The organism is Streptomyces sp. NPDC085932 (assembly GCF_044540525.1).
GTDB classification, from domain to species: Bacteria; Actinomycetota; Actinomycetes; order Streptomycetales; family Streptomycetaceae; genus Streptomyces; species Streptomyces levis.
In genome coordinates, this window is record NZ_JBITSJ010000001.1 from 514,340 (window position 1) to 745,025 (window position 230,686).

160 protein-coding genes and 1 pseudogene (2 of these 161 cut by a window edge) are annotated in these 230,686 nt (G+C 73.7%); 111 read left to right on the plus strand and 50 right to left on the minus strand.

What is annotated here, in order from left to right; all coding sequences use genetic code 11:
- On the plus strand, window positions 1-56 hold the 3' end of the coding sequence (locus ACIGAQ_RS02145; protein ID WP_394814223.1) for a DUF5955 family protein. It extends 238 nt beyond the left edge of the window; 56 of the gene's 294 nt are visible here — the last part of the coding sequence; the start codon falls outside the window, past its left edge; it ends in the stop codon at window positions 54-56.
- A 256-nt stretch (window positions 57-312) separates the two neighbouring features.
- On the opposite strand, the gene ACIGAQ_RS02150 is transcribed toward ACIGAQ_RS02145, so the two are convergent.
- On the minus strand, window positions 313-1,110 hold the full coding sequence (locus ACIGAQ_RS02150) for an IclR family transcriptional regulator (RefSeq protein ID WP_311680630.1): 798 nt from the start codon (window positions 1,108-1,110) through the stop codon (window positions 313-315).
- Between the two features lie 165 nt (window positions 1,111-1,275).
- On the opposite strand from ACIGAQ_RS02150, the gene allB reads away from it, so the two are divergent.
- Together allB and alc are read left to right on the plus strand one after the other, a co-directional pair.
- Window positions 1,276-2,616, plus strand: coding sequence for an allantoinase AllB (gene allB / locus ACIGAQ_RS02155; protein WP_399778511.1), 1,341 nt, complete (start codon window positions 1,276-1,278; stop codon window positions 2,614-2,616).
- A 38-nt stretch (window positions 2,617-2,654) separates the two neighbouring features.
- The gene (gene alc / locus ACIGAQ_RS02160) at window positions 2,655-3,770 is read left to right on the plus strand and encodes an allantoicase (protein WP_399778513.1); all 1,116 of its coding nucleotides are present in this window, start codon (window positions 2,655-2,657) and stop codon (window positions 3,768-3,770) included.
- A gap of 533 nt (window positions 3,771-4,303) precedes the next feature.
- Here the strand turns inward: alc and ACIGAQ_RS02165 are convergent.
- A complete protein-coding gene (locus tag ACIGAQ_RS02165) occupies window positions 4,304-5,047 on the minus strand; it encodes an SDR family oxidoreductase (protein ID WP_399778515.1) in 744 nt (247 codons plus the stop codon).
- A gap of 171 nt (window positions 5,048-5,218) precedes the next feature.
- On the opposite strand from ACIGAQ_RS02165, the gene ACIGAQ_RS02170 reads away from it, so the two are divergent.
- Window positions 5,219-5,845 carry a dihydrofolate reductase family protein gene (locus tag ACIGAQ_RS02170; RefSeq protein WP_399778516.1) on the plus strand — a complete coding sequence of 209 codons (627 nt, stop codon included), beginning with the start codon at window positions 5,219-5,221 and terminating at the stop codon, window positions 5,843-5,845.
- A 150-nt stretch (window positions 5,846-5,995) separates the two neighbouring features.
- Window positions 5,996-6,391 carry a ribonuclease gene (locus tag ACIGAQ_RS02175; protein WP_362277608.1) on the plus strand — a complete coding sequence of 132 codons (396 nt, stop codon included), beginning with the start codon at window positions 5,996-5,998 and terminating at the stop codon, window positions 6,389-6,391.
- A 67-nt stretch (window positions 6,392-6,458) separates the two neighbouring features.
- On the opposite strand, the gene ACIGAQ_RS02180 is transcribed toward ACIGAQ_RS02175, so the two are convergent.
- Window positions 6,459-6,659 (minus strand): hypothetical protein, encoded by a 201-nt coding sequence (locus ACIGAQ_RS02180; protein WP_094052946.1) that lies wholly within the window; start codon window positions 6,657-6,659, stop codon window positions 6,459-6,461.
- A 181-nt stretch (window positions 6,660-6,840) separates the two neighbouring features.
- Between ACIGAQ_RS02180 and ACIGAQ_RS02185 the strand changes: the two genes are divergently transcribed.
- Window positions 6,841-8,118, plus strand: a complete 1,278-nt coding sequence (locus ACIGAQ_RS02185) for a histidine kinase (RefSeq protein WP_311680641.1) — start codon at window positions 6,841-6,843, stop codon at window positions 8,116-8,118.
- 13 nt (window positions 8,119-8,131) lie between these two features.
- Window positions 8,132-8,809: a response regulator gene (locus tag ACIGAQ_RS02190; RefSeq protein ID WP_399778519.1), complete on the plus strand. Its 678-nt coding sequence runs from the start codon at window positions 8,132-8,134 to the stop codon at window positions 8,807-8,809.
- 12 nt (window positions 8,810-8,821) lie between these two features.
- Here the strand turns inward: ACIGAQ_RS02190 and ACIGAQ_RS02195 are convergent, their stop codons facing one another.
- Entirely contained in the window at window positions 8,822-9,841 is a 1,020-nt protein-coding gene (locus ACIGAQ_RS02195; protein ID WP_311680643.1) for a Gfo/Idh/MocA family oxidoreductase, read from the minus strand.
- Window positions 9,842-9,969: 128 nt separating this feature from the next.
- Here ACIGAQ_RS02195 and ACIGAQ_RS02200 point away from each other — a divergent pair, with 128 nt between their 5' ends.
- From ACIGAQ_RS02200 to ACIGAQ_RS02295, 20 genes are all read left to right on the plus strand, one after another.
- A complete protein-coding gene (locus ACIGAQ_RS02200) occupies window positions 9,970-10,707 on the plus strand; it encodes a GntR family transcriptional regulator (RefSeq protein WP_311681175.1) in 738 nt (245 codons plus the stop codon).
- Between the two features lie 123 nt (window positions 10,708-10,830).
- Window positions 10,831-11,979, plus strand: coding sequence for an ROK family glucokinase (locus ACIGAQ_RS02205; RefSeq protein WP_309094958.1), 1,149 nt, complete (start codon window positions 10,831-10,833; stop codon window positions 11,977-11,979).
- Window positions 11,976-12,557 (plus strand): sugar kinase, encoded by a 582-nt coding sequence (locus ACIGAQ_RS02210; RefSeq protein WP_399778522.1) that lies wholly within the window; start codon window positions 11,976-11,978, stop codon window positions 12,555-12,557. The genes ACIGAQ_RS02205 and ACIGAQ_RS02210 overlap by 4 nt, the downstream gene beginning before the upstream one ends.
- 85 nt (window positions 12,558-12,642) lie before the next feature.
- Entirely contained in the window at window positions 12,643-15,633 is a 2,991-nt protein-coding gene (locus tag ACIGAQ_RS02215) for a DEAD/DEAH box helicase (RefSeq protein ID WP_399778524.1), read from the plus strand.
- Window positions 15,634-15,970: 337 nt separating this feature from the next.
- Window positions 15,971-18,313, plus strand: coding sequence for an SWIM zinc finger family protein (locus tag ACIGAQ_RS02220; RefSeq protein WP_399780628.1), 2,343 nt, complete (start codon window positions 15,971-15,973; stop codon window positions 18,311-18,313).
- 207 nt (window positions 18,314-18,520) lie between these two features.
- The gene (locus tag ACIGAQ_RS02225; RefSeq protein ID WP_399778526.1) at window positions 18,521-26,782 is read left to right on the plus strand and encodes an amino acid adenylation domain-containing protein; all 8,262 of its coding nucleotides are present in this window, start codon (window positions 18,521-18,523) and stop codon (window positions 26,780-26,782) included.
- 32 nt (window positions 26,783-26,814) lie between these two features.
- Window positions 26,815-33,909, plus strand: a complete 7,095-nt coding sequence (locus tag ACIGAQ_RS02230) for an amino acid adenylation domain-containing protein (RefSeq protein WP_399778528.1) — start codon at window positions 26,815-26,817, stop codon at window positions 33,907-33,909.
- A gap of 1 nt (window position 33,910) precedes the next feature.
- Complete coding sequence (locus tag ACIGAQ_RS02235) at window positions 33,911-34,918, plus strand: 3-oxoacyl-ACP synthase (RefSeq protein ID WP_399778530.1); 1,008 nt, start codon at window positions 33,911-33,913, stop codon at window positions 34,916-34,918.
- A 14-nt stretch (window positions 34,919-34,932) separates the two neighbouring features.
- Entirely contained in the window at window positions 34,933-35,208 is a 276-nt protein-coding gene (locus ACIGAQ_RS02240) for an acyl carrier protein (RefSeq protein ID WP_362277589.1), read from the plus strand.
- Window positions 35,192-36,358 carry an acyl-CoA dehydrogenase family protein gene (locus tag ACIGAQ_RS02245; RefSeq protein ID WP_399778532.1) on the plus strand — a complete coding sequence of 389 codons (1,167 nt, stop codon included), beginning with the start codon at window positions 35,192-35,194 and terminating at the stop codon, window positions 36,356-36,358. The genes ACIGAQ_RS02240 and ACIGAQ_RS02245 overlap by 17 nt, the downstream gene beginning before the upstream one ends.
- Complete coding sequence (locus ACIGAQ_RS02250) at window positions 36,355-37,410, plus strand: HAD-IIIC family phosphatase (protein ID WP_399778534.1); 1,056 nt, start codon at window positions 36,355-36,357, stop codon at window positions 37,408-37,410. The genes ACIGAQ_RS02245 and ACIGAQ_RS02250 overlap by 4 nt, the downstream gene beginning before the upstream one ends.
- A gap of 18 nt (window positions 37,411-37,428) precedes the next feature.
- A complete protein-coding gene (locus tag ACIGAQ_RS02255; protein ID WP_399778536.1) occupies window positions 37,429-38,370 on the plus strand; it encodes a 3-hydroxyacyl-CoA dehydrogenase family protein in 942 nt (313 codons plus the stop codon).
- Between the two features lie 91 nt (window positions 38,371-38,461).
- A complete protein-coding gene (locus tag ACIGAQ_RS02260; protein WP_311680651.1) occupies window positions 38,462-38,707 on the plus strand; it encodes an acyl carrier protein in 246 nt (81 codons plus the stop codon).
- Window positions 38,704-39,921, plus strand: a complete 1,218-nt coding sequence (locus ACIGAQ_RS02265; protein ID WP_399778538.1) for a beta-ketoacyl-[acyl-carrier-protein] synthase family protein — start codon at window positions 38,704-38,706, stop codon at window positions 39,919-39,921. The genes ACIGAQ_RS02260 and ACIGAQ_RS02265 overlap by 4 nt, the downstream gene beginning before the upstream one ends.
- Before the next feature lie 45 nt (window positions 39,922-39,966).
- The gene (locus ACIGAQ_RS02270; RefSeq protein WP_311680653.1) at window positions 39,967-41,703 is read left to right on the plus strand and encodes an acyl-CoA dehydrogenase family protein; all 1,737 of its coding nucleotides are present in this window, start codon (window positions 39,967-39,969) and stop codon (window positions 41,701-41,703) included.
- Entirely contained in the window at window positions 41,700-42,686 is a 987-nt protein-coding gene (locus ACIGAQ_RS02275) for a beta-ketoacyl-ACP synthase III (protein WP_399778540.1), read from the plus strand. Before ACIGAQ_RS02270 ends, ACIGAQ_RS02275 begins: the two co-directional genes overlap by 4 nt.
- 88 nt (window positions 42,687-42,774) lie before the next feature.
- Window positions 42,775-43,998, plus strand: a complete 1,224-nt coding sequence (locus tag ACIGAQ_RS02280) for an FAD-dependent monooxygenase (RefSeq protein ID WP_399778542.1) — start codon at window positions 42,775-42,777, stop codon at window positions 43,996-43,998.
- 57 nt (window positions 43,999-44,055) lie between these two features.
- The gene (locus ACIGAQ_RS02285; protein WP_362277565.1) at window positions 44,056-44,841 is read left to right on the plus strand and encodes a hypothetical protein; all 786 of its coding nucleotides are present in this window, start codon (window positions 44,056-44,058) and stop codon (window positions 44,839-44,841) included.
- 194 nt (window positions 44,842-45,035) lie between these two features.
- Complete coding sequence (locus tag ACIGAQ_RS02290; protein WP_362277562.1) at window positions 45,036-46,028, plus strand: clavaminate synthase family protein; 993 nt, start codon at window positions 45,036-45,038, stop codon at window positions 46,026-46,028.
- 47 nt (window positions 46,029-46,075) lie between these two features.
- The gene (locus ACIGAQ_RS02295) at window positions 46,076-47,932 is read left to right on the plus strand and encodes an ABC transporter ATP-binding protein (protein WP_399778545.1); all 1,857 of its coding nucleotides are present in this window, start codon (window positions 46,076-46,078) and stop codon (window positions 47,930-47,932) included.
- A 124-nt stretch (window positions 47,933-48,056) separates the two neighbouring features.
- Here ACIGAQ_RS02295 and ACIGAQ_RS02300 read toward each other — a convergent pair whose 3' ends face one another.
- The 5 genes from ACIGAQ_RS02300 to ACIGAQ_RS02320 form a co-directional block, all read right to left on the minus strand.
- Window positions 48,057-48,941, minus strand: coding sequence for a phosphotransferase family protein (locus tag ACIGAQ_RS02300; RefSeq protein WP_399778547.1), 885 nt, complete (start codon window positions 48,939-48,941; stop codon window positions 48,057-48,059).
- A gap of 8 nt (window positions 48,942-48,949) precedes the next feature.
- Window positions 48,950-49,765, minus strand: coding sequence for an alpha/beta fold hydrolase (locus ACIGAQ_RS02305; RefSeq protein WP_362277553.1), 816 nt, complete (start codon window positions 49,763-49,765; stop codon window positions 48,950-48,952).
- A gap of 86 nt (window positions 49,766-49,851) precedes the next feature.
- Window positions 49,852-57,000 carry an amino acid adenylation domain-containing protein gene (locus tag ACIGAQ_RS02310; protein WP_399778549.1) on the minus strand — a complete coding sequence of 2,383 codons (7,149 nt, stop codon included), beginning with the start codon at window positions 56,998-57,000 and terminating at the stop codon, window positions 49,852-49,854.
- Complete coding sequence (locus tag ACIGAQ_RS02315; RefSeq protein ID WP_399778551.1) at window positions 57,000-67,916, minus strand: amino acid adenylation domain-containing protein; 10,917 nt, start codon at window positions 67,914-67,916, stop codon at window positions 57,000-57,002. Before ACIGAQ_RS02315 ends, ACIGAQ_RS02310 begins: the two co-directional genes overlap by 1 nt.
- Window positions 67,913-89,722 carry a non-ribosomal peptide synthase/polyketide synthase gene (locus ACIGAQ_RS02320; RefSeq protein WP_399778553.1) on the minus strand — a complete coding sequence of 7,270 codons (21,810 nt, stop codon included), beginning with the start codon at window positions 89,720-89,722 and terminating at the stop codon, window positions 67,913-67,915. Before ACIGAQ_RS02320 ends, ACIGAQ_RS02315 begins: the two co-directional genes overlap by 4 nt.
- 332 nt (window positions 89,723-90,054) lie before the next feature.
- On the opposite strand from ACIGAQ_RS02320, the gene hppD reads away from it, so the two are divergent.
- Genes hppD through ACIGAQ_RS02335 form a run of 3 tightly spaced genes read left to right on the plus strand, consistent with a single transcriptional unit; the run spans window position 90,055 to window position 93,577 of the window.
- Window positions 90,055-91,116, plus strand: a complete 1,062-nt coding sequence (hppD, locus tag ACIGAQ_RS02325) for a 4-hydroxyphenylpyruvate dioxygenase (RefSeq protein ID WP_399778555.1) — start codon at window positions 90,055-90,057, stop codon at window positions 91,114-91,116.
- Window positions 91,113-92,243: an alpha-hydroxy acid oxidase gene (locus ACIGAQ_RS02330; protein WP_399778557.1), complete on the plus strand. Its 1,131-nt coding sequence runs from the start codon at window positions 91,113-91,115 to the stop codon at window positions 92,241-92,243. The genes hppD and ACIGAQ_RS02330 overlap by 4 nt, the downstream gene beginning before the upstream one ends.
- The gene (locus tag ACIGAQ_RS02335; protein ID WP_399778559.1) at window positions 92,240-93,577 is read left to right on the plus strand and encodes a PLP-dependent aminotransferase family protein; all 1,338 of its coding nucleotides are present in this window, start codon (window positions 92,240-92,242) and stop codon (window positions 93,575-93,577) included. The genes ACIGAQ_RS02330 and ACIGAQ_RS02335 overlap by 4 nt, the downstream gene beginning before the upstream one ends.
- A gap of 56 nt (window positions 93,578-93,633) precedes the next feature.
- On the opposite strand, the gene ACIGAQ_RS02340 is transcribed toward ACIGAQ_RS02335, so the two are convergent.
- Complete coding sequence (locus tag ACIGAQ_RS02340) at window positions 93,634-94,299, minus strand: response regulator transcription factor (RefSeq protein WP_311680670.1); 666 nt, start codon at window positions 94,297-94,299, stop codon at window positions 93,634-93,636.
- Window positions 94,300-94,364: 65 nt separating this feature from the next.
- Complete coding sequence (locus ACIGAQ_RS02345; protein WP_399778561.1) at window positions 94,365-96,083, minus strand: sensor histidine kinase; 1,719 nt, start codon at window positions 96,081-96,083, stop codon at window positions 94,365-94,367.
- Window positions 96,084-96,218: 135 nt separating this feature from the next.
- On the opposite strand from ACIGAQ_RS02345, the gene ACIGAQ_RS02350 reads away from it, so the two are divergent.
- The 7 genes from ACIGAQ_RS02350 (at window position 96,219) to ACIGAQ_RS02380 (ending at window position 101,742) form a co-directional block, all read left to right on the plus strand.
- A complete protein-coding gene (locus ACIGAQ_RS02350; RefSeq protein ID WP_399778563.1) occupies window positions 96,219-97,181 on the plus strand; it encodes an ABC transporter ATP-binding protein in 963 nt (320 codons plus the stop codon).
- A 6-nt stretch (window positions 97,182-97,187) separates the two neighbouring features.
- The gene (locus tag ACIGAQ_RS02355) at window positions 97,188-97,982 is read left to right on the plus strand and encodes an ABC transporter (RefSeq protein ID WP_362282220.1); all 795 of its coding nucleotides are present in this window, start codon (window positions 97,188-97,190) and stop codon (window positions 97,980-97,982) included.
- A 197-nt stretch (window positions 97,983-98,179) separates the two neighbouring features.
- On the plus strand, window positions 98,180-98,629 hold the full coding sequence (locus ACIGAQ_RS02360) for a phospholipase (protein WP_311680675.1): 450 nt from the start codon (window positions 98,180-98,182) through the stop codon (window positions 98,627-98,629).
- A 55-nt stretch (window positions 98,630-98,684) separates the two neighbouring features.
- Window positions 98,685-99,548 carry a prephenate dehydrogenase gene (locus ACIGAQ_RS02365; RefSeq protein WP_311680677.1) on the plus strand — a complete coding sequence of 288 codons (864 nt, stop codon included), beginning with the start codon at window positions 98,685-98,687 and terminating at the stop codon, window positions 99,546-99,548.
- Window positions 99,549-99,573: 25 nt separating this feature from the next.
- Window positions 99,574-100,023 carry a hypothetical protein gene (locus tag ACIGAQ_RS02370; RefSeq protein ID WP_362282226.1) on the plus strand — a complete coding sequence of 150 codons (450 nt, stop codon included), beginning with the start codon at window positions 99,574-99,576 and terminating at the stop codon, window positions 100,021-100,023.
- Between the two features lie 195 nt (window positions 100,024-100,218).
- Window positions 100,219-101,400 carry an alpha/beta hydrolase family protein gene (locus tag ACIGAQ_RS02375; protein ID WP_399778566.1) on the plus strand — a complete coding sequence of 394 codons (1,182 nt, stop codon included), beginning with the start codon at window positions 100,219-100,221 and terminating at the stop codon, window positions 101,398-101,400.
- Window positions 101,401-101,526: 126 nt separating this feature from the next.
- Window positions 101,527-101,742: an MbtH family protein gene (locus ACIGAQ_RS02380; protein WP_311680681.1), complete on the plus strand. Its 216-nt coding sequence runs from the start codon at window positions 101,527-101,529 to the stop codon at window positions 101,740-101,742.
- Between the two features lie 123 nt (window positions 101,743-101,865).
- Here the strand turns inward: ACIGAQ_RS02380 and ACIGAQ_RS02385 are convergent, their stop codons facing one another.
- Together ACIGAQ_RS02385 and ACIGAQ_RS02390 are read right to left on the minus strand one after the other, a co-directional pair.
- Window positions 101,866-103,644: a BTAD domain-containing putative transcriptional regulator gene (locus ACIGAQ_RS02385; RefSeq protein ID WP_311680683.1), complete on the minus strand. Its 1,779-nt coding sequence runs from the start codon at window positions 103,642-103,644 to the stop codon at window positions 101,866-101,868.
- An 824-nt stretch (window positions 103,645-104,468) separates the two neighbouring features.
- Window positions 104,469-106,907, minus strand: a complete 2,439-nt coding sequence (locus ACIGAQ_RS02390) for an HAD-IC family P-type ATPase (RefSeq protein WP_362282232.1) — start codon at window positions 106,905-106,907, stop codon at window positions 104,469-104,471.
- A 377-nt stretch (window positions 106,908-107,284) separates the two neighbouring features.
- Between ACIGAQ_RS02390 and ACIGAQ_RS02395 the strand changes: the two genes are divergently transcribed.
- The 14 genes from ACIGAQ_RS02395 (at window position 107,285) to ACIGAQ_RS02460 (ending at window position 123,621) form a co-directional block, all read left to right on the plus strand.
- Window positions 107,285-108,319, plus strand: coding sequence for a class I SAM-dependent methyltransferase (locus ACIGAQ_RS02395; RefSeq protein ID WP_311680686.1), 1,035 nt, complete (start codon window positions 107,285-107,287; stop codon window positions 108,317-108,319).
- 202 nt (window positions 108,320-108,521) lie between these two features.
- Complete coding sequence (locus tag ACIGAQ_RS02400; RefSeq protein ID WP_399778569.1) at window positions 108,522-110,015, plus strand: anthranilate synthase component I family protein; 1,494 nt, start codon at window positions 108,522-108,524, stop codon at window positions 110,013-110,015.
- The gene (locus ACIGAQ_RS02405; RefSeq protein ID WP_399778571.1) at window positions 110,012-110,620 is read left to right on the plus strand and encodes an anthranilate synthase component II; all 609 of its coding nucleotides are present in this window, start codon (window positions 110,012-110,014) and stop codon (window positions 110,618-110,620) included. Before ACIGAQ_RS02400 ends, ACIGAQ_RS02405 begins: the two co-directional genes overlap by 4 nt.
- Complete coding sequence (gene trpD, locus ACIGAQ_RS02410) at window positions 110,613-111,641, plus strand: anthranilate phosphoribosyltransferase (protein ID WP_362282240.1); 1,029 nt, start codon at window positions 110,613-110,615, stop codon at window positions 111,639-111,641. The genes ACIGAQ_RS02405 and trpD overlap by 8 nt, the downstream gene beginning before the upstream one ends.
- Window positions 111,638-112,414, plus strand: coding sequence for an indole-3-glycerol phosphate synthase TrpC (trpC, locus tag ACIGAQ_RS02415; RefSeq protein ID WP_399778573.1), 777 nt, complete (start codon window positions 111,638-111,640; stop codon window positions 112,412-112,414). The genes trpD and trpC overlap by 4 nt, the downstream gene beginning before the upstream one ends.
- Window positions 112,411-113,823 carry a class II 3-deoxy-7-phosphoheptulonate synthase gene (locus ACIGAQ_RS02420; RefSeq protein ID WP_399778575.1) on the plus strand — a complete coding sequence of 471 codons (1,413 nt, stop codon included), beginning with the start codon at window positions 112,411-112,413 and terminating at the stop codon, window positions 113,821-113,823. Before trpC ends, ACIGAQ_RS02420 begins: the two co-directional genes overlap by 4 nt.
- A 27-nt stretch (window positions 113,824-113,850) precedes the next feature.
- Window positions 113,851-115,014 carry a hypothetical protein gene (locus ACIGAQ_RS02425; RefSeq protein WP_399778577.1) on the plus strand — a complete coding sequence of 388 codons (1,164 nt, stop codon included), beginning with the start codon at window positions 113,851-113,853 and terminating at the stop codon, window positions 115,012-115,014.
- Window positions 115,011-115,892 (plus strand): DUF6182 family protein, encoded by an 882-nt coding sequence (locus ACIGAQ_RS02430; protein ID WP_399778579.1) that lies wholly within the window; start codon window positions 115,011-115,013, stop codon window positions 115,890-115,892. The genes ACIGAQ_RS02425 and ACIGAQ_RS02430 overlap by 4 nt, the downstream gene beginning before the upstream one ends.
- A gap of 1 nt (window position 115,893) precedes the next feature.
- A complete protein-coding gene (locus ACIGAQ_RS02435) occupies window positions 115,894-117,519 on the plus strand; it encodes a GH3 auxin-responsive promoter family protein (protein WP_399778581.1) in 1,626 nt (541 codons plus the stop codon).
- Window positions 117,520-117,601: 82 nt separating this feature from the next.
- Complete coding sequence (locus ACIGAQ_RS02440) at window positions 117,602-119,947, plus strand: hypothetical protein (protein ID WP_399778582.1); 2,346 nt, start codon at window positions 117,602-117,604, stop codon at window positions 119,945-119,947.
- 1 nt (window position 119,948) lies between these two features.
- Window positions 119,949-120,818, plus strand: a complete 870-nt coding sequence (locus tag ACIGAQ_RS02445; RefSeq protein WP_399778584.1) for a hypothetical protein — start codon at window positions 119,949-119,951, stop codon at window positions 120,816-120,818.
- The gene (gene pcaC, locus ACIGAQ_RS02450) at window positions 120,815-122,119 is read left to right on the plus strand and encodes a 4-carboxymuconolactone decarboxylase (protein WP_399778586.1); all 1,305 of its coding nucleotides are present in this window, start codon (window positions 120,815-120,817) and stop codon (window positions 122,117-122,119) included. The genes ACIGAQ_RS02445 and pcaC overlap by 4 nt, the downstream gene beginning before the upstream one ends.
- Window positions 122,120-122,152: 33 nt before the next feature.
- Complete coding sequence (locus ACIGAQ_RS02455; protein ID WP_311680696.1) at window positions 122,153-122,788, plus strand: MBL fold metallo-hydrolase; 636 nt, start codon at window positions 122,153-122,155, stop codon at window positions 122,786-122,788.
- A 53-nt stretch (window positions 122,789-122,841) separates the two neighbouring features.
- Window positions 122,842-123,621, plus strand: a complete 780-nt coding sequence (locus ACIGAQ_RS02460; RefSeq protein WP_399778588.1) for an exodeoxyribonuclease III — start codon at window positions 122,842-122,844, stop codon at window positions 123,619-123,621.
- Here ACIGAQ_RS02460 and ACIGAQ_RS02465 read toward each other — a convergent pair.
- Window positions 123,618-125,384: an SGNH/GDSL hydrolase family protein gene (locus ACIGAQ_RS02465; RefSeq protein WP_399778590.1), complete on the minus strand. Its 1,767-nt coding sequence runs from the start codon at window positions 125,382-125,384 to the stop codon at window positions 123,618-123,620. The two genes, ACIGAQ_RS02460 and ACIGAQ_RS02465, sit on opposite strands and share 4 nt — an antisense overlap.
- Before the next feature lie 209 nt (window positions 125,385-125,593).
- Between ACIGAQ_RS02465 and ACIGAQ_RS02470 the strand changes: the two genes are divergently transcribed.
- Together ACIGAQ_RS02470 and ACIGAQ_RS02475 are read left to right on the plus strand one after the other, a co-directional pair.
- A complete protein-coding gene (locus ACIGAQ_RS02470; protein WP_311680699.1) occupies window positions 125,594-126,001 on the plus strand; it encodes a DUF6278 family protein in 408 nt (135 codons plus the stop codon).
- 140 nt (window positions 126,002-126,141) lie between these two features.
- Window positions 126,142-126,885 carry an amino acid ABC transporter ATP-binding protein gene (locus ACIGAQ_RS02475; protein ID WP_399778592.1) on the plus strand — a complete coding sequence of 248 codons (744 nt, stop codon included), beginning with the start codon at window positions 126,142-126,144 and terminating at the stop codon, window positions 126,883-126,885.
- Between the two features lie 220 nt (window positions 126,886-127,105).
- Here ACIGAQ_RS02475 and ACIGAQ_RS02480 read toward each other — a convergent pair whose 3' ends face one another.
- Together ACIGAQ_RS02480 and ACIGAQ_RS02485 are read right to left on the minus strand one after the other, a co-directional pair.
- A complete protein-coding gene (locus tag ACIGAQ_RS02480; protein WP_399778594.1) occupies window positions 127,106-128,674 on the minus strand; it encodes a CocE/NonD family hydrolase in 1,569 nt (522 codons plus the stop codon).
- Window positions 128,675-128,790: 116 nt separating this feature from the next.
- Window positions 128,791-129,552 carry a hypothetical protein gene (locus tag ACIGAQ_RS02485; protein WP_362282275.1) on the minus strand — a complete coding sequence of 254 codons (762 nt, stop codon included), beginning with the start codon at window positions 129,550-129,552 and terminating at the stop codon, window positions 128,791-128,793.
- Window positions 129,553-129,656: 104 nt separating this feature from the next.
- On the opposite strand from ACIGAQ_RS02485, the gene ggt reads away from it, so the two are divergent.
- On the plus strand, window positions 129,657-131,456 hold the full coding sequence (ggt, locus tag ACIGAQ_RS02490) for a gamma-glutamyltransferase (RefSeq protein ID WP_399778597.1): 1,800 nt from the start codon (window positions 129,657-129,659) through the stop codon (window positions 131,454-131,456).
- 48 nt (window positions 131,457-131,504) lie between these two features.
- On the opposite strand, the gene ACIGAQ_RS02495 is transcribed toward ggt, so the two are convergent.
- A complete protein-coding gene (locus ACIGAQ_RS02495; protein WP_311680705.1) occupies window positions 131,505-134,027 on the minus strand; it encodes an ATP-dependent Clp protease ATP-binding subunit in 2,523 nt (840 codons plus the stop codon).
- A 177-nt stretch (window positions 134,028-134,204) separates the two neighbouring features.
- The gene (gene map / locus ACIGAQ_RS02500; protein WP_311680707.1) at window positions 134,205-134,972 is read right to left on the minus strand and encodes a type I methionyl aminopeptidase; all 768 of its coding nucleotides are present in this window, start codon (window positions 134,970-134,972) and stop codon (window positions 134,205-134,207) included.
- Between the two features lie 32 nt (window positions 134,973-135,004).
- Between map and ACIGAQ_RS02505 the strand changes: the two genes are divergently transcribed.
- The 9 genes from ACIGAQ_RS02505 to ACIGAQ_RS02545 all read left to right on the plus strand — a co-directional run bounded on the left by ACIGAQ_RS02505 (window position 135,005) and on the right by ACIGAQ_RS02545 (window position 146,311).
- Complete coding sequence (locus tag ACIGAQ_RS02505; RefSeq protein WP_311680708.1) at window positions 135,005-135,256, plus strand: helix-turn-helix transcriptional regulator; 252 nt, start codon at window positions 135,005-135,007, stop codon at window positions 135,254-135,256.
- 110 nt (window positions 135,257-135,366) lie between these two features.
- Window positions 135,367-137,226 carry a hypothetical protein gene (locus ACIGAQ_RS02510; RefSeq protein WP_399778600.1) on the plus strand — a complete coding sequence of 620 codons (1,860 nt, stop codon included), beginning with the start codon at window positions 135,367-135,369 and terminating at the stop codon, window positions 137,224-137,226.
- 170 nt (window positions 137,227-137,396) lie between these two features.
- Complete coding sequence (locus ACIGAQ_RS02515) at window positions 137,397-138,239, plus strand: nitrilase-related carbon-nitrogen hydrolase (protein ID WP_311680711.1); 843 nt, start codon at window positions 137,397-137,399, stop codon at window positions 138,237-138,239.
- Complete coding sequence (locus ACIGAQ_RS02520; RefSeq protein ID WP_362282286.1) at window positions 138,236-139,522, plus strand: aspartate aminotransferase family protein; 1,287 nt, start codon at window positions 138,236-138,238, stop codon at window positions 139,520-139,522. Before ACIGAQ_RS02515 ends, ACIGAQ_RS02520 begins: the two co-directional genes overlap by 4 nt.
- 27 nt (window positions 139,523-139,549) lie before the next feature.
- A complete protein-coding gene (locus ACIGAQ_RS02525) occupies window positions 139,550-141,148 on the plus strand; it encodes a PucR family transcriptional regulator (RefSeq protein ID WP_399778602.1) in 1,599 nt (532 codons plus the stop codon).
- A gap of 155 nt (window positions 141,149-141,303) precedes the next feature.
- A complete protein-coding gene (locus tag ACIGAQ_RS02530; RefSeq protein ID WP_362282292.1) occupies window positions 141,304-142,146 on the plus strand; it encodes a nitrilase-related carbon-nitrogen hydrolase in 843 nt (280 codons plus the stop codon).
- Between the two features lie 91 nt (window positions 142,147-142,237).
- Window positions 142,238-143,623 carry a dihydropyrimidinase gene (gene hydA, locus ACIGAQ_RS02535; protein WP_399778604.1) on the plus strand — a complete coding sequence of 462 codons (1,386 nt, stop codon included), beginning with the start codon at window positions 142,238-142,240 and terminating at the stop codon, window positions 143,621-143,623.
- An 11-nt stretch (window positions 143,624-143,634) separates the two neighbouring features.
- Window positions 143,635-144,657: a TIGR03842 family LLM class F420-dependent oxidoreductase gene (locus ACIGAQ_RS02540; RefSeq protein ID WP_399778606.1), complete on the plus strand. Its 1,023-nt coding sequence runs from the start codon at window positions 143,635-143,637 to the stop codon at window positions 144,655-144,657.
- Window positions 144,658-144,790: 133 nt separating this feature from the next.
- Window positions 144,791-146,311: an NCS1 family nucleobase:cation symporter-1 gene (locus tag ACIGAQ_RS02545; RefSeq protein WP_399778608.1), complete on the plus strand. Its 1,521-nt coding sequence runs from the start codon at window positions 144,791-144,793 to the stop codon at window positions 146,309-146,311.
- A gap of 28 nt (window positions 146,312-146,339) precedes the next feature.
- Here ACIGAQ_RS02545 and ACIGAQ_RS02550 read toward each other — a convergent pair whose 3' ends face one another.
- Complete coding sequence (locus ACIGAQ_RS02550) at window positions 146,340-147,008, minus strand: hypothetical protein (protein ID WP_362282300.1); 669 nt, start codon at window positions 147,006-147,008, stop codon at window positions 146,340-146,342.
- 266 nt (window positions 147,009-147,274) lie between these two features.
- Between ACIGAQ_RS02550 and ACIGAQ_RS02555 the strand changes: the two genes are divergently transcribed.
- The 4 genes from ACIGAQ_RS02555 to ACIGAQ_RS02570 all read left to right on the plus strand — a co-directional run bounded on the left by ACIGAQ_RS02555 (window position 147,275) and on the right by ACIGAQ_RS02570 (window position 152,136).
- Window positions 147,275-149,101 carry a gamma-glutamyltransferase family protein gene (locus ACIGAQ_RS02555; RefSeq protein WP_399778611.1) on the plus strand — a complete coding sequence of 609 codons (1,827 nt, stop codon included), beginning with the start codon at window positions 147,275-147,277 and terminating at the stop codon, window positions 149,099-149,101.
- Window positions 149,102-149,194: 93 nt separating this feature from the next.
- A complete protein-coding gene (locus ACIGAQ_RS02560) occupies window positions 149,195-150,040 on the plus strand; it encodes an inositol monophosphatase family protein (RefSeq protein ID WP_399778613.1) in 846 nt (281 codons plus the stop codon).
- 180 nt (window positions 150,041-150,220) lie between these two features.
- Window positions 150,221-151,630 carry a phytoene desaturase family protein gene (locus ACIGAQ_RS02565; RefSeq protein WP_399778615.1) on the plus strand — a complete coding sequence of 470 codons (1,410 nt, stop codon included), beginning with the start codon at window positions 150,221-150,223 and terminating at the stop codon, window positions 151,628-151,630.
- Window positions 151,627-152,136, plus strand: a complete 510-nt coding sequence (locus ACIGAQ_RS02570; protein ID WP_399778617.1) for an O-acetyl-ADP-ribose deacetylase — start codon at window positions 151,627-151,629, stop codon at window positions 152,134-152,136. The genes ACIGAQ_RS02565 and ACIGAQ_RS02570 overlap by 4 nt, the downstream gene beginning before the upstream one ends.
- A gap of 16 nt (window positions 152,137-152,152) precedes the next feature.
- On the opposite strand, the gene ACIGAQ_RS02575 is transcribed toward ACIGAQ_RS02570, so the two are convergent.
- A complete protein-coding gene (locus ACIGAQ_RS02575) occupies window positions 152,153-152,986 on the minus strand; it encodes a class II glutamine amidotransferase (RefSeq protein WP_311680863.1) in 834 nt (277 codons plus the stop codon).
- A 518-nt stretch (window positions 152,987-153,504) separates the two neighbouring features.
- Here ACIGAQ_RS02575 and ACIGAQ_RS02580 point away from each other — a divergent pair.
- Both ACIGAQ_RS02580 and ACIGAQ_RS02585 read left to right on the plus strand, forming a co-directional pair.
- Window positions 153,505-156,177 (plus strand): LuxR C-terminal-related transcriptional regulator, encoded by a 2,673-nt coding sequence (locus ACIGAQ_RS02580; protein ID WP_399778619.1) that lies wholly within the window; start codon window positions 153,505-153,507, stop codon window positions 156,175-156,177.
- 235 nt (window positions 156,178-156,412) lie between these two features.
- Window positions 156,413-156,610 carry a hypothetical protein gene (locus ACIGAQ_RS02585; protein ID WP_311680867.1) on the plus strand — a complete coding sequence of 66 codons (198 nt, stop codon included), beginning with the start codon at window positions 156,413-156,415 and terminating at the stop codon, window positions 156,608-156,610.
- 22 nt (window positions 156,611-156,632) lie between these two features.
- Here ACIGAQ_RS02585 and ACIGAQ_RS02590 read toward each other — a convergent pair whose 3' ends face one another.
- Together ACIGAQ_RS02590 and ACIGAQ_RS02595 are read right to left on the minus strand one after the other, a co-directional pair.
- A complete protein-coding gene (locus ACIGAQ_RS02590; RefSeq protein ID WP_399778622.1) occupies window positions 156,633-158,042 on the minus strand; it encodes a DUF2252 domain-containing protein in 1,410 nt (469 codons plus the stop codon).
- Window positions 158,039-158,656, minus strand: a complete 618-nt coding sequence (locus ACIGAQ_RS02595) for a potassium channel family protein (protein WP_399778624.1) — start codon at window positions 158,654-158,656, stop codon at window positions 158,039-158,041. Before ACIGAQ_RS02595 ends, ACIGAQ_RS02590 begins: the two co-directional genes overlap by 4 nt.
- Window positions 158,657-158,998: 342 nt before the next feature.
- Between ACIGAQ_RS02595 and ACIGAQ_RS02600 the strand changes: the two genes are divergently transcribed.
- The 3 genes from ACIGAQ_RS02600 to ACIGAQ_RS02610 all read left to right on the plus strand — a co-directional run bounded on the left by ACIGAQ_RS02600 (window position 158,999) and on the right by ACIGAQ_RS02610 (window position 160,704).
- Window positions 158,999-159,673, plus strand: a complete 675-nt coding sequence (locus tag ACIGAQ_RS02600; protein WP_399778626.1) for an HdeD family acid-resistance protein — start codon at window positions 158,999-159,001, stop codon at window positions 159,671-159,673.
- A 113-nt stretch (window positions 159,674-159,786) separates the two neighbouring features.
- Window positions 159,787-160,251, plus strand: a complete 465-nt coding sequence (locus ACIGAQ_RS02605; RefSeq protein WP_399778628.1) for an SHOCT domain-containing protein — start codon at window positions 159,787-159,789, stop codon at window positions 160,249-160,251.
- A 33-nt stretch (window positions 160,252-160,284) separates the two neighbouring features.
- The gene (locus ACIGAQ_RS02610) at window positions 160,285-160,704 is read left to right on the plus strand and encodes a hypothetical protein (RefSeq protein ID WP_399778630.1); all 420 of its coding nucleotides are present in this window, start codon (window positions 160,285-160,287) and stop codon (window positions 160,702-160,704) included.
- Between the two features lie 39 nt (window positions 160,705-160,743).
- Here the strand turns inward: ACIGAQ_RS02610 and ACIGAQ_RS02615 are convergent, their stop codons facing one another.
- Window positions 160,744-162,789, minus strand: a complete 2,046-nt coding sequence (locus ACIGAQ_RS02615) for a SpoIIE family protein phosphatase (protein ID WP_399778632.1) — start codon at window positions 162,787-162,789, stop codon at window positions 160,744-160,746.
- Between the two features lie 101 nt (window positions 162,790-162,890).
- Between ACIGAQ_RS02615 and ACIGAQ_RS02620 the strand changes: the two genes are divergently transcribed.
- Window positions 162,891-163,139 (plus strand): hypothetical protein, encoded by a 249-nt coding sequence (locus tag ACIGAQ_RS02620; protein WP_399778634.1) that lies wholly within the window; start codon window positions 162,891-162,893, stop codon window positions 163,137-163,139.
- Between the two features lie 147 nt (window positions 163,140-163,286).
- A complete protein-coding gene (locus ACIGAQ_RS02625; protein ID WP_399778636.1) occupies window positions 163,287-167,213 on the plus strand; it encodes a glycoside hydrolase family 2 TIM barrel-domain containing protein in 3,927 nt (1,308 codons plus the stop codon).
- Window positions 167,214-167,240: 27 nt separating this feature from the next.
- Here the strand turns inward: ACIGAQ_RS02625 and ACIGAQ_RS02630 are convergent, their stop codons facing one another.
- Window positions 167,241-167,606: a metalloregulator ArsR/SmtB family transcription factor gene (locus ACIGAQ_RS02630; RefSeq protein WP_094056092.1), complete on the minus strand. Its 366-nt coding sequence runs from the start codon at window positions 167,604-167,606 to the stop codon at window positions 167,241-167,243.
- 130 nt (window positions 167,607-167,736) lie between these two features.
- On the opposite strand from ACIGAQ_RS02630, the gene ACIGAQ_RS02635 reads away from it, so the two are divergent.
- From ACIGAQ_RS02635 to ACIGAQ_RS02645, 3 genes and pseudogenes are all read left to right on the plus strand, one after another.
- Complete coding sequence (locus ACIGAQ_RS02635; RefSeq protein WP_399778638.1) at window positions 167,737-169,218, plus strand: AlkA N-terminal domain-containing protein; 1,482 nt, start codon at window positions 167,737-167,739, stop codon at window positions 169,216-169,218.
- 9 nt (window positions 169,219-169,227) lie between these two features.
- On the plus strand, window positions 169,228-169,710 hold the full coding sequence (locus ACIGAQ_RS02640; RefSeq protein WP_362282334.1) for a methylated-DNA--[protein]-cysteine S-methyltransferase: 483 nt from the start codon (window positions 169,228-169,230) through the stop codon (window positions 169,708-169,710).
- A gap of 51 nt (window positions 169,711-169,761) precedes the next feature.
- Window positions 169,762-170,404 (plus strand): annotated as a pseudogene (locus tag ACIGAQ_RS02645) (VOC family protein).
- On the opposite strand, the gene ACIGAQ_RS02650 reads toward ACIGAQ_RS02645, so the two are convergent.
- The 3 genes from ACIGAQ_RS02650 to ACIGAQ_RS02660 form a co-directional block, all read right to left on the minus strand.
- Window positions 170,355-171,119 carry an SIR2 family NAD-dependent protein deacylase gene (locus ACIGAQ_RS02650; RefSeq protein ID WP_399778640.1) on the minus strand — a complete coding sequence of 255 codons (765 nt, stop codon included), beginning with the start codon at window positions 171,117-171,119 and terminating at the stop codon, window positions 170,355-170,357. The pseudogene ACIGAQ_RS02645 and the gene ACIGAQ_RS02650 sit on opposite strands and share 50 nt — an antisense overlap.
- An 85-nt stretch (window positions 171,120-171,204) precedes the next feature.
- A complete protein-coding gene (locus ACIGAQ_RS02655; RefSeq protein WP_311680891.1) occupies window positions 171,205-171,696 on the minus strand; it encodes an NUDIX hydrolase in 492 nt (163 codons plus the stop codon).
- A 44-nt stretch (window positions 171,697-171,740) separates the two neighbouring features.
- The gene (locus tag ACIGAQ_RS02660) at window positions 171,741-172,814 is read right to left on the minus strand and encodes an ADP-ribosylglycohydrolase family protein (RefSeq protein ID WP_399778643.1); all 1,074 of its coding nucleotides are present in this window, start codon (window positions 172,812-172,814) and stop codon (window positions 171,741-171,743) included.
- A 178-nt stretch (window positions 172,815-172,992) separates the two neighbouring features.
- Between ACIGAQ_RS02660 and ACIGAQ_RS02665 the strand changes: the two genes are divergently transcribed.
- Window positions 172,993-174,111 carry a glycerate kinase gene (locus ACIGAQ_RS02665; RefSeq protein WP_399780631.1) on the plus strand — a complete coding sequence of 373 codons (1,119 nt, stop codon included), beginning with the start codon at window positions 172,993-172,995 and terminating at the stop codon, window positions 174,109-174,111.
- A 121-nt stretch (window positions 174,112-174,232) separates the two neighbouring features.
- Here the strand turns inward: ACIGAQ_RS02665 and pssA are convergent, their stop codons facing one another.
- The 9 genes from pssA to ACIGAQ_RS02710 form a co-directional block, all read right to left on the minus strand.
- Window positions 174,233-175,015, minus strand: a complete 783-nt coding sequence (gene pssA, locus ACIGAQ_RS02670; protein ID WP_050810223.1) for a CDP-diacylglycerol--serine O-phosphatidyltransferase — start codon at window positions 175,013-175,015, stop codon at window positions 174,233-174,235.
- A gap of 58 nt (window positions 175,016-175,073) precedes the next feature.
- Window positions 175,074-175,730: a phosphatidylserine decarboxylase gene (locus ACIGAQ_RS02675; RefSeq protein ID WP_053671161.1), complete on the minus strand. Its 657-nt coding sequence runs from the start codon at window positions 175,728-175,730 to the stop codon at window positions 175,074-175,076.
- A 170-nt stretch (window positions 175,731-175,900) separates the two neighbouring features.
- On the minus strand, window positions 175,901-177,106 hold the full coding sequence (locus ACIGAQ_RS02680; protein ID WP_094056016.1) for an acyl-CoA dehydrogenase family protein: 1,206 nt from the start codon (window positions 177,104-177,106) through the stop codon (window positions 175,901-175,903).
- A 2-nt stretch (window positions 177,107-177,108) separates the two neighbouring features.
- The gene (locus ACIGAQ_RS02685; RefSeq protein WP_311680907.1) at window positions 177,109-177,621 is read right to left on the minus strand and encodes a MaoC family dehydratase; all 513 of its coding nucleotides are present in this window, start codon (window positions 177,619-177,621) and stop codon (window positions 177,109-177,111) included.
- A 5-nt stretch (window positions 177,622-177,626) separates the two neighbouring features.
- Window positions 177,627-178,589 carry a CoA ester lyase gene (locus ACIGAQ_RS02690; protein ID WP_362282344.1) on the minus strand — a complete coding sequence of 321 codons (963 nt, stop codon included), beginning with the start codon at window positions 178,587-178,589 and terminating at the stop codon, window positions 177,627-177,629.
- On the minus strand, window positions 178,586-180,634 hold the full coding sequence (locus ACIGAQ_RS02695; protein ID WP_311680909.1) for a protein meaA: 2,049 nt from the start codon (window positions 180,632-180,634) through the stop codon (window positions 178,586-178,588). Before ACIGAQ_RS02695 ends, ACIGAQ_RS02690 begins: the two co-directional genes overlap by 4 nt.
- Before the next feature lie 10 nt (window positions 180,635-180,644).
- The gene (gene ccrA / locus ACIGAQ_RS02700) at window positions 180,645-181,988 is read right to left on the minus strand and encodes a crotonyl-CoA carboxylase/reductase (protein ID WP_311680910.1); all 1,344 of its coding nucleotides are present in this window, start codon (window positions 181,986-181,988) and stop codon (window positions 180,645-180,647) included.
- Window positions 181,989-182,368: 380 nt separating this feature from the next.
- Window positions 182,369-183,178: a TetR family transcriptional regulator gene (locus ACIGAQ_RS02705; RefSeq protein WP_399778647.1), complete on the minus strand. Its 810-nt coding sequence runs from the start codon at window positions 183,176-183,178 to the stop codon at window positions 182,369-182,371.
- 136 nt (window positions 183,179-183,314) lie between these two features.
- Complete coding sequence (locus tag ACIGAQ_RS02710) at window positions 183,315-185,120, minus strand: 3-hydroxybutyryl-CoA dehydrogenase (RefSeq protein ID WP_311680912.1); 1,806 nt, start codon at window positions 185,118-185,120, stop codon at window positions 183,315-183,317.
- A gap of 397 nt (window positions 185,121-185,517) precedes the next feature.
- Here ACIGAQ_RS02710 and ACIGAQ_RS02715 point away from each other — a divergent pair, with 397 nt between their 5' ends.
- Window positions 185,518-186,093 (plus strand): adenylosuccinate lyase, encoded by a 576-nt coding sequence (locus ACIGAQ_RS02715; RefSeq protein WP_399778649.1) that lies wholly within the window; start codon window positions 185,518-185,520, stop codon window positions 186,091-186,093.
- Window position 186,094: 1 nt separating this feature from the next.
- Here the strand turns inward: ACIGAQ_RS02715 and ACIGAQ_RS02720 are convergent, their stop codons facing one another.
- From ACIGAQ_RS02720 to ACIGAQ_RS02735, 4 genes are all read right to left on the minus strand, one after another.
- Entirely contained in the window at window positions 186,095-186,592 is a 498-nt protein-coding gene (locus ACIGAQ_RS02720; protein WP_311681179.1) for a GNAT family N-acetyltransferase, read from the minus strand.
- A gap of 20 nt (window positions 186,593-186,612) precedes the next feature.
- Complete coding sequence (locus tag ACIGAQ_RS02725; RefSeq protein WP_362282352.1) at window positions 186,613-187,011, minus strand: RidA family protein; 399 nt, start codon at window positions 187,009-187,011, stop codon at window positions 186,613-186,615.
- A gap of 61 nt (window positions 187,012-187,072) precedes the next feature.
- Complete coding sequence (locus ACIGAQ_RS02730; RefSeq protein ID WP_399778651.1) at window positions 187,073-188,668, minus strand: alpha/beta hydrolase; 1,596 nt, start codon at window positions 188,666-188,668, stop codon at window positions 187,073-187,075.
- Between the two features lie 137 nt (window positions 188,669-188,805).
- Window positions 188,806-189,846, minus strand: a complete 1,041-nt coding sequence (locus tag ACIGAQ_RS02735) for an Rv2578c family radical SAM protein (protein WP_399778653.1) — start codon at window positions 189,844-189,846, stop codon at window positions 188,806-188,808.
- A gap of 170 nt (window positions 189,847-190,016) precedes the next feature.
- Between ACIGAQ_RS02735 and ACIGAQ_RS02740 the strand changes: the two genes are divergently transcribed.
- The 10 genes from ACIGAQ_RS02740 (at window position 190,017) to ACIGAQ_RS02785 (ending at window position 204,136) form a co-directional block, all read left to right on the plus strand.
- Window positions 190,017-190,460: an SRPBCC family protein gene (locus ACIGAQ_RS02740; RefSeq protein ID WP_311680918.1), complete on the plus strand. Its 444-nt coding sequence runs from the start codon at window positions 190,017-190,019 to the stop codon at window positions 190,458-190,460.
- Window positions 190,461-190,621: 161 nt separating this feature from the next.
- Window positions 190,622-193,012 (plus strand): MFS transporter, encoded by a 2,391-nt coding sequence (locus tag ACIGAQ_RS02745; RefSeq protein ID WP_362282358.1) that lies wholly within the window; start codon window positions 190,622-190,624, stop codon window positions 193,010-193,012.
- Window positions 193,013-193,156: 144 nt separating this feature from the next.
- Window positions 193,157-195,589: a SpoIIE family protein phosphatase gene (locus ACIGAQ_RS02750; RefSeq protein WP_399778656.1), complete on the plus strand. Its 2,433-nt coding sequence runs from the start codon at window positions 193,157-193,159 to the stop codon at window positions 195,587-195,589.
- A gap of 124 nt (window positions 195,590-195,713) precedes the next feature.
- Window positions 195,714-196,439 (plus strand): methyltransferase domain-containing protein, encoded by a 726-nt coding sequence (locus tag ACIGAQ_RS02755; RefSeq protein ID WP_311680921.1) that lies wholly within the window; start codon window positions 195,714-195,716, stop codon window positions 196,437-196,439.
- A gap of 99 nt (window positions 196,440-196,538) precedes the next feature.
- The gene (locus ACIGAQ_RS02760) at window positions 196,539-197,372 is read left to right on the plus strand and encodes a M55 family metallopeptidase (RefSeq protein ID WP_399778658.1); all 834 of its coding nucleotides are present in this window, start codon (window positions 196,539-196,541) and stop codon (window positions 197,370-197,372) included.
- Entirely contained in the window at window positions 197,365-198,678 is a 1,314-nt protein-coding gene (locus tag ACIGAQ_RS02765) for a M20/M25/M40 family metallo-hydrolase (RefSeq protein ID WP_399778659.1), read from the plus strand. The genes ACIGAQ_RS02760 and ACIGAQ_RS02765 overlap by 8 nt, the downstream gene beginning before the upstream one ends.
- Window positions 198,679-198,694: 16 nt before the next feature.
- Complete coding sequence (locus tag ACIGAQ_RS02770) at window positions 198,695-200,647, plus strand: prolyl oligopeptidase family serine peptidase (protein WP_399778661.1); 1,953 nt, start codon at window positions 198,695-198,697, stop codon at window positions 200,645-200,647.
- The gene (locus tag ACIGAQ_RS02775) at window positions 200,644-201,576 is read left to right on the plus strand and encodes an LD-carboxypeptidase (protein ID WP_399778663.1); all 933 of its coding nucleotides are present in this window, start codon (window positions 200,644-200,646) and stop codon (window positions 201,574-201,576) included. Before ACIGAQ_RS02770 ends, ACIGAQ_RS02775 begins: the two co-directional genes overlap by 4 nt.
- 129 nt (window positions 201,577-201,705) lie before the next feature.
- Window positions 201,706-203,526 (plus strand): CocE/NonD family hydrolase, encoded by a 1,821-nt coding sequence (locus ACIGAQ_RS02780; protein WP_399778665.1) that lies wholly within the window; start codon window positions 201,706-201,708, stop codon window positions 203,524-203,526.
- A 49-nt stretch (window positions 203,527-203,575) separates the two neighbouring features.
- Window positions 203,576-204,136: a GNAT family protein gene (locus ACIGAQ_RS02785; RefSeq protein ID WP_311680929.1), complete on the plus strand. Its 561-nt coding sequence runs from the start codon at window positions 203,576-203,578 to the stop codon at window positions 204,134-204,136.
- Between the two features lie 18 nt (window positions 204,137-204,154).
- On the opposite strand, the gene ACIGAQ_RS02790 is transcribed toward ACIGAQ_RS02785, so the two are convergent.
- Window positions 204,155-204,502: a VOC family protein gene (locus ACIGAQ_RS02790; RefSeq protein WP_311680930.1), complete on the minus strand. Its 348-nt coding sequence runs from the start codon at window positions 204,500-204,502 to the stop codon at window positions 204,155-204,157.
- Between the two features lie 48 nt (window positions 204,503-204,550).
- Between ACIGAQ_RS02790 and ACIGAQ_RS02795 the strand changes: the two genes are divergently transcribed.
- Window positions 204,551-205,036 carry a phage holin family protein gene (locus ACIGAQ_RS02795; RefSeq protein ID WP_399778667.1) on the plus strand — a complete coding sequence of 162 codons (486 nt, stop codon included), beginning with the start codon at window positions 204,551-204,553 and terminating at the stop codon, window positions 205,034-205,036.
- Between the two features lie 90 nt (window positions 205,037-205,126).
- On the opposite strand, the gene ACIGAQ_RS02800 is transcribed toward ACIGAQ_RS02795, so the two are convergent.
- Together ACIGAQ_RS02800 and ACIGAQ_RS02805 are read right to left on the minus strand one after the other, a co-directional pair.
- Entirely contained in the window at window positions 205,127-205,471 is a 345-nt protein-coding gene (locus ACIGAQ_RS02800) for a hypothetical protein (RefSeq protein ID WP_399780636.1), read from the minus strand.
- A 117-nt stretch (window positions 205,472-205,588) separates the two neighbouring features.
- A complete protein-coding gene (locus tag ACIGAQ_RS02805; protein ID WP_311680933.1) occupies window positions 205,589-206,542 on the minus strand; it encodes an LLM class F420-dependent oxidoreductase in 954 nt (317 codons plus the stop codon).
- Window positions 206,543-206,704: 162 nt separating this feature from the next.
- Here ACIGAQ_RS02805 and ACIGAQ_RS02810 point away from each other — a divergent pair, with 162 nt between their 5' ends.
- From ACIGAQ_RS02810 to ACIGAQ_RS02870, 13 genes are all read left to right on the plus strand, one after another.
- On the plus strand, window positions 206,705-208,681 hold the full coding sequence (locus ACIGAQ_RS02810; RefSeq protein WP_399778670.1) for an FAD-dependent oxidoreductase: 1,977 nt from the start codon (window positions 206,705-206,707) through the stop codon (window positions 208,679-208,681).
- A complete protein-coding gene (locus ACIGAQ_RS02815; protein WP_399778672.1) occupies window positions 208,678-210,525 on the plus strand; it encodes a transketolase in 1,848 nt (615 codons plus the stop codon). Before ACIGAQ_RS02810 ends, ACIGAQ_RS02815 begins: the two co-directional genes overlap by 4 nt.
- Complete coding sequence (gene ligD, locus ACIGAQ_RS02820; protein ID WP_399778674.1) at window positions 210,522-211,451, plus strand: non-homologous end-joining DNA ligase; 930 nt, start codon at window positions 210,522-210,524, stop codon at window positions 211,449-211,451. The genes ACIGAQ_RS02815 and ligD overlap by 4 nt, the downstream gene beginning before the upstream one ends.
- A gap of 94 nt (window positions 211,452-211,545) precedes the next feature.
- Window positions 211,546-211,917 carry a gas vesicle protein gene (locus tag ACIGAQ_RS02825; protein WP_399778676.1) on the plus strand — a complete coding sequence of 124 codons (372 nt, stop codon included), beginning with the start codon at window positions 211,546-211,548 and terminating at the stop codon, window positions 211,915-211,917.
- 49 nt (window positions 211,918-211,966) lie between these two features.
- Entirely contained in the window at window positions 211,967-212,389 is a 423-nt protein-coding gene (locus tag ACIGAQ_RS02830) for a gas vesicle structural protein GvpA (protein WP_094055989.1), read from the plus strand.
- A complete protein-coding gene (locus ACIGAQ_RS02835) occupies window positions 212,386-213,159 on the plus strand; it encodes a GvpL/GvpF family gas vesicle protein (protein WP_311680939.1) in 774 nt (257 codons plus the stop codon). Before ACIGAQ_RS02830 ends, ACIGAQ_RS02835 begins: the two co-directional genes overlap by 4 nt.
- A gap of 4 nt (window positions 213,160-213,163) precedes the next feature.
- On the plus strand, window positions 213,164-213,427 hold the full coding sequence (locus ACIGAQ_RS02840) for a gas vesicle protein GvpG (protein ID WP_094055987.1): 264 nt from the start codon (window positions 213,164-213,166) through the stop codon (window positions 213,425-213,427).
- The gene (locus tag ACIGAQ_RS02845; protein ID WP_399778679.1) at window positions 213,424-214,050 is read left to right on the plus strand and encodes a DNA primase; all 627 of its coding nucleotides are present in this window, start codon (window positions 213,424-213,426) and stop codon (window positions 214,048-214,050) included. The genes ACIGAQ_RS02840 and ACIGAQ_RS02845 overlap by 4 nt, the downstream gene beginning before the upstream one ends.
- A complete protein-coding gene (locus ACIGAQ_RS02850) occupies window positions 214,047-215,267 on the plus strand; it encodes an SRPBCC family protein (RefSeq protein WP_399778681.1) in 1,221 nt (406 codons plus the stop codon). Before ACIGAQ_RS02845 ends, ACIGAQ_RS02850 begins: the two co-directional genes overlap by 4 nt.
- Window positions 215,264-215,602, plus strand: a complete 339-nt coding sequence (locus ACIGAQ_RS02855; RefSeq protein WP_311680943.1) for a gas vesicle protein — start codon at window positions 215,264-215,266, stop codon at window positions 215,600-215,602. The genes ACIGAQ_RS02850 and ACIGAQ_RS02855 overlap by 4 nt, the downstream gene beginning before the upstream one ends.
- Window positions 215,599-216,354: a GvpL/GvpF family gas vesicle protein gene (locus tag ACIGAQ_RS02860; protein ID WP_399778683.1), complete on the plus strand. Its 756-nt coding sequence runs from the start codon at window positions 215,599-215,601 to the stop codon at window positions 216,352-216,354. The genes ACIGAQ_RS02855 and ACIGAQ_RS02860 overlap by 4 nt, the downstream gene beginning before the upstream one ends.
- Window positions 216,355-216,370: 16 nt before the next feature.
- Entirely contained in the window at window positions 216,371-216,559 is a 189-nt protein-coding gene (locus ACIGAQ_RS02865) for a gas vesicle protein (protein WP_003994122.1), read from the plus strand.
- Window positions 216,556-216,876: a gas vesicle protein K gene (locus ACIGAQ_RS02870; protein ID WP_094055982.1), complete on the plus strand. Its 321-nt coding sequence runs from the start codon at window positions 216,556-216,558 to the stop codon at window positions 216,874-216,876. Before ACIGAQ_RS02865 ends, ACIGAQ_RS02870 begins: the two co-directional genes overlap by 4 nt.
- A gap of 88 nt (window positions 216,877-216,964) precedes the next feature.
- On the opposite strand, the gene ACIGAQ_RS02875 is transcribed toward ACIGAQ_RS02870, so the two are convergent.
- Together ACIGAQ_RS02875 and ACIGAQ_RS02880 are read right to left on the minus strand one after the other, a co-directional pair.
- Complete coding sequence (locus ACIGAQ_RS02875) at window positions 216,965-217,783, minus strand: class I SAM-dependent methyltransferase (RefSeq protein ID WP_311680948.1); 819 nt, start codon at window positions 217,781-217,783, stop codon at window positions 216,965-216,967.
- Between the two features lie 99 nt (window positions 217,784-217,882).
- Window positions 217,883-219,373 carry a diacylglycerol/lipid kinase family protein gene (locus ACIGAQ_RS02880; RefSeq protein ID WP_399778686.1) on the minus strand — a complete coding sequence of 497 codons (1,491 nt, stop codon included), beginning with the start codon at window positions 219,371-219,373 and terminating at the stop codon, window positions 217,883-217,885.
- A 90-nt stretch (window positions 219,374-219,463) separates the two neighbouring features.
- Here ACIGAQ_RS02880 and ACIGAQ_RS02885 point away from each other — a divergent pair, with 90 nt between their 5' ends.
- Window positions 219,464-220,006 carry an MOSC domain-containing protein gene (locus ACIGAQ_RS02885; protein ID WP_399778688.1) on the plus strand — a complete coding sequence of 181 codons (543 nt, stop codon included), beginning with the start codon at window positions 219,464-219,466 and terminating at the stop codon, window positions 220,004-220,006.
- Between the two features lie 91 nt (window positions 220,007-220,097).
- Entirely contained in the window at window positions 220,098-221,717 is a 1,620-nt protein-coding gene (locus ACIGAQ_RS02890) for an ABC-F family ATP-binding cassette domain-containing protein (RefSeq protein ID WP_399778690.1), read from the plus strand.
- A gap of 97 nt (window positions 221,718-221,814) precedes the next feature.
- Here the strand turns inward: ACIGAQ_RS02890 and ACIGAQ_RS02895 are convergent, their stop codons facing one another.
- Complete coding sequence (locus ACIGAQ_RS02895) at window positions 221,815-222,915, minus strand: Vms1/Ankzf1 family peptidyl-tRNA hydrolase (protein ID WP_362279467.1); 1,101 nt, start codon at window positions 222,913-222,915, stop codon at window positions 221,815-221,817.
- Window positions 222,916-222,980: 65 nt separating this feature from the next.
- Between ACIGAQ_RS02895 and ACIGAQ_RS02900 the strand changes: the two genes are divergently transcribed.
- Window positions 222,981-223,268: a DUF6158 family protein gene (locus tag ACIGAQ_RS02900; RefSeq protein ID WP_311680954.1), complete on the plus strand. Its 288-nt coding sequence runs from the start codon at window positions 222,981-222,983 to the stop codon at window positions 223,266-223,268.
- Window positions 223,269-223,510: 242 nt separating this feature from the next.
- On the opposite strand, the gene ACIGAQ_RS02905 is transcribed toward ACIGAQ_RS02900, so the two are convergent.
- The 3 genes from ACIGAQ_RS02905 to ACIGAQ_RS02915 all read right to left on the minus strand — a co-directional run bounded on the left by ACIGAQ_RS02905 (window position 223,511) and on the right by ACIGAQ_RS02915 (window position 225,051).
- Complete coding sequence (locus tag ACIGAQ_RS02905) at window positions 223,511-224,053, minus strand: type 1 glutamine amidotransferase domain-containing protein (protein WP_399778692.1); 543 nt, start codon at window positions 224,051-224,053, stop codon at window positions 223,511-223,513.
- An 82-nt stretch (window positions 224,054-224,135) separates the two neighbouring features.
- A complete protein-coding gene (locus ACIGAQ_RS02910; protein WP_311680957.1) occupies window positions 224,136-224,570 on the minus strand; it encodes a CBS domain-containing protein in 435 nt (144 codons plus the stop codon).
- A gap of 79 nt (window positions 224,571-224,649) precedes the next feature.
- On the minus strand, window positions 224,650-225,051 hold the full coding sequence (locus ACIGAQ_RS02915) for a DUF2795 domain-containing protein (protein WP_399778695.1): 402 nt from the start codon (window positions 225,049-225,051) through the stop codon (window positions 224,650-224,652).
- 157 nt (window positions 225,052-225,208) lie between these two features.
- Between ACIGAQ_RS02915 and ACIGAQ_RS02920 the strand changes: the two genes are divergently transcribed.
- Window positions 225,209-225,388, plus strand: coding sequence for a hypothetical protein (locus ACIGAQ_RS02920; protein WP_311680960.1), 180 nt, complete (start codon window positions 225,209-225,211; stop codon window positions 225,386-225,388).
- Here the strand turns inward: ACIGAQ_RS02920 and ACIGAQ_RS02925 are convergent.
- A complete protein-coding gene (locus tag ACIGAQ_RS02925) occupies window positions 225,342-227,135 on the minus strand; it encodes a thiamine pyrophosphate-requiring protein (protein WP_311680961.1) in 1,794 nt (597 codons plus the stop codon). The two genes, ACIGAQ_RS02920 and ACIGAQ_RS02925, sit on opposite strands and share 47 nt — an antisense overlap.
- A 250-nt stretch (window positions 227,136-227,385) precedes the next feature.
- On the opposite strand from ACIGAQ_RS02925, the gene ACIGAQ_RS02930 reads away from it, so the two are divergent.
- The 4 genes from ACIGAQ_RS02930 to ACIGAQ_RS02945 form a co-directional block, all read left to right on the plus strand.
- Window positions 227,386-228,180, plus strand: a complete 795-nt coding sequence (locus ACIGAQ_RS02930) for an RNA polymerase sigma factor SigF (protein WP_399778697.1) — start codon at window positions 227,386-227,388, stop codon at window positions 228,178-228,180.
- Window positions 228,181-228,305: 125 nt separating this feature from the next.
- Entirely contained in the window at window positions 228,306-228,977 is a 672-nt protein-coding gene (locus ACIGAQ_RS02935) for a hypothetical protein (protein WP_311680963.1), read from the plus strand.
- A gap of 336 nt (window positions 228,978-229,313) precedes the next feature.
- Window positions 229,314-230,561, plus strand: a complete 1,248-nt coding sequence (locus tag ACIGAQ_RS02940; protein ID WP_399778699.1) for an aminotransferase class I/II-fold pyridoxal phosphate-dependent enzyme — start codon at window positions 229,314-229,316, stop codon at window positions 230,559-230,561.
- Window positions 230,558-230,686, plus strand: the start of a protein-coding gene (locus ACIGAQ_RS02945) for an MBL fold metallo-hydrolase (protein ID WP_399778701.1). It continues 939 nt past the right edge of the window; the window shows 129 of its 1,068 coding nt (coding positions 1-129); it begins with the start codon at window positions 230,558-230,560; the stop codon falls past the right edge of the window. Before ACIGAQ_RS02940 ends, ACIGAQ_RS02945 begins: the two co-directional genes overlap by 4 nt.

The window sequence follows — 230,686 nt, forward strand, 5'->3', positions numbered from 1 at the left end:
CGGAGGTCCGCCGGGCGGTGGACCTCTTCGGCGGGCCGGTGCGCGGGCAGGGATAGCCCGGCCCGGGCGGCGCCGCGGGCGGGTCCCCGATGGCCGTCGCGGAGCTCGACCTCCGGGCACACGCGTCTCGCGAACGCCGTGAGCCGGATCCGGGCGCGCGGACGCCCCTGTGGGCCGTGCACGGCGTCGGATCCGGGCCGGCCGGTGGAGCGCGGTCCCGCGGGGCGGTGTGCGCCGCGTTGTGCGGGGTCCGGCCGGGGCGCGTTGTGCGGGGTCCGGCCGGAGCGCGTTTCGCGGGGGCCGACCGGCGCGTTACGCGGGGGTCTGGCTGGCGAGTGCCCGGGACAGGTCGTCGGCGACCTGCTGGAGCACCGGCACGATCTTCTCCGTCGCCGCCTCCGTGACCCGGCCCGCCGGGCCGGAGATGGAGATGGCGGCGGCGGTGGGGGAGTCGGGCACCGGCACCGCGAGGCAACGGACCCCGATCTCCTGCTCGTTGTCGTCGATGGCGTAGCCCTGGCGGCGGACGTCCTCCAGCGCCGCGAGGAACCCGTCGGCCGTCGTGATCGTCTTCTCCGTGGCGGCGGGCATGCCCGTACGGGCCAGCAGCGCGCGCACCTCCTCCGGCGGGAAGCCGGCCAGCAGGGCCTTGCCGACGCCGGTGGAATGCGGCAGCACGCGCCGGCCGACCTCCGTGAACATGCGCATCGAGTGCTTCGACGGCACCTGCGCCACGTAGACGATCTCGTCCCCGTCCAGCAGCGCCATGTTCGCCGTCTCGCCGGTCTCCTCCACCAGGCGCGCCAGGTACGGCCGCGCCCAGGTGCCCAGCAGGCGGGAGGCCGACTCGCCCAGGCGGATCAGGCGGGGGCCCAGCGCGTACCGCCGGTTGGGCTGCTGCCGAACGTATCCGCAGGCCACCAGCGTGCGCATCAGGCGGTGGATGGTCGGCAGGGGCAGTCCGCTGCTCGCGGACAGCTCGCTCAGGCCGACCTCGCCGCCCGCGTCCGCCATCCGTTCGAGCAGGTCGAAGGCGCGCTCCAGGGACTGGACCCCACCGTTGGACGAGGACCGGGCGGAGTCGGTGGTGCTGGCGCTGGACGTCGGCACGGGGCGTTCCTTTCGGGTAGCATTTCGCTTCCCGGTATGTTAATTCCGCTTCGTGGAAAAGTCCAGGGGGCGGCCGCCGGTGCCGTCCTGTAGCAGTGTGCCCTTGACGGAGCCGGAGCGGGAGTGAAGACTCTTTCAACAGATTGTTGAAGAAAGGGGTTCGCGGTGTCCGACGCCGAACTGGTGCTCCGCTCGACGCGTGTCATCACTCCCGAGGGGACCCGCGCCGCGTCGGTCGCGGTCTCCGACGGGACGATCACGGCCGTCCTCCCGTACGACGCCCCGGTGCCCGGCGGTGCCCGCCTGGAGGACCTGGGCGACCACGTCCTGCTGCCCGGGCTGGTCGACACCCACGTGCACGTCAACGACCCCGGCCGCACCGAGTGGGAGGGCTTCTGGACCGCCACCCGCGCCGCCGCGGCCGGTGGCATCACGACCCTCGTCGACATGCCCCTGAACTCCCTGCCGCCCACCACCACCGTCGCCCACCTGCGCACCAAGCAGCAGGTCGCCGCCGACAAGGCGCACATCGACGTCGGCTTCTGGGGTGGCGCCCTGCCCGACAACCTCAAGGACCTGCGCCCGCTGCACGAGGCCGGCGTGTTCGGCTTCAAGGCGTTCCTGTCGCCCTCCGGCGTGGACGAGTTCCCGCACCTGGAGCAGGACGCGCTCGCCCGCGCCATGGCCGAGATCGCAGCCTTCGGCGGTCTGCTCATCGTGCACGCCGAGGACCCCCACCTCCTCGCCTCCGCCCCGCAGCACCCCGGTCCCCGGTACGCCGACTTCCTCGCCTCCCGCCCCCGGGACGCCGAGGACACCGCCATCGCCCGGCTCATCCGCGAGGCCAAGGCCCTGGACGCGCGGGTGCACGTGCTGCACCTGTCCTCCAGCGACGCCCTGCCGATGATCGCCGAGGCGCGGGCCGAGGGCGTGCGCATCACCGTCGAGACCTGCCCCCACTACCTGACCCTCACCGCCGAGGAAGTCCCCGACGGCGCCAGCGAGTTCAAGTGCTGCCCGCCGATCCGCGAGGCCGCCAACCAGGACCTGCTCTGGCAGGCGCTGGCCGACGGCACCATCGACTGCGTCGTCACCGACCACTCCCCGTCCACCGCCGACCTCAAGACCGACGACTTCGCGACGGCCTGGGGCGGCATCTCCGGGCTCCAGCTGAGCCTCGCGGCGGTGTGGACCGAGGCGCGCGGGCGCGGGCACGGTCTGGAGGACGTGGTCCGCTGGATGTCGGCACGGACCGCCGCCCTGGTCGGGCTCGACGACCGCAAGGGCGCCATTGCCGCCGGACGCGACGCCGACTTCGCCGTCCTCGCCCCCGACGAGACCTTCACCGTCGACCCGGCCTCCCTGCAGCACCGCAACCGCGTCACGGCCTACGCCGGCAGGACCCTGTACGGCGTCGTGAAGTCCACCTGGCTGCGCGGGCAGCGCATCGTCGCGGACGGCGAGTTCACCGAACCGAAGGGGTGGCTCCTCACCCGGACCCACTGACTCCCCTCCCGGACACCCGAAAGGAAGACCTGATCATCGTGACGGCGATCCCCAGCTTCACCGGCGACGCGCACCCCTACGGAGGCGGCGACCCCTACGCGGACTACCGCACCGCCGACTTCCCCTTCACCCAGTACGCCGACCTGGCCGACCGGCGCCTCGGGGCCGGAGTCATCGCCGCCAACGACGAGTTCTTCGCCCAGCGCGAGAACCTGCTGGTGCCCGAGCGGGCCGAGTTCGACCCGGAGCACTTCGGGCACAAGGGCAAGATCATGGACGGCTGGGAGACGCGCCGCCGCCGGGGCGCCTCCGCCGAGCACCCGTGGCCGGCCGCCGAGGACCACGACTGGGCCCTGGTCCGCCTCGGCGCCCCGGGCGTCATCCGCGGGATCGTCGTCGACACCGCCCACTTCCGCGGCAACTACCCGCAGGCCGTGTCCGTCGAGGGCACCTGCGTCGAGGGCTCCCCGGCGCCGGAGGAACTCCTCGGCGACGACGTGAAGTGGACGACCCTCGTACCGCGCACGGCGGTCGGCGGCCACGCGGCGAACGGCTTCGCCGTCGCCGTCGAGCAGCGCTTCACGCACCTGCGGGTCAACCAGCACCCCGACGGCGGCATCGCCCGCCTGCGCGTGTACGGCGAGGTCGTCCCCGACCCCGCGTGGCTGACGGTCCTGGGCGCCTTCGACGTCGTCGCCCTGGAGAACGGCGGTCAGGTCGAGGACGCGTCCGACCGGTTCTACTCGCCCGCCACCCACACCATCCAGCCGGGCCGCTCCCGGAAGATGGACGACGGCTGGGAGACGCGCCGCCGCCGCGACCAGGGCAACGACTGGATCCGCTACCGCCTGGTCGCCCAGTCCCGGATCCGCGCGGTCGAGATCGACACGGCCTACCTGAAGGGCAACAGCGCCGGCTGGGCGTCCGTGTCCGTCAAGGACGGCGAGGACGGGGAGTGGCGGGAGATCCTGCCCCGCACCCGCCTCCAGCCCGACACGAACCACCGCTTCGTCCTGCCGGAGCCGGCCGTCGGCACGCACGCGCGTGTCGACATCTTCCCGGACGGCGGCATCTCCCGCCTGCGCCTGTTCGGCTCCCTCACCGACCAGGGCACGACCCGCCTGGCGGCCCGCCACCAGGAACTGGGCGGCTGAACCACCCGACGGACCCGCGGGCCGCCCGGGACGAACAGCCCCGGCGCGCCCCGCGATCCGGATGTGCCCGGGCCCCATCCGGCCTGTCACCGCCCGCCGCCGGCTGGCTGCTGGGCCGAGGCGCCGCACGCGCGGAACGATGCCGGTGCGCTTCGCGCGCTTCACCGGGGCCGGGCACCGTTCGCGGGACCGCGACGAGGGTGGGCCCCCGCGTGCCGCACCGGCCCGGTGTGCGTCGCGGGCTGCGCCGGCCCCGCGTTCCGCGCGCACGGGAGAGCAACGGTGTGTCCTGCGTGCCGCACCGGTCCGAGGTGCCGCACGCGCGGGACAGGTGCCGGTGTGCTTCGTGCGCTGCACCGGGTCTCAGGGTCGGCACGCGCGAAAGAGCACCGGCGGGTCCGGCGTGCCGCACCGGCCCGGTGCGCTTCGCACGTTGTACCGCGCCTGGGCACTGTTCGCGCGGCTGGCAAGGGTGGGTCCCCGCGTGCCGCGCCGGCCCGGGGCGCCGCGGGCGGCGAGCCGGTGGGTGGGGGTCATGCCGCGTGGCCGCCGTCCACGGCGAATTCCGCTCCTGTCACGAATGTCGCCCCGGCCAGGTACGCGACCGTCGACGCCACCTCCCCGGCCGTGCCGAAGCGGCCCAGGGCCGTCATCGCCGCCTGTCCGGCCGCGTACGGGCCGTCCGCCGGGTTCATGTCCGTGTCGATCGGGCCGGGATGGACGAGGTTCGCGGTGATGCCCCGCCCGCCCAGCTCCCTGGCCAGCGCCTTCGTCAGGCCGGTCAGCGCGGCCTTGCTCATCGCGTAGAGCGTGCCGCCCGGCCCCGGCACCCGCTGGGCGATGCAGCTGCCGATCGTGATGATCCGCCCGCCCTCGCCCATCAGCGCGGCGGCCGTCTGGGAGGCCAGGAAGACGGCGCGGACGTTCACCGCCAGGACCCGGTCCACCTCCCTGAGGGACAGCGTCTCCAGCGGCCCGAGCACCCCCACACCCGCGTTGTTCACCAGGACGTCGAGGCCGCCCAGCGCCTCGGCCGCCGCCTGCACCACGCCGGCGGCCTCGGCCGGATCCGCCGCGTCCGCGCGCACCGCCACCGCCCGGCGCCCCCGCGTCTCCACCGCCCGGACGACCTCCTCGGCCGCTTCCTTTCCGTGCGCGTACCCGACCGCCACGTCCGCGCCCTCCTGCGCCAGCCGCAGAGCCGTCGCCGCGCCGATCCCACGGCTCCCGCCGGTCACGAGAGCCACCTTGCCGTCCAGCATTTTTTGAGAAGTCATGTCTCCATCCCAGCGGCGGGGACGCGACCACGCTGGCGGCGAACGGACGTCGAACTCGCGGACCGCGAGGCTCCGGACGGCCCAGCGATGAGTTGCGCCGGCCGGCGGGGTCTGAACCGATGACACCAGGGCCGCAGAGCCCCCGCGCGACCCGGAAGGAAGGCACCCGCCATGGGCAAGCTCGTCTCCACCCTCTTCATCACCCTCGACGGCGTCTACCAGGCCCCCGGCGGCCCGCAGGAGGACACCCGCGGCGGCTTCACCCACGGCGGCTGGAGCTTCCCGTACGCCGACGAGGACTTCGGCCGGTTCATCAACGAGGTCTTCGCCCGCCCGGCCGCCTTCCTGCTGGGCCGCCGGACCTACGACATCTTCGCCACCTACTGGCCGAAGGTGACCGACCCCGCCGACCCGGTCGCCGCCAAGTTGAACTCCCTTCCGAAGTACGTCCCCTCCTCGACCCTGACCGACCCGGAGTGGGCGGGCACCACCGTGCTCTCCGGCGATCTCGCCGAGGAGGTCACCGCCCTGAAGGAGCGCACCGACGGCGAGGTCCAGGTGCACGGCAGCGGGGCGCTCGTCCGCCACCTGGTGGCGCTCGGCCTCGTCGACACCCTCCACCTGCTGACCTTCCCGGTCGTGCTCGGCTCGGGCTTCCGCCTGTTCCCGGAGGGCGCCGTACCGACCGCCTTCGAGCACGCCGGGGGCAGTGTCACCGGCGCGGGCGTCTCCGTGCAGACGTACGACGTGGCGGGCCGCCCGCAGTACGGCGAGTTCGGACTGCCGGAGGACGCCTAGGCGTGGGTGCGGGCCTGGGTGCGGGCTTGGCGCCGGGCGGCCGTCCACCTCCGCAGGTCGGTTAACTTCGCGCGAACTCATTGGACTTGACGGGAAAATCTCTCGTCTTGTCATTGACATGCCACTGTCTACGCGCGTCATCATGTGCGCATGAATTTCCCCCCACGCGCCTCGCGGCTCGGCGCAGCAGCCGCCCTCCTGTCCGCCCTCCTCGTCGGTGGCACCCTCACCGCCACGACCGCCGACGCGGCCCCCACCGCCGTCGGCGACATCTGCTACAGCGCCCTGCCCTCCCAGGCCCACGACACGCTCGACCTGATCGAGCAGGGCGGCCCCTACCCGTTCGACCAGGACGGCACCGTCTTCCAGAACCGGGAGGGCATCCTGCCCAGCCAGTCGTCCGGCTACTACCACGAGTACACGGTCATCACCCCGGGCTCCTCCACCCGCGGGGCCCGGCGCATCGTCACCGGTGAGCGCAGCCAGGAGGACTACTACACGGCCGACCACTACGCGTCGTTCGACCTGATCGACCACGGCTGCTGACCACGCCCGCTGACCGGGACCCCACCCCGGCACGCACCCGCCGGAAGTCCGTCGCGCTCCGACGGCGTCACACGGACTTCCGGCTCCCGGCCGCCGCGAACAGGGCGACGCCCAGCACCAGCAGGGCGACGCTCGCGTAGATCTCGTGACCGTCCAGGAACCCCAGGCGCTGCACCAGGCCCCAGTCCCAGTCGGTGAACTCGTGCACCAGGCCCGCCACGCCCTGCACCAGGGCGAGGAAGCCGAGAATCTCCAGTACCTGCTTCATGTCTGCCGACCCTCACCCCGCGGACCCCCGACGCGCATCGGCCGCGGGGCGAGCATCCCCGGACCGAAGTCCCCCATCCGGGCGGGCCGGCCGCGACGAAAGTCTGCGGCGGGACGACTTTGGTCGGCGATCCGGTCCGCGGAGCCGTGGAACGGACCCGGGCTGCGTAGATTTGTCGACCGTGAATGGTGAGAAGGCGGGGCGGACCTCCCCGGTGCCGGCCGAGGAGACACCGGCGTTGTTCACCGGACCCCGGTGGTTCATCCCCTCCGCCGTGCTCCACGAACTCGACCCCGGCGCCGCGGGGAACGGGCGGCGGCCCCGGCGCACCGCCCGCGACTGGATCGTGGACTTCTCCTGCTTCCTGTTCGCCGTGATCGTGGGCCTCACGGCACTCGACGCGCTCCGCCAGAACCCGAACGTCCCGCCAGGGCTGGCCGTCCTCGACCAGGTGGTGGGGGCGCTCGCCTGCGCGGCGGTCTGGCTGCGGCGCCGCTGGCCGCTCGGGCTGGCCGTGGCGATGGTCCCCGTCACCTTCGTCTCGGACACCGCGGGCGGCGCCGGCATCATCGCGCTGTTCACCCTGGCCGTGCACCGCCCGTTCCGGTACGCGGCCTGGGTCGGCGGCGTCAACACCGCGCTGGTCCCGCTCTACTACTGGCTGCGCCCCGACCTCGACATCCCCTACGTGGTGAGCGTGCCGTTCGCCATGCTGCTCACCGTGGCGATCATCGGCTGGGGCATGTTCGTGCGGGCGAAGCGGCAGCTCATGGTCAGCCTCAGGGACCGCGCCCGGCGGGCGGAGACGGAGGCGCGGCTGCGGGCCGAGCAGGCGCAGCGGCTCGCCCGCGAGGCCATCGCCCGCGAGATGCACGACGTGCTCGCGCACCGGCTGACGCTGCTCAGCGTGCACGCGGGCGCCCTGGAGTTCCGGCCGGACGCGCCCCCGGCGGAGACGGCACGCGCCGCGGGCGTGATCCGCGAGAGCGCCCACGAGGCGCTGCAGGACCTGCGGGAGATCATCGGCGTCCTGCGGGCGGCCGAGCCGGACGACACCGGCCGGCCCCAGCCCACGCTCGGGGCGCTGGACACGCTGGTCGCCGAGTCCCGGGAGGCGGGCATGAAGGTCTCCCTGGACCTGCGCGTGGCGGACCCGGCCGCCGTCCCGTCCTCCGTCGGCCGCACCGCCTACCGGATCGCCCAGGAGGGCCTGACCAACGCCCGCAAGCACGCCCCCGGCACGGAGGTCACGGTCTCGGTCGCCGGCGCGCCCGGCGACGGCATCACCGTCTGCGTGCGCAACCCGGCCCCGGAAGGGGAGGTGCCCCCCGTCCCCGGCTCCGGGCAGGGCCTGATCGGCCTGACGGAACGGGCGACCCTGGCGGGCGGCAGCCTGGAGCACGGCCCCACCCCGCAGGGCGGGTTCGCCGTACGGGCGTGGCTGCCGTGGGGGCCGTGATTACGTAAGGGCCATGACTGCGATCAGACTCCTCCTCGTCGACGACGATCCGCTGGTGCGGGCCGGGCTGTCCCTCATGCTGGGCGGGGCCGACGACATCGAGATCGTCGGCGAGGCCGCCGACGGCGACGAGGTGGAGTCCCTCGTCGACCGCACCCGCCCCGACGTCGTGCTCATGGACCTCCGGATGCCGACGGTGGACGGCCTCACCGCCACCGAGCGGCTGCGCGCCCGCCAGGAGGGCCCGCAGGTGGTCGTCCTCACCACCTTCCACGCCGACGAGCAGGTGCTGCGGGCCCTGCGCGCGGGTGCCGCCGGGTTCGTCCTGAAGGACACCCCGCCCGCCGAGATCCTCGCCGCGGTGCGCCGCGTCGCGGCCGGCGACCCGGTCCTGTCGCCCACCGTCACCCGCCAGCTGGTGCGGCACGCCGTCGGCACCGCCGCCGACACCCGCCGCACGCGCGCCCGCACGCGCATGGCCGCCCTCAACGACCGTGAGCGCGAGGTCGCCGTCGCGGTCGGCCGGGGCCTGTCCAACGCCGAGATCGCCACCGGCCTGTACATGAGCGTCGCCACCGTCAAGACGCACGTCTCCCGCGTCCTGGCCAAACTCGGCCTCAACAACCGCGTGCAGATCGCGCTGCTCGCCTACGACGCGGGACTCCTGGACGAGGAGCCGGACGAGAGCTGAGCCGGGGGGCCCTCAGGCGAACGCGGCGGCCCCGCCGGGGATCTCCGCGAGCCGCACCGGCCTGCGCTCCCGGCGCGAGACCTCGCACGCCTCGGCCACCCGCAGCGCCTGCAGGGCCTCCCGCCCGTCGCACGGGTTGGCCCGCTCGCCCCGGACGACCTCCACGAACGCGTTCAGCTCGGCCTCGTAGGCCGGGCCGAAGCGCTCCAGGAAGCCCGCCCAGGGCTTGTCCGCGGCCGGCGGCCCCGTCGGCTCGGTGGACGCGATCGGCGTGCGGTCGTCCAGACCCACCACGATCTGGTCGCGCTCCCCGGCCAGCTCCATGCGCACGTCGTAGCCCGCCCCGTTCAGCCGGGCACCGGTGACCGTGGCGAGCGTGCCGTCGTCGAGGGTGAGCAGCGCCGCGCCGGTGTCGACGTCCCCGGCCTCGCGGAACATCGCCGGCCCGGCGTCCGACCCGGTCGCGTACACGTCCGCCACCTCCCGGCCCGTCACCCAGCGCAGCACGTCGAAGTCGTGGATCAGCGTGTCCCGGTACAGCCCGCCGGACACCGGCAGCCACGCGGCCGGCGGCGGCGCCTGGTCGCTGGTCAGCGCCCGCACGGTGTGCAGCCGCCCCAGCCGGCCCGAGCGCACGGCCTCGCGCGCACCCGCGTAGCCCGTGTCGAAGCGGCGCTGGAAGCCCATCTGCAGGACCGTCCCGGCCGTCTCGACCTCGGCGATCGCGCTCAGCGTCCCCGGCAGGTCCAGCGCGATGGGTTTCTCGCAGAACACCGGCAGGCCCGAGCGTGCTGCCCGACCGATCAGTTCGGCGTGGGCCGACGTGGCCGTCGTGATCACCACGGCGTCGACTCCCCAGCGGAAGATCTCCTCCACGCCGGGCGCCGCCGTCTCGCCCAGGCGATGCGCCAGGTCCTGGGCCCGCGCGGGGTCCGCGTCCGTGAGGATCAAGGACCCCACGTCACGGTGCCTGCTGAGGGTGTTCGCGTGGATCGTGCCGATGCGGCCCGTCCCGATGACGCCGATGCGCATGGAAACAAAGTGCGGGCACGGGCCGCCGCTGTCAATCTGTATGTCCGGACAATCTGACTACACAACTTCCCGTCAACAACGCACGGAGCTACGCTCAGCGCGTGCCGAAACCAGAAGTGGACCCGACCGTGCAGCTAGAGCTCAGCGTGGACCGCAGTTCCCCCGTGCCGTTGTACTTCCAGCTGTCCCAGCAGCTGGAGGCCGCGATCGAGCACGGCACGCTGACGCCCGGCAGCCTGCTGGGCAACGAGATCGAGCTCGCCGCCCGGCTCGGGCTGTCCCGGCCGACCGTCCGCCAGGCCATCCAGTCGCTCGTCGACAAGGGCCTCCTCGTCCGCCGCCGCGGCGTCGGCACCCAGGTCGTGCACAGCCAGGTCAAGCGCCCGCTGGAGCTCAGCAGCCTCTACGACGACCTGGAGGCGGCGGGCCAGCGGCCCGCCACCCGGGTCCTCGTCAACACGGTCGTGCCCGCCTCCGCCGAGGTGGCCGCCGCCCTCGGTGTCGCCGAGGACAGCGACGTCCACCGCGTGGAACGGCTCCGCCTGGCCCACGGCGAGCCCATGGCCCACCTCTGCAACTTCCTGCCCCCCGGCCTGATCGACCTCGACACCGGCCAGTTGGAGACGACGGGCCTGTACCGCCTGATGCGCGCGGCCGGCATCACCCTCCACAGCGCCCGCCAGTCGATCGGCGCCCGGGCGGCCACGACGGAGGAGGCGGAGCGACTGGCGGAGGAGACGGGAGCCCCGCTGCTGACCATGCAGCGCGTGACGTTCGACGACACGGGCCGGGCAGTGGAATACGGCACACACACCTATCGCCCGACGCGCTATTCGTTCGAGTTCCAGTTGCTCGTCCGGACGTGATGGTCACGCTGTTGAGGGGCGCGGGGAACTGCACGACAAGCCCCCGACGGCCGGCACGTGGCGATGATCCGCACCACCCCTGTGCTCCGCACCGTTGCGTCCCGTGAGGCAGAATCGGGCCCGATGAGCACCTACCGCGACTTCACCGCCCCCATCGGCTCCCGCCGTGCCACCGTGCTCCGCACCGTCGGCACCCGGGAGCGCCGCTCGCACCTGACGGCACCCCGCGTGCCCACGGTCGGCATCGACATCGGCGGTACGAAGGTGATGGCGGGCGTCGTCGACGCCGACGGCAACATCCTGGAGAAGCTCCGCACGGAGACCCCGGACAAGTCCAAGAGCCCCAAGGTCGTCGAGGACACCATCGCCGAGCTGGTCCTGGACCTCTCCGACCGGCACGACGTGCACGCCGTCGGCATCGGCGCGGCCGGCTGGGTCGACGCCGACCGCAACCGCGTGCTCTTCGCCCCCCACCTGTCCTGGCGCAACGAACCCCTCAGGGACCGCCTCGCCAGCCGCCTGTCCGTCCCGGTGCTCGTCGACAACGACGCCAACACCGCCGCCTGGGCCGAGTGGCGCTTCGGCGCCGGCCGCGGCGAGGACCACCTGGTCATGATCACCCTCGGCACCGGCATCGGCGGCGCGATCCTGGAGGACGGCCAGGTCAAGCGCGGCAAGTACGGCGTCGCCGGCGAGTTCGGCCACATGCAGGTCGTGCCCGGCGGCCACCGCTGCCCCTGCGGCAACCGCGGCTGCTGGGAGCAGTACAGCTCCGGCAACGCCCTGGTCCGCGAGGCCCGTGAGCTGGCCGCCGCCGACTCCCCGGTCGCGTACGGGATCATCGAGCACGTCAAGGGCAGCATCGGCGACATCACCGGCCCGATGATCACCGAGCTGGCCCGCGACGGCGATGCCATGTGCATCGAGCTGCTCCAGGACATCGGCCAGTGGCTCGGCGTCGGCATCGCCAACCTCGCCGCCGCCCTCGACCCGTCCTGCTTCGTCATCGGCGGCGGCGTCTCGGCCGCCGACGACCTGCTGATCGGCCCGGCCCGGGACGCCTTCAAGCGGCACCTCACCGGCCGCGGCTACCGCCCCGAGGCCCGGATCGTGCGCGCCCAGCTCGGCCCCGAGGCCGGCATGGTCGGCGCCGCCGATCTGGCCCGGCTGGTCGCCCGTCGCTTCCGCCGCGCCAAGCGCCGCCGCGTGGAGCGCTTCGAGCGCTACGAGCGGTACACGCAGTCATTGCGCAGCAGCCAGGAGACCCTGTGACCGCCTCCCTGCCCCACCAGGGTCCCTGGCCCGGCGAGCCGGACCGCCCCGCCGAGGACCGCCGCCACATGATCCGCCGCAGGGCGCTCACCCTGCTGATCATCGTGCTGCTCATCGGCATCCCGGCCGGCTATCTGGTGATCTCCGCCAACCAGAGCCGGGACAGCGGCAAGGACAAGGAGGCCAAGTACTCGGCGACCGGCCTCACCGAGGGCTGGCCCTCCAAACTCCAGCGCCGCATCTATCAGGTGCCGATCCCGCACCCCGCCTGGCACGTGGCGTACTACGAGACCAACAACTGGAAGACCAGCCGCCTGTACGCCCAGTTCGAGACCAACACGGCCGGCCTGGACGCCTATCTGACCGGCCTGGGCATGACCCGCGCGGACCTGAAGCAGGGCGACGTCACCATCGGCGCCCGCGACCGCAAGGTCACCGGCTGGAAGTTCCCCGAGGGCGACGGCTGGTACGGCTTCGTCCACAAGCAGAAGAACCCGGCCCCGACGCACGACGTCGTCGTCGACCTGTCCAACCCGGCGTACCCGTGGGTGTACGTCGTGTCCCGGACGGTGCCCTGACCCCGCTGCCGGGGCCGATTGTCGGACCCCGCCCGTAGAGTCGGAGACGACTGGTCCGACAGGCGGGCGGGAGGTGGCAGGACGTATGGGCGACACGGCGACGGTGACCGGACGGGCGGGCGACACGGCGGTCCCGCTCCGGCTCGCGGCCGTCTTCCTGCCCGCGCCCCTCCCACGCGAGGGACGCATCGCCTTCTGGGACCCCGACGGCGGACCGCTGCCCGCCGGCGCGAGGGAAGCGACCGGCGACGCGGGACCGACCGGAGCCATGGAACCGGCCCGCGGCGGGGGACCGCTCCGGGGCAGGCTGCCGGCCGGTGGCTCGGAAGCGACCGGCGCCATGGAAACTACCGGCGCCATGGAGGCGACCGGCGGCGCCAAGCCGCTCGACGGCACGGAACTGACCGTCGTCCGCCGGCACGGGGTGGCCGTCCGCCGGCACACCACCCCGGCGCTGTCCCTCCCGCTGGAGACGGCCCTGCCCCTGCTGGTGCGCGCCCGGCACGACCCGGCGGCCCACCCCGCCACGGCCTGCTGGGGCGCGGCCGCCCTGCACGCCCTGCGGCTGACCGCGCGCGGCCGGCTGCTGCCCGGCCTCACCGCCACGGGACACGACGCCTGGCGCGCGGGCCCCCTCGACCCGGACGACATCGCGCACCTGCGCGCGGTGGCCGCCGCCCTGCCGTACGAGGGCCACGCCGTCCCGCTGCCCGGCCCGGGCCCGATCTGCCTGCCCGAGCCGGAGGCGCTCGTACGCGCCTTCCTGGACGCGGTCGCCGACACCCTGCCGCGCACCCCGGCCGCGCCCCACGGCACCGGACGCCCCTTCGCCGCCCGCGAGGCCACCCCGCTGCCCGGCGCCCACGACTGGGCCGCCGAGGTCGCCGCCGGCATGGACGCCGGCGTGCGGATCTCGCTCCGTCTGGACCTCTCGGCCTACGACCTGTTCGACGACACCCCCGACGGCGGCGCGCGCAGCGCCGGCGCGGCCGTCGTGCAGGTGCACAGCCTCGCCGACCCCACCCTCGTCGCCGACGCGGCGGCCCTGTGGGCGGGCGAGGCCGGCGACGCCTTCGGCCCCCGCGCGCGCGTCGACGCGGCCCTCGCCGTCCGCCGCGCCGCCCGCGTCTGGCCGCCGCTCGACCGGCTCTCCGAGCAGGACGTGCCCGACGTGCTGGCCCTGACGGAGGAGGAACTGAGCGACCTGCTCGGGATCGCCGCCACCCGGCTCGCCGCGGCGGGCGTCGCCGTGCACTGGCCGAGGGACCTCGCACAGGACCTGTCCGCCACGGCGGTGGTCCGTCCCGCGCCCGGCTCCGCGACCGACGGCACCGGCTTCTTCGAGAGCGAGGACCTCCTCGGCTTCCGCTGGCAGCTCGCCCTCGGCGGTGACCCGCTCACGGACGCCGAGATGGACGCCCTCGCCGAGGCGCACCGGCCGGTCGTCCGGCTGCGGGACCGCTGGGTGCTGGTCGACCCGGCCCTCGTCCGCAAGGCCCGCAAGCGGGACCTCGGACTGCTCGACCCGGTCGACGCGCTGTCCGTCGCCCTCACCGGCACGGCCGAGGTGGACGGCGAGACCGTGGAGGCCGTGCCGGTCGGCGCCCTGGCCGCCCTGCGCGACCGCCTCACCGCCGGGATCCGCCCGGCCGACCCGCCGCCCGGCCTGCACGCCACCCTGCGTGACTACCAGCTCCGCGGCCTGGCCTGGCTCGACCTGATGACCTCCCTCGGCCTCGGCGGCTGCCTCGCCGACGACATGGGCCTCGGCAAGACCGTCACGCTCATCGCGCTGCACCTGAAGCGGGCCCGCAGCGAACCGACCCTGGTGGTCTGCCCGGCCTCCCTCCTCGGCAACTGGCAGCGCGAGATCAACCGCTTCGCCCCCGGCGTCCCCGTGCGCCGCTTCCACGGCCCCGACCGCAGCCTGGCCGGCCTGGACGGCGGTTTCGTCCTCACCACGTACGGCACGATGCGCTCGGCGGCCACCGCCCTGGCCGAGCGGACCTGGGGCATGGTCGTCGCCGACGAGGCACAGCACGTCAAGAACCCCTACTCGGCCACGGCCAAGGCGCTGCGCACCATCCCGTCCCCCGCGCGCGTGGCCCTCACCGGCACCCCCGTGGAGAACAATCTGTCGGAGCTGTGGGCCCTGCTCGACTGGACGACCCCCGGCCTGCTCGGTCCGCTCAAGTCCTTCCGGGCCCGGCATGCCCGGGCCGTGGAGTCCGGCGAGGACGAACAGGCGGTGGAGCGTCTGGCCCGCCTGGTCCGGCCCTTCCTGCTGCGCCGCAAGAAGTCCGACCCCGGCATCGTCCCCGAGCTGCCGCCCAAGACCGAGACCGACCACCCCGTCCCGCTCACGCGCGAACAGGCCGCGCTGTACGAGGCGGTGGTGCGCGAGTCGATGCTCGCCATCGAGACGGCCGAGGGCATGGCGCGCCGGGGCCTGGTGCTGAAGCTGCTGACCTCGCTGAAGCAGATCTGCGACCACCCGGCGCTGTACCTGAAGGAGCAGCACGCGGGGCCGAGCGACCGGCTCGCCGCCCGGTCCGGCAAGCTCGCCCTGCTGGACGAACTGCTGGACACGCTGCTGGCCGAGGACGGCTCCGCCCTGGTCTTCACGCAGTACGTCGGCATGGCCCGTCTCATCACCTCCCACCTGGCCGGCCGCGCCGTCCCGGTCGACCTCCTGCACGGCGGCACGCCGGTCCCGGAGCGGGAGCGCATGGTCGACCGCTTCCAGGCGGGCGCGACCCCGGTGCTGGTGCTGTCCCTCAAGGCGGCGGGCACGGGCCTGAACCTCACTCGCGCGGGCCACGTCGTGCACTTCGACCGCTGGTGGAACCCGGCCGTCGAGGAGCAGGCCACCGACCGTGCCTACCGCATCGGCCAGACCCAGCCCGTCCAGGTCCACCGCCTCATCACCGAGGGCACGGTCGAGGACCGCATCGCCGAGATGCTCCAGGCCAAGCGGGCCCTCGCCGACGCGATCCTCGGCTCCGGCGAGTCGGCCCTCACCGAGCTGACCGACCGCGAGCTGTCGGACCTGGTGTCCCTGCGGAGGCCGTCATGACACCCCGTCGGAGCCGCCGCCCGTTCCCGGGGAGCACGCCATGAGCGCCCGTCCGGCCGACGAGGCCCGCCGGGCCCTGCGCGAGGCCAGGGCCCGTGCCGCCCGGGACCCGGGCACGGACTCCGGCGCGGATCCCGAAACGGACTTCGGCAGGGATCCCGGAGCGAAGTCCGGCAGGGATCCCGGAGCGAAGTCCCGCAGGGATCCCGGAGCGGACTCCGGCAGAGATTCCGGCACGGCGGCGTCTCCGGGCTCTCCGGGCTCCCCGAGCCCTGCGGGCGATCCGGTCTCTCCGGGCCGGGAACCCACGGGTGGACCGGCCCCGCGCCCCGGCGACATCGCCCGCGAGGCGCTGCGGAAGGCGGTGTCGGAGCACCGGGGGAGCGGCCCGGGCGACGACGACCGGACCGGCGAGGAGGCCACGGCGCGGCACATCGGGGGATGGCGGCACACCGGGGCAGGACAGGACTCCGGCACGGCCGCAGGAGGCGGGGAGCCGGAAGCGTCGCGCGGCCCGCAGGAGAGTACAGCCGCGCCCGGCGCGGCCGACGTGCCCACAGAGGTGGAGACCGCGGGGGAGACGGCCGATGCGGAGACGGACGTCGGGGAGACGGAGAGGGAAACCGGGTGGGAGGAACACGAGCGGACTCCGACCGCTGAAGCCGGCCCGGCCGGACCCCGCGCCGCGGACGTCGCGCGCGAGGCCCTGCGCGCGGCACGGGACGACGCGCGGCGCGCCCGGGAGGAGACCGAGCGGGAGGGGGCCCGGCGCAGGCGCCGGGCCCGGCAGAAGCTCGTGGACGACAGGGCGGCGGCAGCCCGGCGGGCCCGTGACCACGGCGCCGGCGGGGCAGCCCCCGATGTACGGCGGCTGCTGTCGGACGCGTTCCGGATGCCGGACCTGCCGGACCTGCCGGACGAGCCGGAGCCGTCGCCGTCCGACCGTGGGGAGAGAGCCTCCGGTCGGGGCGGTGCGCCGTCGCGCCTGACCGGGCTGCTGCACGGGGGTGCGCCGTCGCAGCCGGGGGCCGGGGAAGCGGAGGACGCGACGGAGAGTCCGGCAACGCCGCGAGGATCCGCGGCTTCCGCGGCCGGGACCAGGGGCCGGATGCCTCAGGACCCCGCTGCGGACTCCGAGCGTCCGCCGCCACCGGGAACGGAGCCTGGCGTGTCCGACCAGGGTGTGTCGCCGACGCGGGGAACCGTGCCTGGCGTGTCCGACCAGGGTGTGTCGCCGACGCGGGGAACCGTGCCTGGCGTGTCCGACCAGGGTGTGTCGCCGACGCGAGGGACCGTGCTGGGCGTGCCCGACTCCGGTGTCTCGCCGACGCGAGGGACCGTGTCCGGCGTGCCCGACTCCGGTGTGTCGCCGACCCCGCTGCCGGACGTCGGTCCCGCTCCTTCCTCCCCCACCCCCCGCTCCATGGCCGCACCGAACCGGGACGGCGACCTGCGTCGTACGTTCCCGGCCTTCCCGCCCCGGGAGGGTGACCGGTTCGCCGAGAGCTGGTGGGGGAACGCCTGGGTGTCCGCGCTGGAGCAGGGCGCGCTGGACGTCAAGCGGCTGGAGCGCGGGCGGGGGTACGCCGAGCAGGGGCACGTGGACGCCATCACGGTGACCCCCGGCCTCGTGCTGGCGTACGTCCAGGGCAGCCGCCCGCGGCCCTACCGCGTCCAGGTGCGCCTGCGCACCCTCGGCGACTCCGACTGGGACCGCTTCCTGGAGGCCGCGGCCGACCGGCCCGGACACATCGCCGCGCTGCTCGACAAGGAGATGCCCCGGTCACTGGCGCAGAGCGGCGTCCCCCTGCTGCCGGGCCCCGGCGACCTGGAGCCCCGGTGCAGCTGCCCCGACCGCGGTCACCCCTGCAAGCACGCCGCCGCACTCTGCTACCAGACCGCCCGGCTGCTCGACGCCGACCCGTTCGTGCTGCTCCTGCTGCGCGGCCGGGGCGAGCGGGAACTGCTCGACGCGCTGTCCCGGCTCAGTGCCACCCGCGCGGCCCGCGCCGCACAGGACAGGGAACCAGCGCCGCTCCCCGGCGTGCGGGCCAAGGAGGCGCTCCAGCCGCGCACTCTGCCGCCCCTCCCCGCGCCCCTGCCCCCGCCCGCGCACCCGGAACAGCCTCCGGCCTACCCTGCGTCCCCCGGCGGCCCGGACCCCTTCGCCCTGGACCAGCTGGCCACGGACGCCGCCGCCCGCGCCCACGCCCTGCTGACCAGCGGCCGTGACCCGGTCGGCCGGCTGACCTTCTGGCAGGACGCGGTCCGCCTGGCCGCGGCCCGTCCCGGTTCGGGCCTCACCGCCGGCAGTCGGGCGCTGTACTCCTCCCTCGCCGCCGCGGCCGGCCGCACCCCCGCCGACCTGGCCCGCGCGGTCGCCGCCTGGCGGCAGGGCGGACTGGAGGGCCTCGCCGTCCTGGAGGAGCCCTGGGATCCGCCGGCCGGCCGGTTCGACCGGGCCCGCCCCCTGCTCCTCGCCGCCGACCTGCCCGCCTTCCGCCCCTGGCGCAACCACCTCACGCACCCCCACGGCCACCTTCAGCTCCGCCTCGGCCGCGACGGCCTGTGGTACGCGTACGAATCCGAGCCGGGCCGCGACGACTGGTGGCCGCGCGGCACCCCCGACCTCGACCCGGTCGGCGCGCTGACAGGGCTCGGTCTCTCCGGCGACCTCTGAACCACTGGCGGCCTCTGGCGACCTCTGCGACCTGCAACCTCTGCGGCCCCTGACGACCTCTCACGACGTCGCCGGGACGCCGGCCCGCCCAGCGTCCGGCACGCGCGTTGCGGGGATAACGGGGTGATATGCCCGCGCACCATCATCAAGACCCCAATGACGCGTCCGCCCTGCGGACGGGAACGCGACCGAGGTGGCGGAGGGGTCATGGCGGCGGTGGCGGAGCCATTGCGCGTGCACGAGCTGTTCCAGCGGCAGGCGGCCCGGACGCCGGACGCGGTCGCCGTCGTCCACGGTGAGCGGAGGTTGACCTTCCGCGAACTCGACGCGCGGGCCGAGCGGCTCGCCCGGCACCTCGCCCACCTCGGCGTCGGCCCGGACGTCCTCGTCGGCCTCTGTGTGGAACGCGGACTCGACATGGCCGTGGGCGTGCTCGGGGTGCTCAGGGCGGGTGGCGCCTACGTGGGCCTGGACCCGGCTCATCCGCCCGAGCGGCTGCGCCGGACGGCCGAGGACGCGGGGCTGCGGCTCGTGGTGACCCGGCGCCGGCTCGGCCCGCTGCTGCCGGACGGCCCCCGTCCCGTCCTGCTCGACGAACTGCCCGAACGGCCGGGCCCTCTGCCTGACCGGGCGCGTCCGGCGATGGGGTCCCTCGCTTACCTGATGTACACCTCCGGAACGACGGGCACCCCCAAGGGGGTCCTGGTCACGCACGGCAGTCTGATGAGCGTCCACAGCGCCTGGGAGCGGCTGTACGGGCTGGCAGAGAACCCCTTGACCCTGGTGTCCGTCACCGGGCTCGCCGTCGACCTGTTCTTCGCCGACCTGCTGCGGTCCGTCTGCGCGGGCGGCACCCTCGTCATCGCCGCCCAGGAGGTGATCAACGACCCGCCCCGGCTCTTCGACCTCGTGACGCGCAGCGGGGGCGACGCCGTGGAGCTGGTGCCGAGCCTCGCGAAGGCGCTGGCGCGCGAGGCGCTTTCGCGCGGCACCCGGATCCCTCGGATGCGGCTGATGTCCGTCGGGTCGGAGGGCTGGCTCACGGAGGACTGCCGCGCACTGCTGCGGGCCGTCGCGCCGGGCAGCACGGTGGTCAACGCCTACGGCACGACCGAGACCACCGTGGATTCCTGCGTGCTGTTCCTGGACGGGGAGGGCGTGCTCGACGGCACCGCGACCGTGCCCGTCGGGCCCGCACTCGCCGGTACCACCGTCCATGTCCTGGACGCCGCCCTGCGCCCGGTGCCCGACGGCACGACCGGTGAGCTGTACCTCGGCGGGCCGGGCCTGGCGCGCGGTTACCACGGCCGACCGGGCACGACCGCGCTCGCCTTCGTGGCCGACCCCTTCGGCGCTGCGGGCGCACGCCTGTACCGCACCGGGGACCTGGTGCGGCGCAGGGCCGACGGGCACCTCGACTTCCTGGGCCGCACCGACGCCCAGCTGAAGATCCACGGCCATCGGGTGGAGGCCGCCGAGGTGGAGAACGCGCTGGTCGCGAGCCCTGAGGTGCGTGCCGCGGCGGTCGCCGTCAAGGCGGACGGCAGCGGACGGCGTCGGCTCGTCGGGTACGTGGTGCCCGACGCCGGCGGCGTGCTCGACGCCGAGCGGCTGCGTGCCGGGCTCGCCGCGCGGCTCCCCGAGCACATGGTGCCGGCGGTGTTCGTCACGCTGCACCGGCTGCCGCAGCTGCCGGGCGGCAAGACCGACCGGCGTGCCCTGCCGGACCCGCGTCGGCCGCGTCCCGCCGGCGCCGGTTCCGAGGCCCCGCGCACGACGACCGAACGCGTGCTGGCCCGGGTCTGGGCCGAGGTGCTCGGCGTGCGGCGGATCGGACGGCACGACGACTTCTTCCGGACCCTCGGCGGCGATTCGGTCCTCGCCATGCAGGTGATCTCGCGCGCTCGCGACACCCTCGGCACTCCGCTGCCCCCCGGTGCCCTCTTCCGCGCGCCGACCCTGGCCACCCTGGCCGCGGAGAGCGACGCCGCCCGCCCGCACCCCGTCCCGGAACCCGGTGCGGACAGCAGCCCGGCCGTCTCCGTCCAGGGCCCGGCTCACGATGCGGACGACGGCCCGGCCGTCTCCGGACCCGGTCGCATGCCCGGCGCCGAAGGTCGCGGGACAGTCCGGACGGAGCCCTCCTTCGGTCAGCGGCGGTTGTGGTTCCTGCACCACTACGACCCCGGCCCGGCCTATCACGTCAGCCTGGCCCTGCGGCTCGTCGGTCCCCTGGACGCGGACGCACTGGAGGACGCGCTGCACCGGGTCGTCGCGCGGCACGAAGGCCTGCGCACCACGTTCGACACGGAGGCCGGCCGCTGCGTCCAGGTCGTGCACCCGCACGCCCGGCCGGCGGTGGCCCGCAGCGATCTCGGCGGACTGCCGCGAGCCGGACGTGAGCGCGAGGCAGAGCGGCTGCAACGCGCCGACCTCGCCCGCCCGTTCGACCTCACCGCCCTGCCCCTGCTGCGGCCGCGCCTCATCCGGCTCGGCGAGCGCGAGCACCTGTTGACGCTGACGGCCCATCACATCATCACCGACGACTGGTCCTACGAGGTGCTCGCCGCCGAAATCGGCGCCTGCTACACGGCGGCCGTGACCGGCTCGGACCCCGCAGCCGCGCTCCCCCCACTGTCCCTGCGCCCCGCGGACCACGCCGCGCGGCAACGTCAACGCCTGTCCGCCGGCCGCGCCGACCGTCACCTGGCGTACTGGCGGCGGCGCCTGGACGGCATGGAGCCCCTCGAACTGCCCCGGGACCGCCCCCGGACCGCGCGCACCGGGCCGGCAGCACGCATCCGGCGCTCCGTGCCGCCGGCGCTGCGCGACCGCCTCGCGGCCCTGGGGCGTGACCAGGGCGCCACGCTGTTCGCGACGCTGCTGGCGGCCTGCACGCTGCTGCTGGCCCGGCGCACGGGCCGGCCGGACGTCGCCGTGGGGACGGTCTTCTCGGGGCGTGACGACAGCGACCTGGAAGGCCTGATCGGGTTCTTCCCCAACACCGTGGTGCTGCGCGGCAGCGTCGACGAGCGGCAGAGCTTCGCCGACCTGCTCGCCGCCGTACGGGACTCGGTGGCCGAGGCCATGGACCACGCCGACCTGCCCTTCGACCGGCTCGTCGAGGAGCTCGCGCCGGAACGCCGGTCGGGCCGGGACCCGCTGGTCCAGGTGTTGATCGTGATGGCCAACACCCCATCGCGGAACCGGGAGTTCGCCGGACTCACTGTCACCGAGGAGGACGTGCCCGCCGTGGCCGCGGACTACGACCTCACCGTGGAGTTCCGGGACACCCCGCGCGGACTGGTGACCGACCTGCTGTACCGGTCCGACCTGTTCGACGCCGCCACCGTCGAGCGGCTGGCGAACGCCCTGGAGGACCTGCTGGCACGGCTCGTCCGGCACGGGAGCCGACCGCTGCGGGAACTGCCGCCCCTGACCGCCGCCGAGCGGCGGCAGCTCACCGCCTGGCAGGACGGTGGCCCCGCCGGGGACGACCGCTGCGCCCACGAGGTGTTCGCCGAGCACGCCCACCGCACGCCCGGCGCGATCGCCGTCGTACGCGGAGAGGAGCGGCTGACCTACGGCGAACTGGAGCGCAGGGCAGACCGGCTGGCGCACCGCCTCGTCGACGCGGGCCTCGGCCCGGACGCGGTGGCCGGCATCTGCCTGGAGCGGGGGCCCGGCTTCGTCGTGGCCGCGCTCGCCGTGCTCAAGGCCGGTGGCGCCTTCCTGCCCCTGGACCCCGCCCACCCCCGCGACCGGCTGGCGGCGGTGCTCGCCGACACGGCACCCCGGCTGATCCTCACGGACGGCGACCACGCGCCCCTGCTGCCGCCGGGCGACACCCCTGTCCTGCGGGCCGACCTGGACGAGGAACCGACGGTTCTCGCCCGCCGCCCCGCCACCCCGCCCCGGCGCACGGCCCTTCCCCAGCACCTCGCCTACATCGTCCACACCTCCGGGTCCACCGGCCGGCCCAAGGGCGTGCAGATCCCGCACGCCGGGCTCACGGCCCTCGCCGCCGACAGCCGGCGCACGCTGGGCCTCGGACCCGGTGCGCGGATGCTCCAGCATCTGTCCTGCGCCTTCGACGGCGGCCTGTGGCAGATCCTCATGCCCCTGCTGACCGGCGCCGCCGTGTGCTTCAGCCTGCCCGAGGAGCAACTCGACCCGCGCGCCCTGGTCCGCCGGGTGCGCGCCGACGGCGTGACCGTACTGATGCTGCCCCCGGCCCTGCTCACCACCCTCGACCCGGCGGCACTGGCGGACAGCGTGCTCGTCTGCTCGGCCGCCGACGTCTGCCCCCCTGCCACGGCGGACGCCTGGGCGGCACACCACTGCTTCGCCAACCTCTACGGACCGACCGAGACCACGATGTGCTCCACCGGCCACCTGGTGCCCCACCCGGCCCCGGGCCCGGTGGCCGGAGCGGACGGCGTCCCCATCGGCCGGCCCGTGGCCGGGGCACGCCACTACGTCCTGGACGCCTGGCTGCGTCCCGTCCCCGTCGGCACGCCCGGCGAACTCCACATCGCCGGGGCCGGGCTCGCCCGCGGCTACCACGGCCGGCCCGCGCAGACCGCGGCCCGCTTCACCGCCGACCCGTTCGGGCCGCCCGGTGCCCGCATGTACCGCACCGGCGACCTGGTCCGGATGCGCGCCGACGGCACCCTGACCCACCTCGGCCGCCTGGACGACCAGGTCAGGATCCGCGGCCACCGCGTCGAACCCGCCGAGACGGCGGCCGTCCTGCGCGGCCACCCCGACGTCGCCGAGGCGTTCGTGGCGGCCCGGCGCGACGACCCGGGCGGACTCCGACTCGTCGGCTACGTCGTACCGCGCCCCGGCCGGGACGCCCCCACCGGCACCGCCCTGCGCCGCTTCCTCGCCCGCTCGCTGCCGGCCGCCCTGGTCCCCTCCGCCTTCGTCGCCTTACCGGCCCTGCCCGTCAACTCCAGCGGCAAGGTCGACCGCGGCGCCCTGCCCGTCCCCGTCGTCACGCCGCAGGCGGCGTACAGCCCGCCGGAAACGCCGGTGCAGCGAACGCTGGCGGACGTCTGGGCGGCGGTGCTCGGCACCGAACGCGTCGGCGCCGACGACGACTTCTTCGACCTGGGCGGCGATTCCATCACCAGCGTCCGGCTCGTGGCCGAGGCCCGCTCGGCCGGCCTGGAGGTGACCCCCGCGGACGTGTTCGCCCGGCCCACCGTGCGTTCCCTGGCGGAGGCGGTCCGCCCCCTCGCGCCCCCGGCGACGAACCCGGACGGCCCCCTGCCGCGCTCCCGGTACCCACTGACGCCGCTGCAGGCCGGGCTGCTCTACCACGCCCTGGCCGGGCGCGACCCGTACGTCCGCCGGATCACCATGACCCTGGCCGGGGTCACCGACGCCGAGGCCCTCGCCCGGGCCTGGCAGCACGTCGTCGACCACGTCCCGGCGCTGCGCAGCACCGTGCGCCTGCCGCACGGCGGGCGGCCCGAGCAGGTCGTGCACCCCGAGGTGCGGGTGCCCGTCGCGGTGTACGACTGGCGCGGACTCACCCCCGACGGACGGCGCCGGGCGTCGGCGGCGCTGGGGGAGCGGGAACGGGCCGAAGACCCCGATCCGCGCCATGCCCCGCCGCTGCGGCTGGCGATCGCCCGCACCGACGACGACGAGGCGACGGTCCTGTGGACCACGCACCACCTCTTCGTGGACGGCTGGAGCGTGTCGGAGATTCTCACCGACGTCCTCACCGCCTACGAGGACCTCGCCGCCGGCCGCACCCCGGACGTCACACCCCGCAGGCCCTTCGCCGACTACGTCCACTGGCTGGGCACCCGTGACGAGACGGCGGGCCGCGCCCACTGGCGCGCGGAACTCGACGGGTGCGACGGGCCGACGCCCCTGCCCTACGGCCGCAGGTCCACGCCGGAGGGCGGGCCGGGCCCGCACGCCGGACACACCGTCACGATCCCCCTGCCCGAGCACGAACGCCTGCGCTCCTTCGCCCGGCGCCACCGCCTCACCCTCAACACCCTCGTGCAGGCCGCCTGGGCCCTGCTGCTGTCCCGGCACGGGGGCACGGACGACGTGGTGTTCGGCGCGACCGTCTCCACCCGCGAGGCCGACCTGCCGGACGCCGGGAGCATCATCGGGCTGCTCGTCAACACGCTGCCCGTGCGCATCCGCGTGCACGCGCGCGCTCCGCTCCTGGACTGGCTGCACGGCATCCAGGACCGCCAGGTCGAGGCCCGGCGGCACGCCACGTTCCCCCTGTCCGGCCTGGCCACCGCCGACGGGACGGACCGGGCGGCCGACCTGTTCGCCACCGCCCTCGCCTTCGACAACATCCCCTACGATCCGGCCGCCGTACGCGCCGGCCGGGCCCGGGTCGTCCGCCTCGACACCGACAACGCCACGAACTACCCGCTCTCGCTGCTCGTCCACTCCGGAGGCGACCTCGTGCTGCAGGCCGACTACGACACCACCGTGTTCACCGCCGACGAGATCGCCCGCCTCACCGGCGAACTCGTCACCACGCTGCTCGCCCTGCCCGCCGTCGCACCGGACGCCCCGGTGGCGGCCGTGCCGGCACCCGCCGACGAAGCGGTCCCGGGCCCCGGGGAAGCGGTGCCCGCGCCGCCCGAACCGGTCTGCCTGCACCACCTGTTCGCGGCCCAGGCGTCCCGCACCCCGGACGCGACAGCCGTCCACCACAGCGACGCCGGCCGCACCCACCGCCTCACGTACGCCGAGCTGGACGCCCGCGCCAACCGGCTCGCACGCCATCTGCGCACGTGCGGCGCCGGCCCCGAGACCCTCGTCGCCGTGGCCCTGCCCCGCGGCACCGACCGGATCGTCGCCCACCTGGCCGTCCTCAAGGCCGGTGCGGCCTTCCTCCCCCTGGACCCCGACCACCCCGCCGACCACACCGCGGGCACCGTCGCGGACTCCGGCGCGGCCGTCCTGCTGACCCGCGGTCCCGAGGACGCCCCCTGGCGCCCGCCGGGCGTACGTCTGGTGGCGCTCGACGCCGCGCAAGCCGTCCTGAACCGGCTTCCGGCCACCGCGCCCGAGGTGCCCGTACGCCCCGGCAACACCGCGTACACGATCTACACCTCCGGATCCACCGGCCGCCCCAAGGGAGTCGACGTCACCCACCGCGGGGTGACCGGCATGCTCGCCGCGGTGCGCGGCACCGGCGCCCTCGGGCCCGGCAGCCGGGTGCTCCAGTTCGCGGCCGCGAGCTTCGACGCGGCGGTCTGGGAGATGTGCGCGGCGCTGCTCACCGGAGCCATGCTCGTCCTGGTCCCGCCCGACCGTCTCCGGCCCGGGCCGGAGCTGGCCCGCACGCTGGCCCGGGAGGCGGTCACTCACGTCACGCTGCCGCCCGCGGTGCTGGCGATGCTGCCCGAGGCGGAGCTGCCCCGTGCGACGGCCGTCGTCTCCGCCGGCGAGCACCTGCCCGCCGCGCTCGCCGCCCGGCTCGCCCCGCACATCACCGTCCGCAACGCCTACGGCCCCACCGAGAGCACCGTGTGCGCCACCGTCACCGGCCCGCTGAGCGGCACGGGCGAACCCCCGATCGGCACCCCCGTGCCCGGCACGCGCGTGTACGTTCTGGACGCCGGGTTGCGGCCCGTGCCGCCGGGCGCGGCCGGGGAGCTGTACCTCGCGGGTGCCGGACTCGCCCGCGGCTACCGGGGGCGCCCGGCGCAGACCGCCCTGCGGTTCACGGCCTGCCCGTTCGGGCCGCCCGGCGCCCGCATGTACCGCACCGGCGACCGGGTCCGCCGCCGCCCCGACGGTGAACTGGAGTTCCTCGGCCGGGCCGACGACCAGGTCAAGGTGCGCGGCTTCCGGGTCGAGCCCGCCGAGATCGAGGCGGTGCTCACCGCCCACCCGGCGGTGGCCCGGGCCGCCGTCACCGCCGACGGCACGGGCCGGCTGCGGCGCCTGACGGCCCATCTGGTCCCGGCGACCCCCGCCGACGGCACACCGCGGAGGCTCGCCGCCGTCCGCGCCGACCTCGCCCGGCGGCTCCCCGGCCACCTGGTGCCCTCGGCGTTCCTGGTGCACGACAGCCTGCCGCTCACCCCGCACGGCAAACTCGACCGCCGCGCCCTGAGCGCCACCCCGCGCTCCCGGCCGCCGGCCGGCCGCGCGCCGAGGGGGGCCGCCGAGCGGTACGTCGCCCGCGAGTGGGCCCGGCTCATCGGACGGGACGGCGTCGGCGCGCGGGAGAAGTTCTTCGAGGCCGGCGGGACGTCGCTGACCCTGCTGGAGCTGGCGGCCCGGCTCAACCCGCCGGGCCGGGAACCGATCTCCGTCGCCGAGCTGCTCGAACACTCCACCGTGGAGGAGATGGCCCGTCTGCTCGCCGCGCGCGGCGGTCCACCGCCGGACGGCAGCCCCGACGACGGCGACGGGCCCGCTCCGGACCCGGGCGCGCCCGGGACGGCCGACGGGGACTGGGAACTGTGATGCGGGGGGACGCAAGGGGCCACGACCACCCTGTGGCGGTCATCGGGTTCGCGCTGGCCCTGCCCGGCGCCCACGACCTGGACACGCTCCACGACAACCTGCGCGCCGGGCGGGTCGCCGTGGGGCCGCCGGGCCCGGACCGGGTGCGGTACGCCGGCGGCGACCCCGCCCTCGACCACGCGCCCGGCGCCTACCTCGACCGCATCGATCTGTTCGACCACGCCTACTTCGGGCTCTCCCGGCGCGAGGCCGGGACGATGGACCCGCACCAGCGGCTCGCGCTGCAGCTGGCACACCGGGCCGTGGAGCACGCCGGTCACGCACCCGGCGGACTCCGGGGCTCGCGCACCGCGGTCGTCCTCAGCGCCCCCGACCCCGCCTACGCCGCCCTCGTCCCCGAGGACGACCCGCAGCGCATCCTCGGCACCCTGCCCGCGGCGACCGCCGCCCGCGTCGCCTATCTGCTGGACCTGGCCGGTCCCTGCCAGGTCGTGGACACCGCGTGCAGCGGCAGCCTGGCCGCGGTCGCCCTCGCCGTGGAGCAACTGCGCTCCGGGCAGGCCGAGCTCGCCCTCGCCGGCGGTGTGAGCCTGCAGACCGTACTGCGCCCCCGCGACCACCATGAGCCGCTGCCGGGCATCGAGTCGCCGGGCGGTGTGTGCCGGCCCTTCGACGCCGCCGCCGACGGCACGGTCGGCGGCGAGGGCGGCGGGATCGTCGTCCTCAAGCCGCTGGCCCGGGCGCTGGCGGACCGGGACCACATCCACGCCGTGCTGCGCGGGGCCGCCGTCAATCACAACGGCAACCGGGCCACCGGCATGAGCGCGCCCAGCCGCGACGCCCAGGCCGAGGTGATCGAGGCGGCCTGGCGGGCGGCGGGCCTGCCGGTCGGCTCCGCCGGGTTCCTGGAGTGCCACGGCTCGGGCACACCCCTCGGGGACGCCGTGGAGGCCGCCGGTCTGCGCCGGGCCCTGCGGGCCGCGGGCGGCATGGACGAGCCGCTGCCGATCGGCGCCGTCAAGGCCAACGTGGGTCATCTGGACCACGCCTCCGGTATGGCGGGCCTGTTCAAGGTGCTCGCCGGACTGCGCCACACCACCCTCTATCCGACGCCCGGCTTCACCGAGCCGCACCCGCTCCTCGGTTCGGGCAGCCCCGTCCGCGTCAACGACACCGCCCGGCCCTGGCCCGAAGCCGGCGACGGCGGACCGCGCCGGGCGGGAATCAGCTCCTTCGGGCTGACCGGGACCAATGTGCACGTGGTCGTCGAGGAGGCGCCCATCCGCCCACCGCGGGCGACGACGTCCGGGCCCGGCTGGGAACTCGTCACCGTGTCCGCCGCCACACCGGCCGCGCTGGAGCGCAGCCTCGCCCGGGCCGGTGACTTCGCGGCGGACACCGGGCACCCGCTCGACGAGGTCGCCCACGCCCTCAACCGCGGCCGGGACGACCACCGCCACCGTGTCGCCGTCGTCGCCCGCGACACCGACGGCCTCGCGCGGGCGCTGCGCACCGCCGCCGTGCCCACGGAACCGGCCCCGGCCGACCCGCCGCTGGTCCTGCTGTGCTCCGGCGACGCCTCCGTCGCCGCACTCGACGAACGGACATGGCACACGCTGCGCGCCGACTTCCCGCGGCTTTCCGAGGGGGGCCGGGGGACGGGTGACGGGGACACGGATGCGGGAGGTGCGGATCCGGGGGGCACAGACCCGGGGGACAAGAACCCCGGAGACACGGCAGGCCTGCGGCTGCTCGGACGGCAGGTGGCGTTGTACCGGCTCGCCGGGGCGCTGGGACTCGACACCGGGCGGCTGGTCGGCTCGGGGCCGGGCAATCTCGCCGTTCAGGTCGCGCGGGGCAAGCTGACCCAGGCGGACGCCCGGGCGCGGGCGCGGCACGCCCCCCTCACGGACCAGGTCGACGAGACGGGGCTGCTGCGGGCCGTCCGCGGCTTCGTGCAGCAGGGCGCCGTCCTCCTCGAACTCGGCGGTGACGGGGTGCTCTCGCGGCGCGTCCGGGAGCTGGCGCCGGACCTGCCGGTGGTCTCCCTGCCCGGCGACGCGGGCCGGCCCGGCGTGCTGCGGGCCCTCGCCCGGCTGTACGAACTCGGCGTCGCGATCGACTGGGAGCGCCTGTACGACGGGCGGGACCTGGCACGGATCGAGGCACCGGCCTACCCGTTCGAGGAACTGCCCTGCTGGTGCGGACCACCGTCCGGCCCGCAGATCGCACCGGCCCCGGCCTCCGTACCGCTCCCCGCCTCCACGGCGCCGCCCCTCGACGACGGGCACGGCGGACACCGCACAGGCAACGGCACCGAACAGGCGGTCGCGGAGATCTGGCGCAGCGTTCTCGACGCCCCCGGCATCGGCCCCGACGCGAACTACTTCGACCTCGGCGGGACGTCCATCGCGGGCATCACCCTGCTCCGCGAGGCACGGGCACGCTTCGGCGCCCGCATCACCTTCGCCGACCTCTACCAGAACCCGACGGTCCGGCAGATGGCCACGCTCATCGACCGCAGGAAGGCACCCGCCGAGAACCGCCCGCGCGACCACGGCTCCGAGCGGACCCTCCGGGCCGTCCCGCGCACCGGCCGCACCCCGCTCTCCGTCAACCAGGAACAACTCTGGTACCTGGACCGCCTGCTGCCTCCGGGGCCGCTCTACAACATCCCAGGCCGGATGCGCTACCACGGCGACCTGGACACCGCCGCCCTGGCGGCCGCCCTGCGCGCGGTGACCGCGCGCCACGAGGTGCTGCGCAGCCGGATCCTGGCCGACGAGGGCCGCCCGTACGCGGTGTTCGACGCCCCGCCGCCCGAGCTGACCGTCGTGGACCTGCGCGACCGACCGGCGCGGGAGCGTGAACGAGAGGCCCACCGCGTCGCCGGCGCCGAGGCCCGGACGCCGTTCCGGCTGGACACCGGACCGCTGCAGCGGACGACACTGATCACCCTGGCCGACGACGACCACCTGCTGCTGTGCACCTGGCACCACATCGTCTTCGACGGCTGGTCGCCCGCGGTGTTCTTCCGCGACCTCGCCGAGCACTACGGGGCCCACCGCGAGGGCCGGCCCGCCCGGCTCCCCGAACTGCCCGTCCAGTACGGCGACTTCGCGCACCGTCAGCGGGAGATGCTGACCGGCGGGGCGCTCGCCGGCGGACTGCGGTTCTGGCGGGCCGAACTGGCCGGTCTGCTGCCCGGCGAACTTCCGCTGGACCGGCCGCGCCCGCCCGTCCCGTCGTACGCCGGAGAGCTGTTGGAATTCCGTATCGCCGACGAACCGGCGCGGCGGATCAGGGAGTTCAGCCGGGGGGAGCGAGTCACGACGTTCGTGACCATGCTCGCGGCCGTCAACTCCCTGCTGCATCTGTGGGCCGGGCACCGGGACGTGGTCGTAGGAGCCGCCACCAGCGGCCGCCTCGACCCCGCCGCGCACGACCTCGTCGGCTACTTCAACAACGTCCTGCCGTTCCGCACCCCCGTGGACGGCCGCGGGACCTTCCGCGAGCTGGTGCGGCGCACCGCCGCCACGGTCACCGGCGTGCTGGACCACGAGGACGTGCCGTTCGGGACGATCGTCACGGATCTGAACCCCCGGCGCGATCCGTCCCGGCACCCCCTGTTCACCGTCTGCTACACCCACCAGAACACGGCTCCGCACACTGCGGAACTGCCCGGCCTGACCGTCACCGGCGCCGCGGCCGTGACCGGCATCGCGCCCGGCACCGCGAAGGTCGACCTCACCCTGGGCGTCAGCGACGAGGCGGACGGGCCCATGCCCGGCTATCTGGAGTACGCCGTCGACCTGTTCGACCGGGGCACCATGGAGGAACTCGCCGACGGGTTCCTCGCCCTGGTCGCCACCGTGCTGGACGCCCCGGACCGCCCCCTGTCCGAACTCTCCCCGTACCTGCCGGCGTCCCGCACGGGGCGGCCGGCGCCCGGCGGCGACGTGACGGACGCGGTGCGGCGCGTCGCCGCGGCGGACCCGGAGCGGCCCGCCGTCGTGCACGGCGGCCGTGTCTGCGGCTACGGCGCACTCGACCGGAGCTCCGACCTGCTCGCCGCACGGCTGACCGAGGCCGGAGCGGGGCCGGACACACTGGTGCCGGTGCTCGCCCCGCGCGGCACGGACCTGGTCGTGGCCTGGCTCGGCGTGCTCAAGTCGGGTGCCGCCTTCGTCCCGCTCGACCCGGCCGCCCCGCCCGACCGGCTGGCCGGCATCCTCGCCGACCTGGGCGCCGGCGTCCTCGTCGGCCCACCGCACCTCACTTGGGCGTACGCCCGGACGCACACACTCGTCTCCCTGCCCGGCGACTCGGCTCCGCTCCCGGGCGCGCCACCGGCCCCCACCCCGCGTCCGCACCCCCGTGCCCTCGCGTACGTGGCCTTCACCTCCGGCTCCACCGGCCGCCCGCACGGCTGCGGTGTCGAGCACGGGTCCCTGGAAAACCTGCTGGCGTGGTTCGGCCGGGAGACCGGGCTGCGCTCCGGCGACCGGACGGCCCAGGGGTTCGCGCCGGGATTCGACGGGTCGGTGCTGGAGATCCTGGCGACGCTGCGGCACGGGGCGACCCTGAGTGTCACGGACGACACCCTGCCCACCCCGGCCGCCCTGCTCCGCCGGTTCGCCGAGGAGGGCGTCACGGTGGCCTGCCTGCCCACCCCGCTGGCCGAACTCGTCCTGGCCGACGCCCCCGGCGCGCCGGGCCCCGCCCCGCGGGTCCTGGCCACCGGTGGCGACCGGCTGCGCGTGCGCCCGGCGCCGGGGACGCCCTTCCGGGTGCTGAACATGTACGGACCCACCGAATGCGCCGTGGTGGGCACCTGCGGCGAGGTCGTGCCCGAGCCGGCCGGCGAAGTGCCCGGCATCGGCGGCCCGCTGCCCGGCGTCGGCGCGTACGTGCTGGGCCCCGACCTGTGCCGCGTGCCGCCCGGACGGCCCGGGGAGCTCTACCTGGGCGGCCGGGCCGTCGGCCGGGGCTACCACCGGCTGCCCGGCCCGACGGCCGCGCGCTTCGTCGCCGACCCCTACGCCGGCACTCCCGGGGCGCGCATGTACCGCACCGGAGACCTGGTCAGCCTCCGTCCCGACGGCACCCTCGACTTCCGGGGCCGCGCCGACGACCAGCTGGAGATCCGGGGCCACCGCGTCGAACCGGCGGAGATCGAGCGGGCGTTGCTCGACCAGCCGGGAGTGCGGGAGGCCCTCGTCATCGCCGAGCCGGACCCCCGCGGAGCGCCCCGGCTCGTCGCGCACGTCGCCGGCGAGTCCCTGCCCTCCGGCGCCGACCTCCTCGACCGGCTCGCCCGGCGGCTGCCCGCCGCCATGGTCCCGGCCCGGGTCCGCGCCCACCGGCACCTGCCGCGCACCCCCAACGGCAAACCGGCCCGCCGCGCCCTCACCGAGGCCGCCGGCCCCCACCCGACCGACGCCGACCCCGGAGCGCCCATGCCCCCGACGAACCCTCCCGCGCCGGTCGCGGCACCCCCACCCCACGCCCGGGACGCCGAGCGGATCCTGGCCGGGATCTGGACCGAGCTGCTGGGCCGGCCCGTCGGCGCCGACGACGACTTCTTCGCCGCGGGAGGGGACTCGGTACTCAGTGTGGCTGTCGCCGCCCGAGCCGAACGCGCCGGACTCACCCTCACCCCGCACGACGTCCTCACCCATCCCACCCTGCGTGAACTGGCCGCCCTGGCCGCCCGTTCCGACCCCACCGCCCCGGCCGGCCCCTGCCCCTCCCAGGACGACCCCGACGACCCGATCGACCTCTCCCCGCTGATGCACGCCGTCCTGGACAAGGCACCCGACCACGCCCGCGACCTGGTCGTCGCCGAGGTCCTCGAAACGGCCCCGGGCCTCCGCGCCGACGCGGTCCGCGCCGCACTCGCCCAGCTGGTGCGGCGCCACGAACCGCTGCGGATGCGGCTCAGGACCAACGCGCTGGGACACCGCCTCGTCCGCGCCTCCGCCGAGACGTCCACCGTCGTCGACGTCAGAGCCCTGCCCCTGCTCGACGACGACGCCGTACCGGCCGTCCTGGAGGCCGACAAGAGCGAACTCGCCGTGGCCGTGGACCCCGTGCGCGGCCCCCTGCTCCGCGCCCGCTTCTACGACCGCGGCCCACGCCGCACCGGCATCCTGCTCCTGGCCGTGCACCATTTCGCCTACGACCACATCTCGGCCGTACCGCTGCTGGAGGAGCTGAACTGCGCACTGCGGACGGCGAGTCCGGCGGAGCAGCAGCCCGACGACGGAGACGTGCGGCGTCGGGCGTGGCGGCACTGGACCGCCCATCTGCGGCGGCAGGCGCGCGGCGACGAACCGGCCGGCGAACTCGGCCACTGGACCGCCGTCCTGCGGTCCGTGCGCGCCGCCGGGACCCTGCCCGACCGGCCCGCCGGTCCCTGCACCGGCACGGCCGTGCTGCGCCGCACACTGCCCCCGGAACAGGTCGCCGCCGTGCTCGGGGAGTCCGGCGCGCCCGGCCGGGAGGCCGCCGTGGCCTCCGTGGCCTGCGCCTGGAGCCGCTGGCGCGGAGCCCCCGACGCCTGCGTGCTGACCGTGGGCTCCGGCACCCCCAACCCCTACCGGCCCGCCGACCGGTCCCCGGCGCTCGGCTGGTTCACCACCGCCCACCCCGTGCTCCTGCCGGTCGCGCCGGGACAGCACGCCGGCACACTCGTCCCGGCCGCCGCCGAGATCCTGCGCTCCGTACCCAACGACGGCGTCGGCTACGGCATCCTGCGCCACCTCAGCCCGCTCACCGAGGCCACGGCGGCGCTGCGCGCCCTGCCCGAACCCGACCTGCTCGTCGAGCACACGGCGACCGGCGCCGACGAACTGCGCACGGGCGCGGACCCGGTGTGGATCCGCTCCGGGCCGCTGGCCCTGCCCCAGAACGCGCTGCTGTCGTACGTGCCGGCCATCGTCACCAGCGCCGTCTCGGCGGGCGCCCTGGAGCTCCACCTGGTGCACGACGACCGGCTGCCGGCCGACCGTATGAACGCGCTGGCCGACCGGCTCGCCGAGGCCTTCGCCGAACTCGCCGACCCCGGCCGACCCGCCGGACCGGGCCGGTCCGCCGAACCCGGCCGACCCGCCGGACGGCCCTGACATGGCCGCCCCGCTCGCCATCCGGGCCGCCGCCTGGCAGCTGCCCGAGCGGTCCGTCGCCGTCGCCGACCTGCCCGAACTGGCCGCACTCGACCCGGCCGAACGCGAACTCTGCCTGGCCCTCGGCATCGACCGGATCCGGGCCGACGACGGCCTCGGCGCGCTGGACCTGGCCCGGGACGCGGCCCGGCGGGCGCTCGCCGACGCCGGCGTCGACGCCGCCGACCTCGGGGCGCTCGTGGTCGTCGAGTCCCGCGCCCCGGACCGGCTGATGACCTCCGAGGCCACCCGGCTGCAGGACCTGCTCGGCGCCCACCGGGCCCTGACCTTCTCCGTGGGCGGCCTCGGCTGCGTGTCGCTCACCCCCGCCCTGCTCACCGCCCGAGGGCTCCTCGCCGCCGACTCCGGACTGGAGCACGTCCTCGTCGTGCACGGCAGCAAGCCCGCCACCCCCGCCCGCTACCGGCACCCGGTGACCGTCAACGGGGACGCCGGGCAGGCGTTGCTGCTGGGACGCAGCGGCGACCTGTCCGTCCTCGACTGCCTCCAGGAGAGCGACGGGGCCTACTGGGACCTGTTCCACGTACCGTTCCGAGACCGCCCCGTCGCCGACTGGCGGGAGGAGTGCCGGGACACCACCACCTACTCCTTCCGGCTCGCCCTGGAGACCCGCCGCCGGCTGGAGGGCCTGCTGCGGCGGCTGCTGGAGCGCAACGGACTGCACCGCGACGACGTCCGCGGATACGTCAGCCAGAACCTGTCGGAGGGAGGCTTCGCCTTCCTCGAAGAGGCCCTCGACATCACCCTGCTGCCCGCCTGCCGCGACAACCTGCGCCACTACGGGCACCTGGGACCGGCCGACGTCCTGCTCAACCTCCACACGGCCCTGCGCCGCGGCGAGGTGGCCGAGGACGGGCCCCTCGTCCTGATCAACGCCAGTCCGGTGGCCGCCTGGAGCCTGCTCCTCGTCGGCACCGACGGCGCCCCCGCACCCACGTACCAGCTCTAGACCCGGGAGACCCCATGGCAACAGCGGCCGAGGACGTCCTGGCCTTCCTCACCCGCGCGTTGGGCAGCCCGGTCGGGCCCGACGACGACTACTTCGCCGACGGGCGCGCCAACTCGCTGTTCGCGCTGGAACTCGTCACGTACGTCGAGCACCGCTTCGGGCTGACCGTCGAGGCGGAGGACCTCGACATCGGCAACTTCCGCACCGGGACGAACATCCTGGCGTTCGTCACCGCCAAGACGGACGGGCGGATCTCCGGCGGGACGGCGGCCGATGCCGCGCACGGCTGAAACGGACGCGGCGGCGGACGCCGCCGCCCTCGCCGCCTCCGTACAGGCGGCCGCCGCCGACTGGGACCGCGACGGCGAACTGCCCGGCTCCGTCCGGACGGCGGCCGCCCGCGCCGGACTCCTCGGCGTCGGCGTGCCCGCCGCACACGGGGGCCGCGACGGCACCCCGGCCGAGCTCGGCGAGGTCTGCGCACGGCTCGGCGGGGTGTGCAGCGCCCTGCGGGCCCTGGTCACCGTCCAGGACATGGTCACCGCCGCGCTGCTGCGCTGGGGCACCCCCGCCCAGCGCGCCCGCTGGCTGCCGTCGCTGGCCGGCGGCGAGCGCTTCGCCGCGTTCGCGGCCACCGAGCGGGACGCCGGCACCGAACTGTCCGCCGTGACCACGTCGGTGACCGAGCACGGCCACGAGCTCGAGATCACCGGGAGCAAACGCTGGGTCACTTTCGGCCGGACCGCCGATGTCTTTCTGGTCCTGGGCACGGCGGACGGACGCCCCGCGGCGGTGCTCGTCGAGGGCGACCGGCCGGGGGTCCGCAGGGAGCCCGTGCGAGGACAGCTCGGCCTGCGCGCGGCCGGCGTCGCCCATCTCGACCTCGACCGGGTGCGGGTGCCCCGCGGCCATCTCCTGGCCCCGGTCGGCCTCGGTCTCTCGCACGTCGTGGGCACCGCGCTCGACCACGGCCGTTTCACCGTGGCGTGGGGATGCGTGGGCATGGCCGAGGCCTGTCTGGACGCCGCGGCCGGGCACGCGGCACGCCGCGACCAGGCCGGCGCCGTCCTCGCCGAGCACGAGGTGGTCCGTGCCCTGCTCGGCCGCGGCGCCGTGGACGTCGCAGCGGCCCGCGAGCTGTGCGCCCGGGCCGCCCGCTCACGCGCCGGGCGGCTGCCCGAGGCGGTCGCCGACACCGTCGTCGCGAAGTACGCGGCGGCCGGCGCAGCCGTGCGGGTCACCGGTGGTGCCGTGCAGACGCTCGGCGCGGCGGGATGCGCCCCCGACAGCCTCGTGGGGCGGTTCTTCCGCGACGCCAAGGTCATGGAACTCATCGAGGGCTCCGCGCACGTCGCGGAACTGCACATCGCCGACCGGCTGCTGCGCCGCCACGGCTTCAACGCGGCGGCGCACGGCGCCCGCCGGGAGGTACGCCCGTGAACGCACCCGCGAGCACCCCCGAGCCCCCCGTCGTCAAATGCCTCGTGTGGGACCTCGACGACACCCTGTGGCAGGGCACCGTGCTGGAGGGGGACGCCCCCCGTCCTTCCCCCGCGGCCCTCGCCACGCTCAAGGCCCTGGACGAGCGCGGCATCCTGCACGCCGTCGCCAGCCGCGGTGACCACGCCACTGCCACCGCCCATCTGACCGCCCTCGGCCTGCTCGAGCTGTTCACGGTGGTGGAGGTCGGCTGGGGCGCCAAGTCGGAGGCGGTCCGCCGTATCGCCGGCACCCTGGGCATCGGGCTGGACACCGTCGCCTTCATCGACAACGACGCCGTGGAACGCGCCGAGGTCGCCGCGGCCCTGCCCACCGTACGCTGCCATCCCGCGGCGCACGCCGCGCTGTTGCCCGGCCTGCCCGACTACCGCCCCTCCCACGTGACCGCCGAGAGCCGCGCCCGGCGCCTGCTCTACCGCGGCGAACTGCGGCGCAGACAGGCCCAGGAGGACCACACGGGGCCCCCGCAGGAGTTCCTCAGCTCGCTCGGCCTGGTCCTCACCGTACGCCCGGCCACCGCCGACGACCTCGAACGCGCCCACGAACTCACGGTCCGAACGCACCAGTTGAACACCACCGGCCGCACCTACGGCCTCGCCGAACTGCGGGATCTGTGCGGCTCCCCGGCCCACCAGGTGCTCGTCGCAAGCCTGGAGGACCGGTTCGGCTCCTACGGCACCGTCGGCCTCGCGCTGAGCGAGCGCGGCGAAGGCACCAGCCTGCTGCAGCTCCTGCTGCTGTCCTGCCGGGTCATCAACCGGGGCGTCGGCCCCGCCCTGATCGGCCACGTGGTGCGGGACGCGCTCGGCTCGGGCCGCCGCCCGCTCGCCGAGTTCGTGCCCACCGACGTCAACCGCGTGATGCTGGTGAACCTGCGCTTCAGCGGCTTCGAGGTGGTCGAGCACACCGAAGCGGGCCTCCTCCTCGGTTTCGACCCCGCCCGCACACCCCCCGCCCCGGACGGCGCGGTCCGCGTCGTCACCCGCCCCTGACCCTCGCAGGAGACGCCCATGCACACCGCCCACGACACAGCCGCCCCGCCCCCGCTCACCGTCGGCGTGGCCGGCGCCGGCACGATGGGCGTCGGGGTGGCCCAGTGCCTGGCCGCGGCCGGTCACCACGTCGTCGTCACCGACCCCGACCGGCACGCCCTCGCCACCGGTCCCGCGCGGCTGCGCGACGGCGCCCGCGCCGCCGTACTGCTGCGCAAGGCACCACGGGACGCGCCCGGCACCCTGCCCGCCCGGGTCCGCTGGACCCGCGACCCGAGGGACCTGGCCGATGTCTCCTTCGTGATCGAGTGCGCCCCGGAACGCCTCCCGCTCAAGGAGGAACTGTTCCGCACCCTGGACGCCGTCTGCCCGCCCGGCGCCGTGCTCGCCTCGTGCACCTCCGCCATCCCCGTCGGCCGGCTCGCCGCCCGCACCGGCCGGCCCGAACGCGTCCTCGGCATGCACTTCATGAACCCGGCCTACGCCAAGGACGCCGTGGAGGTGATACGCGGCCCGCACACCGGCGCCGGCACCCTGGACCGCGCCCTCGGCCTGCTGGCCGGCATGGGCAAACACGGCATCGTCGTCTCCGACGCCCCCGGGTTCGTCTCCAACCGGGTCCTGATGGCGACCGTCAACGACGCGGCCGCGGTCGTCCAGGCGGGCACCGCCGACGCCGCGACCGTGGACCGCGTCTTCCAGGAGTGCTTCGGGCACGCCATGGGCCCGTTGCGCACCGCCGACCTCATCGGCCTGGACACCGTCGTCGACTCCCTCGACGTGCTGCGCACCCTCACCGGCGACGCCCGCTTCACCCCCTGCACGCTGCTCGCCCGGCTGGTCGCCGACGGCCGCCTCGGCCGCAAGTCGGGGCAGGGTTTCCACTCCTATCCCGGGCGGTCCGGGCCGGCCGGAGCGCCCGCCACCGAGGGCGCCGGGCACGCGATAACGGCGCGATAGGTGGCTCATATCCACCGCCAGCACAGTGGATCCGACCCCACCGGCAGCGCCGCCGGTCCCCACCCCCCGACAACCGACTGAGGTGACAGCCATGAGCATCGACGCGCAGACGATCGTGCACACCATCCTGGCCGAGGACCTGGAGGTGGACCCCGGAGAGATAGCCGACGACGTCAGCCTGCGCACCCTGGAGCTGGACTCGCTGGCCGTCGCCGAGCTCATCGTCCGCATCAAGGAGGAGACGGGCATCGACCTGGAGGGCGAGGAGACCCGCATGGCCGACCTCACCGTCGGGGACATCGTCGCCCTGGCCGGATCGGGTCGGGAAGCGGCGTGACCGACGGGCCCGTCGCCATCACCGGCACCGGACTGGTGACGCCGGCCGGCACCGACACCGACTCCACCTGGGACGCACTGTGCGAGGCCCGCTCCCTGGAGTCCGGTGACCCCGAGCCGCTGGAGGGCACCGGAGTCCGGCACAGCCTGCGGGTGCCGCCCCTGCGCCCCGGACAGCTGGAAGGGCGGGGAACGGCACGCACCGACCCGTTCATCCGCTTCGCGCTCGCCGCCGTCGACGAGGCCCTGGCCGCCTCCGGCCTCGACTCCGGCAGCTGGGACGGCAGCCGGGTCGGTGTCGTCGTCGGTTGCGGTCTCGGCGGCACCACGACCCTGCACGAGCAGCACGAGCGGCTCGCGCGCGGCGGCCCCGGGATCGTCTCCCCGTATCTGCACCCCCGCTCACTGATCAACATGGCGGCGGGCGCCGTCAGCCTGCGCCACGGCATCACCGGACCCAGCCACACCGTGGTGGCGGCCTGCGCCTCCGGGGCGGTGGCGCTCGGTCTCGGCAAGACCCTGCTGGACGCGGGCCTGTGCGACACGGTGATCGCCTGCGGCACCGACGCCGGGGTGACCCCCGTGGTGGTGTCCGGCTTCGCCCGCATGGGCGCCCTGTCCGCGCAGAAGGGACCGGACGCCTCCCGGCCGTTCGCCGCCGACCGCGACGGGTTCGTCATCTCCGAGGGCGCCGCCGCCGTGGTCATGGAGAAGCCCGCCAAGGCACGCGCCCGCGGCGCCGAGGTGCTCGGCCGGCTGCTCGGCTACGGCAGCACCTCCGACGCCCACCACCCCACCGCCCCGCGTCCCGACGGCGCGGGCGCCGAGGCCGCCGTGCGCCAGGTCCTGGAACAGGCCCACCTGAGCCCGGCCGACGTGCAGACCGTCAACGCCCACGGCACCTCGACCCCGGCGAACGACCTGACCGAGAGCCGGCTCATCGCGCGGCTGTTCCCGCACAACCCCTCGGTCACCGCCAACAAGGGGCTCCTCGGCCACACCCTCGGCGCGGCCGGCGCCATCGAGGCGGTGCTGACCCTGCGCAGCCTGCGCACCGGCATCCTGCCGCCGATCGCCCACACCGAACGGCCCGACCCGGAACTGCCCGAGCTGGACCTGGTCCTGGGCGGCGCCCGCCGGCACGGCGCCACCGTCGCCCTGAGCACCTCCTTCGGGTTCGGCGGCAGCAACTGCGCCCTGCTGCTCGACGCCTGACCCACCGCCGCCACCGAACCGAGCGACCCGTTCCTGGGGGAGTCCATGACGCAACGCGAAGAAGAACTGGCCCGGGTGCTCGCCGGGCCCGAGTTCACCCCTGTGCGCCCGGCCGGCCAGGGCCTGTACGAGTACAGCCTGCTGACGCTGCGCCGGGCACGACTCCTGAACCGGGCCGGGCTGACCGCCAACTCCCTCTGGCTGGGCCGCGGGGACGGCGCCGACTTCCCCGGTTTCCTGCGCACCATGGGCTGGATCGGCGCCTACGACCTGTCCCTGCTCAACGTCCTGGTCTCCCACCAGATCGCCGGAGACGCGCTGCTCAGTCACGGCGGCCCCGGCCAGGTCCGCTCCTACGGCCCGGAGATCGACCGGATGGCGAAGGTGTACTGCTTCGCCGCCTCCGAACTGCACGCAGGCTCCGACCTGAAGCGGGTCCGCACCACGGCCGTCCACGACCCCGGCAGCCGCACCCTGGTCCTGAACACCCCGAGCCCCGCCGACGCCAAGGTGTGGATCGGCAACAGCCTGCACACCGGTGACGTCGCAATGGTCCTGGGGCGGCTGGAGGTCGCGGGCCGCGACGAGGGGCACCACTGGTTCCGGGTGCCGCTGCGCGAGGGCGGCCGGACGCTGCCCGGGGTGCGCATCGGCCGGGCGGAACCCAAGGGCGGCGTGACGGCCAACCAGACCGGACTGCTGACCTTCACCGACTGCCGGCTGCCGCTGTCCGCGCTGATGGACCGGTGGGCCACCATCGGCCCCGACGGCGTCTACAGCTCCCCGCTGCCCCGCCACCGGCGGTTCGAGGAGTGCCTGGCCACCTTCACCCACGAGCGGCTGTTCCCGTCCGTGGGCGCCGCCCACGCCCAGCGTCTGGCCTGCGCGGTCACCACCCGGTTCGCCGTCGTCAAACACGCCTTCGGCGCACCGCTGATCGGCCACGCCCACTACCGCATGCGGCTGACCACCGCCGTGGGCCGGGCGCTCGCCGCCCGGCACGCCATGGAGGCCCTCACCTCCGTCGCCGTGACCCGCGCCGCCCGGGAACGCCCCGCCCGCGACCAGGTGGTGCACGCCCTGATCTCCTGCGGCAAGTCCGGCTGCACCGCCGACGCCCGGCACACCCTCGCCGAGACCCGCGAACTCTGCGGCGGCCTCGGCTACCACGACGACAACCAGATCGCGCCCCTGCTGCACGACTACGAGATCGCCGTCACCTTCGGCGGCGACAACACCGTCCTCGGGTATCAGGCCTCGCGCTACGCCCTGCGCCGCCGCGAGGACTTCGACGCCGTCCTCGACGAGGCGGTCGCCGCGTCCGGCGGCGCGGAACCGGTGCTGAAGCTGCGCCGGATCTGCGACGCCCTGCTCGACCGCGTCGAACAGTCCGGCCCCGGCGAGGCCAGCAACCGGTGGACGCGCGCCGTCTACCAGACGCTGGCGCTGGGGCACTGGTACGCCCACCCCGAGAGCTCCCCGGGCGCCCGGCTCAGGGGCCAGTACGCGGCCGGCTGCCTGCTGGAGCACGCGCTGACCGGGCTGCGGGCCGGGATCCTCGACTCCGCCGCGGTGCTCCGGCTGGAGGAGACCCGCCAGGCCGCTGCCGCCGCCCCGGTGGACGGGCTGGAACTGCTGGACGCCCTCGCCGTCCCCGAGGCGCTGATCACCGCGCCCATCGCCCGCCCGGACTTCGCCGAACGCCATGTGATCGCGGCCCACGAGCACCTCGGGGCCGCCGTCGCGCCCACGGCCGCACCGGAAGGAGGCACCCTCGCATGACCGGTCCGCACCCCGCCCAGGCCGCCGTCGTCACCGGCCTCGGCACCTGTCTGCCGGAGACCGTCGTCACCAACGACGACCTCTCCCGCCACCTGGACACCGACCACGCCTGGATCCACAGCCGCACCGGCATCGCACGCCGTCACCGGGCCTCGCCCGGCACCGGCACCGGCGACCTGGCCGTCGCCGCCGGCGCCGCCGCGCTCAAGTCGGCCGGCCGGGACGACTGCGACCTGGTCCTGCTGGCCACCACCACACCGGACCGGCGCTGCCCCGCCACCGCCCCCACGGTGGCCTCCCGGCTCGGCCTGGAGGCAGCCGCCTTCGACCTGTCGGCCGTGTGCTCCGGCTTCGTCTACGGGCTCTCCGCGGCGGCCGCCATGGTCACCGCCGGGACCTGCGAACGCGCCCTGGTCATCGGCGCCGACGTCTACTCGTCCATCGTCGACCCCACCGACCGCACCACCGCCGTCGTCTTCGGCGACGGCGCCGGAGCGGTCGTCCTGGAACGCGGATCACGGGACGCGCCCGGCGCGCTGCTCCACTGCGAACTCGGCAGCGACGGCACCGGAGCCGACCTGATCACCATCCCGCCCGGCGGCGACCACCTGACCATGCAGGGCCGCGCCGTGTACACCCGCGCCGTGACCACCATGACCGAGTCGGCCCGGTCGGTGGCCCGGGCAGCGGGCTGGAGCCCCGACGACATCGACGCCTTCGTCGGGCACCAGGCCAACCAGCGCATCCTCACGTCGGTGGCCAAACGCCTGGGGCTGCCCGCCGAGCGCGTCGTCTCCAACATCGCCGACGTCGGCAACACGGCCGCCGCCTCCATCCCGCTCGCCCTGGCCGACGCGTCCGCCGACGGCCGCATCCGGCAGGGCGACCGTCTCGTCCTGACCGCCTTCGGCGGCGGCCTCACCTGGGGCTCGGCGGCACTCGTCTGGCCCGACACGGAAGCCGTGTGCGACGTACGGGCGTGAGCACGCCCTCCGACCGACGGCCCGGACACCGCACCACCCACGCACTGTCACCGAGACGCACTGTTCCCGACACGGAAGGAACCCAGCGGTGCCCAAGGTACGGATCGCGATCGCCGGCGCGGGCATGGGCGGACTCGCCGCGGCCGCCGCCCTGACCCGCGCGGGCCACGAGGTGCGGGTCCACGAACAGGCCGCCGCCCTCGGCGAGGTCGGCGTGGGCATGCACCTGACCCCCAACGGCACCCGCATCCTGCAGCGCTGGGGTCTCGGCGACGCCCTGCGGGCCCGCGCGGTACGGCCCGAGGCGATGGAAGTCCGGGAGTGGGCGGGCGGCACCACCCTCGTCCGCAGCCCGATGGGCGAGGCCTGGACGGCGGAGTTCGGGGCGCCCTACTACACCGTCCACCGCGCCGACCTGCACGCCCTGCTCCTCGGACTGCTCCCACCGGGCACCGTGCGGGTCGGCCGCCGCCTCGAACGGTTCACCGACGCCGAGGACGGCGTCCGGCTGGAGTTCGCCGACGGAAGCCTCGACGAGGCCGACGTCCTGATCGGCGCCGACGGCGTCCACTCGGCGGTGCGCCACGCGTTGCACGGCCCCGGCACGCCCGTCTTCACCGGCCAGAGCGCCTTCCGCGGGCTCGTCGCCCGCCGGGACGTGCCGCACCTGCCGGGCGACACGGTGCTGGTGTGGGCGGGCCCCGACGCGCGCATGCTGCTCTACCCGGTGCGCGGTGGCGAACAGCTGACCTTCGTCGCCCTCGTCCCGGGCGGCGCGGAACCTCTGGAGTCGTGGAGCGCGCCGGGCGACCTCGCCGCACTCGCCGCGGCCTTCACCGGCTGGAACCCGGACGTCACCGCTCTCGTGGCCGCCGTGCGGCAGGCCCGGCGCTGGGACCTCCACGACCGGGAGCCCCTGGCCTCCTGGGGGCACGGCGCGGTCACCCTCCTCGGCGACGCCGCCCACCCGATGCTGCCGCACCACGGCCAGGGTGTCGGTCAGGCCGTCGAGGACGCGGCCGTCCTCGCGCACTTCCTCGGCGCCCCGCACCCGTCGCCCGCCCGTGCCGGTACCCGGCGCGGGCGGATCGCCGAGGCGCTGCGCCGCTACGAAGCCGTCCGCCGCCCGCACACCACCCGCGTCCAGCTCGGCTCCCGCGACGGCGGCTCCCAGCGGCTGCGGCCCGCCGCCGACGGCGCGGCGCCCCGGGACTCCATGGCGTCCCTGGTCCAGGACGTCTCCTGGATCCAGCGGCACGACGCGGAGGCGGACCTCACCGAGACCGCCGTCCCGGCGGGTGCCCCCGCCTGAGCACGGCAGAACCGACGACCGTCCCACCCCATCCGCTCACGACAGACGGGAAGAACCATGCAGAACCCCCTCGGCAGGCGACAGGTCCTGCGTACCTCCCTGGGCGGCGCCGCCGCCGTCGGCCTCGGGGCCGGCGGCCTGCTCGTCGCCGCGCCCGGCGCCATCGCCGCCCCGGCCCGCCCGGGCCGTGACGAGTTCCCCGACGTGCCGGGCATGCTCGGCGACCGCCGGGCCAACGAACTCTGGTACCAGTTCGACGAGGTGACCCTCTACAACTCGACCCCGGAGCTGGAGCAGGCCTACGCCGACATCGCCACCGCCCTCGGCGACAAGTGGGAACGGGCCATCTTCGACACCTGGATGAGCATGGCCAAGTCCCCCGACTACCCGCGCAACTTCACCGAGTACGTCAGCCCGATCCGCGGCCCTCTCCAGATCCTGTCCGCCACGCAGCTCGGCGTCTTCGACACGTTCTACCGGCCCTACGGCCGCGGACTCGTAGGCGCCTTCGCCGACTTCGCGCAGGGCGTGCTCAACGACCCGCGCCGCGCCCGCCCGGTGCACACCATGAACGGCAACCCGCCGCCCGGATACCACATCTGGTTCATCTTCATGCGGGCCATGATGCTGCTCGGCATCGACTGCCACCGCTGGGAGCGCATCGCCCCGATCAACGCCATGGCCTGGGCGGTGCAGACCATCGCCAAACCCGACCAGTGGAACGTCAAGGAGCCGCTGCCGCGCGCCACGGTCGCCCGTGAGGCGGCGAAGTGGCTGCCGCGCGGCGTCGCCCGCCTGGACCGCGACTTCCAGTCCTACCCCTACCCCGAAGGCATGAGCTGACGAATCGGCCACGGCCCGCCGGAGCGGTGACGTGCCGCTCCGGTTGCGGAGGGCACCGGCCGGCCGTGCCGGAAAACCGTTCCGCGGCGAATTCCGGAAACGGCCGGCCATGCTCAACCGATACGCGGGCGATAACGCATCGCCCTAGCGTCCGGAGTGCACCCGATAACAATGTGGACGGAGGCCGCCTGACGATGGCTGCGAATACCGGACGCACGACTGCGCCCTACGACACGACCCTCACCGGGCAGGACGCGCAGCTCGTCGAGGAAATAGCTTGGAAACTCGCCAACCGGACCTCGGGCCTGCCCGACGATCCGGAATGGGTGGCGGCCGCCCGCAATTCCTGGCATGAATTGCCGGTGGCGCTGCGCCGCATTCTCGCTGAATTCCGCCGCGACTCCGGCCCCCAGGGCGCACTGGTCGTGCGCGGGCTCCCCGTCGAGGCGATGGAACTCCCGCCGACCCCCAGCGTCAACGGGTCCGTCCAGCGCGAGGCCTCCCTCGCCGCCGCGATCCTGCTCATGGTCGCCAGCGGGCTCGGCGACCCGGGCGCGTTCCGGCCCGAGAAGGGCGGCGCGCTCGTCCAGGACGTCGTGCCCGTGCCCGGCATGGAGGAGTTCCAGGGCAACGCCGGCTCCACGCTGCTGACCTTCCACAACGAGAACGCCTTCCACGAGCACCGCCCCGACTTCGTGATGCTGCTGTGCCTGCGCGCCGACCCCGAGGGCCGGGCCGGGCTGCGCACCTGCTGCATCCGGCAGGTGCTGCCGCTGCTGCCGGAGGAGACCCTGCGGACCCTGTGGGCGCCGGAGTTCGTCACCGCCCCGCCGCCCTCCTTCGGCCTCGGCGACGTCGAGACCCCGCCGGCCCCGGTGCTCTCCGGCGACCCGCACGACCCCGACATCCGCGTCGACATCGCCGCCACCAGCCCCGTCACCGAACGGGCCGCCCGGGCCCTGCGCACCCTCCAGGACCACTTCGACCGGACCGCGGCCACCCACCGCCTCACGCCCGGCGAGCTGGCGATCGTCGACAACCGGGTCACCGTGCACGGCCGTACCGAGTTCACCCCCCGCTACGACGGCACCGACCGCTGGCTGCAGCGCACCTTCGTCCTGAGCGACCTGCGCCGTTCCCGCGCACTGCGCCCGGCCGACGGCTACGTGCTCGGCGCGGCCGGCTGACCCGTCGTACGGCCAACCGACCGAACCGAGTCACGTAAGGGAGAGCGATGACCAGCACGCAGACCAGGGAGCGGCCCGCCGCCGCGCGCCCCCAGGCGACGGCGCCCGGCGCCGGGGCGGCAGGCGCCTCCACCTCAGGCATGGGTCTGCGCTCCCTGCTGCCCCATCTCAAGGGCCACTGGCCGACCCTGGGCGTCGTCGCCCTGCTGTCGCTGGCCACGACCCTGCTGACCCTCAGCCAGCCGGTGCTGATCCGGGACGTGCTGACCCGCATCGAGGCCGACGAGGCCGTGGGCGGTCTCGTCGGCCTGCTGCTGGCCGCGCTGGTGGCGGCGGCCGTGCTCACCGGCTTCCGCGACTACATGCTCCAGCGGGTGGCCGAGGGCCTGGTCCTCGGCACCCGCCGCCGGCTGGTGGCCCGCCTGCTGCGGCTGCCCATCGCCGAGTACGACCAGCGCCGCACCGGGGACCTGCTCTCCCGTGTCGGCGCCGACACCACCCTGCTGCGGGCCGTGGTCACCTCCGGGCTGTTCGACATCGTCACCAACGTCCTCATGGTGGGCGGCTCCGCCGTGATGATGTTCCTCATCGACCCGACGCTGTTCGGGGCCACCGCGCTGGGCCTGGCGACCGGTGTCGTCGCGGTGGTGGGGCTCTCGCGCCGGGTGCGCGGCGCCTCGCGGGCCGCCCAGGACCGCGTCGGCGAGATGACCTCCGCGGTGGAACGCGCCATCTCGGCCGTGCGCACCATCCGGGCCAGCGGAGCCGAACACCGCGAGGCGCAGGCCGTCGACGACTACGCCAAGGGCGCCTACGACGCCGGCCTGCGCATCGCCACCCTGCAGGCGCTGATCAACCCGGTCACCTCCACCACCGTCCAGCTGGCGTTCCTGGTGGTGCTGGGCATCGGCGGCGCACGGGTGGCCTCCGGCGCGATCGAGGTCGGAGACCTGGTCTCCTTCCTGCTGTTCCTGTTCACGCTCTGGTTCCCGCTCGGCCGCGCGCTCAACGCCTACTCCCGCCTCCAGACGGGCCTCGGCGCCCTGCACCGCATCGAGGAGGTCCTCACCCTGCCCCAGGAGTCGGACCTCGCCGACCCCCCGGCCGCCACCGCGCTGTCCGTGCGGGAGCGGACCCCGCCCGCCGCCGGCGGCACGGCGAGCGCCCCGCCGCCGCCCGCGATCGAGTTCGACCACGTCGCCTTCGGCTACACCGGCGGCGAGACCGTCCTGAAGGACGTCTCCCTGGTGGTGCCGCGCGGCACCCGGACCGCGCTCGTCGGCCCGTCCGGCGCGGGCAAGTCCACCCTGCTGTCCCTGGTGGAGCGGTTCTACGACGTCACCTCGGGCACCGTCCGCGTCGACGGAACCGACGTGCGCGAACTGCCGCGGCCCGTCCTGCGCCACAGGCTCGGCTACGTCGAGCAGTCGGCGCCCGTGCTGGCCGGAACCGTCCGGGACAACCTCGCCCTGGCCGCACCCGACGCCACCGACGAGGACATGCGTGAGGTGCTGCGCTCGGTCAACCTGGAGAACGTGATCATGCGGGCGCCGCTCGGCCTCGACGCCCAGGTCGGCGAGGGCGGTGTGCTGCTGTCCGGCGGCGAACGCCAGCGGCTGGCCCTGGCCCGCACCTTCCTGGCCGCGCCGCCGATCATGCTGCTGGACGAGGCGACCAGCAACCTGGACGCCCGCAACGAGGTCCTGATGCGGGACGCGATCGGCTCCGTCACCGCCGACCGGACCCTGCTCGTCGTGGCGCACCGGCTGTCCACCGTCGTCGACAGCGACCAGATCGTGGTCCTCGAACGCGGCGAGGTCGTCGCCGCCGGCCGGCACGACGAACTCGCCGACAGCAGCCCCCTCTACCGCGAACTCGCCGCGCACCAGCTCCTCATCAAGTAGTCCAGCCGCACGGCACCTCACGCGGCGGCACGACACGTACGGGCACGACACCCAGGGACACGACAAGGAAGGGGCCTCCCGGCCGGCGGCCGGGAGGCCCCTTCGCGTGCCCCGAGGGGTTCCCTCAGCCGGCGTGGCGCATCACCCGCTCGCGCACCGCCTCCCAGGCGGCGTCCAGCCGCGCGGCGCGGGCCACGGACATCTCGTCCGTGAACCGGCTGTGGGCGCGCCGCTCCCGGTACAGCAGCAGCGTCAGGTTGACCAGGAACGGCACCAGGCCCTCCCGCTCGTCGAGGCGCGCCACCTCGGCCTCGACCCGCTCGCGGGCCCCGGGGACGTCGCCCAGCAGCAGCCACAGCTGGGCCAGGTCGAGGCAGGGCAGGAACACGGCGGCGCTCGCCCAGTCGATCAGCGTGTACGTCCGGCCGGTGCGCATCACGTTCGCCAGGACCAGATCGCCGTGGCCGAACTCCCGGGGCTCACCGGCGAGTTCCAGCATGCGCACCACGGCCGCCTCGTGCCGTTCGTCGAGGTCCCTGCGCTCCAGGATGCCGTCCACCAGCGGGCGGTAGTCGACCCGCCAGTTCTCCGGCACGCCGGGACGCCACGGGCGCAGCCGTCGTACGGCCTTGAGCACCCCGGTCAGGTCCCGCTCCGCCAGCGGCGGGGCCGGGAACCGTTCCGGTGCCAGCACCGTGCCCGGCAGCCGCTCCGTCACCAGCACCGCACGGCCGGCGTCCGCGGCCAGCCGCCGCGGCACCCGCACCGGCGGGCGCTGCCGGTCGAAGAGGTCGTACGCCTCGATCTCGCGCAGGCACTGCCGGCGCCAGTCGGGGGTGCGCACCTTGGCGATCACCTCGGTGCCCCGCAGCACGCCGGCCACCACCAGGGAGGTGCGGCTGCGGTGGACGACGGCAGTCGGCTCCAGCCCCGGGCACACCTCGTGCACCAGACCCATCAACGCCTGCTCGTCGACGGTCGGTTCGAAGGTCGTCTCGATCTGCGTCAAGGGAGTTCTCACCGCCCCAGGAATTCGGTGATCAGCTTGTTGACGGCGTCGGGCGCCTCCAGATAGCCGTAGTGCCCGCAGTCGGCCACCACCTCGAACTCCGCGCCCGGGATCGCCTCGGCGACCTCCCGGCCCAGCACCGGAGGGGCGATCAGGTCGTCCTGGAAGGCGATGACCCGGGTGGCCGCCCGGATGCCGCGGTAGGCCGGGCGCCGGTCCGGCATGGCACCCACCGCGAGCTGGGCACGGTGACCGGGGCCCGACACCCGCGTGAGCTCCAGCACGTCCAGCCAGTCGCGCGCCCGCTGGTCGTCGTCGAGGGTGCGCGGGGAGAGGTTCTGCAGGGCCTGCACCACCGCCTCGTACGCCGCGGGCAACCGCACCCCGTTGTCGTAGAGCTCCATCTCCGCCCGGCACAGCGCCTCGCGCAGGACGTCCGAACGGCCTCGGGTGGCCATCAGCACCAGCCGGTCGACCAGTTCGGGCCGGGACACGGCGAGCTCCTGCGCGATGTGCGCGCCCATCGAGATCCCCACCACCGGGCACGGGCCCAGCCGCAGTTCCTCGATCAGCGCCGCCGTGTCGGCGACCAGGTCGTCGATGCCGAACCCGTCCGCGCCCTCGTCACTGGGCGCGATGCCGCGGTTGTCGAAGCTGATCACCCGGAACCCGGCGGCGACCAGCGCCGGCACCTGGTGCAGGTGCCAGGCCCGGCCGCTGCCGCCCGAGCCCATGACCAGCAGCACGGGCGGGGCCGACGTCCCGCCGGGGGGTGCGTTGTCGTAGTAGTGGAGCCGGACGCCGTTGACGTCGAGGAAGGGCATGGCGGTGCCTCCGGGGAACCGTGGAAGAAGGGACAGGGACGGAAGGGCGGAGCGGCGCCCCGAGACGGCGCCGCTCCGCCGGTGGTTCAGCCGATCCGCTCGGCCAGCGCCTCGGCGATCCGGGCGAGCGCGGCGTCGGACTGCACGAGGCCGAGATGGTCGGCGTCGACGTCGACCCGGTCGATGCGGCCCGAGACGTACGGCCGCCACGACTCGTGGTCCCGGCGCGCGAGCTTCTCGCCCGGCACCCGGGTCGCCGCCACCACCAGCACGTCGCCGTCGTGACGGGGCGGGGTGTGCCCGCGCATCAGCCGGGCGTTGTTCATGAACACGGCGAGCACCGCGGCCAGTTCGGATTCGTCGAGCCGGCCCATCGGGTCACCGGTGGCCTGGAGGAACGACCGGTAGCGGGCCACCGGGAAGGTGCCCGACGCCAGCTCGGCCTCCTCCGGCGCGGTGAGTTCGAAGCCCGCGTCGCGCAGGTTGTGCGCGAAGACGTCCGCCAGCGCCGGCTCCGGGCCGGAGCCGGCCTGCCGCGGATACGCGTCCAGGAACGCCAGCAGCTCCACCTGCTGTCCGCGCGCCCGCAGTTCGGCCGCCATGGCGAAGGCCACGTTGCCGCCCAGCGACCATCCCAGCAGCCGGTACGGCCCCTCGGGCTGGGTCCGCCGGATCAGGTCGACGTACTCGGCCGCCATCTCCTCCAGCGTCGCGGGCAGGCCCCCGTCCCCGTCCAGGCCCGCGGCCTGCACGCCGTACACGGGGACGTCCGCGGGCAGGTGACGCACCAGACCGGCGTAGCACCAGCTCATCCCCGAGCCGGGGTGGACGCAGAACACGGGCCGGGCCGGGCCGCCCGCGCGCAGGGGCAGCAGCCGTTCCATCGGTTCGCGGTCGCCGCGTGAGGCCAGCCGCGCCGCGAGCTCGGCGGCGGACGGGGCCGCGAACAGGTCCCGCACGGCCACCTCGACCCCCAGCTCGGCGCGGACCCGCTCGGCCAGCCGGACCGCGAGCAGCGAGTGGCCGCCCAGATCGAAGAAGCCGTCGTCGGGCCCCACCAGGTCCAGTCGCAGCACCTCGGCGAAGAGCCGGCACAGCACCTCCTCGCGCGGGCTGCGCGGGGCGCGGCCGCCCCCGGCACGGAACTCCGGCGCGGGCAGCGCCCGGTGGTCCAGCTTGCCGTTGGCGGTCAGCGGCAGCCGGTCGAGGACCACGAACGCCGCGGGCACCAGATACTCCGGCAGCACCTCGCGGATCTGCCCGCGCAGTGCCGCGCCGTCCACGACCGCGCCGTCCTCCGGCACCACGTACCCGACCAGCCGCCGCTCGCCCGGGGTGTCCTCACGGACCAGTACGGCGGCCTGCCGCACCCCGGGCCGGCGCGCCACGACCGCCTCGATCTCGGCCGGCTCCACGCGCATGCCGCGCAGCTTGACCTGGGTGTCGGTGCGGCCCAGGTACTCCAGCTGCCCGTCCGCCCGCCAGCGCACCAGGTCACCGGTGCGGTACATCCGCCCACCCGGCGCCCCGTGGGGCGCGGGCACGAACCGGGAGGCCGTCAGGCCCGGGCGGCCCAGATAGCCGCGGGCGAGCCCGGGGCCCTGGACGTACAGTTCACCCGGCACTCCGGGCGCGACCGGCTGCAGGGCGGCGTCCAGCACGTAGACGGCGGTGTCGGCGATCGGGCCGCCGATCGGCGGGGTGAGGGAGCCGGTCAGCGGGCGGCTCATCGTGGCGCACACGGTCGCCTCGGTCGGGCCGTAGGAGTTGAGCATCAGCCGCCCCGGGGACCAGCGTGCGACCAGCTCCGGCGGGCAGCTCTCGGCGGCGACGACCAGCGTCATGCCGTCCGGCAGCGCCCCCTCGGGGATCAGCTGGAGCACACCGGGCGTGATCGCGGCGTGCGTGACCGACTCCCGCACCGCCAGCTCGGCCAGCTCCCGCCCGGGGGTGAGTTCCGGCGGGGCGACGACGAGGGTGGCCCCCGTCAGCAGACCCATCGTCAGTTCCCAGAAGGCGCCGTCGAAGCCGGGGGAGAGGTGGTGCAGCACCCGGCTGCCGGGCCCCACCCCGCACTGCTCGGTGAAGATGTCCACCAGAGCCGGCAGGCCCGCGTGGGTCACGGTCACGCCCTTGGGGCGGCCCGTGGTGCCCGAGGTGTAGATGACGTACGCGGGGTGCGCCGGCCGCAGCGGCGCGAGCCGGTCGGCGTCGGTCAGGTCGGCCGAGCCGGCCCGCTCCAGCTCCGCGAGCACCTCGGGCGCGTCCACGACGACGGCCGGTACGTCCGTCGCCGGGAGGTTCGCCCCGGCCCCCCGGGTGGTGACCAGCGCCACCGGTGCGGCGTCCGCCAGCGTGCCGGTGATCCGTTCGCCCGGGTGCCCCGGGTCCAGGGGCAGGTAGCCGGCGCCCGCCTTGGCCACCGCGAGGACCGCGACGGCCAGGTCCGCCGAGCGGGGCAGCGCCAGCGCCACCAGCCGCTCGGGCCCGGCACCGCGCGCCACGAGCAGCCGGGCCAGCCGGTTGGCGCGGGCGTTCAGCTCGGCGTAGCTCAGCGCGACGCCGTCGAGCACCAGCGCCTCGGCGCCGGGCCGCGCACGCACCTGCTCCTCGAAGCGCTCCGGCAGGGTGGCCGGGGCGAGACCCCTGGCGGTGGCGTTCCACTCGTGCAGCACCCGCCGCCGCTCCTCGGCGCCGAGCACGTCCAGCCGGCTCAGCGCCGTGCCGGGCCGGGCCGCCGCGTCGGCCAGCAGGCGCGTGAAGCGGTCGGCCAGCGCCTGCGCCGTCGACCGGTCGAACAGGTCCGTGCTGTAGTCCAGTACGCCCGCCATCCCGGCGGGCGTGTTGTCCTCGGCCCGTCGCTCCACCACCGAGAAGCCGAGATCGACCTTGGCCGCGGTCGCCGTGCCGCCGAGCCCGGACACCACCAGGCCGCCCGGCAGCGGCGGCAGCCCGGCCGTGTCGACCGCGCGCGGGCCGGCGTTCTGCAGGGCCAGCACCACCTGGAACAGGGGGTGGTGGGCCAGCGAGCGGGCCGGGTTGAGGACCTCCACCAGGCGCTCGAAGGGGAGGTCCTGGTGGGAGTAGGCGGCGAGGTCGGTGGCGCGGACCCGGCTCAGCAGCTCCCGGAAGCTGGGGTCGCCGCCGGTGTCGGTGCGCAGGACCAGGGTGTTGACGAAGAAGCCGACGAGCTGGTCGGTGGCGTCGTCGGTGCGTCCGGCGACCGGGGTGCCGATGGGAATGTCCTGGCCGGCGCCGACCCGGGTGAGCAGGGCCGCCAGGGCCGCCTGCAGCACCATGTGCAGCGTGGTGTCGGTGGAACGCGCCAACTCGACCAGCCGCTGGTGCAGTTCGGCGCCGAGCGTGAACTCCACCCGGTCGCCCGCCTGGCCGGCGACCGCGGGCCGCGGCCGGTCGGTGGGCAGGTCGAGCCGCTCCGGCAGCCCGTCCAGGGCCTTGCGCCAGTAGGCCAGCTGCGCTCCCGCGACGCTGTCCGGGTCCGTGTCGTCGCCCAGCACCTCGCGCTGCCACAGCGCGTAGTCGGCGTACTGGACCGGCAGGGGCTGCCACTCGGGCGCCCGGTCCGCGGACCGGGCGGTGTAGGCGGTGGCCAGGTCGCGGGCCAGCGGGCCGCGCGACCAGGCGTCGCTGGCGATGTGGTGGATGAGCAGCAGCAGCACGTGATCGGTGTCGCCGACGCGCAGCAGCCGCGCCCGTACCGGGATCTCCGCCGCCAGGTCGAAGCGGTGCCGCGCGGCCCGGGCGAGGTCCGCCTCCCAGCCGTCCTCGGTCGTGTCGGCCGTCTCGAAGTCCGGCCGGGCCTCGGCGGGATCCAGCACGATCTGGTGCGCGCCCTGCTCGTCCTCGGCGAAGACGGTGCGCAGACTCTCGTGCCGGGCCACGACGTCCCGCAGGGCCAGCTCCAGCGCCCGCCGGTCCAGCGGCCCGGTCAGCCGCAGCACGGTCGGGATGTTGTACGTCGGGCTGGGCCCCTCCAACCGGTGCAGGAACCACAGGCGTTGCTGCGCGTACGACAGCGGGATCCGCTCCGGCCGCTCCCGCGCGGCGAGCGGAGTGCGGGCCCGGGCCGCACCGTCCAGGACGCCGGACAGGCCGGCGACCGTCGGCGTCTCGAAGAACTGCCGGATGGACAGCTCCACGCCGAGCGTGGAACGGATCCGGCTGACCAGGCGCGTGGCCAGCAGGGAGTGGCCGCCGAGGTCGAAGAAGCTGTCGTCGACGGTCACGTCGGACACCGAGAGGATCTCGGCGAACAGCGCGCACAGGATCTCCTCGCGCGCGGTGCGCGGAGCCCGCCCGCCGCCCGTCGAGGAGTACGTCGGCACGGGCAGCGCCTTGGCGTCCAGCTTGCCGTTCGTGGTCAGCGGCAGCGCGTCCAGCGTGACGAGCGCCGACGGCATCATGAAGTCGGGCAGCCGCCGGGCCAGCCCCGCCAGGGCGGCGGACTCGTCCCAGTGCCGGGGGTCGGTGACGACGTAGGCGACCAGTCGCTGGTCGCCGGGGGTGTCCTCGCGCAGCACCACCGCGGAGCGCACGACGCCGGGCTGGGCGGCCACCGCGGACTCGATCTCGCCCAGCTCGATCCGGTAGCCGCGCAGCTTCACCTGCTGGTCCGCGCGCCCGACGAACACCAGCTCGCCGTCGCCGTTCCACCGGGCGACGTCGCCGGTGCGGTACATCCGGCTGCCCGCCGAACCGAAGGGGTCGGCGCAGAACCGCTCGGCCGTCAGGCGGCCGCGGTTCAGATAGCCGCGGGCCAGCTGGCCGCCCGACAGATAGACCTCGCCGGCCACCCCGGGCGCCACCGGCCGCAGCGCGGAGTCGAGCACGTAGACCCGCACCCCCGCGTGCGGCACGCCGATCGGCACCGGACCCTCGGGGACCTCCTCGCCCGGGCCGATCCAGCGTTCCAGGCAGTGGCCGGTGGCCTCGGTGGGACCGTAGACGTTCACCACGGTCGCCTCCGGCGCCTGGGCCCGCCACACCGCCAGGTGCTCACCCCGCAACTGTTCGCCGCCCAGCGTCAGCAGCCCCGACGGGGAGACCTCGCGGGGCATCGTCGACAGCAGCGCCAGGTGCGACGGCGTGGCCTTCAGGAACGTGGCCCGGCCGAAGTCCGCCTCCCGCACCGCCGCCTCCGCCAGCGTCGGCAGGTCCGCGAGCCGGACGCAGCCGCCACTGATCAGCGGCGTGTGCAGCGAACCGACGCTCTGGTCGAACGACGCCGACGCCTGCATCACCGACAGGCCCCGCACGTGCGGGCTCTGCGCGGCGCGCCCGTGCCGCACGAACGCCGACAGCGCCCGGTGCTCGGTGATCACGCCCTTGGGACGGCCGGTGGAGCCGGAGGTGTAGATGACGTACGCCGGATGGTGCGGCAGCAGCGGGGCACCGCGGTCGGCGTCCGTCAGATCGCGGCCCGGATGCCGGGCCAGGGTCCGGCTCAGCCGCGGATCGTCCATGACGAACGTCAGCGGCCACCCGCACTCCTCGCCCACGCGGGCGTCCATGTCGCTCGTGGTCAGCACCAGCGCGGGGGCCGAGTCCTCGATCATGTGCCGCATCCGCTCGGCCGGATACTCCGGGTCGACCGGCACGTACGCGCCGCCCGCTTTCAGCACCGCGAGCATGCCGACGACCAGGTCGGTGCGGCGCGGCACCACGATCGCCACGTACCGCTCCGGGCCGACGCCCAGCTCCACCAGACGCCGCGCCAGCCGGTTGGCCCGGGTATTGAGCTCGGCGTAGGTCAGCCGGCCGTCGGGCGCGATCAGCGCGGGCCGGTCGGGGGTCCGCGCGACCTGCTCCTCGAACAGGCCGGTGAACAGCTCGGCGGGGTGCGGGCCGTCGGAGCCGCTCCAGTCCCGCACGACCGTGCGGCGCACCTCGGGATCGAGCAGCGGCACGGCGCCCACCGGCGTCCGCGGGCTGTCCAGCACGGTACGCAGCGTCCGGCGGAACGTGCCGATGACCTGCTCGACACGGGCCGCGTCGAACACCTGCGGCAGATAGCCCAGCGAGAAACGCAGCGTCTCCCGGGGCAGCGCCAGCAGCCCCAGCGGATAGTGCATCTGGTCACGGGAGTGGATCTTCAGCACGGTCGGCAGGTCCGCGTCGGGGGCCGCCGCCGTGGGGCGGTTGCGGCTGGAGTCCAGCGGATAGTTCTCGAACACCATCGCCGTGTCGAAGAGTTCACCCGCGCCCGCCCAGCGCTGGATCTCCGCGAGCCCCACCCACTGGTGGTCGATCAGCCGGGTCTGCTCGGCCTGCATCCGCCGCAGGAACTCCGCCAGCGGCTCCGCCGGACGCAGCCGCACCCGCAGCGGCAGGGTGTTCATGAACAGGCCCACCATCGTGTCGACGCCGGGCAGTTCGGGCGGCCGGCCGCTGACCGTCACCCCGAACACCACGTCGTCCCGGCCCGTCAGATGGGACACCACCAGCCCCCACGCGCCCTGGATGACGGTGTTCACCGTCACCCCGTGCGACCGGGCGAACCGGGTCAGCGCCTCGCTGACCCGCGCGTCCTCCTCGAAGTGGATCCGCTCCGGCGCAGCGGTCAGCGCACCCCGGTCCGGCGCCACCACACTCGGCGTGTCGAACCCCTCGAACGCCTGCGTCCACGCCCGCCGGGCCCCCTCCCGGTCCCGCGAGTCCAGCCACGCCAGGTAGTCCCGGTACGGGCGCACCCGCGGCAGCGCCGAGGCGTCACCGCGCACGGTGTACAGCGTCATCAGCTCCCGCAGCAGCACCGGCATGGACCAGCCGTCCAGCAGGATGTGGTGGTTGGTCATCACCAGCCGGTGCCGGCCGCCCCCGAGGCGGATCAGGGTGAAGCGCATCAGCGGCGGCCGGGCCAGGTCGAAGCGCCGCCAGCGGTCCTCCTCCGCGATCCGCTCCGCCACCGCCTCCCGCTCGGCCTGCGGCACCCCGCTCAGGTCCTCCTCCCGCCAGGGCGGTGTCACCTCGCGGGGGATGAGCTGCACCGGACGCTTCAGGCCCTCGTGCCGGAACGCGGCGCGCAGGTTCGCGTGCCGCTTCAGCAGCGCCCCGACGGCCCCGCGCAGCCGGCCGGCGTCCACGTTCCCCGCCAGTTCCACGAAGACCTGGACGTTGTAGGCGTCCAGCTCCTCCCCGTCGAACAGGTTGTGGAACAGCATGCCCTCCTGCAGCGGGGACAGAGGCAGGATGTCTTCCAAGCCCGACTTGGCCATCAGACGGAACCCCATTCGCTTTCGAGTCGTGTGATGTCGTCCTCGCTGAGCGCGGCGAGGGAGACGTCCGACGGCGTCAGACCGCTGGCCTCCGGACGGCTCGCGTGCTCCACCAGCGCCCGCAGGGCCCGGAACCAGCCCTCCGCCAGCCGCCGGATCTCCTCTTCGCCCAGCACGGCCGACGCGTAGGTCCACACGCTGTGCAGCCGCGGCCCCTGCCCGGTGTCATGGGCGCCCGCCACCAGGTCGACCGGATGCGCCAGGGCGGTGCGCGGGTCCTGGCCCGCCACGCCGCGGCCCAGCACGCTCCACGCGGCGGGCTGTCCGGCCGTGCCGGCCGAGCGGCCGCCCGTGTACCGCCCCAGGTAGTTGAACCCGAAGGCGGGCACGGGCCGTTCGGCCAGCCGCTGTCCGGTGCGCGGGTTGAGGTAGCGCAGCAGCCCGTGGCCGACGCCGTCGCGCGGCACCGCGCGCAGCCCCTCCTTCACGCGCCGCAGGGCCCGCCCGGCCGCCGCACCGCCGTCCCGGACGTCCGCCCGGTCCGTGACCTCGTGGCGCAGCGTCACCGGGTACAGGGTGGTGAACCAGCCCGTGGTCCGGGTGAGGTCGGCGCCCGGGACGAGGTGCTCGTGGCGGCCGTGGTTCTCCAGGTCGACGACGACCGGCGCGTCACCGCCGTGGCCGCGATCGCGCCGCCAGTCGGCGACGGCCAGGCCGAACGCGGTGAGCAGCAGCTCCTCGACGTCGGCGTGGAAGACTCCCGGCACCCAGGTGAGCAGGGCCTCGGTGGTCCCGGCGTCCAGGTCCAGGACGACCTGCCCGGACCGGGCGTGCGTGTCGCGCGCCGGATCCAGCGTCGGCTCCGGCCCGCTCCCCTCGTACACGTCCGGCGAACCCGCCCAGTACTCCGCCTCGGCCTCCACCGCCGGGTCCTCGGCCAGCTCCCGCAGCGCCGCCGCCCACTGACGCCAGCTCGTGCCCCGCGGGCTCGGCTCCCGGCCCTCGTAGGCGGCGGCCAGGTCCGGCACGAGGAGCCGCCAGCTGACCGCGTCGACGGCCAGGTGGTGGGCGACCAGCACCAGCAGCCCGTACCGCTCGGGCCCCCGGTCCAGCCACACGGCCTGCAGCACCACACCCTCCGCCGGGCCGAGCCGGTCGCGGGCCGCGGCCGCCAGCTCGGTGAGCACACCGTGCGCGTCCGCGTCGTCCAGGTTCGGCGCGTGGTGCCGGACCAGCAGCGCGGCGGCGTCCGGCGTGCCCGGCTCGGCCAGGGACATCGCCCAGTCCGCGCCGACCCGCAGCCGCAGCGAGTCGTGCCGGTCCAGCACCACCCGCAGCGCGCCCACCAGCCGGTCCCGGTCCAGGTCCGCCGGCACCGCCACCACCACGGACTGGTTGAACGGCGCGAGGGGACCGCCCAGTTCGGCCAGCCAGCCCATGATCGGCGTCAGCGGCACCGACCCGCTCGTCTCCTGCTCCTGAGACGGCTGCCCGGGCCCGCTCTCCGGCTGGGCGGCCTCCAGCGCCTGAGCGAGCTGCGCGACCGTCTGGTGCTCGAAGACGTCCCGCACGCCCAGCACCAGACCCTGCCCGCGCGCCCGGCTCACCAACTGGATCGACAGCACACTGTCGCCGCCCAGGTCGAAGAAGCCGTCGTCGATGCCGACCGTCTCCAGCCCGAGCGTCTCCGCGAACAGGGCGCACAGCGCCTCCTCCCCGGGCGTGCGGGGCGCTCGGCGCGTGCTGTGCGCCGCGTAGTCCGGCGCCGGCAGCGCCTTGCGGTCGAGCTTGCCGTTCCCGGTCAGCGGCACCGCGTCCAGCCGCACGAACGCCGCGGGCACCATGTAGTCCGGCAACGACGCCAGCAGATGGTCGCGCAGCTCCGCGTCGCCGGGCACCGACCGCTGCCCGGCCACGAGGTACGCCACCAGACGCCGGTCGCCCGGCCGGTCCTCGCGGACCACCGCCACCGCCTCGGACACGGCCGGATGCCGGGCCAGCGCCGCCTCGACCTCCCCCAGCTCCACCCGGAAGCCGCGGATCTTCACCTGGTCGTCGACCCGGCTGATGAACTCCAGCTCCCCGCGCCGGTTCCAGCGCACCACGTCACCGGTCCGGTACATGCGCTCGCCCGGGCCCTCGAACGGATTCGCCACGAACCGCGACGCCGTCAGCCCCGGCCGGCTCAGATACCCGCGCGCCAGCTGCACCCCCGACACGTACAGCTCGCCCGGCACCCCCACGGGCACCGGCTGCAGGAACCGGTCGAGCACCAGCATCCGGGTGTTCGGGAACGGCCGCCCGATGGTCAGCACCCCGTCGGCGAGGTCCGCCGCGCCGGAGGCGTCCCACGTGGTGCAGCCGACGATCGTCTCCGTCGGGCCGTACTCGTTGAGCACCCGCGCCCCGGGATGCGCGTCCAGCAGCGCCCGCACCGCCCGTCCCGTCAACGACTCGCCGCCCAGCACCAGTTCGCCCCGCGGCACACACACCGGGGGCAGCCCGGTGATCAGCGGCAGATGGCTCGGCGTCGCCTTCAGGAACGTCATCTGCGGCAACTCCGCCGCCACCTCGCCCGCCAGGCCCCGCTCGTGCAGCGCCTCCAGGTCGGCCAGGTGGACGCGACCGCCGTTCAGCAGCGGCGCGAACAGACCGGTCACCGTCAGGTCGAACGACAGCGGCGAGTGCACCAGCGCCTCACCGCCCACGCCCGGATACAGCTCCGCCGACACCGCCAGATAGTTGACCGCCGGCTGGTGCTCGACCAGCACCCCCTTCGGGCGCCCGGTCGACCCCGAGGTGTAGATGACGTACGCCGCGTTCCACGGCGACAACGGCTGCGTACGGTCCTCGTCGGTGAGGTCGTGCTGCGGATACTCGGCCAGCCGCCCGGCCACGGCGGGGTCGTCCAGCACCAGCCGCGCCAGACTCCGCGGGAACAGCTCCTCGGGCACGGCCGCCGAGGTCAGCGCGCACACCGGGTCCGCGTCCTCCAGCATCACCGCCACCCGGTCCGCCGGATACCCCGGGTCGACGGGCAGATACGCGGCGCCGGTCTTGAGCACCGCCAGGACCGCCACCCCCATCTCCACCGACGGCGGCAGGGAGATCAGCACCACCTGCTCCGGGCCGGCCCCGCACTCGGCCAGCAGATGCGCCAGCCGGTTGGCCCGCGCGTTCAGCTCCGCGTACGTCACCGTCGTGCCGCCCGCCGACAGCGCCGCACGCCCGGGGGTCCGCGCCACCTGCTCCTCGAACAGCTCGGGCAGGGTCGCCTCCCGCTGCGGACGGGCGGTGTCGTTCCACTCGACCAGCAGCCGGTGCCGCTCGGCCGGGTCCAGCAGACCGATCCCGCCGATCGGCAGGTCCGGGTCCGCCGCCACCGAACCGAGCACGCCCAGCAGCCGCGTCACCATCGACTCGGCGGTCTCCCGGTCGAACAGCTCGGTGCGGTACTCCAGCGCGCCGCGCATCCCCGCCGCCGCACCGGAAGCGGACGCCGCCTCGCCCAGGGTGAGCGACAGGTCGAACTTCGCCACCTCGGTCCGGGCCGTCATCCGCGTCACCGCGAGCGCCGTCCCGTCCGCACCGGCCGCCTCGACCCCGCTCGCGCCCGGCGCCTCGGCCGCGCTGTTGAACGTGATCATCACCTGGTACAGCGGGTGGTGCCCCAGACTGCGCACCGGATTCAGCGCCTCCACCAGCCGCTCGAACGGCAGGTCCTGATGGGCGTACGCCGCCAGGTCCCGCTCCCGCACGCGCGCCAGCAGTTCCCGGAACGTCGGGTTGCCCCCGGTGTCCGCGCGCAGCACCAGCGTGTTGACGAAGAACCCGACGAGGTCCTCGGCCGCCGCGTCGTCACGCCCCGCCACCGCCGTGCCGATCGGGATGTCCTCGCCCGCCCCCAGCCGGGTCAGCAGCGCCGCGAACGCGGCCTGGGCCACCATGAACGTCGTCGTGTTCGTGGCCCGCGCCAGCTCACCGAGCCGCCGGTGCAGGGCGGCCGGAACGGTGAACTCGATCCGCTCGCCGCCGTAGCCCGCGGTCGCCGGACGCGGCCGGTCGGTGGGCAGCTCCAGCTGCTCGGGCAGCCCCGCCAGCGCCTCCCTCCAGTACGCGAGCTGCCGGCCCGCGACGCTCTCGGGGTCCGACTCCTCGCCCAGCACCTCGTGCTGCCACAGCGCGTAGTCCGCGTACTGGACCGGCAGCGGGTGCCAGTCCGGGCGCGCGCCGGTGCGGCGCGCCGCGTACGCCGTGGTCAGATCGCGCGCCAGTCGCGTCATCGACCAGCCGTCGCAGGCGATGTGATGGATGAGCAGCAACAGCACGTGCTCGTCCTGCGACAGCCGGAACAGCCGCGCCAGGAACGGGATCTGTGTCGTCAGGTCGAAGGCGTGCCGCGCCGCCGCGGCGACCTCGGCGTCGACGGTGTCCTCCGTCGCCTCGGACACCTCCAGGGCCCGGCGCACCTCCTCCGCCGGCCGCACGATCTGCCGCGCCCCCGCCTCGTCCTCGGCGAACACCGTCCGCAGGCTCTCGTGCCGCTCCAGCAGATCACCGACCGCCAGCTCCAGGGCCGCGACGTCCAGCGGCCCGGACAGCCGCAGCGCCGTGGGCACGTTGTACGTCGCCGACGGACCCTCGAACCGGTGCAGGAACCACAGCCGCTGCTGCGCGGGCGACAACGGCACCCGCTCCGGCCGGGGGCGTGCCGTCAGCGGCGCACGGGCCCGCCCCGCACCGTCCAGGGCGCCCGCGAGGCCGGCCACCGTCGGAGTCTCGAAGAACCGCCGCACCGACAGCTCCACGCCCAGCGTGGAGCGGATCCGGCTCACCAGCCGGCTCGCCAGCAGCGAATGACCGCCGAGGTCGAAGAAGCTGTCGTCGATGCCGATCCGCGCGGTGCCCAGCACGTCGCGGAACAGCCCGCACAGGATCTCCTCCCGCGGCGTGCGCGGCGCGCGTCCCGCCCGCTCGACCGCCTCGTCCGGCGCGGGCAGCGCCTTGCGGTCCAGTTTCCCGTTCGGGGTGAGCGGCAGCGCCCCGAGCGTCACGAACGCCGTCGGCACCATGAACTCCGGCAGCCCGCGCCGCAGCAGCTCGCGCACCTCGCCCACGTCGGGCACGGCGCCGTCCCCGACCAGGTACGCCACCAGCCGCTGATCGCCCGGCCGGTCCTCCCGCACCGACACCGCCGCCTCGGCGACCCCGGGGACGCGCGTCAACGCGGCCTCGATCTCCCCGAGTTCGATCCGGAAACCACGCAGTTTCACCTGCTGGTCGACCCGGCTCAGATAGCGCAGCGCCCCGTCCCGCTCCCGGCGCACCAGGTCACCCGTGCGGTACATGCGCGAGCCCGCGTCGCCGTACGGGTCGGCCGTGAACCGCTCCGAGGTCAGCCCGGGCCGCCGGTGATAGCCCTCGGCGAGCTGCGCGCCCGCCAGATACAGCTCCCCGGGCACGCCCACCGGCACCGGACGCAGCGCCCCGTCCAGCACATACGCCCGCGTGTTGGCCAGTGGCCTGCCGATGGTGACCCGGTCCCGCGCGGTCACCTCCGCGGCCGTGGCCCAGATCGTCACCTCGGTCGGACCGTACAGGTTCGTCACCGAACGGGCCTGATCCGCCAGCGACCGCGCGAGCTGCGCGGGCAGCGCCTCACCGCCCACCAGCACCCGCACCCCGGCGAGCTCGCCCGCCGCCTCGGCCGCGACGCCCTGCCAGAGGCTCGGCGTCGCCTGCACCAGGGTCGCCCCCGACCGCTCGACGGCACGCAGCAGCGCCCGCGGATCCCGTGCCGTGTCCTCGTCGGCCAGCACCAGCCGCGCCCCGTGCAGCAGCGGCAGGAAGATCTCCAGCCCCGCGATGTCGAAGCCGACCGTCGTCACCGCCAGCAGCCGGTCCGCGGCACCGGGCGCGAACCGCGCCCCCATGTCGGCCAGGAAGTGGTCCAGCGCGCCCCGGGGCACCACCACGCCCTTCGGCCGTCCTGTGGAACCCGAGGTGTAGATGGTGTACGCCGGATGCGCCGCCGACACCGGCCCGCGCAGCTCTCCGGCGCCCAGGACGTCACCCGAGTACGCCCCGAGCTCCGCCTCGCCGACCGGCTCCCGCAGGGTCAGCGCCGGCGCGGCGTCGTCCAGCATGTACGCCACCCGGTCCGGCGGATACCCCGGGTCGATCGGCAGATAGGCCGCCCCCGACTTCAGCACCGCCAGCAGCGTGACCACCAGGTCCAGCGAGCGCGGCAGCACCACCGCGACGAACCGTCCCGGAGCCGCGCCCCGCGAGACGAGGTACCGCGCCAGCCGGTTGGCCCGCGCGTCCAGTTCGGCGTACGACAACGCGTCGCCGCCGAACTGCACCGCCGGGGCGTCCGGGGTCCGGGCCGCCTGCCGCGCGAACAGCTCCGGCACCGACGCGGCCGGCACCTCCCGGGCCGTGCCGTTCCACTCGCCGAGCACCCGGCGCCGCTCGGCCGCGGTCATGATCTCCAACTGCCCGATCGACCGGTCCGGGTGGGACACGGCAGCACCCAGCAACCGCACCAGGCGCGCGGCGATCCCCTCGACGGTCTCCCGGTCGAAGATCGCCGTGCTGTACGTGACGCTGCCGCCCAGCCCGGCACAATCGCCGTCCTCGTCGAACCGCTCGGCCAGCGCGAACGACAGGTCGAACCGCGCCGACACGTGGTCCGCGGCCCGCACCCGCGCGCCCAGCCCGGCGAACGACGTGACCGCCTCCGCCCCCGCGGCATGGGTGTTGTGCAACGTCAGCATCACCTGGAACAGGGGGTGGTGAGCCAGGGAACGAGCCGGATTGAGCACTTCCACCAGGCGCTCGAACGGGAGGTCCTGCTGCGCGTAGGCGGTGAGGTCCGTGGCACGGACCCGCCCGAGCAGCTCACGGAAGGTGGGGTCGCCGCCGGTGTCGGTGCGCAGGACCAGGGTGTTGAGGAAGAAGCCGATCAGCTGGTCGGTGGCGTCGTCGGTGCGTCCGGCGACCGGGGTGCCCAGGGGAATGTCCTCCCCGGCGCCCAGCCGCGTCAGCAGGGCCGCCAGCGCCGCCTGCACCACCATGAAGACCGTCGTGTTCGTGTCCCGGGCCAGCCCGGCCAGCCGCTCGTGCACCTCCGCCGGCACCGCCAGCTCCACCCGGTCGCCCTGGTGGTCGGCGATGGCGGGGCGGGGGCGGTCGGTGGGCAGGTCGAGTTGGTCGGGGAGGCCGGCGAGGGTGTCCTTCCAGTGGGCGAGCTGTCGTCCGGCGAGGGTGTCGGGGTCGGTGTCGTCGCCGAGGAGGTCGTGCTGCCAGAGTGCGTAGTCGGCGTACTGGACGGGCAGGGGTGCCCAGTCGGGTGCGTGTCCTTGGAGGCGTGCGGTGTAGGCGGCGGTGAGGTCCTGGGCGAGCGGGCCGCGCGACCAGGCGTCACTGGCGATGTGATGGACGAGCAGCAGCAGCACGTGCTCCGTCTCGGACAGCCGGAACAGCGTCACCCGCACCGGGATGTCGGCGCCCAAATCGAAGGTCTCCGCCGAGGCCTGAGCCACCCGGCCGTCCACGTCCTCGTCACTGGCCTCCACCACACGGAAGGGCACCTCGGCGGAATCCAGCACGACCTGGTGAGAGCCCTGCTCGTCCTCGGCGAAGACCGTGCGCAGGCTTTCGTGCCGGGCGACGACGTCGTCGAGCGCGTGGCGGAGGGCTTCGGTGTCGAGGGTGCCGGTGAGGCGGAGGGTGGTGGGGATGTTGTAGGTGGCGCTGGGGCCCTCCAACTGGTGGAGGAACCACAGGCGTTGCTGGGCGAACGAGAGCGGGATCCGCTCCGGGCGGGGCCTCGCGGTGAGCCGCACGCGCGCTTCGCCGGCGCCGTCCAGCGCGCCGGAGAGACCCGCGATGGTGGGCGTCTCGAAGAGCTGTCGGATGGTGAGTTCGGTGGCGAGGGTGGAGCGGATGCGGCTGACGAGTCGGGTGGCGAGGAGGGAGTGGCCGCCGAGGTCGAAGAAGTTGTCGTCGATGGTGATGTCGGTGACGGAGAGCACTTCGGCGAAAAGGGTGCAGAGGATTTCCTCTTGGGGAGTGCGGGGGGCTCGGCCGGTTGCTGTCGTGGTGTAGGTGGGGGCGGGCAGGGCTGCCCGGTCCAGCTTTCCGTTGGGGGTGAGGGGGAGGGCGTCGAGGGCGACGATGGCGCTGGGGACCATGTAGTCGGGCAGGTGCTGTGCTAGGGCGGCCCGGACGGTGTTCTCGTCCCAGTCGTCGGTGACGACGTAGGCGATGAGGCGCTGGTCGGCGGGGGTGTCCTCGCGCAGGATGACAGCGGCCTGGGTGATGCCGGGTTGGGTGGTGAGGGCGGTTTCGATTTCTCCGGGTTCGATGCGGTGGCCGCGGAGTTTGATCTGGTGGTCGGCTCGGCCTGCGTAGATGAGGTGGCCGTCGGGGGTCCAGCGGGCGAGGTCGCCGGTGCGGTAGATGCGGCTGCCGGGGGTGCCGTAGGGGTTGGCGGTAAAGCGTTCGGCGGTCAGGGCGGGGCGGTGGTGGTAGCCGCGGGCGAGTTGGTGGCCGGCGAGGTAGAGCTCACCTGTCACTCCCGGGGCGACGGGCCTGAGTGCTGAGTCCAGGACGTAGACGGCCGTGTTGGCGAAGGGCCGGCCGATCGGCACCGGGCCGTCCTCGACCGTGTCGTCGAGGCGGTACTCGGTGATGTTGACGGTCGACTCGGTGGGCCCGTAGGCGTTGATGATCTGTACGTGGGGGTGTTGGGCCCGCCAGGCGGTCAGGTGGTCGGTGTGGAGGGCTTCGCCGCCCAGGATCAATGTGTGGGAGGGGGAGGAGGTCTTGGGCAGTCCGGCCAGGATGGGCAGGTGGCTGGGCGTGGCCTTGACCAGAGTGGGCTGGGTCTCCGCCTCTTCCAGGGTGGTGAGGTGGACGGTTCCGCCGTTGGTGAGCGGGGTCCACATGGCGGTGATGGTGAGGTCGAACGCCAGAGGCGAGTGCAGGACGGTGGAGCCCGTGGTGGCGGGGTAGGCGGTGCGGGCGCGGTGGAGGTAGGTGGCCAGGGCGTGATGGTCGATGACCACACCCTTGGGACGCCCGGTGGAGCCGGAGGTGTAGATCATGTAGGCGGCATGCCGGACCGACCAGGCCGTCCGCCGTTCATCATCGGTGACCTCGGCGTCCGACAGCCCCGCATACACCCCGTGCGGCACGGGTTCCGTGAAGGTCAGTACCGGTGCCGCATCCCCGAGGATGTAGGCGATGCGCTCCTCGGGATAATCCGGGTCGACAGGCAGGTAGGCCGCTCCCGTCTTCAGCACCGCCAGCAGCGTGACGACCGCGTCCAGTGATTTGGGCAGCACCACGGCGACGAACTGCTCCGCCCGCACGCCCTGGCCGATCAGATGCCGGGCCAGCCGGTTGGCCCGGCCGTTCAGCTCGCGGTACGTCAGGCTCTGCCCGTCGCTGACCAGCGCCACCGCATCCGGTGTCCGCGCCGCCTGCTGGGTGATCAGCTCGTGCAGCGGAACATCCGGCAGGTCTGTCGACTGGCCGTTCCACTCCACCAGCACCCGTTCCCGCACAGCGGGTTCCAGCGTGTCGAGGCGGCCGACGGGCAGGTCACCGTCGGAGACGAGCGCCTCCAGCACCCGCAGCATGCGGTTGCCGAAGTCGTCGGCGTGCGTGGCGTCGAAGAGGTCGGGGCGGTAGTCGACCCGGAAGGAGAGGTCCGTGCCGCGCATCGTGGCGACGACGTTGACGGCGAAGTGCGTGCCGCCCTTGATGTCGGCGGAGGCGACGCGGAGCCGGGTGCCGTCGGCCGGGGCGTCGAGGGAGCCCTCCTCGACCGGGTAGTTCTGGAACACCATGGCGGTGTCGAAGAGTTGGGGGTGTCCGGCCCAGGTCTGGATGTCGGCGAGGCCGGGCCATTGGTGGTCCAGGAGCGCGGTCTGTTCGTGCTGGAGGCGGCGGAGGAGACCGGTGAGGGTTTCGGCGGGGTCCAGGCGCAGGCGGACGGGGAGGGTGTTGATGAACAGGCCGACCATGTGCTCGACACCGGTGAGCTCGGGCGGGCGGCCGGAGACGGTGGCGCCGAAGACGACGTCGTCGCGGCCGGTGGCCTGAGCCAGGGCGAGAGCCCAGGCTCCCTGGACGACGGTGTTCATGGTCACGCCACGCGACCTCGCCCACGCCGCCAGCGACTCGCTGAGAGCAGTGCCCGCATTGAAAAGGACGTGCTCGGGCGCGGCGGACGGCGCCTCGCTGCCGGGTGCGAGCAGGCAGGCCTCCTCCAGGCCGGACAGGGAGTGCGCCCAGGCCTCCCGCGCGGCGTCCCGGTCGCGGCCGCCCAGCCAGGCCAGGTAGTCCCGGTAGGGACGCACGCGGGGCAGGACGGCGGCGTCACCCCGCGAGTCGTAGAGCGCCATGAGCTCCTTGAGCAGGACCGGCAGGGACCAGCCGTCGAGCAGGATGTGATGGTTCGTCATCACCAGTCGGACGTGATCGGGCGACAGGCGCAGCGCGGTGAAGCGCAGCAGCGGCGGGCGGCCCAGGTCGAAGCGGCGGTCGCGGTCCTCGGCGGCCAGCCGGGCCGCCTCATGCCGCCGCTCGTCCGCCGGCAGGGCGGAGAGATCGTGTTCCTGCCATGGCAGTTCCACCTCGCGCAGCACGAGCTGCGCCCACGCCCCGTTCTTGCGCTGCCGGAAGCCGGCCCGGAGGTTCGGGTGGCGTTGCAGCAGGGACCCGGCGGCGAGGCGCATCCGGGCGTCGTCGTAGGGCCCGTGCAGGTCGAAGGCGACCTGGCTGACGTACGGATCGAGACCGCTCTCGTGGAGCAGGCTCAGGAAGACGAAGCCCTCCTGGAGCGGGGACAGCGGAAGAATGTCCTCGATCTTGCTGCGCGAACGCGACGACTGCTGGCTCACTGCTCACTCTCCCACTCGGACTCAAGGTCGGCCTCGAACTCCTCGATCTCGGACTGACTGAGGGAGGCGAGGGTCACATCGGACGGGGTCAGGCCGCCCGCGTCGGGTCGGTCGGCGAGATCGACGAGGGCTTGCAGAGCCGCGGACCACTGCTCGGCCAGCTGCCGGGCGTCCTCGTCACCGACCACACGGCTCGCGTAGGTCCAGTCGGCACGCAGCCGGGGCCCGTCCTCCCCGTCCACCGCCACCGCGCTGACCTCCACCACGTGCGCCATGGGCGCCGCGGGCCGGAAGGCGGCGACTCCGCCGCCCACCACGCTCCACCGCTCGGCCGCTCCGGACGGCGCCGCCGTGCGGCGGCCCAGGTAGTTGAAGCCGAACTCCGGCTCGGGCAGCGCGGCGAGCACGGGGCGGGTGCGCGGGTTGAGATGGCGCAGCAGGCCGTAGCCGAGGCCGTGGCCGGGCACGGTGCGCAGCTGCTCCTTGACCTGCTTCAGCACGTCACCCAGGGCGTCGGCGTCCTGGTGCAGCGTGCTCCAGTCCGCGACCTCCGGTGCGAGCCGCACCGGATACAGGGCGGTGAACCAGCCGGCGGTGCGGCTCAGTTCGCTGCCGGGTACGGCGTCCTCGTGGCGGCCGTGGCTCTCCAGGTCGACGACGACCGGGGCGTCCGGGTCGTCGCCGCGGCCGCGCCGCCACTCGGCGACCGCCACCGCGAACGCACTCAGCAGCACGTCCTCGACGCCCGCGTTGACCGTGCCGGGCACCCGCGTGAGCAGAGCCCGTGTCACCTCGGGCGGCAGAGTGAGGCTGATCCGCCCCGACGTGCCGTGCAGATCGCGCTCCCGGTCCACGCGCAGCAATCGGTCCGGGACCACGGCCAAGGTGTCCTGCCAGTACGGCAGTTCGGCCTCGGTCTCCTGCTCGGTGGCGAGCCGGTGCAGCGCGGTGGCCCACTGCCGCCAGGGGGTGCCGACCGGGGCCAGGGCGTCGCCCTGATATGCGGCGGCCAGGTCCGGAACCAGGATGCGCCAGCTGACGGCGTCGACCACCAGGTGGTGCGCCACGAGGATCAGCAGCCCGTCCCGGCCCTCCCCGCGGTCGAGCCAGACGGCCTGCAGCATCCGCCCGGCGGCGGGTGCGAGGCGGTCCCGGGCGGCCTCCGCCAGTTCGACGACCAGCGCCTCCACGTCGTCGGAGCCGACATCACCGTCGACCGCGACCCGGACGAGGATCTCCGCGCCCGGCCCGGTCGCGGGCGGGCACACCTCCATGGTCCCGTCGGGACCGGTGCGCAGGCGCAGGGCGTCATGCCGTTCCAGCACCCGCCGCAGAGCGGTCTCCAGCCGCTCCCCGTCCAGGCTCGGTGGCACCGAGACCACCACGGACTGGTTGAAGTCGTCCCCGCCCAGACCCAGTTCCGTGACCCGCGCCATGACGGGCGTGGCCGGGACGGGCCCGTACGGGTCGACCTGCGGCAGCCGTGCCGCCTCGGCCGGCTCGGCACCGCGCAGGTCCAGCGCCTCGGCGAGCCGGGCCGCCGACTGGTGCTCGAAGACGTCCCGCACCGCCAGCGTCAGTCCCGCCGCGCGGGCCCTGCTGACGAACTGGATGGACAGGATGCTGTCGCCGCCCAGGTCGAAGAAGCCGTCGTCCGCGCCCACCGCGGACAGGCCCAGGACCTCCGCGAACAGCGTGCACAGCAGTTCCTCCACCGGGGTACGGGCGGCCCGCCCGGTGGACCCGGAGCCGTAGTCGGGAGCGGGCAGGGCCCTGCGGTCCAGCTTGCCGTTGGCGGTCAGCGGCAGCGCGTCGAGGACGACGACCGCCGACGGCACCATGTAGTCGGGCAGGGACCCGCGGGCGAACGCCCGCAGACCCGTCGGGTCCACCTCCGCGGCGCGGCCGTCCGCCGGCACCACGTACGCGACCAGACGGCGGTCACCGGGCCGGTCCTCACGGACGACGGCGGCGACCTGTGCCAGCTCCTCCCGGCCCGCCAGGGCCGTCTCGACCTCGCCGAGCTCCACCCGGAACCCGCGGATCTTGACCTGGTCGTCGGCGCGCGCCAGGTACTCCAGCTCGCCCGCGGGGTTGTAGCGCACGAGGTCACCGGTGCGGTACATGCGCGCGCCGGCACCGCCGTACGGATCGGCGACGAACCGCTCGCAGGTCAGCTCCGGCCGGTGCAGATACCCGCGTGCCAGGCCGCTGCCCGAGATGAACAGCTCGCCCGCCACACCGGCCGGTACCGGCTGGAGGTACCGGTCGAGCACGTAGGCACGGGTGTTGCCCGTCGGCCGGCCGATCGGCAGCGTCGCCCCGGCCGAGTACGGGGCCCGCACCTCGTGCTGGGTCACGCACAGCGTCGTCTCGGTCGGACCGTACAGATGACGCAGCACCAGGCCGGGCGCGTGTTCCAGGACACGGGCGACCGCCGTCGGCGACACCACGTCACCACCGGTCAGCACCTCCCGCACCCCGGCGAAGCACTCGGGTGCCTCCTCCGCGACGACCCGGAAGAAACCGGCGGTCAGGTGGATCGCCGTGATGTCGTGCCGCGCGATCAGCTCCGCGATCGAGGCGGCGTCCAGCTGCCGCGGCGGCGCGACCACCACCGTGCCGCCGGACAGCAGCGGCACCCACATCTCGTAGCAGGAGACGTCGAAGGCGTGCGGGGCGTGCAGCAGCACCCGCTCGTGCGTGCCGGGCCGCCAGCAGTGGTCGCGGACCAGGTCCACCACCCCGCGCTGGGTCACGGCCACGCCCTTGGGCCGGCCGGTCGAGCCGGACGTGTACATCACGTAGGCGAGATCGTCCGGCCGCAGGCCCGTGGACGGCGCGTCGCCGGGGTACGCGCCGGACGGGGCGCCGTGCTCGTCCACGACGACGACCCGGGCGCCGAGTTCACCGGCGCGCTCCTCCTCCACACGGTCGGCCAGCACCAGGGTGGCCGCCGTGTCCTGCACCACGTACCGCATCCGCTCGACGGGATACGTGTCGTGCAGCGGGACGTACACGCCGCCCGCCTTGCCGATGGCGAGCGTGGCCACGACGTGCGTCACGGACCGCTCCATCAGCATGACCACCGGGGTCCCCGGCCGCACGCCCTCCCGGCGCAGCAGCCGCGCCAGCCGGTCGGCCCGCGCGTCGAGTTCGCGGTACGACACCGTCGCCGCCGCCGACACCACCGCCGGGGCGTCCGGCGTCCGGGCCGCCTGCGCCTCGAACAGCCCGGGCAGCGTCGCGTCCAGCGCGGGCAGTACGGCCCCGGCCCCGCCGGCCAGCAGCCGACGGCGCTCGGCGGAACCGAGGACGTCGACCTCGGACAGCCGGAGGGCCGGATCGGCGACGACCGTCTCCAGCAGGAGCACGAACCGGTCGGCCAGCGACCGGGCCGTCGCACGGTCGAACAGATCGGTACGGAAGTCCAGCGCACCGGTGAGCCCGGCCCCACGGCCCGCCGCGTCCCGCGTCTCCACCAGGGCGAACGCCAGGTCGGTCTTCGCCGCGCCGAGCCGGCTCCGCTCGGGAGTCACCCGCAGCCCCGGCAGGGCGAGCGCCGTGTCCGGGTCCGCGTCGGCGGTGCTCAGGATCAGCATCACCTGGAACAGCGGGTGGTGTGCCAGCGTCCGCGTCGGGTTGACCGCCTCCACCAGCCGCTCGAACGGCACGTCCTGATGGGCGTAGGCCGCCAGATCGGCGCGGCGGGTGCTCTCCAGGAGCGCACGGAACGTCGGATCACCGCTGGTGTCGGTACGCAGCACCAAGGTGTTGACGAAGAAGCCGATCAGGTCCTCGGCCGCCCGGTCCGTGCGTCCGGCGACCGGGGTGCCGAGGGGAATGTCCTCCCCGGCGCCCAGCCGCGTCAGCAGGGCCGCCAGCGCCGCCTGGAGCACCATGAACGTGCTGGTGTTCGTCGCCCGCGCCAGCTCCGCCAGCCGACGGTGCAGCCCGGGGGCCAGCGCGAACTCCACCCGGTCGCCCCGGTGGTCGGCGACGGCGGGGCGGGGGCGGTCGGTGGGCAGGTCGAGTCGTTCGGGGAGGCCGGCGAGGGTGTCCTTCCAGTGGGCGAGCTGCCGTCCGGCGAGGGAGTCCGGGTCGGTGTCGTCGCCGAGCATCTCCTGCTGCCACAGCGCGTAGTCGGCGTACTGCACGGACAGCGGAGCCCAGCCCGGCGCCCGCCCCTGCAGCCGCGCGGTGTACGCGGCGGCCAGATCGCGGCCCAGGGGCTCGCGGGACCAGGCGTCGCTGGCGATGTGATGGATGAGCAGGAGCAGCACGTGCTCCGTCTCCGACAGCCGGAACAGCGTGGCCCGCACGGGCAGTTCGCGCTCCAGGTCGAAGGAGTGGTGCGCGGCCTCGGTCAGCCCCGCCTCCAACTCCTCCTCCCCGACCTCCACGACCGGCAGCGGCACGCTGCCCGGGACCCGCTCGTGCACGACCTGCCGGGGCCCGCGCTCGTCCTCGACGATCGTGGACCGCAGGCTCTCGTGCCGGGCGACGACGTCGTCGAGCGCGTGGCGGAGGGCTTCGGTGTCGAGGGTGCCGGTGAGGCGGAGGGTGGTGGGGATGTTGTACGTGGCGCTGGGGCCTTCCAACCGGTGCAGGAACCAGAGGCGTTGCTGGGCGTAGGACAGCGGGATCCGCTCCGGGCGGGGCCTCGCGGTGAGCGGCACGCGGGCCTCGTCGGCACCGTCGAGCACCTCGGCCAGGCCCGCCACCGTCGGCCGCTCGAAGAACTGCCGCACGGACACCTCCGCGCCCAGCGCTGCCCGGACCCGGCTGACGAGTCGGGTGGCGAGGAGGGAGTGGCCGCCGAGGTCGAAGAAGTTGTCGTCGATGGTGACGCGTTCGGTGCCGAGGACTTCGGCGTAGAGGGTGCAGAGGATTTCCTCTTGGGGGGTGCGGGGGGCTCGGCCGGTGGAGGTGGTGGTGTAGGTGGGGGTGGGGAGTGCCGCGCGGTCGAGTTTCCCGTTGGGGGTGAGGGGGAGGGCGTCGAGGGGGACGAGGGCGCTGGGCACCATGTAGTCGGGCAGGTGTCGGGCGAGGGCGGCCTTCACCGTGGTCTCGTCCCATGTGGCCGGGTCGGTGACGACGTAGGCGGTCAGGCGTTGGTCGCCGGGGGTGTCCTCGCGGAGGATGACCGCTGCTTGGCGGATGCCGGGTTGGGTGGTGAGGGCGGTTTCGATTTCTCCGGGTTCGATGCGGTGGCCGCGGAGTTTGATCTGGTGGTCGGCTCGGCCGGCGTAGATGAGGTGGCCGTCGGGGGTCCAGCGGGCGAGGTCGCCGGTGCGGTAGATGCGGCTGCCGGGGGTGCCGTAGGGGTTGGCGGTAAAGCGTTCGGCGGTCAGGGCGGGGCGGTGGTGGTAGCCGCGGGCGAGTTGGTGGCCGGCGAGGTAGAGCTCACCCGTCACTCCCGGGGCGACGGGCCTGAGCGCTGAGTCCAGGACGTAGACGGCGGTGTTGGCGAAGGGCCGGCCGATGGGCACCGGGCCGTCGGGCAGGGTCGCGTCGAGATGGTGCTCGGAGATGTTGACGGTCGACTCGGTGGGCCCGTAGGCGTTGATGATCTGGACGTTGGGGTGCTGGGCTCGCCAGGTGGTGAGGTGGTCGGTGTGGAGGGCTTCGCCGCCCAGGATCAATGTCTTGGAGGGGGAGGAGGTGTCGGGCAGTCCGGTCAGGATGGGGAGGTGGCTGGGTGTGGCCTTGATCAGAGTCGGGCGTGTCTGTGCTTCTTCGAGGGTGGTGAGGTGGACGGTTCCGCCGTTGGTGAGCGGGGTCCACATGGCGGTGATGGTGAGGTCGAACGCCAGAGGCGAGTGCAGGACGGTGGAGCCGGTGGTGGCGGGGTAGGCGGTGCGGGCGCGGTGGAGGTAGGTGGCCAGGGCGTGATGGTCGATGACCACACCCTTGGGCCTACCGGTGGAGCCGGAGGTGTAGATCATGTAGGCGGCATGCCGGACCGACCAGGCCGTCCGCCGTTCACGATCGGTGACGTCAGCGTCCGACAGCTTTGAACAGAGGTCGAGGGCGATCGGTTCGGTGAGGGTGAGGACGGGAGTCGCGTCGCTGAGGATGTAGGCGATGCGGTCCTCGGGATACTCCGGGTCGACAGGCAGGTAGGCCGCACCCGTCTTCAGCACCGCCAGCAGCGTGACGACCGCGTCCAGTGACTTGGGCAGTACCACGGCGACGAACTGCTCCGCCCGCACGCCCTGGCCGATCAGGTGCCGGGCCAGCCGGTTGGCCCGGCCGTTCAGCTCGCGGTACGTCAGGCTCTGCCCGTCGCTGACCACTGCCACCGCATCCGGCGTGCGCACGGCCTGCTGGGCGATCAGCTCGTGCAGCGGAACATCCGGCAGGTCTGTGGCGGCACCATTCCACTCCACCAGCACCCGCTCGCGTTCCGCCGCGCTGATGATCTCGGAGTCACCTATGTGTTGGTCGGGCGCTGTGGTCATGGCCTCCAGGACGCGGACGAATCGCTCCGCGATGCTCTGTGCCGAGGTGCGCTCGAAGAGCTGAGTGCTGAAGTCCAGCGCGGCCTCGATGCCCCTGGGCCATCGGTCGCTGTCGAACGACTCGGCGAACGCGAAGGACAGGTCGAACTTCGAGTTCGTGCGCTGCACCGTCTGCGGTGACACCCGCAGTCCCGGGAGTTCGGTGATGTTGTTCAACGCACCTTGGTGGTCTGTGTTGTTGAGGGTCAACAAGACCTGGAAAAGGGGGTGATGGGCCAGCGTGCGCGCGGGGTTGAGGACTTCGACGAGGCGCTCGAAGGGGAGGTCCTGGTATGTGTAGGCGGTGAGGTCGGTGGCGCGGACTCGTTCGATGAGTTCACGGAAGGTGGGGTCGCCGCCGGTGTCGGTGCGCAGAACCAGGGTGTTGAGGAAGAAGCCGATCAGCTGGTCGGTGGCGTCGTCGGTGCGTCCCGCTACGGGGGTGCCGATGGGAATGTCCTGGCCGGCACCGAGCCGGGTGAGCAGTGCGGCGAGCGCCGCCTGAAGCACCATGAACGGGCTGGAGTGTGTCGTCCTCGCCAGCTCGGTCAGCCGCTCGTGCAGCTCCGCCGATATCTCGAAGGTGACGCGGTCGCCCTGGTGGTCGGCGATGGCGGGGCGGGGGCGGTCGGTGGGCAGGTCGAGTTGGTCGGGGAGGCCGGCGAGGGTGTCCTTCCAGTGGGCGAGTTGCCGTCCGGCGAGGGTGTCGGGGTCGGTGTCGTCGCCGAGGAGGTCGTGCTGCCAGAGTGCGTAGTCGGCGTACTGGACGGGCAGGGGTGCCCAGTCGGGTGCGTGTCCTTGGAGGCGTGCGGTGTAGGCGGCGGTGAGGTCCTGGGCGAGCGGGCCGCGCGACCAGGCGTCACTGGCGATGTGATGGACCAGAAGGACGAGTACGTGGTCCTCCGCCGACACGCGCAACAGCTGTGTAGCCACCGGCAGTTCGGACTCGATGTCGAAGCGGTGTGCCGCCGCCTCGGCCAGCTTGTCGCCGACCTCCGCGTCGGTCACCTCGACGACCGAGAACGGCGCCTCGGCGATGTCCGCCGGCAACACGACCTGGTGGGAACCCTGCTCGTCCTCGGCGAAGACCGTGCGCAGGCTTTCGTGCCGGGCGACGACGTCGCTCACTGCCTCACGCAGGGCCTCGGTGTCGAGAGTCCCGGTGAGACGCAAGGCGGTGACGGTGTTGTAGGTCGGACTCGGCCCCTCCAACTGATGCAGGAACCACAGGCGTTGCTGGGCGAACGAGAGCGGGATCCGCTCCGGCCGCGGACCTGCGGTCAGCTGCGGTCGGGCGGCGTGCTCAGCACCTTCCAGCGCGGCTGCCAGTTCGACGACCGTCGGTGCTTCGAAGAGCTGTCGGATGGTGAGTTCGGTGGCGAGGGTGGAGCGGATGCGGCTGACGAGTCGGGTGGCGAGGAGGGAGTGGCCGCCGAGGTCGAAGAAGTTGTCGTCGATGGTGATGTCGGTGACGGAGAGCACTTCGGCGAAAAGGGTGCAGAGGATTTCCTCTTGGGGAGTGCGGGGGGCTCGGCCGGTTGCTGTCGTGGTGTAGGTGGGGGCGGGCAGGGCTGCCCGGTCCAGCTTTCCGTTGGGGGTGAGGGGGAGGGCGTCGAGGGCGACGATGGCGCTGGGGACCATGTAGTCGGGCAGGTGCTGTGCTAGGGCGGCCCGGACGGTGTTCTCGTCCCAGTCGTCGGTGACGACGTAGGCGATGAGGCGCTGGTCGCCCGGGGTGTCCTCGCGCAGGATGACAGCGGCCTGGGTGATGCCGGGTTGGGTGGTGAGGGCGGTTTCGATTTCTCCGGGTTCGATGCGGTGGCCGCGGAGTTTGATCTGGTGGTCGGCTCGGCCGGCGTAGATGAGGTGGCCGTCGGGGGTCCAGCGGGCGAGGTCGCCGGTGCGGTAGATGCGGCTGCCGGGGGTGCCGTAGGGGTTGGCGGTAAAGCGTTCGGCGGTCAGGGCGGGGCGGTGGTGGTAGCCGCGGGCGAGTTGGTGGCCGGCGAGGTAGAGCTCGCCTGTCACTCCCGGGGCGACGGGCCTGAGTGCTGAGTCCAGGACGTAGACGGCCGTGTTGGCGAAGGGCCGGCCGATCGGCACCGGGCCGTCCTCGACCGTGCCTTCAAGCCGGTGTTCGGTGATGTTGACGGTCGACTCGGTGGGCCCGTAGGCGTTGATGATCTGTACGTGGGGGTGTTGGGCCCGCCAGGCGGTCAGGTGGTCGGTGTGGAGGGCTTCGCCGCCCAGGATCAATGTGTGGGAGGGGGAGGAGGTCTTGGGCAGTCCGGCCAGGATGGGCAGGTGGCTGGGCGTGGCCTTGACCAGAGTGGGCTGGGTCTCCGCCTCTTCCAGGGTGGTGAGGTGGACGGTTCCGCCGTTGGTGAGCGGGGTCCACATGGCGGTGATGGTGAGGTCGAACGCCAGAGGCGAGTGCAGGACGGTGGAGCCCGTGGTGGCGGGGTAGGCGGTGCGCGCGCGGTGGAGGTAGGTGGCCAGGGCGTGATGGTCGATGACCACACCCTTCGGACTACCGGTGGAGCCAGAGGTGTAGATCATGTAGGCGGCATGCTGAACCGACCAGGCGACCTGCCGCTCGTCGTCGGTGACCTCGGCATCCGACAATCCGGCATAGTCCTCGTGCGGCACGGGTTCCGTGAAGGTCAGTACCGGTGCCGCATCCCCGAGGATGTAGGCGATGCGCTCCTCGGGATAGTCCGGGTCGACGGGCAGGTAAGCGGCCCCGGCCTTGACCACCGCCAGCAGGGTGACGACCGCGTCCAGTGACTTGGGCAGCACCACGGCGACGAACTGCTCCGCCCGCACGCCCTGGCCGATCAGGTGCCGCGCCAGCCGGTTGGCCCGGCCGTTCAGCTCGCGGTACGTCAGGCGCTGTCCGTCGCTGACCACTGCCACCGCATCCGGCGTGCGCACGGCCTGCTGGGCGATCAGCTCGTGCAGCGGAACATCCGGCAGGTCTGTCGACTGGCCGTTCCACTCCACCAACACCCGTTCCCGGACGGCCGGTTCCAGCGTGTCGAGGCGGCCGACGGGCAGGTCACCGTCGGAGACGAGCGCTTCCAGCACCCGCAGCATGCGGTCGGCCAGCGACCGGGCCAGGGTCTCGTCGCAGACGTCGGCCCGGTGGTCGAGTCGCAGGCGCAGGGCCGCGTCCCTCGTGTGTGCCACCAGGTTGGCGACGAAGTCGGTGTGCTCCTCGGCCTGGAACCCGGCGACGCGCAGGCCGTCGAGGTCGGGGCTCGTCGCCTCGGCGCTGACCGGGTAGTTCTGGAACACCATGGCGGTGTCGAAGAGTTGGGGGTGTCCGGCCCAGGTCTGGATGTCGGCGAGGCCGGGCCATTGGTGGTCCAGGAGCGCGGTCTGTTCGTGCTGGAGGCGGCGGAAGAGGCCGGTGAGGGTTTCGGCGGGGTCCAGGCGCAGGCGGACGGGGAGGGTGTTGATGAACAGGCCGACCATGTGCTCGACGCCGGTGAGCTCGGGCGGGCGGCCGGAGACGGTGGCGCCGAAGACGACGTCGTCGCGGCCGGTGGCCTGAGCCAGGGCGAGAGCCCAGGCCCCTTGGACGACGGTGTTCATGGTCACGCCACGCGACCTCGCCCACGCCGCCAGCGACTCGGTGGCGGCCGGGTCCAGGCCGAACGCGACACTCAGCGGGGCCCCTTCGACCGCGCCCGCACCGGGTGCGAGCAGGCAGGCCTCCTCCAGGCCGGACAGGGAGTGCGCCCAGGCGTTCCGCGCGGCGTCCCGGTCGCGGCCGCCCAGCCAGGTCAGGTAGTCCCGGTAGGGACGCACGCGGGGCAGCGACGAGGCGTCGCCCGCCGCGGCGTACAGCGTCGTCAGCTCCTGCCACAGCAGCGGCAGGGACCAGCCGTCGAGCAGGATGTGATGGTTCGTCATCACCAGTCGGACGTGATCGGGCGACAGGCGCAGCGCGGTGAAGCGCAGCAGCGGCGGGCGGCCCAGGTCGAAGCGGCGGTCGCGGTCCTCGGCGGCCAGCCGGGCGCCCTCGCGCCGCCGCTCGTCCGCCGGCAGGGCGCTCAGGTCCGCCTCGCGCCAGTCGGGTTCGGCGTCGGCGGGGATCGCCTGCACCCATGCGCCCGAGGTGGTCTGGCGGAAGCCGGCCCGCAGGTTGGGGTGGCGGCGCAGCAGCGCGTGGACCGCCGTGCGCATCCGGGCGGCGTCGAAGGCGCCTTCGAGGTCGAAGGAGATCTGGCCGACGTAGACGTCGCGCGCCTCCTGGTCGTACAGGCTGAGGAAGAGGAAGCCCTCCTGGAGCGGGGTCGGCGGCAGGACGTCCTGCAGGCCGGGTACGGCCCGCTCCAGCAGTTCGATCTCGTCCTGGCGCAGGCCGGGGTGGGCGAGGTCCGACGGGGTCAGTCCCGCCGCACCGGGCCGTTCGCACTCGGCGACCAGGTCGCGCAGGGCCCGGAACCAGGCGTCGGCGAGACGCCGGGCGTCCTCCGCGGTGACCAGCGAGGGCGCGTACGTCCAGGTTGCCCGCAGGCGGGGGCCCGAACCGGTGTCCAGGGCGACGGCGTTGAGGTCGACGGGGTGGGCCAGGGGCATGGCACCGTCGATGCCGGCGACGTCACCCCCGGCGATGGCCCAGGACGCTCCGGTGCCGTCGTTCCGGCCGAGCCGGCCGAGGTAGTTGAAGCCGAACTGCGGCTCGGGCAGCGCGGCCAGCGTCTGCTCGGTGCGGGCGTTGAGACGGCGCAGCAGACCGTAGCCGAGGCCGTCGCCGGGGACCGTGCGCAGCTGCTCCTTGACGGTCTTCAGCGCCCGGAACATCGGGGCGGCGGTGCCCTCGGCGCGGCGAGCGGCGAGCCGGACGGGGTACAGGGCGGTGAACCAGCCGGCGGTGCGGCTCAGTTCGCTGCCGGGTACGGCGTCCTCGTGGCGGCCGTGGCTCTCCAGGTCGACCACGACCGGGGCGTCCGGGTCGTCGCCGCGGCCGCGCCGCCATTCGGCGACCGCCACCGCGAACGCACTCAGCAGCACGTCGTTGACCGTGGCCCGGCACAGTCCGGGGACCCGGGTGAGGAGCGCGTGGGTCGTGTCCGCGTCGAGCTCCGCGGTGATCTCGCCGGCCACCGCGTGCAGGTCGCGGGCACGGTCCAGGCGCGGGGTGTGCGGGGCGTCGCCGAGCACCGACCGCCAGTGGTCCAGCTCGGCCTCGGTGCGCGGGTGTTCGGCCAGCTCGGCGAGCGCGCACGCCCACTGCCGCCAGGATGTGCCCACCGGGGCGAGGGCGCCGCCCTCGTACGCCGTGACCAGGTCGGGGACGAGGATGCGCCAGCTGACTCCGTCGACGACCAGGTGGTTGGCCACCAGGACGAGCAGTCCCTCGCTGCCGGGGCCGCGGTCGAACCAGACCGCCTGGAGCATCCGGCCGTCCGCCGGGGCCAGCCGGGCCCGTGCGGCGCGGGCCTGTTCCGTGACCGCCGCGTCCAGCGCCGGTGCGTCCAGGGCGGAGGCGTCGACGCGGGTCAGGCAGTCGGCGCCGGTGACGGAGCCGGGTGCGGGGACGGTGACCGTCCAGTCCTCGGTGACCCGCAGGCGCAGGGCGTCATGGTGGTCGAGGAGGGTGCCCAGGGCGGCCTGCAGGGCGTCGCCGTCCAGGCCCGCCGGGGCCGTGAGGACGATCGACTGGTTGAACGGGGCGGCGTCCGAACCGAGTTCGGCGAACCAGCGCATCATCGGGGTCGCCGGCGCGGTACCCCACGGCGTACCGGAGACGGCTGCCGGGCCGTCGCCGTCCGCCGGGGTGCCGGTGGCGGACTCGGCGAGCAGGGCCGGCGTCTGGTGCTCGAAGACGTCGCGGACGGACAGCGCCAGGCCGGCCGTGCGGGCCCGGCCGATCAGCTGGATGGACAGGATGCTGTCGCCGCCCAGGTCGAAGAAGCCGTCGTCGGCGCCCACCTCGGCCACGCCGAGGGTCTGCGCGAACAGGTCGCACAGCAGTCGCTCGCGCGGCGTGGCCGGGCGGCGGCCGGAGCGCTGCGCCGTGTAGTCGGGCGCGGGCAGCGCCTTGCGGTCGAGCTTGCCGTTGAGGGTCAGCGGCAGTGCGTCGAGGGTGACGAACGCCGTCGGGATCATGTGGTCGGGCAGCGTCTCGCGCAGTGCGGCGCGCAACCGCGTCGCGTCCGGGGTGTGGCCCGGCTCCGGGACGACGTAGGCCACGAGCCGGCGGTCGCCCGGCCGGTCCTCCCGGACGATCACGGCGGCCCGGGCGAGCTCCGCGCGTTCGGTCAGGACCGCCTCGATCTCGGTCGGTTCGATGCGCAGTCCGCGGATCTTGACCTGGTCGTCGGCCCGGCCGAGGTACTCCAGTTCGCCGTGCGGCAGCCAGCGCACCAGGTCACCGGTGCGGTACAGCCGGGTGCCCGGGGCGCCGAACGGGGCGGCGACGAAGCGTTCGGCGGTGAGGGCGGCCCGGCCGTGGTAGCCGCGGGCCAGGTGCGGGCCGGCCGCGTAGAGCTCCCCGGGGACACCCGGCGGGACCGGGCGCAGCGAGCCGTCCAGGACGTATACGGCGGTGCCCGCGACGGGGGAGCCGATCGGCGGGGTGACGGCGCCGGACAGCGGGCGGCTCATCGTGGAGCAGACCGTGGTCTCGGTGGGGCCGTAGGAGTTGAGCATGGTGCGGCCCGCGGACCAGCGCTCCACGAGCTCCGGCGGGGTGGTCTCGGCACCGACCACGAGGGTCGTGCCGGCGGGCAGGGAGCCCTCGGCCATCAGGCTGAGGACACCGGGCGTCAGGCTCAGGTGGGTCGCGGCGTGGCGGGTCGCGAGTGCGGCCAGCTCCGGCCCGGGCGTGACGTCCTGCGGGGCCACGACCAGGGTGGCGCCGGTGAGCAGGCCCATGGCCAGTTCCCAGAACGCGGCGTCGAAACCGGGGGAGAGGTGCTGCAGGATCCTGCTGCCCGGCCCGGCCTGGCAGTCACGGACGAAGATGTCGAGCAGGCCCGGCAGTCCGGTGTGGGTGACGACGACGCCCTTGGGGCGGCCCGTGGTGCCCGAGGTGTAGATCATGTACGCCGGGTGCTCGGGCCGCAGCGGCACCGGTCGCTCGGCGTCGGTGACGTCGTGCCCGGGCAGCCGGTCCAGGACCTCGGCGGTCGCCGGGTCGTCCAGCAGCAGCCGCGGCACGGGGCCCTCGGGCAGGTTCCCGGCGACGTCGGCGGAGGTCACCACGACGACCGGTGCGGCGTCGGCGAGGACGTGGGCGACGCGCTCGGCCGGATAGGCCGGGTCGACGGGCAGATAGGCGGCGCCCGCCTTGAAGGCGGCGAGGGCGGCGACGACCAGGTCGGCGCCGCGCGGCAGGGCGGTGGCGACGAACCGCTCCGGTCCGGCGCCCAGGCGCAGCAGCCGGCGGGCCAGCCGGTTGGCACGCGTGTTGAGCCCGGCGTAGTCGAGCACCTGTCCGGCGAACTCGACGGCGGGCCGCTCCGGCGCCTCGGCGGCGTGCCGTTCCACGTAGGCGGCGAAGGTGAGGGCCTCGGCGGGCCGGGGCGTGTCGTTCCACTCGGCCAGCACCTTCCGGCGCTCCGCCTCGCCGAGCAGGTCGACGTCCCCGATGCGCCGGTCGGGTGCCGTGACGAGCGCGGTGAGCAGGCGCAGGAACCGGTCGGCCAGGGCCCGGACGGTGTCCTCGTCGAAGAGGTCCGCGCTGTACTCGGCGGCGCCCACGAGACCGGCCGGGGCTCCGTCGGTGTCCCGGTGCTCGGCGAGTTCCAGCGCGAGGTCCAGCTTGGCGACGCCCGTCCGGACCGGCAGCGGGGTGGCCCCGAGGCCGGTCGCGGCCAGGGCGCCCAGCGCGTCCTGCTGGGTGGTGTCGAGGCTCAGCAGGACCTGGAAGAGCGGGTTGTGGGACAGCGACCTGGCCGGGGCAAGCACGTCCACCAGGTGCTCGAAGGGCAGGTCCTGGTGGGCGTAGGCGGTCAGGTCGGTCTCCCGGACCCGGTCCAGGAGTTCGCGGAAGGTCGGGTCGCCGCCGGTGTCCGTGCGCAGCACCAGGGTGTTCACGAAGAAGCCGACGAGCTGGTCGACGGCGTCGTCGGCGCGGCCCGCCACGGGCGTGCCGACCGGGATGTCGTCGCCGGCGCCCATCCGGGACAGCAGCGCGGCGAGGGCCGCCTGCACCACCATGAACAGGCTGGCCCGGGACTCCGCGGCGAGGGCGACGGCGGCGCGGTGGACCTCGGGCGGCACGGCCAGCGGCACGCGGCCGCCGCGGTGCGAGGCGACGGCCGGCCGGGGCCGGTCGGCGGGCAGGTCGAGACGTTCGGGCAACCCGTCCAGGGCCTGCCGCCAGTGTGCGAGCTGACGGCCGGCGAGGGACGTCCCGTCCCGCGCGTCGCCGAGCGTGGCGCGCTGCCACAGCGCGAAGTCGGCGTACTGGGCGGGCAGCGGTGCCCAGGCGGGCGCCGCACCTCCGGTCCGGGCGGTGTAGGCGGTGGCCAGATCGCGCATCAAAGGACCCAGTGACCAGCCGTCACCGGCGATGTGATGGATCATCAGCAGCAGGACGTGCTCGGCCGCGTCCACCCGGAACAGCTCGGCGCGGACGGGCAGGTCGCGCTCCAGATCGAAGCAGTGCCGGGCGGCGCGCTCCAGCCGGGCGTCCACCTCGTCAGCGGCGGTGTCCACGACCGGCAGCGGGAAGCGGACGCCGGCGGGGTCCAGCACGATCTGCCGGGCACCCCGCTCGTCCTGCGCGAAGACCGTGCGCAGGCTCTCGTGCCGCGTGACGACGTCGGCGAAGGCGGCCCGCAGCGCCTCGGGGTCGAGCGCGCCGGTCAGCCGGAGTGCGCCGGTGATGTTGTACGTCGGCGCGGGACCGTCGAGCTGGTGCAGGAACCACAGCCGCTGCTGGGCGTACGACAGCGGCAGCCGGTCCGGACGCGGCCCGGCCGTCAGCGGCTCCCGGGCGTGCTCGGCGTCGTGCAGGGCGGCCGACAGACCGGCCACCGTGGGCGTGTCGAACAGCTGCCGCACCGACAGCTCCGCCCCGAGCGCGGCGCGGATCCGGGCGGCGAGCCGGGTGGCGAGCAGGGAGTGGCCGCCCAGGTCGAAGAAGCTGTCGTCGATCGTGACCCGCGGCACCGCGAGGACCTCGGCGAACAGCGTGCACAGCATCTCCTCGCGCGGCCCGCGCGGGGCGCGCCCGGCGGCGGTCGCCGCGTAGGCGGGGGCGGGCAGGGCCCGGGTGTCCAGCTTGCCGTTGGGGGTCAGCGGCAGCGCGTCGAGGGCGACGAACGCGGACGGCAGCATGTGCTCCGGCAGCCGGGCGGCGGCGTGGTCGAGCAACGCCCGTTCGGGCAGGGGCCCGTCGGTGACCACGTAGGCGACCAGGCGCCGGTCCCCGGGGGTGTCCTCGCGCAGCCGCACGGTCACGTCCCGCACGGCGGGGTGGGCCGCGAGCACGGCCTCGATCTCGCCGAGCTCGATGCGGAAGCCACGGATCTTGACCTGGTGGTCGGCGCGGCCGAGGTAGTCGAGGCCGCCGTCGGCGCGGCGCCGGGCCAGGTCGCCCGTGCGGTACATACGGGCACCCACCTCGCCGAACAGCGTGGCGTGCGGGTCGGCGGGGAACCGGTCCGCGGTCAGCCCCGGCCGGCCCAGATAGCCCCGGGCGAGACCGGCCCCGGCGACGTACATCTCACCGGTGACACCGGGCGGCGTGGGCCGCAGCCGGGAGTCCAGCACGTACACGCGCAGGTCGGGGATGTTGACGCCGACGGTGCTCGCCGACGCGGTGGCCGCGGTGACGCGGTCCAGCGGGAAGTGCGAGACGTGCACGGTGGTCTCGGTGATGCCGTACATGTTGACCAGCACCGGGGCGTCGTCGGCGTGCCGCTCGTACCAGTCGCCCAGCCGTGACAGGTCCAGCGCCTCGCCGCCGAAGACCACGTACCGCAGGGCGAGTTGCGCGGACCGCTCCCGGTCGGCGGCGGCCAGCTGGTGGAAGGCCGACGGGGTCTGGTTGAGCACCGTGACCCGCTCGCGCTCCAGCAGCGCCAGGAACGCGGCCGGGTCCCGGCTCACGCCGTGCGGGACGACGACGAGCCGGCCACCGTGCAGCAGCGCGCCCCACAGCTCCCAGACGGAGAAGTCGAACGCGTACGAGTGGAACAGGGTCCACACGTCCTGCTCGTCGAAGCCGAACCAGTGGTCGGTGGCGGAGAACAGCCGCACGACGTTGCGGTGCGGCACGGCCACGCCCTTGGGACGGCCGGTGGAGCCCGACGTGTAGATGACGTACGCGATGTCCTGCTCGTCGAGCGGCCGGGTCCGTTCGCCCGGCGCGAGGTCGTCGGCGGACCGGGCCTCCGCCTCGTCCGTGCCCACCAGCAGCGTCGGCACCCCGTGTGCGGGCAGCCGGGCCGCGGCCTCCTCGGTGGTCAGCAGCACCGCGGGGGCCGAGTCGGACAGCGCGTGCGCCAGCCGTTCGGCCGGGTAGCCCGGGTCGAGCGGTACGTAGGCGGCACCGGACTTGACCACCGCGAGCAGGGCGACGACCAGCTCCAGCGAGCGGGGCAGGGCCAGCGCGACCAGGTCACCGGGGCCGGTACCGCGCTCCGCGAGCAGCCGGGCGAGCCGGTTGGCGCGGGCGTTGAGCTCGGCGTACGTCAGCGTGGTGTCCTCGTGGGTGACCGCCGGGCGGTGCGCGTGCCGGGCCGCCTGCCGCTCGAACAGCTCCGGCAGCGTCGCCCGCGGCGCGGGGACGGCGACGGGGGAGCGGTTGGCGTCCACCAGCAGGGTGAGCCGCTCGCCCGCCACCAGGACGTCCAGGTCGGCCAGCCGCCGGTCCGGATCCGCGACGGCCTGGGCGAGCAGGCCCAGCAGCCGCTCGGCCAGGGCGCGGGCGGTCGGGGCGTCGAAGAGCTCGGTGCTGAACTCCACGGCGAGGTCGATGCCCGCGGCGGCACCGTCGGCATCGCGGCGCTCGTCGAAGGCGAACGCCAGGTCGAACTTGCTCAGACCCGTGTGCACGGGCACCAGTTCGGCGCCCAGGCCGGGCAGCCGGCCCAGCTCGCCCAGGGCGTCCTGCTGGGTGGTGTCGAAGGTCAGCATGACCTGGAACAGCGGGTGGTGACCGGCGCCGCGGTCGGGGTTGACCGCCTCGACCAGCCGCTCGAACGGCAGGTCCTGGTGGGCGTAGGCGGCCAGGTCGGTGTCGCGAACCCGGTCGAGCAGCGCGCGGAACGTCGGGTCGCCGCCGGTGTCGGTGCGCAGCACCAGCGTGTTGACGAAGAAGCCGACGAGGTCCTCCACGGCCGCGTCGGTGCGTCCGGCGATGGTGGAGCCGATCGGCACGTCCTCCCCGGCGCCGAGCCGGGTGAGCAGCGCGGCGAGCGCGGCCTGCAGCACCATGAACACGCTGGTGCGGCTCCGGGCGGCCAAACCCGCCAGCTCCTGGTGCAGTGCGGCGGGCACGCGCAGGTCCAGCCGGTCGCCGGCGTTGTCGCGGCGGGCCGGACGCGGCCGGTCGGCGGGCAGCTCCAGCCGCTCGGGCAGACCGGCCAGGACCTGCCGCCAGTGCGCCAGCTGCCGGACGCCCTCGCTGTCGGGGTCCCCGTCGGCGCCCAGGAGTTCGTGCTGCCAGAGGGCGTAGTCGGCGTACTGCGCGGGCAGCGGCTCCCACGCGGGGGCCGTCCCCGCCAGCCGGGCGCGGTAGGCGGTGCCCAGGTCGCGGGCGAGGGGGGCCAGCGACCAGCCGTCTCCTGCGATGTGGTGCAGCACCAGCATCAGCACGTGCTCGTCCGGGGCGGTGCGCAGCAGGGCGGTGCGCAGCGGCACGTCGCGGGCCAGGTCGAAGGGGGTGCGGGCGATCCGGGCGACGGCCGCGTCCAGGTGCCCGGCATCGGTGTCCGTGACCGGAAGGGAGACGGCTGCATCGGCCACGGGCAGGACGACCTGGTGGGGCCCGTGCTCGTCCTCGGCGTAGACGGTGCGCAGGCTCTCGTGGCGGGCCACCACGTCCCCGAGCGCCGCCCGCAGCGCCGCGGCGTCCACCGGGCCGGTCAGCCGCAGCGCGGCCGGGATGTTGTACAGCGGCGAGGGTCCCTCGTACTGGTGCAGGAACCACAGCCGTCGCTGGGCGAAGGACAACGGCAGCCGCTCCGGCCGGACCCGGGCCGTCACCGCCGTACGCGCCCGGCCCTCGCCGGCCACGGCGCGGGCCAGCGCCGCAACGGTCGGGAACTCGAACACCCGCTGGATCGGCACCTCGACGCCCAGGGCGGTGCGGATGCGGCTGACCAGCCGGGTGGCGAGCAGGGAGTGGCCGCCCAGGTCGAAGAAGCCGTCGTCGACGCCGACCGCCTCGACGCCGAGGACCTCGGCGAACAGCGCGCACAGCAGCTCCTCGCGCGGGGTGCGCGGGGCCCGCCCCCTGCCGCGCGCGGGCATGTCCGGGACGGGCAGGGCCTTGCGGTCCAGCTTGCCGTTCGGGGTCACGGGCAGCTGCGGCAGCGTGACGAAGGCCGACGGCACCATGTAGTCGGGCAGCGCCGCGCGCAGCCGGGCGGCCAGGGCGTCCGCGTCGGGCGCGCTCTCGCCGGCCGGGACGGTGTAGGCGACCAGCCGCTGGTCGCCGGGCCGGTCCTCGCGCAGCAGCACCGCGGCCCCGGCGACCTCCGGCTGCCGGGTCAGGGCCGCCTCGATCTCGCCGAGTTCGATGCGGAAGCCGCGCAGCTTGACCTGCTGGTCGGCGCGGCCGAGGTAGTCCAGGCTGCCGTCCGGGTTCCAGCGCGCCAGGTCGCCGGTGCGGTACATGCGGCTGCCCGGCGCGCCGTGCGGATCCGCCGTGAAGCGCTCGGAGCTGAGCCCGGGGCGGCCCAGATAGCCGCGGGCCAGCTGGACACCGGCGATGTACAGCTCGCCGCGCACTCCGGCGGGCACCGGGCGCAGCGCGGAGTCCAGCACGTACATCCGGGTGTTCCACACCGGGCGGCCGATCGGCACCGGCCGCGAGCCGGTGTCCTCCGCGCAGTCCCAGTGGGTGACGTCGACGGCGGCCTCGGTGGGGCCGTACAGGTTGTGCAGCGGCACGTCGGCCGTCGCCCGGAACCGTGCGCGCAGTTCGGCGGGGAGGGCCTCGCCGCTGCAGTAGACACGGCGCATGCCCGACAGCGCGCCGGCGGACGGCTCGCGCAGGAACACGTCGAGCATGGACGGCACGAAGTGGGCGGTGGTGATGCGTTCGTGCCGGATCGTCTCGGCCAGGTAGGCCGGGTCGAGGTGCCCCTCGGGCCGGGCCACCACCAGCGTCGCGCCCTGCAGCAGCGGCCAGAAGAACTCCCACACCGACACGTCGAACCCCGACGGGGTCTTCTGCAGCACCCGGTCGTCGGGGCCGAGCCGGTAGGTGTCCTGCATCCAGGCCAGCCGGTTCACGATCGCCCGGTGCGAGACGACCACGCCCTTGGGACGGCCGGTGGAGCCCGAGGTGAAGATGACGTACGCGGGATGGCTCGGGTCGAGGGACGCGACAGGTGCGGCGGGCGCGGCGGGCGGGGCGGTGGCGGCGCCGAGGTCGTCGAGCAGGAGGCGCGCGGTGCCGTCGGCGGGCAGCCGCTCCTCGGTGTCGCGGGTGGTCAGCACCAGCGACGCGCCCGCGTCGTGCAGGATGTGGCCGATGCGGTCCACCGGGTATGCGGGGTCGACGGGGACGTAGGCGGCGCCCGACTTCAGCACGGCGAGCAGGGCGACGACCAGCTCCACCGAGCGGGGCAGGGCCACGGCCACGAACTGCTCCGGGCCGGCCCCCCGTTCGGCCAGCAGCGCGGCGAGCCGGTCGGCGCGGTCGTGCAGTTCGGCGTAGGTCAGGGAGGTTCCCTCGAAGGCCAGCGCCTCCCGTTCGGGGCCGCGGGCCGCCTGCCGGTCCAGCAGCGCGGTGAGGGTGTCGTCCGGCACGTCCCGGCCGGTGTCGTTCCACTCGCTCAGGAGCCGGTGGCGTTCCTCGGCGGTGAGCAGCTCACAGCGGCCCACCGGAGTGCCGGGGTGGGCGGCGAGGTTCTCCATCAGCCGGACGAAGCGTTCCTGGAGACCGGCCAGCTCCGCGGCGCCGTACACCTGCGGATTGCCCTCGAAGTCGACCCGCAGCCCCGACTCGGGGGTGCCCGTCAGCACGAAGTTCAGATCGGTGGTGGGACCGGACCCCAGGCTGCGCATCCGCCCCAGCGGGCCGCCGAAGTCGACGGGCCGGGTGTAGGGCAGCACGTTCACCGTCGGGCCGAGCGCGCCCGCGCCGCCCGCGGCGCCCAGTTCGCGGTTGAGCTCCTCGCCCCGGTAACGGCTGTGCGCCATCAGTCCGCGCAGCCCGGTGGAGACCTCCTCGACCAGGGCGGCGAAGCTCGCCTCGGGGTCCACCGTCAGGCGCAGCGGCAGCTGGTTGGAGACCATGCTCGGCGTGGTCCGGGCGTTGGCGCCGTGGCGGCCGGTGACCGGGACGGAGACCACGATGTCCCGGGCGTCGGTCATCCGGTGCAGGAACGCGGCCACCGCGGCGATCACCACGCGTGCCCAGGACGAGCCGGCGGACCGCGCCGCCTCTTCCAGCACCCGGGTGCGTTCGGGCCCGAGCCGCACGCTGGCCAGGGTCCCGGCCAGGGCGTGCGCGCTGACCCGGCCGGTGAGCGAGACCGGCTCGGGCCGGTCGCCGAACAGCCCGGTCCAGTAGGCCCGGTCGCGCTCGTGCCGGGCCGAGGCGCGGTAGGCCTCCTCGCCGGCGACGATCCGGTCCATGCTGCCGAAGGAGCAGTCCGGGGCGTCCTGACCCCGCGTCAGGGACCGGTAGACCTCGGCGAGCCGCTCGTAGAACAGGGTCATGCTGGTGCCGTCCAGCACGATGTGGTGCACGCCCAGGTAGTACATGTGCCGCCCGGGCGCGAGCGTGAACAGCGCGTGGCGGCTGATGTCCGGCTGGTCCAGAGCCACGGGCGTCGCCCGGTCGCGCTCCATCCAGGCGATCGCCTCGGCCTCGGGGTCCGGGCGCCCGGTCAGGTCGAAGTGCGGCAGCCGCACCGGGGTGTCCGGGCAGTGCTCACGGTAGGGCTCACCCCGCTCGTCGGTGAGGAAGCGGGAGCACAGCGTCTCCGTCTCGGCCAGGGTCCGCCGCAGGGCCTCGGTCAACACGGCGTGGTCCAGCGGGCCGTCGATCTCCAGGCAGGAACCGGTCTTGTAGCTGGTGCCCGCCGGGTCCAGCTGCTGGCCCAGCCACACTTCGCGCTGGGCGGCGGTCAGTTCGTGCCGAAGAATCGAGAGCTCGGACACCTGTCTCCTCACAATCATCCGCCGGAAAAACTCCGGCCTTTTTCCGTGCCACGCTGTCGAGAAAACACCGGAGCGTTGGTGAGACGTCGTCGAATTAGAGCAGATCGGGGACGCTAGCAGGGCTTCCGAGGACCGGTCAATACGGTTATCCGGAGGCGGTAGCTGCACGTCAGGAGCCTGATATCGAGCCGATAGCGAGGTTATACGGGCTATTTGTAGAGTGTTCTTCGCTGCCCTTCCCAGCCCTCCGTCGGCATGACCCCGGAATGAATTCCCAACGGGTTTCCGACGGTGCTTTCCGTCTTCTCCCGTCCCTGTATTGGAGAGCCCCCATGCCGCCCCATGCCATTGCCTACGCCGAGTTGTACGTCGCGGACGACCGGGAGGCCGCGGGGTTCCTCGCCGACAGCCTCGGCTTCGAGCCGGTGGCGGTGTCGGGCCCCGCCACCGGCACGCCCGACCGGCGCTCCACCGCGCTGCGCAGCGGCGAGGTCACCCTCGTCGTCACCCAGGCGCTGGCCGGGGGCACCGCCGTGGCCGACTACGTCGAGCGCCACGGCGACTCCATCGCCGACCTCGCCTTCAGCTGCCCGGACGTCCGGTCCGCCTTCGACCGGGCCGTCCTGGCCGGCGCCGCCGCGCTCCGGGCACCGGTCCCCTCCCCGGCCGACGAGTCCTGGTACGCCGCGGTGTCCGGCTTCGGCGACCTCCGGCACACCCTCGTCACGGAGGGCGAGGGCCTCCTCCTGCCGCCCGACCGGGAGTGGGCGCTGCTCCCCGCCGCCACCGGCACCGGCGGCCCCCGGCCGGCCCTCGATCACGTCGCCGTCTGCCTGGAGCCCGGCACCCTGCGCAAGACCGCCGAGTTCTACGAGGCGGCCTTCGACACGCCCTACTACTCCTCCGAGTACATCGAGGTGGGCGGCCAGGCCATGGACTCCATCGTCGTGCGCAACGCCGACGGCGGCATCACCTTCACGCTGATCGAGCCCGACGACACCCGGCTGCCGGGCCAGATCAACCGCTTCCTGGAGTCCCACGGCGGCCCCGGCGTCCAGCACCTGGCCTTCCTCGTCGACGACATCGTCGGCGCGGTGCGCTCCCTCGGCGACCGCGGCGTGGCCTTCCTGCGCACCCCGGGCACCTACTACGACCTGCTCACCGAACGCGTCAGCGGCCTGTCGGACCGCATCGCCGACCTGCGCGACACCAACGTCCTGGTCGACCGCGACGAGTGGGGCTACCTGCTGCAGATCTTCACCCGCTCCCCGTACCCGCGCGGCACGCTCTTCTACGAGTACATCCAGCGCAACGGCGCCCGCGGCTTCGGCAGTTCCAACATCAAGGCGCTGTACGAGGCCGTCGAGCGGGAGCGGGAAGTGGCCGGCCGATGACGGCGCCCGCCCTCCGGCCCCCGGGCGTACCGGCCGCGGCGCAGCCGCTCACCGTGGCCGACTTCGCGGCCCTGGCCCGGGAACGACTCCCCGCCGACGTCTGGGACTTCATCGCCGGCGGGGCCGGGCGGGAGCGGACCCTGGCCGCCAACGAGGCGGTCTTCGAAGCGGCACGGCTGCGCCCGAGGGCCCTGCCCGGCATCGAGGAACCCGGCACCTCCGTCGAGGTCCTCGGCTCCCGCTGGCCGGCGCCCCTGGGCATCGCCCCCGTCGCCTACCACGAACTCGTCCACCCGGACGGCGAGTCGGGCACCGCGCGCGCCGCCGGAGACCTCGGCCTGCCCCTGGTGGTGAGCACCTTCTCCAGCCGGCGCCTGGAGGAGGTGGCCGCGGCCGCCACCGCCCCGCTGTGGCTTCAGGTGTACTGCTTCCGCGACACCGCCACCACGCTCGACCTGGCCCGCCGGGCGCGCGCGAGCGGCTACCAGGCCCTGGTGCTCACCACCGACACCCCCTTCACCGGCCGCAGGCTGCGCGACCTGCGCAACGACTTCCGGATCCCCGGGCACATCGCAGCGGCCAACCTGAGCGAGACGGCCGCCGCCGGGGCGGCGACCCCGGGGGCGCACAGCCGGCACGCCTTCGACCGCTCGACCGGGTGGTCCGTCGTCGCCCGGCTGCGCGCCGAGAGCGGACTGCCCGTACTGGCCAAGGGCGTGCTCACCGCCCGCGACGCCGAGGCGGCCCTCGCCGCGGGCGTCGCCGGCATCGTCGTCTCCAATCACGGCGGCCGGCAACTCGACGGCGCCCCGGCCACCCTGGAGGCCCTGCCCGAGGTGGTCGCCGCCGTCCGCGGGCGCTGCCCCGTCCTGCTGGACGGCGGGATCCGCACCGGCGCGGACGTCCTCGTCGCCCTGGCCCTCGGCGCCCGCGCCGTCCTCGTCGGCCGGCCGGCGCTGTACGCCTTGGCCGCCGACGGCGCCGCCGGGGTGCGCCGGATGCTGAGCCTGCTGACCGAGGAGTTCGCCGAGACGATGGTGCTCACCGGTCACGCCACGCCGGACGCCATCGGCCCGGACACCGTCCTGCCGCCGGTCCCGCCGTACCCAGCCAGGAGCCATGGATGACGATCACCGCGGACACCACGGGCCACGCTGTGGCGCTGCCCCGCACCGCCCTGCACCGCAGCCTGTCCGAACCGCTGCTCGACACGATGACCTTCCTCAACGAGGTGACCCTGCGCTACCCGCGGGCGGTCTCCTTCGCCCCCGGGCGCCCCCAGGAGACCGGCTTCGACGTCGCGGACGTGCCCGCGCTCATCGAGACCTACCTCGACCACCTGCGCGCACGCGGGATGTCCGAGGCGGGTGTGCGCACCGCCCTCTACCAGTACGGCGAGACGGCCGGCCAGATCCGCGACCTCGTGGCGGGCATGCTGCGGGTGGACGAGGACCTGACCGTCGACCCGGCCGCCGTGGTGGTGACCGTCGGCTGCCAGGAAGCCGTGCTGCTCACCCTGCGGGCGCTGTTCACCGGCCCGGAGGACGTGCTGCTCGTCGACAGCCCCTGCTATGTCGGCATCACCGGAGCGGCCCGGCTGCTCGGGATCCACGTCGTGCCGGTGCCGGGCACCGCGCACGGCCCCGACCCGGAAGCCCTCCACCGCATCGTGCGGGAGCTGGCCGAACGCGGCCGGCGGGCCAAGGCGCTGTACGTGGTGCCCGACTGCTCCAACCCCACCGGCGTCAGCCTGTCCGTGGAGGACCGCACGGCCCTGCTGGACGCGGCCCGGCGGCTCGGGCTGCTGCTCCTGGAGGACAACCCGTACGGCGTCTTCAGCACGGTCCGGCGCCCCACCCTGAAGGCGCTGGACACCACACGGAGCGTCATCTACCTCGGCTCCTTCGCGAAGATCGCCTTCCCGGGCGCCCGGGTCGGGTTCGTCGTCGCCGACCAGCCGGTGGAAGGCGCCGACGGTGCGGCGCCCGGTCTGCTCGCCGACGAACTGGCCAAGGTCAAGAGCATGGTCACGGTCAACACCGCCACCCTCAGCCAGGCCGCCGTGGCCGGGCTGCTGCTGCGCGCCGGTGGCGGGCTGCGGGCGGCGAACGAACCGGCGGCCCGGCACTACCAGGCCACCATGCGGGCCCTGCGCGACACCCTCGCGCACGAACTGCCGCCCGGCGCGCCGGAGTCGGCCGGAGTGCGCTGGAACGACCCCGACGGAGGGTTCTTCCTCACCCTCGACGTCCCCTTCGACGCCGACGAGGCGGCCCTGCACCGGTCGGCGGAGACCTACGGCGTGATCTGGACGCCGATGCGCTACTTCCACCTGGACGACGCGGGGGACCGGCGGATCCGCCTGTCGTGCAGCGCCGTCACCGTCGACCAGGCCGTCGACGGTGCCCGGCGGCTCGCCCGCTTCGTCCAGGACCGGGCGCGCCACGGCGACCGGGCCTGACCGGCGGGCCGTCCGGCCGGGCCGCCACCCGGCCGGACGGCCCCGCGCGTGTCGCGCTACCGCAGGTCGTCCTTGTTCACCAGCCCCGCCTCGTAGGCGATGATCGCCGCCTGCACCCGGTTGCGGACGCCGAGCTGGTTCAGGATCGCGCTGACGTACGTCTTGATCGTGCCCTCGACCAGATGCAGCCGCTCGGCGATCTGCGCGTTCGACAGACCGGCGCCGAGCATCCCCAGCACCTCCTGCTCCCGCTTGGTCAGCAGCGCGGTCCGGTCGCCGGAGACGTCCGCGCGCGCAGTGGGGGCCCGGCGCAGCTCCGTCATCAGCCGGCGCGCCACCAGAGGGGACAGGCAGGCACCGCCGGACGCCACGGCCCGCACGCCGGAGATCAGATCCCGTGGATCCGAGGCCTTCAGCAGGAAGCCGGCCACGCCCTGGTCCAGGGCCCGCTCGATGTACTTGTCCTCGCCGAAGGTCGTCAGGATGACCACGGCGCTGTCCGGATTGGTGGCCCGGAGTTCCCCGGCGGCCGTCAGTCCGTCGATCTCCGGCATGCGGATGTCGAGCAGCACCACGTGCGGCCGGTGTCTGCGGGCCAGTTCCACCGCCTCACGGCCGTTGGTGGCCTCGGCCACGACCTCGATGTCCGGTTCCGTGGTCAGGATGGAGCGCACTCCGGCCCTGATAATCGTCTCGTCGTCGGCGAGCAGTACGCGAATCATCCGTTCCTTCACCATCGTTTCCGGCTGAGGCGCCCCCACACCGGACGCGCCGCTCAACTGCTGTGTCACAGCGTGTCCTTGGCCACCAGCACATCATCCCTGAAGCACAGGCGGTACAGCGTGTCCGTGAACGTCAGGACACTGTCGCCGGACCGGTAGTACTCACACACGGCCCCCGGCGGGACGGGCGGTTCGGTGACGACCGGCGGCGGCTTGCGGATCCGCCGCTCCGGCAGCACCGAGGCCAGCTCCGCGCGCGACTCGCCCAGCCGCAGCCGCCCGTAGTCACCGGGGGACAGCGCGGTCATCGCCGAGGTGAAGACGTACAGGCCGACCAGGGACAGCACCAGCACCCCGCCGAACAGCACGGGCAGCAGTGCGGCCCGCCGAACGTTGCGACGCACCCGCGTGCGGGCCCGCGCCAGCGCCGTGCCGGAGGCACTGCGGCGCGTGGCGGGCCCGGCGGGATCGGACGCCTCCTGCGTCCCCGGGGCCTCCACCGCAGCCCCGGCTCCCTCGTCGTCCCCGCCGCGCACCGGGGTACCGGACCCCCGCTCCGTACCCGCCCCGAAGCCCTGCGCTTCGGCGGCGCCGGAAGCCCGCCCGCGGGCGGGTGGCTCGTGCGGGAGTTCGGCGCGGACCTCGAAGCCACCCGCGCGGCGGCCCGCGCGGAGCGTGCCGCCGGCCAGCCTGACCCGTTCGTCGAGGCCGATGAGGCCCGAACCGCTGCCGGGCGCCGCGGCACGGCCCCTCTCGTCGGGCAGCTCGTTGAACACGGACACCACCGTCTCGTCCGCCCGGTGGCTCACCCGCACCGTGATGGGCGCGCCCGGGGCGTGCTTGGTCGCGTTGGTCAGCGCTTCCTGCACGACACGGTACGCGGCGAGTTCGCCGAGCAGCGGCGTCCGCGTGCCCGCACCCTCCTCCCGGAACCGCACCGGCATCCCGGACCGCTCGAAGCGCCGCACCAGTTCGGCGATCGACTCCTGCGCGGGACGCAGCGAGGGCGTGGAGTCCTCCCGCAGCAGCCCGATGACGTCGTGCAGCCGCTCGGTGGCCATGGTGCAGCGCTCGCGCAGTTGCCCCATGGTCCGGCGCTGCTCCTCCGTCAGCCCCTGGGCCAGTTCGAGCCCGCCGGCCAGCAGCGCCATCACGCTCAGCTCGTGCCCCAGGGAGTCGTGGATGTCCTGGGCGATCCGCGCGCGTTCCTTCAGCCGGGCCTGCTCGGCCACGAAGCGGTTGCGCCACTCCATCTGCTCGGCCCGCTCCCACCCGGCCCGGGTCAGATCCGAGCGCTGCCGCCACCAACTGCCCGCCCACCAGGGCAGGGCGCAGGTGGAGAACTCGGTGATGAGCAGACTCAGCCAGTCCTTGGGTTCGGCGAACAGGGTGACCAGCAGCAGTCCGGCCGCCGCCACCGCGAGGAACACCGCGTGGGCGTGCGCGATCCGGGTGACGCGGCGGCCGGCCACGAAGCTCAGGACCACCGTGGCCGTCGCCGTCCACACGGTCGACCCGAGGGTGACGTAGAACAGCACGATCAGCCCCGCCAGCACCAGCGACAGCAGGGGCAGCGCCCGGCGCACCGCGACCCCGGCCATGATCAGCACGGTCACGGCCACCCAGCTGGCCGGTGAAGTCGCCAGACTCCCGGCGCTGAACACCGACGGAGCCAGCAGCGCCGCGAGCAGCAGCAGATCGCCGCGCCGGGTGAACGGGCGCTCGGAGCCCAGCGCATGGACCGTGTGTGCCACTCGTTGCCGGAAGGCCTGTAACAGCTGCATTCCAGCACGCTACAAGAGCCGGGGTGGGGCCCGAACCTGCCGAAAGTCGAGTCACATCGTTGCCGAACGCCAGATGTCCGCGAAGCCGGTCCTCCCTAGTTTTGAAGTCGTTACTGCGGAAGGAGCCGACAGGCAATGATCACTGTGGACCGACTGACCAAGAAGTATGGGGACAAGACAGCGGTGTCCGACCTCTCGTTCCAGATCAACCCGGGAAAGGTGACGGGTTTCCTGGGACCGAACGGCGCCGGCAAGTCGACGACCATGCGCATGATCGTCGGTCTCGACGAGCCGACGGAGGGCCGCGCACTGGTCGCCGGCAAGCGTTACGCGCACCTCAAGCACCCGCTGCGCGAGGTGGGCGCCCTGCTCGACGCGCGGGCCGGCCACCCCGGCCGCTCGGCTTATCACCACCTGCTCGGCATGGCCCGCAGCAACGGCATTCCGGCCTCCCGCGTGGGCGAGGTGCTGGACACCGTCGGTCTCGGCGAAGTGGCCAAGAAGCGGATCGGCTCCTTCTCCCTGGGCATGGGCCAGCGGCTCGGCATCGCCGGGGCGCTCCTCGGCGACCCCAAGGTGCTGCTGTTCGACGAGCCCGTCAACGGCCTGGACCCCGACGGCGTGCGCTGGGTGCGGGAGCTGATGCGGAAGCTGGCGGCGGAGGGCCGCACGGTCTTCGTCTCCAGCCACCTCATGAGCGAGATGCAGGAGACCGCCGACCACGTGATCGTCATCGGCCGCGGCAAGGTCATCGCCGACGCCCCGATCGAGGAGGTCATCGCGAGCAGCTCCCTGAACGCCGTCCGCGTCCGCACCCCGCAACCGGACGTGCTGCGCCGCGAACTGCTCCAGCTCGGCATGACCGTGGAGCGCAGCGCCGGCGACGCCCCCGACGAACTCATGGTCGTCGGAGGCACCTTGGAGGAGATCGGCGACCTGGCCTTCCAGCACCGCGTGCCCGTGCACGAGCTGAGCCTGCGCAAGGCCAGCCTGGAGCAGGCGTACATGGAACTCACCGCCGCCAGCGTCGAGTACGGATCACCCTCCCTCGTCCCCGACATCCACGTCACCCGAGCCACGGATCACCAGGAAGCGTAGACAGACATGACAGCGACAACGGCCCCCAAGCTCGTCGGACCCGTCTCCGGCGGCGGATTCAAAGGCGCCCTCGCCTTCGAGTGGACGAAGCTGTGGAGCGTGCGCGCGACGTGGTGGAACCTGCTCGTCGGTCTGGTGCTGACCGTCGGCTTCGCGGTCATCGTCGGCATGTCCGCCGACGCCAGCGCGAAGAAGGGCGTGGACGTCACCATGCCCGCCCCGCACGCCGCCTCCCAGGCGTTCCTGATCTCCCAGCTCACCGTGGTCGTACTGGCCACGCTCGCGCTGACCAGCGAGTACTCCAGCGGCTCGATCCGCACCACGCTGCAGAGCGTGCCCAGGCGCAGCCGGATGCTGCTGTCCAAGACGCTCGTCGTCACCGCCGTGGTGGCCGCGGCGGGCTTCGTCTTCAGCCTGCTGGCCAGCCTGGCCGCCGCCTCCTTCATGGGCGAGTACGGCGAGTACACCAGCGGTGAGCTGTTCGGCACCGCCTTCGGCGCGGCGGCCTACCTGGCCCTGCTCGCCACCATGTCGATCGGCGCGGGCACGATCCTGCGCAGCGCCGCCGGCACCATCACCACCCTCATCATGCTGCTGCTGGCGCTGCCCCAGCTCATGGGCGTCGTCGGTGCCAAGTGGCTGTCCACGGCCAGCGAGTACATGCCCAGCGAGGCCGGCACCGTGCTGATGACCCAGGACACCGACCCCTACAGCGGCGGAACCGCGCTCGTGGTGCTGCTGCTGTGGGCGCTCGCCGCGGGCGTCGGCGGCTACGCGGTGCTGCGCCGCCGCGACGCCTGAGCCACCCACAGGTCCCGGCGGCTCCCCCTTCGCCACCGGGTCCGCCTCCCCCCCATGTCGGCCTCCGGACCGTTCCACGGTCCGGAGGCCGACGTCGTGCCCGGACCGCCCCGCAGGGATAACCGCGCGATAGGGGCCTCATATCGACCCTGGCGACATTGGAAGCACTTCCTGTCCGCTTCCCCGGAGGTCCCCCCATGCGTCGCCGTACGACCCTTTCCATGACCCTCGCCGGCTGTGCCCTGGCCGTCGGCATGTCCGCCGCCCCGGCGCAGGCCGTCCCCGCGGACAAGCCGCAGGTGCTGTCCTCCTTCACGCAGACCGGCGCGGCGAGCTACAACGCCTGGAACGCCGCCCGCCAGAACCAGGCAGCCTGGGCCGCCTACGAGTTCGACTGGTCCACGGACCACTGCACCCAGGCGCCCAACAACCCCTTCGGCTTCCCCTTCGAACTGTCCTGCGCGCGCCACGACTTCGGCTACCGCAACTACCGGGCGGCCGGCACCTTCGACGCCAACAAGGCGCGCGTGGACAGCGCCTTCTACGAGGACATGAAGCGCGTGTGCGCCGCCTACACCGGCGAGAAGAAGACGAACTGCAACAGCACCGCCTGGACCTACTACCAGGCCGTGAAGATCTTCGGCTGAGTCCCGCCGCGGACCGGCACCCGGCCGGTCCGGACGGCTGAGAAAGGACGACGGCATGCGCACCGCCGCCATCGTCGGCGCCGGGCCGATCGGCTGCTCCGTGGGGCTCGCGCTGCGCCGGCACGGCGTGGCCACCCATGTGATCGACGCCGACCCCGAGGCCGCACGCAGGGCCGAGGAACGCGGGGCGGGCGTCGCCGAGGCACCCGCGCAGCCCGCCGACATCGCTGTCATCGCGGTGCCGCCGGGACAGGTCGCCCCCGTGCTCGCCGAGCACCAGAAGCTCGGCACCGCCCGTGTCTACACCGAGGTCTCCGCGGTCAAGGTGCGGCTGTACCACGAGGCGTGGGCGCACGGCTGCGACCTGACCTCGCTGGTCGGCGGACACCCCGTGGTGGGCGAGGGCGGCTCCTGGCCCAGGGAGCCCCGCGAGGACCTCTTCGAGGGACGTCCCTGGGCACTCAGCCCGACCGACGCCACCGACATCCTGGCCCTCAACCGGGCCCTGGAACTCGTGGCGTTGTGCGGTGCGGTCTCGGTGCTGCTCGACCCGGAGACCCATGACCGCGCCGCCGCCCTCGTGTCGCACGCCCCGTACCTGATCGCCAGCCTCGCCGCCGCCCGACTGCTCGATGGCGACGAGTCAGCCGTACGGCTGGCCGGGCAGGACCTGCGCGCCGTCACCCGGATCGCGGACGGCAACCCGGACCTGTGGACGGACACCCTCACCGCCAACGCCGGTCCGGTCGCCGACCAGCTGGACGGCTGGGCCGCCCAAGCGGGGCTGCTGGCCCGTGAGTTGCGGGACGTCGCCCGGTCCGGCGACCCGGCCCGCCCCGAGCGGCTGCGCGCGATCCTCCGCTCCGGAGCGGCCGGGCGGGCCCGGATCCCCGGGCCCTGGGACACCCCACTCGACTGACACCCCATCAGAAGGGCAGACTGGCATGCACCGTACCCCCACCCCCCGGCGACTGCTGCGCACGGCGTGCGTCACGGGGGCCGCCGCCCTGGCGGGCCTCATGGCGGCACCGCAGGCCGGCGCCGCCACGCCGGAGGCCGCGCCGGCCTCCTGCACCACCGCCACCGACACCCGGTCCTTCGGCCGCGGCGAGATCACCCTGTGCGTCGGCGACGACGGCACGGCGCGCGTGACCGGCTGGGTCGAGGACCTGCTGCCCGGCGGTGGTCTCGGCGGCCCCGACGGCGGCTGTGTGGGCTGGTGGATCACCTGGCAGACGGCCGGCGGGCAGCAGCTGGACCTCAGCCCGTTCGTCTGCGGTCACTTCCACAACCCCGACCGCCTGGACTTCGACTACGACCCGACCGCCGTGGAGGGCGGCCCCCGGGACATCACCGGCGTGGCGCAGGTGAAGCTCGGCACCGTTTGGATATGACGGCACATCCGTCGCACGACAGGGCATGACGGGCCGGCCGGACGACGAAAGCCCGGGCGGATCACCCGCCCGGAACGCCGGGCGTCATGAATGCCGTCGACGAAGGTGATGAAAGCGCGGGCGGCGCGCCCGGAACCCGTGTCACGTCCCTAGCGTGATCGGTGTCCGGACTTTCCCGACGAAAGGGCGCCGATCGTGAAGCCGACCGGAACCGGGCGTGCCGTGCGCCGGTACGCCGTCCTCGTGGCCGCGCTGCTGTCCGTCGTCCCCGCCTGCGGACAGCCGCCCGCCCCCGCCCCGGGCGCCGCCGCCACGAGCCGGCCCGACCCGCCCGCCCTGCCCGGCCCGACCGGAGCGCGGCCGGTCGGGCTGCGGGTCCTCGAACTGCGCGACACCTCCCGCCGCGACCCCTGGGACCCGAGCCGGTCCCGCGAACTGATGGTGTCGCTGTGGTATCCCGCACGGCACTCCACCGAGCGCGCGGCGCGCTACGTCACGCCGCGGGAGTCGGAACTGATCCTGCGCGCACAGCGGATCAAGGGCGTTCCCGCGGACCTGCTGAGCCGGGTGCGGGTGCACGCCTCCCGCGATGCCCCGCCGGCCGCGGTGAGCGGTCCCGGACTGCCCCTGGTCGTCCTGTCCCCGGGTTTCTCGCTGCCCCGCACCTCCCTGACCGCGCTCGCCGAGGACCTGGCCAGCCGGGGGTACGCGGTGGCCGCCGTCGACCACGCCTACGAGGCGGCGGCCATGAGCCGTCCCGACGGCCGGGTCACCGGCTGCCGGGCCTGCCACGGCTCCCCGGACGGGCGACGGGTCGCCGCCACCCGGGCCGTCGATCTGTCCTATGTGCGACGGCAGTTGCTCGGCCGGCCCGGCACGGCGGACGGCCGGCTGCCCCGGCTGGATCCGGCCCGGGTCGCCGCCGTGGGCCACTCCATGGGCGGCGCCGCCGCGTTCGAGGCGCTGCGGACGGACCCGGGGTTCGCCGCCGGCGCCGATCTCGACGGCACCTTCCACAGCGCGGGCACCTCACGCGTGGACCGGCCCTTCCTGCTGCTGGGCGCGGACGCGCACGGCAGGCCCGGCGCGGACCCCACCTGGGAGCGCGTGTGGCAGCGGCTGTCCGGCTGGCGCCGCTGGTACTCGGTGACCGGCGCGCAGCACGCGTCCTTCACCGACTACGGGCTGCTCGGCGAACGCCTGGGCCATCCGGCACCGGGGACCGCCCGGGAGGCCGAGGACGCCCTGCGCATCACCCGCCGCCTGGTCGCGGCGTTCCTCGACGACCGGCTGCGCGGCGTCGTCGCCCCTGACCCGGACGACGTCGCCCGGCACGACGAGCGCATCCGCAGGCACCAGCCGCGACAGCGGCCGTAGCCGCCGGGCAGCTCCGAAAGCGAACCGATATCGGAGGGAAACGCCGGCTGCGTACGTTGGCCGGGATGGGAGCCAGGTTCCAGCGTCCCACGCAGTTCAGCCCGACGTTCCCGGAAGGAATGCGACGTGACCAATCCGTTCGAAGACGCAGACGGCCGCTACCTCGTGCTGGTCAATGACGAGGGCCAGCACTCCCTGTGGCCGTCTTTCGTGGAGGTGCCCGCCGGATGGACGGTCGCCTTCGGCGAGTCGGACCGTGAGTCCTGCCTGGAGTACGTGGAGAAGAACTGGACCGACATGCGTCCCAAGAGCCTCATCGACGCCATGAACGCCGACGCCTGACCGGCCCGGCGCCCCGCTCGGCCGCCGCGCCGAGCCGGTCCCCGCGCACGACGAACCGCCCCGCCGGGAAATCCGGCGGGGCGGTTCGCCGTGCCCGGCTCGCGGACCGGTCCGGCTCCGTGCTCACACCACGAGAGGGGCGCCGCACGGCTGTGCCGGCCGGGTGGCCAGGGCGTGCAGCCGTATCAGCTCCTGCCAGCGGTAGCGCATCTCGCCCCAGCGGCCGCGGCCCACCACCTCCAGCAGCTGAGCGTCCACCAGGGTCTCGATGAGGTCCTCGGCGTCCATCTGGTCCATGCCGAGGGCGCCGGCCGCTCCGGCGGCGCAGAAGTCGGTTCCGTCCAGCCGGCCCAGTTCGGCGTAGGCGGCGGCCGCCGCGCCGTCCAGCTCCCGCAGGCTGCGGTCGAGCCGGGCGCGCAGCGAGTCCTCGCCGATGCTCAGCTCCGCCAGCCGGTCGGCCGACCGTTCCAGCCGCCGTACGAGGTCGTGCACCCGCCAGTGCTGCTTGGTCAGCAGCCTGGCCCCGGCGGCCCGCAGCGACACCGGCGTGTTGCCGCACAGCCGCACCAGGCGCCGGGTGGTCTCCGGGGACTCGTCGGCCCTCGTGTCACGCAGGACGCCGGCCAGCATCTCGTGCGACTCGTCGTCGGACAGCGGCCCGATGCGCAGCCGCAGCAGGCCCGGGTCCTGGAGGAGTTCGTCGAGCGTGGCGCAGCCGGTGATCAGCACCCGGCACCCGCCGTGCCCCGGCAGCAGCGGCCGGATCTGGGCGTACGACGAGGCGTGGTCGAGCACGACCAGCACCCGTCTGCCCTCCAGGGCGGAGCGGTAGCGCTCGGCGGCCTCGGCGAGGCCCGAGGGTAACGGGCCCTCGACGCCCAGCCGGCGCAGGAACTGGTGGAGCACGTCGAGGGGGTCGCCGTACCGGAGATCGGCGAAGAGCCGGCCGTCGGGGAACCGGTGCGCCGACCGATGGGCCCAGTGCACGGCGAGGCTGGTCTTTCCGATGCCGGGGCTTCCCGTGATGTGCGCGATGGACGAGGAATTCTGCGTCGTCCGGCCGAGCAGGGAGTCGTCCAGAAGCCACTGTTCGCGGGTACGGCCGACGAAGTACGCGTCACTTTCCGGAAGTTGGGCGGGAGTGTTGTTCTGCGTACCGGGCTGTGCGACAGCAATCGCCGGGGCCGAGGGCTGCGGGACGTCGTCCCGGAGGATCGCGTTATGGAGTTCCTGGAGTTCCGCGCCGAGCTCCAGACCGATCTCTTCGACAGAATGACGCATTCCGTCGCGGAAGGTGGTGAGTGCCTCCGCCCGCCGCCCGGAGCGGTACTGGGCGAGCATCAGGTAATACCGCAACCGGTCGCGCAGGGGGCACGCGCTCACCAGGGCCTGCAACTCCCCGAGAATGGCCTGGTGCTCACCGAGTTCGAGCCGCAGCGCGACCTGCTGCTCGATGGCCAGCATGCGCTGTTCGTCCAGGCGGGCCGCCTCGGTCTCGGCGAAGGGCGCGTAGACCCCGCCGAGCGCCGGGCCGCGCCAGAGGGCCAGCGCGTTCCGCAGGGCGCCGGCGGCTTCGGCGGTGCGGTGGTCGGCGGACAGCCGGACACTCTCGGCGACCAGTTGCTCGAAGCGGGTGGCGTCGAGTGAGTGGCCGACCAGGGAGAGCATGTAGCCCGGCGTGGCGGTGACGATGGTCTCCCGGTCCCAGCCGGCGGTGCGGAAGATCTTGCGCAGGGCGGCGATGCAGATGGCCACCTGGGTGCGGGCGGTGCTGGGGGGCTGCCCGTTCCACACCTTCTCGATGAGCGAATCGAAGGAGACCACCTGATTCGCCGAGAGAAGCAGGGCCGAGAGGACGGCGCGCTGCCGCGGTCCGCCGACGGTGAGCGTACGGCCCTTCATACGGACCTCCAGCGGCCCGAGTATTCGGAATTCCAGATTGTTCCCGCGTCGCGTTTCGTCCGGGGACCCGGATATGTCGTTGCGCTTTACTCGATGGACGGCCGGCGCATTCCGCCGCGCTCTCTCGTCTTCCCGGAATATGGTGCCTGATCGATATTCCATGGCTCTCTGAGACCCCCGTTGGTGATGTTCTGCTACTCGCGCGCAGTTCCAATTCTTGAAGGCGGCTGGATCCAAACAAATTCTCCCATCGCTGCCAGGAGAAGTGGACGGATGGGTTCCGATTTCTTCGTTGCGGCCCATGCGCGTGGTGGGATGTCCTCAAGATCGCCGTGGGCCGTCGTCCGGGACGGTGGAAGCGCTCGAGTAGGTGTCGAACGTCGCGTCAAAGAGTCGTCATCGGTCCCCCTTGCCTCTGTCGAATGATACGTATCCCACCAGGTTCCAACACTCGACTTTCGACAGGTGTGGACTTGCCTTTCGTAGAGTGACCAACACCGTTCTCCTAAGCGTTCATCGGGGGTCGCCCGATATGTGGTCAGTCAAGTTCGAGCGAGATTTAATGGCAGAACAGGAAATTCCTGGTCGTGACCGTATTGGACTGAACCACCGGGGGTTTCGCGCGGCCCGTGGCACCTGGGCCGGTGTTCCCGCGGTGGATCATGACCGATGGCCGAGGTTGGCCGGAACGCGACGTTCGGCCGCCCACCGGGCGGAGCCGTTCGCGCCGGTTGGCGCCCGGAACGGCGAAAGGGCCGCCCGGCGTAGTGCCGGGCGGCCCTTCCTTTCACCGGGGCAGCCGGGGGAGTACCGCCCCGGTGGGCTCAGTCGGCGGTCTGCCGGCGCCGTCCCAGGGCCCACACGGCCTCCAGGGCCAGCCCGGCCACCACCGCGGACGCGACCGCCGCGCCGGGCGCCGCCGTACCGACCAACTGCAGCTGGAAGAACTCCTGCAGGTACGGCACCACCAGCACCACCACGAAGCCCAGCCCCATGGTCAGCACCAGCAGGATCCGCCACCAGGTGTAGGGCCGGGCGATGATGGCCAGCGCCCACAGCGCGGTCAGGAACAGCGCCAGCGTCGCCGCCGAGGTCTCCGCGTCCAGGTTGTCGTCGTACACGGACCGCGCGACGAAGTACGACACGGAGGTGGCCGCGGCGGCCAGCGCACCGGCGGGGACGGCGAACCGCAGGACGCGTCCCACGAAGTTCGGCCGGGCGCGTTCCTTGTTGGGCGCAAGGGCGAGGAAGAACGCCGGGATGCCGATGGTCAGCGAGCCGATCAGAGTGATGTGCCGCGGCAGGAACGGATACGGCACCTGCGTCAGGACGACCACCACGGCCATCAGCACCGAGTACATCGTCTTGGTGAGGAACAGGTTGGCCACGCGCTCGATGTTCCCGATGACCCGCCGGCCCTCCGCCACGACCGACGGCAGTGACGCGAAGTTGTTGTCGAGCAGCACGATCTGCGCGACCGCCCGCGTGGCCGGGCTGCCGGAGCCCATGCCGACCCCGATGTCGGCGTCCTTCAGCGCGAGCACGTCGTTGACACCGTCGCCCGTCATCGCCACCGTGTGGCCGCGCGACTGCAGGGCGCCCACCATGTCCCGCTTCTGCTGCGGCCCGACCCGCCCGAAGATGGTGTGCTTCTCGACCTCGTCGGCCAGCGCCTTCGGGTCCTCGGGCAGGAACCGCGCGTCCACCGGGCTGTCCGCGCCGGGCAGGGACAGACCGGCGGCCACGGCGCCCACGGACACCGCGTTGTCACCCGAGATCACCTTGGCCGAGACGCCCTGGTCCGCGAAGTACCGCAGGGTGGCGGGCGCCTCGGGCCTGATGCGCTGCTGGAGCACGACCAGCCCGCACGGCTCCACCGCGTCCGGCACCGCCGCCGGGTCCTCCAGCAGCGCGTCCAGCGGGCGGGCCGTACGCGCCAGCAGCAGCACCCGCAGGCCCCGGGCGCCGTAGGAGTCGGCCGCTGCGAGCACCGCGTGTCCCGTGGGGAGCATCGTGTCCGGCGCCCCGAGCAGCCACGCCGAGCGCGCACCGGACGGCTCGGAGAACTCCGCCCCGCTCCACCGGCGCGCCGAGGAGAACGGCGCGACCGCGTGCCGTGTCCAGCCCTCCGGGGCCGGGTAGGCGTCGATGATGGCCTGCAGGCTCGTGTTGGGACGCTCGTCGGCGGCGCCGAGGGCCCCCAGCACGTCCTCCACGGGCACGTTCTCCGCCAGCGGCAGCACCTCGCTGACGTCCATCGACGCCTCGGTGAGGGTGCCCGTCTTGTCCAGGCACACGGTGTCCACCCGGGCCAGACCCTCGATCGCCGGGAGCTCCTGCACCAGACACTGCTTGCGGCCCAGCCGGACCACGCCCACCGCGAAGGCCAGCGACGTCAGCAGGACCAGGCCCTCCGGCACCATCGGCACCAGACCGCCCACCATGCGGCGGATCGCCTCGGGCAGGTCGTCGTCGTTGACCATCAGCTGCGTGATGATCAGCGAGATGCCCGCCGGGACGATCGCGTAGGTGACGAACTTCAGGATCCGGTCGATGCCGTTGCGCAGCTCGGAGTTGACCAGCGTGAACCGCCGCGCCTCCTCGGCGAGCTGAGCGGCGTAGGCCTGCCGGCCGACCCGCGTCGCGGTGAACGAGCCGGAGCCCGCCACCACGAAGCTGCCCGACATCACCGCGTCGCCGGGCTGCTTGAGGACCGGGTCCGCCTCGCCGGTGAGCAGCGACTCGTCGACCTCCAGGTTGTCGGCCGCGGTGACGGTACCGTCCACCGCGATCTTGTCGCCCTGGCCCAGGTCGATGAGATCGTCGATGACGATCTCCGAGGGCCGCAGTGAGACCCGGTCGCCGTCGCGCCACACCCGCGGCCGGCTCTCGCCGACGATGGCCAGCTGGTCGAGGGTCCGTTTGGCACGGACCTCCTGGATGATGCCGATCAGCGTGTTGGCGAGGATCACCCCGCCGAACAGCGCGTCCTGGATCGGGCCGACCACCAGGATGATCACGAACAGCACGCCGATGATGGCGTTGATGCGGGTGAAGAGGTTGCTCCGGACGATCTCACCGATGCTGCGGCTGGACCGGACCGGTACGTCGTTCACCCGGCCGGCGGCGACGCGCTCGGCGACCTCGGCCGCGGTGAGCCCTGTGCCGCCCCTGCCGTCACCCGCCGTGAGCGGTGGCGGGGCGCTGCCCCCCGGTGCGACGGCCTCGGCGGTCACGCCGGGCTCGTCCAGCCGCTTGTCCATCCCTGGATTCCTCCGCATCCGTCGCCGGCCGGCGCTCGCACGGGGCGGCGCCGGCCGTTCGTCCGTGACCGACCGTAGAAGCAGGTGGACACGCGCCACCACGCACGAAGGACGTCTTCTGATCTGACTTTCGTCAGGGGCGCCGGACGCCCGCGCGCGACTTCCGGCAGACGCCCGGCCCCGGAGCCAGGGCCCGGGACGTCCCGCGCCCCCGTGCCGCCGCACCCCGCCGACCGGAAAACGAATCGATATCGGAGAGAAACTGCCGGCTCCTAGCGTCTGGGCCCCAGAACGCCCCGGGGATCCCGGAGTTCGCCCGCCGGTCCACCACCTCCCAGGACCGGCGGGCCCCCGCAGCCCACGCAGAGGAGAGCCTCATGCACGCCCAGACGAGCGGGTCCATCGTGTCAGGGGACGACATTCCGGGGCAGCTGGCGCAGCTCCGGCAGCTCCACCCGGAGCTGTACGCGCGCACCGACCCGCAGCGGATCGCCACGTGGCAGGCCACGCTCGGCAGGACCCTCGGACAGCACGACGACTTCGGGGACGACGCCGAGGGCGGCCGGGGCGTGGTCTACCTCAAGGCCCAGGCGCTGAACACCCGCGCCCGGGCCACCGGCATCCGGACCCTGCTGGACCTCGCCGCCCCGCGGCTCCCCGCCCGGGACGGCGAACGGCCCGTCCTGGTCGACCTGCTGGGCGGCGACGGACTGATCCGCAAGGTGGCCGGGGAACTCGGCATCACCGACTTCGACGTCCTCACCTGTGACGCCTCCCCCCACATGGTCGCGGCGGCCTGGGCGGCCGGCATGCCGGCCCTGCTGCAGCGCGCCGAGCAGCCGCTGCTGCGCGACGCGTCCGTCGACGCCGTGCTCCTCGCCTACGGCTCCCACCACGTGCCCCCCTCCGACCGGCAGACGGTGGCGAGCGAGGCGTACCGCATGCTGCGTCCCGGAGGCGCCTTCCTGCTGCACGACTTCCTCGTCGGCTCCCCCATGGACGTCTGGTTCGAGGAGGTGACCGACGTCCACTCGACGACCGGCCACAAGTTCCTGCACTTCACCCGCGACGAGATCGACGGCTACCTGGAGAAGGCCGGCTTCGAGCACCGCGAGGTCCTGGAGGTCGACGACCCCTACACCGTCACGGGTGCCACCCCGGACGAGGCCGAACTGGCCGTCGGCCGCTACCTGCTGCACATGTACGGCCTGGTGAGGGTCTTCGACGGGCGGACCGAGCGGGAGGCCTACCGCTGGGTGGCCGACCGGGCGAAGTCCGTCTTCCGGTACGCCGAGGCCGACGGCTCGGTCACCGGCACCGCGCTGCGCCGCGACGACGCCACGGGCGAGTGGCACATCACCGTCCCCCGGCGCGCGGTCGTCGGGGTGGGCCGCACGGCGGGCGCCGCCTGACAGCACCCCGGAACTTCCGAAGTCTTCCGGCACGCCGACGTCCGGAAGACCACGTCACCGAACGGATCCACGACCGACACCGCAGACGAGGCGACGGTACGAGGCGCCTTCGTGGCGTGCGTCCCGGTGGACAGCGAGACCGTGCTCAGCCGCGGCGAGCAGTCCGGACGGACCCCGCGCCGGCCCTGCCGAGGAAGGCGACATGACCACCCAACTCACCGAAGAACCCGCAGAGGTCACGGCCGAGGCGGCCCGGGCCACCCTGCCCGGCCGGGCCGCGGCGGCCACGCTGGGGCACACCCATGACGTGGTCCCGCTCCACCAGGAGTTCCTGGCCGACGGGATCAGCCCGGTCACCGCGTTCGCCGCGCTGTGCGGACCGGACGAGCCCGGTTTCCTGCTGGAGAGCGTGCCCGTGTCGGGCGGGGTCGCCCGCTACTCCTACGTCGGCCACCGGCCCGCCCGCATCGCCCTGCCCGACGGCGACCCGCTCACCGCGCTGCGCGCCCGGCTCGCCGCGCGCGAGGCCCCCGTCGAGGGGCTCCCGCCCTTCCACGGCGGCGTGGTCGGCTACCTCGGCTACGAGGCGGCACGCCACTTCGAGGAACTCCCCGTCGCCGGGGACGCGACCGGCCTGCCGGAATCCGCGTTCCTGTCGGTGGACGACCTGGTGGTCTTCGACCACGCCACCCGCCGCGTCCTGCTGATCACCCTGCACCGGCCCGCCCTGGAGTCCTACGACACCGCCGTCGCCCGGATCGTGCGCCTCGGCGGCCGGCTGCGCGCCGCGGGCCCGGCGCCCGGCTTCTCCGGCCGCCCGCTGCAACCCACCGACCGGGCGGCGGACGCGGACACCGCGGGCTGGACGGCCGACCTGACGGAGCGCGAGTTCACCGAGCGGGTCGAGCGGGCCCGGGCCCACATCGCGGCCGGGGACGCCTTCCAGATCGTGCTCTCCCGGCGGCTCTCCCGGCGGCTGACCGTGCCGCCGCTCGACCTGTACCGGCACCTGCGTGCGACCAACCCGTCGCCGTACATGTACCTCCTGAGCCTGGGGCGCGGCCGGCACGTCATCGGAGCCTCGCCGGAACTGCTGGTCAAGGCGGACGGCGACCGCGTGCAGACCCGCCCGCTGGCCGGCACCCGCCCCCGCCACCCCGACCCCGCGGCGGACCGGGAGCTGGAGCGGGAACTGCTCGCCGACGAGAAGGAACGCGCCGAGCACGTCATGCTCGTCGACCTCGGCCGCAACGACCTCGGCCGGGTCACCGAGCCCGGCACCGTCCGCGTCGACCGGCTCATGCGCGTCGAGCGCTTCTCGCACGTGATGCACCTGTCCTCGACCGTCTCCGGCCGGCTCACCCCCGGCCGCACCGTGCTGGACGCCCTGCGGTCCGCCTTCCCCGCCGGCACCCTGTCCGGAGCCCCCAAGATCCGCGCCATGGAGATCATCGCCGAGCTCGAACCCCAGCAGCGCGGCGTCTACGGCGGAGCCGTCGGCTTCGCCGGGTACGACGGCCTGGCCGACTTCGCGATCGCCCTGCGCACCATGGTCGTCGCCGACGGGCAGGTGCACGTCCAGGCGGGCGCCGGGATCGTCGCCGACTCCGATCCCGCCGCCGAGTTCCGCGAGACCCTGCACAAGTCCGGCGCGATGATCACGGCCGTGCACCGCGCGGAGCGGGAGGCCCGGTGACGACCGCCCCCGGCACCGCCCCGGGCCGGCCCGCCCGCCCCCGCGTCGCGGTGATCGACAACTACGACTCCTTCACCTACAACCTCGTGCACCACGTCGCCGAACTGGGCGGCGCCCCCACCGTGTTCCGCAACGACGCCACCACGGTCGGCGAACTGGCCGACCACGACCTGCTGCTGATCTCACCCGGCCCGGGCACCCCCGACGGGGCGGGCATCTGCGTGGAGGCCGTGCGCGCCCTCAGCGGCCGGCTGCCGATCCTCGGCGTCTGCCTCGGCCACCAGTGCATCGCGACCGCGTTCGGCGGGACCGTGGCACGCGGCACTCCCGTGCACGGCAAGACCTCGCCCGTGCACCACGACGGCAGCGGGGTGTTCGCCGGTCTGCCCGACCCCTTCACCGCCACCCGTTACCACTCCCTCGTCGTCGCGCCGCACGACCTGCCCGGCGAACTCCTCGCGGTGGCCGCCACCCCCGACGGCACCCTCATGGGGCTGCGCCACCGCGACCACCCCACCCACGGCGTCCAGTTCCACCCCGAGTCGGTGCTCAGCCCGGACGGGAAACAGCTGATCGCGAACTTCCTGGAGCTCAGCGATGATTGACGTACTGCGCAGCGTCGCGCGACGCCGGCTCACCGAGGACGAGGCCGCCGCGGCCATGCGGGTGATCATGCGCGGCGAGGCCACGCCCGCGCAGATCGCCGGCTTCGCCCTGGCCGTCACCGTGCGCGGGGAGTCGGTCGACGACCTGACCGGACTGGCCCGCGCCGCCCTGGAGTTCACCACCCCGCTGCCCGTGGACGGCGACGTGCTGGACACCTGCGGCACGGGCGGCGACGGCCTGAACACCTTCAACATCTCCACCGCCGCCGCCGTCGTGGCCGCCGCCTGCGGCGTGCGGGTCGCCAAGCACGGCAACCGCAGCGCCTCCTCCGCCTGCGGCAGCGCCGACGTCCTGGAGGAACTCGGCGTACGCATCGACCTCGGCCCCGAGGAGGCCGCCGCCTGTCTGTCCGCCGCCGGCATCACGTTCCTGTTCGCCCCCGTCTTCCACCCGGCGTTCCGGCACACCGCCGGCCCCCGCCGCGAACTCGGCGCCCGCACCGTCTTCAACCTCCTCGGGCCGCTGCTCAACCCCTCCGGGGCCCGGCTGCGCATCCTGGGCGTGCCCGCCCCGCACCTGGTCGAGCCGATGACCGAGGTGCTGCACCGCCTCGGCGTCACCCGCGCCCTGGTCTTCCACAGCGAGGACGGCATGGACGAGCTGAGCACCACCAGCCCCGCCCACCTCGTCGAACTGCGCGACGGCCACCGCACGGCGCACCGCTTCGACCCCGCCGCACTGGGCCTGCGGCCGGCCCGCCCCCACGACCTGGCCGGCGGCGACCGCACCGTCAACGCGGCGATCATCCGCCGGGTGCTCGCCGGCGAACCCGGACCGGCACGCGACATCGTCCTGCTGAACGCCGCCGCCGCCCTGCGCGTCGCCGGCGCCGCAGGAACCTGGCACGAGGGGCTGCGCCAGGCCGCCCACGCCGTCGACACCGGCGCGGCCGACACCCTCCTGGCCCACTGGGCCCGTGTCTCCCACACCCCCACGGCAGCCCTGGAGATGCCGGTATGAGCGACATCCTCGCCACCCTCGTGACACAGGCCGGACAGCAGACCGCCCGGCGGCGCGCGGCCCGGCCCACCGCCGAGACGGAGGCCGCCGCCGCCCTGGCACCCGCACCCCGGGACTTCGCCGCGGCCCTGCGGGAACCGGGACTCGGCGTGATCGCCGAGATGAAACCCCGCAGCCCCTCCAAAGGCCCGCTGACCGACGACTATCGACCGGCGGACCGCGCCCGCTCCTACCGCGAGGGCGGTGCCGCGGCCCTGTCGGTCCTCACCCACGAGGACGGCTTCGGAGGCAGCCCCGAACACCTCGGCGTGGCCCGCGCCGAGAGCGGACTGCCCGTCCTGCGCAAGGACTTCATCACCGACGACTACCAGCTCCTCGAAGCCCGGGCGCTGGGCGCCGACGCGGTGCTGCTCATCGTGGCCGCCCTGCCCGCCACCCGGCTCGCCGGACTCCTCGCCCGCACCCGGGAACTGGGCATGGAGGCCCTGGTCGAGACGCACGACGCCGACGAGGTCGACACCGCCCTGGCCGCCGGCGCCACCGTCATCGGCGTCAACCACCGCGACCTGCGGGACTTCACCATCGACCGCACCCTGTCCGCTCGGCTGCGCCCCCGGATCGGCTCCGGCCGGATCCTCGTCGCCGAGAGCGGCATCCGCGACGCCCACGACGCCCGCGCACTGGCCCGGGCCGGAGTGGACGCGGTGCTGGTCGGGGAACTGCTGATGCGGGCCGACGACCCCGCCGCCACGATCAAGGAACTCACCGCATGACGCTGCTGCCCACACCCCCCGTGCTGACGCCCCACGACTCCCTCGCCCCGCCCCCGCACGGCTGGACCCCCACCTCATGGCACGACCACCCCGCCGCCCAGCAGCCCGACTACCCCGACCCGCGGGCGCTGCGCCGCGTCACGGAGACGCTCGCCCTGCAGCCCCCGCTGGTGCTGCCCGGCGAGATCCTCGACCTGCGGCGCGAACTCGCCGGTGTCGCGGCCGGTGACGGCTTCCTGCTCCAGGCCGGCGACTGCGCCGAGCGGTTCGCCTCCTGCACCGAGGACGGCGTGCGCGGCAAACTGCGGGTGATCCTCCAGCTGGCCATCGTGCTCACCTTCGGCTCCGGCCTGCCCGTGGTGAAGGTCGGCAGGATCGCCGGACAGTTCGGCAAGCCGCGCAGCAGCCCCACCGAAACCGTCGACGGCGTCGAACTGCCCGCGTTCCGCGGCGACATCGTCAACGGCCCCGAGTTCGACCCGGCCTCCCGCCGGCCCGACGCCGACCGGCTGCTGCGCGCCTACCACCACTCCTCCGCCGCGCTGAACGTCCTGCGCGCCCTGACCCTCGGCGGGTTCGCGGACCTCGGCCAGGTCCACGCCTGGAACCAGGAGTCCGTCCGGCGCAGCGCAGCCGGGCGGCGCTACGAGAAGGCCGCCGACGACATCAGCTGGGCCCTGCGGTTCATGACCGCCTGCGGCGTGGACACCGGCGCCCAGCCCGTCCTGCACCAGACCCGCCTCTACACCTCGCACGAGGCGCTGCTGCCGGCGTACGAGCAGGCGCTGACCCGGTACGACGAACACCGCAGGGCCTGGTTCGGCACCAGCGCCCACCTGCTGTGGATCGGCGACCGCACCCGGCAGCTCGACGGCGCCCACGTGGAACTGCTCTCCGGCGTCGCCAACCCCCTCGGCGTCAAGGTGGGCCCCTCCACCACACCGGAGGACCTGCGCGCGCTGTGCGAGCGGCTCGACCCGCACCGCAGCCCCGGCCGGCTGGTGCTGATCACCCGGCTGGGCGCCGGACGCTCCGGCGACCTGCTGCCGCCGCTGCTGCGGGCGGTCCGGGAGGCCGGTCACCTGCCGGTCTGGGCCTGCGACCCCATGCACGGCAACACCTTCGTGTCGCCCGCCGGGTACAAGACGCGCCGCCTGACCGACATCACCACCGAGATCGGGGAGTTCTTCGGCGCCCACGCCCAGGAGGGCACCCACCCCGGGGGACTCCACCTGGAACTCACCGGCGACGACGTCACCGAATGCCTCGGCGGCGAACTCGACGAGATCGTCGACGCACGGCTCGGCACGCGCTACGAGACCGCCTGCGACCCCCGCCTGAACGCCGCCCAGTCGCTCGAACTCGCCTTCCGCAGCGCCGAGATCCTGCGCGCCCACCTCAGCGCCTGACACGGGCCGGCCGGAGAGGAACCCGACGTGACCGTCGCCGCACCACCCGAGAGCGCCCCCGCCACGCCGCGGGCGGACGCCGAACTCGTCGTGGCGCCGGTGACGATCACGCCGACCAAACCCCTCACGCCGACGCACGTCAAAGGTCTGCTGTGGACCGACGTCCTGGTCAAGGCGAGCTCCCGGCTCGGCCCCGTCCGCCTGGTGTGGAACAACCGCATGGCCACCGTCACCACCCAGTCCACCGCCTTCTGGCACCACCTCGACCGCACCGAACCCGGCACGGACTGGGCCACCCTGACGGCCACGGACATCGGCGAGCGCTACGTCCGCTACCACGCCGGGCGCCCCCGCACCGACCCGCGCGCCCTCCACGACTACCTCGCCCGCGCCGACTCCGCCGGCTGGATCCATCCCGCCGGCCGCCGCATGCTCGACCTGTGGCGCGCCGACCTCCGGCTGCTCGGCGTGGCCGACCCGGGCCTCGCCCTCGACCGCCCGCTCGCCACCGGAGCACCCGCGGTGCTCGCCCGGCTCGCCGACCGCGGACTGCTGATCGACCACCGGCGCCACGGCGGCCCCGTCCACCTCGACGGCACCCGGTGGGGCCTGCCGCTGCGCCGCCTCGTCGGCAGCGACGGCCACCCCAACTATCTGCTGCCGATCCTGCGCGAACTGATCCCGATGATCCGCCCCGACCGCACCTTCCTCCTCGTCTGCGACGACGACCTCGCCGCCGACTACGTGCTGCTGGACCGGGTGCTCGGCGCGTTCGGGGCCCGGGTCGCCCGGCTCTCCCTCAGCCGGGTGCCCCTGGCCGGCAGCACCCGCTCCAGCCGGTACGGCGGCTGGCGCGGCGCGACCCTCGGCGACCTGTCCGCCGAGCCCGGCACCGCGGACCGGGCCGCCTACCGGCTCGGGATGCGGCTGTACTTCACCGGCACGCTGCAGCGACGCTCGGCCCAGTCCTTCCGACTGCCCCTGCTGCGCCGCTGCGTGGGCCGCGCCGCACGCCTGCTCGACCGGGCGCCCGCCGGCGCCCGCGACGCACCGGCGGACCGTCACCTGGAGGAGATCCTCGCCCGGCTGCGGACCGGGCCGGGCTACGTCGACCCCTACCGGCTCACCACCTCCCTGCTGGGCAGGCGGCCCCTGCCACCCACCCCCCACCTGCGAGCCATCTACACATGAGCACAGAACGAGCCCTCCGGTCCCCGTCCGCCGAAGGACCCACCACCAACGCCGCAGGCCCTTCCCCCACCTCCGCACGCGCCGGGGCGCGGTATGCCGCGGGCCCGCACGGGCCCCCGCACGCCATCGGTCCGCACGGGGCCCCGCACGCCACGGACCAGTACGCCACCGGTCCGTATGCCACCGGCCCGCTCGACGCCGCGGCGCGCGCCCGTCTCGCGGCCGTCCGGCACGGCCTGGGCGACGCACCGGTCACCCCGGGACTGACCGTGGCCGTCGTCGTGGGCGAACTCGACCTGCCGGCCTTCGTCGCCGGTGCCGCCCGGTTCGCCCTCGGCCTGCCGCCCGCGCTCGCCGACGGCTGGTACCGCGCCTTCACCCGGACCGTGTTCCTCAGCGGCCGCCCCGCCACCCTGGCCCCCCGCCACCCCCACCGGTACGCCGGCCCCACGGCCGGCCTCGCCTGGTACGGCCCGGCGCGCCGCGGCGCACTGAAGCCGCTGTCCCGGCTGCTGCGCGCCTTCGAGGGCCCCGCCCCGGTCCGCACACCGGACGGCGCTCTGACCGTCGCCCTGCCCGGCCCGCCCTCGGGACACACCGCGCACGCCGTCCTCGCGACCGGCGGAACCAGCACCGCGGCCTACCTCGTCCACACCCACCACCTCGTCGCCGAGGCGGCGCTGCGCGGACTGATCCGCCCCGGGGACACCGTCCGCGTCACCCACCGCCACGCCCTGCCCCCCGGCGACCACCGAGACGCACTGGACCCCTCCCGCGCGGGCTCCGTCCAGACGCGGATCGCCGCCTGCCCCACCGATCCCCACCGGCTGCGCCTGTACGGCGTACTGACGACCGACCGCCCCGAAGGGAAGCACTGACATGCGGGCCGAACGCGTCCTGGCCGAACACCGCGCCTTCCTCACCGCCCTGGACCACCCCGAGGAGGTGCAACGCGAACTGCTCGCCGGGATCCTGGAACGCAACGCCGGCACCGCCTTCGGCCGGGACCACGGCCTGGACCGCGTCCGCACCCTCGACGACCTGCGCCGGGCCGTGCCCCTGCGCACCCACGAGGCCCTGATGCCCTGGATCGAACGGGCGATGGCCGGCGAGGACGCCGTGCTGACCGCGGACGAGCCCGTCGTCTACTTCTCCTCCAGCGGCAGCACCGGCCGCGAGAAGCACATCCCCGTCACCCGCAGCTACATGCGGGGGACGTTCCTGCCCTTCTACCACGCCGCCTTCGCCCCCCTCCTGCGGACCCTGCCGCAGGCCCTGGCCGCGCCCACGGCGGTGCTCAACCTGTGGCAGGACCCGACCGCGCCCATCGCCCGGACCGGCCACGGCCAGCCGCACATCGGCGCCAGCCAGGTGGACTACCGCACGTTCGGCGAGGACTCCGCCGTCGGACCCGGCAACGACGCCGAGTGGAGCCGCATCCCCGCCGAACTCGCCACCGCCGGACCCTGGGAGCGCAGCTACCTCAAACTGCGCCTCGCCGCCGAGCAGGACATCCGCGTCGTCATCGGCGTGAACCCCGCGATGGTCGCCGGACTGCCGTACATGCTGCGCACCGTGTGGCCCCGGCTCGTCGAGGACATCCGCGCGGGCACCCTCGGCGGCCGGCCGCACACCCGCCCCGACCCCGGGCGCGCCGACGAGATCGAGCGCTGCGCGCGGCGGTTCGGCACGCTCCTGCCGTACCACCTCTGGCCGCGCCTGGAGGCCGTCCTCGTCTGGAACAGCGCGCTCGCCTCGCTCTACCTGCCGCGCGTGCGCGAGACGTACGGACCGGGCGTGCGGCTCTTCGACGCGCCGGTCGCCTCCTGCGAGGGGCCGGCCGCCGTCCCCGTCGACCTGCGGCCCGGCGCGCCCCTGTACGTGCCCGGCTGCGTCTACGAGTTCGTGCCGGCCGACGCGCCGGTCACCGCCGGCAGCGAGACGCTCGCCGCCACGGAACTGGACGCCGGGCAGGACTACCACCTCGTCCTCACCCACGTCGGCGGCCTGTACCGGTGCGCCGTCACCGATGTGGTCCGGGTCGTCGGGCACCTCGGACGCACCCCGCGCATCGTGTACGCCGGACGCGACATCGTCCGCTCCGTCGCCGGCGAGCGCCTCACCGAGGCCGTCGCCGTCCGTGCGCTGCGTGCCGCCTGCCACGACACCGGCGCCGAGATCAGGGGCGCGACCTTCCACCTGGCCGGCGGCGGCCGCGGCCGGCACCAGGCCGCCGTCGCCTTCGCGGGCCCCGCGGCACCGGACCTGTCCGGCGCCCTGGACGCCCGGCTGGCCGAGCAGTGCCCCGGCTACCGGGAGGCCCGCCGCTCGGACCGGATCGGGCCGGCCGAGGTCATCCCCGTCCACCCGGACGCCTTCCAGTGGGAGTGGGAACGCGCCGTGCGGGCCGGACAGCGCCCGCCCCGCGTCAAGGACCGGGTCTTCCTGCCCACCGAGGAGGCGTGGGAGCGGCTCGTCGCCTCCGCTTCACAGCCCGCTGCCTGATGCCCGCTGCCCGATGCCACCACCCCACCGTCCCGACGACGACCCCTGCCCGACCGGGCCGCGGGAGAGAAGGCGAGACCGCATGAGCGACGTGATCCCCGGCCGGGGCCAGTACACCGAGGAGGCCCGCAGGAAGCGGCTGACGTGGCTGCGCGCACGCAGCGGCGCGGCGCTCGCCTCGCTCGGGGAGACCGGTCTGAGCGCCCGGCACCTGGTCGGCAACGTGGAGAACTTCGTGGGCTCCGTCGAGGTGCCCGTCGGCCTCGCCGGCCCGCTGCTGTTCCACGGTGAGACCGCCCGCGGCGGCATCGTGGCGCCGCTCGCCACCACCGAGGGCGCGCTCGTGGCGTCGGCCTCGCGCGGCGCACGGGCGGTCACCGACTCCGGTGGGGTCACCACCCGGGTGCTCGCGCAGCGGATGACCCGCGCCCCCGCGTTCGAGTTCGCCGACATCGCGACCGCGCAGCGCTTCACCGCCTGGCTGCACGCCCAGCGCGAACGGCTCCACGAACAGGTGCGCCTGGTGTCCCGGCACACGCGCCTGGTCGACATCGACCCGTACCAGATCGGGCGCCATCTGCACGTGCGGTTCGTCTTCGAGACCGCCGACGCCGCCGGGCAGAACATGACGACGGCGGCGACCTGGCAGATCTGCCGCTGGCTGACCGACGAACTCGCCACCACCGAACCGGCGCTGCGCCCGCGCGGCCTGCTCCTGGAGGGCAACCTCAGCGGCGACAAGAAGACGGCCGCCGTGTCGCTGCTCGCCGGCCGCGGCACCCGGGTGACGGCGGAGTGCGCACTGCCCCGGCACATCGTGGCCTCGGTGCTGAAGACCACCCCCGAGGCCATGGTCAAGGGCCACGTCACGACGGTCCTGGGCGCCCAGCAGTCCGGGATGACGGGGTACGGCGTCAACGCCGCGAACATCGTCGCGGCCCTGTTCACGGCGACGGGCCAGGACGTGGCCTGCGTCCACGAGTCCGGCGTGTCGATCTTCTCGATGGAGCAGGACGGCGACGACCTGCTCGCCACGATCCTGCTGCCCAACCTGGTCGTGGGCACCGTCGGCGGCGGCACCGCCCTGCCCCACCAGCGCGAGCTGCTGACCGCCCTCGGCTGCGCGGGGCCGGGCGGCGCCCGCCGGTTCGCCGAGATCGTCGCCGGATTCGCCCTCGCCCTGGACCTGTCGACCATGGCGGCGGTGGTCAGCGGGCAGTTCGCCGAGGCGCACCAGCGGCTCGGCCGCGCCCGCCGCGTCGACTTCCTCCAGCCCGGCGACCTGGACGCGGCCCTGCTGCAACCGGTCCTGGCCCGGGGCCTCGGGGACTCCCGCCTGCACGTCACCCGGGTCCGGCAGGCCGCTCCGCTGCACGGCGACGGCATCGCCAGCGAACTCGGCGCCCTCGCCGAGCGCCGCAAGCTGACGGGCCTGCATCCGCTGACGGTGACCTACACCCCGGGCCGGGGCGAGCCGGCCACCGTCGAGCTGGTGGCCAAGGTCAAGCCGCGCGGCGACGAGATCGTCTCCGGCATCGCGAAACTCCTGTCACTGTGCGGTCCGGAGGTGTCCCGGGCGTGGGCCCGCTGGGGCGCCGACACCGAGTTCGCCGACGCCCACCGCCGGGAACCGGCCGTCTACCGGCGCACCGAGACCGCCCTGACCGGGCTGCTGCCGCGCTGCTACGGCCTGCTGGAGGACGACGAGCGCGAGGCGTACGTCATCCTCATGGAACGGCTGCGCGACGACGGTGGCCCGTGGACCCACGGCCGGATCGCCGACGCGCTGCGCGCCGTCGCCGCCGTGCACGGCCACTGGCTGGGCCGCGAGCAGGACCTGCTCGCCGAGGGCTGGCTGCACCGGGTGCCGGAACCGGCCCACCTGGCCAAGGCCCGGGAGCTGTGGGAGGCACTGGCGCACCAGGCGGCCGCCGACCAGCCCGGCCTGGTCGGCCCGGAGCGCCTGGAGGTCCTGCTCGGCATCGCCGGGGACATCGGTCACTGGACGCAGGAGGTGCAGGCCCTGCCCCGCACCCTGGTCCACCACGACTTCAACCCGCGCAACATCGCCCGGCAGGACGGACGCGTGGTCGTCTACGACTGGGAGCTCGCCACCGTCGACCTCCCGCACCGCGACGTGGTGGAGCTGCTGGCCTTCACCCTCGGCCCCGACGCCACGGCCCGGGAGGTCGACGACCTGCTCGCCGTGCACCGCGACGCGGTGGCGGCGGTGTCGCCGCACGCGGCGCGGCTGGCCGGGGCGGCGGACTGGCACCGCAGCCACGGCCTGGCCCTGCGCGCGTTCCTGACCAGCCGCCTCGCGCTGTACCTCACGGGCCACGGCCAGCGCGAGTTCGGCTTCCTGCCGCGCGTGGCGCACACCGCGTTCCGCCTGTGGGACCTCGACCGTGCCCGGACGGGGAACTGACGTGCGGGTGGCGGTGGTCGGCATCGACGGCAGCGGCAAGACCACGGTGCTGCGCCGGCTCGGCGCACGGGACGGCGTCGCGGTCGTGCACGCCATCCGGGCGCACGACGACCCGCGCAGCCCCGTCGCCGGCCTGTCCCGGGACCTGGCCGGCGCCTCGGCCGCGGCGGACGCCGTGGGACGCATCCAGCTGAAGGCCGCCGTGCTCTGCCTCCAACTGTGCCTGTACGGCCCGTCGGAACGGCACGCGGCCGGCGCCGCCCGCCTGCTGCTCACCGACCGGCATCCCCTGGTCGACCCGCTCGTCTACCTGCCGCTGTTCGGCCGGCTCGCCGGCGGCGGTGGGCCCGGCTCCGACGTGAGGACCTGGTGGGCGCGGCAGGAGCCGGACGCGGCCCGGGCGGTGCGCGACTGGCTGGCGGACCGCACCGGACACACCGACCCCTGGGCCCTCGGCGAGGAACTGCTGCGCCTGGGCACCCGCCCGCCCGAGGAGATGCTCGACGGGCTCGGGCGGCGGTTCGGTGTCGCCCCGCCCGACGCGGTGCTGCTGCTCGACCTGCCGGTCGAGCAGGCCCTGCGTCGCACCCGGGAACGCGCGGGGCAGAGCGAACTGCACGAAACGGCCGCCTTCCTGTCGGCCACCCGCCAGGGCTACGCGTCCGTCCTGGACCGGCTGGCCCGGGCCCGCCCGGACATCGCGCAGCGGCGCGTCGACTGCACGGACCTCGACGTGGACGAGGTGGCCCACCGCATCCGCGAGACGATCGCGAAACTCGACGGCCCGAGCCCTCACCCCGCCCCGATCACGCGCCCGGCCCGGCCCCCGCTGTCGGGGCGGCCGTGCTACGTGAGAAGGTCTGAGGCGTGAGTGAGACACCGTCGAACACCCTGCAATACCGCTTTGACGGGCCGGAAGAGGCTCCCGTCCTGATCCTCGGTCCCTCACTGGGTACGACCTGGCACATGTGGGACCGCCAGGTCCCCGAGCTGGCCAAGCAGTGGCGCGTCTTCCGGTTCGACCTGCCCGGCCACGGCGGCGCTCCCGCCTACCCGGCCGGCTCGGTCGCCGACCTCACCACCCGGCTGCTGGTCACCCTGGAAGGGCTCGGGGTGCAGCGCTTCGGCTACGCGGGCTGCGCGCTCGGCGGCGCCGTCGGCATCGAACTGGCCCTGCGCCACCCCGAGCGGCTCGCCTCCCTGGCGCTGATCGCCGCCTCGCCGCGCTTCGGCACGGCCGACGAGTTCCGCCAGCGCGGTGTGATCGTGCGGACCAACGGCCTGGACCCCATGGCCCGGACCGCGCCCGAGCGCTGGTTCACCGGCGGGTTCGCCGCCGCGCAGCCCGCCATCACCGAGTGGGCCGTGCAGATGGTGCGCACCACCGACCCCGGCTGCTACATCGCCGCCTGCGAGGCGCTCGCCTCCTTCGACGTCCGTACCGAACTCGGGCGCGTCGGTGTCCCCACGCTGGTCCTCGTCGGTTCGGACGACCAGGTCACCGGGCCCGCCGAGGCCCGCACCCTGGTCGCCGGCATCCCGGACGCCCGGCTCGCCGTCGTGCCCGGGGCCTCGCACCTGGTGCCGGTGGAGCAGCCCGCCGCCGTCACCGACCTGCTCGTGCGGCACTTCTCCACCGCCTGGCAGCCCGTCTTCGAGACCTCCACCGGCCAGACCGCCCTGCCCGCCGCCGCCCTCAAGCCGGTCCTCTCCCCGGCCCCGCCGCAGCCGCCGCAGACCGGCCCCGTCGCGGAGATCGCCCCGGTCGCCGTACCGCAGGGGCAGGGCCGGCCCGACCCGTACGACGCCGGGATCAAGGTCCGCCGGGAGGTGCTCGGGGACGCCCACGTGGACCGGGCCCTGGCCCAGGCCGACGAGTTCTCGGGGGACTTCCAGGAGTTCGTCACGCGCTACGCCTGGGGCGAGATCTGGGACCGGCCCGGGCTGGACCGGCGCACCCGCAGCTGTGTCACCCTCACCGCCCTGGTCGCCGGGGGCCACCTGGACGAGCTGGCCTTCCACACCCGAGCCGCCCTGCGCAACGGCCTCACTCCCGGCGAGATCAAGGAAGTGCTGCTCCAGGCGGCCGTCTACTGCGGCGTGCCCGCGGCCAACAGTGCCTTCAAGGTGGCCCAACAGGTCATCCGCGAGGAGACCACACCCCAGGAGTGAGCCCGCGGGGGAGCCCGGAGGGAGGATGGAATCATGAAGCTCACGAAGAAGTCGCACGCCTGCGTCCGCCTGGAGAAGGACGGCCGGACCCTCGTCCTCGACCCCGGCGGGTTCACCGAGGAGGACGCCGCGCTCGGCGCGGACGCGATCCTCGTCACCCACGAGCACCCCGACCACTTCGACGAGTTCCGGCTGCGCGCGGCGATGGAGGACAACCCGGCCGCCGAGATCTGGACCCTGAAGTCGGTCGCGGAGAAGATCTCGGCCGCCTTCCCCGGCCGCGTCCACACCGTCGGCCACGGCGACACCTTCACCGCCGCGGGCTTCGACGTGGAGGTCCACGGCGAACTCCACGCGGTGATCCACCCGGACATCCCGCGCATCACCAACGTCGGCTACCTCGTCGACGGCGGCAAGGTCTTCCACCCCGGCGACGCCCTCACCGTCCCCGACCGGCGGGTGGAGACGCTGATGCTCCCCGTGATGGCCCCCTGGAACAAGATCTCCGAGGTCATCGACTACGTCCGCGAGGTGCGGCCGCGGCGCGCCTACGACATCCACGACGCCCTCCTCACCGACCTGGCCCGCCCGGTCTACGACCGCCAGATCGGGCAGCTCGGCGGCTCGGAACACCTGCGGCTGACGCCGGGGGACTCCGCCGAGGTCTGAGGCCCCACGGGGACCGGGCCGCGTTGTCACACCCTCCGGGTAGGTTGTGAGGCATGCGCATCGCGACCTGGAACGTGAACTCGATCACCGCCCGCCTGCCGAGGCTCCTGGCCTGGCTGGAGAGCAGCGGCACGGACGTGCTGTGCCTGCAGGAGGCCAAGGTCGCCGAGGCGCAGTTCCCCGCTGAGCAGCTGCGCGAGCTGGGCTACGAGTCGGCGGTGCACGCCACCGGCCGGTGGAACGGCGTGGCGGTGCTCTCCCGCGTCGGCATCGAGGACGTCGTCAAGGGCCTGCCCGGCGACCCCGGCTTCGACGGCGCGGTCGAGCCCCGCGCGATCTCGGCGACCTGCGGCCCGGTCCGCGTCTGGTCGGTCTACGTGCCGAACGGCCGTGAGGTGGACCACCCCCACTACGCCTACAAGCTCCAGTGGTTCGAGGCCCTCAGGGCCGCCGTCGCCTCGGACGCGGCCGGCGGCCGCCCCTTCGCGGTGATGGGTGACTACAACGTGGCGCCGACGGACGACGACGTCTTCGACCCCGCGTTCTTCGAGGGCTCCACGCACGTCACGCCCGCCGAGCGCGCCGCCCTGGCCTCGCTGCGTGAGGTCGGCCTGTCGGACGTGGTCCCGCGGCCCCTGAAATACGAGCACCCGTTCACGTACTGGGACTACCGCCAGCTCTGCTTCCCGAAGAACCGCGGCATGCGCATCGACCTGGTGTACGGCAACCAGCCGTTCGCCCAGGCGGTCAAGGACGCGTACGTGGACCGCGAGGAGCGCAAGGGCAAGGGCGCCTCGGACCACGCCCCGGTCGTGGTGGACCTCGACGTCTAGGGCCGCAGCAGCCGCAGATCCACCGAGTCCGCCAGGGCCGCCAGACCCGCGTCGCCCGGATGCAGATGGTCGCCGCTGTCGTAGGCGGGCAGCATCCGGGACGGCTGCTGCGGATCCCGGACAACCGCGTCGAAGTCGAGCACGCCGTCGAAGACCCCGCCGTCCCGGAGCCAGGCGTTCACGGCCCGGCGCTCGGCGTCCACGGCGGCGGTGCACCGCGCCTCGCCCGCGCAGGGCAGGATCGTCGCGGCGAGCATGCGCACGCCCCGGGCGTGCCCGCGCTCCGCGAGCTCGCGCAGCCCGGCGATCACCCGCTCCGCCGAGGTGTCCCACCGCAGGTCGTTGACGCCCTCGAAGACGACCGCCGTGCGCGCCGAGGTCTGGGCGAGCACGTCGCGGTCGAACCGGTGCAGGGCGCTCACCCCGGCCGTGTCCGTGGACACCCCGTCGCCGGGGTACCGGTCGGTGACCACGCGGTTGCCCGAGACGCCCTGGTTCAGCACGCCGTAGCGCGGCACGGTGTGCTGGGCCCGCAGCCGCCCGGCCAGGACGTCCGGCCAGCGCCGGTTGGCGTCCACCGTCGACTTGTCGCCGTCGGTGATCGAGTCCCCGAGCAGCACCACGGACCCCGGCCCGCCGCCCACGTCGACCGCGGCCAGCAGCGGCCAGCCGGTGATCACCGAGGTGTAGGGCCCGGCCGAGCCGTCCGCCGCGTGGTTGCCGGGTTCGCTGACGTACGACCGCTGCTGCGCGAGCCGGTGCAGCGGCGCGGCCCCCACCGTGCCGGGCAGGTGGAAGCTCACCAGCAGGTCGGTGCCGGCGGGCACGGCGAAGCCGAGAGGATCGCTGTAGGCCTGCGCCCCCGCCGGGATCTCCACGCCCGGCGCCCCGCCGAAGGCCAGCGGCACCGGCGTGCCCCGCGCGGCCGCCCCCGACGCCCGCACGGCCACCGTCGCACGGCCGATCCGCACGGGCACCGCCGCGAAGGTGTTGTCGAACCGCACCCGTACCCGGGGCCCGCCGGCGGAGGTGTGCACCACCAGCCGCAGCGTGCGGTCCGTCCACGGGCCGACGGCGGCGTAGCCGCCCGTGGACGTCGTCCAGCTGCCCGTCCAGCCCGCCGTCGCCGCGCGGACCGAGACGGCGAAGACGTGCAGCCCGGCCGCGTCCGGCAGCCGCACCGAGGCGACCGCGCGCCCCGGCACCAGCGGCACCGTCACCACGTACAGGCGGGCCCGCTCGGCGAGTTGCCCACCGGGCGTGTTCACGTGCGGCAGGGCCACGGCCTTCGTGCCGAGCGGACCGGTGCGCCAGTCGGGCGCGGTCAGCCGGTACGCGGAGCGCGTGCCGTCCGCGTAGCCCACCGTGCCCGGGCCGCCCGCCTGCGCGCCGGAGGTGCCCGCCACCAGGAAGGCGAGCGCGTCGCCGCGCCCGGTGACCCGGACGTCCTGCCCGGCGGCGCGGACGTTGTCCGGCTCACCGGGCTGCCGCTTCGGCCAGGTCAGCCGGACACCCTGAAGGGTGAGGGCGCGGCCGGGCGTCCAGCCCGCCGCCGTGAGGTCCTGCGCCGACAGCGAGGCCCCGGCGCCGTCGAAGTCCGCTTCCCCGGGCCGGGCGTCGTCACTGACGGCGCCGTTGTCGAACAACCGCTCCAGCGGCAGCGGCGCGGCGCGTCCGTCCCCGGCGGCCTCCGCCGACACCCCCGGCACCAGCGACCCGCACAGGGCCAGGACGACCAGGATCCCCCGCACACATCGGCGCACGGCCGACTCCTCCCGCTCGTCGGGACAGGACGCGACGCCCCGCCACGCACAGGACCCCGCGACAGCCGGTACGCAAGGCGCACGGTGAACGTAGGGAGACGGCGGGGACTCGTCAACGAGCGCCGCGCGAACCCGGCGTGAACTCGGCCACCGCACCCGGTCCGCGCGCCCTGTGGTGCATACGGCGGTACGAATGACACGCTGGACGTATGAACATCCCTTTCCTGGGCCACCGGCGCCAGAAGGTGGGGTTCCCCGATCCGGCGGGCATCGCGGACCTCCTCGCCGAGTGCGAACTGCTCCGCTCCCAGGCGTCACGGGAGGGTGTCCGGCTGGACGACTCGGTGGCCTCCCTGGAGGCGCTCGACCAGCTCGTCCCGCGCTGGCGGGACGACGAGGAGACACTGACCTGGCTCGGCAACGACGCCGGGCTCTACCTGGGCACCGTGATCGTGCGCACGGTGCCCGGCGCCGCCTGGGAGATCCGGTCCGACGGCCAGCCCGTCGTGCGGCTCACCTCCGGCCGGGAGTTCGACGTCGTGGACTCCGGCCACGAGTGGGCCGCCCACGGGGTGCCCGAACTGTCCCAGCTGTACGCCGAAGTCGCCGAGTCCTGACCTCCGGGACGGGAACCCTTGGCCCAAAGTCCGACGTAAATACGGCTAATGATCGAAAAGTGCGTGTCGCCCGACACATCCGATCGTGCCTGGATACGTTGCGGCAACCACCACACAGCTGAGAGTGAGTAGGGCTGAGTATGGCCGTCGATCCGCTGATCGAGCTGCGTGACGTCAACAAGCACTTCGGGGACCTGCATGTCCTGAGGGACATCGACCTCACCGTCGGCCGGGGGGAGGTGGTCGTGGTCATCGGCCCGTCCGGTTCGGGCAAGTCGACGCTGTGCCGGGCGATCAACCGGCTGGAGACCATCGAGTCCGGGGAGATCGTCATCGACGGGCAGCCGCTGCCGGACGAGGGCAAGCCGCTGGCCCGGGTGCGCGCCGACGTCGGCATGGTCTTCCAGGCGTTCAACCTCTTCGCCCACAAGACCGTCCTGCAGAACCTCTCGCTGGGGCAGGTCAAGGTGCGCGGGCGCAAGAAGGAGGACGCCGACCAGCGCTCCCGCGCACTCCTCGACCGGGTCGGCGTCGCCGACCAGGCGGACAAGTACCCCGCACAGCTCTCCGGCGGCCAGCAGCAGCGCGTGGCCATCGCGCGCGCCCTGGCCATGGAGCCCAAGGCGATGCTCTTCGACGAGCCGACCTCGGCCCTCGACCCGGAGATGATCAACGAGGTGCTGGAGGTCATGAGGCAGCTCGCCCGCGAGGGCATGACCATGATCGTCGTCACCCACGAGATGGGCTTCGCCCGCTCGGCCGCCAACCGTGTCGTCTTCATGGCCGACGGCCGGATCGTCGAGGACCGCACGCCCGACGAGTTCTTCACCAACCCCACCAGCGACCGCGCCAAGGACTTCCTCTCCAAGATCCTCAAGCACTGAACGGGCGGGCACCGGAAGGAGCCCCGGACCGGACCTCGACTACGATGTGCCCTTCATCCCTGTGGAGAGGGGGACTTCGCCGAAGGTCGCCGATCCGTTCGGGGTGAGCAGACCGCCCGCCCGGTCCGCGGGGCGTCTCCCGCCGGGCGCGGCCCCCGCGGCACCAGGCCACGGGGGCGGTGGTTCACATCGGCCAGGCCCGTCCGGCGGCAGCCGGAGATCACTGCTCGCGCAGCGGAACCGACACGTACGACGGGTCGTTCGCCGGCGAGGAGAAGGTCAGCTGCGCGCCGGACGGGTTGTGCTCGATGTAGAGCGGGTCGACCGTGTCGACGACCAGGGCGAGCCGATGCCCGGCCGGGACGTCGTAGGCCGTGGAGTACAGCTCCAGGTCGACGCCGAACGGCTTTCCGGGGGTGCGCCCGTGGAAGGTGTACGGCGCGTGGGAGACCAGCTTGCCGAGGCCGAGCGGCCCCACGTCGTACAGGTGGGCGACGAGGGTGCCGCTCTCCTTGGTCGGGGTGAGGGTCGTGTGCAGTCTGGCCGTGCCGCGCACGTGCTGGGCCGTGGCGTACTTCTCCGACTGCCACACGGCGGCCCAGCGGCGGGGGAGCAGCGGGATGGACGCCATCGGGGGCAGCCGGGTCATCTGGTCGAGGATGCCGGACAGCAGGACGGTCCCTCCGTCGGCGCCCGAGTTCACGTTCGCGCGGATGGTCTTCGCGTCCGTGAGGGCGATCTTCCGGGCGTCCGCACCGACCGACTTCCAGTCCGGGTAGCCCTCGTAACCCCCGGAGGAACGGGACTTGAGCCGGACCGGCTGCTCGCGGTCGATGCCGTTGTCCACGCCCCTGAGGTGGTGGTCGAACCAGCGCCGGGTGTCCTTCCACACGTCGTTGGGCAGCCCGAACAGGCCGGTCAGCTCGGCGGTGGCGTGGTCGCCGGGGCGCATCTCCAGCCGCTTGGGGCCGGTCAGCTTCTCGTAGAAGTCGGCGTACTGGTTGGGCGGGAAGACCGAGTCGCCCCAGGCGTTGGCGAGCATGACCGCCGTGCCGTTGTCGTTGATCCGGTCGGCGTAGGTCGCAGCGGAACGTTTCTTCCCCCAGGCGATGAGCTCCGGCTCCTTCGTCAGGTCGGAGCTGTAGAAGTCGTCGAAGACCTGACGGACTTCGGCGCCCTGGCGGCCCGTGACCACGCTCGCGCCGTCCAGCAGGGCGGCCGCCTGGACGTGCTGGGTGCGCCCGGAGTAGATCGAGCCGATCAGGTCGGCCCAGCCGCTCAGTGAGGCGACCGCCTTGACGCGGGGGTCGTGCGCGGCGGTGAGCAGACTGATGCCGGCGCCGTAGGAGACGCCCGCCATGCCGACGCGCCCGGCGTCGGAGGGGGTGTGCGCGAGCGCCCAGTCGATGACCTTCGAGGCATCGGCGACGTCGGGTGGACCGGCCACCTCGATCTCGCCGCCCGACTGCCAGAAGCCGCGCACGTTGTAGGTGACGACGACGTACCCGGAGTCGGCGAGCTGCCGGGCCTGGGCGAGGTACTCGATCTGGGGCAGGCCCCAGCTGGTGGGCAGGACGAGCAGCGGGTAGCGGCGGGTGCCGTCGGCGCCGGCCGGGGTGACGACGTTGGCCTTGAGGACGGTGCCGCCGTCGCCGCCGATGTCGACGAAGCGGACGGGGTGCGGAGCCGCCTGGGCGGTGGGGGCGATTCCGAGGGCGCTTCCGGCGAGCAGGGTCGCCGAGACGGCGCCTACGGCCGTGGTGCGCAGGGCCTTGCGGTGGGGTCCCACGGGTCACTCCTCACTCGTGTCAGTGCAAAGTGACCGAACGGTAACCTCGTCCGCTTACCAGGAGTAACCCGCCGGTAAGTTACGTGGCAGTAACGATTGTTGAGACGTGGAGGACTTCAGGAGGCCCGGTGGGTATTGCGTGCAGCCGTCGTCGCGGCGGGCGGTGCGGTCTGCGCCGCACGCGTCACGTCCTCCACCAGTTCGACGACGTCCGGCCCGTACGCCTGCGAGTTGATCACCTTGAGCAGCAGCACGAACGAGCCGGTGCCGTACTTGCGGGTCAGCCGCTCGTGGTTGCGGGCGAGGTAGCGGGTGGTGGCCTGGTTGGTGATCGACGTCTGGCCGCAGAAGAGGAAGACCGGGCGGGTGTCCCGGCCGCGCTCCCCGGTGAGGCGGGCCAGCAGCGCGTACTCCTCCCTGCCGTGCTCCACGCGGTAGCGCTCCGAGCCGATGAGGAACGAGCCCCGGTCCGGACCCGGTTCGGCGTCCACGTTCACCCGCACGCCCGGCAGCAGCGACGACAGGTGGGCCGCCATGCGCCGGTTGGACGCCGGACCGCCGACGCAGAACTCGGTGCGCTCGCCGAAACCCTGACGCGCCGTGTCGTGGGGGAGGATCTGGGCGTGCGCCCTGCAGTCCTTGATCAGCGCGGCCAGTTCGAGCAGCGCGAACACGTCGTAGCGCATCACCGCGAACTCCGGCCCCGCCGCGCCCCGGTTCACCACCAGCAGGGACTCGGAGTTGTCGGGCAGCCCGAAGAACGCCTGCTTGCGGCGGAGTTTGCGATTCCACAGGTAGGTGCGGGCCACCCAGCCGATGGCGGCGCTCAGGCCGGCCGCTATCACGCCCAGGACGATGTTGCGCACGTCGTCATTCATGGGCGCGCATGGTAGCGGGCCGGGCGGACACGCGTTCGGCGTGCTCCTGACGAGGCCATGGCGATGAATTAAGCTGCCCGGACTGCCTTTGCCTGGAGGTGCGGATGCGTCGCCCTGTCGCACGGAATCTGACGGTCCTGGCGGTCTCGGCCGCCGTGGTGGCTTCGGTGGGGGCGGCGGCGCCACCCGCCGCGCAGAGCCCGGGCGGTGAGAAGACCCCCGTCGCCGTCGGCCACGGCGGCGCGGTCTCCAGCGTCGACCCGGACGCCTCCGCCGCCGGGATCGAGGTCCTCAGGAAGGGCGGCAACGCCGTCGACGCGGCCGTCGCCACGGCAGCGGCCCTCGGCGTCACCGAGCCCTACTCCGCCGGCATCGGCGGAGGCGGCTACTTCGTCTACTACGACGCCCGGTCCCGCACGGTGCGCACCATCGACGGCCGCGAGACCGCCCCCCTGAGCGCCGGCAAGGACCTGTTCGTCGAGGACGGCAAGCCCGTCCCCTTCGCCGAGGCCGTCAGCAGCGGCCTGAGCGTCGGCACGCCGGGTACGCCCGCCACCTGGCAGGCGGCCCTCGACCGGTGGGGCAGCAAGCGGCTCGCGAGCGTCCTGAAGCCGGCCGAGCGCCTGGCCCGCGACGGCTTCACGGTCGACGAGACCTTCCGCGCGCAGACCGCCTCCAACGAGGCCCGCTTCCGCTACTTCCCGGACACCGCCGAGCTGTTCCTGCCCGGCGGGCGGCTGCCGGAGGTCGGCTCCACCTTCAAGAACCCCGATCTCGCCCGCACGTACGCGGAGCTGGCACGCAAGGGGGTCGGCGAGCTGTACCACGGCCGGCTCGCCCGGGAGATCGTCGAGACGGTCAACGAACCGCCGGTCGACCCCTCCTCCGGCTGGAACGCCCGGCCCGGCGACCTGTCCGCCAGGGACCTGGCCACCTACCGCACCAGGCTCCAGGCGCCCAGCCGTACCTCGTACCGCGGCCTCGGCGTCTACTCCATGGCGCCGTCCTCCTCCGGCGGCACGACGGTCGGCGAGGCGCTCAACATCCTGGAGCGGACCGACCTGTCGAAGGCCGACCGGGCGACCTACCTGCACCGGTTCATCGAGGCGAGCCGGATCGCGTTCGCCGACCGGGGCCGCTGGGTGGGCGACCCCGCGTTCGAGGACGTGCCCACGAAGGAACTGCTGTCCCAGCGGTTCGCCGACTCGCGCGCGTGCCTCATCAAGGACGACGCGGTGCTCACCAGCCCCGTGGCACCCGGCGATCCCCGCGACCCCCAGGCGTGCGACACCGGCGGCACGGCCGCTCCCACCACCTACGAGGGCGACAGCACCACGCATCTGACCGTGGCCGACCAGTGGGGCAACGTCGTCTCCTACACCCTCACCATCGAGCAGACCGGCGGCAGCGGGATCACCGTGCCGGGCCGGGGCTTCATCCTCAACAACGAGCTGACCGACTTCTCCTTCGCCCCGGCCAACCCCGCCGTGCACGACCCGAACCTGCCGGGGCCGGGCAAGCGGCCCCGGTCCTCGATGTCGCCGACGATCGTGCTCGACCGGCACGACAGGCCCGTGGTGGCGCTGGGGTCGCCGGGTGGCGCGACGATCATCACGACCGTGCTGCAGACCCTCACCGGGTTCCTCGACCGGGGGCTGCCGCTCGTCGACGCGATCGCCGCGCCCCGGGCGAGCCAGCGCAACGCCGCGCAGACGGAGCTGGAGCCGGGTCTCGACGGTGACGTGCGGCGGCGGCTGGAGGCGATCGGGCACTCGTTCAAGGCCAACCCGGAGATCGGGGCGGCCACGGGCGTGCAGCGGCTGCCCGGCGGGAAGTGGCTGGCCGCCGCGGAGACCGTGCGGCGCGGTGGAGGCTCGGCGATGGTGGTGCGGCCCGCGCGTTGAGTGCCGGGTGCGGCTCGGCGGGGGCCGGTCGCGTGGTTCCCCGCGCCCCTAACGGGGCGCGGTGCTGAACGCGAGCCGGCCGTCCTGCACGTCCACGGTCACCCGGTCGCCCTCCGCGACGCTGCCGTCCAGCAGCAGGCGTGACAGTTCGTTGTCCACCTCGCGCTGGATGGTGCGGCGCAGCGGGCGGGCGCCGTACTCCGGCTGGTAGCCGTGGTCGGCCAGCCACTCCACCGCGCGGTCGGTGAAGTCGACCGTGACGCCCTTGCCCCGGACCAGGGAACGGGTGCGCTCCAGCAGGAGGTCGGTGATCCGGCGCAGCTGCTGGGTGGTGAGCTGGCGGAAGACGACGATCTCGTCGATGCGGTTGAGGAACTCCGGGCGGAAGTGCTCGCGCAGCGGGCGCAGGATCTGCTCGCGGCGGGCCTCCTCGTCCGCGTCGGCGCCGCCCGAGGCGAAGCCCACGGACCCGCCGCGGCGGGTGATCGCCTCGGAGCCGAGGTTGCTCGTCATGACGATGACCGTGTTGGTGAAGTCCACCGTGCGGCCCTGGGAGTCGGTCAGCCGGCCGTCGTCGAGCACCTGCAGCAGGATGTTGAAGACGTCCGGGTGGGCCTTCTCCACCTCGTCCAGCAGCAGCAGCGAGTACGGGTGGCGGCGGACGACCTCGGTCAGCTGGCCCGCCTCCTCGTGCCCGACATAACCGGGCGGGGCACCGACCAGACGGCTGACGGTGTGCCGCTCCTGGTACTCGCTCATGTCGAGGCGGACCATGCGGTCCTCGCTGCCGAACAGCGCCTCCGCGAGAGCGCGGGCCAGTTCGGTCTTGCCGACGCCCGTCGGGCCCAGGAACAGGAAGCTGCCGATCGGGCGGTCGGGGGCCGCGAGCCCGGCCCGGGAGCGCAGGACCGCGTCGGCGACGACCCGGACGGCCTCGTCCTGGCCGACGACCCGCTCGTGCAGATGCTCCTCCAGGCCCAGCAGGCGGTCCTTCTCCTCCTGTGTGAGGCTGCTGACCGGGATGCCCGTCTGCCGGGACACCACCTCGGCGATCGCCTCGGCACCGACCACCAGGTCCTGGCCCTCGTCGACCTCGCCGTCGCCGCCGGCCTCGGTGATCCGCTGCTTGACGTCCAGGATCCGGTCGCGCAACTGGGTGGCCTGCTCGTACTGCTCGTCCGCGACCGCCTGGTCCTTGTCCCGGACCAGCTGCTCCAGCTCCCGCTCCAGGGCCCGCACGTCCGTGCCCTTGGTCCGCGCCCGCAGCCGCACCCGGGCACCGGCCTGGTCGATCAGGTCGATCGCCTTGTCGGGCAGCCGGCGGTCGGTGAGGTAGCGGTCGGACAGCTCCACGGCCGCCACCAGGGCCTCGTCGGTGTAGCGGACCTGGTGGTGGGCCTCGTAGCGGTCCTGCAGACCGCGCAGGATCTCGATCGCGTCGGCGGGGGTCGGTTCCGGCACCATGATCGGCTGGAAACGGCGCGCCAGCGCCGCGTCCTTCTCGATCCGGCGGTACTCCTCCAGCGTCGTGGCGCCCACGATGTGCAGCTCGCCCCGGGCGAGGGCCGGCTTGAGGATGTTGCCCGCGTCCATGGAGCTGCCGTCGCCGCCGCCGGCACCGGCGCCGACGACCGTGTGCAGCTCGTCGATGAAGATGATCAGCTGCTCGGAGTGGGCGCGGATCTCCCCGACGATGTTGTTCATCCGCTCCTCGAAGTCACCCCGGTAGCGGGTGCCCGCGACCACGCCCGTCAGGTCCAGGGCGATCACCCGGCGCCCGATCAGCACGTCGGGCACGTCCCCCTCGGAGATGCGCTGGGCCAGGCCCTCCACGATGGCGGTCTTGCCGACGCCCGCGTCACCGATCAGCACCGGGTTGTTCTTGCCGCGCCGGGAGAGGACCTCGACGGTCTGCTCGATCTCCTCGTCCCGGCCGATCACCGGGTCGATCCGGCCCTGCCGGGCCAGGTCGGTGAGGTCGCGGCCGTACTTGTCGAGGGTCGGCGTGTTCGTCGCGCGGGGCCGCTCGGCCTGGGGTGCCTCGGGCGCCTCCGGCGGGCTGGAGGGCGCGAAGCGGGCCGCGTTGAGGATGTGTCCGGCGGCCGAGTCGGGGTTCGAGGCCAGGGCGCTGAGCACGTGCTCCGGGCCGATGTAGCCGTAGCCGCGGGCCCGGGCCATGTCGTGCGCGTCGAGCAGGGCGCGCTTGGCGGCCGGGGTGAGGGAGAGCGCGGTCGGCGGCGGCGCGTCGTCCGGGGTGTGCTGGGCCGGGCCCGAGCGTTCGTCGATCTGGGAGGCCAGCGAGTCCGGGTTGGCGCCGGCCTTGCTGAGCAGGGTCCGGGTGGGTTCCGTGGAGAGTGCCGCCCGCAGCAGGTGTTGCGTGTCGAGGTCCCGGCTGCCGTGCTCGGCGGCGTACTGGGCGGCGCCGCGGACGAGCTCCCGGGCCGGCTGGCTGAGCAGCCGGCCCAGGTCGATCTGCCGGGGACCGGGGCGCGGTCCGCCGAAGAAGCGTGCGAGGAATTCTCCGAAGGGGTCCGAGCCGTAGCCCTCCGGGCTGCTGAAGCCGCTGCTCATGGGCCTTCCGTTCCCGGCGTCCCCGGCGCCCGGGCGGGGGACGCCCTCGCTGGTCGACGTGCCGGGGTCGGGTAACCCGGGTGGCAGCCCGTTACACCTGGGGCGCGCTCGTAGAACACCTTCGCACGATCGCCGACGAGGGGCACCTTCGGAACATACCGGGTGAACCCGGCGGGGTCAGCGCGCGGTCAGGATCCTCGGCCCCGCGTCCGTGATCGCCACCGTGTGCTCGGCGTGGGCCGCGCGGGAGCCGTCGTTCGTCTTCAGCGTCCAGCCGTCGGGCGCCGCGTGGTAGTCGTCCGTGCCGCCCGCGATGACCATGGGCTCGATCGCCAGCACCATGCCGTGCCGCAGCCGCATGCCGCGTCCGGGGCGTCCCTCGTTCGGCACGCCCGGGTCCTCGTGCATCCGGCGCCCGATGCCGTGGCCGCCGAAGCCGTCGGGGATGCCGTAGCCGGCGGAGCGGCAGACCGTGCCGATCGCGTGGGCGATGTCGCCGATGCGGTTGCCGACGACGGCCGCCTCGATGCCGGCCGCGAGTGCCCGCTCGGCCGTCTCGATCAGCCGCAGATCGTCCGGACGCGGACGGCCGACGACGAAACTGAGCGCGGAGTCGCCGACCCAGCCGCCCAGTTCGGCGCCGAAGTCGATGGACACGAGGTCGCCGTCGCGCAGCCGGTAGCGGGTCGGGATGCCGTGCACGATCGCGTCGTTGACCGAGACGCACAGGACGGCGGGGAAGGGGGTCGGCGCGAAGGACGGCCGGTAGCCGAGGAAGGGGGACGCCGCCCCCGCCTCGCGCAGCACGTCGTGCGCGACCTCGTCGAGTTCCAGCAGGGAAACACCCACGTCGGCGGCCTCCCGCGCGGCCGTCAGCGCACGGGCGACGACCTGGCCCGCCTCGTACATGGCGTCGATCGATGTGTCTGTCTTCAGCTCCACCATGCCAATTACTATACCGGTATTAGAATGGGGGCATGGTGCGCACCCCTCTCACCCCCGAAGAGCGCGAACGCGGCGAGCGGCTGGGCAAGCTGCTGCGTGAGGCACGTGGCGACCGGAGCATGGCGGAGATCGCGGCGAGCGCCGGCATCTCCGCCGAGACCCTCCGCAAGATCGAGACCGGGCGGGCCCCGACCCCGGCCTTCTTCACGGTGGCCGCGCTGGCCGGGGCGCTCGGGCTGTCGATGGACGACCTGGCCGGGCAGTGCGTCCTCGTACCGCTCTGACCGGCCCCCGGAGACGCCCGCTCCGCGGGTGAAAACTCCCCGTAGCACCGCCGTAACACGACTGGTGTTGCCTACGGGGCGGAGTGCTCCGGTCTATCGGGAGTTGAGCGATGACGGCGGATCGACTCCCGGCCCAGGTGCGGGAGTTCGCGACCTACCTGAACGGTCTCCTGGCACGCCTGGACCCGTCCGGCGGCTGGTGCGCGGTGTTCTGGCAGCGGGACCCGGAGGGCATGCGGGCCTGTCTCGACGGGCGCGAGATGCCGCCCTGGGACGTGGTGGAGTCCCTGCTGCGCGACCTCGCCGGGCAGTACGGGCCGGGGGGCGCCGGCCCGGAGACCGAACACGCCCGCTCGCTGCACACCGCCGCGCTCGCCGCGTACGACAGCCGGCCGGGCGGCCGCGAGGCCCTGGGCGACCGCCTCGACGTCATGCTCCGCGAACAGATGTTCGCCGCGGAGCGCCAGGCCGCCCTGGCCCGGCAGCTGACCTCGGCCACCACGGGCGACCGGGCGGACGCCCTCCGCCGGGACCTGGCCTGGGCCCGCGACGATCACGCACGCGCGACCGCGCGGTGCGCGGAACTGCGGACCCGGATGGCCCGCACGGACCGGCGCGGGCCGCGAGCACCCGAGGGGGAGTGGGGCGAGGCCGCCGGCCCACACGGCACCGACGAGTCCGGGCAGGACCGTGGGGGCGGTGACAGGACGGCAACCGACCTTGGGGTTGCGGCACGGTATGACGCCCCGGGTGGTGGCGAGACGGTGACCGGGCCCGAGGCCGCGGACGGTGACAGGACGGCGACGGGGCCTGGGGCCGCGTTTCGGTACGGTGCCCCGGGCGGTGGCAAGGCGGTGACCGGGACGGGGCTGCCCGCGCCTGGGTACGGCGCTCCGGGCGACGGTAGGGCGGTGACCGGAACGGGGCTGCCCGCGCCTGGGTACGGCGCTCCGGGCGACGGTAGGACGGTGACCGGCCCCGGGCCTGCGGCTCGCCACGGCACCGGCGACCCCGAGGCCGAGCGTCGGGGCCGGCAGCATGCAGCGAGCCGGACCGAACCGCGGGAACCCGCCACGGGCGGCGTGAATGCCTCCGCCCCTCTCGCCGCCCCGGAGCCGTTTGTTGCTCCGGCCGCCCTGGACGGCTTCGCTGCTTCGGCGTCCGCTCCGGCCCCTCGTCCCACGCTCACCCCTTCCCAGCCGCCGAGCACCCCGCAGCCCGCTGCCCCCAAAGCGCGTAGACGCCGGCGCGGCGGTGCCCGGTTCGCCGGGGCCGTCGAGGAGGACGTCGCGCCCGGCGTGGTGCCCGCCGTCGTGCCGGGCCTGCCCGCGCCCGCCGCGCCGGCCGGCGGACGTACGCCCCGGGGCGCCCGCTTCGCCGGGGCCGCCGACGAGGCGGTCGAGGAGCGCCCGGTGGGGGAGGGGACCGCAGCCGCCGGGGACGCCGACCGGGACGAGGTCGCCAGGGTCGTCGAGACGCTGGCGCGACTGCGCGGCGAGGGGCGCAGTGGCGAGGCGCACGCCCTGCTGGCCGAGGCCGCCTCCTGGGGACCCGCCCGGTTCCCGCTGCTCGCCGAGCGGCTGCACCACGCCGGGCTGGACGCCGACTGGCAGACCTTCCTCTGGGAGGCCGCCTCGCTGCCCGCCGGGCGGCTGGTCGCCGCCGCCGACGCCCTGGCCGCGGCGGGACGCGCGAGCGACGCGCGGCAGATGCTGCGGCAGGGCGTCGCCCGGCCGCCCGGCGAGATCGGCCTGGCCGTCCTCGCGCTGGCCGGCGAGGGGCGCCGCCGTGAGGTGCGCGTGCTGCTCGACGCCTACGTCACGGCCCGCACCCCCGAGGAGGCCGCCCGCAGCGCCGAGCCCGACCCGCAGCGCCTCGTACCGCTCCTGCTGGAGGCCGCCGCGGGCGTGTCCGACGAGCGCCGCTGGGACCTCGTGCACGCCCTGCGGGTCGCCGGACACCCCGCCTGACCGGCCACGCCGTGGCCCCGGTGACTCACCCACAGGAGTGCGAATCGCGCGATGCCCCGCGGGTTGGCGACGATGGTCTTGGCAAGCCCGGGCCGGAGGCTTACGTTCGTGGCTCTACGGCCCGCTTCTACGGGCGTAGAGGCGCAGACGTCGCGTCGAAGGAGCAGCTCATGGCCAACGTCGTACGTGCCGCTCTGGTCCAGGCCACCTGGACCGGCGACACCGAGTCCATGGTGGCGAAACACGAGGAGCACGCCCGCGAGGCGGCCCGCCGGGGCGCGAGGATCATCGGGTTCCAGGAAGTCTTCAACAGCCCCTACTTTTGCCAGGTCGAGGAGCCGGAGCACTACCGCTGGGCCGAGCCCGTCCCCGACGGGCCCACCGTCCGGCGGATGCGGGCACTCGCCCGCGAGACCGGCATGGTGATCGTCGCGCCGGTGTTCGAGGAGGAGCAGCCCGGCTTCTACTACAACACCGCCGCCGTCATCGACGCCGACGGCAGCTACCTCGGCAAGTACCGCAAGCACCACATCCCCCAGCTGAAGGGCTTCCGCGAGAAGTACTACTTCAAGCCCGGCAACCTCGGCTGGCCCGTCTTCGACACCGCCGTAGGCAAGGTCGGCGTCTACATCTGCTACGACCGCCACTTCCCCGAGGGCTGGCGGGAGCTCGGCCTGGCCGGGGCCCAGCTGGTCTACAACCCCTCCGCCACCCACCGCAGCCTGTCGGCCCACCTGTGGCGGCTGGAGCAGCCCGCGGCGGCCGTCGCCAACGGGTACTACATCGCCGCGATCAACCGCGTCGGCCAGGAGGAGTACGGCGACAACGACTTCTACGGCACGAGCTACTTCGTCGACCCGCGCGGGCAGTTCGTGGGGGACGTCGCCAGCGACAGCAAGGAGGAGCTCGTGGTCCGGGACATCGACCTCGGCCTGATCGAGGAGGTGCGGCAGACGTGGGCCTTCTACCGCGACCGCCGCCCCGACGCCTACGAAGGGCTGGTACGGCCGTGACCCACGACCTGCTGGGCCGCCACCGGGCCGTGCTCCCCGACTGGCTCGCCCTCTACTACGAGGAGCCCATCGAGATCACCCACGGCGAGGGCCGCCACGTCTGGGACGCCGAGGGCAACCGCTACCTCGACTTCTTCGGCGGCATCCTCACCACCATGACCGCGCACGCGCTGCCCGAGGTGACCAAGGCGGTGAGCGAGCAGGCCGGCCGGATCATCCACTCCTCGACCCTCTACCTCAACCGCCCGATGATCGAACTGGCCGAGCGGATCGCCCAGTTGAGCGGCATCCCCGACGCCCGGGTGTTCTTCACCACCTCCGGCACCGAGGCCAACGACACGGCCCTGCTGCTCGCCACGACGTACCGGCGCAGCAACACGATCCTGGCCATGCGCAACAGCTACCACGGCCGTTCCTTCAGCTCCGTCGGCATCACCGGCAACCGCGGCTGGTCCCCGACCTCGCTGTCCCCGCTGCAGACGCTGTACGTGCACGGCGGCGTCCGCACCCGCGGGCCGTACGCCGCCCTCGGCGACGGCGACTTCATCGCGGCCTGCGTGGACGACCTGGTCGACCTGCTCGGCCACACCCGCCCGCCGGCCGCGCTGATCGCCGAACCCATCCAGGGCGTCGGCGGCTTCACCTCACCGCCGGACGGCCTCTACGCCGCCTTCCGCGAAGTCCTGCACGAGCGCGGCATCCTGTGGATCGCCGACGAGGTGCAGACCGGCTGGGGACGCACCGGCGAGCACTTCTGGGGCTGGCAGGCACACGGGCAGCACGGACCGCCGGACATCATGACCTTCGCCAAGGGCATCGGCAACGGCATGTCCATCGGCGGGGTCGTCGCCCGCTCCGAGATCATGAACTGCCTGGACTCCAACAGCATCTCCACCTTCGGCGGCACCCAGATCACCATGGCGGCGGGCCTCGCCAACCTCACGTACCTGCTGGAGCACGACCTCCAGGGCAACGCCCGGCGCGTCGGCGGCCTGCTCATCGAGCGGCTGCGCGCCGCCGCCGCGCAGGTCCCGGCCGTGCGGGAGGTCCGGGGCCGCGGCCTGATGATCGGCATCGAGATCACCAGGCCCGGCACCGACGAGGCCGACCCGGCGACCGCGGCGGCCGTCCTGGAGGCCGCCCGCGCGGGCGGCCTGCTGATCGGCAAGGGCGGCGGCCACAACACCAGTTCGCTGCGGGTCGCCCCGCCGCTGTCGCTCAACGTCGCGGAGGCCGAGGAGGGCGCCGCGATCCTCGAAGACGCTCTGAGGAGCATCCCGTAGCGGTGGACTGAACAAGGGGACCGTCACATGACCCTCACCTCGGACTCCCTCGAACCGGCCCTGTCGGTCCGGCAGGTGCTCACCCTGGAACGGGTGCTCGCCGGGGAGCCGGAGGTGGTGGCCGGGGCGAGCCACCTCGACCGGCCCGTGCGCTGGGTGCATGTCGCCGAGGCCGCCGACGTCGGCGTCATGCTCAGCGGCGGCGAGATGGTCCTCACCACCGGTGTGCTGCTCGCCGGCGACGAGGACAAGCAGGCCGAGTACGTCCGCTCACTGCACCGCGCCGAGGCGGCGGCGGTCGTCCTCGGACTCGGCCGGGCCTTCCCCTCCCCGCCGGACGTGATGCGCCGGGCCGCCGAGCGGTGCGGGCTGCCCATGGTCGTCCTGCACCGGCCCTTCCCCTTCGCCGAACTGACCGAGGAGGTGCAGTCCCGGCTGGTGCGGCGCAAGTTCGCCGCTGTCAGCCTCTCCGAGGCCGTGCGCACCGAACTGACGGCCCTCATCACCGCGGGCGCCCCGCTGCAGCGGCTGCTCGACGAGGTCGCGCGGCACAGCGCCTGCCCGGTCGTCGTCACCAACCTCGCCCACCGCGTCCTCGGTACGGCGGGGGAGCGGCCCGCGGTCGACGACGTGCTGCGCGACTGGGAGCGCATCGCCCGGCAGGCATGGGGGCACCGCCCAGGCCGTTCGGGGGCCGGGGGAGGCGCCGGGGGCGACGGCTGGATCCGGGCCGAGCTCGGCGGGCGCGGGGAGCGTTGGGGCCGGATCGTGCTGTGCGGCTACCGCGGCGACACCGCCACCGGACGGCTGCTGGCCGACCGCGCCGCCGAGGCCCTCGTCCTGCACCGCATGCTCGCCGGCGGCGCGGCCTGTTCCTGGGAGGAGCAGGCCGCGCAGAGTCTGCTGACCGACCTGGTCAGCGGTGTCGTACCGGCGCGGCAGCTGCTGCCCCGGGCGCGGGCGGCCGGGCTGCCCGTCAACCGGCGGACGTTCGTGCCGCTGGTCGTCCGCGACGGCGACCCCGTCCGGCTGGAACGGCTGCTGCGGCTGCTCGGCCTGTCCGGGCTCGTGGCCGAACTGGCCGACGGGGCCACCGCCGTGCTGCTCAGCCTCGCCCGTGACCAGGACGCGGACGCGCTCGCCGTGCGCTTCGCGACCCGGCTGCGCACCGAGTCCGGCACCGACCGCACGGTCGTCGCGGCGGCCGGCCCCCGGGCCGCCTGGGACGACGTTCCCACCGGCCTGCGCGAGGCCCAGCACGTGGCGGACGCCGTCGCCGACTCCTCCGCCGCCCTCGACCTCCCGCCGGTCGTCCGTCTGAAGGACGTCCACCTGCGCGGCCTGATCCGCCTGCTGCGCGACGACCCGCACGTGCAGTCCTTCGCGGAGCGGGAGCTGGACGGGCTGCTGTACGAGGCGGACGAGGACCTGCTGTCCGTGCTGCGCACCTACCTCGCCACCGGCCGCAACAAGTCCCGCACCGCCCAGCTCCACCACGTCTCCCGGCCGGCCCTCTACCGCCGTCTGGAGGCGATACAAATCCGCCTCGGGGTGGACCTCGACGACTTCGAACAGGCCGCCTCGGTGCACATCGCCCTCCTCGCGCACGACGCGCAACAGCAGTGAAACACGCAACCACCTGGGAAAACGGCGGTGAAACATGAGCCCGTACGAGAGTGACACGGTGGCACGCCGCACGCCCCGGGACGTGACACGGTGCAACTCAACGACGACGTCCCGGCTTCCTAGGCTCACGGCACACCGAGCGACCGGAGGTCCCGATGAGCCGAGTGATCCGTGCCGCCGTCTTCCAGACCGCCTGGACCGGCGACAAGGAGTCGATGATCCAGGTCCACGAGCAGGCGGCCCGCGACGCCGCCGCCCAGGGCGCCCAAGTGCTCTGCTTCCAGGAGCTGTTCTACGGCCCGTACTTCTGCCAGGTGCAGGACCCGGCCTTCTACGAGTACGCCGAGCAGATCCCCGAGGGCCCGATCGTCCGCCGCTTCCAGGCCCTCGCGAAGGAACTGGGCCTCGTGCTGGTGCTGCCGATGTACGAGGAGGAGCAGCCCGGCGTCCTCTACAACACCGCCGCCGTCATCGACGCGGACGGCTCCTACCTCGGCAAGTACCGCAAGACCCACATCCCCCAAGTACGGGGCTTCTGGGAGAAGTTCTACTTCCGCCCCGGCAACTCCGGCTGGCCCGTCTTCGACACCGCCGTCGGCAGGGTCGGCGTCTACATCTGCTACGACCGGCACTTCCCCGAGGGCTGGCGCGCACTCGGCCTCGCGGGCGCCGAGATCGTCTTCAACCCCTCGGCCACCTCCAGGGGCCTGTCCGGCTACCTCTGGCAGCTGGAACAGCCGGCGGCGGCCGTGGCCAACGAGTACTTCGTCGGCGCGATCAACCGGGTCGGCGTCGAGGAGTACGGCGACAACGACTTCTACGGCACCTCGTACTTCGTGGACCCGGAGGCCCAGTTCGTCGGCGAGGTGGCGAGCGACAAGGAGCCCGAACTGGTCGTCCGCGACCTGGACCTGGCCAAGCTCCGCGAGGTCCGCGACCGCTGGCAGTTCTACCGGGACCGGGCGCCCGGAGCCTACGGCCCGCTGACCGCCCCCTAGGGGCGCGGGGCCGTAGTCGACATGCGGCTGCCGCCGCGTGCGCGCGACCAGCCACGACGAACCCGCACGCACTCACAGTGAGGAGCGCCCGATGACCCGAACACTGATCCACGGCGGTCTAGTCATCACGGCTTCCGACGAAGTCCACGCCGACGTCCTGATCGAGGACGGCCGGATCGCCGCCCTGGCCGCGCCCGGAGTCCTCACCGCCGACCGCACGATCGACGCCACCGGAAAGTACGTCATCCCCGGCGGCGTCGACGCCCACACCCACATGGAGCTGCCCTTCGGCGGCACCTTCGCCTCCGACACCTTCGAGACCGGCACCCGCGCCGCCGCCTGGGGCGGCACCACCACGATCATCGACTTCGCCGTGCAGAGCGTCGGGCAGGCCCTGCGCGAGGGCCTCGACGCGTGGCACGCCAAGGCCGAGGGCAACTGCGCGATCGACTACGGCTTCCACATGATCGTCTCCGACGTCAACGAGGACACCCTCAAGGAGATGGACCTGCTGGTCGAGGAGGGCGTCACCTCCTTCAAGCAGTTCATGGCCTACCCGGGCGTCTTCTACAGCGACGACGGCCAGATCCTGCGCGCCATGCAGCGCTCCGCCGACAACGGCGGCCTGATCATGATGCACGCCGAGAACGGCATCGCCATCGACGTCCTGGTCGAACAGGCCCTGGCCCGGGGCGAGACCGACCCGCGCTACCACGGCGAGGTCCGCAAGGCCCTGCTGGAGGCCGAGGCCACCCACCGCGCCATCCGGCTCGCCCAGGTCGCCGGGGCACCCCTCTACGTCGTGCACGTCTCGGCGATGGAGGCCGTCGCCGAGCTGGCCCGCGCCCGCGACGAGGGACTGCCCGTCTTCGGCGAGACCTGCCCGCAGTACCTGTTCCTGTCCACCGACAACCTCGCCGAGCCCGACTTCGAGGGCGCCAAGTACGTGTGCAGCACGCCCCTGCGGCCGCGCGAGCACCAGGCCAAGCTCTGGCAGGGGCTGCGCACGAACGACCTCCAGGTCGTCTCCACCGACCATTGCCCCTTCTGCTTCACCGGCCAGAAGGACCTCGGCCGCGGCGACTTCTCCAAGATCCCCAACGGCCTCCCGGGCGTGGAGAACCGGATGGACCTGCTCCACCAGGCCGTCGTCGACGGGCACATCAGCCGCCGCCGCTGGATCGAGATCGCGTGTGCCACCCCGGCCCGCATGTTCGGCCTGTACCCGAAGAAGGGCACCATCGCCCCGGGCGCCGACGCCGACGTCGTGATCTACGACCCGCACGCCGAGCAGGTCCTCTCGGCCGAGACCCACCACATGAACGTCGACTACTCGGCGTACGAGGGCAGGCGGGTCACCGGCCGGGTCGAGACGGTGCTCTCGCGCGGCGTCCCCGTCGTCACCGAGCGGGAGTACACCGGGCACGCCGGACACGGCGTCTTCACCCCGCGTTCCACCTGTCAGTACCTCAACTAGGAGTGGTGCGGATGGACTTCGGACTCGTCCTGCAGACCGACCCGCCGGCCTCGCGGGTGATCAGCCTGATGAAACGCGCGGAACGCAACGGTTTCACCCACGGCTGGACCTTCGACTCCGCCGTGCTGTGGCAGGAGCCGTTCGTGATCTACAGCCAGATCCTCGCCAACACCACGAAACTCAAGGTCGGGCCGATGGTGACCAACCCCGGCACCCGCACCTGGGAGGTGACCGCCTCCACCTTCGCCACCCTCAACGACATGTTCGGCAACCGCACGGTCTGCGGCATCGGCCGGGGCGACTCCGCGATGCGCGTGGCCGGCCGCAAGCCCAACACCCTGGCCCGGATCAGCGACGCCATGCGGGTCATCCGGGACCTCGGCAGCGGCCGGGAGGCCGACCTCGGCGGCGGCAGCGTCGTCCGGCTCCCGTGGATCAAGCCGGACGCCGAACTGCCCGTCTGGATGGCCGCGTACGGGCCCAAGGCGCTGAAGATGACCGGGGAGGAGGCGGACGGCTTCATCCTCCAGCTGGCCGACCTGTACCTGACCGAGTACATGGTCAAGGCCGTCAAGGACGCGGCCGTCGCCGCCGGACGCGACCCGTCGGAGGTGACCGTCTGCGTGGCCGCCCCCGCCTACGTCACCGAGGACGACTCGCCCGAGGCGCTCGCCCACGCGCGCGAGCAGTGCCGCTGGTTCGGCGGCATGGTCGGCAACCACGTGGCCGACCTGGTCTCCAAGTACGGCGAGCACTCGGCCGCCGTCCCCGACGAACTGACCGACTACATCAAGTCCCGCGAGGGCTACGACTACTCCCACCACGGCCGGGCCGGCAACCCGGACACCCGGTTCGTGCCCGACGAGATCGTCGACCGGTTCTGCCTGATCGGCCCGGTCGAGCGGCACATCGAGAAGCTGAACGCGCTGCGCGCACTGGGCGTGGACCAGTTCGCCGTGTACGACATGCACGACGCGCAGGAGGCCGTGATCGACGCCTACGGATCGCGGGTGATCCCGGCGGTCAACGGCTGAAGTCCCCCTGGCACTCCTCTTGACCTCCCCCTTCCCCCGGCCCGGGAAGGGGGCGCAGGACGCCCCGAGCGCACCCCCCGTCGGCATCACCCGCACGGCCATTCCCGTCCCGCCTCCCTGATTGGCCCGGCCCATGACCGATACCGCTCCCACGGCCACCCCACCGACCACCCAAGTCACCCTCGCCGACGGCCGGGTGGAGATCGCCCCCGGCGCCCCGGCACCGAGCGGTCCCTACGCCAACGACGACCTGCTGCCGGTCCCCGTCGCCCAGCGCACCTGGACCACGTACAACTTCTCCGCGCTGTGGGTCGGCATGGCCCACAACACGGCCTCCTGGACCCTGGCCTCCGGGCTCATCGCCGTCGGCATGGACTGGAAGCAGGCGGTGTTCACCATCGCCCTCGCCAACGTGATCGTGCTGATACCCATGCTGCTCACCGGGCACGCCGGGCCGAAGTACGGCATACCCTTCCCCGTGTTCGCGCGCGCCTCCTTCGGCATCCGCGGCGCCAACCTGCCCGCCGTCGTACGGGCGCTCGTGGCCTGCGGCTGGTTCGGCATCCAGACCTGGATCGGCGGCGAGGCCATCTACTTCCTGGCCGGCAAGCTCGTCGGCAGCGGCTGGACGGACGCCGCGAAGGTCGGCGGCTACGCCTGGACCATGTGGCTGTCGTTCGCGGTCTTCTGGGCGCTGCAGGTCGTCATCATCTACCGGGGCATGGAGACGATCCGCCGCTTCGAGAACTGGGCGGCGCCCTTCGTGCTCGTCGGGGCGTTCGTGATGCTGTGGTGGATGAGCGACAAGGCGGGCGGCTTCGGACCGCTGCTCGACCAGCCCTCCAAGCTCGGTTGGGGCGCCGACTTCTGGACGCTGTTCGCCCCCGCCCTCATGGGCATGATCGGCTTCTGGTCCACGCTGTCGCTGAACATCCCCGACTTCACCCGCTACGGCAGGAGCCAGAAGGCCCAGACCCGCGGTCAGGCCCTCGGCCTGCCCACCACCATGACGCTCTTCGCGTTCCTGTCGGTGATGGTCACCTCCGGCTCCCAGGCCGTCTACGGCGAGGCCATCTGGGACCCGGTCCAGCTCGCGGCGAAGACCGACAACACCGTCGGCCTGCTCTTCGCGCTGGTCACCGTGCTGGTCGCGACGCTGTCCGTCAACGTCGCCGCCAACCTGGTCTCCCCGGCGTTCGACTTCTCCAACATCGCGCCCCGCCGCATCAGTTTCCGCGCCGGTGCCCTCGCGACCTGCGTCCTGGGCGTGCTGATCTTCCCGTGGAAGCTGTACTCCGACCCGCAGGGCTACATCTTCACCTGGCTCGGCCTGGTCGGCGGCCTGCTCGGCACCGTGGCCGGCATCCTCATCGCCGACTACTGGATCCTGCGCCGCTCCCGGCTGGACCTCGCCGACCTCTACCGCCCGGGCGGCCGGTACTGGTACGCGGGCGGCTGGAACTGGCGGGCCGTCGTCGCCTTCGCGGCCGGAGGCGTCCTCGCCGTCGGCGGCGCGAGCCTCAAGCCGCTCGTCGACGGCCGTCCCGTCCCGGCACTCGCCGATCTGGCCGACTACGGCTGGGCCGTGGGCCTGGGCACGTCGATGGTGCTGTACCTGCTGCTGATGGCGCTGCCCGGCCGCGCCGCCCGCTGAACTCCGGTGACCGCCGCGCTGGAGTGCCCTAGCCCTTCTCGCTCTCCAGCGCGGCCACCGCTTCCTTCGCGGCCTTGATGGCGCCCTTGTTGATGGTGTCCGTGTCGGGCGCCTTCTTGGACTCGAAGTCGCTGCCGTTGTAGGTGATGGTCACCAGCGCGTTCGACGCGCGGGCGACCACGACGCCCTCGCGGGTCTGCTGCTTGTCCTCGGTGGTGAGGTTCACGACGGAGTACGCGCTGTCCCCCAGGCCGGGGACGGCCCCGCCGCCACTCCTGCGCTCCAACTGCTCCCGGTACGACTTCTCGGCCGCCTCGTCCGACGCCATCACCTCGTAGGACACGTCGAGCCAGCGGTAGTCGTAGCCCTTGAGCGCGTTCCAGGAGCAGGTCCGGCGCAGCTTCGCGTCCGTGGAGGGGATCTCCTTGCCGGCCGTCTTGGCGCCCGGCACCAGCGACTCGATCGTCTTCTTGGCGACGCTCTCGCACGGCGCGGGCGCCGCCGCGTACGTCTTCGACTCCGTCGACGTCGAGGGAGCGGAGGCGGACTGGGTCTCGGTCTTCTCCTCGGCCGGCCTGGGCTCGGCGGCCGTCGGCGCGGCGAGCGGGCCGGACGACAGCGCCCAGCCCGCCGCGGCGAGCACGGCCACCGGCGACAGGCGTGCGGTCAGGGCGAGAGGCAGGGGTAGAGAACGCACGGCGCCCTTCTCGTGGGGGACGGACGGTGCGGAACGGGTCCGCACGGCGGACGGGACGACAGTGTCACACGAGTCCCTGTGGGGCGGAAGTGCGAACTCGCTGCGTGCCCGGGCGGTGACGGTGCCTCACCACGAAGGCTCGCGAATCCGGATGGTTGCGTGGTCCGTGGGCGGTTTGCCCACCTCCCGGGAGGCCCATGTTTTGTCGGGGCCGCGACAGGGGGAGGGGGACGAGTGGCGTACGACGACGAGAGGTGACAGGCCGCATGTTCACGTCCCGCCCGACCCTCCAGGGCACCTTCGGCATGGTCTCCTCCACCCACTGGCTAGCCTCCCAGACGGCGATGGCCGTGCTGGAGGACGGTGGCAACGCCTGTGACGCGGCCGTCGCGGGCGGCTTCGTGCTGCACGTCGTCGAACCCCACCTCAACGGCCCGGCCGGCGAGGTGCCGATCCTGTACGCCCCGCCCGGCGGCGAGACGCGGGTGGTGTGCGGGCAGGGCGTCGTGCCGGCCGGGGCGAGCGCCGCGCACTACCGCGGTCTCGGCCTGGACCTCGTCCCCGGCACCGGGCCGCTCGCCGCCGCCGTGCCCGGAGCCTTCGACGCCTGGATGCTGCTGCTGCGCGACCACGGCACCAAGGGCCTCGACGACGTCCTGAAGTACGCCATCGGCTACGCCGAGCACGGCCACCCGCCCGTGGAGCGCGTCGGCCAGACCGTCGAGACCGTGCGGGCGCTCTTCGAGACCGAGTGGACCTCCTCGGCGGACGTCTACCTGCCCGGCGGCAAGGCACCCCGCCCCGGCGAGCTGTTCCGCAACCCCGCGCTGGCGGCCACCTGGAAACGCCTGCTCGCCGAGACCGCCGGAGCCGGTGACCGCGAGGCGCGGATCGACGCGGCACGGCAGGTCTGGCGCACCGGCTTCATCGCCGAGGCGCTCGTACGGCAGGCCGCCCGCCCCACCCTCGACACCAGCGGCACCCACCACACCGGCACCCTCACCGCCGACGACCTCGCCGCCTGGTCCGCGACCTGGGAGACACCGGCGACCCACGACTGGAACGGCTGGACCGTGTGCAAGCCCGGCCCCTGGAGCCAGGGCCCGGTCCTGCTGCAGCAGCTCGCCCTGCTCCCGCCCGAGCTCCCCCCGTACGGCTCGGGCGAGTACGTCCATCTCCTGATCGAGAACTGCAAGCTGGCCATGGCGGACCGGGAGGCCTGGTACGGGGACGCGGCCGACGTGCCGCTCGACGACCTGCTGTCCCGCGCGTACAACACGGCCCGCCGCGCCCTCGTCGGCGAGCGGGCCGAGCACGACCTGCGGCCCGGCAGCCCCGGCGGGCGCACCCCGCGCCTGAGCGCGCACGCGCGCGTGGCCGCCGCCGCCCAGGAGGGTTTCGACGCGCTCGGCACCGGCGAACCCACGGTCGCGAAGCTTCCCACCTCGCCCGTGCCCGGCGAACCGGAGATCCTCCCCGACGGCAGCACCCGGGGCGACACCTGTCACCTCGACGTCGTCGACCGCTGGGGCACCATGGTCGCGGCCACCCCCAGCGGCGGCTGGCTCCAGTCCAACCCCGTCGTGCCCGAACTCGGCTTCCCGCTCGGCACCCGGCTCCAGATGACCTGGCTGGAGGAGGGCCTGCCCGGCACCCTCACCCCCGGCCGCCGCCCCCGCACCACCCTGTCCCCGTCGATCGCCCTGCGCGAGGGAGTGCCCGTCCTGGCGTTCGGCACGCCCGGCGGGGACCAGCAGGACCAGTGGCAGCTGCACTTCCTCCTGGCCCTGGCGCTGCGCCCCGAGGTCCGCGGCGGGCCCGATCTGCAGGGCGCGATCGACGCCCCGAACTGGCACAACGACAGTTTCCCCGGCTCCTTCTACCCGCGCGGCATGCGCCCGGGCAGCGTGACCGTGGAGGGCCGCACCGACCCGGCCGTCGTCGCGGAGCTGCGGCGGCGCGGCCACGACGTGACCGTCGGCGACCCCTGGTCGGAGGGCCGGCTCTGCGCGGTCGCCCGGGACCCGGAGACGGGCGTGCTGTCGGCGGCGGCGAATCCGCGCGGCATGCAGGGGTACGCCGTCGGCCGGTGACCGTGCCTCTCGCACGCCCGGAGTTCACCGTGCGGCCACCCGGGATGCACCCGGCGGGTGGGGATTGTCAGCGGCGCGTGTTGTGATGGAAGGGTGATCGACAGCAACGAAACCATCGAAGAGTTTCTCGTCCGGCACGCCTCCGACGTCGAAGAGGCCGTCCGCAAGGCGGCCGAAGTGGAGATCCTGCCGCGCTGGCGCCGGCTCGCCGCGCACGAGATCGACCAGAAGACCGGGCCGCACGACCTGGTGACCGACGCCGACCGCAAGGCCGAGCTGTACCTGACCGAGGAGCTGGTCGCCCTGCTGCCCGGCTCGGTCGTGGTGGGCGAGGAGGCGGTCCACGCCAACCCGGCCTCCTACGAGGCCATCCGTGGTGACGCCCCCGTCTGGATCGTCGACCCGGTCGACGGCACACGGCAGTTCGTGCGCGGCGAGGCCGGATTCTGCATCCTGGTCGCGCTCGCGCACGGCGGCACCCTCCTCGCCTCCTGGACCTACGCCCCGGCCCGCGACCGGCTGGCCACCGCCCAGCGGGGCAAGGGCGCCTACCTCGACGGCGAGCGGCTGTTCGCCGGCGTCCCCGAGCCCGGCCAGGACCTGCGCGTGGCCACCTCCCACCCGGACTACACGACGGACGAGCAGAAGAACGCCCTGCTCGGCCTGCGTACCGAGGGCGTCGCGCCGCGCGCGTGCGGCTCGGCCGGCCTGGAGTACCTCGCCATCGCCCGCGGCGAGTCCGACGCCACCGCCTTCTCCTGGGAGGCGGCCTGGGACCACGCGGCCGGTCTGCTCCTCGTCGAGGAGGCGGGCGGCGCCCATCTGACCCTGACCGGTGAGCCGTTCCGCATCACGGGCGGCAACGCCCTGCCGTTCACGGCGGCCCGCGACGCGGCCACGGCCCGCCGGATCGCGGCCCTGCTGGCAGGCGGCGCGTGACGACGGAACCGTTGCATGATGCGCACAGATGACGACCGTGCGTACGCATGGACGGGGAGTCACCGTCGCGAACCGGCCGTCCGGCGCCGATGTCCCCCGCGACCGGTGACTGTCCGTCCCCGGGCATATCCTGATCCCCCAGTGGCCGTCGGCTGACGAAGGGGTCCGAAGGTGCCGTCGATGCTCGATGCCGTCGTAGTGGGTGCGGGACCGAACGGACTGACCGCGGCGGTGGAGCTGGCCCGGCGCGGCTTCTCCGTCGCCGTCTTCGAGGCCAAGGGCAGCGTGGGCGGCGGGGCCCGCACGGAGGAGCTCACCCTGCCCGGCTTCCGGCACGACCCGTGCGCCGCGGCCCACCCCCTCGCCGTCAACTCCCCGGCGTTCCGCGCCCTGCCGCTGGAGCGGTACGGCCTGGAGTGGCTGCACGCCGAGCTGCCGATGGCCCATCCCTTCCCGGACGGCACGGCGGCCGTGCTGTCCCGGTCGGTCGGCGAGACGGCCGCCTCCTTCGGGCCGCGCGACGCCGGTGCCTACCGCAGGCTGGTCGAGCCCTTCCTGCCCCAGTGGGACACGCTCGTACGGGACTTCATGTCCCTGCCGCTCACGGCGCTGCCCCGGGACCCGGTGACCCTCGCCCGCTTCGGGCTCGCCGGCCTGCCCCCGTCGACCCTGCTGATGCGCCGCTTCCGCGACGAACCGGCCCGGGCGCTCTTCGCCGGGCTCGTCGGCCATGTCATGGCACCGCTCGGCGGGTTCGCCACCGGCGCCGTCGGCCTGGTCTTCGCGCTGGCGGCGCACGCGCGCGGCTGGCCGCTCGCCCGGGGCGGCTCCCAGGCGCTCTCCGACGCCCTCGCGGCCCACCTGCGCGACCTCGGCGGCGAAGTCCACACCGACTACGAGGTCAAGCGCCTCGACGACCTGCCGCCCGCCCGGGCCTACGTCTTCGACACCTCGCCCACCGCCCTGGCCCGGATCGCCGGCTTCGGCAGCCACTACGCCGGCTACCGCTACGGACCGGGCGTGTTCAAGATCGACTACGCGCTCGACGGGCCCGTGCCGTGGACGGCGAAGGAGGCCCGCGTCGCCGGCACGGTGCAGATCGGCGCGGACCGCGCGGAGATCGGGGCGGCCCTGCGCGCGGCCTCCCGCGAGGGCAGGGCTCCGGACAGGCCGTTCCTGATCACCACCCAGCCGAGCGTCGTCGACCCGACCCGCGCCCCCGAGGGCAAGCACGTCTTCTGGGCCTACGGGCACGTCCCGCACGGCTGGACCGGCGACCTCACCGACGCCGTGGAACGTCAACTGGAGCGTTTCGCGCCGGGGTTCCGCGACCGCGTCCTGGCCCGGGCCACGGCCGGCCCGCCCGAACTCGCCGCCCGCAACGCCAACTACGTCGGCGGTGACATCGCCACCGGCGCGGCCTCGGGCCTGCAGCTCCTGCTCCGCCCGAAGCTCACGCTCTTCCCGTACCACACGCCCCACCCGGCGATCTTCATCTGCTCCTCGGCGACCCCGCCGGGCCCCGGCGTGCACGGCATGTCCGGACACAACGCGGCCAAGGCCGTCTGGAAGCGACTGAGGCAGACGTGACCACCATCGAAGCGGTCCGGGGCGACATCACCCACGAGAGCGTCGACGCGATCGTCAACGCGGCCAACTCCTCGCTGCTGGGCGGGGGAGGGGTCGACGGCGCGATCCACCGGCGCGGCGGCCCGGCGATCCTGGACGAGTGCCGCAAGCTGCGTGCGTCCAGGTACGGCAAGGGCCTGCCCACCGGCCAGGCGGTCGCCACCACCGCCGGCGACCTCGACGCCCGCTGGGTCATCCACACCGTCGGCCCCGTGTACAGCACCACCGAGGACCGCTCGCACCTCCTCGCCTCCTGCTACCGCGAGTCGCTGCGCGTCGCCGACGAACTCGGCGCCCGCACGGTCGCCTTCCCCGCCGTCTCCACGGGCGTCTACGGCTGGCCGATGGACGACGGCGCCCGCATCGCCGTCGAGACGGTCCGGGCGGCGGACACGGCGGTCGAACGGGTCCGGTTCGTGCTCTTCGACCGGCAGGCGCACGAGGTGTTCGCCGCCCGGCTGCGCTGAGGCGTCGTCCGGGGCTTCAGACGGGCTCCGGTTCGAAGTGCCGCAGCAGGTCCCGGCCGGGCTGGACGACGCCGTAGCTGCTCTCCGGCACCGCGTTCCACACACCGGGGAGATCACCCAGCGGCTCGGACACCACCAGGCGGGTCTCGTCGGAGATGTGCTTGAGGAACGCGAGGTCGGGGTGGAGGGCGCGCACGTCCTCCACCCGGCTGCTGAAGTACAGCGACCGGGAATCGCCGCCGCTGGAGTACCGGAAGAACCACATCCGCTCGCCGTCGGTCACCGCGACCGTCATCTGCAGCGGCTCCGGCACTCCGTGCTCGTGCCCGAGCCGCTCGACGAGCCCGACCATCCGCGCCACCGCGCCCGGCGGGTCGCTGTCGAGCCCGAAGGTGAGCGCCACGTGGAACATCACCTCGGAGTCGGTCGTGCCCTCCAGCGAAGGGAACAGCTCCGGGTCCACGGCCAGCATCAGGTCCCGGCGCATCGCGGAGAACCCCGTGATCGCCCCGTTGTGCATCCACATCCAGCGCTCGTGGCGGAAGGGATGGCAGTTGGTCTGCTGCACGGCCGTCCCGGTGGAGGCCCGCACATGGGCGAAGAACAGCGGCGAGCGGACGTGGTCGGCGATCTCCCGCAGATTGCGGTTGCTCCACGCCGGGCCGGTGTCGCGGATGACGGCCGGGGTGCGCAGGTGCCAGGCGTACCAGCCGACGCCGAAACCGTCGCCGTTGGTGGTCTCCACCCCCATCCGCGCGTGCAGGCTCTGGTCGATCAGCGAGTGCTGCGGACGGTACAGGACGTCGTCGAGGAGCACGGGGGTGCCCGAGTAGGCGAGCCAGCGGCACATGGTCACACCCCTTGTCTCCGGGCCGCCCCGGCGGCGCCGGGCGGCCCGTGAACGGTGGCTGCGGACAGGTCTCCCGCGCCGCGGGGCCGTGGCGCGAGGCTCTCCAGGCAACCCCCGCGGCGCGGGCCGCGCATCGCCCGCTGCGGGTGGTTGTGCGCCCGCAGGGACTGCCACCGCTCGCGACAGTCCCTGCGGACCTGGCCCGCGCGGACGGGGAGAGCAGGGTCTGCCGACCGGGCCTGCGCGGACGAGGGGCGGAGCCGGCTCTGCGGATCGGGCCTGCGCGGACGGGGGGGGAGCTGGCTCTGCGGACCGGGCCTGCGCGGACGAGGGGGGCTGGCTCCGCGGACCGGGCCTGCGCGGACGAGGGGGAGCCGGTTCTGCGGACCGGCCCGGACAGGCCGGGGCTGCGCTGACGACCTGCCCTCGTCCGCGCGTGCGGCCCTCCCGGAACGCTGAGATGCTGGGCGGAACGAGCGCTGCTCGTCACCCGGCGGACGGCAATCGACGGTGAGCCCATGGCCGTGACAGAGGAAGACAGCGCGGAGCCGGCGCCCGCGGGCACCGGCCCCACGGGAGACCCGCTGCTGCGCACCCGCTTCGCCCTGCCGAAGCGGCCCTCGACCTTCCTGCGCCGGGCACGGCTGGTGCGCCACCTCGACGAAGCCCTCCGCACGCCCCTGACCCTGGTCAACGGCTCGGCCGGCGCGGGCAAGACCCTGCTGGTCGCCGACTGGGCCGCCCGCCTGCGCGAACCCGTCGTCTGGCTCACCGCCGACGCCGCCGACCGGGCCCCCGGGGTCTTCTGGGCGTATCTGCTGGAGGCGCTGCGGGCCGCCGGTGTGCCCGGGAACGCCGACGTCGGCTGCCCGGCGGAGGCGAGCCGCGTGGACCCGCGCACGCTGACCCGCCTGGCCGCCGCTCTGGAGCGCCGCGACGGGGCCACCGTCGTCGTCCTCGACGAGTTCGACCGGGTGACCTCCGCCGAGATCGCGGAGCAGCTCCAGTTCGTCCTGCAGCACGCCGGACGCGGCCTGCGCCTGGTCCTGGTCACCCGCACGGAACCCCTGCTGCCGCTGCACCGCTACCGCGCCTCGGGCGAGATGACGGAGATCCGGGGCGCCGAGCTGGCCTTCACCACCGACGAGGCGCAGGAGCTGCTCACCCGCCACGGTCTGCACCTGCCCGCGAGCGCCGCCCGGGCCCTGGTCGAGCGCACCGAGGGGTGGGCCGCCGGTCTCCGGCTCTGCGCACTGGCCGCCCGGCAGGACGAACATCCCGACACCTACGTCAAGCAGTTCGAGGCCGGCCGCAGCACCGTGGCCGACTTCCTGCTCGCCGAGGTGCTCGACCGGCAGGAGCCGGACACCCAGGACCTGCTGCTGCGGATCAGCGTCCTGGAGCGCTTCTGCCCCGACCTGGTGAACGCGCTGACCCTGCGCACCGACGCCGAGGCCGTCCTCGCCGCGCTGCACCGCGAGAACGCCTTCGTCCACTACCTCGGGCACGCCTGGTACACACTGCACCCGCTGTTCGCCGAGATACTCCGCGCCCATCTGCGCGAGCGCCGCCCCGGCCTGGAGCCGGAGCTGCGCGGCCGGGCCGCCCGCTGGCTGCGGCGTTCGGGAGCCCTGCGGGAGGCCCTCGTCCAGGGCGCCGCGGCGGACGACTGGGACTTCACCGCCCGCAGCCTCGTCGACGACCTCGCGCTCGGCCGGCTCTTCACCGGCCTGCGCTCCGAGGACCTCTCCGCCCTGTTCGCGGACATGGGCCCGGAGGTGCGGGGCCCGGCGCCCGACCTGGTCCGCGCCGCCCGCGACCTGGGCCGGCGCGATCTCGCCCACGGTCTGCCCCACCTGCGCCGGGCCGGGGAGGAACTGGCCCATGACGGCGGGGAACCCGCCCCGGCGCTGCTCGGCCTCGCCCTCCTGGACGCGCTCGCGGCCCGGCTGACCGGCTCTCCCGAACAGGCCGAGCACGCCGCCGAGCAGGCCCGGCTGCTGCGGCGGGAGGTCCCGGCGGAGCTCCTCGACGAACACCCGGAACTCACCGCCCTGCTCCTCACGCACCTGGGCTCCGCCCGCCTGTGGGCCGGACGGTTCGAGGACGCCCGGTCCGCCCTGACGGCGGCCGCCTCCCAGCCGGGCGGAGCGGTGATGGCGCTGCCCCGCTGGGAGGCCCTGGGCCACCTGGCGCTGATCGACTACCTCCTCGGCTGGCCCGGGCGCGCGGAGCAGAAGGCCCTGGCCGCGGCCGGCCAGGCGGAGCGCCACAGCCTGCCCCGGCGGTCCGGTGACGGCCTCGTGCCCCTGGTCCTGGCCGCCGTCCGGCTGGACCGCAACGAACTCGACGAGGCCCAGGCGCTCCTCGCCGACGAGGCCGGCGCGGACCCGTACACCGAGGACCCCGTGGAGCGGGCGGGCCGGGCCGTGATCCGGGGCCGGCTGCTGCTGGCCCGAGGGGACGCCCGGGCGGCGCTGGCAGCGGCCGGCGAACCGGTCACCGCGGACGTGGCCTCACCCTGGGCCCAGGAGCACAGCGCCCTGCTCGCCTCGGCCGCCCACCTGGCCCGGGGCCATCCCGACCTGGCCGGTCAGGCCGTCGAACGGATGGCGCGCCACCGCACCGCCTGCGCGGTCGAGGCGGCCCGGATCCGGCTCGCGGCGGGCCGGGCCGACGAGGCGCTCGGCCTGATCGACCACCTGCCCGGCGACGGCAGGCCCGGCCCGGCCGTCGCGGTCCGGGCCACGCTGGTCCGCGCCCAGGCGGCACACGAGTCCGGCGACCGGGACACCGCCGCGCGCCTCGTCGCCCGCGCCCTCCTGGACAGCAGGCGCGACCGGCTGCGCCGGCCGTTCCTGGAGGCCGGTTCCTGGATCCACCCGCTGCTGCACACCGGCCGGCTGCGGGAACTGGCCGGCGGCTGGCTCGTGCCCGGCCCGGTCGGGCGCGCCGCCGCAGCGCCCGCCCCGCCGGGCCGCCCCACGGACCTGGCCGTCGAGGAGCTGAGCGCACGGGAACGGGACGTGCTGCACCGCCTGGCCGAGATGCTCTCGACGGAGGAGATCGCCGCCGACCTCAACGTGTCGGTGAACACCGTGAAGACCCACCTCAAGAGCATCTACCGCAAGCTCGGCGTGAGCCGGCGGGCCGACGCGGTCCGCCGGGCCCGCGAGGTGCGCCTGCTGTGAACCGGCGCCGATTCCCCCGCCAGGGGTGAGGCACGCCGGCGGTTCTCCCGCGGTGAGGGACGCGTGAGCCGGTTACGCGATGACCTCCGCCGGCAGCGCCGCCCGACACGCCCGGAGCGCCGGGCCCGCGCGCGGTTCACCTGTCCCGGGTGAGGGCGGCCGGGGCGCCGGGGCGGAGCATGGCAGGAGGAGGGCGCGCACCGCACACCCCACTCCGCCCGGGGAAGGGCAGCCCATGCGCTATGAGATCCGCGTCGAGGGACAGATGTCGGAGACACTCGCCAAGGTCTTCCCGGAGCTGGACCACGTGATGATGGCCGGGCAGACCGTCCTGTTCGGGCCCGTCGTCGACGAGGCCCACCTGTACGGGCTGCTGAGCCGCTTCCAGTCGCTGGGGCTCAGGGTCGTCGAGATGCGCCGGCTCCCGGAGTGAGCCGGGCGTCACCGGGGCGCGGTCAGAGGGCGGCCGTACGGATCCGGCCCGAGCGGGCGGCGGCGCCCAGCGCCTCGAAGTCCCGCTGGTTGCGGTCGGCGTAGGCCTGCGCGAAACCGGTGAGGGCGCGTTCGAAGCGGTCGCCGCCCCCCAGATAGGCGGCGATGGCGACAGGGTCGCCCGAGCGGGCATGGGCCCGGGCCAGACTCGCCCCGCACAGCCGCGCGAACAGCCCGAGCAGACCCGGGTCCATCGTCTCCGGCCGGGCGATGCCCTTCCAGTCCCGCAACTGCCGCACGTAGAAGTCCCGCTCCCGGCCGTCGAGGCCCACGGCGTGCGTCCAGCCGAGCAGGATGTCGCTGCTGGTCTGGATCAGCCGCTGCCCCGCCACGACACGGCGCCCCTCGTTGTCGTAGCGGATGCCTTCGGTGTGGGCGGCCAGCACCGACTCCTGTGCCTCCTTGGCCTGCAGCAGCAGCGGGTCGTCGTCGTCCCGGCCGAGCAGGAGCGCGATCCAGCAGCGGGTGCCGACGCTGCCGACGCCCACGACCTTGCGGGCGAGGTCGACCAGCCGGTAGTGGCGCAGCAGGTGCCGCCGCTCGGACGACAGGGTGCGGGCGTATCCCTCCAGGACGCCGCGCAGTTCCTTCTCCTGTTCCTGTGCCGAGATGCCGCCGGCCAGGTCGCGCAGCGGGGTGATCAGCGGCGGGTCCGGTGCGATCCGCCGGCCCTCGTCGGTGACGGCCGTGAGTTTGGCCAGGGCCTGCAGGTGCGTGCGGGTCCGGGCCTTCGCCGCCGCCTGGGCGGTGCGCCGCCTGGCCTCCTTGGTCATCGAGGCGGCCAGCAGTTCGCGCATGCGGTCGGCGTCGTCCTGCGCGTACCAGATGTCCAGCACGCGCATGCCGGCGAACTCCCGCATCCGCAGCCGGTAGGCGCGTACGCAGCCGGCCACCGCCGCGTCCTGCTCGGCGGTGCCGAAGCCGTTCGCCCGGCCGGCGATCGCCACGCTGGCCGCGAGCCGTTTGACGTCCCACTCGAAGGGACCGGCCAGGGTCTCGTCGAAGTCGTTGATGTCGAAGACCAGATGGCGCTCCGGTGAGGCCAGCAGCCGGAAGTTGAGCAGATGGGCGTCCCCGCACAGCTGCACCCGCAGCCCGGTGTCGGGGGCCGACCCGAGGTCCGCCGCCATGATCGCTGCGGCGCCCCGGTAGAAACGGAACGGCGATTCGAGCATGCGGCCGTAGCGGATCGGCACCAGCTTCGGTACGCGGGTGGCCGACTGCCGCTCCACCACCTCCACCGGGTCGAACCGCCCGGGCCCCGCCTCCGGCCGGCCGTGGGAGGACCGCGGCGAACGCCGCCGCGCGGCGCGTCCCCCGGCGGCGCGTTCGGCGGGGGACAGGAAGGACGTGGGCGAGCCCGGCACGGTCATCGTTCGGCCCTCCGGCCGCGAGGAAAGTCGTCCACCGGCTCCCGGCCCTGCCGGCGCAGACCCGCCTGCACCGCGCCCGCGAGGATCTTCGCGGCCACGCCCACCAGCAGCAGCCCGCCGAGCATCTGGACCATCGCCAGGACCCGTCCGCCCTGGGAACGGGCCGCGATGTCGCCGTAGCCGACGGTCGTGAACGTGGTGAGCGTGAAGTACAGGGAGTCCGTCTTGGTCAGCGGCTCGCTGAACGAGCCCGGCGTGGTGTGCTCCAGCAGGTAGTAGGCGGTCGCGAACAGCAGCAGGAACAGCGCCAGCGTCGTGGCCAGGGCCTCCACGGCCTTCAGCCGTGGCCAGGGCGAGTCCACGATGGCCCGCACCTCCCACCAGAAGACCACCACGACCAGCAGCAGCCCGCAGACGAGCAGGACCGAGGCGCCGCTCGTCAGACGTCCGTCCAGGGGCAGCAGGTAGTAGACGGTGAGGAGCCCGGTCGCGATGAGGAGCGCTCGGGCGAGCGCCAGGACCGAGGCACGCCGCCGGCGCGGCTCCCGGCCCTCCGGCTCCCGTTCCCCCGGAGGGCCGACGGCACCGGTCCGGGCGGTCGCTCGATCCGTCATCGCGTGGTCTCCCGCTCTGCTGCCCGGCACCCGCGGGCAACTCCTGTGGCCGGCACCGGGCGGCTCCCGAGCAGGTGTCCGGGCCGCTCCGGTGCCCGGCGTCCGGACAGCTCCTGAGCCGACCCCGGCAGCTTCCGTGCCGATCCGGGCGGCTCCGGTGCCCGGTGCCCGGTGTCCACCACCCGGGTCGCCCGGTGCCCCGGGCGCGGTCCCACCAGCCTCACCGTGAGGCCGGTGCGGGCGGATCACCCGCCGGGGGTGATCCCCGCGGTCCGCGGCCCGCGTGACGCTGAACGCCTGGGGCCGTGCGGCTGGAGCAGCCGTGCGGCAGAAGGAGGAGCCATGACCACGTCGCCAGGACGCAGCCCGGACGCGGGGGAGTACGGGACCGACGGACCCGACGGCCCCGGCCCCGGCCCCGCCCGCGCGGTCGACCCCGCGGACCTGCTGGCCGCACTCGGCCGCTCCTGGACCTGGATCCTCGCCTCGGCGGTCGCCACCCTCGTGCCGGGCATCCTGCTCCTGGTCTGGCCGGAGGCGACCCTGCACGTCGTGGCGGTCCTGATCGGCCTGTACCTGCTGGCCGCCGGGGCGTTCCGGTTCCTCGAGACGTTCGCCCGCCCGGAACCGGGCCACCGCCTGCCCGGCCTCCTGCTGGCCGTGCTGTACGTCCTGGCCGGGGTGCTGTGCCTGCGCAACCCGCTGCAGACCATCACCGCGCTGTCCCTGATCGTCGGGCTGGTCTGGCTGGTGTCCGGCATGCTCACCCTCTACACCGCCCTGGCCGCCCGTGACCTGCCGCACCGGGGCTTCGTCCTCGGCGCCGCCGTCCTGGCCGTCGTCGCGGGTGTCGTCGTGCTGGCCCTGCCTGCGGAGTCCGCCCGGGCGCTGACCCGGCTGCTCGGCCTCTGGCTCGTCCTGCTCGGCCTGGCCGAGGCGGGGCTGGCCCTGGCCTGGCGGGCCGCACTGCGCCGAGCGGCGGCCGTGCCGGGGGGCGCTCCGGGCTCGACCACCTGAGGCCGGGCGTCGCACGATCACCCTCCCCGGGTGAGGCACCGGGACGTTCACCCTCGCACGCTGGAACGGCAATGCGGCCGAGGCCGGGCGCGTGCCCGGGACGGAGGAGCGACATGGAAGCGCAGACCTACCTGGCGTACGACTTCCCGCTGCTGAGCGCCTTCTGGACGATCCTCTGGGTCTTCCTGTGGATCATGTGGTTCGTGCTGCTCTTCCGGGTGGTGCTCGACATCTTCCGTGACGACGACCTGAGCGGCTGGGCCAAGGCCGGCTGGCTGGTGTTCTGCCTCGTCCTGCCGTTCCTGGGCGTGTTCGTCTACGTCATCGCCCGCGGCAAGGACATGGGCCGCCGGGAGACGGCCCAGGCCCGCGCGCAGCAGCAGGCCTTCGACACCTACATCCGGGAGACGGCCCAGGGCGGCGGGGAGCGGCGCAGCAGCGTCGACGAGCTGGCCCGGCTGTCCGAGATCCGGGCGCGCGGCGACATCACGGACGAGGAGTTCAACAGGGCCAAGGACCTGGTGCTCAGCGGCTCCGGACCGTCCCGTACCCCCTCCACCCCCTCCACCGGCCGCTGAGCGCGCCGGACAGCGCAGAAACGAGGCAACAGGATGACCGCCACACACCCTACGCACGCCTCCTCGACGGCGAAGCGCGGCTGGGCCGCCGGCATGACGGCCTTCGCGGCCGTGATGCTCATGATCGCCGGCATCCTGGGCATCATGCGCGGCATCGCCGCGATCGCCGAGGACGAGGTGTTCCTGGCGACCCCCGACTACGTGTTCGCGTTCGACCTCACGGGCTGGGGCTGGGTCCACCTGATCCTCGGCGTGGTCGCAGTGATCGTCAGCATGGGACTGTTCCAGGCGTCGGCGTGGGCGCGCGTCGTCGGCGTGGGCATCGCCGGGCTCGTCATCATCGCCAACTTCATCTCGCTGCCGTCCTACCCGGTCTGGTCCGTGGTGATGATCGCGATGTCGGCGTTCATCATCTGGGCCCTGTGCGCCGACACGCGCAGGAGCAGCTCCTGACCGCCGTCACCGAGCGCGCGGGCGATCCGGCCCGCGCGCTCAGACGTGCCTGCGCACCAGCAGCAACGCCACGTCGTCGTCCGGTTCCGGGCGCAGCGCGCCGAGCAGGTGGTCGCCGGTGCGCTGCAGGTTCGGCCCGGCGTTGCCCAGGAGACGGGTCAGGGTGTCGAGGCCGGTGTCGATCGGCTCCCCGCGGGTCTCCACCAGCCCGTCGGTGTACAGCGCGAGCAGGGCCCCCGGGGCGAGCTCCACCTCCACCGTGCCGAACTCCACGCCGCCCACCCCGAGCGGCACACCGCCGGGCACGTCGACGAGGCGCGCCCCGCCGTCCGCCCCGGTGAGCACGGGCGGCAGGTGACCGGCGCTGGACAGCTCGCAGACGCCGCGCCCCAGGTCGCAGACGGCGTACACGCACGTGGCGATCGCGTCGCCCAGCGAGCCCGCGATGTCGTCGAGGTGCCGCAGCAGCTCGGCGGGCGGCAGGTCGAGCCGGGCGAGGGCCCGGGTCGCCGTGCTCAGCTGCCCCATGATCGCCGCGGCCTGGACGCCCTTGCCCATGACGTCCCCGACGACCAGCCCGATACGGCCCGGCCCCAGCCGCAGCACGTCGTACCAGTCGCCGCCGACCTCGCTGAGGGCCGGGCGGTACCGGGCCGCGATGTCGAGCCCCTCCTGCTCGGCGGGCGCGGCCGGGAGCAGACTGCGCTGGAGGGTCAGCGCGGTGCCGCGCTCACGTCCGTAGAGGCGGGCGTTGTCGATGCAGATCGCGGCGCGGGCGGCGAGTTCGGAGGCGAGCAGTTCGTCCTGTGAGTCGAAGGGGCGTTCGTTGACCGTGCGGTACAGCGAGAGCGTGCCGAGCACCTTGCCCCGGGCCAGCAGCGGCAGCGCCAGGTAGGAGTGGGCACCGGCCTCGTGCAGCGCCTGGGCGGCCCGCGCGTCCCGGGCCAGGCGCCGCAGCATCCGGGCGTCCACGTGCTCGACCAGGACCGGGCGGGCGCTGCGCACGCACCGCGTGATGAAGCGTGAGGAGCCGTAGGTGGCCACCTCGCCCACCGGGTCGGCGGCGTGGATGGCGTCGGTGGGGTAGCCGGCCGCGACGGCCAGCGCCCGGAACTCGGCCGGAGCGCCGCCCGTCACGGGCACGATGGTGCCGTGGGCGACGACGGACTCCAGCACGTCCACGGCGGCCAGGTCCGCGAGCTGCGGCACGACCACGTCGGCCAGCTCCCGCGCGGTCTGCCGCAGATCCAGGGTCGTGCCGATCCGCACGCCCGCGTCGGCGATCACCGACAGGTGCTGACGCGCCTGAGCGACCTCGGCCGCCGCCTGCTGACGTTCGGTGACGTCCAGCACGGCCATGGCGAGGCCCAGGACCCGTCCGTCGATGTCCTCGATGCGGTGGTACGACTCCGAGTACGCCCGGTCCTCCGTGTCCCCGGCGGTCCGGCCGACGGTCTGCTGGTCCAGGAGCGGGCGGCCGGTCCGCAGCACGTGCCGCATCCGGGACTCGATGGCCTCCACGTCCAGGCCGGGCAGCACCTCGCCGATCCGGTGCCCCAGCAGGGCTTCCTCGGGAACCCCGTTGATCCGCTCCAGGGCGGGATTGACCCCCACCCAGCGCAGGTCGTTGTCGAAGACGGCGATGCCGAGCGGGGTCTGGTTGACGAGACTGTGCGACAGGGCGAGGTCCCGCTCCACCTTCCGTACCGTCGTCGCGTCCGCGGCGAGCCCCAGCAGGTGGGGCTGGCCCTCGGGGTCGAGGAGCCGCATGGTGCGGAACTCCACGGCGCGTGCCGTGCCGTCCCGGTGGCGCAGCGGGAAGACACCGGCCCAGCGGCTGCCCGCGCTGACCTGGGCGAACAGCTCCCTGCCGCGGGGCCGGTCCGCGGGCGCCACCAGCAAGGTGTCGGCGCGCTGCCGCAGGGCCTCCTCGGCGGTCCAGCCGAGCAGCTGCTCGATCTCGGGGCTCCACAGCGCGATGTGCCCGGACGCGTCCAGGACGACGGCGGCGACCTTCAGCAGGTCCAGCAGCCCGCCCGGCGCGCCCGCGACGGCGTCGGGGTCCGAGGTCGCATAGCCGCTCATGCGAGCCGCTCCTTCCGGCGCGGCAAGGTACCGCCGAGATCCGTTTCAGGCCGTCCGATGAGGTCACAGTACGGTCGCGGGAGCGACACTGTCGCGCCGAAATGACAAAAAACCGCCGTTGTGCGGACCGGAGGAGCAGCGTCGGCCGGGACGTCTCCCGGGCTGCCCGGGGCCGGATCCTCGTCGGGCTGCTCGTCCACCGGGGCCCGGACGAGCCGTCCGTCGCCGCGCAGGCCGACCAGTGCCGCACCGACGAGATCCGGCCGCCGCACCCGATGGTCGTGCCGTCGATCCACCAGGACCGCACAAAGTCCGACGCGGTCATTGCTTCGGTTGTGTTCGAGTCCTAGGGTGTGCCTGCTCAGCAGTTGCTCCGTCACCGTCAGTTGCCCCGCACCCCAACAGAAACGCCCATCGCCGGCGCGCAGTTGGGGACCACGTCTGACGTGCCCTCAGTCCGTGCAGCACGACCCTGTCGAACCGAGGAAGGCCACGGTATGCCGCACCCGCTCCCGTCTCCCGCCGACCGGTCCGCCCACCCCGAGCGGTCCGCCCACCCCGAGCGGCCGGTCGTCAGCCGTCGCCGTCTGCTGGAGGGAGGAGCCGCCGTGCTCGGCGCGCTGGCGCTGTCCGCCGCGCCCGTCGCGGCCCACGCGGCCGCCCGGCGCCCGGCGGCGGACGGCCCGCCGGAGTGGAACGACGGCCTGGCGGTGTACCGCGTGGGCACCGAGCCGCCGCACACCACGCTCATGCCGTACGCGAACCTCACGCAGGCCCTGGCCGGTGACCGCACGCGTTCGCCGTACCGGATGAGCCTGGACGGCACCTGGAAGTTCGCCTACGCCGACCGCCCCGACGACCGCGACCCCGACTTCCACCGCACCGACGTCGACGACTCCGGCTGGGACACCATCCCCGTCCCCTCCGCCTGGCAGCTGCACGGCTACGACTTCCCGATCTACGTCAACATCACCTACCCCTGGTGGGGCCCCAACGGCGGCGGGGAGAACGCCCAGCCGCCCGCCGCCCCCACCCGCTACAACCCCGTCGGCCAGTACCGCCGCACCTTCACCGTCCCGCGCGACTGGCGGGGCCGGCGCACCTTCCTGCACTTCGAGGGCGTCAAGTCCGCCCACTACGTGTGGATCAACGGCGAACTGGCGGGCTACCACGAGGACTCCTACACCTCCGCCGAGTACGACATCACCCGCCACCTCAGGCCGGGCACCAACCAGATCGCCGTCGAGGTGTTCCGCTACTCCGACGCGGAGTGGCTGGAGGACCAGGACATGATCCGGCTGAGCGGCATCTTCCGCTCGGTCCACCTCTACTCCACGCCGAACGTGCACCTGCGGGACTTCAGGCTGACCACCCCGCTCGGCGACGACTACACCTCCGCCGGGCTCGACGTCACCGCGCACGTGCGCGACTACGGCGGCGAGGGCGGCGGACGCTACACCGTCGAGACCCAGCTGTACGACGCACGCGGCCACGCCGTGTGGTCCCGGCCCCTGAGCCGGGCCGTCGACGTCCCCGACGGCGCCGAGGCCACCGCCGAGGCGTCCCGGGCCGTCCCGTCCCCGAAGCTCTGGTCGGCCGAGCACCCGTACCTCTACACCGCCGTGCTGCGCCTGCGCGACCCGTCCGGCAAGGTGATCGAGACCCTCTCGCACCGGGTCGGCCTCCGGGAGTTCGCGCTGAAGGACGGCCTGATGCGCATCAACGGCCGGCCGGTCTCCTTCCGCGGCACCAACCGGCACGAGATGCACCCGGTCACCGGCTCCGCGCTGACCCGCGCGCAGATGATCGAGGACATCACGATCATCAAACGGCTCAACATCAACAGCGTCCGCACCTCGCACTACCCCAACAGCCCGCTGTGGCTCGAACTCGCCGACGAATACGGCCTCTACCTCGTCGACGAGACCAACCTGGAGACCCACGGCATCCGCGACCAGTACCCCGGCAGCGGGCACCCCGAGTGGACCGAGGCGTGCGTGGTGCGCGCGCAGAACATGGTCCACCGCGACAAGAACCACGCCTCGGTGGTCATCTGGTCCCTCGGCAACGAGGCGGGCGGCGGCACCACCTTCAACGCCATGCACGACTGGATCCGCTCCTACGACCCCACCCGCGTCATCCAGTACGAGGGCGACGACCGCCCGGGCATCAGCGACATCCGCTCCGAGATGTACGACAGCCCCCAGCGGGTGGAGCAGCGGGCCAAGGACACGAGCGACACCCGCCCGTACGTGATGATCGAGTACTCCCACGGCATGGGGAACTCCAACGGCAACTTCAAGAAGTACTGGGACATCGTCCGCCGCCACGACGTCCTCCAGGGCGGCTGGATCTGGGACTTCGCCGACCAGGCCCTGCGCTGGCCCACCCCGGCGCGCAAGCTGCTGACCGAGTCCGGCCCCGGCGCCCTGCGCGGCGAGATCATGGCACCCGCCGGCACCTTCGACCGCGACAAGGGCGTCCGGGGCGGCACGGTCTTCCCGCGCGACCCCCGCCTGGACCTCACCGGCTCCCTCACCCTGGAGGCCTGGGTCACCCCGCACGTCACCGGCGGCCATCAGCCCCTCCTCGCCAAGGGCGACACCCAGTACGCCCTCAAACAGACCGAGAACACCCTGGAGTTCTTCATCCACGGCGGCGGCCAGTGGGTCACCGCGAGCTGGGCCCTGCCCGGGGACTGGACCGGCAAGGAGCACCACATCGCGGGCGTCTTCGACGCGGAGGCGGGCACGCTCACCCTCCACGTCGACGGCCAGGTGCGCGGCACCCGCACCACCACCCGGCGCCCCGGCGTCAACACGGCGCCGCTCTCGCTCGCCACCGATGTCGACAACCCCACCCGGGAGTTCAGCGGCACCATCCGCCGGGCCCGCGTCTACGCCCGCGCCCTCGGCGCCGCCGAGCTCGCCTCCGGCACTCGTGGCCCGGACGGCGAGGGCGTGCGCTTCTGGTTCGACGCCGCCACGGTCGGCTTCACCGAGAAGCGCCCGCGCGACAAGACCTTCTACGCGTACGGCGGCGACTGGGGCGACAACCCCAACGACGGCGCCTTCGCCGGCGACGGCATCGTCCTGCCCGACCGCACCCTCACCGGCAAGTCCGCCGAGGTCAAGCAGATCTACCAGGCGATCGGCGTCACCCCCGCCGAGGGCGGTCCCGGCGCCGTCACGCTCGTCAACGAGTACCTCTTCACCAACCTGCGGGAGTTCGACGGACGGTGGTCCCTGATCGCGGACGGCGAGGTCGTCCAGCGCGGCCGGCTGACCCGCGCGCAGCTGGACGTCGCACCGTCGAACCGCAAGGACATCGAGGTCCCGGTGCGGCTGCCGGCCTCACCCGCGCCCGGCACCGAGTACTTCCTGCACCTCTCCTTCACCACCAGGGAGACCACGCCCTGGGCGAAGGCCGGTTTCGAGGTGGCCAAGCAGCAGATCGCCCTCGACGCGGGCGGTCCGGCCGTGAAACCCGCCCCGCTGCGCAGTGTGCCCGCCCTGCGGCACACCGATGAGGAGAAGACCCTCACCGTCAAGGGCAAGGGCTTCGTGCTCACCGTCGACAAGTCGACCGGCACCCTCACCTCCTTCGAGGCAGGCGGCGAGAAGCTCATCACCTCCGGCCCCGTCCCGAACTTCTGGCGGGCCCCCACCGACAACGACCGCGGCAACGGCCACCACACCCGCAACCAGACCTGGCGCGACGCGGGAGCGCAGCGGACGGTGGCGGACGTCCGGGTGCGGCCCCTGGACGACCGGGCCGTCGAGATCAGGTTCACCGGCACCCTGCCCACCACCACGGCCTCGGCCTTCAGCACCACGTACACGGTCTTCGGCAACGGCGAGATCAAGGTCGACAACACCCTGCACCCGGGCGCGGCAGGCCTGCCGTACATCCCCGAGGTCGGCACCCTGCTGTTCCTGCCGCCCCGCCTGGACCGGCTGCACTACTACGGCCGCGGCCCCGAGGAGAACATGTGGGACCGCAACAACGCCACCGACGTGGGCCTGTACTCCGGGAAGGTCTCCGAGCAGTGGACGCCCTATCTGCGCCCCCAGGAGAACGGCAACAAGACCGATGTCCGCTGGGCCGCCCTGACCGACGCCGGCGGGCGCGGGCTGCTCGTCTGCGGTGAACCGCTGCTGGAGGTCAACGCCTCGCACTTCACCCCCGAGGACCTGTCGGTCGGGGCCCGCCACGACTACCAGCTGACCCCGCGGGACGCGGTGGTGCTGCGCCTCAACCACCGCCAGATGGGCGTGGGCGGCGACAACAGCTGGGGCGCGCACACGCACGACGAGTTCAAGCTGTTCCCCGACCGGGACTACGCCTACACCTACCGGCTGCGTCCGCTGGCGCGGGTGAGCGAGGCGATGCGGGCCTCGCGGCGGCCGACCGCCACCGACTAGGCCGGGCGGGCAGACAGCGGCGCCGCCTCAGTCGTCGGCGGCGTCGCTGATCCCGAGGCGCAGGTGCTCGACGTGGTAGACGGCCTGGTCGAGCAGTTCGGCGACGTGGTGGTCGTGCAGCGCGTACACCACCGAACGGCCCCGCCGCTCGCCCACCACCAGGCCCAGATTGCGCAGCAGCCGCAGCTGGTGCGAGCAGGCCGACTGCTCCATGCCCACCTCGGCCGCCAGCTCCGTGGCGGGCAGCGGCCCCTCGCGCAGGCGCGCCAGGATCAGCAGCCGGGAAGGTGTGGACAGGGCCTGGAGCGTGGTGGCGACCTTCGCGACGTTGTCCGCGTCGAGGCGTACGCGCTGCGCGGCGTCCTGCGCGGGGATGACGGCTCCATGACCCATGGCGCCATCGTACCGGGCGGCCACGAACACATGAATGAATCTTCATCTGTCCCGGTGTGCGGGTCGCGTCCCGAGGTCGATGTCGGATTCTCGCCAGACCTCGCCCCGTCGCGTGCCCGATGCTGGGGGCATGCAGATGGGGATGCACACCGACACCGAGCGCTGCGTGCGCGCCGTGCGGTCGAAGGACGCGCGCTTCGACGGCTGGTTCTTCACGGCCGTCCTGACGACCGGCATCTACTGCCGTCCGAGCTGCCCGGTCGTGCCTCCCAAGCCGGAGAACATGGTCTTCCACCCGAGTGCGGCGTCCTGCCAGCAGGCCGGGTTCCGGGCGTGCAAGCGCTGCCGGCCCGACACCAGCCCGGGTTCCCCGGAGTGGAACCAGCGCGCCGACCTGGTGGCCCGGGCCATGCGGCTGATCGCCGACGGCGTCGTGGACCGCGAGGGCGTGCCCGGACTCGCCGCCCGGCTCGGCTACAGCACCCGCCAGATCGAACGTCAGCTCCTCGCCGAACTCGGCGCCGGCCCGCTCGCGCTCGCCCGCGCCCAGCGCGCCCAGACCGCCCGGCTGCTCATCGAGACGACGACCCTGCCCATGGCGCAGATCGCCTTCGCCGCGGGCTTCGCCTCGATCCGCACCTTCAACGACACCGTCCGCGAGGTCTTCGCCCTGTCCCCGAGCGAACTGCGCACCCGCGCCCCGAAGCGGCAGGGCCCGAGCACGCCCGGCGCGCTCTCCCTGCGGCTGCCGTTCCGTGCCCCGCTCAACCCCGACAACCTCTTCGGCCACCTCGCCGCGACGGCCGTACCCGGCGTGGAGGAGTGGCGGGACGGCTCCTACCGGCGCACCCTGCGCCTGCCCTACGGGCACGGCATCGTCACCCTCGCGCCGCGCCCCGACCACATCGCCTGCCGCCTCACCCTGGGTGACCTGCGCGACCTCACCGTCGCCATCAGCCGCTGCCGACGGCTGCTCGACCTGGACGCCGACCCCGTCGCCATCGACGACCAGCTGCGCACCGACCCGGTCCTGGCGCCGCTGGTCGACAAGGCGCCCGGGCGGCGCGTCCCGCGCACGGTGGACGAGGCGGAGTTCGCCGTGCGGGCCGTGCTCGGCCAGCAGGTCTCCACCGCCGCCGCCCGCACCCACGCGGCCCGCCTGGTCACCGCGCACGGCGAACCGGTCCACGACCCCGAGGGCGGCCTCACCCACCTCTTCCCGGCCCCCGAGGCCCTCGCGGCGCTCGACCCGGAGACCCTGGCGATGCCCCGCACCCGCCGCACGACCTTCACGACCCTGGTCCGCCGGCTCGCCGACGGCGACCTCCACCTCGGTGTGGAGAGCGACTGGCCGCGCACCCGCGCCCAGCTCCTCGACCTGCCCGGCTTCGGCCCCTGGACGGCCGACGTCATCGCCATGCGCGCCCTGGGCGACCCCGACGCCTTCCTCCCCACCGACCTCGGCATCCGCCGCGCCGCGCGGGACCTCGGCCTGCCGTCCACGCCCGCGGCGCTCACCTCGCGCGCGGCCGCCTGGCGCCCCTGGCGGGCCTACGCGGTCCAGTACCTGTGGGCGACCGACAACCACCCGATCAACTTCCTTCCGGTATAGGGACGTTCCATGAAGCAGCACACCGTGACCGACAGCCCCTACGGCCCCCTCACCCTCGTCGCCGACGACGGCGTCCTGTGCGGCCTCTACATGACCGGGCAGCGCCACCGCCCGCCGGAGGAGACCTTCGGCCCCCGCGACGACACCCTCTTCGCGGAGACGGAGGAGCAGCTGAAGGCGTACTTCGCGGGCGAGCTGCGGGAGTTCACCGTCCCGCTGCGCCTGACCGGCACCCCCTTCCAGCGCCTGGTCTGGGAGGAACTGCGCCGCATCCCCTACGGCGAGACGCGCACCTACGGCCGGCTCGCCGACGCCCTCGGCAGCCCCGCCGCCTCCCGCGCGGTCGGCCTCGCCAACGGCCGCAATCCCATCGGCATCATCGTCCCGTGCCACCGTGTCATCGGCGCGAACGGCAGCCTCACCGGCTACGGCGGCGGCCTGGAACGCAAGCAGCGCCTGCTGGACTTCGAGCGCGGAGCGGCTCTTTTCTGACCGGTCCGGCCGCCCCGCCACCTCGGCTTCTACACCGCCCTCGGCCTCGAGGTGACGTACGCGCAGCGCAGCCCCCATCCGTACGCGGTGGTGGAACGCGGCGCCATCGAGCTGCAGTTCTTCGCGATGAAGCACTACGAGCCGGCCGGCTCGTACAGCACCTGCTACGTCCTGACCGACGACGTCGACGGCAAGTACGAGGCGTTCCGGTCCGGGCTCAAGGCGGCGTACGGCAGGATCCCCCACCCGGGGGCTGCCCCGGCTCGGGCCCTTGAAGGACATGCCCTACGGCGTGCGGCAGTTCCTCATGACCGACCCGGGCGGCAACTGCGTCCGGATCGGACAGCGCACCGGAGCGCACCCCGGCCACGGGCCCGCGCCCGCGGAGACGTTCGCCCGGGCCCTGCACCACGCGTCCCTGCTGGCGGACTCCAAGGCGGACCCGGCCGCGGCCGCGAAGGTCGTCGACCGGGTCCTGGCCCTCACCGACGAGACACCGACGGACGTACGGCTGGTGCAGCTGCTCGTCCTGCGCGGGGACGTCGCCGGACGGCTCGGGGACGAGGACGGGGCGGACCACTTCCTGACCCGGGCCGCCGCGGTCCGCCTCGGCGACGCCGAGCGCGAGGCGGCCCGGGACGCGCTCAGCCGGCTGGAGGACCTGCGGGACCTGCGGGCCGGCCCCCGGCCATGAGCCCGCGCAGCAGCTCGGGCAGGGCCGTGCCGATGGGGTCGCGGACGATCTCGTCGGCACGGTCGTCGTAGGGCGTCGGCTCGGCGTTGACGATGACCAGCCGGGCCCCGTGATCGGCGGCGACACCGGCCAGGCCGGCCGCCGGCTGCACGTGAAGGCTCGTGCCGACGGCGACGAAGACCTCGCAGGCCTTGCTGATCGCGGCCGCCTCGCCGAGGACGACCGGGTCGAGGCGCTCGCCGAACATCACGGTCGCCGTCTTCAGGATCCCGCCGCACTCCCGGCACGGCGGATCGTCCTCACCGGCCTCGATCCGGGCGAACGCCTCCTCCATCGGGCCGCGCGCGTGGCAGCCGGTGCAGACGAAACTCCGGGCCGTGCCGTGCAGTTCGAGCACCTTGCGGGCGGGCATCCCGGCCTGCTGGTGCAGCCCGTCCACGTTCTGCGTGATCACCCGTACCGGCACCCCCGACCGCTCAAGATCGGCCACCGCCCGGTGCGCGGCGTTCGGCTCGGGGCGCAGGGCGTGGGTCTCCAGCCGCATCCGCCACGACCGGCGCCGGATCTCCGGGTCGCCCATGTAGTACTCGTACGTGACGAGCTTCTCGGCGTCCGGATCCCGCCGCCACAGCCCGTTCGGGCCGCGGTAGTCGGGGATGCCGGAGTCGGTGCTGATCCCGGCACCGGTGAGCAGGGCGACAAGGGGCTTGGCCATGTCGGCGAGGGTAGGCCGGGCCGCGGGGCGACCGCGAACGGATATCGGGCAGCACACCGCCGCAGCCCCCCGGCCGGGCGCGGCGTCAGGCCACCCGGTGGCCGTTCTCCAGCTCGGCCGTACCGGAGCCGTCGGCGAGGACGTCCAGGCCCGCCAGGACCCGGCGGCCGAGGGCGCCCGGCAGGTGGTCGGTCAGCTCCGCGCGCGGGACCAGGCGCCAGGACAGCAGTTCCTCCTCCTGGAGGCGGATCGCCTTGAGGTCGTCCTCGCCGAGCACCCCGCCGTCGTACAGGTACGCCACCAGCGGCGGACGGCCCGTGCCGGGCACCCAGTCCACCGCCAGCAGCCGGCCGGGCTCGCGGTCCAGGCCGATCTCCTCGGCCGTCTCGCGCCGGGCGCCCTGCCGCGGGGTCTCCCCGTCGTCGGACTCGACGGTGCCGCCCGGCAGCGCCCAGCCGTCCCGGTAGTTGGGCTCCACGAGCAGGACCCGCCCCTCACCGTCCCGGAACAGCGCGGCGGCGCCGACGAGGACGCGGGGCAGGGACGCGATGTAGGCGGCGTAGTCCAGGGTGCTCATCCCGGCAGGATAGCGGCGGGGCACGTCAGGGGGGGCCGGCGGAATCAGCCCCCGGCCTCCGCCAGCCGCACCGTCCGCTCCGCCAGCTCGCTGATCCGTACGCCGTCGAAACCGAACACCGCGCTGCGGACCGTGTCCTCCAGCGGGACTGTCCACTGGTCCGGGATGGCCGCGGCCCCGCCGAACACGCCCGCGACCGAGCCGGCCGTCGCGCCGTTGGAGTCGGTGTCCAGGCCGCCGCGCACGGTCAGCGTGATGGTGCGGGTGAAGTCGCCGTCGCCGTAGAGCAGGCCCGCCGTGAGGACGGCGGCGTTCGGGACGGTGTGGATCCAGCCCATCCCGGCGGTCTCCTCGGCGACCGTGCTCAGTGTGTCCTCCCACGGCATCCGGGTGTCGTGCAGGGAGGCGACCCGGCGGACGGTGCGGGCCAGACGGCTGCTCGCCGGGATCACGGTCAGGGCCTCGTCGACGGCGTGCCGCACGGTGGGCGCCGTGAACGCCGCCGCGATCAGCGCCGCCGCCCACATCGCCCCGTACACGCCGTTGCCGGTGTGCGAGAGCACCGCGTCCCGCCGGGCCAGCGCGGCGGCCCGGCGCGGCACGCCGGGGCAGGTCCAGCCGTGGATGTCGGCGCGGATCAACGCCCCGATCCACTCCTGGTACGGGTTGTCGTACGTCGCCGTCAACGGAGGCTTGAGCCCGTTGGCGAGGTTGCGGTACGCGGCCCGCTCGGCCGTGAAGGTCTGCAGGTAGGGCAGCCGCAGCAGCCACAGGTCGCCGACCTGCTCGGTGCTGAAGCCGAAGCCGTGGGTCTCCAGCAGGTCCAGGCCGAGGATCGCGTAGTCGACGTCGTCGTCACGGCAGCTGCCGTGGATGCGGCCGCGAACGCACTGGCGCCACTCCGGGCGCAGCTCGAAGCCGTCGTGCTCGCTGATCGGCTCGGGCAGGTAGTCGGTGAGGGGGAGGGCGGCGGCCTGCCTCAGATAGCGGTCGATGCGGTCGCGGGTCCACACCTCGCCCTGCTCCACGGGCTTGCCGAGCATGTTGCCCGCGATGCGGCCCTGCCAGCCGCCGAGGATGCGGTTCGCCAGGTCTGTCTCGGTGCGTGCGGGGGTCATGGTTACGGTTTACCCGTTCCGGGGCGCGGTCCGAGGGCTGGGCAGAGGCTGACGGCCGGGGCGTCCTCCGGTTAAGGTCGCAGCGGCGCGACTGGCCTTGACATGCGTGAGGGCCCGGAGAGCAAGGGGAGTGCAAGTGGCGGACGCTGCAGTGAGCGGCACCCGGAGGATCCAGCGGGTGCTCGTCGCCGCGGACAAGTTCAAGGGGTCGCTGACGGCCGTGGAGGTCGCCGAACGGGTGACCGCCGGACTGCGCCGGGCCGTGCCGGGCCTCCAGGTCGAGGCGCTGCCCGTGGCCGACGGCGGCGACGGGACCGTGGCCGCGGCGGTCGCGGCCGGGTTCGAGCGCCGGGAGGTACGGGTCGCCGGTCCCCTCGGCGACGAGGTGACGGCGGCGTTCGCGCTGCGCGAGGGCACCGCCGTCGTGGAGATGGCCGAGGCCAGCGGGCTGCAGCGGCTGCCGGCCGGGGTCTTCGCCCCGCTCACGGCGTCGACGTACGGCTCCGGCGAGCTGCTGCGGGCCGCCCTGGACGCGGGGGCCCGCACGATCGTCTTCGGGGTCGGCGGCAGCGCCACCACGGACGGCGGCGCCGGGATGCTGTCGGCGCTGGGCGCCCGTTTCCTGGACGTGGACGGCGAGCCGGTGCCCCCGGGCGGCGGTGGCCTGGCCGGACTCGCCTCGGCGGATCTGTCGGGGCTGGACCCGCGCCTCGCCGAGGTCGAACTGGTCCTCGCCAGTGACGTCGACAATCCCCTGACCGGACCGAAGGGCGCGCCCGCGGTCTACGGGCCGCAGAAGGGCGCCTCACCGGACGACGTCGAGACCCTGGACGCCGCCCTCGCACACTTCGCGAAGGTCCTGGAGGGCCCGGCCGGCCCCCGGGCCGCCGAGTACGCCGCCGCGCCGGGCGCGGGCGCCGCCGGCGGCATCGGCTACGGCGCGCTGCTGCTCGGCGCCCGCTTCCGTCCCGGTATCGAGGTCATGCTCGACGTGCTGGGCTTCGCCCCCGCGCTGGAGCGCGCCGACCTGGTGATCACCGGGGAGGGCTCGCTCGACGAGCAGACCCTGCACGGCAAGGCCCCGGCGGGCGTGGCTGCCGCGGCCCGGGCCGCAGGCAAGGACGTCGTGGCGGTCTGCGGCCGCCTCGCCCTGCCCCCGGAGGTCCTGGGCCGCTCCGGTTTCCGCCGCGCCTACCCCCTGACGGACGCCGAACCGGACGTGGCGAAGTGCATCGCCGAGGCGGGCCCGATCCTGGAACGCGTCGCGGAACGGATCGGACACGACTTCCTGACCTGAGCCGTCGGCTCCGTGCGCCGCCCCGGCCGCGGGGCGGACCGGCGGCAGACACGACGAAGGCCCCGAGCGGATCGCTCGGGGCCTTCGTCGTCGTTCCGTCGCTACGGACACCGCTGCGCCGTCACGGCAGCTGCGCCGCCCGGGCCTCGCGCCTGTTGTCGCGGAAGTTGTTCACCCGCCGGGCCGTCGCGAACAGCGGGATCACCGCCCCCATGACCAGCTGCAGCGCGCAGCCGGTCTGCAGCAGCAGCTGGCCGCTCGGCGCGTCGAACGCCCACGCCGCCAGCAGGCCCATGCTCAGCACGATCCAGGAAAGCATCGCGACCGCGAGTCGACCCCGAGGTTTGGGGTATTCCACACGGGACACCATCAGCCACGCGGTCCCCAGAATCGCCAGCAGCGTCGCCACGAAGGGCAGCTCCAGCAGAACGATGGACACCACCGTCAGCGCGCCGAACGGCGAGGGCATGCCCTGGAAGGTGCCGTCCTTCACTGTGACGCACGAGAACCGCGCGAGCCGGAGCACCACCGCCAGCAGGACGACGATCGCCCCGACCGCCGCCACCCGCTGGTGCGCGTCGTCCGCGACCATGCCGTACACCAGCACGAAGTACGCCGGCGCCAGCCCGAAGCTGATCAGGTCGGAGAGGTTGTCCAGCTCCGCGCCCATGGGCGAGGAGCGCAGCTTGCGCGCCACCAGCCCGTCGAAGAGGTCGAAGACCGCCGCGCAGAGCATCAGGATGACCGCGGTGGCCGCGCTGTGGCGGGCCATGCCGGTCTCCTGGCTGCCCGTGAGGTGCGGGATCAGAATGCCCGTGGTGGTGAAGTACACCGCCATGAAGCCACATGTGGCGTTGCCGAGCGTCAGGGTGTCCGCTATCGACAGGCGCAGAGAGAGGGGCATCTCCTCCTCTTCGTCGACCTCGTCGACCTCCGGGACCCAGCCGGCCTTGGTGTCAGGATCAATCACGGTCAATGCGAGTCACCCCAGCCACGGTCTTCTGCCCGACCTCGACCGCGACCTCCACGCCCTCGGGCAGGTAGAGGTCGACGCGCGAGCCGAAGCGGATCAGGCCGATCCGCTCGCCCTGCTCGACCTTGGTGCCCTCGGGCAGGTAGGGAACGATGCGGCGGGCGACCGCGCCGGCGATCTGGATCATCTCGATGTCGCCGAGCTCGGTGTCGAAGTGCCAGACGACGCGCTCGTTGTTCTCGCTCTCCTTGTTGAAGGCGGGAACGAAGCCACCGGGGATGTGCTCGACCGACGTCACCGTGCCGGCCAGCGGGGCGCGGTTCACGTGGACGTTCAGCGGGCTCATGAAGATCGCGACGCGGGTGCGGCCGTCCTTCCACGGCATGATGCTCTGCACCACACCGTCGGCGGGCGAGATGACCCGGCCCTGGGTGATCTCGCGCTCGGGGTCGCGGAAGAACCACAGCATTCCCGCCGCGAGCGCGGTGGCGGGAACGGCGACGGCCTTCGCGGCGCCGGAGCGGCGGGCGCGGGCCAGGCTGAGGGCTGCGGTGGCGACGGTCGGAAGGAGCCACGGCGATGCTCCGCGCGCGAGGCGTACGCCGGCCCGGCTGTCGCGAGGTGCAGAGGTTTGGCTGTGGGGCATGGATGACCTTCGTAGCGGATGATGCCGCACTCTGACGGGGGACGGCGGCTTTCCGGCGATCGTAGCGGCTCGGGGCCGTAACTGGGTAAGCCAGGCAGCCGAGTCGGCGGCCGAAGAGTGCTGACGGGGTGTGATCTTCTTCTCCAAGAAAACACCCCGTATCCGGACATTCAGCCCTGGAATCGATACTCCTCGAGCAGGCGCCTGCCGATGATCATTTTCTGGATCTCGGCGGTACCTTCACCGATCAGCAGCATCGGCGCCTCGCGGTAGAGGCGTTCGATCTCGTACTCCTTGGAGAAGCCGTAGCCGCCGTGGATCCGGAAGGCGTCCTCCACGACCTCCTTGCAGTATTCGGAAGCAAGATACTTCGCCATACCGGCTTCAAGGTCGTTTCGTTCCCCGGAGTCCTTTTTGCGTGCTGCGTTCACCATCATCGCATGCGCGGCCTCGACCTTGGTAGCCATCTCGGCCAGCTTGAACTGGATCGCCTGGTGCTGGGCGATCGGCTTACCGAAGGTGTGACGCTGCTGCGCGTACTGGACGCCCAGTTCGAACGCACGCTGCGCGACGCCGCAGCCACGGGCCGCGACGTTCACGCGGCCGACTTCGACACCGTCCATCATCTGGTAGAAACCACGGCCGGTGACCCCGCCCAGCACGCGATCCGCAGGAATCCGCAGGCCATCCATGATGAGTTCGGTGGTGTCGACCCCCTTGTACCCCATCTTGTCGATCTTGCCGGGAATGGTGAGGCCGGGCCGGACCTCGCCGAAGCCGGGCTCCTTCTCGACGAGGAAGGTGGTCATCGACTTGTGGGGTGCGGTGCCCTCGGGGTGACCTTCGTCACTTCGCACCAGAACGGCCACCAGGGACGACGTTCCGCCGTTCGTGAGCCACATCTTCTGGCCGTTCAGGACGTACTCGTCGCCGTCCTTCACCGCCTTCGACGTGATCGCGGACACGTCCGAGCCGAGACCCGGCTCCGACATCGAGAAGGCGCCCCGGATGTCGCCGGCCGCCATCCTCGGCAGGAAGTGGTCCTTCTGCTCCTGCGTGCCGTGCTGCTTGAGCATGTACGCCACGATGAAGTGGGTGTTGATGATGCCGGACACCGACATCCAGCCGCGTGCGATCTCCTCGACGCAGAGGGCGTAGGTCAGGAGCGACTCGCCCAGACCGCCGTACTCCTCGGGAATCATCAGGCCGAACAGGCCCAACTCCTTCAGCCCGTCGACGATCGCCTGCGGGTACTCGTCGCGGTGCTCCAGCTCCGTGGCGACCGGAATGATCTCCTTGTCGACGAAGTCCCGGACGGTGGACAGGATCTCCTGCTGGACGTCCGTCAGACCGGCGGTCTGGGCGAGTCGCGCCATGACTACTTCTCCTGCTCTCGCAGCTCCGGGCGGCCGGGCTGCTCGCCGCCGCGCTCCTTGATGTACGTCTCGGTCGGCACCATCACCTTGCGGCGGAACACGCAGACCAGGGTGCCGTCCTGCTTGTAGCCCTTGGTCTCGACGTAGACGATGCCGCGGTCGTCCTTCGACTTCGACGGCCACTTGTCGAGCACCGTCGTCTGGCCGTAGACCGTGTCGCCGTGGAAGGTCGGCGCCACGTGCCTGAGCGACTCGATCTCCAGGTTGGCGATCGCCTTGCCGGAGATGTCCGGCACGCTCATGCCGAGCAGCAGGGAGTAGATGTAGTTGCCCACGACGACGTTCCTGCCGAAGTCGGTCGTCTTCTCCGCATAGTTCGTGTCCATGTGGAGCGGGTGGTGGTTCATGGTGAGGAGACAGAACAGGTGGTCGTCGTACTCCGTGACCGTCTTGCCCGGCCAGTGCTTGTACGTCGCGCCGACCTCGAACTCCTCGTAGGTGCGTCCGAACTGCATCGCGCTCAGGCCTCCGGGATCTCGAACGTGCTGGTGCGCTGCATGCCGGCGGCGCGTCCCTTGCCCGCGATGACCAGGGCCATCTTGCGGCTGGCCTCGTCGATCATCTCGTCGCCGAGCATCGCCGAGCCCTTCTTGCCGCCCGCCTCGGACGTGTAGTAGTCGTACGCGTCCAGGATCAGCTCGGCGTGGTCGTAGTCCTCCTGGGACGGCGAGAAGATCTCGTTGGACGCCTCGACCTGGCCGGGGTGCAGCACCCACTTGCCGTCGAAGCCGAGCGCGGCGGCGCGCTGCGCGACCTCGCGGTAGCCGTCGACGTTGCGGATCTGCAGGTAAGGGCCGTCGATCGCCTGGAGGTTGTTGGCGCGGGCGGCCATCAGGATCTTCATCAGGATGTAGTGGTAGGCGTCCGCCGGGTAGCCGGGCGGCTGCTCGCCCACGACCAGCGACTTCATGTTGATGGAGGCCATGAAGTCGGCCGGGCCGAAGATGATGGTCTCCACGCGCTGGGAGGCCTGCGCGATCTCGTTGACGTTGTTCAGGCCCTGCGCGTTCTCGATCTGCGCCTCGATGCCGATCTTGCCGACCTCGAAGCCCATCGTCTTCTCGATCTGCGTCAGCAGCAGGTCGAGGGCGACGATCTGCTGCGCGTCCTGGACCTTCGGCAGCATGATGCAGTCGAGGTTCTGGCCGGCCCCCTCGACGACCGTGACGACGTCGCGGTACGTCCACTCGGTCGTCCAGTCGTTGACCCGGACCACGCGCGTCTTGCCCGTCCAGTCGCCCTCGTTGAGGAACTTGACGATGGTGTGCCGCGCCTCGGGCTTGGCCAGCGGGGCGCAGGCGTCCTCCAGGTCGAGGAAGACCTGGTCCGCCGGGAGGCCCTGGGCCTTCTCCAGGAAGCGCGGGTTCGAGCCCGGTACCGCCAGGCAGGAACGCCGGGGGCGAAGGCGGTTGACCGTGGTCATGCGGGGACCTCCAGGGGGTCGAGCTTGTTCGCTTTCCGGATCTCGTCGACGATGCGGCCGATGATCCCGGTGATGTCGAAGTCCTTCGGGGTGAAGACCGCGGCCACTCCGGCTTGCCTGAGCTGCTCGGCGTCACCATTCGGGATGATGCCACCGGCGATCACCGGGATGTCTGTGGCACCGGCCACACGGAGCCGTTCGAGGACGTCCGGCACCAGCTGGGCGTGCGAGCCGGACAGGATGGACAGCCCGACCGCGTGCACGTCCTCCGCGAGGGCCGCGTCCACGATCTGCTCGGGCGTCAGGCGGATGCCCTGGTAGACCACCTCGAAGCCGGCGTCCCGGGCGCGCACCGCGATCTGCTCGGCGCCGTTGGAGTGCCCGTCCAGGCCCGGCTTGCCGACCAGGAAGCGCAGCTTGCCCACGCCCAGGTCCTCGGCCGTCAGGTCCACCTTGCGGCGCACCAGGGCGAGCGTGCTGCCCTCCTCGACGGGGACGGCCACCGGCGCCGAGGAGACGCCCGTGGGCGCCCGGAACTCGCCGAACACCTCGCGCAGAGCCCCGGCCCACTCGCCGGTCGTCGCGCCGGCGCGGGCGCACTCCAGGGTGGCCTCCATGAGGTTCTCCGTGCCGCGGGCCGCCTCCTTCAGCCGCTCCAGGGCCTTGCAGGGCCGCGGGTGGTTGAAGGGCGGCTGGTAGCGGCTGTCGCGCCATTGCTGCAGCGCCTCGATGACCCGGGCCTCCACCGCCGGGTCCACCGTCTGGATCGCGGTGTCCAGGTCGGCGGTGAGCGGGTTGGGCTCGGTGCCCTCGAAGATGTTGACGCCGACGATCTTCTCCTGGCCGGACTCGATCCGGCCCCGCCGCTCGGCGTGCGAGGCGACCAGCTGCGACTTGAGGTAGCCGGACTCGACGGCCGCCATCGCGCCGCCCATCTCCTCGATGCGGTCCATCTCGGCGAGCGCCGCCTCGACCAGTCCGTCGACCTTCTCCTCGATCACCTTCGAGCCCTCGAAGATGTCCTCGTACTCCAGCAGGTCGCTCTCGTACGCCAGCACCTGCTGGATGCGCAGGGACCACTGCTGGTCCCAGGGGCGGGGCAGGCCGAGGGCCTCGTTCCAGGCGGGCAGCTGCACGGCACGCGCGCGGGCGTCCTTGGAGAGGGTGACGGCCAGCATCTCCAGCACGATCCGCTGGACGTTGTTCTCCGGCTGCGCCTCCGTCAGGCCCAGGGAGTTGACCTGGACGCCGTAGCGGAAGCGGCGGTGCTTGGGGTTCTCGATGCCGTACCGCTCGCGGGTGACCTTGTCCCAGATGCGGCCGAAGGCGCGCATCTTGCACATCTCCTCGATGAAGCGGACACCCGCGTTCACGAAGAACGAGATCCGGCCGACGACATCGCCCATGCGCTCCTGCGGCACCTGGCCGGAGTCGCGCACGGCGTCGAGCACGGCGATCGCGGTGGACATCGCGTAGGCGATCTCCTGCACCGGCGTGGCGCCCGCCTCCTGCAGGTGGTAGCTGCAGATGTTGATCGGGTTCCACTTCGGCAGGTGGGAGACCGTGTACGCGATCATGTCCGTCGTCAGGCGGAGGGAGGGTCCCGGGGGGAAGACGTGCGTCCCCCGGGACAGGTACTCCTTGACGATGTCGTTCTGGGTCGTGCCCTGGAGCTTGGTGATGTCCGCACCCTGCTCCTCGGCGACGACCTGGTAGAGCGCCAGCAGCCACATGGCCGTGGCGTTGATGGTCATCGAGGTGTTCATCTGCTCCAGGGGGATGTCCTGGAACAGCCGGCGCATGTCACCGACGTGCGCGATCGGCACGCCGACCCGGCCCACCTCGCCGCGGGCGAGGATGTGGTCGGAGTCGTAGCCGGTCTGCGTCGGCAGGTCGAACGCCACCGACAGACCCGTCTGGCCCTTGGCGAGGTTGCGCCGGTACAGCTCGTTGGACGCCTCGGCCGTGGAGTGACCGGCGTACGTGCGCATGAGCCACGGCCGGTCCTTCTCCCGCCTGCCTTCGGCGGGCTGACGCTCAGTCATGCAGCGCTCCTCAGATGTTCCGGAAGCGGTTGATGGCGTCGATGTGCTGGGCGCGCTTGGCCTCGTCGCGCACGCCCAGGCCCTCCTCGGGGGCCATGCACAGCACGCCGACCTTGCCCTGGTGCAGGTTGCGGTGCACGTCGAAGGCGGCCTGGCCGGTGTCCTCCAGGGAGTACACCTTGGACAGGGTCGGGTGGATCTTGCCCTTCGCGATGAGCCGGTTGGCCTCCCAGGCCTCGCGGTAGTTGGCGAAGTGCGAGCCGATGATCCGCTTCAGGGACATCCACAGGTAGCGGTTGTCGTACTCGTGCATGTAGCCCGAGGTGGAGGCGCAGGTGGTGATGGTGCCGCCCTTGCGGGTGACGAAGACGGACGCGCCGAAGGTCTCGCGGCCGGGGTGCTCGAAGACGATGTCGATGTCCTCGCCGCCGGTGAGCTCGCGGATGCGCTTGCCGAAGCGCTTCCACTCCTTGGGGTCCTGGGTGTTCTCGTCCTTCCAGAACTTGTAACCCTCGGCGTTGCGGTCGATGATCGCCTCGGCGCCCATGGACCGGCAGATCTCCGCCTTCTGCGGGGAGGAGACGACACAGATGGGGTTGGCGCCGCCGGCCAGCGCGAACTGCGTGGCGTAGCTGCCCAGTCCGCCGCTCGCGCCCCAGATGAGCACGTTGTCGCCCTGCTTCATGGCGGCGCCGTTGCGGGAGACCAGCTGCCGGTAGGCGGTGGAGTTGACCAGGCCGGGAGCGGCGGCCTCCTCCCAGCTGAGGTGGTCGGGCTTGGGCATGAGCTGGTTGGACTTCACCAGGGCGATCTCGGCGAGGCCGCCGAAGTTGGTCTCGAAGCCCCAGATCCGCTGCTCCGGGTCGAGCATCGTGTCGTTGTGGCCGTCGGACGACTCCAGCTCGACGGACAGGCAGTGCGCGACGACCTCGTCACCGGGCCGCCAGGCGTTGACGCCCGGGCCGGTGCGCAGGACGACGCCCGCGAGGTCGGAGCCGATGATGTGGTACGGCAGGTCGTGGCGCTTGGCCAGGTCGCTGGTGCGGCCGTAGCGCTCCAGGAAGCCGAAGGTGGACAGCGGCTCGAAGATCGACGTCCACACCGAGTTGTAGTTGACCGAGGAGGCCATGACGGCCACCAGGGCCTCGCCCGGGCCGAGCTCGGGCAGCGGCACCTCGTCCAGGTGGATCGACTTGCGGGGGTCCTTGTCGCGCGTGGCGAGCCCGGCGAACATCTCCGTCTCGTCCTTGTGCACGGTGATCGCGCGGTACGACTCGGGGAGCGGGAGGGCGGCGAAGTCCTCCGACGTGGAGTCGGGCGACTGGATCGCGGCCAGGATGTCCTTCACGGTCACGGTGTTGCCTCCGGCGGTGAGCGCCCTGAGGGAGGGGCGCCGATGGTTACGTCGGTGCTGCTGAGGGTCGGGAGGGTGCCGTCGGTTCGGCGGTGGTGCTGTTCGGCAGCGCTGGTGGCGCGGGAGGTTGCCTGTGACGCAGGCGTCCGGGGCGGACGGGCGCGGAGCCCGTTGGGACGCCGCCCGGACCCCTTCAACGTATGACACCGCGTGTCACCCCGCAAGGCACTGAGTGCCAGAACTTGCTCTCAGATGAAATCTTTGCGTAACACATGAGCGATGATCGATCGAACGGCCTCGCCGAGGCCCCGCAAAAAGGCCCCTGACATGCCAAAACGGCCACCCCGAAGGGTGGCCGTCATCACAGTGCGGTGAGCCGCTCAGCGCTCCTTGAGCGCCTGCTCGATCGTCCGCATGACCTCGTCCAGCGGGGCGTCGGTGCGGGCGACCGTGACCAGCACCTCACCCTGCGCCGAGGCCGTGGCCGCGGCCGGCTGCGGCTCCGCCGAGCGCCCGGCGCCGATCCCGGTGCCGAAGGTCCGGCGCACGATGGCGAAGGCGTGGTCGAGCTGCGCCTCCACGTCCCCCTGCCCGCCGGCCCTCAGCCAGCGCCGCAGGACGTGGTTGTGGGCGGTGACGACCGCCGACGCGGCGACCTCCGCCAGCAGCGGGTCGTCGTTGGCGTCGTCGGCGTGCGCGCGCTCGTCGAAGTGGCCGAGGAGGTAGCGGGTGAACAGACGCTCGTAGCGGGCCACCGACGCGATCTCCGCCTCGCGCAGGGTGGGCACCTCGCGCGTCAGCTTGTAGCGGGCGACCGAGATCTCCGGCCGGGCCGCGTACATCCGCATGACTTCCTTGATGCCGCGGCACACCGTGTCGAGCGGATGCTCGTGCGCCGGGGCGGCGTTGAGCACCGCCTCGGCGCGGATGAGGGTGTCGTCGTGGTCGGGGAAGATCGCCTCTTCCTTGGAGCGGAAGTGGCGGAAGAAGGTGCGGCGGGCGACCCCGGCCTGGGCCGCGATCTCGTCGACGGTGGTCGCCTCGTACCCCTTGGTCGCGAACAGCTCCATCGCGGCGGCCGCCAGTTCCCGGCGCATCTTGAGCCGCTGGGCGGCGGCACGGGAGCCTGCGGCACGTTCCGGCGCGTCGGTCGTAGCTGGTGTACGTGCGGACTTGGCGGGCTGGGACATGCCCTGAACGTACTGCATGTGCGCAGCTCGGTGCGCATGAGCCGGTTCGCCGCCCGCGCCGGACAGGGGCGGGAACCGGTCCGGGCCGAGCAGGCCGCCCCACTCGGAGCCGGACCGGAACCAGTCGCCGGGACGGTCAGCGCTTGGCATATTCGCGGAAGCCACGGCCGGTCTTGCGGCCGAGGCAGCCCGCGGCCACCAGGTGCTCCAGCAGCGGCGCCGGGGCGAGGCCCGGGTCGCGGAACTCGCGGTGCAGGACCTTCTCGATGGCGAGCGAGACATCGAGTCCGACGACGTCCAGCAGCTCGAACGGGCCCATCGGGTAGCCGCCGCCCAGCTTCATCGCCGCGTCGATGTCGTCCAGCGAGGCGTAGTGCTCCTGGACCATCTTGATCGCGTTGTTGAGGTAGGGGAACAGCAGCGCGTTCACGATGAAACCGGCGCGGTCCCCGCAGTCGACGGCGTGCTTCCTGATCCTGCCGCAGACCTCGCGGACCGTGGCGTGGACGTCGTCGGCGGTCAGCACCGTGCGGACCACCTCGACCAGCTTCATGGCCGGCGCCGGGTTGAAGAAGTGCATGCCGATCACGTCCTGCGGACGCGAGGTGGCCCGGGCGCAGGCGACGACCGGCAGGGACGAGGTCGTGGTGGCCAGGATCGCGCCCGGCTTGCAGACCTTGTCCAGCGCGGCGAACAGCTGCCGCTTGACCTCCAGGTCCTCGGCGACCGCCTCCAGGGCCAGGTCGACGCCGGCGAAGTCGTCGTACGTGCCCGTGGCCGTGATGCGGTCCAGGGTCGCGGCGGCCGCCTCGGCGGTCAGCCGGCCCTTGTCGACCGAGCGGGCCAGGGACTTGCCGATGCGGGCCTTGGCGGTCTGCGCCTTCTCCTCGCTGCGGGCGGCCAGCACGACCTCGAACCCGGCCTTGGCGAAGACCTCGGCGATCCCGGAGGCCATCGTGCCGGAGCCCGCGACACCGACCGAGCGGACCGTGCGGCCGGCGACCGTGTCGCCGCCCTCCTGCGGGGTGAGCGCGTCCGGCACCACCGTGCCGCTGCCCGGCGCCTCGTACGTGTAGAAGCCGCGCCCCGCCTTGCGGCCCGTCAGGCCGGCCTCGCTGAGCTGCTTGAGGATCGGCGCGGGGGCGTGCAGCCGGTCGCGGGACTCGGCGTACATGGCGTCCAGGACCGTGCGGGCGGTGTCGACGCCGATCAGGTCGAGCAGAGCCAGCGGACCCATGGGCAGACCGCAGCCGAGCCGCATCGCGGCGTCGATGTCCTCGCGGGAGGCGTACTTCGCCTCGTACATCGCGGCGGCCTGGTTGAGATAGCCGAAGAGCAGGCCGTCGGCGACGAATCCGGGCCGGTCGCCGACCGCGACGGGCTCCTTGCCCAGGTCGAGCGCGAGGTCGGTGACCGCCGTGACGGCCGCCGGCGCGGTCAGCACCGAGGAGACGACCTCGACCAGCTTCATGGCCGGGGCCGGGTTGAAGAAGTGCAGGCCCAGCACCCGCTCGGGATGCGCCGAGTCGGCGGCCAGCCGTGTGACGGACAGGGCGTTGGTGCCGGTCGCCAGGATGGTCCCGGGACGCACGATCCCGTCGAGCTCCCGGAAGATCTGCTGCTTGACCTCGTACGACTCGGGCGCGACCTCGATGACCAGGTCGGCCTCGGCCGCGGCCCGCAGGTCGGCGGAGGTGCGGACCCGGGCCAGGATCTCGGCGCGCTCCTGCTCGGTCAGCCGCCCGCGCTCGACGCCACGGGCGGTGGAGGCCTCCAGGGCGGCGACGCACTGCGCGGCCTGGGCCTCGCTGATGTCGATGCCGACGACCTCGCGGCCGGCCTTGGCGAGCACCTCGGCGATGCCGGTGCCCATCGTGCCGAGGCCGACGACGGCGACGGTCCGCAGCGGGGACAGGGACGGGTCGGAAAGGGGAGTGGCCATCGCGGGACTCCAGGATGAGGGTGGTGACGACGGGGAACGCGTCCCGGGTGCGCCGGGAGAGCCGGCGAGAGCCGGATTCCGGGGCGCACCGGGCGCGTGAGGAGTGCGGGTGTGGTCCGGGCTGCCATGCGCACACGCCCGGTGCCGTCGCTCGCGGGCGTGCACACGCCCGGGGTGAACGGCCGTTCCGACCGGCCCTGTCCCGGGGCCGGGTCGTACTGCGGTACCTGAGGCACCGAACCGACTGCTCCTGCGGCGGCCGCGTCACCAGACCGTCGGCAGGGAAGCGAGTGGGTAACTCGCTCGTCTGAGCTTAACTGGCGGGTAACGAGCGCGCCAGTCCCCGTCTTTGTGATGTACGTCCCGAGCGGCGGGCCGGAGTCCTAACCTCGGTGTCATGGACGAAGAGTTGCGATCACTCACGGAGCGCTTACGGCAGGAGTCGGGGACGTCGCCCGCGTTCGAGCGGCTCGTGGCGACCGACGACCTCGACGCCCTCGCGGGGGTGCTGACCGAGCCCGGGCAGCCGCTGTGGGCCCGGGAGCTGGCGGCGTTCCGGCTCGGTCTGGCGGGGGACCGGCGGGCCTTCGAGTCCCTCGTGCTGCTGCTGAACCACCGTGATCCGCCGCGCTGCGCCTCCGCCGCGTACGCCCTCGCCCGCCTCGGCGACCCGCGCACCGCCCGCGCGGCCGCCGCCCTCGCCACCAACGAACTGCGCGTCGCCTACGCCCTGCACCCGGTCCGCCTGCTGGTGGAGCTGCGTGCTCCGGAGGCCGTGCCCGCGCTGATCACCACCCTGCGGCGCCGGCTGCGCCCGCACGATCCGTACCGCCGGGTGGCCCTCGCCTGCGTGGACGGGCTCGGCACCCTGGGCGACGGCCGGGCCGGACCCGTGCTGAACGAGGCCCTGGCGCACCCGGCGCTGGCGGAGGCGGCCGTGCGCGCACTGGGGCGGATCCCGAAACAGCGGTGAGTCAGAGCGGTCCGGCGTAGCGCACCTCCGGCACCATCACGCCCTCGACCTCGAAGGGCGCCACGGCGCCGTCCGGCCGCAGACCGGCCCGTTCGTAGAAGCGGCGGGCCCGGACGTTCTCCTTGAGCACCCACAGCAGGAGGCGGCCGTGGCCCGCGGCGGCGCAGCGCGAGACGGTTTCCGCGAGCAGGGCCTGCCCCGCACCCTGCCCGAGATGGTCCGGATGGACGTAGATCGCGTACAACTCGGCGTCCCCGGTGCGGACTTCGCCCTCCCGGTACGGGCCGTGGCAGCCCCAGCCGACGACCTCGCCGCCCGCGTCCTCGGCGACCAGGTTCACCACCGTGCCGTCGGCCCGCGCGAGAAGGGCGCGGCGCCGCTCGGCGTCCTCCGCGACGTCGAGCCCGTCGAGGTAGGACTGCGGCACCATGCCCCGGTACGCATGCTGCCAGCCACGGACCCGGATCTCCGCGACGCGCTCGCAGTCGGCGAGCGTCATCTCCCGTACGCGCAGGCCAGTCACCCGGCCACCACGGCGAACGCCTCGATCTCCAGCAGGCACTCGGGGCGGACCAGCCCGGCGACCCGCACCGCCGACGCGGCCGGGAGCCGGTCGTCGGGTATGTAAGCCGCTCGGGCGGCCCGGATCGCGGGCAGGTGGGCCGTGTCCGTGACGAAGTAGGTGAGCTTGACGACGTCGTCGAAGCTCGCCCCGGCGGCGGCGAGGCACCGCCGGAGGTTCTCGAAGACCTGGCGGGCCTGTGCCGCCGGGTCGCCCGCGCCGACCGGCCGGCCCTGCTCGTCGAGCGGGAGCTGGCCGGCGATCGCCACGAGACGGCCCGTGCCCATGACCACATGGCTGTACTGCGCCGCGGGGGCGACTCCGTCGGGGGCGGGGATCCTCGTCAGCTCACTCATGGGTCCATGGTGGACCATGGGTCCGACAGGCCCGCCCCCGGACGGACGGTCCGTCAACCGCTCAGCCGCGGAAGCCGAGCAGGCCGTGCAGTGTCGAGCCCTTGCCGGCGGCCGATCCCGCCTTCTTCGACGCCCCCTCGGCCGACGCCGCCGGCTCCGGGTCCGGCAGCGCCTCGCACACGGCGTCGGCGGCGCCGTACCCGCGCGGCACGGTGCCGTCGGTCAGATACGCCGCCAAGTGCGCGTCCAGGCAGGCGTTCCCGCTCAGCGTGATGCCGTGGTTGCCGCCGCCCTCCTCGACGACCAGGCTGGAGCGGGCCAGCAGGCGGTGGGCCGTGACGGCGCCCTCGTACGGAGTGGCCGCGTCGCCCGTCGCCTGGAACAGCAGCACCGGCGGCAGCTTGCCGTTGGCGACGTTCACCGGACGCAGCGAGTCCGTCGGCCAGAACGCGCAGGGCGCGTTGTACCAGGCGTTGTTCCAGGTCATGAACGGCGCCTTCTCGTACACCGCCCAGTTGTCCTCGCGCCACCGCCGCCAGTCACGTGGCCAGCCGGCGTCGCGGCACTGCACGGAGGTGTAGACGCTGTAGCCGTTGTCCCCCGAGGCGTCGACCGCGCCGAAGTTCTCGTACGCCTCGACCAGCGGCTCGGGATCCTTGTCGTTGACCCAGGCCGCGAACGCCTCGGCGAGGCTCGGCCAGTAGCCGTTGTAGTAACCGCCCGGCAGGAAGGTGTCCTCCAGTTCCGAGGCGCCCACGGTGCCGCCCGCCGGCTTCTTCGCCAGGGCGGAACGCATGGCGTACCACTTGGCCTCGACCTTCTCGGGGTCGGTGCCCAGCTTGTAGGTCGTGTCGTACCGGGCGACCCAGGCCAGGAAGGCGCGGTGGCGGTCGTTGAAGGCGAGGTCCTGGTTGAGGTTGGCCTCGTACCAGACGTCCGTCGGGTCGACCACGGAGTCCAGGACCAGCCGCCGCACCCGCTCCGGGAAGAACTTGGCGTAGACCGCGCCCAGGTACGTGCCGTAGGAGTAGCCGAAGTAGTTGATCTTCTGGGCGCCCAGGGCCCGCCGGACGGCGTCCATGTCGCGCACGGCGCTGGTGGTGTTGATGTACGGCAGCAGGTCGCCGTACTTCTTGCCGCAGGCCGCGGCGAAGGACTTGGCGCGGTCGAGGTTGGCCTTCTCGATCGCGGGCGAGGTCGGCAGGGAGTTCGGGCGGACCGGGTCGAAGTGGCCCGGCCGGCAGTCCAGTGCGGGCTTGCTCGCGCCCACGCCGCGTGGGTCGAAGCCGATGACGTCGTACTGGGCCGCGACCTTCTTCGGCAGCGCGGACGCGACGAAGCCGGCGAGCGTCAGACCGCTGCCGCCGGGACCGCCCGGGTTGACCAGGAGCGGCCCCTGGTACGTCTTGGCGGTGTGCGGCACGCGGGACAGGGCGAGGGTGATCTGCCGGCCCTGCGGCCTGCGGTGGTCCAGCGGCACCTTCAGGGACGCGCACTGCAGCGTCGGGTAGGTGTCGGTGGCGCAGTTCTTCCAGGTGAGTTTCGCGGTGGGCACGGAGTGCGCGGAGCTGGGTGCGCTCGCCTCGGCGGGAACGGCCGTGAAGGTCCCGGCCACGACGACGGCGGCACCGCACAGCGCGGCTGCGCGTTTTCTCATGGAGTCCTCCCAGGACGGCGGGATCGAGGCCCGCGAGGGTCACCGTCCTCGCCGCATCGTCCCGGAAAGCGGTCCCGGAAGAACTCATTCCGTAAAACTCATGACCCGATCGGATCTTCGGATGCGCTCGTATGCTCCTAAAGAAGCGAAAGTTGGATGGGGCCGGACACGGGCGGCTCCGCCGCCGGCTCGGGAGGCCGGATCCGCCGGGGCGTCCCCCGGCGCGTGGGCCCGATGCCGTACTCCTCGGCCAGTTCGTGCACCTGACGGGTGATCCGGCGCTGGTACCACTTCGGCGCGTAGGAGCCGTCCGCGTACAGCCGCTCGTAGCGTGGCACCAGGTACGGGTGGTGCTGTCCCAGCCAGGTCATGAACCACTCGCGAGCGCCGGGCCGCAGGTGCAGTACCAGCGGAGTGACGGACGTGGCGCCGGAGGCGGCTATCGCCCGTACGGTCGCCCGCAGTTGGTCGGGCCGGTCGCTCAGGAACGGGATGACCGGCGCCATCAGCACGCCGCAGCCGATGCCGTGCTCGCCGAAGGCCCGGACGACCTCCAGACGCCGCTCCGGCGCGGGTGTGCCCGGCTCGACGGTGCGCCACAGCTCCTGGTCGGTGAAGCCGACCGAGACGGAGATGCCGACGTCGGTCACCTCCGCCGCCTGCCGGATCAGGTCGAGGTCGCGCAGGATCAGCGTGCCCTTGGTCAGGATCGAGAAGGGGTTCGCGCGGTCGCGCAGGGCCGCGATGATGCCGGGCATCAGCCGGTAGCGGCCCTCGGCGCGCTGGTAGCAGTCGACGTTCGTGCCCATGGCGATGTGCTCGCCCTGCCAGCGGTGCGAGGCCAGCTGCCGGCGCAGCAGCTCCGGCGCGTTGACCTTGACGACGATCTGGCTGTCGAAGCCCAGTCCGGTGTCGAGGTCGAGATAGCTGTGCGTCTTGCGGGCGAAGCAGTACACGCACGCGTGCGAGCAGCCCCGGTAGGGGTTCACCGTCCACTGGAACGACATCCGGGAGACCGCCGGCACCCGGTTGATGATCGACCGGGCGCGGATCTCGTGGAACGTGATCCCACGGAACTCCGGCGTGTCGAAGGTACGGGTCGTCACCGCGTCCGCGCCGAACAGCGCGGCGTCGGCCCGGCCGTGTTCGGAGTCCGCTGTGAGGTTCTCCCAGCGCATGGCGCCTCCTCGGTAGCACTGACCACAGAATAGAACACATGTTCCCTTGATCGTGCGAGGGTGTTTTCCGAACGTGTTCGACCGGATGGGACGCCCCCGATTTGGGGGCCCGGGCGGCGGGGTGGTTGGCTTGCCCCGACCCCCGAGCAACCAGGTCCTGGAGGAGAGCGATGGCGCAGGTCGAGGCCACTACGGAGCGGATCGTCGCGGCGGACGCGGAGACGGTGTTCGACGCCCTCGCCGACTACAGCGGCACGCGTGCGAGGCTGATGCCCGAGCAGTTCAGCGAGTACGAGGTCCGCGAGGGCGGCGACGGCGAGGGCACCCTCGTCCACTGGAAGCTCCAGGCCACCAGCAAGCGCGTGCGCGACTGCCTGCTGGAGGTGACCGAGCCCACCGACGGGGAGCTGGTCGAGAAGGACCGCAACTCCTCCATGGTCACCACCTGGCGCGTCACCCCGGCCGGCGAGGGCAAGTCCCGCGTCGTGGTCACCACCACCTGGACCGGCGCCGGCGGCATCGGCGGCTTCTTCGAGAAGACCTTCGCGCCCAAGGGCCTCGCCCGGATCTACGACGCGCTGCTCGCCAGGCTCGCCGCCGAGGTCGAGAAGTAGGCACCGCGGGCTCAAGCCCCAAGTGAGGCACGGGTGTTGTGCCTCTCACCGGTTCGGGTGATCTCCGTACCGCTCGGCTGTGTGCCGTAACTCGTCGCGCTTGCTCATAGTTGTCGCTTTTACGCGGGAATGGTGTGGCAGCGCGACGAGGGGAGCGGTGAGTGGGCGGGATCACTCTGGCGCAGGACGAACCGGCGGTGGCACCTCCCGACACCCCCGCCCCACCACCGCCCCCGGCCGCCGAACTGAGCCCCCGCCGGGTGCGGTTGATCTTCCTCGCGCTCATGCTGGCCCTGCTCCTGGCCGCCTTGGAGCAGATGATCGTCGCCACGGCCCTGCCGAAGATCGTCGGCGAACTGCACGGCCTGGACCGGATGTCCTGGGCGATCACCGCCTATCTGCTCACCGCCACGGTCGGCCTGCCGATCTACGGCAAGCTCGGCGACCTGCTCGGCCGGAAGGGCGTCTTCCAGTTCGCCATCGTCGTCTTCGTGGCCGGCTCCGCGCTCGCGGGCCGCGCCCGGACCATGGACCAGCTCATCGCCTTCCGCGCGCTGCAGGGCATCGGGGCGGGCGGCCTCATGATCGGCGTCCAGGCGATCATCGCCGACATCGTGCCGCCCCGGCGGCGCGCCCGTTACATGGGTCTGATCGGCGCCGCCTTCGGGCTCGCCTCGGTGGCCGGGCCACTGCTCGGCGGCTACTTCACGGACCACCTCTCCTGGCGCTGGTGCTTCTACATCAACGTGCCCTTCGGCCTGCTCACGCTCGCCGTCGTCGCCGTGGCGCTCAAGCTGCCCAAGCCGGCCGTCAGAGCCCGGCTGGACCTCCTCGGCGCGCTGCTGCTCACCGCCGCCTCCACCTGCCTGGTCCTGCTCACCAGCTGGGGCGGCACCGAGCACGCCTGGGACTCGCGCGTGATCCTCGGCCTGGGGGCCGCCGCCGCGGCCTCCACCGTCCTCTTCCTCGTCGCCGAGCGCTTCGCCGCCGAACCCCTCATCCCGCTGCGGCTGTTCCGCGACTCCGTCTTCAACGTCACCAACCTGATCGGCCTGGTGGTCGGTGCCGCGCTGTTCGGCGCCGCCAGCTACCTGCCGACGTACCTGCAGATGGTCGACGGCGCCTCCGCCACCGAGTCGGGCCTGCTCATGCTGCCGATGACGGGCGGCATCGTCGGCGCCTCGATCGTCGCCGGGCAGCTCATCAGCCACACCGGCCGTTACAAGGCCTACCCCGTCCTCGGCGGCGCCCTCTCCGTCGCCGGCATGTGGCTGCTGTCCCGCCTGGAGGCCGGCACGCCCCGGCTGCACTACAGCCTCTGGATGGCGGTCCTCGGCGCCGGCATCGGCCTGGTGATGCCGGTGCTGATCCTCGCCGTGCAGAACGCGGTGCGCCCCGCCGACCTCGGCACCGCGACCAGCGCCAGCAACTACTTCCGGCAGATCGGCGGCAGCGTCGGAGCCGCCGTCTTCGGCACCCTCTTCGCCGACCGGCTCACCGACGCCCTGGCCGACCGCCTCCCCGCGCGGGCGGCCGGCGGTCTGCCCGACCCCGAGTCCGTCACCCCGCAGCTGGTGCACACCCTGCCCCCGGCGCTGCGTGACGGCTACATCCGGGCGTACGCCGACGCCATGCCGCGGATCTTCCTCTACCTGGTGCCGGTGCTGGTCCTCGGACTGGTCGTCGCCCTCTTCCTCAAGGAGAAACCCCTGGTGTCCCACAACGCCTCCGTCACCGACCCGGACACGGCGCCGGGGAACGCCCCGATCCCGCAGGCCCGCGGCGCGTACACCGCCGGGGTGCCCGTCTGCGGCTCGGTGCAGCACCACGACGGGACCGTCGTGCCCCGCGCGGCCCTCACGCTGATCGACGTCACCGGACAGCAGACCGGGCGCGGCGCGAGCGGCGAGGACGGCCGCTACGCGCTCGCCACACCCGGCCCCGGCTCCTACGTGCTGATCGCCGCGGCCGGCGGGCACCAGCCGCAGGCGGTCTCCGTGACCGTCGGCGAACGGCCCGTCGAGCTCGACATCGTCCTCGGCGGCGCCGGGAACCTCGTCGGCAGCGTCGTCACCGCCGACGGCACCCCCGTGCGGGACGCCACCGTCACGCTCACCAACGTCCACGGCGAGGTCGTGGCCACCACCCGCAGCGGCCGGGAGGGCGGCTACGTCATCACCGAGCTGGTCGCCGGCGAGTACACCCTCGCCGCCAGCGCGCCCGCGTTCCGCCCGGCCGCGCTCCCCGTCACCGTCCAGGCCGCCCGCGAGACCCGCCGCGACATCGAGCTGGCCGGGGGCGCCGTGCTGCGCGGCACCGTCCGGGCCGGAGGCGGCCGGCCCGTGGAGGACGCCCGCGTCACCCTGCTCGACGTGGCGGGCAACGTCGTCGACACCCTCACCACCGGTCCCGACGGCACGTTCCGCTTCGTCGACCTGTCCTCCGGCGAGTACACCGTCATCGCCGCCGGGTATCCGCCCGTCGCCACCGTGCTCCAGGTGGCCGGCGGCGGGCGCACCGAGCGGGACCTGCAACTGGGGCACGAGGACTGAACTCCGACGGCGCGCGGGGTCGCACGCCGGTGCGCACCCCGCGCGAGGAATTCGCGCATTGCCGCACATCGCCGGTGGCGGTCACCGTACGGTGGTGACGCGGGCACAGATCTTGCGGATCCGTGGGGAGAGAGGGCCTGGGCCATGGACCGTGGCAGCGAGAGGGAGACGCCTCCCAGCCCGGGAGCCGGGCACGCGGCGGAGCCCGCCGAGCCCGGACGCGTCCCGCTGGCCGTGGTCGTCGTCGACCGCGAGGGCCTCGTGTCGCACTGGAGCCGGGGCGCACGCCGCCTGTTCGGCGTCCCCAGGGAGGAGGCCGTCGGCCGTACGGCCCTCGACCTGCTGCCCGTCTCCGGCGCCCTGACGGAGGAACACGAGCCGGGCCCCCACGCCGACGACGGCCTCGGACCCGACCTCGGGTCCTCCCTGGACGGCGGGCTCTCCTACCCCGCGGCGGGCCGTGCCCGCCTCGCCGCGCCCGGCCGGGAGCGCGCCGACGTCCTGTGGTGGGCCTATCCGCTGGTCGGTCCCGGGCCCGAGAGGCTGCTCGTGCTCGCCGCCGACGCGCAGGGCCTGCGCCCCGGCGACGGGACCTTCGAGCGGATCGCGCCGGGCTTCGCGCTGCACACCGACTTCCCCGGCGCGGAGGACCTCGCCCGCAGGCTGCCCGAGATCCTGCCCAGCATGAGCGTCGGCGAGAGCGCCCGCATCGTCGGGCAGATCCTCGAACTGGGCTATCCCGTCCTGGAGTTCAGCCAGCACGACCGGGTGCCCGTCACCCCCGACTGGGGCGTGGCCCGGCGCGCCGAACGCAAGGCGCGCCGGGAGCGGGCCGCGCGGGCCCGGGCCGCGGGCGAGCCCCTGCCGGAGGACCTGCGCGACGAGGCCGAGGACCTGGAGTACGCCGCCGTCCGCGAGCGCCTGGAGTTCCTCAACGAGGTCAGCGGCCGCATCGGCACCTCCCTCGACCTGTCCCGCACGATCATCGAGGTCAGCAGGGCCGTCGTGCCCCGCTTCACGGACGTCGCCGGTACCTATCTGCGTGAGCAGGTCGTCGCGGGCGAGGGCTTCCCCGAGGGCGTGCCCGACACGACCACCCTGTGGCACCGGGTCGCCGTCGAGCACACCGACGAACCCGGCCGCTGGGACGACGTCGTGCCGGTCGGCGAGGCCATGCCGTTCCCGGCGCACACGCCGTTCTTCCAGTGCATGACCAGCGGCGAGCCCGTCCTCGTGCCGCGCATCAGCGAGGAGATGGGGCACGCCATCGCCGCGCAGTTCGAGAAGCGCGACATCCGGCCACTCATCACCGGCCGCTCCATGCTGGTCGTGCCCCTCAAGGCGCGCAACGTCGTCCTCGGCTTCATGATCCTGCTGCGGCACCCGGAGCGGCCCGTCTTCAACGACATGGACCGCGTCACCGGCGCCGAACTCGCCGCCCGCGCGGGCCTCGTGCTCGACAACGCGCGCATGTACACCTTCCAGGAGAACGTCGCCGAGACGCTCCAGGACAGCATGCTGCCGCACATCCCGCCCCGCATGGCGGGCTGCGACATCGCCACCCGCTACCTGCCGGGCACCCTGCTCGGCCGGGTCGGCGGCGACTGGTTCGACGCGGTGAAACTGCACGGCGGACGCACGGCGTTCGTCGTCGGCGACGTCATGGGCCACGGCCTGAACTCGGCCGCCATGATGGGCCAGCTGCGCACGGCCGTGCAGACGATGGCCGGACTCGACCTGCCGCCCGCCCAGCTGCTGCGCAACCTCGACGACCTCGCCCAGCGACTCGGCGACACCTACCTCGCGACCTGCCTGTACGCCGTCTACGACCCGATCGCGAGCGAGCTGCACCTGGCCAACGCCGGGCACATCCCGCCCGTCCTGGTCCGCGCCGGGGACGGCCGCAGCGAGCTGCTGGACCTGCCCACGGGGGCGCCCATCGGTGTCGGCGGCGTGCCCTTCGAGGCGGTCCGGGTGCGCGTCGAGCCCGGCGACCGGCTGGTGATGTGCACCGACGGGCTGGTCGAGGTGCGCGGTGAGGACATCGGCGTGGGCCTGGCGACCCTGTGCGAGTCCGCCGCCCACCCGGCCGCGTCCATGGACGACGCCTGCGACACGATCATCCGCTCCCTCAACACGCGCGGCGGCCGCAAGGACGACGTCGCCCTGCTGATGGCCCGCCTCAACGGCATCGCGCCCGACGACGTGGCCGAATGGCGCCTGGCCCGCGACGCGGCCGAGGCCGGCCGGGCCCGCGCGGTGGTCCGCGAGCAACTGCACGCCTGGGACCTGGCCGAGCTGGCCGCTCCCGCCGAACTCCTGGTCAGCGAACTGGTCACCAACGCCGTCCGGCACGCGCATGCCCGCCCGGTCGCCCTGCGTCTGGTGCGCGGCGACACCCTGCTGTGCGAGGTGGACGACGACGACCACGAGCTGCCGACGCTGCTCAGCGTCGGTCCCCTGGACGACACCGGACGCGGTCTTCGGGTGGTCAGCACGCTGGCCCGGGAATGGGGGACCAGCCGCACCGGGAACGGGAAGACGGTCTGGTTCGAGCTGACGCTGCCGCGCCGCTGACCACCGCCCCGGTCGAACGCGAAGTGAAGGAACGCGCCATGTGCTTGTGGCCGTGACCGGGGCGCGGTACACCGTACTCGCCCGTCGCTGAGGGCGGGATCGGTTCGCACCCCGGGGAGTGGGCATGAGCGTGACGAGTCGGTACCGGGAATCCTGGGAGGGGTTCTGGCGTGAGGCGTCCGACGCTCCGGGGGCGGTGCTCTGGGACGCGGAGCCGGCCCTGACCGTCGGGCCGCACCTGGCGCTGTTCGAGCCCCATCTGGCCGACTTCGCGCTGCCGCTGGTGGATCTCGGCTGCGGCAACGGCACGCAGACCCGGTACCTCGCCGACCGCTTCCCGCGGGTCGTGGGCGCCGACCTGTCCGCCGCGGCCCTGGAGCACGCGCGCCGGGCCGACCCGGCGGGGCAGGCGGCGTACCGGCAGCTCGACGCGGCCGAGAAGGGCGAAGTGCAGGCCCTGCACGCGGAGCTCGGCGACTGCAACGTCTATCTGCGGGGCGTCCTGCACCAGTGCGAGCCGGACGACCGGCAGGCGCTCGCCGACGGGATCGCCACACTGGTCGGCGACCGCGGCCGGGCCTTCCTCGTGGAGCTCTCCGGTGCCGCCAAGGCCGTGCTCATGGGCCTGGCGAGCGGCCCGGACGGACCTCCGCCCAAACTCGCGCCCGTGTTCCGGCACGGCATCGCACCCGGTGAGGTCCCCGACGAGGCCGTGCCCGCGTATCTGCGCTCGGCCGGGCTCACCGTCCTGGCGAGCGGTGAACTGCCCCTGACGACCACGGAGTACCGCCCCGACGGCACGCGCGTGGAGCTGCCGTCCCAGTGGCTGGTGGCGGGGCGCACCGGCTGAGAGCGACCTGCCGGTCCGCCGGCGACCACGTCGTAGCCGGTTGCGCCCGCAGCGCGTAACGTGACGAACCATGAAGATCTCCACCCGGGACGGCTCGTCATGAGAATCCTGATCAGCGCCGACATGGAGGGCGCCACCGGCGTCACGTGGCCGGACGACGTGATCCCCGGCGCGTCCCCGTGGGAGCGCTGCCGGTCGCTGTTCACCTCCGACGTCAACGCCGCCGTGCTCGGCTTCCTGGACGGCGGCGCCGACGAGGTGCTCATCAACGAGGCGCACGCGACGATGCGCAATCTGCTGCTGGAGCAGCTGGACGAGCGGGCCCAGCTGCTCACCGGGCGGCACAAGGCCCTGTCCATGGTGGAGGGAGTGCAGTACGGCGACGTCGACGGCGTCGCGTTCGTCGGCTACCACGCGGGTGCCGGCATGGAGGGCGTCCTGGCCCACACCTACCTGGCCAACTCCATCACGGGCGTCTGGCTGAACGACGTGCGGGCGAGCGAGGGGCTGCTCAACGCCCACGTCGCCGCCGAGTTCGGGGTGCCGGTCGTACTGGTCACCGGGGACGACGTGGCCTGCGAGGACGCGCTCGGGTACGCGCCGGAGGCGCTGAAGGTCGCCGTGAAGGACCATGTCTCCCGGTACGCGGCCGTGTGCCGCACCCCCGCGCGCACCGCCGCCGACATCCGGGCCGCCGCCAAGGAGGCCGCAGGGCTGGCGGTGCGTCACGAACCCGTCCGCAACGGTCCGTTCACCGTGGCGGTCGAGTTCGACGCGGAGCACCTGGCCATGGCCGCCACCGTCGTGCCGGGTGTGGAGCGGATCGGGGAGCGGAAGGTGGCCTGCACGAGCGGGACCATGTACGAGGGCATCCGCGCCTTCAAGGCGGTCACCACGATCGTCGCGGCCGCGGTGGAGGAGCAGTATGGCTGAGCGGACGGACGCACGGGCACTGGAGGAGGTCGTGACGTTCACGTCCGACCTCATCCGGATCGACACCACCAACCGGGGCGGCGGCGACTGCCGGGAGCGGCCCGCCGCCGAGTACGCCGCCGCGCGGCTCGCCGACGCCGGGATCGAACCGACCCTGCTGGAGCGCACCGAGGGACGCACCAACGTCGTCGCGCGCATCGAGGGCACCGACCCCTCGGCCGACGCGCTGCTCCTCCACGGCCACCTGGACGTCGTGCCCGCCGCGGCCGCCGACTGGAGCGTCCACCCGTTCTCCGGGGAGATCCGCGACGGGGTCGTCTGGGGGCGCGGCGCCGTCGACATGAAGAACATGGACGCGATGATCCTGGCCGTGCTGCGCGGCTGGGCCCGGCAGGGCGTCCGGCCCCGGCGGGACATCGTCGTCGCGTTCACCGCGGACGAGGAGGACAGCGCCGAGGACGGTGCCGGATTCCTCGCCGACCGGCACCCCGCGCTCTTCGAGGGCTGCACCGAGGGCGTCAGCGAGTCGGGCGCGTTCACCTTCCACGACGGCGCCGGACGGCAGATCTACCCGATCGCGGCCGGGGAACGCGGCACGGCCTGGCTGAAGCTCACCGCGCGCGGACGCGCCGGGCACGGCTCCAAGGTGAACCGGGACAACGCCGTCACCCGCCTCGCCGGCGCGATCGCCCGGATCGGCGCGCACGAGTGGCCGCTGCGCCTGACCCCGACCGTGCGCGCCGCGCTCACCGAACTCGCCGCCCTGTACGGCATCGAGACCGACCTCGCCGACGTGGACGCCCTGCTGGACAAGCTCGGCCCGGCCGGCAGGCTCGTCGAGCCCACCCTGCGCAACAGCGCCAACCCGACCATGCTCGACGCCGGTTACAAGGTCAACGTCATTCCCGGGGAGGCCGTGGCGTACGTCGACGGCCGGTACCTGCCCGGCGGGGAGGAGGAGTTCCGCACCACGCTGGACCGGCTCACCGGCCCGGACGTGGAGTGGGAGTACCACCACCGCGAGGTCGCCCTGCAGGCGCCGGTGGACTCGCCGACCTTCGCGCGGATGCGCGCCGCCGTCGAGGAGTTCGCGCCGGAGGGCCACGTCGTGCCCTTCTCCATGTCCGGCGGTACGGACGCCAAGCAGTTCTCGCGCCTGGGCGTCACCGGCTACGGCTTCACCCCGCTGAGGCTGCCGGACGGCTACGACTACGCTGCGATGTTCCACGGCGTCGACGAGCGGGTACCGGTCGAGGCGCTGCACTTCGGCGTCCGCGTCCTCGACCGGTTCCTGCGGACCGCCTGACCGAGTGGGGGAGACGGTGCGGACGCTGGCGTACGGGGCGTGGCCCTCGCCCATCGACGCGGCCCTGGCCGCCGCGCACGACGGGCACCCGGAGTACGTGGGCTTCGTCGGGGACGAGGTGTGGTGGACCGAGCCGCGCCCCGCCGAGGCCGGCCGGCGCACCCTGGTGCGGCGGCACGCCGACGGCCGGGAGGAACCGCTGTTGCCCGCGCCCTGGAACGTGCGCAGCCGGGTCATCGAGTACGGCGGACACCCCTGGGCGGCCCAGCCGGACGACGACGGCCCCCTGGTGGTGTTCGTGAACTTCGCCGACCAGCGGCTCTACCGCTGCCGCCCGGGCGGCGAACCGGTCCCCCTCACGCCCGTCTCCCCGGTGGGCGCCGGTCTGCGCTGGGCGGAGCCGACGCTCAGGCCGGAACACGGCGAGGTGTGGTGCGTGCTGGAGGAGTTCACCGGTGACGGGCCCACCGACGTGCGCCGCGTGCTGGCCGCCGTGCCGCTGGACGGATCCGCCGCCCAGGACCGCAGCGCCGTGCGCGAACTCACCGACGGCCGGCACCGGTTCCTCACCGGACCGAGGCTCTCGCCCGACGGGCGGCGCGCGGCCTGGCTCGCCTGGGACCACCCCCGCATGCCCTGGGACGGCACCGAACTGGTCCTCGCCGACGTCGGCGAGGACGGCACCCTGCGCGGCGCCCGCACCGTGGCCGGCGGACCCGGGGAGGCGATCGCCCAGGCCGACTGGACGCACGACAACCGCCTGCTGCACGCCAGCGACCGCACCGGCTGGTGGAACCTCTACCTCGACGGACAGCCGGTGTGCCCGCGCGAGGAGGAGTTCGCCGACGCGCTGTGGAAGCTGGGGTCGCGATGGTTCACGCCCCTGGCGAGCGGCCTCGTCGCCGTCGTGCACGGCCGGGGCGCCACCGCCCTCGGCGTCCTCGACCCCGAGACGGGCGAGGTCGTCGACGCGGCCGGGCCCTGGACCGAGTTCGCGCCCACCCTCGCGGCCCACGGCGAACGGGTCGTCGCCGTCGGCGCGAGCCCGCGCAGCGCCTACGAGGTCGTCGAACTGGACACGCGCACCGGCCACGCCCGGGTCGTCGGCGCCGAGCACGACGACGCCGTGGACCCCGCCTTCTACCCCGAGCCGCAGATCCGCACCTTCACCGGCCCGGACGGGCGTGACATCCACGCCCACATCTACCCGCCGCACCATCCCGCCTGCGTCGCGCCCGGCGACGAACTGCCCCCGTACGTCGTCTGGGCGCACGGCGGGCCCACCGGCCGCGCCCCCCTCGTGCTCGACCTGGAGATCGCCTACTTCACCTCGCGCGGCATCGGCGTCGCCGAGGTCAACTACGGCGGCTCCACCGGCTACGGCCGCGCCTACCGCGAGCGGCTGCGCGAGCAGTGGGGCGTGGTAGACGTCGAGGACTGCGCCGCCGTCGCCCTGGCCCTCGCCGAGGAGGGCACCGCCGACCGCGGCCGGCTCGCCGTGCGGGGCGGCAGCGCGGGCGGCTGGACCGCGGCCGCTTCGCTCACCACGACCGACGTGTACGCCTGCGGCACCATCAAGTACCCCATCCTGGACCTCACCGGCTGGGGCACGGGGGAGACCCACGACTTCGAGTCGCTGTACCTGGAGAGCCTGATCGGGCCGCTCGCCGAGGTGCCCGCCCGGTACGCCGAGCGCTCGCCCGCCGCCCACGCCGACCGCCTGCGCGTGCCGTTCCTGCTGCTCCAGGGCCTGGACGACGTGATCTGCCCGCCCGTCCAGTGCGAGCGGTTCCTGGCCCGGCTGGCGGGCCGCAGGGTGCCGCACGCCTACCTCGCCTTCGAGGGGGAGGGGCACGGCTTCCGCAGGGCGGAGACCATGGTGCGCGCCCTGGAGGCCGAACTGTCCCTGTACGCCCAGGTGTTCCGGCTGAACACGCTCGGCGTCCCCACCCTGGAGCTCGCCGAGTGAGACCGCTCGTCCGGCCGCCCCGGCTCGCCCCCGGCGCCCGCGTGGCCGTCGTCGCCCCGAGCGGCCCGGTGCCCGAGGAGCGGCTGGAGGCCGGGCTCGACGTCCTGCGCGGCTGGGACCTCGACCCCGTCGTGGCGCCGCACGTTCTGGGCCGGCACGGGACGCTGGCCTACCTGTCCGGCACGGACGAGCAGCGGGCCGCCGATCTGCAGGACGCCTGGTGCGACCCGTCGGTCTCCGCGGTGCTGTGCGCCCGGGGCGGCTACGGCGCACAGCGCATGGTCGACCTGCTCGACTGGGACGCGATGCGGGCGGCGGGTCCGAAGGTGTTCGCCGGGTTCAGTGACATCACCGTCCTGCACCAGGCCTTCGCCACCCGCCTGGGCCTGGTCACCCTGTACGGGCCCGCGGCCGCCGGCGTCGACTTCCTCAAGCAGGACCGGGCCCAGGAAGGGCTGCGGGCCACCCTCTTCGAACCCGAGTCCGCGCGGACCCTCACGGCCGTGCCCCCGGGCGGCCGCGCGCTGGTGCCCGGACGGGCCCGGGGCGTCACGCTCGGCGGCTGTCTGAGCCTGCTCGCGAGCGACCTCGGCACCCCGCACGCCCACGCCGGTGCCCGGGGCGGGCTGCTGCTGGTGGAGGACGTCGGCGAGAGCCCCTACCGACTGGACCGGTACCTGACCCAACTCCTGCGCTCGGGCTGGCTGGACGGGGTCGCCGGGATCCTGCTCGGCTCCTGGGCGGCCTGCGGCCCGTACGAGGACCTGCGCGCGGTCTTCGCCGACCGGCTGGGCGGGCTCGGGGTGCCGGTCGTGGAGGACTTCGGGTTCGGGCACGGCGACGGCGCGCTGACCGTGCCCTTCGGTGTCATGGCCGAACTCGACGCCGCAGCGGGTACGTTGACGCTGGACGAACCGGCTCTCGGCTGAGCGGGGACGGCTGCTGAAATCCCGTCAAGAAACCCTCGTTTCGGTGATTGACGCCTCCTGACACGTGTCACACCATGACTACCGATCGGTACCTACTGGTCGGTATCCCATCGTCGCCGGATCGTCCGGATGTGTCCTGCCGTCGCCCTCATCGTGGAGGTCCGTGTGTCCCGACGCGTGCCCAGGTTCCGCGCACCCCTCGCACTCGCCCTCGGCGCGGCCCTGGCCGTCCCCCTCGCCCTCACCCCACCCGCGACGGCGGCCGGCGCCTACTCCGTCACCCCGCTGAGGTTCACGGTCCAGGCGGGCGGGCGCGCCTGCACGGTCGACGCCGACCTGTACCGCCCGGCGGGCGTCGACCGGGACCACCCGGCCCCCGCCGTGCTCGGCACGAACGGCTTCGGCGGCAGCAAGTCCGACGGCTCGACCGACACCATCGGCAAGGCCTTCGCCCAGCGCGGTTACGTCTCACTCGTCTACTCCGGACTCGGCTTCGGCCGCAGCGGCTGCCTCGTCTCCCTCGACGACCCGGACATCGACGGCGCGGCGGCCTCGCAACTCGTCGACTTCCTCGGCGGGAAGCGCGCCGCCGACGACGGCACCACCGCCGACTTCGTCACGCGTGACGCCCCGGGAGACCCCCGGGTGGGCATGATCGGCGGCTCCTACGGCGGCGCCGTGCAACTGGCGACGGCCGCCGTCGACCACCGCCTCGACGCACTCGTCCCCATGATCACCTGGAACGACCTGGCGTACGCGCTCGACCCGAACAACGCCGTCGGCGCCGGCGGCGTGCCCGGCGCCTTCAAATGGCAGTGGACCAACGGCTTCTACCTCATCGGGGAGGGCCAGCCGCTGCTCCAGCCCAGCCTCGACCCGTCCCGCATCAACTCCCTGGCCTGCCTGCACTTCGTCACCGAGGCCTGCCGGACCGTCCACACCCTCAACTCCGGGAGCTACCCGGCCGATCGCACCGCCGAGCTGCTCGCCTTCGCGCGCCGCGTCTCGCCGGTGTCGTACCTGCACCGCGTCAAGGCACCCACCCTGCTGGTACAGGGGCAGGCCGACACCCTGTTCAACCTCAACGAGGCGACGGCGACGTACCGGACGCTCAGGGCGCAGGGCACGCCCGTGAAGATGATCTGGCAGTCCTGGGGGCACAGCGGCGGCATCTCCGGCCCCGCGGCCGCCGCCGAACTCGACCTGTCCAAGGGCAACCTGGAGACCAGCTACGTGGGACGCCGGATCCTCGCCTGGTTCGACCGCCATCTGCGCGAGCGGACGCACACCGACACGGGCCCGGCCTTCGCCTACTACCGCGACTGGATCGCCGACCCGGACCGCACCTACGCCGGCGCCGACCGCCTGCCCGCCCTCGACCGCACCCTGTACCTCTCCGGCGACGGCCGGCTCGTCGAGCACCGCGCCCAGGTGACGCCGGGCCGGCGCACCTACACCAACTGGGTCATCCCGACGAGCCATTCGGAGAGCTCCCTGGCCGGGCTCCTCGGAATGCCGGACTCGCCGCCGCGCGACGCCAAGGGCACCCACCTCGCCTGGACCAGCGCCCCGCTGAGGCGGCCCCTGGACGTCGTCGGCGCGCCCCGGGCCACACTCAGGGTCGTCTCCCCGAAGGCCGAGCGCGCCCAGCACTCCGGCGACGCGGCCGACAAGCTCGTCCTGTTCGCCAAGGTCTACGACGTCGCCCCCGACGGCACCCGCACGCTGGTGCGGCGCCTGGTCGCCCCCGTGCGGGTGCCGGACGTGACCAGGAGCTTCACCGTCACCCTGCCCGGCATCGTGCACCGCTACGAGACCGGGCACCGGCTGCGGTTCGTGATCGCCGCGAGCGACGACGCGTACTTCGGCAACCGCGGCATCAAGCCGGTGACCGTCGTCAGCGGGCCGGGCCACACCGGCGTGCTCCGGCTGCCCGTGGCCGGCCCGTGAGCGTCGGCCGGCCCCTGAGCGACGGAGCCGGCGAGGTTACTGTGGCGGGATGCCCCACACCGCATCCCGCCACCTCGCCGAGGGCCCCCGCGTAGGCATCCGGCACTTCACCCCGGAGGACGGCGCCGAGTTCACCGCCCGGGCCCGGGAGAGCAAGGACCTGCACCACCCCTGGCTCTTCCCGCCGCTCACCGCCCAGGCGTACACCGCCTACGCGGGCCGGCTGATCGAGGATCCCGCCCGAGCCGGCTTCCTGGTCTGCGAGAAGCACGACGGGTCCATCGCCGGGTTCATCAACATCAACAACATCGTCGAGGGCGGCTTCCGGTCCGGGGCCCTCGGCTACGGCGCCTTCGCGCACGCCGCCGGACGCGGGCTGATGCGCGAAGGGCTGAACCTCGTCGTGCGGTACGCGTTCGGCACCCTCCGGCTGCACCGGCTGGAGATCAACGTCCAGCCCCTCAACGCCGCGTCGATCGCCCTGGCACGCGGCTGCGGCTTCCGCCTGGAGGGCTTCTCCCCGAAGATGCTCTTCGTCGACGGGGCCTGGCGCGACCACGAACGCTGGGCGATCACCACCGAGATGGTCGACGGGCCCCGGCGGCGCTGAGCCGGACCCCGGCCCGCGTCACGCCCGGCGGTCCACGTACTCGTAGACCGAGCCGTCGGGATGCAGGGCGATGAGGTTGCGGCCCGCCGGGGAGGCGATCGGGCCCGCGACGACGTGCGCGCCCAGCTCGGTGAGCACCTTGTGGGTCTCGTCCACGTCCGTCACGGCGATCGTCGCCGCCACCTTGCGCAGCAGCTCCAGTTCGGCCGGCGGACCGCTCATCAGCAGGAAGCAGCCGATCGCCGCCACCTGGACACCGCCCCGTTCGAAGCGCTGGGCGGTGCCGCCCGCCAGCCGCTCGTAGAAGGGGATCGCCGTCTCGAGGTCGTCGACGCAGACGCGCAGTGTGGCACCCAGAATCTCCATGCGCACGAGCCTAGTTACCGGCCGGGGGGCGAGGGTACCCGACCGGGCATGAAGCCGTTGGATCACCTGGAGCATCTGGACAAGCACCTGGTCGACGAGCTGGCGCAGGTGGCGCGCGAGACCGTACGGGACGAGCTGCGGGAGCAGACGCGCAAGCAGCGCCGCAAGGCCGCGCTGTACGCCGCGTCGGGCGCGCTCGCCCTGTACGCGGGCGCGGCCCTCGCGCTCGCCGTGGGACTGGCCCTCGCCCTGGTCCTGCCCGACTGGGCCGCCGCGCTGATCACCGCCGTGATCCTGGCTGTCCTGGCCTACGTGCTGCGCGGCACGGCCAAGCCCTCCAAGCCGCGCGGCGGGCACGCGGCGGGCACGGCCCCCGGCCACGGCGGAGCGGACCGGACCGCCCCCGTCCCGCCGATCCCGCCGGCCCCGCCCGTCGCGGGCGGCCCGACCGGGACCGTCCCCTCCGGGCCCACCCCCGGCATCGTGCCCCCGCGACCGGCCGACGACCCGGACGTCCCGCACCCCCGGTCGTGACGCCTGGCACGCACGACGGAACCGTCCGGCGGCGGCCGCGGGTCGCTGCGCCGGGAACACGGACCACAGGCTGATCGGGCCGTTCCGGCGCTAGCCGGAACGGCCCGAGGTCGGGTGGGGCTCCTCGCTCGTGTCGAGGAACCGGAGCAGTACCTGGGCCTCGGCCCGGAGTCGTTCGGCTCGGGCGGCGTGCGCGGGTGTGGTCAGCCGGGCCGCCGCCTCCAGTCGCTCGTCGGCCTCGGCGCGCACGACGTCCAGCACCTCACGCTCGTCGAGTTCACGCCGGGCCGCCTCGGTGGCGCCGGCGCCGGCCGGTGAGGCCTCCAGGGCCCCGGCGCGCGGGGAGTCCCCGTCCAGGGGGACCGCCTCGGCGTTGTCGAGCGCGGCCAGCGTGCTCCGCAGGGCGCTCACCGCGGCCTTGTCACGGGACCGGATCGCCTCCGGCAGGGCGGCACGCAGACGCAGACGAAGAGACATGCCGGCGACTGTAGGCGACCCGTTCCCGTGACACCTCCCGATTTCCGCTCACGGCCCTCACGGCGCCGACGGCCCTCACGGCAGCTGCGGCAGCACCTTCGTGCGGTAGAAGTCGAAGAAGCCGCGCAGGTCCGGGCCGATCTGGTTGACGTACACCCGGTCGAAGCCCGCGTCGGCGAACTGCTTCAGCTCCGCCACGTGCTCGTCCACGTCGTCGCCGCACACCCGGTTCGCGCGCACCATGTCCTCGGTGACCAGCTGCTGCGCCTGCTCGAAGTGCTTCGGCGAGGGCAGCACCTGGCCCAGCTCGCCCGGCAGCTGCTCGTTCGCCCAGAGCCGGTGGACGGTGCGCACGGCCTCCTCCTTGTCGGTGCCGTAGCAGACCTTGGTGCCGCCGCTGACCAGCTTTCCGCCGCCCCCGCCCTTGCGGTACTGCTCCACCATCGTCTCGTCGGGCATGACCGTGATGTAGCCGTCGCCGACGCGGGAGGCGAGCGCGGTCGCCGCCGGGCCGAAACCGGAGATGTCGATCGGGATCGGCTCGTCCGGGACCGTGTACAGACGGGCGTTCTCGACCGTGTAGTGCGGGCCGTGGTGGTTGACCTCCTCGCCCGTGAACAGGCGGCGCATCACCTGGATGGCCTCCTCCAGCATGTCCAGCCGGACGTGGGCCGGCGGCCAGTGGTCGCCCAGGATGTGCTCGTTGAGGGCCTCGCCCGAGCCGACGCCGAGCCGGAAGCGGTTGTTCGTCATCACCGCGCTGGTCGCCGCGGCCTGCGCCACCACCGCCGGGTGCATGCGCACGGTCGGGCAGGTCACCGCCGTCTCGATCGGCAGGGACACCGCCTCGGACAGCGCGCCGATCACCGACCACACGAACGGGCTCTGGCCCTGCTCGTCGTTCCACGGGTGGTAGTGGTCGGAGATCCACAGCGCCTGGAATCCGGCCTGCTCGGCCATCCGCGCCTGCTCGATCAGCTCCGCGGGTCCGTACTGCTCGCAGGAGAGGAAGTAACCGTATTCGGGCATGGGGGAGTGCCTCCGCTACGTCGGCGGTCCGTATCCCGCACCGGGTACCCGGGCGGGCCGCCGGAAACCGGCCGCACCGGGCGGGCGGACGTTTGGGTGTTCCGGCCAGGGGGACGCGGAAGGCTCCCGAGGTACGCGAACAGCGCCGGAGGCGAGTCAACCGTGAGTCGACCCCGCATCGTGATCGTCGGTGCCGGTTTCGCCGGATACCGCACGGCCCGCACCCTGTCCCGGCTCACCCGGGGCCGGGCCCACATCACCCTGCTGAACCCGACCGACTACTTCCTCTATCTGCCCCTGCTGCCCCAGGTCGCCGCCGGCATTCTGGAGCCCCGCCGGGTCACGGTCTCCCTCTCGGACACGCTGCCGCACGTACGGCTGGTGCTGGGCGGGGCCGACCGGATCGACCTGGACGAGCGCACCGTGCACTACACGGGGCCCGAGGGCGAGGAGGGCACCCTCGCCTACGACCGGCTGGTGCTCGCCGCGGGCAGCGTCAACAAGCTGCTGCCGATCCCCGGCGTCGCCGAGCACGCGCACGGTTTCCGCGGGCTGCCCGAGGCGCTGTACCTGCGTGACCACGTGACCCGGCAGGTCGAGCTCGCGGCCGCCGCAGACGACGCGAAGACGTGCGCCGCGCGCTGCACCTTCGTCGTGGTCGGCGCGGGCTACACCGGTACCGAGGTCGCCGCGCACGGGCAGATGTTCACCGACGCGCAGGTCCGCAGGCACCCGCTGCGGCGGGGCATGCGGCCGCGCTGGATGCTGCTGGACGTGGCGCCGCGGGTGCTGCCCGAGATGGATCCGAAGCTGTCCGCCACCGCCGACCGGGTGCTGCGGCAGCGGGGCGTGGACGTGCGGATGGGGACCTCGGTGAAGGAGGCCACGCACGACGGGGTCCTGCTGACCGACGGCGAGTTCGTCGACACCCGCACCCTGGTGTGGTGCGTGGGCGTACGGCCCGACCCGCTGGTCGAGTCCCTCGGACTGCCGATGGAGAAGGGGCGGCTGCTCGTCGACCCGCAGCTGCAGGTGCCCGGGCGGCCGGAGGTGTTCTCGTGCGGTGACGTGGCGGCCGTGCCCGATCTGGAGAAGCCCGGCGGCTACACGCCGATGACCGCGCAGCACGCCTGGCGGCAGGGCAGGATCGCGGCCGAGAACGTCGCCGCGTCCCTGGGCCTCGGCGGGGCGCGCAAGCCGTACCGCCACCGTGACCTGGGCTTCGTCGTCGACCTGGGCGGTGCGAAGGCCGCGGCCAATCCGCTCGGCGTGACCCTCTCCGGCGTACCGGCGGGCGCGGTGACACGGGGCTACCACCTCGCCGCCATGCCCGGCAACCGGGTGCGGGTCGCCGCCGACTGGCTGCTGGACGCCGTACTGCCGCGCCAGGCCGTGCAGTTGGGGCTCGTACGGTCCTGGTCCGTGCCGCTGGACACGTCGTCGCCGGAGGTCGCCCGGGTGCCGGGCGGGCCCGGGCCACGGCAGGGGACGAGCGCGCGGTCGGGGCCGGGAGCGGCGATCGAGACCGACACCCAGGGCGGGGGAACCGGGACCGACACCCAGGGCGGGGGAACCGGTGCGGGACCCGAGGGGGCCCGGGCCGGTGACGAGCCCGCGAAGGGGCGGCCCGGACCCGCCCAGGCCGGCCCCCGGCCCGGGTCCGGGCCGGCGGTGCTGCGCCCCTTCGAGTCCGACACGGCGAAGGGCCGCCCGGCCGGGGCGACGACGACAAACCAGCCAGCCGAGGCGACGGCGACACACCAGCCGGGCGGCGAGCCCGCGAAGAACCAGCCGGGTGGCGAGCCCGCGAAGAACCAGCCCGGTGGCGAGCCCGCGAAGAACCAGCCGGGTGGCGAGCCCGCGAAGAACCAGCCCGGTGGCGAGCCCGCGAAGAACCAGCCCGGTGGCGAGCCCGCGAAGAACCAGCCCGGTGGCGAGCCCGCGAAGAACCAGCCGGGCGGCGAGCCCGCGAAGAACCAGCCCGGTGGCGAGCCCGCCAAGAACCAGCCGGTCGGTGGGAGCCAGGACGTGGCCGGACCGCCGCCCCCGGACGATCAGCCGCCCCCGGGGCCCGGTACCTCTCCCGGGCCCGTCAAGCGAACCGACGCCCCGGACGACTCCGCGAAAGGAGACTCATGAACACCGGTGAACTCACCGACCTCGGACAGCAGCTGCGCGTCGACAGTGTCCGCGCCGCCGCGGCGGCGGGCTCCGGGCACCCGACGTCCTCGATGTCCGCCGCGGACCTGATGGCCGTCCTGTTCGCCCACCACTTCCGCTACGACTTCGACCGCCCGGCCCATCCGGGCAACGACCGTTTCGTGCTGTCCAAGGGCCACGCCTCACCACTGATGTACGCCGCGTACAAGGCGGCCGGCGCCATCGACGACGAGGAACTGCTCACCTTCCGCAAGCTGGGCAGCCGGCTCGAAGGACACCCCACCCCGCAGCGCCTGCCCTGGGTCGAGACGGCCACCGGCTCGCTCGGGCAGGGCCTGCCCGTCGGTGTCGGCATCGCCCTGGCCGGCAAGCGCCTGGACCGCAGCGACTACCGCACCTGGGTGCTGTGCGGCGACAGCGAACTGGCCGAGGGCTCCGTCTGGGAGGCCGCCGAGCACGCCGGCCACGAGCACTTGGACAACCTCACCGTGATCGTCGACGTCAACCGGCTCGGCCAGCGCGGCCCGACCCGGCACGGCCACGACCTGGACGCCTACGCCCGCCGCTTCCAGGCCTTCGACTGGCACACCATCGAGGTCGACGGCCACGACGTGGACGCCGTCGACCGCGCCTACGGCGAGGCCGCCTCCACCAAGGGCCAGCCCACCGCGATCCTCGCCCGCACCCTCAAGGGCAAGGGCGTCGAGGCTGTCCAGGACCGCGAGGGCCTGCACGGCAAGCCGCTGCCCGAGGCCGACGAGGCGATCGCCGAACTCGGCGGCCCGCGCGACCTGCGGATCCAGGTGCAGGAGCCGCCCGCCACGCGCATGCTGCACTCCGTCCACACCGGGGACATCGAGCTGCCGCGCTGGGAGCAGGGCGAGGAGGTCGCCACCCGCAACGCCTTCGGCGAGGCGCTCGCCGCGCTCGGCACCGGACGCGGCGACATCGTCGCCCTGGACGGCGAGGTCGGCGACTCCACCCGCGCCGAGGCCTTCGCCAAGGAGCACCCCGACCGCTACTTCGAGTGCTACATCGCCGAGCAGCAGATGGTCGCCTCCGCGGTCGGGCTCGCCTCCCGCGGCTGGGTGCCGTACGCCACCACGTTCGCGGCGTTCCTGACCCGGGCGTACGACTTCATCAGGATGGCCTCCGTCAGCGGCTCCGGCGTCAACCTCGTCGGCTCGCACGCGGGGGTCGCCATCGGCCAGGACGGGCCCAGCCAGATGGGTCTGGAGGACCTGGCGATGATGCGGGCGGTGCACGGCTCGACCGTGCTGTACCCGTGCGACGCCAACCAGACCGCGCGCCTCGTCGGTGCCATGGCCGGCCTGGAGGGCATCCGCTACCTGCGCACCTCGCGCGGCGAGACCCCGGTGATCTACGGCCCGGACGAGGAGTTCCCCGTCGGAGGCAGCAAGGTGCTGCGCTCCTCCGGCGAGGACCGGCTGACGCTGGTCGCCGCGGGCGTCACCGTGCACGAGGCGCTGGCCGCCGCCGACGCGCTGGAGGAGCAGGGCATCCGGGCGCGGGTGATCGACCTGTACTCGGTCAAGCCCGTCGACCGCGCCACCCTGCGCCGGGCCGCCGAGGAGACCGGCTGCCTGGTGACCGTGGAGGACCACCACCCGGAGGGAGGCATCGGCGACGCCGTCCTCGACGCGTTCACCGACGGCCGGCCCGTGCCGCGCCTGGTGCGGCTCGCCGTGCGGACCATGCCCGGCTCGGCGTCCCCGGACGAGCAGCTGCACGCCGCCGGCATCGACGCGGAGTCCATCGCGGCGGCCGGACGGCTGCTGGTGGAGGAGGCGGTCGTGCCGTGAGCGACGGCGACGGCACGCGCCGCGTGCGGGCGGGTCGCCGCACGGTGGAGGTGCACCGGCCGGACAAGGTGCTCTTCCCCGGCGGCGGCGACGCCAAGGAGTACACCAAAGGCGACCTGATCGACTACCACCGGGCCGTGGCGCCCTTCATGCTGCCGCACCTGCGCGGCCGGCCCCTGATGCTGGAACGGCACCCGGACGGCATCGACGGACCCCGCTTCATGCAGAAGAACACCCCGGAGCACTATCCGGAGTGGATCAAGCGGGTCGAGCTGGCCAAGGAGGGCGGCACCGTCCGCCACGCCGTGTGCGACGACACCGCCACCCTGCTCTACCTGGTCGACCAGGCCAGCATCACCCTGCACCGCTGGCTGTCCCGCGCCGACAGCCCGGACCACCCCGACCGGATGGTCTTCGACCTCGATCCGGCGAGTGACGACTTCGAGGCCGTCCGGGAGGCGGCCGGCCTGCTGGGGGAACTGCTCGACGAGCTGGAGCTGCCGTCGGCGCTGATGACCACCGGCTCGCGCGGACTGCACGTGATCGTGCCGCTGAACGGCCGGCACGACTTCGACGAGGTGCGCGCCTTCGCCCGGGACGTCGCCGACACCCTCGCCGAGGCCCACCCCGACCGGCTCACCACCGCCGCCCGCAAGAAGGAGCGCGGCGAGCGGCTCTACCTCGACATCCAGCGCAACGCCTACGCGCAGACCGCCGTCGCGCCCTTCACCGTCCGGCCCCGGCCGGGCGCGCCCGTGGCCACCCCGATCACCTGGGAGCAACTGGAGGATCCGCAGCTGAACGCCCGCCGCTGGACCGTCGCCGACGCGGTGGAGCAGGCGCGCACCGACCCCTGGTCGGGCCTGCTCGCCCGGGGCCGGGCGCTCGGTCCGGCCCGGCGGCGGCTGAACGCCCTGCGCGGCTGAGTCCGCCCGCCCCGAAAACCGGGCGGGTGGCAGATGCATGCGTCCGTAGAGGTTTGGCGAACACGCTTGCGGCCACACGGAGGGGGAGGTGGCCATGTCGAACACACAAAACACGCAAGACTCACAGAGTTCACAGAAGTCACAGGACTCCCAGAACTCGCGATCTTCGAACGACCAGGAGACGGCCCGGAAGCGGCCGAGCCCGATGGAGGTGCTGCGCCAGGCGCGCGGCCAGCTCGCCGAGCTCACCGGCATGGAAGCCGAGTCCGTGTCGTCCTTCGAGCAGACGGAGGAGGGCTGGGCGCTGGAGGTCGAGGTCCTCGAACTCGAGCGTGTGCCCGACACGATGAGCCTGATGGCGAGCTACCAGGTGGAGCTCGACAGCGACGGGCAGCTCACGGGCTACCGGCGGGTCCGCCGCTACGAACGCGGTCGTTCGGACGCGCGCAGGTCCGGCGGCCGCTAGGCCGCCCGGCCGGACCACCCGTACCCATACAGGAGGAGGAACACCCGGCATGACTGTCGTACCGGCACAGCAGACCGGCGGCGGAGGCGGCAGCAGCGGTCTCTACGACGTGCTCGAACTCGTTCTGGACAGGGGGCTCGTGATCGACGCGTTCGTCCGTGTCTCCCTGGTGGGCATCGAGATTCTCAAGATCGACGTCCGCGTCGTCGTCGCCAGCGTCGACACCTATCTGCGCTTCGCCGAAGCGTGCAACCGGCTCGACCTGGAGGCCGGGCCGCGCAAGGACCCCGGCCTGCCCGACCTGGTCGGGGAGATGACCGAGTCCGGCGCACGCGGCAAGTCCAAGGGCGCGCTGTCCGGCGCCGCCGAGACCATCTCCGACGCCTTCAAGCAGGGTCGGAGCGAGAGTGAGACCGAATCGCGTCCGCGTGCCCGCAAGACGTCGGCGCGCCGGAAGGAGGAGCAGGAGTGAGCACCTACGTCTACGGCATCGCGGCGAGCTCCCACCCCGCCCTCCCGGAGGGCATGGGCGGCGTCGGCGACCCGCCCCGCCCGGTGCGTATCCTGCGCGAGGGCGACCTGGCCGCCGTCGTCAGCGAGGCGCCCGAAGGCCTGCGGCCCAAGCGCAAGGACCTGCTCGCCCACCAGAACGTGCTCAGCGAGGCCGGCGCGGCCGGCTGCGTGCTGCCGATGCGGTTCGGCAGCGTCGCCCCGGACGACAACTCCATCACGGCGGTGCTCGCCGAGCGCGCCGAGCACTACAAGGAGCGGCTGCGGGCCCTGGACAACCGGGTCGAGTACAACATCAAGGCCAACCACGTCGAAGAGGCCGTCCTGCACCAGGTGATGGCCGAGAGCCCCGACATCCGGAGCCTGGCGGAGGCCAACCGGCAGGCGGGTGGCGGGAGTTACGACGACAAGATCCGGCTCGGGGAGATGGTCGCCGCCGCGGTCAAGGCCAAGGAGGCCGACGACGGCGCCGCCCTGCAGCGCGCCCTGGAGGGCGTCGCGGACGACGTCAGCGTGGGCCCCGAGTCCACCGGCTGGCTGGCCAATGTCTCGTACCTGGTGGACCGGGAGTCGGCCGAGTCCTTCCTGGCCGCGGTCGAGCGGGCGCGCAAGGACATGCCGCACCTGGAGGTGCGGGTCAACGGCCCGCTGCCGCCGTACAGCTTCGTCGAGCCCGGCCCGGCCGAGCCGGCCGGCACCGCCGCGGGTGGCACGGACACCGGAGCGGGGTGACGACGTGGGCCTGATCTCTGAGGTGCTGCTGCTGCCGTTCGCACCGGTACGCGGCAGCGCCTGGGCCATCAAGCAGGTCGTCCAGGAGGCCGAGCGCATCTACTACGACCCCGCCACGATCCGGGCCGAACTGGCCCGTCTGGAGGAGCAGCTGGAGGCCGGGGAGATCACGGAGGAGGAGTTCGACCGGCAGGAGGACGAACTCCTGGACCGGTTGGAGACCGCTTCGCGCGGGAGCGCGGGAACAGGCAACGGGACGACACGATGAACCGAATGGGACTGGGTCTCGCCGTGGGGGCCGGATACCTCCTGGGACGGACCAAGAAACTCAAGATGGCAGTGGCCGTCGGCGGACTGGTGGCCGGCAAGAAGCTGAACCTGAGTCCGCGCATGGTCGCGGACCTGGTCCAGCAGCAGCTGCAGAACAACCCGCAGTTCAAGGAGATCGGCGACCAGCTGCGGGGCGAGCTGCGCGGGGTGGGCAAGGCCGCCTCCGGCGCCCTGGTCGAGCGCCAGCTCGACGCGCTCGCCGACCGGCTGCACGGCCGTACCGCCCAGATGCGCGAACAGCTGACCGGCGGGGGGTCCGGCCGCCGCGACGAGGACGCGGACGACGCCTACGACGACGAGGACGAGGAGCCCGAGGGCGAGGAGCCCGAGGACTCCGGCCGCGAGGAGGACGAGGAGCCGGAGGCCGAGAGGGCTCCCGCCAAGAAGGCTTCGGCGAAGAAGGCCGCGAAGAAGGCCCCCGCCAGGAAGGCCCCCGCGAAGAAGACGGCGGCGGCCCGCAAGACGGCGGCGAAGAAGACCTCGGCCGCGAGAAAGACGGCCGCGGGGAGCCGGGGCGGCGGCAGCCGCTCCCGGCAGCCGAAGGGAGGCGGTGAGGAATGACCGACACCCTCGGATCGGCGAAGTCCGCCGCGAACGGAGCGTCGAAGAACCCGCTGGCCGACGTGGCCCACAGCGAGGCCGCCGACCGGCTGAAGGCGGAGGTGCAGGAGTACTTCGCCGCGCAGGCCACCCGCATGCTGACCGGCGTGGGCCGCAAGCTCGGCGAGACCACCGGCAAGCTGAACGACATCGCCGAGGGCAACAGCCCCGGCCTCGGCAAGCTCGCCCTGTCGGGCGGCCGCAAGCTCGCCGAGGGCAAGAGCCCGCTGCGGGCCGCGGTGGAGACCGGCGGCTCGGCCCTGAAGGACAAGGTCACCGGCGCCTTCAAGAACCTGGGCGGCGGCGGCAAGAAGGGCAAGGGCCGCTCGGGCAACAAGCCCACCGTCATCATCGAGCACATCGACGTGGGCGTGTCTCTGCGCACCGCCTACGACCAGTGGACGCAGTACCAGGACTTCAGCACCTTCGCCAAGGGCGTCAAGAGCGCGAGCCGCGACGACGACACCCACTCCGACTGGCAGGCGAAGATCTGGTGGTCCAACCGCAGCTGGAAGGCGAAGACGACCGAGCAGATCCCCGACGACCGCATCTCGTGGACGTCGGAGGGCGCCAAGGGCACCACCAAGGGCGTGGTCTCCTTCCACCGGCTCGCGGACAACCTCACCCGCGTCCTGCTGGTCATCGAGTACTACCCGTCCGGCTTCTTCGAGAAGACCGGCAACATCTGGCGCGCCCAGGGCCGCCGCGCCCGGCTGGACCTGAAGAACTTCGCCCGGTTCATCACGATCAAGGGCGAGGCGGAGGACGGCTGGCGCGGCGAGATCCGCGACGGCGAGGTCGTCACCAGCCACGAGGACGCCCTCGCCGAGGAGGAGTCGGAGTCGGAGGAGTCGCAGGAGCCGGAGGAGGGCTCGGAGGACGAGCCCCGCGCCGAGGACGAGGACGACGACACCGAGGCCGAGGACGAGGACGACGACACCGAAGCCGAGGACGCCGAGGGCGACGAGCCGGAGGGCCGGTACGAGGACGACGAGGAGGAGGACCTCGACGAGGAGCCCGAGGGCGAGTACGAGGACGACGAGGCCGAGGCCGGCTACGACGAGGCCGAGGGCGAGGAAGCGCCCGAGGACGAGCCCGAGGCGGAGTACGACGAGGACGACGAGGCCGAGGAGGACGAGTACGAGGACCAGGACGTCGAGGCGGGGAGCCGGCGATGACGACGCCCAGCAGGATGCCCGAACCCTACGGCCAGGCCAGCGGCGCCAACCTCGCCGACATCCTGGAACGGGTGCTCGACAAGGGCATCGTGATCGCGGGCGACATCCGGATCAACCTGCTCGACATCGAACTCCTCACCATCAAACTGCGGCTGATCGTCGCCTCCGTCGACAAGGCGAAGGAGATGGGCATCGACTGGTGGGAGACCGACCCGGCTCTCAGCTCGCGGGCCCGCCGCGACGAACTCGCCCGTGAGAACGCCGAGTTGCGCGAGAGGCTGGCCCGGCTGGAGGAGCTGGAGCCCGGCCGGGCGGAGAAGAAGGAGGCACCGTGACCGGACTGCGGTACGTCTACGCCGTCTGCCGCCCCTTCAGTACCCCGCTCCAGGCCCAGTTGACGGGGGTGGCGGGCGATCCGCCCCGAGCGCTGACTCACCGCGGCCTGGTGGCCGTGGTGAGTCACGTACCGGAGCGGGACTTCGCCGAGGAAGCGCTCCGGGCCCGTCTGGAGGACCTGGACTGGCTGACCGGGACCGCCCGCGCCCACCAGGGCGTGATCGACGCGCTCACCACCGTCACGACCCCGCTGCCGCTGCGGCTCGGCACCGTCTTCCTGGACGACAGCGGCGTCCGGTCGATGATCGAGGCCCGCGAAGAGGACTTCCACCGCACCCTCGACCGGCTGGAGGGCCGTGTCGAGTGGGGGGTCAAGGTCTACGCCGAGTCCGAACCCCAGCAGAGCGCCGGGCCGGCGGACAAGCCGGCCTCGGGCCGGGACTACCTGCGACAGCGGCGTATGCAGACGCGGTCGCACGAGGAGATGTGGCAGAAGGCCGAGGCGTTCTCGACCCGGCTGCACGAGAGGCTCTCCGCGTTCGCGGAGGACTCCCGGCTGCACCCGCCGCAGAATCCGGCGCTGTCCAAGGCGTCCGGGCGGAACGTGCTGAACGCCGCCTATCTCGTACCGCGCGCGCACTCCGAGGAGTTCGTGGAGATGGTCGACCGCACCAAGGACGAGGCGCCCGGGATGCGCGTCGAACTCACCGGCCCCTGGGCCGCCTATTCGTTCGCCGGGGAGGACACATGAGCGACGGGGAGAAGCCGTGACCGTAGTGGAACGCCGTGAGGTGGCCCTCGTGGACCTGCTCGACCGGCTGCTCGCCGGCGGCGTCGTCATCACGGGGGACATCACGCTGCGGATCGCCGACGTCGACCTCGTCCGTATCGACCTCAACGCGCTGATCAGTTCGGTGAACGCCCAGGTGCCCTCACCGTTCGAGGAGCTGCTGTGACCTCCCCCGAGCCCCGGCCGGGACCCGGCGAGCCCGACCGTCCCCGCCGCAGGGTCGAGCTGGAGCCCGACACCGTCGAGCGTGACCTGATCAAACTCGTGCTGACGGTCGTCGAGTTGCTGCGCCAGCTCATGGAGCGCCAGGCGCTGCGCCGGTTCGACGTGGGGGATCTGAGCGAGGACCAGGAGGAGCGGATCGGCCTCACGCTGATGCTGCTGGAGGAGCGCATGGCGGAGCTGCGCGACCGTTACGGCCTGCGGCCCGAGGACCTCAACCTGGACCTCGGGCCGCTCGGCCCGCTGCTTCCCCGGGACTGACCGCGGTCCCGCACCGCCCCGCCCCGGCCCCGTCCTGCTTCCGCAACCGGCTGACCGGGGGACCGGGCCTTGCTCGCGGGGAACCGGCTCAGTCCTTGCGGCAGAGGATCTCGCCGTGCAGGACGCTGAACCAGCCGTCCTCCCGTGCACCCCACTCCCGCCAGGCCCCGGCCACCTCCCGCAGCTCCTCCTCGCTCGCGTGCCCGCCCTGCAGAGCCCGGTCCGCGTACGCCGACGCCAGCGTGCGGTCGGCCCACAGACCGCTCCACCAGGCGCGTTCCCCGGGGGTCGCGAAGGTCCAGGTGCCGGAGCCGGCCGTGATGTCCGTGAATCCGGCCCGCAGCGCCCACGCCCGCAGCCGGCGCCCCGCGTCCGGCTCACCGCCGTTGCCGCGGGCGACCCGGCGGTACAGGTCCAGCCAGGCGTCGAGCCCTGCGGAGGCCGGATACCAGGTCATCGCCGCGTAGTCGGCGTCCCGCACGGCGACGAACCCGCCGGGCCGGGTGACCCGCTTCATCTCGCGCAGCGCGCCCACCGGGTCGCCGACGTGCTGGAGCACCTGGTGGGCGTGGACCACGCAGAAGGTGTCGTCGGGGTGGTCCAGCGCGTGCACGTCGGCGACGGCGAAGTCGACGTTGGTCAGCCCTCGCGCGGCCGCCGTGGCGCGGGCCCGCTCCAGGACCTCCGGCGCCCGGTCGACTCCGGTGACGTGCCCGTCGGGCACGAGCTCCGCCAGGTCGGCGGTGATGGTGCCCGGCCCGCAGCCGACGTCCAGGATCCTCATGTGCGGCTTGAGCGAGGGCAGCAGGTAGGCGGCCGAGTTGGCGGCGGTCCGCCAGGTGTGCGAGCGCAGCACCGATTCATGGTGGCCGTGCGTGTAGACGGCGGTCTCCCGAGGTTCCGGCATGGCGGACCCCACCCCTTCCGTTCCGGTTGGCATGGCATCACCGTACGCAGCGCAGCCGAATAATGAGACCGCCGTCCCGGGATGCGGACTGACGACCTGTCAGTACCCGGTGATCGGGCGGTAGACCGTCAGCGCCCCGGGCAGCTTCTCCAGCGTCACCCGGCCCTCCACCTCGGTGACCTCGCCGTCATAGGCGAGGAGCGTGCCGGGTGCCACGTGGTCCAGGCGCAGCCGCTTCACCTGCACGGCCGCGTGGACGGGGGAGCGGGTCAGGGGTCCGGCGAGCGCCGCCGCGAGCAGCCGCACGGCCGGCCGGCGGCCCCCGTGCACGACCCGTACGTCGAGCTGCCCGTCGGCCAGGTCCACCCGGCGCCCGGGCGCCAGCCCCATGCGGTGGTACGTGCCGTTGCCGGCGAACAGCAGCCACAGGGGACGCCTGCGCCCCCGGAACTCCGCCTCCAGTGGATGCCGGTCGGCCCGCAGCACGCGCAGGACCGCGAGCACCCCGGCCGGCCAGCCGCCGATCCGGTGCGACCGGCGCTCCCGCTCGCGCACGAGCTCCGGATACACGCCGACACTGCAGGTGTTGAGGAAGACGCCGTGCCGGTCCCCGCAGGAGTACCGCCCCACGTCCACGCGTACGGCGTCGCCCTGGCGCAGCGCGCGGGCCAGATCGCGCACGTCCTCCACGCCGAGGTCGTGGGCGAAGTGGTTGAGGGTGCCGCCCGGCAGGACCGCGAGGGGCACACCGAAGCGCAGGGCGACGCGCGCCGCGGTGTTCACGGTGCCGTCGCCGCCGCACACCCCGAGGACCCGGGCACGGGCGGCGGCCTTCTCCAGCTCGGCGCACACGTCGTCCGGTGCGCACTCGACGACCTCGGCCCGCGGCAGGGCGTCCCGCAACGCCCGGGCCCGCTCGGCGGTTCCCGAGGAGGTGTTCGCCACCAGCACGAGCCCGTCGCCCTCCAGCAGCGCCGGGACCTCGGCGCGGGGGCGGGCCGGCGGGGTGGTCTGCCCCCGCGTCGGCACCAGGCCGCGCAGGGCGAACGCGGCGCCCACGCCCACGGCCGCGCCCGCCAGGACCTCGCTCGGGAAGTGGGCACCGGTACGGACGCGCGCGAGGGCGACCGAGCCGGCCACCGGGGCGGTGACCGCGCCCCAGGCCGGGGACTCCAGGGCGACACCGGCCGCGAAGGCGGCGGCCCGCGCCGCGCGGCCGGAGGGGACCGAGGTGGTGACCGGCCGCAGCCTCCGCAGCAGCGGGAACGGGGCCAGGGCCGGCCGGGGGCGGCGGACCGCGCGCGGACCGAGGGCCCTCACGGCGAGGGAGGACAGGGCCGTCGAGGCCAGGCCGCGGGTCGCCGCGCGCCGGGCGCGGGGAGTACGGCTCGCCGCCAGCGCGGCTGCCGCCGCGAGCCACACCGCACCGGGGCCCGCGCCGCCGCCCGGCCCCGGTGGCGCGGGGCGCGCACCCCGCCCGCGCCGGGCCGCGACGGCCCGGAAGAGGCGGGCGTCGAGGGCGAGGGCGCGGTCGAGCAGGGGATGGCGCCCGGGCTTCGTGGCGGTGAGGTCCAGGTCGGGGGTCGTCATGACAGGCGGGTACCCGGCGGGAGCCGGCGCACCGCCGCCGGGAGTTGGGGTCGAGGCTCGGCATCACCACTGCGGAGGGGGACCGGGGCCATGAGCGGGCGAGTGACGGCGGTCAGCAGCAACGGCGAGTACACGTTCACCAAGCCGAACCGGGACAGCATCACCCTGCTGGCCGGTCTGGGGGTGGAGGGGGACGTGCACGCCGGTGTGACGGTCAAGCACCGGTCGCGCCTCGCGCAGGACCCCACGCAGCCGAACCTGCGCCAGGTGCACCTCATCCACGAGGAGCTCTTCGCCGAGCTCCGCGAGGCGGGGTTCGAGGTGGCGCCCGGGCAGCTCGGCGAGAACATCTCCACGCAGGGCATCGACCTGCTCGCCCTGCCCACCGGCACGCTGCTGCACATCGGCGACCGCGCGGTCGTGGAGGTGACGGGGCTGCGCAACCCCTGCCTGCAGATCGACCGTTTCCAGGACGGGCTGCTGAAGCGGGTCGTGGGCCGGGACGCGGCGGGCAACGTCGTGCGCAAGGCCGGGATCATGAGCGTGGTACGCGAGGGCGGCGTGGTACGCCCGGGCGACCCGATCAAGACGGAACTCCCCGCGGAACCGCACCGGCCCTTGCGGAAGGTCTGACCGTCCGCGGCCAGGAGCCGGCGGGACCCGCACTCCGAGCGGCCCGAAACGGGTTTGCCGAGTGCGGTCCCGGGCGCACAGAATCGCCGCCATGGGTCATCTCGAAGCCGCGCACCTGGAGTACTACCTGCCCGACGGAAGGGCACTGCTGGGTGACGTGTCGTTCCGGGTGGGGGAGGGCGCCGTCGTCGCGCTCGTCGGGCCCAACGGCGCCGGGAAGACGACCCTGCTGCGCCTGCTCGCCGGGGAGCTGAAACCGCACGGCGGGTCCGTCACCGTCGGCGGCGGACTCGGCGTCATGCGGCAGTTCGTCGGATCCGTACGCGACGAGACGACCGTACGCGACCTGCTCGTCTCCGTGGCGACCCCCCGCATCCGCGAGGCGGCCCGGGCCGTCGACGCCGCCGAGCACGCCCTCATGACCGTCGACGACGAGGCCGCCCAGCTCACGTACGCCCAGGCCCTCGCCGACTGGGCCGAGGCCCGCGGCTACGAGGCCGAGACGCTGTGGGACATGTGCACCACGGCCGCGCTCGGCATCCCGTACGACAAGGCACAGTGGCGCCAGGTCCGCACCCTCTCCGGCGGCGAGCAGAAGCGCCTCGTCCTGGAGGCCCTGCTGCGCGGCACCGACGAGGTCCTCCTCCTCGACGAGCCCGACAACTACCTCGACGTCCCCGGCAAGCGCTGGCTGGAGGAACGGCTCGCCGAGACCCGCAAGACCGTCCTGTTCGTCTCCCACGACCGCGAGCTCCTCGCCCGCGCGGCCCAGCGCATCGTCTCCCTGGAACCCAGTCCCACCGGCGCCGACGCATGGGTGCACGGTGGCGGGTTCGCCACGTTCCACGACGCCCGGCGTGAGCGCTTCGCCCGCTTCGAGGAGCTGCGCAGGCGCTGGGACGAGAAGCACGCCCAGCTGAAGAAGCTCGTGCTGAACCTGCGTCAGGCGGCCGCGGTCAGCCACGAGATGGCGTCCCGGTACCACGCCGCCCAGACCCGCCTGCGTAAATTCGAGGAGGCAGGACCGCCGCCGGAGCCGCCGCGCGAGCAGGACATCAGGATGCGGATCAAGGGCGGCCGCACCGGCGTCCGGGCCGTCACCTGCGAGCAGCTGGAGCTCACGGGCCTGATGAAGCCCTTCGACCTGGAGGTCTTCTACGGCGAGCGCGTCGCCGTGCTCGGCTCCAACGGCTCCGGCAAGTCCCACTTCCTGCGACTGCTGGCCGGCGACGACGTGGCCCACACGGGGGACTGGAAACTGGGCGCCCGGGTGGTGCCCGGCCACTTCGCGCAGACGCACGCGCATCCGGAGCTGGAGGGCCGCACCCTGCTGGACGTCCTGTGGAAGGAACACGCACAGGACCGCGGCGCCGCGATGTCCCGGCTGCGCCGCTACGAGCTGACCCAGCAGGCCGAGCAGACGTTCGACCGGCTGTCGGGCGGGCAGCAGGCCCGGTTCCAGATCCTCCTGCTGGAGCTGCAGGGCGTGACGGCCCTGCTGCTCGACGAACCGACCGACAACCTGGACCTGGAGTCGGCCGAGGCGCTCCAGGAGGGCCTGGAGGCCTTCGAAGGCACGGTCCTCGCGGTCACCCACGACCGCTGGTTCGCCCGCTCCTTCGACCGCTACCTGGTCTTCGGCAGCGACGGCCGGGTCCGGGAGACCCCGGACCCGGTCTGGGACGAACGCAGGGTGGAACGAGTGCGCTAGGCAGCCGGAAGCCGGCCGCCGCGCGGGGGCCGGCTTCCGCGCGGGACCGGCTCCGCGAGGGGAAGCGCCCTGCGCGGAGCCTGTCCCGTCCGTCCGGTCACTTCCAGCGCAGCAGCGCCCCCAGGCCGCCCGCCGGCACCTCCTGTGCGGACACCGACAGGGCGTTCGCGTCCGTGGCCACCGCCGAGCGGATCAGCGCGTCGTCCGCGCGGGCCGGCCACGAGTGCTGCTCGCCGAGGATCTTCAGATCGGTCCGCCGGACGGCGACCTGGTCGGGGTCCTCGCCGATCCACACCTCGCGGTGCGCGTCGGGCCCGTCGAGCCGGATCAGCAGCTCGTCGATGCGGTGCTCGCGCGCCGCGTCGATCAGCGCCGGAACGCCCTCGACGGCCCCGGCCCGGCCCTCGTCGTCCGGGGCGCGGGCGGCGCGGAACCGTTCGAGCTCCGCCTCGGCCTGTCGCGCCACGTGCTCGGCGCGGGCCCGCTCCACGTCGTCGTCGAGGAGCCGGCTGCCGGTGCCGTGCGGTGCCTCGATCACGAGGTCGTGCAGTCGCTTGGGCAGCCGCTCGTGCACCGACCGCCGCTCACGGTCGTCCCCGACCAGGATCAGCAGATCGGCCCGGGTCTCCTCCTGGCACACGGCGAGCGCGTCGGCGATCTCCGCCGCGTTGTGCTCCCAGGTGTTCTCCACCCTGAGCTGGAAGTGCCGCTCGGACCAGTCCGCGGAGCCGGTCCGGTGCACCGGCCACTGCCGCCCGGTGACACCACCGGCCTCCTCCCGGCCCAGCGCGCTGCGCAGCTCGAAGTCCGCGCCCTTGCGGTCGACGTACGCGACGATGCACACCGGGTCCTCGCCGGCCAGCTCCAGCAGCGGCGTGACGCGGGGCAGCGGCGCCCATTCGGCCCAGTCGCCACCCTGCGGGGGACGGACCAGCGGCGGGTCCAGGACCACCTCACCGGCGCGGGCGAACAGGGCCCGGCCGTGTGGTTCGGAAGAGTGCCGCAGATCCTCGATCGCGCTCTGCACGGCCCGGCAGGTCGCCTCGTCCGCGCCCTGCTCGGCGAGCTGCCGCGCCATCGCCTGGGCCGTCAGCTGCCGCTCGTGGGGCGTGTCCTCCGTATGCCGTGAGGTGTCGACGTACACGGAGGCCCAAGGGCCGGGGTGTTCGTACAGTGGGTGCAGAAAAGCGAGATCCATGGCTTCCCTCCGGATGCCGCTCGGGGGTAGTGCTCAGTTGCTCCCGGGGCGGGTACCCGGACCCCATGAACGAACACGACGAGCGGGGCGACACGATGACCGGAGTGGACCCTGGCCGCCTGGACGACCAGCAGCTGATGAAAGAGCTGGAGACCATCCACCGCACGCGCCACGACACGCTGCTGTACGGCTCGAACGACGCGCTGCGGGCCCACAACGAGCGCATGGCGCAGCTGGAGGGCGAGTACCTCCGCCGCAACCCGAGCCGCCCGGTGGCCGCGGGCCGCACACGGGAAGGGGCCCGGGAGCGCGGGAGCGGGGAGTCGGCGACTCCCACGACTCCCGGCACCTGAGCCCCGCACCGCCCCGGCACCGGACCCCGGTGCCTCACGGCCCGGCCGGCCGGTCACCGCACGCCACACGGCCGCGGCCGGCCCCGGTACCTCTGCACAACCGCGGTCGGCCCCGGCACGTCGCACGGCCGCGGTCGACCCCGGCATCTCCGCACAACCACGGTCGGCCCCAGCGCGTCGCACGGCCGCCCCACGCGGAGGTGGGGCGGCCGTCTTCCCGCCGCCGGCCGGCGCGAGCGCCGTCAGGCGGCCTCGCGGGCGAAGACGTCGAGGAACGTCTCGCAGAACGCCTTCAGATCGTCCGGCTTGCGGCTGGTGACCAGCCTGTTGGCCCCGTGGTCGCAGACCTTCACCTGCTCGTCGACCCACGTGCCGCCCGCGTTGCGGATGTCGGTCCGCAGGCTCGGCCACGAGGTCAGCACCCGCCCGCGCACGACGTCCGCCTCGACCAGCGTCCACGGCGCGTGACAGATGGCCGCGACGGGGCGGCCCTGCTCGAAGAAGTCCCGGACGAACGCGACGGCCTCGCCGTCCATGCGCAGGAAGTCCGGGTTGGCCACGCCGCCCGGCAGCACCAGCGCGCCGAACGAGCCCGGCGAGGTCTCGCCCACGACCTCGTCGACCGGGAACGTGTCCGCCTTGTCGAGGTGGTTGAACGCCTGGATCTCCCCCTCCTTCGTCGACACCAGCACGGGTTCGTGGCCGGCGTCCTTCGCCGCCTGCCACGGATCGGTCAGCTCGACCTGCTCGACGCCCTCGGGTGCGACCAGAAACGCGATACGCATGGTGTTCGACGTCCTTTCCTGTTGCTGTGTCTTCCAGTTGCTCTCTGCAGGTGGATGCCCGGGCCCTGTCCGCGGAGCCGGGCTAGGCGTCGCCGCGGGCGTCCGGCTCGGCGCGGCTGATGTCCGCGAGCGCCGAGGCGGGGTCCTCGGCCTCGGCCACGTCGCCGAGGCTGACGATGCCGACCGGCAGCCCGTTCTCCACCACCGGCAGCCGGCGCACGGCGTGCTCGCGCATCAGCGCCACCGCCGTCGCCACCCGGTCGTCCGGCGTCACCGTGACCGGGTCCTTCGTGCACACGGTCTGTGCGCTCACCGTCATGGGGTCGGCGCCGTCGGCGACGGCCCGCACCGTGATGTCACGGTCGGTGAGCACCCCGATCACGTCCTGCCCGTCGGCCACCACCACGTCGCCGATGTTCTGCGTGCGCATCAGCAGCGCCGCCTCGACGAGCGAGGCGTCCGGGCGCACGGCGACCACACCCGGAGTCATCACGTCCTTCACCAACTCGGCCTTCACCGATGTCTCCGTCCCTCGCCGGGCCGACGGGGGCACCGCGACGCACCCGCCGGCGCGGCCGCGGTGCCCCGTACGGTCCCTACGCGTACTCCTGCGGACCCGTCTCCCGGGCCCTGACCATGGCCTGGGCCAGCTCCTGGACATTGCCGTAGCGCTCCTGGCGCGGCAGCCGCTCCAGTGCCTCGACGAGCGCGTCGGGCGCCTGGCGGCCGCGCAACTCGCGGGCCAGCTCGCGCGGACTCGCGGGGAACGCCCTGCGGCCCAGGATCCGGGCCAGGTCCAGCCGCACCGACTCCAGGGACGTCGGCCCGCGGCTCGGTGTCACCGGCCCGTGCGCGACGTCGGGGTCGTCCTCGGCGGCCGGCTCCGGGTCGTGCCACTCCTCACTGCGCGTGGGATGCCCGGACCTGAGCAGACCCTGCAGTTCGTGCTTCATCTCGTCGTCCCGGTGGACGCTCAGCCGGTCGCTGCCTCGCTGCATGTCTCCCTCCAGACCTTCGGGGGTCCGCACCGCGTACCCGAACGCCGGGAGCCGACACGGATCCGGCGCCCCGGATCGCCGCAGCGCCCTGGTTTGCGCCATCGGCTGCGGGAGACCCGGATCGCACCCCCCACTCATTCCTGGGGAAGGACACGCCATGGCGTTGCTCGCTGTGCTCATTCCGCTGCTGATGCTCGGGGTGGTGCTGGTGCTGGGCCGTTACGAGGACCTGCTGCTGCCGCAGGGCGACACCGGCCGGCGCGAGCCGGCCGACGCTCCCCCCGCGGCCGCTACGGCTTCTCCCGCCCCGGCAGGAACTCCTGCATCTTCGCCCTGAAACCACGCCTGACCACCGATCCCCGGTCCGCGTCGCCCTTCAGGATCGACGCGGCGGTCGCCTCCATCTGCTCCCAGGTGGCGTGCGGCGGGATCGGCGGTACGGCGGGATCGGTCAGGAACTCGACCACCGCGGGGCCGTCCGCCTCCAGCGCCGCACGCCAGGCCGCCTCGACGTCCTCCGGCTTCTCCACCCGGATGCCGGTCAGCCCCAGGGACCGCGCGAACGCGGCGTAGTCCACGTCCGGCAGCTCCTGCGAGGGCAGGAATGACGGGGCGCCCCCCATGGCCCGCAGCTCCCAGGTGACCTGGTTCAGGTCCTGGTTGTTCCACACGGCGACGACCAGCCGCGGATCGTCCCACAGATGCCGGTACTTCGCCGCGGTGATCAGCTCCGCCATGCCGTTCATCTGCATCGCCCCGTCCCCGACCAGCGCGATCGCCGGCCGGTCCGGGTGTGCGAACTTCGCGCCGATGACGTACGGCACCGCGCAGCCCATGGTCGCCAGCGTGCCGGAGAGCGAGCCGCGCATGCCCGGCCGCATGGTCACGTGCCGCGCGTACCAGTTCGCCGTCGAGCCCGAGTCGGAGGTGACGATCGCGTTGTCGGGCAGCAGCGGGTCCAGCGCCCGCGCCACGTGCTCCGGGTTGATCGGATCGGCCTCCAGAGCGGCCCGGCGCTCCATGACGTCACGCCAGTGCCGCACGTTGTCGCACACCGTGTCGTACCACTCCCGGCCGCGGCCCCCCTCGATCAGCGGGATCAGCCGCTCCAGGGTGGTCCTGGCGTCGCCGACCAGGTTGACCTCGTAGGGGTAGCGCATCCCGATCATGTGCGGGTCGATGTCGATCTGCACGCCCCGCGCCTTGCCGAACTCCGGCAGGAACTGGGAGTACGGGAACGACGAGCCGATCGTCAGCAGGGTGTCGCAGTCCCGCATCAGCTCGTACGAGGGGCGTGTGCCCAGCAGGCCGATCGAGCCGGTGACGTAGGGGAGTTCGTCGCTGAGGACGTCCTTGCCGAGCAGCGCCTTGGCGACGCCCGCGCCGAGCAGCTCGGCGATCCGCTCCACCTCGGCGCGCGCACCGGCCGCGCCCTGCCCGACCAGGATCGCCACCTTGTCACCGGAGTTGAGGATCTCGGCCGCCTGCCGCACCGCGTCGTCGGACGGAACCGCCGTCCACGAGCGGCGGTCCAGGCTGGAGGGAACCATCTTGAACTCGTGTGCCGGGGGCTCGTAGTCGAGCTCCTGCACGTCGCCGGGGATGATGACCGCGGTCGGGCAGCGGCGCGCGTACGCGGTGCGGATCGCCCGGTCCAGCACGTTCGGCAGCTGCTCGGGCACCGTCACCGTCTCGACGAACTCGGAGGCGACGTCCTTGAACAGCGAGTGCAGATCCACCTCCTGCTGGTAGGAGCCGCCCATCGCGGTGCGGTGCGTCTGCCCGACGATCGCCAGCACGGGCACATGGTCCAGCTTGGCGTCGTACAGGCCGTTGAGCAGATGGATCGCGCCCGGCCCCGACGTCGCGACGCACACCCCGAGACGGCCGCTGAACTTGGCGTAGCCGACCGCCTGGAGCGCCGACATCTCCTCGTGCCGCGCCTGCACGAACCGGGGCTCGTTCTCGGCCCGGCCCCACGCGGCGAGCAGGCCGTTGATCCCGTCGCCCGGATAGCCGAAGACCTGCTCCACCCCCCACTCGCGCAGCCTGTGCAGGACGTGGTCGGAGACCTTGGTGCTCATGAACGACCTCCCGGACGCATGGGGACGGAGCCGACCGTACGAGTCACCCAGCGCGACGGCGGAAAACGCGGGTCCGGCCCGTGTTTGCGGCCGGGGGCCGTGGGCAGGCGCACCCCCGGTGCTTCGGACCGGAGGCACGTCCGTGGGAGCGGCCCGACGCGCCGCCACCGGCGCCCCTGGTCCCCACCGCCGACGCGCACCCACGGTGACCGCCCGACCGGCAGCACTCTCAAGGGAATCGCGGCGCATCATGCAGACCCGAACCAGCGTGAAGCAGCACCCCCACGACGACGCACCCGACACCGCCGAGGCCTTCCGCAGGCTCAGCTCGATGCCCGCCGGCCCCGAGCGGGACGCGCTCCGCGACGGGATCGTCGAGGCCTGGCTGCCCATGGCGGACCGGCTGGCCGGACGTTTCCGCAGCCGCGGCGAGAGCTTCGAGGACCTGCGCCAGGTCGCGACCCTCGGCCTGGTCAAGGCCGTCGACCGGTACGATCCCGAGCGCGGCCACGCCTTCGAGAGCTACGCCGTGCCCACCGTCACCGGCGAGATCAAGCGGCACTTCCGCGACCACATGTGGACGCTGCACGTGCCCCGCCGGGTCCAGGACCTGCGCAACCGCGTGCGCTCCGCCTGCCAGGACCTCTCCCGGAGCGTCTCGAACCGCCGGCCGACCGTGGCCGAGATCGCCGCGCACACGAAGATGAGCGAGGAGGACGTCCGGGCCGGGCTGGAGGCGCTGGAGAGCTTCTCGGCCCTGTCCCTGGACGCGGAGCTGCCCGGCAGCGAGGACGGGTACTCGCTGAGCGACGCCCTCGGGTCCCCGGACCCGGCGCTGGACACGGTCGTGGACCGGGAGGCCGTGCGGGCTCGGCTCGCGGCGCTGCCGGAGCGGGAGCGGGCGATCCTGTACATGCGGTTCTTCTCCGACATGACGCAGAGCCGCATCGCCGAGGAACTGGGCATCTCGCAGATGCACGTGTCCCGGCTGATCAGCCGGTCCTGCGGGCGGGTGCGGGAGCAGGTCATGCGCGACACGGCCTAGGGGCGCGGGTTCACCCGGTCGGGGGGTGCCGTCCCGCTAATGGGGGTCGGCCGCGCGCGGCGACGCGCCGGGCTGGCTGTGATGGCAGCAGGGCATCCCTGCCGTCGCCCGAAGGAGCTCGCTCCATGCGCCGCACCCTCCACGCACTGTCCGTCGCCGCCCTGGCCGGTTGGGCCCTGGTGGGCCCGGCAGCGGCCGTGTCCGCCGAACCCGCCGCCGAGGTCGCTCCCGCCACGGTCCATCCAGGGGGCACGCTCACGATCTCGGTCACCTGTGATCCGACCGGGGGGCCGCCGCCCCAGAGCATCGACGCCACCTCGCAGGCCTTCGACGAGGGCACGGTGGCGCTGCACAAGGTCGGCGGCAACGACGACGAGCTGTCCGGCCCCGCCTACCGCGGCACGGCTCTCATCGCCTCCGCCGAGAACTTCGAGGGCGACCCGGACGCCCTCGGCGAGGACTCCGCGTGGACCGTCGACGGGACCTGTCCGGCCCCACCCGGCGGCGAGGGCAAGCAGTGGAGCGCGACCTTCACGGTCGCCCACGGCGCGGGCCCCCACCCGCCGACCCACCGGCCCACCCACAAGCCGTCGCACCACCCCTGCCCGTCGCACCACCACGAACCGCACCCCACGGCTTGTGGCGAGGCGCCCGTCCAGCGCGGTGTGCGGGCCGGCGACGGCGGGGCCTTCACCGACTCCGTGCCGGCCCTGGTCGCCGGCGGAGTACTGATCGCGGGCGCGTGCGGCGCGGCCGTACACCGCCTGCGCAACCGGGAGCCCGGCACCCACCACTGACCCACCGACACGCCACCCCTGGCCTCCCGGCACACGACCACCGACCCACGGCGCACACCGCCGAACGGCGTGCGTCACCGATACCGGCACGCGCCGCTGATCCCGGCGTGCGTCACCGACCCCCGGCGCACACCGCTGCCCCGCGAGCCCCCCGCTTCCCAGGCCCGGCCCGATCATGCTGTGACCGTCACAACCCGGCCGGGGCCCATGGGACGCCTGCGCTGTGGGTACTCAAGGGCCGAGGGCACGAGCCGCACCGTCGGACCACCGGGCAGCGGACGGCGCAGGCGCCGAAGGCGACACGACACGGCGGCACGAGTCACTGCGGAGGTACCGATGCGGCGGACGGACCCGGAAGGCCACGGCCCGGTCCGGTTCGGGCCGCCGCTCCCCGAGGACGGCCTGCCCGTGCTGCCGGAGCTGTCCGCGGTGCTGGCGGCGGCGGCCTCCCGCGGCGGCCACGAGCCGGTCGGCGGCGGCTCCGCCCTCAGGGAGGCCGCCTGCGGCTACTGGGACCGGCGCGGACTGCACTGCGACCCCGGCCGCGTCGCCGCCGCCCCCGGCGCGCCCGCCCTGCTCGTCGCCCTGACCGCGGCCCTCGGCGGCGACGTCCTGGTGCCGAGGCCCTGCGCCGCCTGGTGGGCGCCCTACGCACGCCTGCTGGGGCGCCCCGCCTTCCACGTGCCGACCCCGCCGGAGAGCGGCGGCGTCCCCGACCCGTACGCCCTGCTGGAGACCGTGCGCCGGATCCGGGCCGAGGGCGGCGACCCCCGTCTGCTGGTGCTGTCCGTCGCCGACGACCCCACGGCCACCGTCGCCGCTCCCGAGCTGCTGCACGAGACCGTCGAGGCCGCCCAGGGAGAGGGCCTGCACCTGGTCAGCGACGAGACCTGGCGCGACACCCTGCACGATCCGCACGACACCGTGCTGCTCAGCCCGGCCGAGATGCTCCCCGACCGGGTCACCGTCGTCAGCGACCTGGCCGGGGCCCTGCTCCCGCCCGGCTGGCCGGCCGCCGTGGCCCGCTTCCCGGCCGGTGCCGACGCCGACGATCTGCACGCGCGCGTGCTCGACGTCCTCACGGCCCTCGACGGGCGGGTCGCCGCCCCGGTGGCCGCGGCCGCCGGGTACGCCCTGGCAGAACCGGAACCGGTCACCGCGCGCGTGCGCGCTGCCGTGCGTCTGCACGCCCGCCTGGCCGCCGCCGCGCACGCCGCGGTGGTCGCCGCCGGCGCCCTCGCCCGGCCCCCGCGCGCCGGCCGCCACCTGTACGCCGACCTGAGCCCGCTGCGTCCCGCCCTGGCCGCGCACGGCGTGGGCGACGCACAGGAACTGGAGGACTTCCTCGGCGCCCGGCTCGGCATGCCCGCGCCGGGCGGCCACCGCTTCGGCGACGGCCTCGAAGCCCCCCGCGTGCGGCTCTCCACCGGCGCACTGATGGCCGGCTCCGACAGCGAGCGCGAGGAATGCCTCACCTCGCCCACGCCGTTGGAACTGCCGCACGTGCAACGCGCGTTGATCCACCTGAAGTCGGTCTTCGACGATCTCCGCGACGACGCTCAGCGAGGGGAGCCTCCGCGATGACGCAGCAGTCCGAGTCGACCACCGCGGCCACCACCACCGGCACGGCCACCGGAGCAGCCGACGCCCCGGCCCTCCCGTCCCCCCTGGCGGCCCCGTACCCGCCGCTGGCCGAACCCCGTCCGCTG

Bases quoted from the DNA above. Each gene is read 5' to 3' on its own strand.
- ACIGAQ_RS02165 (WP_399778515.1), bottom strand. From the start codon at position 5,047: ATGACTTCTCAAAAAATGCTGGACGGCAAGGTGGCTCTCGTGACCGGC.
- ACIGAQ_RS02170 (WP_399778516.1), top strand. From the start codon at position 5,219: ATGGGCAAGCTCGTCTCCACCCTCTTCATCACCCTCGACGGCGTCTAC.
- ACIGAQ_RS02175 (WP_362277608.1), top strand. From the start codon at position 5,996: ATGAATTTCCCCCCACGCGCCTCGCGGCTCGGCGCAGCAGCCGCCCTC.
- ACIGAQ_RS02180 (WP_094052946.1), bottom strand. From the start codon at position 6,659: ATGAAGCAGGTACTGGAGATTCTCGGCTTCCTCGCCCTGGTGCAGGGC.
- ACIGAQ_RS02190 (WP_399778519.1), top strand. From the start codon at position 8,132: ATGACTGCGATCAGACTCCTCCTCGTCGACGACGATCCGCTGGTGCGG.
- ACIGAQ_RS02195 (WP_311680643.1), bottom strand. From the start codon at position 9,841: ATGCGCATCGGCGTCATCGGGACGGGCCGCATCGGCACGATCCACGCG.
- ACIGAQ_RS02205 (WP_309094958.1), top strand. From the start codon at position 10,831: ATGAGCACCTACCGCGACTTCACCGCCCCCATCGGCTCCCGCCGTGCC.
- ACIGAQ_RS02215 (WP_399778524.1), top strand. From the start codon at position 12,643: ATGGGCGACACGGCGACGGTGACCGGACGGGCGGGCGACACGGCGGTC.
- ACIGAQ_RS02225 (WP_399778526.1), top strand. From the start codon at position 18,521: ATGGCGGCGGTGGCGGAGCCATTGCGCGTGCACGAGCTGTTCCAGCGG.
- ACIGAQ_RS02235 (WP_399778530.1), top strand. From the start codon at position 33,911: ATGGCCGCCCCGCTCGCCATCCGGGCCGCCGCCTGGCAGCTGCCCGAG.
- ACIGAQ_RS02240 (WP_362277589.1), top strand. From the start codon at position 34,933: ATGGCAACAGCGGCCGAGGACGTCCTGGCCTTCCTCACCCGCGCGTTG.
- ACIGAQ_RS02245 (WP_399778532.1), top strand. From the start codon at position 35,192: ATGCCGCGCACGGCTGAAACGGACGCGGCGGCGGACGCCGCCGCCCTC.
- ACIGAQ_RS02255 (WP_399778536.1), top strand. From the start codon at position 37,429: ATGCACACCGCCCACGACACAGCCGCCCCGCCCCCGCTCACCGTCGGC.
- ACIGAQ_RS02260 (WP_311680651.1), top strand. From the start codon at position 38,462: ATGAGCATCGACGCGCAGACGATCGTGCACACCATCCTGGCCGAGGAC.
- ACIGAQ_RS02270 (WP_311680653.1), top strand. From the start codon at position 39,967: ATGACGCAACGCGAAGAAGAACTGGCCCGGGTGCTCGCCGGGCCCGAG.
- ACIGAQ_RS02275 (WP_399778540.1), top strand. From the start codon at position 41,700: ATGACCGGTCCGCACCCCGCCCAGGCCGCCGTCGTCACCGGCCTCGGC.
- ACIGAQ_RS02285 (WP_362277565.1), top strand. From the start codon at position 44,056: ATGCAGAACCCCCTCGGCAGGCGACAGGTCCTGCGTACCTCCCTGGGC.
- ACIGAQ_RS02290 (WP_362277562.1), top strand. From the start codon at position 45,036: ATGGCTGCGAATACCGGACGCACGACTGCGCCCTACGACACGACCCTC.
- ACIGAQ_RS02295 (WP_399778545.1), top strand. From the start codon at position 46,076: ATGACCAGCACGCAGACCAGGGAGCGGCCCGCCGCCGCGCGCCCCCAG.
- ACIGAQ_RS02305 (WP_362277553.1), bottom strand. From the start codon at position 49,765: ATGCCCTTCCTCGACGTCAACGGCGTCCGGCTCCACTACTACGACAAC.
- ACIGAQ_RS02310 (WP_399778549.1), bottom strand. From the start codon at position 57,000: ATGGCCAAGTCGGGCTTGGAAGACATCCTGCCTCTGTCCCCGCTGCAG.
- hppD (WP_399778555.1), top strand. From the start codon at position 90,055: ATGCCGCCCCATGCCATTGCCTACGCCGAGTTGTACGTCGCGGACGAC.
- ACIGAQ_RS02330 (WP_399778557.1), top strand. From the start codon at position 91,113: ATGACGGCGCCCGCCCTCCGGCCCCCGGGCGTACCGGCCGCGGCGCAG.
- ACIGAQ_RS02335 (WP_399778559.1), top strand. From the start codon at position 92,240: ATGACGATCACCGCGGACACCACGGGCCACGCTGTGGCGCTGCCCCGC.
- ACIGAQ_RS02340 (WP_311680670.1), bottom strand. From the start codon at position 94,299: ATGATTCGCGTACTGCTCGCCGACGACGAGACGATTATCAGGGCCGGA.
- ACIGAQ_RS02345 (WP_399778561.1), bottom strand. From the start codon at position 96,083: ATGCAGCTGTTACAGGCCTTCCGGCAACGAGTGGCACACACGGTCCAT.
- ACIGAQ_RS02350 (WP_399778563.1), top strand. From the start codon at position 96,219: ATGATCACTGTGGACCGACTGACCAAGAAGTATGGGGACAAGACAGCG.
- ACIGAQ_RS02355 (WP_362282220.1), top strand. From the start codon at position 97,188: ATGACAGCGACAACGGCCCCCAAGCTCGTCGGACCCGTCTCCGGCGGC.
- ACIGAQ_RS02360 (WP_311680675.1), top strand. From the start codon at position 98,180: ATGCGTCGCCGTACGACCCTTTCCATGACCCTCGCCGGCTGTGCCCTG.
- ACIGAQ_RS02365 (WP_311680677.1), top strand. From the start codon at position 98,685: ATGCGCACCGCCGCCATCGTCGGCGCCGGGCCGATCGGCTGCTCCGTG.
- ACIGAQ_RS02370 (WP_362282226.1), top strand. From the start codon at position 99,574: ATGCACCGTACCCCCACCCCCCGGCGACTGCTGCGCACGGCGTGCGTC.
- ACIGAQ_RS02385 (WP_311680683.1), bottom strand. From the start codon at position 103,644: ATGAAGGGCCGTACGCTCACCGTCGGCGGACCGCGGCAGCGCGCCGTC.
- ACIGAQ_RS02390 (WP_362282232.1), bottom strand. From the start codon at position 106,907: ATGGACAAGCGGCTGGACGAGCCCGGCGTGACCGCCGAGGCCGTCGCA.
- ACIGAQ_RS02395 (WP_311680686.1), top strand. From the start codon at position 107,285: ATGCACGCCCAGACGAGCGGGTCCATCGTGTCAGGGGACGACATTCCG.
- ACIGAQ_RS02400 (WP_399778569.1), top strand. From the start codon at position 108,522: ATGACCACCCAACTCACCGAAGAACCCGCAGAGGTCACGGCCGAGGCG.
- trpD (WP_362282240.1), top strand. From the start codon at position 110,613: ATGATTGACGTACTGCGCAGCGTCGCGCGACGCCGGCTCACCGAGGAC.
- trpC (WP_399778573.1), top strand. From the start codon at position 111,638: ATGAGCGACATCCTCGCCACCCTCGTGACACAGGCCGGACAGCAGACC.
- ACIGAQ_RS02420 (WP_399778575.1), top strand. From the start codon at position 112,411: ATGACGCTGCTGCCCACACCCCCCGTGCTGACGCCCCACGACTCCCTC.
- ACIGAQ_RS02430 (WP_399778579.1), top strand. From the start codon at position 115,011: ATGAGCACAGAACGAGCCCTCCGGTCCCCGTCCGCCGAAGGACCCACC.
- ACIGAQ_RS02435 (WP_399778581.1), top strand. From the start codon at position 115,894: ATGCGGGCCGAACGCGTCCTGGCCGAACACCGCGCCTTCCTCACCGCC.
- ACIGAQ_RS02440 (WP_399778582.1), top strand. From the start codon at position 117,602: ATGAGCGACGTGATCCCCGGCCGGGGCCAGTACACCGAGGAGGCCCGC.
- ACIGAQ_RS02455 (WP_311680696.1), top strand. From the start codon at position 122,153: ATGAAGCTCACGAAGAAGTCGCACGCCTGCGTCCGCCTGGAGAAGGAC.
- ACIGAQ_RS02460 (WP_399778588.1), top strand. From the start codon at position 122,842: ATGCGCATCGCGACCTGGAACGTGAACTCGATCACCGCCCGCCTGCCG.
- ACIGAQ_RS02470 (WP_311680699.1), top strand. From the start codon at position 125,594: ATGAACATCCCTTTCCTGGGCCACCGGCGCCAGAAGGTGGGGTTCCCC.
- ACIGAQ_RS02475 (WP_399778592.1), top strand. From the start codon at position 126,142: ATGGCCGTCGATCCGCTGATCGAGCTGCGTGACGTCAACAAGCACTTC.
- ACIGAQ_RS02485 (WP_362282275.1), bottom strand. From the start codon at position 129,552: ATGAATGACGACGTGCGCAACATCGTCCTGGGCGTGATAGCGGCCGGC.
- ggt (WP_399778597.1), top strand. From the start codon at position 129,657: ATGCGTCGCCCTGTCGCACGGAATCTGACGGTCCTGGCGGTCTCGGCC.
- ACIGAQ_RS02495 (WP_311680705.1), bottom strand. From the start codon at position 134,027: ATGAGCAGCGGCTTCAGCAGCCCGGAGGGCTACGGCTCGGACCCCTTC.
- map (WP_311680707.1), bottom strand. From the start codon at position 134,972: ATGGTGGAGCTGAAGACAGACACATCGATCGACGCCATGTACGAGGCG.
- ACIGAQ_RS02505 (WP_311680708.1), top strand. From the start codon at position 135,005: ATGGTGCGCACCCCTCTCACCCCCGAAGAGCGCGAACGCGGCGAGCGG.
- ACIGAQ_RS02510 (WP_399778600.1), top strand. From the start codon at position 135,367: ATGACGGCGGATCGACTCCCGGCCCAGGTGCGGGAGTTCGCGACCTAC.
- ACIGAQ_RS02515 (WP_311680711.1), top strand. From the start codon at position 137,397: ATGGCCAACGTCGTACGTGCCGCTCTGGTCCAGGCCACCTGGACCGGC.
- ACIGAQ_RS02525 (WP_399778602.1), top strand. From the start codon at position 139,550: ATGACCCTCACCTCGGACTCCCTCGAACCGGCCCTGTCGGTCCGGCAG.
- ACIGAQ_RS02530 (WP_362282292.1), top strand. From the start codon at position 141,304: ATGAGCCGAGTGATCCGTGCCGCCGTCTTCCAGACCGCCTGGACCGGC.
- hydA (WP_399778604.1), top strand. From the start codon at position 142,238: ATGACCCGAACACTGATCCACGGCGGTCTAGTCATCACGGCTTCCGAC.
- ACIGAQ_RS02540 (WP_399778606.1), top strand. From the start codon at position 143,635: ATGGACTTCGGACTCGTCCTGCAGACCGACCCGCCGGCCTCGCGGGTG.
- ACIGAQ_RS02545 (WP_399778608.1), top strand. From the start codon at position 144,791: ATGACCGATACCGCTCCCACGGCCACCCCACCGACCACCCAAGTCACC.
- ACIGAQ_RS02555 (WP_399778611.1), top strand. From the start codon at position 147,275: ATGTTCACGTCCCGCCCGACCCTCCAGGGCACCTTCGGCATGGTCTCC.
- ACIGAQ_RS02565 (WP_399778615.1), top strand. From the start codon at position 150,221: ATGCTCGATGCCGTCGTAGTGGGTGCGGGACCGAACGGACTGACCGCG.
- ACIGAQ_RS02575 (WP_311680863.1), bottom strand. From the start codon at position 152,986: ATGTGCCGCTGGCTCGCCTACTCGGGCACCCCCGTGCTCCTCGACGAC.
- ACIGAQ_RS02580 (WP_399778619.1), top strand. From the start codon at position 153,505: ATGGCCGTGACAGAGGAAGACAGCGCGGAGCCGGCGCCCGCGGGCACC.
- ACIGAQ_RS02585 (WP_311680867.1), top strand. From the start codon at position 156,413: ATGCGCTATGAGATCCGCGTCGAGGGACAGATGTCGGAGACACTCGCC.
- ACIGAQ_RS02590 (WP_399778622.1), bottom strand. From the start codon at position 158,042: ATGACCGTGCCGGGCTCGCCCACGTCCTTCCTGTCCCCCGCCGAACGC.
- ACIGAQ_RS02595 (WP_399778624.1), bottom strand. From the start codon at position 158,656: ATGACGGATCGAGCGACCGCCCGGACCGGTGCCGTCGGCCCTCCGGGG.
- ACIGAQ_RS02600 (WP_399778626.1), top strand. From the start codon at position 158,999: ATGACCACGTCGCCAGGACGCAGCCCGGACGCGGGGGAGTACGGGACC.
- ACIGAQ_RS02605 (WP_399778628.1), top strand. From the start codon at position 159,787: ATGGAAGCGCAGACCTACCTGGCGTACGACTTCCCGCTGCTGAGCGCC.
- ACIGAQ_RS02610 (WP_399778630.1), top strand. From the start codon at position 160,285: ATGACCGCCACACACCCTACGCACGCCTCCTCGACGGCGAAGCGCGGC.
- ACIGAQ_RS02615 (WP_399778632.1), bottom strand. From the start codon at position 162,789: ATGAGCGGCTATGCGACCTCGGACCCCGACGCCGTCGCGGGCGCGCCG.
- ACIGAQ_RS02620 (WP_399778634.1), top strand. From the start codon at position 162,891: ATGACAAAAAACCGCCGTTGTGCGGACCGGAGGAGCAGCGTCGGCCGG.
- ACIGAQ_RS02625 (WP_399778636.1), top strand. From the start codon at position 163,287: ATGCCGCACCCGCTCCCGTCTCCCGCCGACCGGTCCGCCCACCCCGAG.
- ACIGAQ_RS02630 (WP_094056092.1), bottom strand. From the start codon at position 167,606: ATGGGTCATGGAGCCGTCATCCCCGCGCAGGACGCCGCGCAGCGCGTA.
- ACIGAQ_RS02635 (WP_399778638.1), top strand. From the start codon at position 167,737: ATGCAGATGGGGATGCACACCGACACCGAGCGCTGCGTGCGCGCCGTG.
- ACIGAQ_RS02640 (WP_362282334.1), top strand. From the start codon at position 169,228: ATGAAGCAGCACACCGTGACCGACAGCCCCTACGGCCCCCTCACCCTC.
- ACIGAQ_RS02650 (WP_399778640.1), bottom strand. From the start codon at position 171,119: ATGGCCAAGCCCCTTGTCGCCCTGCTCACCGGTGCCGGGATCAGCACC.
- ACIGAQ_RS02655 (WP_311680891.1), bottom strand. From the start codon at position 171,696: ATGAGCACCCTGGACTACGCCGCCTACATCGCGTCCCTGCCCCGCGTC.
- ACIGAQ_RS02660 (WP_399778643.1), bottom strand. From the start codon at position 172,814: ATGACCCCCGCACGCACCGAGACAGACCTGGCGAACCGCATCCTCGGC.
- pssA (WP_050810223.1), bottom strand. From the start codon at position 175,015: ATGCCCCTCTCTCTGCGCCTGTCGATAGCGGACACCCTGACGCTCGGC.
- ACIGAQ_RS02675 (WP_053671161.1), bottom strand. From the start codon at position 175,730: ATGCCCCACAGCCAAACCTCTGCACCTCGCGACAGCCGGGCCGGCGTA.
- ACIGAQ_RS02680 (WP_094056016.1), bottom strand. From the start codon at position 177,106: ATGGCGCGACTCGCCCAGACCGCCGGTCTGACGGACGTCCAGCAGGAG.
- ACIGAQ_RS02685 (WP_311680907.1), bottom strand. From the start codon at position 177,621: ATGCAGTTCGGACGCACCTACGAGGAGTTCGAGGTCGGCGCGACGTAC.
- ACIGAQ_RS02690 (WP_362282344.1), bottom strand. From the start codon at position 178,589: ATGACCACGGTCAACCGCCTTCGCCCCCGGCGTTCCTGCCTGGCGGTA.
- ACIGAQ_RS02695 (WP_311680909.1), bottom strand. From the start codon at position 180,634: ATGACTGAGCGTCAGCCCGCCGAAGGCAGGCGGGAGAAGGACCGGCCG.
- ACIGAQ_RS02705 (WP_399778647.1), bottom strand. From the start codon at position 183,178: ATGTCCCAGCCCGCCAAGTCCGCACGTACACCAGCTACGACCGACGCG.
- ACIGAQ_RS02710 (WP_311680912.1), bottom strand. From the start codon at position 185,120: ATGGCCACTCCCCTTTCCGACCCGTCCCTGTCCCCGCTGCGGACCGTC.
- ACIGAQ_RS02715 (WP_399778649.1), top strand. From the start codon at position 185,518: ATGGACGAAGAGTTGCGATCACTCACGGAGCGCTTACGGCAGGAGTCG.
- ACIGAQ_RS02720 (WP_311681179.1), bottom strand. From the start codon at position 186,592: ATGACGCTCGCCGACTGCGAGCGCGTCGCGGAGATCCGGGTCCGTGGC.
- ACIGAQ_RS02725 (WP_362282352.1), bottom strand. From the start codon at position 187,011: ATGAGTGAGCTGACGAGGATCCCCGCCCCCGACGGAGTCGCCCCCGCG.
- ACIGAQ_RS02730 (WP_399778651.1), bottom strand. From the start codon at position 188,668: ATGAGAAAACGCGCAGCCGCGCTGTGCGGTGCCGCCGTCGTCGTGGCC.
- ACIGAQ_RS02735 (WP_399778653.1), bottom strand. From the start codon at position 189,846: ATGCGCTGGGAGAACCTCACAGCGGACTCCGAACACGGCCGGGCCGAC.
- ACIGAQ_RS02740 (WP_311680918.1), top strand. From the start codon at position 190,017: ATGGCGCAGGTCGAGGCCACTACGGAGCGGATCGTCGCGGCGGACGCG.
- ACIGAQ_RS02750 (WP_399778656.1), top strand. From the start codon at position 193,157: ATGGACCGTGGCAGCGAGAGGGAGACGCCTCCCAGCCCGGGAGCCGGG.
- ACIGAQ_RS02755 (WP_311680921.1), top strand. From the start codon at position 195,714: ATGAGCGTGACGAGTCGGTACCGGGAATCCTGGGAGGGGTTCTGGCGT.
- ACIGAQ_RS02760 (WP_399778658.1), top strand. From the start codon at position 196,539: ATGAGAATCCTGATCAGCGCCGACATGGAGGGCGCCACCGGCGTCACG.
- ACIGAQ_RS02765 (WP_399778659.1), top strand. From the start codon at position 197,365: ATGGCTGAGCGGACGGACGCACGGGCACTGGAGGAGGTCGTGACGTTC.
- ACIGAQ_RS02780 (WP_399778665.1), top strand. From the start codon at position 201,706: ATGTGTCCTGCCGTCGCCCTCATCGTGGAGGTCCGTGTGTCCCGACGC.
- ACIGAQ_RS02785 (WP_311680929.1), top strand. From the start codon at position 203,576: ATGCCCCACACCGCATCCCGCCACCTCGCCGAGGGCCCCCGCGTAGGC.
- ACIGAQ_RS02790 (WP_311680930.1), bottom strand. From the start codon at position 204,502: ATGGAGATTCTGGGTGCCACACTGCGCGTCTGCGTCGACGACCTCGAG.
- ACIGAQ_RS02795 (WP_399778667.1), top strand. From the start codon at position 204,551: ATGAAGCCGTTGGATCACCTGGAGCATCTGGACAAGCACCTGGTCGAC.
- ACIGAQ_RS02805 (WP_311680933.1), bottom strand. From the start codon at position 206,542: ATGCCCGAATACGGTTACTTCCTCTCCTGCGAGCAGTACGGACCCGCG.
- ACIGAQ_RS02815 (WP_399778672.1), top strand. From the start codon at position 208,678: ATGAACACCGGTGAACTCACCGACCTCGGACAGCAGCTGCGCGTCGAC.
- ACIGAQ_RS02825 (WP_399778676.1), top strand. From the start codon at position 211,546: ATGTCGAACACACAAAACACGCAAGACTCACAGAGTTCACAGAAGTCA.
- ACIGAQ_RS02830 (WP_094055989.1), top strand. From the start codon at position 211,967: ATGACTGTCGTACCGGCACAGCAGACCGGCGGCGGAGGCGGCAGCAGC.
- ACIGAQ_RS02845 (WP_399778679.1), top strand. From the start codon at position 213,424: ATGAACCGAATGGGACTGGGTCTCGCCGTGGGGGCCGGATACCTCCTG.
- ACIGAQ_RS02850 (WP_399778681.1), top strand. From the start codon at position 214,047: ATGACCGACACCCTCGGATCGGCGAAGTCCGCCGCGAACGGAGCGTCG.
- ACIGAQ_RS02855 (WP_311680943.1), top strand. From the start codon at position 215,264: ATGACGACGCCCAGCAGGATGCCCGAACCCTACGGCCAGGCCAGCGGC.
- ACIGAQ_RS02875 (WP_311680948.1), bottom strand. From the start codon at position 217,783: ATGCCGGAACCTCGGGAGACCGCCGTCTACACGCACGGCCACCATGAA.
- ACIGAQ_RS02880 (WP_399778686.1), bottom strand. From the start codon at position 219,373: ATGACGACCCCCGACCTGGACCTCACCGCCACGAAGCCCGGGCGCCAT.
- ACIGAQ_RS02885 (WP_399778688.1), top strand. From the start codon at position 219,464: ATGAGCGGGCGAGTGACGGCGGTCAGCAGCAACGGCGAGTACACGTTC.
- ACIGAQ_RS02890 (WP_399778690.1), top strand. From the start codon at position 220,098: ATGGGTCATCTCGAAGCCGCGCACCTGGAGTACTACCTGCCCGACGGA.
- ACIGAQ_RS02895 (WP_362279467.1), bottom strand. From the start codon at position 222,915: ATGGATCTCGCTTTTCTGCACCCACTGTACGAACACCCCGGCCCTTGG.
- ACIGAQ_RS02900 (WP_311680954.1), top strand. From the start codon at position 222,981: ATGAACGAACACGACGAGCGGGGCGACACGATGACCGGAGTGGACCCT.
- ACIGAQ_RS02905 (WP_399778692.1), bottom strand. From the start codon at position 224,053: ATGCGTATCGCGTTTCTGGTCGCACCCGAGGGCGTCGAGCAGGTCGAG.
- ACIGAQ_RS02915 (WP_399778695.1), bottom strand. From the start codon at position 225,051: ATGCAGCGAGGCAGCGACCGGCTGAGCGTCCACCGGGACGACGAGATG.
- ACIGAQ_RS02920 (WP_311680960.1), top strand. From the start codon at position 225,209: ATGGCGTTGCTCGCTGTGCTCATTCCGCTGCTGATGCTCGGGGTGGTG.
- ACIGAQ_RS02925 (WP_311680961.1), bottom strand. From the start codon at position 227,135: ATGAGCACCAAGGTCTCCGACCACGTCCTGCACAGGCTGCGCGAGTGG.
- ACIGAQ_RS02930 (WP_399778697.1), top strand. From the start codon at position 227,386: ATGCAGACCCGAACCAGCGTGAAGCAGCACCCCCACGACGACGCACCC.
- ACIGAQ_RS02935 (WP_311680963.1), top strand. From the start codon at position 228,306: ATGCGCCGCACCCTCCACGCACTGTCCGTCGCCGCCCTGGCCGGTTGG.
- ACIGAQ_RS02940 (WP_399778699.1), top strand. From the start codon at position 229,314: ATGCGGCGGACGGACCCGGAAGGCCACGGCCCGGTCCGGTTCGGGCCG.